Below are 230,686 nucleotides of genomic sequence, written 5' to 3'. Positions count from 1 at the left end.
GAAATATTTTATCTGCGGCATTTTGGAAAACCGAATCCTCTCCGCAGAACTTCCATGCAATATGCAGCCGTATTGGATGGCGTAAATCTATGGGATGTGACTGATGACTATCAAGCAGCAGCAACCATTTTGGAAAATCAATGGAACCATATCAAGTTGGTAGTATCTGAAAATCAGATGAAAGTGTTTGTAAATGATCTACAAAAACCGGCACTATTGGTTCCTGCATTGGAAGGTGTAACAAAATCTGGTGGAATAGCTCTTTCTGGTAACGTGATTTATGCCAATATGACCATACAGCCCAATGCAACAGAGGACTTACCTGCCACCAAAGGTTATGATCCAACCTACAATGACCCTAATTATTTAAGAGATTGGGAGGTAACAGAACCTGTTGATTTTCCCTCTGGAAAAGACCTGATGCAGCAGATTCTTGTAAGTCCGGGTGTTGCCATTGATAGTACGCTATTGAACAGCTCTGCAGTTTGGAAGTCCATAAAAGCAAGTCGCAGAGCCTTAGTGAACTTGACAGAAATGTATGGGGCCACAGCAAGTGGTGAAAGAAAATTAACATGGTTAAAAACAACCATTAACTCTGATAAAATTCAAGAAAAAGAAGTAAATCTTGGATTTAGCGACGAAGTTTGGGTTTTTATAAACGGTCAGCCCTTGTACCAAGATAAAAATTACTACGGTTCCCCAGGTATGAAACAACCACGTGGAAGATGTACGATAGAAAATGCTTCGTTCAATATTCCTTTTAAAGAAGGGGAAAATGAAATTTTAATTGGGCTGACCAACTACTTTTATGGTTGGGGTATTATCGCCCGCTTAAAAAATATGGACGGTCTTAGTTTCAAATAAACCTAAATTACTACTGAAAACCAGTTAAAAATGATGATCAAGAAATACTTTGCCCAATGGACCAAACCTCACGTTTTTGAAAAATGGCACATGAATTTATTGGTGGCGATACCAAGAATAGTAGGTGGATTATTGCTTTGTTTTGAATTCGGATCAAGCAAATTTGGTATGCCTTGGTCTACTTCAGAAGAGCTTGGATTGCTCCAAGTTGCCAGTTGGTTTCCTGAGGATATTGAAAAATTTGGGTTTCCATTCAGTCTGGCTCCTAGTCTATTGGCTTGGTTAGGTGCTGCAACCGAAGCAATTGGCGGACTGTTTTTAGTCTTTGGCTTGGGAACAAGAATTTGGAGCGTTTTATTAGCTCTGACAATGCTTACCGCAATCTTCTATCAAAAGTGGCCAGATGCCATGGAATATGGGAGTAGTTGGCCTTTGTTACCGGCAATCGGTTTCTTATGGATATCTATGTTTTGTATTGTTTTAGGGTCAGGGAAGTTTGGAATTGACTATTTAATTTCAAAAAAGTAAAACCCTTTAGTCCAATAAGGTTCCGTTTTACCCCAACCCCACATCAAGAGTCATCATGATGATAAATCCACCGATAAAACCCATTGTGGCAATATCGGTGTATTTGTCTTGTTGGGTCTCCGGAATTACCTCTTCAACCACTACAAAGATCATTGCCCCAGCAGCAAAAGCCAACGCATAAGGCAGAATAGGTTCAAAAGTAAGTACGGCCCAAGCGCCAAGCACCCCAGCTATAGGTTCCACAATGGCGGATGCCTGTCCATATGAAAAACTTTTCCATCTGCTCAATCCTTGCCTACGCATAGGAACGGCCACTGCAAAACCTTCAGGAAAGTTCTGAAGTCCAATACCTAAGGCCAGAGCAACTGCCCCACCTATGGTGGCACCTTCAAAACCAGAGGCTACACCACCAAATAGTACTCCCACTGCCAATCCCTCTGGAATATTGTGTAAGGTAATTGCCAACACCAACAGCGTTGTTCGGTGCCAAGGGGTCTTAACTCCCTCCGCTTCATCAATCTTAAAATTGATATGCAAGTGGGGTAGAATTTTATCCAAACCAAAAATGAAGAGTGCTCCCAAAAGAAACCCTACTGCGGACGGAATAACCTTCACAAATCCCTCACCCTCACTCATTTCTATTCCTGGTGCCAACAAACTCCAAAAACTGGCAGCCACCATAACACCACCGGTAAAACCAAGCATTCCGTCCAACAAGGCACGGTTGGGTCTTTTAAATAAAAATACCAGTGCTGCTCCAGCTGCCGTAAGTCCCCAAGTGAACAAAGTGGCGTACAAGGCGGCCAAAATAGGATCAATGCTCTGTAAATATTCAATTACCTGTTCCATTATTCATTCTTTTTAATGTAAAGATTGGATGCAATTTGATGGGAAATGAGTAGCTCTCTATTCTCTATTTGTATTCGAAGTGATTGGTCAAAATCCTCAATCTCCAAAACTTCGATGGTATTCCCCAGTGCTATGTTGTTTTTGTCCAAAAATTTAAGAAAAGGAGCTGATGAATCTTTCACCCCAACACAAACACCTTTGGTGTTCAGCGGAATTTCACTCAACAATTGTTTATCCCTTTCCAAAAACTTTCCATCCTTACTGGGAATGGGATCACCATGGGGATCATATTTTGGGAAATCCAAGAGTTGATCCAACTTATCAATCAACTTTTCGCTTTTAATGTGTTCCAATTGCTCTGCCACTTCATGGACTTCATCCCAAGCAAAATCTAATTTCTGTACTAAAAACACCTCCCACAACCGGTGTTTTCTAATAATGGAAAGTGCCGTTTTTATTCCTAAATCAGTTAGTGAAATACCTTGGTACTTCTTATAATGAACAAAACCTTTTTCTGCCAATTTCTTTGCCATATCTGTAACAGAAGAGGGTTTGGTCTCCATTTGCTCTGCAATGGCATTGGTGGAAATAAGAGAAGTTTTGTTTCCTCCCAAATGAAAAATAGTTTTCAAATAGTTCTCCTCTGACCGTGTCATTAAAAATGATTTTCACAAAAATACATTTTTATTTGTCAAAACCAATTTTTAGATTTGTCTAAAAATAAATTTTGATTACTTTTTTTGCAACTCAGTCGCATTAACTTATTTTTGTTCTGACTAATTCTAAATAAATTGTTTTGAAGAATTTACTTTTTACGCTTTGCTTCATCTCCAGCTCTTTTCTTGTTGCTCAAAATGCCAGCATTCATGGAACAGTAACTGAAAATGGAATTCCATTGCCTTATGTGAACATTCATCTGAAAGGGACACAAATAGGAACATCTTCTGATGAAAATGGTCAATTTTCACTTGATGGGCTTCAACAAGGCTCCTATACTTTGATTGCATCTTCCATAGGATACCTTCCTTATAAAACCAAGATTCTTATTACATCTGGGGAGACGAAGAACTTGACCATCCACATGGAAATTTCAGCTGAAAGTTTGGATGAAACCGTTGTCACCGGCACCTTAAAACCCGTAAATCGTTTAGAAAGTCCGGTTCCTGTTGAAGTCTACTCTCCTACTTTTCTAAAGAAAAATCCAACTGCAAGTATTTTTGATGCGCTCCAAAATGTAAATGGTGTACGCCCTCAAATCAATTGTAATGTTTGTAACACCGGAGATATCCATATCAATGGTTTAGAAGGTCCTTATACCTTGGTTTTGATTGATGGAATGCCTATAGTTAGTGGTTTAGGCACTGTATATGGATTAACTGGCATCCCAAATTCCTTGATTGAGCAAATTGAAATAGTGAAAGGTCCAGCCTCTACCCTCTACGGTAGTGAAGCTGTTGGGGGGTTGATCAACATCATCACCAAACACGCTCCAAATGCTCCTGAGTTCTCTGCGGATGGTTTTGTTACTGGTTGGGGGGAATACAATTTGGATGTGGGAAGTAAAATTGAACTGGGCAAAAAGACAGATATATTGTTGGGAGTCAATTATTTTAATTATGATGTTCCCATCGATAATAATGGCGATAATTTTACAGATGTTACACTACAAGACCGTATTTCCATTTTCCAAAAATGGAATTTTAAACGAGAAAATGCTCGCGTGCTCTCCCTAGCAGGAAGGTTTTTTTATGAAGACCGTTGGGGTGGAGAAATGCAATGGACGCCAGAGTTTAGGGGAGGTGATGAAATTTACGGTGAAAGCATCTATACCAGAAGATGGGAAGTATTGGGAAAATACCAGCTCCCCATAAAGGAGAAAGTGTTATTGTCAGTTTCTTACAACGACCACAATCAAAATTCGGTTTACGGAGACACTCCCTATTTAGCCGATCAACGCATCGGTTTTGGGCAACTCACTTGGGATAAATCCGCAGGTAAACATGACCTACTATTGGGTAGTGCGGTGCGCTACAATTATTACAACGACAATACTCCTGCAACTCTAGAACCCGATAATGTTTGGATACCCAGCATTTTTGTTCAAGATGAAATTAAATTAGCCCAAAAACATTCCTTTTTAGCTGGACTACGCTATGATTATGACAATCGGCATGGCAACATTTTTACCCCCCGAGCCGCTTATAAATGGAAGATTTCAGACAATGATATTGTAAGGGTCAATACAGGAACGGGGTTTCGGGTAGTCAACCTTTTCACCGAAGATCATGCTGCACTTACCGGTGCTCGAGAAGTTGTGATTGCTGAAGAATTAAAACCGGAACGGTCTCTAAATTTCAACATCAACTATTTGAAAAAAATCTATGGTGACAATGGTACTTATATGAGTATAGACGCATCAGCTTTTTACACCCATTTTTCAAATGCCATTCTACCCGACTATGATACAAACTCCAACCAAATCATTTATGATAATTTGGATGGAAAATCAGTTTCCCAAGGTATCAGCGCCAATTTTGAAACAGTTTTTGCCAATGGCCTTCGCTTGTTGGTAGGGGCTACTTGGCAGGATGTCAGCAATACAGAAAATGGCGTAAAACAACAACAAATCCTCACTGAAAGTTTTACAGGAACTTGGAATGTTTCTTATACATTCCGCCCCCTCAACCTTACCGTAGATTACACTGGCAATCTTTATGGTCCTATGCGGTTGCCTCTTTTAGGAGACCTAGACCCAAGGCAGGAATACTCTCCTACTTGGAGCATCCAAAACATACAGTTCACCTACAAAGGCTTAAAAGATTTTGAGGTTTACGGAGGCATCAAAAATCTTTTGGATTGGACTCCAAACAAGGGCAATCCCTTTATTATTGCCAGGGCCAGTGATCCGTTTGACAAAAACGTGACCTTTGACTCCAATGGCAATGCTCTAGCTACACCTAACAACCCCTACGCCCTTACATTTGACCCCAGCTACGTTTATGGCCCCAATCAAGGTATTAGAGGATTCTTCGGGATGCGATATACGCTCTTTTGAAAACTATGCTTCAATAAGAAATTGATAATTACCCCCACAATATTATTTTGACAAAAAACAAATCAAAAAAATGTGTACATTTAACACGTAAGGGTTCAATTTTAATTTTTTGACAACTATGGCGTTAAATTCTGAGCAAAAAAAGCAAGCTCATGATATGATGGACTTGTGGGAGGACGATCTTCTGGAGCGCTATCCAGAAAACCAGGACAAATCCAAGGAAGAATTCAGGAATTATGACAATCCTGCGAGGGACACGGTCAAAGAATTCTACAAAATGAACCACACGTACCAGACCTACGATTTTGTGCTCGAAAAAGAAAAAGAATTTCTGTCTTTAGACCGCAAAGAAATGGGTTTGTGGGATGCCGTGGACTATTTGAATACCCTAGTGGACGATTCTGACCCTGATATTGATTTGGACCAGACCCAACACTTGTTACAAACTTCAGAAGCTATTCGTGCAGACGGGCAACCCGATTGGTTTGTACTAACTGGATTTTTGCACGATTTGGGCAAAGTACTTTGCTTGTTCGGAGAAGAGCAATGGGCAGTAGTTGGAGATACTTTTCCGGTTGGTTGCCAGTTTTCGGATAAAATTGTGTATCCAGAGTTCTTCAAAAACAATCCTGATGCCACCAATGAAAAGTACAATACCAAACTGGGCGTCTATGAAGAAAATTGTGGTCTTAAAAATGTACATATGTCATGGGGTCATGATGAATATCTGTACCATGTCATGAAAGACCATCTGCCCGAAGAAGGCTTATACATTATCCGATACCATAGTTTTTATGCCCAACATAGAGAACACGCTTACAACCATTTAATGGATGAGCATGATCACAAGATGTTCAAATGGGTAGATAAATTCAATCCATACGATTTATACACTAAGGCACCGGTCCGACCCAACGTTAAAGAACTACGACCTTATTATGAGGATTTAGCCGCTAAATACCTTCCCGATACACTTCGGTTTTAATAGCGGATGACACAATTCATAAGTTTTTTTGTATTCACTGCCTTTGTTGCGACCTATTCCAGTTGGAAACTAAGGAAAGACAATCTTTCTTCTAAAGATGGTTATTTTCTAGGAGGGAGAAGCTTAACGGGCATTGTCATAGCCGGTTCTTTACTATTGACCAACATTTCTACAGAACATTTGGTGGGAATGAACGGTGATGCCTATAAACACGGGGCTATCATTATTGCCTGGGAAGTTACCTCTGCATTGGCCTTGGTCGCTGCGGCCCTATATTTTGCCCCACGTTATCTGAAAATGGGACTGACAACTATTCCTGAGTTTTTGGAAAAACGTTTTGATGGCCTGACCAGGACCATTATTGCTTTTTTGTTGATTATATCCTTTGTTTCCACACTTTTGCCCATTGTATTGTATTCGGGCGCCATTAGTATTGAGCAAATTTTTGATATTTCAACACTTTTAAACATCAGTCAAAGTGAAGGCTTATGGCTAACCGTGGTCACAGTAGGATGTATTGGAGCCATTTATGCCATTTTTGGCGGTTTAAAAATGGTAGCTTATACTGATACCATTAACGGTTTTGGACTTTTGGTAGCAGGTATTTCTATTCCAATTTTAGCACTTTGGAATATTGGAGATGGCGATATTTTGAATGGGCTACAACTAGTTTTTGATAAGGCCCCAGAAAAATTCAATGTTATCAGCGATGAAGTTTCGGTTGGGGAAGGTGCTCGCGACTCCATAATGCCCTTTGGGGTACTGTTCACCGGATTGATCATTAACCAACTTTACTTTTGGACCATGCACCAATCCATTATTCAACGAGCTTTGGGAGCCATCAGTTTAAAAGAAGCGCAAAAAGGATTGCTCTACACAGGGTTATTGAAAATATTGGTTCCCTTGATCATTGTTGTCCCGGGAATTATCGCCTTCTATTATTTTAATGATACTTTTTACGACCAAAAGGAATTGGTCTACCCCAATTTGGTAAAAAAAGTACTTCCATTCTGGATGACCGGTTTCTTTGTAGCTGTACTCATGGGTGCCATTTTGAGCACTTTCAATAGTGCATTGAACAGTGCGGCCACCATTTTTAGCTTAGGGATTTACAAAAGGTACATCAACAAAAATGCCAATGAAAAGCTATTGGTCCGAATAGGTAAATCCACCTCAGCACTGCTAGCATTATTTGCTATTGGCATAGCACCTTTTATTGCACATGCCCCCCGAGGCCTATATCAATTGCTACAACAATTAAATGGAATATTCTTCATTCCTATGGCTACAGTTATTTTAGCTGGATTTTTCTTGCCCCAAGTCTCTGCTAAGGGAGCAAAAGCTGGATTACTCTTTGGACTTCTTTTTTATGTGGTCACAAACTTTATCTTTCAAGTCAATTTACATTATGTCCATATTTGGGGCATCGAATTTGTACTTAACATCGGGGTAATGTTATTGGTCTCCAAATGGTTTCCAAGAACCAATAATTTTAGCATCACCAATGTAGGAGTGGTTGATGTGACCCAGTGGAAATATGCCAAAGGTTTTAGCATTTTTCTAGTTTTGACCACTTTAGCAGTTTATGTGCTATTAGGAAATGTAGGGTGAAAGAATAAGTTTCCGTCTGGTCACGAATGTGTTGTCCACACTGGCCTATAATTCTGTATTTTTGAGCCATGTCCTCTTTTGACTATATCATTCTCGGAGCTGGTGCAGCAGGACTTTTATTAGCAGATTCCTTTGGGAAGGATGATTTTTTTGTTTCCAAATCTATTTTAATATTGGATAAAGATTCCAAAAACAAAAATGACCGTACCTGGTGCTTTTGGGAAAAGAACGAAGGTGAATTTGATCATTTAACGCACAAAGTCTGGAACAAAATTTACTTCGCTGGAAATCAACTCCAATTATCCACCAATATATTGCCCTATTCCTATAAAATGCTCCGAGGCATCGATTTTTATAATCATTATGTGCACAAGATAAAGACATATTCAAATGTGACTTGGATTCAAGATTCCGTCACTGATGTTATCGAGCATGAAAATGATGTTCAAATCATCACAGCAAAAGAAAATTATCGCGGTAAAACAGTTTTTACCAGCATATTTGATTCAAAACCAATGTATCAACAAAAAAAGTTTCCTGTTTTGCAGCAGCACTTTTTGGGTTGGTTCATTAAAACTGAGACCCCAGTCTTCGACCAAGCACAAGCAACATTTATGGATTTTTCCATTCTTCAAAAAGGAAATACCAGATTCATGTATGTGCTTCCCTTTTCCAAAACAGAGGCTTTGGTCGAGTATACCCTGTTTTCTGAAAACCTACTGGAAAAAGCAGATTATGAGACAGCCATTAAGGACTATCTTAAAGAAAAATTTGAAAATCCATCATATGAAATCGTAGATACGGAAAAGGGTAGCATTCCAATGACTTGCTACCCTTTTCATCATAAAAACACTTCCAAAATCTTGCATATTGGTGTTGCAGGAGGATGGGCAAAGCCAAGTACAGGTTTTACTTTTTACAATACCCACAAACAAGTTATAAAGCTAGTTGAGTATTTGAAACATGAAAAACCTTTGACCGATTTCCATCAATCCGGCAGGTTTTGGTTTTATGACCTATTATTATTGGACATCCTACATCGGGATAATAGCTCAGGGCGGTCCATATTTGAATCCATGTTCAAAAAAAGAAAAGCTTCCCTTATTCTAAAGTTCCTTGAAAATGAAACTACTTTTTGGGAGGATTTGAAAATCATTAGTGCCTGTCCCAAACTTCCGTTTTTAAAAGCACTCTGGAATAGGGTGTTTTAGTAGTGGAAATCTCAAAATCCAATAAAATAATGTCACCTCGAGTTGAGTGTAGTCAAGAGGTCTTGGAAATTAAAATCTCTAGTTGGTCTCGACTGCGCTCGACCTGACATTTATAGACAAGATTTACATGAAACCCATAGTAGCTTAGACCTCCCTCTGCATTAGGTTTTCTCCAAATTTTCGGAGCAATCCTTTGTGCGTTTCGGTCAACGAGATTTCATCTAATGTATTGAAAGCCTTTTGTGTATAACTTTCTATTTCCATTTTGGCAGCTTCCACCGCTCCACTCTCCTCAAAAATAGATTTTATTGCCTCTATTTTAGTGGTGGAGTCTTCAGGTCTTATGGAATATAAGTGCAATAAACTATTTTGATGCTCCTCCGTACCATTTGATAAAGCTGTCAGGTACAAAAAGGTCTTTTTATTCTCTATTATATCTCCCCCTACTTGTTTTCCAAAGGTTTTAGGGTCACCAAAAGCATCTAAGTAATCATCCTGCAATTGAAAAGCGATACCTAAATTTTTTCCAAACTCATAAATGGCATTGGCGTCCTTTTCTGAAGCTTGACCAATTATTGCTCCCATTTTCATGGCAGCCGCCACCAAAACAGCTGTTTTGTAGGCTATCATTTTAAGATACTCAGGCACGGTAACATCATCCCTAGTTTCAAAATCCATATCGTACTGCTGACCTTCACAAACCTCAATGGCTGTCTTGCTAAAAAGAGAAGTAAGTTCTTTAAAAATGTCAGGAGAGTATTTTTCCAAATATTGATAGGCTTGAATGAGCATGGCGTCCCCAGATAGAATTCCAGTGTTCACATCCCATTTCTCATGCACCGTGGTTTTTCCCCTTCGCAGAGGGGCATCATCCATAATGTCGTCATGCACCAAGGTAAAATTATGGAAAACCTCTATCGCAAGAGCGGCACCCAAAGCCTCGTCAGATTTTCCTCCAAAAAGTTCCGCTGTCATCAAACACAGAACTGGACGCAAACGTTTTCCGCCCAATCCAAGGATATATTGGATGGGGTCATATAAATTTTGGGGTTCCGAAGTCTGGGTATTCGCTTCTAAATGGGATATAAATTTGCTTTGAAGCTGCTCAATAATTTTGGATGTTGACATGCGTCAAAAATACATGCAAAATATCAAAAATCACTACCGAACCAAAAGAATAGCAATGTCCAATTTCCGCATTGCTAATCGTCAAATATCAGAAAGGAAAAAAAATTTGCATCAAAAATGCAATAGATTTGAAAAGCTTCGTCTTTATGGATGAAGAGCGCTAATAGCCTTTTTAATGGCCCATAAAACAGATAACCGTAACAACCTTGCTACTTTTTTCAATGAGGAATATAACTCGTTGAAGTACTATGTGCAATCCAAAATCCAAGATACGTCCGAAAGGGATGCAGAGGACATTGTACAAGATGTGGCATTGCGGGTTTTCTCCAAAGCGGATGATATTTTACCCATCAACAATATTGGAGGATTTGTTTACAGTGCCATTAGGAACAGGATCATTGATATCATGCGGGGTAAAAAGAAAAGAAAATATTCCTCAGAAGATATTGATAGACAATGGCGTGACTTTGCTGAGCTATTTTATGGTAATGCAGATAATTCGTATTCCCCAAAAATGGAAAATGCACTCAAACAGGCCATAGTAGAATTGAAACCTTCTTATAGGGATATTATTATCGCCATAGATTTTGAAGGATATACCTATAAAGAGATAACATCAAAAACGGGTATCCCAACGGGTACTTTAATGTCCCGAAGGCACCGTGCCCTATCATTATTGTTTACAACCTTAGAAAATATTGAAGAATAAAAAAGCATTGGATTATGGAACATAAAAGAGATATTGAAAAAAGAATGGAAAAGAAAATGGAATACTACGTCACCAAGGTGTTCAAGGTATTCATGATGGTGGTATTGGGCATTGGCCTGTTCTTATTGGCCAATTATGTGTTGATGCGCCTATGGAATTGGTTGATGCCCGACATATTTGGCCTGACCACCATTAATTATTGGCAAGCACTGGGCATCTTTATCATTGCCAAACTCCTTTTTGGTTTTGGTTTTGGTGGTGATGATAAAAAGAGCAAATCCAAACATAAGAAAAACTGGAAATCTTCCCATAAATGTAGTTCGCTAAGAAGGGATTTTGACGAGTGGAAACACTACGACCAATTCTGGAAAGAGGAAGGTGAGGAAGCTTATAAATCATATATAGAACGAATCAAAAACGAAAATCATGATACCCTCTAAAAAGAACAAAAAACTAGTTATTAAAGAAAGTTACCAACGTCAGTACAAATCATTTTTCTGGAGTTCACGGTCTAAAAACACAATTCAATCCAAAAAAGATTTTCTTCTTCGTCACTATATAGTTGTTTGGCCGCATTAAAATATGGAATTAAGCCTTCGTTAAAAAAATGTAAAACTTTGGAAACTTTTTTTGTTTTTTGAGTTTCCAGATTATTTTTGCCGCTCATTATGCGAGAAAAAATTTTACACAAGGCTACGGAGCTGTTCTTGAACCTAGGGTTTAAAAGTGTAACCATGGATGACTTGGCGCATGAAATGGGCATATCCAAAAAAACCATTTATTCCAATTTTGAAAATAAGACCAAGTTGGTGGAGGAATGTACCCTCGACCTGTTCTGGGCAATTTCAAATGGAATAGATAAAATCATTGCTCAAGCGAAAAACCCCATTGAAGAACTCTATGAAATCAAAAAGTTTGTGATGTTGTGCATGAAAGACCAAAAGTCCTCTCCACAATACCAACTTCAAAAATATTACCCCAAAATACATGACACTATCAAAAGAAAACAATATGAAGTCATGTCTGTGTGTGTCATTGACAATGTTAAGCGAGGTATAAAAACAGGTATTTATAGAGAAAACCTTAATCCAGAATTTATAGCCAGAATCTATTTTGCGGGAGGCAATAGTATCAAAGACAATAGTTTGTTTCCCTCAGATAAGTTTCTGCTGTCGGAGTTAATGGACTCTTATTTGGAATACCACATCAGAGGGATAGTAACCCCCGAAGGAAGAAAAATATTAAACTCAATCATCAATTCAAACCAAGAATAAATGCGAACAACCTTAATCATTCTATGTTTAGTACTACCATGGTTATCATCGGGGCAGGAAACAACAAACAATAGTTTCAGTCTAGATGAAGCCATTGCATATGCATTGGAACACAACTATAGTTCCATTAATGCTTCTCGGGACATGGACGCTGCACAAAAACAAAAATGGGAGACCATTGCGGACGGACTACCTCAAATTTCTGGTTCTATTGCATACCAAAACCAATTGAAACAACCCGTTAGTCAAATTCCTGCTGAATTTTTTGGCGGTGAACCAGGCACCTTCCAAGAAGTGGTATTTGGACAACCACAATCAGCTTCTGCTACAGCTACCTTGACCCAACAAATTTTTGATGGGTCTTATATTGTTGGTGTTCAGGCCACTAAAACCTTTTTGGATTACAGCCGTAACAATAAGGAAAAAACAGATTTGGATGTACTTAAATCTGTAGTAGAAGCCTATGGCAACGTTTTGCTGGCCCAGGAAAGTGTAAAAATTTCAGAGAACAATAAAGCTACTCTGGAGAAAAACCTTTATGAAACCAAAAGAATCTATGAAAATGGACTTGGGGATGAGGAAAGTGTGGATCAATTGCGAATCACATTATCCTCTGTCAATAGCCAATTGAAAAACGCAAAGCGTTTGGAGAAGATTACTCTTCAAATGTTGAATCTCGTTTTGGGATTGCCTATTGAATCCAAAACCATTTTGACTGAAAATTTAGATGATCTTACCCAAAAACAAATTGACTTTGGGTTGTTGGATACCCAATTCAGCATAGAAAATAATGTGGACTATAAATTGGCCCTCAACTTGAATGAGCAACGCTTTTTTGAGCATAAACTGGCTAAAAGTAGAGCACTCCCAACGTTGAATGCTTTTGTAAATTACGGAGGATCATCCTTCAGTGATAGTTTCAACTTTCTAAGTTCTGGTCAACAATGGTTCGGGTCCTCCATTTTGGGAGTTGACCTTAACATTCCCATCTTTAGTTCACTTAAAAGAAGTGCCAGTACCCAACGCGCCAAAATTGCTTTAGAGCAATCCAAAACCCAATTAACAGAGGCCGAGCAACAAATTCGACTACAGTTGGAAAGTGCTAAAAGCGACTATATTTTGGCCATCGATGAATATGGAACTTCCAAAGAGAACTTGGAGTTGGCAGAACGCATTGAAAGAAAAAATCAAATAGAATATTCAGAAGGTTTGGCCACCAGTTTTGAATTAAGACAGGCCCAAACACAATTATACTCAAGTCAACAAGAATACTTGCAATCCATGGTTGACGTAATTAACAGCAAAACAGAATTGCAAACTATATTGAATCAATAATCAAGAAAAACCATCATCATGAAACAAATAACATATATAACCGTGCTAGCAGCAGTTATTTTATCCTCTTGCGGAGGTGGCAGTAAAAATTCTGTTGAAAACGTAATCGCAGGAAACGATATAGAAGCCATTCGAGCCAAAAGGTCGGAGATTGCTGAAGAACAAAAAGCTTTGGTAATGGAATTGAAATCCCTCGATTCTGCGATAGCCCAGTTGGATGACAGTGCCAAATTACCTTTGGTAACAACCATACAGGCCAAACCTCAGCATTTCAATCACTATTTAGAACTTCAAGGAGATGTGATGACAAAGCAAAATGTGTTGATCTATCCTGAGATGGGCGGCACATTGTACCGTGTTTATGTGAAAGAAGGTCAGAAAGTGTCCAAAGGCCAATTATTGGCTTCCATTGATGACGGTGGACTTTCTAGCCAATTGGCACAATTGAAAACACAAGCTGAGTTGTCCAAAACAACTTTTGAGCGTCAAAAGAGACTATGGGAACAAAACATTGGTTCAGAAATACAGTATCTACAGGCCAAAACCAATTATGAAGCCCAAGAGAGCGCCGTAAAACAAATGGAAAGTCAACTGGCTAAATCCAGTATTAGAGCACCATTTTCTGGCATCATTGACGATGTAATCAAAGATCAAGGTACTGTGGTGGCTCCAGGTGCTGGCTCGGAAGTCTTCAGAATAGTGAACTTATCCAATATGTATATTGAAGTTGAAGTTCCAGAAAGTCATTTACCAAACGTTACCCCAGGTAAAGATGTAGAAGTATATTTTCCTGTTTTGGGTGATAGCGTGAAGACCAAAATCAGACAGACCGGAAACTTTATCAATCCAAACAACCGATCATTTACCGTTGAAATCCCTGTGCCGACCAACGGAGGAAAAATTAAACCTAACCTAACGGCCAAGGTTATGATCAATGACTATACCAACGAGAGTGCAATTTTGATCCCTCAGAGTATTGTTTCAGAAAATGCCGAAGGTGAACAATATGTATACCTTGTTGGAACTGACTCAATTTCAGAATCCGTTGCTGAAAAGTCCATCATCACTACTGGGAAAACACAAGGCGATTATGTTGAAGTCCTTTCCGGCATCAAAAGTGGCGATGGAATCATCGATGAAGGTGCACGTAGCGTAAAAGAAGGTCAGCAAGTAAAAATCATGAACGGTGAATAGCCAAAAGATTAAGGTATGAGCAAACAAAAGAAAAGTGTAGACAAAGAATTTAAGCTGTCGTCCTGGGCCATTGACAACAAAACAACCATGTATGTTTTGATTGCGGTGATTCTGTTCTTGGGTGCATCGGCTTATTTCAGCATGCCACGGGAAAACTTCCCAGAAGTAAAGGAAACTAAAATCTATATCAGTTCTGTATACCCTGGAAATACCGCCGAGGATATTGAAAAATTGATAACTGACCCTTTAGAGGATGAGTTGAAAACTGTAAGTAATGTAGTGGAAATCACCTCTACTTCACAAGAGGACTATTCCATTATTACCGTCGAGTTTGATGAGAACATTTCTGTTGAGGCTGCCAAACAAAAAGTAAAGGATGAGGTAGATTCGCAGACTGCGGGTGAAGATTGGCCCACATTTAATGGTGCCAAAGTAGAGCCCAATGTTTTTGACCTGAGCCTTTCTGAAGAAATGCCCATTCTCAATATCAATATTTCCGGAGATTACCCAGTGGAAAAACTCAAAGAGTATGGCGAGTATTTAGAGGATGAAATTGAAAGCTTGCAAGAAATTAAGCAAGTAGACATTAGGGGTGCGCAAGAAAAAGAGGTGGAAGTTGCCGTTGACATTTATAAAATGACAGCTGCAAAGGTCAGTTTTGATGATATCATCAATGCCATCAATCGAGAAAACATGACCACATCTGCTGGCAACCTAATTTCCAGTGGGCAACGAAGAACCATTCGTATTGTAGGGGAAATTGACAAGCCTTCGGATTTAGAAAACTTTGTGGTAAAATCTGAAAACAACAACCCTATTTACCTAAAAGATCTTGCAAAAGTTACTTTTAAGGAAGAAGACAAAACCACCTATGCCAGAGAATTTGGTCACGCTGTTGTAATGTTGGATGTGAAAAAACGTTCAGGAAAAAACATGGTGGCAGCTGCAGAACAGATTCAGGTAATTGTGGACGATGCGGTTAAAAATGTATTCCCTCCAGACTTGACTGTTACCATTGCCAATGATCAATCTTCCAAGACCATAGGTCAGGTAGATGATTTGGTCAATAACATCATCTTTGGTATCATTCTGGTAGTGACTGTTCTGATGTTCTTCTTAGGTTTTAAAAATGCCCTATTTGTTGGTTTTGCAATTCCTATGTCCATGTTCATGTCACTCATGATTCTGAATGCTTTGGGTTATACCATGAACACCATGATTCTTTTTGGACTCATCATGGGTCTTGGAATGCTTGTGGACAATGGTATTGTGGTGGTTGAAAATGTATACCGACTTATTGACCAAGAAGGTATGTCTCGAATGGAAGCAGCCAAAAAGGGGATTGGGGAAATAGCCTTCCCAATTATTATCTCCACTTTGACCACTGTTGCTGCGTTTGTTCCGCTTGGATTATGGCCGGGGGTTATGGGACAATTCATGATTTATTTCCCAGTTACCCTATCTGTGGTTCTTGGATCTTCATTATTTGTGGCCATCTTTTTTAACTCAGTATTGGTATCCAGATATATGACCACAGAAGATAAAGAAATGCCGCTGAAACAGATTATCAGAATTACCAGTATTGTAACCGCAATTGGTTTATTGATTATTTTCTTTGGAGGAAGTTATCGAGCATTGGGTACTCTAATGGTAGTTACTGCTATCCTTCTTTGGATTTACAGGCTTGCTTTAAGAGGCTGGGCCAACGGTTTTCAGAATAGAATTTTGCCTAAATGGGAAAAGTTCTACGAAAAGACCCTTCGCTATGCGTTATCAGGCAGAAAACCTATTTTCATTGCCATTGGAACCTTTGTGTTATTGCTTATTGCCTTTATGGGCTTTGGAGCATCCGTGGGAAGTCAGAGAACCAAGGTAGAGTTCTTCCCAGACAATACGCCCAATCAAATCATTGTCTATATCGAATATCCAGAAGGAACCGATATCAAAAAGACCAATGAAATTACCGATGCTATTGAAAAGCGCGTTTATAATGTCATCAACGAAGAGGCTTACATGCACGGTGACTTCAATTTCCTTACTGAAAGTGCAGTTTCCCAAGTTGGTGAAGGAGCTGGTAATCCTCAAACAGATGGTGGTTCTTCTGCTGAGATGCCAAACAGAGGTAAAATCACAGCTACCATGCGCGAATACAAGTTCAGAGAAGGTGCGGATAGTAACGAATTGTTGAAAAAGGTTCAAGAAGCCCTAAAAGATATATATCCTGGAGTTGCCATTTCTGTTGAAAAGGATGCTGTGGGACCACCTGCAGGGTATCCCATCAACATTGAATTGGAAGGCAATGACTATTCCGCATTGATCAATGCAGCAGAAAAAATGAGAAATTTCATCAACTCCAAAAACATACCAGGGATTGATGAGCTCAAAATAGATGTGAACAAATCCAAACCTACCATGTTGGTAGAAGTGGACCGTAAGAAAGCAGGTGAACTAGGTGTTGCCACTGGACAAGTCGGCCAACAGCTTCGAAACTCCATTTTTGGTGCCAAAGCCGGTATCTATAAGGAAGATGGTGAGGATTATGATATTTATGTGCGTTTCAATAAAGACAACAGGTATAACACTAGTGCGCTCTTCAACCAAAACATCACATTTAAAGATCAGAATACAGGAAAAACCATGGAAGTTCCGGTATCTGCAGTTGCCAAACAGGTAAACAGTTCTGGATTTAGTGCCATTAAGCACCGAGATGTGAAAAGAGTGGTTACCGTTTATTCTGCTCTCGCCCCTGGCTATACTGATGCGGGTGCCATTGTGAGCAAAATTCAGGATGAGATGGCCAGTTTTACAGAGCTTCCTGCCGACATCAAAGTTGATTATACAGGCCAGATTGAAGAACAGAACAAACAAATGGCTTTCTTGATGGGTGCATTTTTTACTGGTCTTGGGTTGATTTTCTTCATATTGATTTTCCAATTTAACTCTGTGTCCAAACCTGGTATCATCATGTTGGCCATATTCTTGAGTTTGATTGGAGTTTTTGGTGGAATTGTTGCAACTGGTAGCGCATTTGTCATCATGATGACCATGATGGGTATTATCTCTCTTGCCGGAATTGTAGTGAACAACGGTGTGGTATTGTTGGATTACACACAGCTATTGATCGATAGGAAAAAAGTAGAACTGGAAATGGATGAAGATGATCTGCTTGATCCTAAAGACTTTTTTGAAGCAGTTGTAAAAGGTGGTAAGGCAAGGCTACGTCCTGTTTTGTTGACAGCTATCACAACAATTTTAGGATTGATTCCCTTGGCTACTGGATTCAACATTAACTTCTTTACCTTGATGAGTGAGTTTGACCCTAAGATTTACTTTGGAGGGGATAACGTTATTTTCTGGGGACCATTGGCCTGGACAGTAATTTATGGTCTATTGGTGGCCACATTCTTAACATTGATCGTGGTACCTATTCTATTCACCTTGGTGTATCGAATTAAGGTTAGGATCAGAAAAAACAGGGCCCGAAAGGAGGAAACTAAAAAAGAGCCCTTAGGTATTGCTGCCTAATTCTTTTTAGATGAAATAAAAAAAGCCCAGCCAAATGGCCGGGCTTTTTTGTGAATACTTGTTTTGAGCATTATTGAATCGCAACCACTTCAGACTGATTCCAGTTCTTCACATTTACAATTCGATTGTCAACAAAATCCACTTCTTTTAAAATCTGGCCTTCCCAAAAGAACCATTTACCAGATCTCCTTCCCTCTTCATACTTGCCAGAGGCAATCTTCTTTCCTTCTGCACTGTACATGAACCACTGTCCATGCAACTTTCCTTTTAATAAATAGCCGGTCTGGGCTATTTCACCGTTTTCGTGAAAATATGTAGCTTTTACCATTTTCCCCACTTTTTCCAAAGTCGGTTCAGTATCTTGCGGATACATATAAACCGAAAACATTACTGCCATAAAAAATATCGCTTTCTTCATAATATATGGGTTTAAAAAAATTATTTTCTGTACTTATCTCATACAAAGTTACTTATAATTTACGTTAAATCAATATTTACATAACATTTAATTTACATTAAATTTACATTGAAAATATAAAATATTGATTAACAGCTAATTATAATTCTATGGACTAATTTTAAATATGACCACTTGTCGACTTTTTAAGGCCATTCTTCCATACATCTCTTTAATGTAAATTAAATGTTAATTCAAAGTTAATTACAACTTGATTGGTTTGTTTCTAAAAAATTATGGATGCACAGAAAATCTGTATAACTAGCAATAAATTTTGCTATTCCCCTTAAATTTGCCCTTCAGAACAAAAATTCATGTATAGAAGCAATACTTGTGGTGCACTAAGGGCATCCGATATGGGTTCAGAGGTCGTTTTAAGTGGCTGGGTTCATAAACTCAGGGACAAAGGTTTTGTAGTTTGGGCAGATCTTCGTGATCGCTACGGAATTACACAATTGGTATTTGATCAAGATCGTACCACTCAAACGCTATTGGAAAAAGCTAGGGAGCTTGGACGCGAAACTGTGGTTCAAGTTAAAGGAGAAGTCATAGAAAGAGCTTCCAAAAATCCAAAAATCCCAACTGGTGATATCGAAGTATTGGTGAAAGAACTTACCATACTTAATCCTTCTATATTACCGCCATTCACTATTGAAGATGAAACTGATGGTGGTGAGGACATCCGCATGAAATATCGCTATCTGGACATCCGAAGGAATCCGGTAAAGAATAATCTTATTTTTAGACACAACGTGACCATGGAGGTGAGAAAGTACCTTTCTGATGAAGGTTTCATAGAAGTGGAAACTCCATATTTGATAAAATCCACTCCTGAAGGTGCACGTGACTTTTTGGTGCCCAGCCGAATGAACGAGGGGCAGTTTTATGCGCTTCCACAATCCCCCCAGACCTTCAAACAATTGTTGATGGTGGGTGGCATGGACAAGTATTTCCAGATAGTAAAATGTTTTAGGGACGAAGATCTAAGGGCAGATAGACAACCAGAGTTTACTCAAATTGATTGCGAAATGTCCTTTGTGGAGCAAGAAGATATCTTAAATACCTTTGAAGGGCTTACCAAACATCTGTTGAAAGAAATCAAAGGGGTTGAAATCGATACATTTCCCAGGATGACCTTTGATGATGCCATGCGTTTATATGGTAATGATAAACCAGATATCCGTTTTGGAATGCAGTTTGGGGAGCTGAACGACGTAGCGCAACATAAAGATTTCAATGTATTCAATACTGCCGAATTGATAGTTGGAATTGCAGTGCCAGGAGCAGCTTCGTATACTCGCAAAGAAATTGACAAACTCATAGATTGGGTAAAAAGACCACAGGTAGGTGCCAAAGGCATGGTCTATGTAAAATGCAATGAAGATGGCACCTACAAATCTTCTGTGGATAAATTCTATGATCAAGAAGATTTGGCAAAATGGGCCGAAGTTACTGGAGCCAAAACTGGTGACCTAATTTGTGTGCTTTCTGGTAACACCAATCAAACTAGAGCGCAGCTCAGCGCCCTTCGTATGGAATTGGCAGAACGATTGGGTTTACGTAAATCGGATGAATTTGCACCACTTTGGGTTGTCGATTTTCCTTTGTTGGAACTGGATGAAGAAACTGGCACCTATCATGCCATGCACCACCCTTTCACCTCGCCAAAACCTGGACAAATGGAACTTTTAGAAACCAGTCCGGGTGAAGTAAAGGCCAATGCTTATGATTTAGTCTTGAATGGTAATGAAATTGGCGGAGGATCCATTCGTATTCATGATAAAGAGATTCAAGCAACCATGTTCAAACATTTGGGCTTTACTCCAGAAGAGGCCAAAGCACAATTTGGCTTTCTCATGGATGCCTTTCAATACGGTGCGCCGCCACACGGTGGTATTGCTTTTGGCCTAGATAGATTGGTATCTATTTTGGGTGGACAGGAAACCATTCGGGATTTTATAGCCTTCCCCAAAAACAATAGCGGTAGGGATGTGATGATTGATGCGCCCGCTACTATCGATGAAGAACAACTGAAGGAACTCCATTTAAAATTGGACTTGTAGCTTTTTAATCCCGCCTTGAGCGGGATTTTTAATATTTTTAGGTAGACATTGACCTCATGCCAGATTCTAAGAGGCTTCTTCGCAAATTTTTGAAATGGCGATACAAAAATATCTCCAACAAGACTTTTGTGCATATCATGAGCGTGGTCATCGGGTTTTTGGCAGGTCTTGTTTCAGTAACCCTAAAAAACGCCACTTACTTTATAGAATCGCTTTTAAAACTGGGAATTGTTTTTTCAGAGAATCAATTATACTTCATCCTGCCAACAATAGGATTGGCCCTGGTTTTTCTCTACGTGAAATTTGTACATAAGGAACCTATTCAACATGCGGTTTCTTCCATCATATTTTCATTATCCAAAAAGAAAGGGTTGTTAAGGGTTAAAGATATTTATACTCCTTTGATAGCTGCTCCATTAACAGTAGGTTTTGGGGGTTCTGTAGGTTTGTTGGGTCCAGCAGTAAAATCTGGCTCTGCCCTAAGTTCCAATTTGAGCCGTTTGTTCCATATTGATGCCAAGACTCGTTCTTTATTGGTTGCTTGTGCTTCCGCCGGGGCTATTTCATCAATTTTTCAGTCGCCCATCGCAGCAATTATATTCGCAGTTGAAGTCTTTACCTTGGATTTGACCATGTTATCGGTGCTTCCCTTGTTACTGGCTTCCATCTCTGGGGTACTGACCTCTTATTTCTTTTTAGGCAACGAAGTGCTTTTCAGTTTCTCCCTGTCCGAAGGATTTCAACTAAAAGACACCGCTTTTTACATTTTGTTGGGTGTTGGCACTGCCTTCTCATCTATCTACTTTACCAAAATGTACTTTGCCATTTTCAACTTCTTCAAACGGTTTAAAAGCCCAAAGTACAAACTCTTGGTCGGTGGTATTGCCATCGGTATTATGCTTTATGCCATTCCCCCTCTTTACGGTGAAGGTTTTGTTTTTATCAATAATTTGTTGGAAGGTGACCATCTAAAAGCTTTGGGCAAAACCCCATTTGATGCCTACACTCAAAATATCTGGGTGGTCATTGCCCTCTTATTTGGAATTACCATTTTTAAGGCAATCGCTATGACCACCACCTTTGCTGCTGGCGGTGCTGGAGGAATTTTCATTCCAACTATGGTCATGGGCAGCGCTTTGGGCAATGTGGTGGCAAAAGTCATCAATAACTTAGGGTTGGGGTTTAATGTTTCAGAGAGCAACTTCACGCTTATTGGTATGGCCGGATTGATTGCTGGAGTAATTCATGCACCATTGACCGCCATTTTTTTGATAGCTGAAATCACCGGAGGGTATCAACTCTTTGTTCCTTTAATGATTACCGCGGCCATTTCTTATTTGATGACCAAAAATGCACTAGATTATACCATCTATACCAAAGAACTGGTAAAAATCGGGGCTCTATTGACACATAATAAAGATCATATGGTCCTTGGCCTTATGGAAATGGATGATGTTATTGAAAAAAACTTTAAGCCGGTGCATCCTCAAATGTCCTTGGGAGAAATGCTCTATGAATCTGTATCCAAATCCAAAAGAAACATTTTCCCCGTATTGGACGATGAAGAAAAATTAATGGGTATTATTGTTTTGGATGATATCAGGGATTTTATGTTCAACACAGAACTGTATGATTCAGTCTTTGTAAAAAACATTATGCATGCCCCACCAGAGCACATTTTTTATGAAACCGACAATATGAAACAGGTAATGCAGAAGTTTCAGGATAGTGGAGCATGGAATTTACCGGTCATCAAGAATGGTAAATACCTTGGTTTTATCTCAAAATCCAAATTATTAACTGCTTACAGAAGAAAATTGATCAATTACACTCGTTGAAATGAAAATCAAATTAAAACATATTATTGTACTTATTGTCTTGATTTCGTTTGGCTCTATAACCTACGGTTTCAACATTAAAGAAGAGAAAACCAAGGAAGGCAACAAGTATATTGGATTGGGCACCATAGGACTCTTTCTAGTGGCTATGCCGCTTTTTCTATATAAAGAAAGTAAAGGGAAGAATATGAAAGATTATATGTTGACCAAGGAGAATATTAAGAAAATGCAAGCTAGGGAGCGGAAAAAAACTGAAAATCAATAATTTTCTTAAGATTTAAAGCTTAATTCATCTATCAATACCCAAAATACCCTACTTTAGTGTTTTAACAATTTTTTTTTAAATGACTGGCACAGTAAAATTTTTCAATGATTCCAAAGGTTATGGATTCATTACCAACGACGACACAGGAAAGGACATCTTTGTTCATGTTACGGCATTGAACGGGGTAGAATTAAAGGAAGGTGACAAAGTAGAATACCAAGAAGAAGACGGAAGAAAAGGAGTGGTTGCTGCACAAGTGCAAGTAATCGGATAACAATATTTTATTTTGATTTTGAACTAACCCTGGCAGCAGTCAGGGTTTTTTATTTAGTTCAAATTCCGTTTTTGAATAAAAAAACGCTTGAGCATTTCAGATGCTTCATGCTCCAAAATTCCACTTACAATCTCAGTCTTAGGATGTAAATGTCCTCCCATCACATTAAAACCTCTTTCCAAATCTGCAGCTCCATACACTATTTTGGAAATCTGGCTCCAGTAGAGTGCCCCGGCACACATCTGACAAGGCTCAAGAGTCACATAAAGTGTACAACCGTGCAAATATTTACCTCCCAAAAAATTGGAAGCCGCTGTAATAGCTTGCATTTCGGCATGGGCGGTTACATCCATCAATCGTTCCGTAAGATTATGGGCCCGCCCTATAATTCTATTTTTTACAGTAACCACTGCACCTACGGGAACCTCTCCTTTCTCAAAAGCTATTTCAGCCTCTTGCAAGGCTTTTTTCATAAAGTAGGTATCATCAAAAGGGTTTTCCAAAATTTTTAATGGGATTTTATTGAAGTAGCTAAACTACATATAAAATAATTTTGATGATAATGGGTACTTTTGTTTTTGTTCCATTGGAAAGACTTTTATCACATATCAACTCACCAAAAGACCTCCAGAGCTTATCTTTAGATAAGTTGCCCCAACTTGCTCAAGAACTTCGAGAATTTATTATTGCCATTGTTGCCACCAAAGAAGGTCATCTGGGAGCCAGTTTGGGTGTGGTGGAACTTACCATTGCGTTGCATTATGTTTTTGATACACCAAATGATAAACTTATTTGGGATGTAGGACACCAAGCTTATGGTCACAAGATATTGACCGGAAGAAAAGAAATATTCGATACCAATCGCCAACTTGGGGGCATTAGTGGTTTTCCAAAACGTAGTGAAAGTGAATATGATGATTTTGGAACCGGACATAGTTCCACATCAATTTCTGCTATTTTGGGAATGGCCATGGCATCCAAACTACAAGGTGAGGATTCCAGACAGCACATTGCTGTGATAGGTGATGCTTCAATTGCCAGTGGAATGGCTTTTGAAGGCCTGAACCATTTAGGTGTAACAGATGTAAATGTGCTCATTGTTTTAAATGATAATGCCATCGGTATAGATCCCAGCGTGGGAGCCCTAAAAAAATACCTCACTAATGTAAAAGCAGGGACTGCAAAAGATGAAAACATCTTTGAATGTCTCAATTTGAACTATTCAGGACCTATTGACGGGCATGATTTACCGAAACTAATCCAAGAACTCCAACGATTAAAAACAATAAAAGGCCCTAAACTACTGCATGTTATCACCACCAAAGGTAAAGGGCTCAAAAAAGCTGAAGAAGACCAGGTGGTGTATCATGCTCCTGGCAAATTCGATGCTTCCACCGGAGAACGTCTTAAGAAACCAACAATAGAACTACCTCCAAAGTATCAAGATGTTTTTGGACATACCATTGTTGAATTGGCCGAAAAAAACCAAAAAATAGTAGGCATTACCCCCGCTATGCCCACAGGGAGTTCTCTAAAGTTTATGATGCAACAAATTCCGGATCGGGCTTTTGATGTTGGCATTGCCGAGCAACATGCCGTAACCTTGGCAGCAGGAATGGCATCTCAAGGACTTATCCCCTTTTGCAACATCTACTCGACATTTTTACAACGTGCCTATGATCAGGTTATTCATGATGTGGCCCTTCAAAAACTCCCAGTAATTTTTTGCTTGGACCGGGCTGGACTTGTGGGTCAGGATGGTCCAACGCATCATGGGGTATTCGATTTGGCCTATCTGAGGTGCATCCCCAACCTCAATATTTTTGCTCCCATGAACGAGGCAGAGCTGCGCAACATCATGTACACAGCTCAACTTGGACTATCTGGACCACTTGCCATTAGATATCCCAGAGGAAGGGGAGTTACACTGGATTGGAAAAATGATTTTGAAGTTATTGAAATGGGAACATCCAGATGTCTAAAAAAAGGAACCAAAATCGCCGTTTTGACCATTGGACATATTGGAAATATGGTCACCAATGTTTTGAACGAGTTAGACCAACCAGATGCTATTGGACACTATGATATGCGTTTTGTGAAACCTTTGGATGAAAAAAACTTGAGAACCATTTTCAATGCATATGAGCACATTATCACCGTAGAAGATGGGTGTGCCACCGGAGGGTTTGGGTCTGCAATTTTGGAGTTTACCAACCAAGAAAACTTTACCAAACCTGTTAAAATTTTTGGAGTGCCCGATAAGTTTGTTGAACATGGAACAATAGAGGAAACCCATGCAATAGCTGGTATAGATTTTGATACAATTCATTCCTATATACAATCAACCTTAAACCAATGCGAATAATTTGTTTTTTAACTTTATTTCTAACCATTACTTATTCCGCCCATGCACAAATAAACCGTATCCAAGCCTTTGAACCAGACAGCACCGAAACTGGTTTTAAAGTGGTACGCATAAAAGATGTCAAACTAAAATACTTGACGCGAAGTGCTAAGCTGACTGACCCTAGAACTGTTTTGAACAGGGTGAAACCACTTCAAAGGTGGTACAAGCGTTTTGTGCCTACATCTTTTTGGGACAAAGTCAATGAATTTGGCCTTAACATCAATGAAGTTGCCTTTGTCAATTGGAACGCGGGGGGTGACAACTCGGTTTCTGCGCTGGCAAATTTGCGTTTAGCCCGTAATTATAAGTTCCGATACCTCAACTGGAACAATGAGGCACAACTGCGATATGGTCTTAACGCCCAAGAGGGGAGAAAGCTCAGAAAAACGGATGATCAGATACGATTGTCATCCACCATCAGTTTTAGAAAGGATACCATTACCAATTGGTATTATTCTGTAAAAGCCAACTTTAACACTCAATTTTCAAACGGTTTTAAATACCCAGACCGGGACAATCCCATTTCTAGATTTATGTCTCCCGGATATCTCTTCTTTGGTTTGGGAACCTCTTACATCCCGGCTGAGAAAAAATTCAACCTATATATCTCCCCCGCTACCATGAAATCTACTTTTGTGTTGGATGAAATACTTTCCAGCCAAGGTGCTTTTGGGGTAAATAAAGGAGAAAATCTTTTTTTGGAGCTTGGTTTCTTAATCACCAACACATGGGAAAAAGAGATAATAACCAATGTGTTGATGAACCATCGGCTTAATCTATATACCGATTACATCAGAAGTTTTGGGAATATTGATGTGGATTGGGAACTTAATTTTAACCTAAAGGTCAATCAATATATCAATGCCAACATAGGAACCCACATCATCTTTGATGATGATATAAAATTTGATGAAGTGGTAGCCGATGATGGTACAATTGTTAATCCTGGCATTTCCAGAATTCAATTTAAACAATTGCTCGGCGTAGGGTTTACCTACGCATTTTAAATCTGCCTGCCCATCACTTTATTGTGGATATGCACTGCGGCACTATCTGAAAGACTGGCCACAAAACAACAAGTGTTGAGCAAAATGTCATAGAGCGAAGCATTGGTTTTCCTATAATTTTCTGGAAGACTTTTTATAAGTAATCTATCGTAGTTGGTATCCTTTCCTTCTTTGGTATTTACCAGTGCCGAAGTGTAGATGTCCAGCAAGTCTGAGATTATTTTATAACCTCCCAGTTCTTTATCAATAACTTGTTGGGATTGATAAATCTTCTCTACGCTTAACTTAATGATGTCATCCACTTGCGCCTTGAACTTTCCTTTGTCCAATAAGGCAGAACTGAATTCCCCCTCCAAAATGTCTGATTCGTACTTGACAAAAACATCTACTGCATCAGTAATCAACGTGTTGATGGCCAATGCCCGTAAATAACTCAATCTATCACTAGAATTGGTCATTGCATTGTATTTTTTGATGTTGATGTTATCCTTGACCAAATTGATGAGGTATTCGAGCGCATATTCTTCCGGAACCAGACCTAAATTTATTCCATCCTCAAAGTCAATGATAGTATAACAAATATCATCTGCTGCTTCCACCAAATAAGTCAAAGGATGCCTGAAGAAACCTATTCCATCATTTTTTGGATTATTGACCAATCCTATTTCTTCCACTACTTCCAGAAAAAAATTCTTCTCAGATTGAAAAAACCCAAATTTCTTATCGGCAATATGTTTGGATGGTTTTTTGGGCAATGAAGCCTTTGGATATTTCATAAAAGCGCCCAAAGTGGCATAGCTCAATCGCAATCCGCCCGGAACTCCGTTCCTAGACTCTGTAAGTAGTTTAAACCCGTTGGCATTACCCTCAAAATCAATCAAATCTTGATACTGCTCGTTATAAAGTTCCGATTGGTATTTTTTTCCTTTGCCCTGTTCAAAGTAATTGCCAATGGCTTTTTCGCCACTATGGCCAAAAGGAGGGTTCCCAATATCATGGGCAAGTGCAGCAGCTGCAACTATAGCTCCAAAATCATTGAAATGATACCCATGGATTTCTGACAAATAGGGATATTTGGCCAAAATCTGTTGACCGGCAATACGGCCCAAACTTCTACCAACAACCGAGACTTCCAAGCTATGGGTAAGCCGAGTATGCACAAAATCCCTGTTGGAACCTACACTAATAGGCATGGGAATTACTTGGGTCTTATCTTGCAAACCCCTAAAGGCAGACGAGAAAATTATACGATCATAATCCACCTCAAAACCCAAACGGGTTTCTTGCTGTTCTTTACGAAGTCTTTTGTGGGTATCCCCATGTCTTTTCAAGGAAAGTAACCGTTCCCAATCCATAGTAGGTCTATTTAATGGCGAAGATATACCAAAAGATAAATCTCGCTTTCGGCTTACCTAAATTATTCCTGTTTTAAACTCGCTATTTGGTAACATTTTATTAACCTTTGTGCCGATTTATAATGGCATTTTTGTCATATTTCTGTTTACAATGGGGGAGAACATCTATATTTTCATGGTTATTGCTTTAGGAGTTCTTGCAATAACCGATTTGGTTGTTGGGGTTAGTAACGATGCAGTAAACTTCTTAAACTCTGCGTTGGGTTCCAAAGCCATTTCTTTTAAAACAATAATGATTGTGGCCAGTATTGGTATCGCCTTTGGCGCCATGACCTCAAGTGGTATGATGGAAGTGGCCCGAAAAGGTATTTTCAATCCATCAGAATTTGTATTTGCTGAGATTATCATCATTTTCATAGCTGTAATGATTACGGATGTATTGTTGCTGGATTTTTTCAATACGTTGGGAATGCCTACCTCCACCACGGTTTCCATTGTTTTTGAACTATTGGGTGCCGCCGTAGCTATGGCATTGATCAAGGTTTCTGGAACTGGTGGCGGATTTGAAGCCCTGGGGAGTTACATCAATACCGGAAAAGCCACAGAAATAATATTAGGCATACTGCTTTCTGTGGTCATTGCCTTTTCCATTGGAGCTTTGGTCCAATTTTTATCCCGATTGTTGATTTCTTTTAGGTTCAATGAACAACCCAAATGGATCGGTTCCATTTTTGGTGGATTGGCCATCTCTGCCATTATCTATTTCATCTTGGTCAAAGGACTAAAAAGCGCCGAACTTTTTAGCGGTTCACTTACTGAATTTGCGGTGCAACAACAAGAACTTTTCTTATTGGCCAATTTTGTATTATGGTCCATTGTATCATGGATTTTAACGACCGCTTTCAAACAAAATATTTATAGGATCATTATTGTACTGGGAACTTTTGCCCTTGCTATGGCATTTGCAGGAAATGACCTGGTAAACTTCATAGGCGTGCCCATAGCCGCCTTGCAATCTTTCCAAGACTGGCAAGCTTCTGGCATTGCCGCATCTGAATATTCCATGGGAGGTTTGGCAGCCGCGGTCCGCACTCCTACGTATCTGTTGCTGATTTCTGGTCTAGTAATGATTGTTACGCTGTGGCTTTCTACCAAAGCCCGTTATGTAACCGAAACGGAAATCAATCTTGCTCGCGAAGGTGAAGGTGAAGAACGTTTCCAGCCCAATTTTTTATCGCGACAAATTGTAAAATTTTCTATTACGGCTTTTGACAATGTTTCCAACGTCTTTCCAGTAAGTTTTCGTGAGAAAGTTCTAAAACGCTTAGAAAAGCCCAACAAATATGTTCCCAAAGGGAAAATTCAAGATTTACCAGCTTTTGACATGGTTAGGGCCTCTGTAAATCTTATGGTGGCCAGTGTACTTATCTCTGTAGCTACATCTATGAAATTGCCACTGTCCACTACCTATGTTACTTTTATGGTTGCCATGGGCTCTTCACTTGCTGATAGAGCATGGGGCTCTGAAAGTGCCGTGTACAGAGTTGCCGGGGTGCTCAATGTAATAGGTGGATGGTTCTTTACCGCAATTTGTGCATTTATTTCCGCAGCAACTATTGCTTATCTCATTCACCTTGGGGGCTTTGTTGCCTTGTTGATCTTGTTATGTATTGCCGGAGTTCTTTTGGTTAGAAACTATTTAAGTCATAACCGAAAGAAGGTGGAAACAAAGGTTGAGGACATTTTGAGAAAAGCTGAGAGCAGCTCTATACAAGGAGTAATTGAAGAAAGTGCCACCAATATAGCCTCTGTTGTCAAAAGAAGCAATAAAATCTATACCGGGGCCATCAATGGATTGGCCAAACACGATTTAGAAGCTTTAAAAAGAAACAATAAAGGTGTCAACAAACTCATTAAAGAAGTTGATGGACTTAAAAACAACGTATATTATTTCATCAAAAATCTGGATGAATCCAGCGTAGGAGGTGCCAGTAACTTCTACATTACTTTGTTGGGTGTGATGCAAGACTTTACGCAATCTTTAGAATACATTTCCAAAGTAAGTTATACGCATGTATTGAACAATCACAAGAAATTGAAGTACAACCAAATCAAAGAACTCAAGGATTTGGACCATAAACTCGAAAAGCTTTTTGAAAATACCTCAAAGACTTTTGACCAACGTTCTTTCGAGAATATTGCATCAATCTTGAATGAAAAGGATAATTACTTCCATTTGATTTCGGATAAAATGAAGAAGCAAGTTGCACGTACTAGAACTGAAGAGACCAGTCCTAAAAATACTACACTTTATTTTTCCCTACTCACGGAAAGTCAAGATATGATCAAGGCCACCGTAAAGTTGTTAGAGTTATACTATACAGAACACGACAGTACAGTGGAGCCTGCCAGAATAGAAAAATAAATAATCGCTCAGCCATGCGCTATAGCATCTTGATTTTGGCATTTTGCCATTGTTTGGTATCCCAAGCACAAGAACTTACAGCTTCTGAACTTTTGGATAACTCCATCCATTTTCATGACCCAAATAACCATTGGAAAAGTTTTAAGGGAGAGTTCAAGGTTCTTATGCAAACCCCTAATTCAAGTGAAAGGTTAAGCACTATCACACTAAATATTCCCAAGCAGCTTTTTAAACTGATGGTAGAAAAAGATGGGGTTGCTTATGGCTATGATTTTAACGCCAATAAATGCACCTCAACTCTTCAGGGTTCTTCAGAAATCAGTGATGATGACAGGGAAAAATATCGCCTTACCTGTGAGCGTGGGAAAATGATGCGCAATTACTACACCTATCTCTATGGGCTTCCAATGAAATTAAAAGACCCGGGGACATTACTCAATCCTACAATTCATAAGAAAACTTTCAAAGGAAAAGAATATTTGGTCCTGAAAGTAGATTACGAAGAAGGAGTGGGCAATGACGTTTGGTATTTTTATTTTGACCCAATTACCTACGCCATGGAAGTCTATCAGTTTTACCATGATGAAAGCAAAAATGATGGTGAATATATTCTTCTGGAGGGTCTAGAGGAAATTAATGGCATAAAAATACCAAAAAACCGTGCTTGGTATTACAATAGTGATGATAAGTACTTAGGGACTGATATTCTTGAAAAGCCTACCATGTAATGACTAGATTTTCCTTTTTTTTGTTCGCATACATTATCTTAAACACTCCCGCCTTTGGGCAGATTATGGAAAAGGAATGGATGATGGGGCCATTCAACAGGCCTGAGAATGCCCAACCTATTCTTCAAAAAGATGACAAATCCGTTTTCAGGGATCCTGTTACAAACCAAAACGTTTATTGGGAATCCATGGCAACATTTAATCCCGCTGCCATCGTAAAAGATAACAGTATACATGTTCTATACAGGGCTGAGGAAAAATTGGGGGATAAAGTAATAGGCGGACACTGCTCAAGAATTGGTCTGGCCACTTCAGATGATGGCTTGAGTTATTCAAAAAGTGAGTCCCCTGTGTTTTATCCCGCTATGGACGATCAGCAGGAAAATGAATGGCCAGGCGGTACCGAAGACCCCCGAATAGTGGAAACCGAAGAAGGCACCTATGTGCTTACTTATACTCAATGGAACAGGAAAGTTCCAAGACTTGCAGTTGCAACTTCAAAAGACCTCAAAGTTTGGAAAAAACATGGCCCTGTTTTCAACAATTATAAAAACGGGAAATATCTGAACAGGGAAACCAAATCTGGGGCCATTGTAACCCAACTTAAAAAGGGCAGATTGGTTGCGGCCAAAATCAATGGAAAATATTGGATGTACTATGGTGTCCCCCATATCTGGTTGGCAAGCTCTGAAAATTTGATTGATTGGGAACCCGTTGAAACCTATGAAGGTAATTTAGCTCCTGTTTTGAGTCCAAGACCTGGTTATTTTGACTCATGGTTGGTAGAAGCCGGACCTCCTCCACTGCTCACAGAAAATGGTATTGTAGTGCTCTACAACGCTGGTAATTCCCAAAACATAGGAGTAAAGAATCTTGGCAATAGAATCTATACTGGCGGACAAGCACTTTTTGACCATGAAGAACCTTGGAAACTATTGGATAGAACGGATATGCCTTTCATCAAACCGGAGCTTCCTTTTGAAAAATCTGGGCAGTACGAAGACGGAACTACTTTCTTGGAAGGTTTGGTATTGTTCAACGGAACTTGGTATCTGTATTATGGAACAGCGGACAGCATGGTAGGGGTTGTTACTGCAAAGCAATAGCTTTCCAATTTCAACATGCCCTTATTTACGATAAAAATTCATCTCGTCCATATACTTCCAAACTGCATCTGGAAGCAACGGCCTCATATTCTTTCCCTCTTTATGGGCCTTACGAATGAATGTTGATGAAATTTCCATTATAGGAGCATCTACTTTGGTAATTTTTGGATGGTTCTGAAGCTTGTGCTCTATTTCACCTTCAGATATTCTTGGATATATATAAATGGAATAATGATCCAAAATGGTTTCATAATTTTTCCATTTATTAAAGCTCTTCAAATTGTCCTCCCCCATAATAAGACAGAATTGATGTCCCTTTCCATAGGTTTCATCCAAATGTGCCAAGGTATTGATGGTATAATTGGGTTGCGGAAGATCAAACTCTATCTTGCTGGGCTTCAACTTGGGATATTCCTGGATCGCCTCATACACCATTTGATATCGATGGTGATTATCTAAAAGAGACAGCTTCGTCTTAAACGGACTTTGAGGGGTTATCACAAACCAAACCTCTTCAAGGTCAGAAAACTCTACCATATGGTTGGCAATGGCCAAATGGCCAATATGGATAGGATTGAACGTTCCAAAGAATAGACCTACCTTTTTCATTCTTTTATTACTCCTCGCTATTCGGGATTTTTGCGCCTACAAAATCAGCCACCAATTGATGGGCCTCTTTCAAAGCAACATCCAAATCGTAATTTTTGATGATTTGGTCAAACTGTGGGGCTGTTGCCAACTCAACAGAAGCTTTGGCCACCCGCATATTAATCTTATCCTCACTTTCCGTACTGCGTTTCTTCAGCCTAATTTTAAGCTCATCCACACTTGGAGGCTTCACAAAAACAGCCAAGGTTTTTTCTGGGAATTTCTTTTTGATACGAAGTCCGCCAACCACATCAATATCGAAAATCACATTTTTTCCTTCTGCCCAAAGACGTTCCACTTCACTTTTTAAGGTTCCGTAGAAATTGTCCCTATATACTTCCTCCCATTCCAAAAAGTCTTCATTCTTAATGTGTTGTTTGAATTCTGAAGCGGACATGAAATAATAGTTGATGCCATGCTTTTCTTTTCCCCTTCTCGGCCTAGAGGTTGCCGAAACTGAAAAAGCTAAATTAAGTTCAGGTTGGTCCAAAAGATATCTTACAATAGTGGTTTTACCACTTCCGGAAGGAGCCGAAAAGATAATAAGTTTTCCTCCCTTCGTCATAGTACGTTCAGCATTTGTTCCTTTATTTTCTCCAGCTCATCTTTCATTTGAACCACCAACTGCTGCATGGATGCATAATTGGCTTTGGAACCAATCGTGTTGATCTCTCTTCCTATTTCTTGGGAAATAAACCCGAGTTTTTTTCCATTTGAGTCATTGGAGTTCAATGTGGTTTCAAAATATTTCAAATGGTTGGCCAAGCGAACTTTTTCCTCCGTAATGTCATATTTCTCCAAATAATAGATCAATTCTTGCTCAAACCTATTGGCATCCACCTCTACTTTTAAATCAGATATCGCTCTTTCCAATCGCTCACGAATGGTTGACAGTCTTTCAGGGTCTATTGCATTGACCTCTTCAAGCAGGTCCTTTAACTTTTTAAGTCGAGAAACAAAGTCTTTTTCCAATACTTTACCTTCTTCATTTCTGAAGTTGGTAATTGCCTCCAAAGCGCTCTTCATGGCTTTTTTTATTTCGGCATATTCTGCATCATCAATATCGTTCCTATCCGTTTTTAGGGTATCTGGCATCCGAAGCGATAGTTCCAGTAACTTTATATCATCGCCTTTGGCTATATTGGCTAACTGCTCCATATATTTTTTGACCACTCCTTGATTTACCTCAGCGGTGGTTTCTTCTCCCGTAATTTCAACATAGAGACTAAAATCTACCTTTCCGCGCACCAACACATCAGCGATCATTTTCCGCAATTCAAGTTCTTTCTCGCGATAGGATTGGGGGATTCTGGCATTGATATCCAAATTTTTACTATTGAGCGATTTAAGCTCCACCGTAATTTTTTTGGAAGGCAGTTGAATAACATGCTTTCCAAAGCCGGTCATGGATTGAATCATAAGGAATGATAAATTTTGGCAAAGGTAACCAAAATAGCTGTTGGCCCCTTTGCCTGAAAAAGTATGGTTACTGTAGAAGGATGTTATTAATCCAGCTCCCTAACCCAAATATTTCTATAACTTACTCTACTGTTGTCTTGATGATCTTGAAGCATCAAGGGAGCTTTTCCATGTGCTTCATATTTAGGCCATCCAATATACTCTGTTGGACCTTCAATAGCAAAATGATCCTGAATCAATACTCCATTATGCAATACTGTTATCGTAGCAGGTTCAACAATATTTCCTCCCCTACTAAACTTTGGGGCGTGAAAAATGATATCGTAAGTATTCCACTCACCACTTGGAACGGACGCCATGGCAGCAGGAACCGATTGCTTGTATATAGATCCTACTTGACCGTTTACATAGGTGCTGTTGTCATTATTGTCCAATACTTGAACCTCATACCGGCCTTGTAAAAAGATCCCACTATTGGCTCTGTTCTGGCCTTGTAACCGCACTTCTTTTGGGGATTTCCATTCAATATGTAATTGAACGCTCCCAAAATTTTGTTTGGTTTGGATGTTGCCGGTTTTGTCTTTTACGGTCATACTTCCATCCTTGTTCAAAATCCATTTTACCTCAGTGCTATCAGCGGTACTTATCCACTGATCAACGTTTGACCCATCAAAGAGTACAATAGCGTCACTGGGTGGTGCGCCATTTTTCCCTGGAATTACCCTAGGTGGTACTGGTTCATAAAATTCGGTCGCTTCTGGTTCTGTTGGCTCTTTTTCTTGTGCAAACAGTACAGTACCCGCAAATAGGAAGAGCCCAAAAATGATGTGCTTACTTTTCAACAAACTACAGTTCTTTTATTTTAATATTTCGATATGCCACGATATCTCCGTGGTCTTGTAATCCTATTTTTCCAGTTTGGTATTTTCCAAATCCTTCCCAATCGGCAAATTTGGAATCCGCCACCAACTTGTCCCACTCTGGACCATGTACAGGGAATTCAACAATTTTCTTGCCATTGAGCATCACATGTCCACTATTGGTCTCATGGTTCACCATTAATTCTACCAAATTCCATTCATTGGCCGGTCTTACCACTTTTTCTGATGGGGCAATCATATCATACAATGCCCCTGCTTGATGTGTCGTTCCATTTTTGGCATCAGGATGTCTTTCATCATCCAACACCTGTATTTCTGGTCCGGTCAAATACGGCTGGCCATATTTTTCGTCTTCGGCAATACCCCAAAAAATACCACTGTTTCCGCCTTCGGCGATTTTCCATTCCAATGAAAGCACAAAATTGGTGTATTCCTTGTCCGTGACGATATTGTAACTAGCTCCTTCAGGTCTTTCTTTAGGCGGATAGAAAACCATACTTCCTTCTTCCAACTTCCATGGTTCGGTTATGGCTTCGCCATTGTACAAATGCCACCCTTCAAAAGAAGAGCCATCAAACAAAACAGACCAGTCTGATTCCGGTGCTTTGGGTGTTTCCATTTCCTGTCCCGCCATCGGGTCCGAATCCATCTCTTGCTTTTGTTGTTTTTCTTTGCACCCTATAATGGAGATGGCTAAAAACATGCCTAATATTCTCTTCATAATCCTAATATTTTCTTGAGTTTGGTTGCATCTATTTCTGCTCCTGCAAAATCATCAAAGGTTTTTTCTGTCGCTTCAATGATGTGATCTTGAATGAATTTGGCGCCTTCCCGCGCTCCCTGTTCCGGGCTTTTAATACAGCACTCCCATTCCATTACTGCCCATACATCGCACCCGTATTGGGTCAATTTGGAGAAAATGGTCTTAAAGTCGATTTGACCGTCACCCAAAGACCTGTATCGCCCAGCGCGATCGCCCCAATCGTTGTACCCTCCAAAGGCTCCCTTTTTTCCTGTAGGATTAAATTCTGAATCCTTCACGTGGAAGGATTTAATGAACTCATGATAATGGTCAATGTATTTGATATAGTCCAATTGTTGCAACACAAAATGGCTTGGGTCGTACAAAATATTCACTCTTTTGTGATTGCCCGTAGCTTCCAAAAACCTTTCAAAGGTATCGCCATCATGTAAGTCTTCACCAGGATGGATTTCATAACAGACATCGACTCCTTCTTCATCGAAATGATTTAAAATGGGCATCCATCTTTTCGCCAATTCCTCAAAACCCATTTCCACCAATCCTGGGGGTCTTTGGGGCCAAGGGTGGGCAGTATGCCAAAGCAAAGCTCCAGAAAAAGTAGCATGCGCTTTTATGCCCAATCGTCTACTTGCAGTTGCCGCCTTTTTTACAGTTTCAATGGCCCATTGGGTACGTTCTTTTGGTTTGCCCTTTAAAGCATCCGGGGCAAAATTATCGAACATGATATCGTAGGCCGGATGGACAGCTACCAACTGTCCTTGTAAATGGGTGGACAATTCAGTAATCTCCAAACCATAGGAGCTTATCTTTCCTTTAAGTTCATCACAATAATCTTGACTTTCTGCTGCCTTGTCCAAGTCTATCAAAAAGGATTCCCATGTAGGTATCTGGATTCCTTTGTAACCCAGATCAGAAGCCCATTTGCAAAGTCCATCCAAAGAATTAAACGGTGGTTTACTGTCCACAAATTGGGCTAAGAATACTGCTGGTCCTTTGATTGTTTTCATTGAAATTGAATTTTAAGAATTCATAAATCCTCAAAACATTAGGATTTATCTTCTATATTTAAGAAAAAAACTATGATGTTTTCACTCATCACGTAGAAAGACATAAATATAGGTATTAGCGGACAATTAAAACAGCATAATAGTGAATGATAATATAGTTTATGATGCCATTGTGGTCGGTACAGGAATAAGTGGTGGCTGGGCGGCCAAAGAATTATGTGAAAATGGTCTAAAAACCTTGGTTTTGGAACGTGGGCCCATGGTAAAGCATATTCAAGATTATAAAACCATGCACGATGACCCATGGGATTATGCATACAAGGGTGAACTTTCTAGTGAAGAAAAAAAGAAGTATCCAAAACAGCTCAGAGTTGGTTGGGCACCCAAAGAAGATGTGAAGCACTTTTTTGTGAACGATTTAGAACATCCGTACCAAGAAACCAAGCGTTTTGATTGGATTCGTGGTTATCAGGTCGGTGGTCGTTCTTTAACATGGGGGCGTCAAAGTTATCGCTGGAGCGATTTAGATTTTGAAGCCAACAAAAAAGAAGGAATTGCTGTTGATTGGCCAATTAGATATAAAGATATAGCTCCTTGGTATGATAAAGTGGAATCTTATATTGGTGTTTCGGGACAAAAGTTGGGCATTCCGCATCTACCTGATGGACAATTTCAACCTGCTATGCAGCTCAACTGTGTGGAAAAAGATCTACAGGCCTCAATGGGTGAAAACTTTAAAGATGGTCGACTTTTAACTATTGGTAGGGCAGCCCATATTACCGAGGACACCACTAAATTTGAAGGTAGGGGGCGTTGCCAAAATAGGGCTAGATGTTGGAGAGGTTGTCCATTTGGAGGTTACTTTAGCAGTAACTCTTCTACCCTTCCGGCGGCGGAACGAACTGGCAATATGACCTTGCGTGCCAACTCTATAGTTCATGAAATCATCTATGATGAAACACAACAAAGGGCAACCGGAGTACGTGTAATAGATACAGAAACGCACGAAAAATTCGAATTCAAGGCTAAAATCATATTTCTATGTGCCTCAGCAATGGCATCAGTAGGTATTTTATTGCAATCCAAATCCAAAGCATTTCCCAATGGAATGGGCAATAATCACGATCAATTGGGTCGTAATATCATGGATCATCACTATCAACTGGGAGCCACAGCAAAAGTTGATGGTTATTTGGACAAATATTATAAAGGAAGAAGACCCAGCGGTTTTTATATTCCCAGATTTGTCAATCTAAATGAAAAAACCAAACAGAAAGAATTTGTACGTGGTTTTGGATACCAAGGTAGTGCAACCCGTGAAAATTGGTCCGATGCTGTAGCCGAATTAGGATATGGAAAAGCATTTAAAGAAGCAATACTAAAACCTGGGGCTTGGCAAATAGGCATGACTGGATTTGGCGAGATGCTTCCTTACCATGATAACAGAGTACAACTAAGTAAGGATAAAATAGACCAATGGGGCCTCCCACAATTGGATTTTGATGTGGAGTTCAAAGAAAATGAATACAAAATGAGAAATGCCATAAAGGATGAAGCGGTCGCCATTTTTAAGGCCGCTGGTTTCAAAGATGTTGAGGTATTTGACACAGCAACAGGACCTGGCCTGGGTATTCACGAAATGGGCGGTGCACGAATGGGGCATGATGACAAGACCTCAATTGTGAACAAACACAATCAATTGCACGATGTTCCAAATGTTTATGTAACAGATGGTGCTTTTATGACCTCTGCAAGTTGCGTGAACCCTTCTTTGACCTATATGGCCTTTACCGCAAGAGCCGCCAACCATGCAGCCCAATTAGTTCAACAGCATAAATTTTCTTAATTACTACTTATGGAAAACGCTTCAGCCCGAAATCTATGGGGCGATTTTTTGGATAAACACCTAGAATTTGCCTCTGAAGACGCACCCAAAGTCATACATTTTTGTGACAATGAAAAAGATGCCAACACTTGTGCCGATTTGGTGTGCAAAGACATAAAACGTGCTACGTCGCATTCCCTTTTGGGGTTACAATCACGGCATGAGAAACTCCCCAAAATAGGGGATTTTACAGTAGTCACCGATTGGGGTGGACAAGCCAAGTGCATTATCCGGACCACCTCAGTAAAACTAGTGCCCTATTTTGCAATTAGAGACGAGCATTCACGCTTGGAAGGTGAAGGTGATAAAAGTCTTGCCCAATGGAAAGAGACCCATTGGGATTATTATACCCGGGAACTTCAGGAATTTGGGAAAGTGCCCAGGGAAAGTATGATCGTGGTCTTTGAAGAATTTGAAAAGGTCTTTCAGAAATAAATAAGAGACTGTCTAAAAAGTTCTGAAAGGACGTCATTCTGAATCTATTTCAGAATCTCAACAAATTGTTTTGTTGTTATGAGAACCTGAAACAAGTTCAGGTTGACGAAAACCCTATTTATTAGACAGCCTCTTATATTTTATCATTTTGGTTTGAAATTAATCCATATCAACCCAAACATTCCCTTGTTTGTTTGAAGCTACTGTGCTTTCAATAAAATTGAGTCCACGTACGCCATCCAACATCGTTGGGAATTCTCCATTGTTATATTCTTCTCCTCGAATGGCTCTTGCTACTCCCAAATAGATGTTGGCCATGGCATCAAAAATACCTTCTGGGTGACCTGGAGGCAGTTTTGTTCCATCCAAACTTAACTTGGAATTATAGGCATGCCCTGGCTTATAAATCTGTACCGGCTCAGTATCACTCATTTTATATAGGAAATTAGGTTTTTCCTGTTCCCAACGGAACGCTCCTTTTTCTCCATAAATAGCAATGGCCAATCCATTTTCTTCACCCGTAGCAACCTGACTTGCCCTGATAACTCCTTTAACGTGCTTGTCCATGCGTATCAAAACAGTACCATCTACATCCATTTGATTGTCATCATAGAGATAATTAAAATCGCATAGTAGAGATTTCACCTGTAATCCTGTGGTAAATTCAATCATATTAAAAGCATGGACACCAATATCTCCCATGCAAGAACTGATTCCTGCCTTTTTGGGGTCCAACCGCCAAACAGAGGAACGTTTTTCCTTGTCATGGATAATGGCATTGATCCATCCTTGGTAATATCTTGCGTCCACTTTGTGGATTTTACCCAAAACTCCTTCTTTGATCATCTCTCGCATTTGTCGAACCATTGGATACCCAGTATAGGTATGGGTCACTGCAAAAACGGTCCCGGCTTTAGCCAGTGTTTCTTGCAGAATTTTGGCTTCTTCATAGGTTGTGGTCATTGGCTTTTCGCAGATGACGTGGAATCCATTTTCCAATAGTTTTTTGGCCATGGGAAAATGCAGGAAATTAGGCGTCAAAATAGAACATACCTGGATACGTTCCTCTTCAGGAAGCTTCATCTCCTCTTCAACCAAAGTGTCAAAGTCTTTGTAAATACGATTGGTAGGCACATCAATTTCTTTTGCGAAATCAAGGTTGTCCTCAAAATTTGGGTTGAAGACCGCTCCCACGATTTCGTAATTGTCATTGATAAAGGATGCTACTCTGTGCAGTACTCCAATCAGGGAGTCTCCCCCTCCCCCTAAGATTCCTAATCTAATTTTTTTGGGCATGTGTGTGATTTAATTTAGTGTTGTATTCTTTTTTCTTCCAATTTATTGCGCATGATAAACAATATGCCGAACAATACAATTAAAATAATGGGCAGCCACATTATATTTCCTAACGTAGCTTGACCGGCAACAAGATCTGCTGCATCAGCTGAAACACCAGAATCTAATGCTGTAGAGCGTTCCTGATCCAACATTTTTCCTATTTGGGGTAAGGAAATACCCGTAATCAACATTCCAAATCCTCCAATAATGGACATTCCAAGGGCGCCGGTTTTATGGGTGTATTCGCTAACAAACCCAATCATGGTAGGCCAAAAATACATTACTCCGCATGAAAATAGAATTGCTGCCACATAAACCATACTGCCTGTTGCCCCAGAAAGTAGGTACAGTGCCAAAGAAGCTACTATCGCCGATATAAAAAGAACACCTATTGGGTTTATTTTATGAATGACAGGGCCTGCAAAATATCTCCCCACTGCCATTAATCCGGTAACAATGGCCAAAATAATCAATGGTGGTGCACCGGCTTGTCCAAGTAATCTTTCAATAAATTGACCTGTTCCAAGTTCTGTTGTAGCTGTAAGACCCATACAAATCAACATGAAAATAAACAGTGGACTGAACATGGATTTGATGTTCTCACTGATATTGGATTCAATATTCTCCGCTTTGGGAAACTTTTGTCCAAGTATTAAATAGCCATAAATTAACGTTGGTATGATCATGATAGCAATTTGAAGCTGCCAAGATAGATTCATGTTGCCCATAAACTCTCCCAATAAAGCTCCAATTACAATCCCTCCAGGGAACCACACATGAAATTTGTTCAACATTGTGGTGCGATTGGTGGTATACATATCGGCTATTAAAGGGTTACAGGCAGCTTCCACGGCTCCGTTAGCCAGTCCAATCAAAAAAGTTGATACCAATAGCGGCACGAAGCTTTTTGCAATTATGGTAAGAATCAAACCTAATAAGTGACAAATAAAAGCTACCCAAAGTATAGGCTTGGGTCCAATTTTTGGATAAATGAGTCCCCCTATGATCATGGAAACCGGAAATCCATAAAACGCCATAGAATTCATCCATCCCAATTGTGTGTCATTAAATCCAAATTCCACATTCAGTTCTCCCATAATTCCCGCTCTCAGTGCAAAGGTCATAGCGGTTACAATTAGCGAAATACAAGACGCTAAAAAAAGTCTATTCTTATTTATATTTTCCATGGTTGATATATAATTATTGGTTTAGTTACGATTTATAGGTTACCTCTTCTTTTTTGAAGAATATTGCAAACAATGCCAGAACGACCAATGCGAATAGGGCTGGTATCATCCAAATGTTCTGCCAATTATGTACATTTTCTCCAATGAGGTACATATCGGTTATTTTTCCAGCGATCCAGAAGCCTATCAACATGCCCACCCCATATGTGGCTAAGGTAATCAATCCTTGGGCAGCGCTTTTATATTTTTCTCCAGCTTTGGAATCGGTATAAATCTGACCCGACACAAAGAAAAAGTCATAACAAATCCCGTGCAATGCTATTCCGATAAGCAACATGAAGGTCATTTCCCCTGCATTGCCATAGGCAAACAACAAATAACGTAGGGTCCATGCCAACATCCCGGCCATTATTGTTTTTTTAAACCCAAATTTTTTGAAGAAATAAGGCAGCAATAGCATAAACAAAACTTCTGATGCTTGGCCTATGGTCATTTTACCTGTAGGATTGTTCATCCCAATTTCTGTAAGGAACGGGTTTGCATTTTGATAATAAAAAGCCAGTGGGATACATATTAAAATAGAAGAAACAAAGAAAATCAGAAAGTTTCTATCATTTAATAGTTTCAATGCATCCAGTCCTAAAAGTCCAGAAATACTCACCTTTTCATCTTTCCCAACTCGTGGAGGTGTTTTGGGCAATGTAAAACTGAATAATCCCAATATTGCCGAAGCTATACCTACCATTAGAAAAGTATTCTTCAGCATCCCAGATTGAATCCCTTCTGGCGAATCCCATAAAAACAGATAGCTAATGACAAGACCTGCAACGATCCAACCAATGGTTCCAAAAACACGTATAGGTGAAAATTCCTTGGCCGGGTCAGTCATTTGATTGAACGAAATTGAATTGACCAAGGCCAAAGTGGGCATATAAATTATCATGTAGCCCAAGACATAAGGATAAAATACCGAAAAGTCATTGGACTGATACATTTGATACATTAAAAATGCCCCTATTAAATGGAGAACTCCCAAAATGCGCTCTGCATTAAAATATCTATCTGCAATAAGACCAATGATAAATGGTGCAATAATAGCCCCCCAAGACTGGGTTGAAAAAGCCTGGGCAATTTCTCCCCCACTTGCATTAAGGTTATTTCCCAAAAACGTTCCCAAGGTCACAAACCAACCACCCCATATGAAGAACTCCAAGAACATCATAAAGGAGAGTTGAAATTTGATTTTTATACTCATAAACTGATCTTATCTCTTGTAAAAAATATAATCCAATGGTTCTGGTTCAATTCCTGATGCTCTAAAATGCATCAAAATTTGACCCCTATGATGTGTTGAATGGTTCACAATATGAAATAGGATATCTTTAAGCTCATTGGCATAGGTTCTGCCTTTGCTGTTCTCATAATCTATCCTTTTGTCAAAATCATCTGCGTTGGTAATTATCTCAAAGGAAGTCCGCTGGTTTTCATAATGAATTTCTTCCCAGCTGGCAATTTTATGCTTCTGCCAAACTTCCAGTTCCGGTGTATTTCCCAAAATTCTGTGATTCCAGATATGATGTGCATTCAAAATGTGGTTAAAAAGCTTAACCGATTCTTTAGGGACTTTCTTCGTAGCAGTACATTGCTCAATTAGCTTTTTGTTGCAATAGAAATTATAATCAAAAAGTTGATGTAGAAATCCCTTCATAAGCACAATGTTTTATGCCGATGCCCCTATAACCTTTTCAAGCAATTTTTTGGTGGCGAGGATACCATCTTCTTCACTCAATTCGCTGCCTTCATACTCTACGCCAACAAATCCTGAATAACCTGCATCTTTCACTATTTGCATCATTTTGGCATAATCGATGACAGTCTCATTGCCTTGCTTATCAAAGTTGTATGACTTTGCGCTTACCGCTTTGGCATATGGCATCAATTCTTTAACTCCTTGGTATTTATCATATTCCTCAAGGCATTTGGACTCGTAATAAGAACCATCCTCTCTTTTAATACAGAAGTTGCCAAAATCTGGCAATGTTCCACAATTGTCCATATTCACCTTCTGCATAACATTGGCCAGCCATTCCGCATTAGAGGAAGGCCCACCGTGGTTCTCCACAATTACATTGATGTTTTTGTCTTTAGCATACGTAGCTAACTGGGTCAATCCATCTACAGACGCTTCCACCCAAACTTCTGGATCCATGCTCCCTTGAAGGTTAACTCTAATGGAGTGACAACCCATAGCAGCAGCAGCATCTACCCACTTATAGTGGTTCTCTACCGCAGCTTTTCGTTCATCTGCGTCTTCGGCAGCCAAAGCTCCTTGAGAATCTATCATGATAAGCAGGTTTTTCATTCCGTGTTTTTTGGCTTCAGCGTTGGATTTGTCCACAAAAGCTTTCATCGCCTCTTCAGAAAAATTATCCTTTTCCAATTCTGCATAATACAATCCACTGACGTATTCCAATCCTTCAAAACCCCATCCTTTTGCTTTTTCAGCAAAACTGTAAGGATCCAGTCCATCTTCCCAAATCATTTTATGAATAGACCATTGTGCCAAAGACAGTTTTAACAGTTGTTCGGTTTCTGCGGACACCTCTTCTTCGGCCTCCGGTTGATCAGCTTCATTTTTCTTTTGTTGTTTGCAAGCATAAGTCCCTAGTATAGAAAGTGCTATTCCAGCTTGGGCTCCATTTCGAATAAAGTTTCTTCTTTTCATTATTATTTATTAGGATTGGCTGTTTGTGATGAATCCAAAAACTACAACGTTATAGTAGTGAATTCTCAATAAACATAGGGAATAAATGTAGAAAATTAATTTAATAATTAATACATTTAGCAAATAAACAATACTATTAAATGAGTAAATTTTATTACAATCAGGAACAGGAATCTTATGATGCCATTGTTGTAGGGACAGGCATTAGCGGAGGTTGGGCCGCCAAGGAGCTTTGTGAGAATGGGCTGAAGACCTTGGTTTTGGAACGTGGACGAATGGTTAAACACCGTGATGATTACAAAACGGCAAACATGGATCCGTGGGATTTTCCAAATACTGGTCAGCCCACAAAGGAAGACATTGCCAAGCAGGAAAAACAGAACAGGACAGGCTACACTACCCATGCCGCTTCCAAAGATTGGTTTGTAAATGATTTGGAGCACCCTTATAACGAGACCAAGCGTTTTGATTGGATGCGCGGGTACCATGTTGGTGGCAGATCCATTATGTGGGGAAGGCATAGCTACCGTTGGAGTGAAATTGATTTTGAAGCTAACAAAAAAGAAGGTATTGCCGTTGATTGGCCTGTTCGATACAAAGACATAGCTCCTTGGTATGATAAAGTTGAAAGTTATATAGGTGTCACTGGTGAAACTTTAGGCTTGCCACAACTTCCAGATGGCAAGTTTGAGCCAATGATGGAACTTAACTGTGTGGAACAACATGTACGTGAGCAAGTAGCCGAACATTTTGATGGACGAGTAGTTACTGCTGGACGTGTTGCGCACATCAATAGCGACAAAAAATTTGAAGGTGACGGACGTATTCGTTGTCAATATAGAAACCGTTGTATTCGCGGATGTCCTTTTGGAGCATATTTTAGTAGTTTGTCCTCTACTCTTCCAGCAGCGGAGCGTACCGGCAACTTAACCCTGAGACCTGATTCCATTGTTCACGAAGTAATTTACGATCCAGATACCCAAAAAGCCACTGGTGTAAAAGTTATCGATAGAGAAACCAAAGAGGAGTTTGTGTTTAAGGCTAAAGTCATTTTCCTTTGCGCTTCTGCCATTGCTTCTACTTCTATTTTGATGCAATCAAAATCCGATCGCTTCCCTAATGGACTTGGAAATGACTCCGACCAGTTAGGAAGAAACATTATGGACCACCATCTTGGTGTTGGTGCTTCTGGTAAGTTTGATGGGTTTGATGACAAATACTATAAAGGAAGAAAACCAAACGGTATTTATTTGCCTAGATTTAGAAACCTTGGGGGAGACACCAACATGGATAGCTTTAAGCGAGGTTATGGTTACCAAGGTGGAGCCAGCAGAGGTAATTGGGAAGAAATCGTTGCTGAAGCTTCCCATGGCAAAAACCTTAAAGAAGCCATACTTAAACCAGGTGGTTGGACATTTGGAATGGGTGGTTTTGGTGAGGTATTGCCTTATGAAGACAATAGAATGACTTTGGATTATGACAAGTTAGATCAATGGGGACTCCCTACCGTCACTTTTGATGCTGAATTCAAAGAAAATGAATGGAACATGCGTGAAGACATGAAAGAACAGGCTGTTAACATGCTAACCAAAGCCGGGTTGCGAGATGTACAGGCTTTTGACAATCCTGGAGCATTGGGCCTTGGAATTCATGAAATGGGAACAGCCCGTATGGGGCGCGACCCAAAAACTTCTGTACTTAACGGACACAATCAAGTACATGCCTGCAAGAACGTTTATGTTACCGACGGTTCGTTTATGACCTCAGCAAGTTGCGTAAACCCATCTTTGACTTATATGGCCTTTACGGCAAGGGCCGCAAACCATGCCGCTCAAGAACTTAAAAAAGGAAATCTATAATGGAAAGAAGATCAGCACTTAAAAATATGGGCATGGCATTTGGTTATGCCGTTGCCACTCCTACCCTTTTAGGGATATTGCAAAGTTGTGAGAAGAAGCCTGATTACGCCACGTGGGTACCAAGCTTTTTTGATAAAGAAAAGGGTTACGCGATGGCACAGACCCTTGATTTAATCTTGCCAAAAACTGATACTCCTTCTGCCACAGAATTGAATGCGCATGTTTTCATTGATAAATTCATCAATGAGGTTTTACCAGAAGAACAGCAAGACTTTGTAAAACTGAAAATGGACAAATTCTATGAGAAGGTTTTGGCCGACTCTGGAAAAGATAATCTAATGGATGTTGATGCAGAAGATATTGAGCCTGTTTTACAGACTTATCTTAGAAAAAGAACAGATGAAGAAGAAGAGGCCCACGGGGAAGCCATTGAAAAGTACATGGAAGCCGTTCAAAATGGTGGAAGTGCGGACTTGGATTTTGAAGTGGCCCGTTTTTCTTATGCCATCGATTTAAGGAACATGGCCATTTGGGCTTTTAAGTCCTCTGAGTTCATTGGAGAACAAGTATTGGCCTACGCGCCCATCCCAGGCGAATATATCCCTTGTGGCGACGTAAATGAGCTTACACAGGGCAAAGCTTGGTCACTCTAACAAAAGTTTATTTTGAAATAGAAAACCCTCCTTTTAAAAGGAGGGTTTTTTGTTTTCGCAACATAACATAAAAATACCTCGGAAGCCGTTCTTTGTGGGGTGGGTTTTCCGAGGTATTAAATCAATAAACACTATCACATACTGATAAGTTCAGTACAAACTATGATCCGCACATTAAGCAGTCATCATCTGCTTGGCCTTCTTTAGACCGTGCAATCAATTCTCTCATTTCTTCTTCGGTCATAGGCTGAATATCCACTTCTTGTTGTTCCACAGGTGTGGTTTCAACCTTAATGCCTTCTGCTGTTTTAGGGGTTGCCGCCAATACCTCAGCTTCAGCAGCTACGCTAACAGGAATCTCTTTCTTTTTGGTATTATCCAAGGTAAACTTGATTGCATCCACAGCAGCTTTGGTCCTTAGGTAATACATTCCTGTTTTAAGTCCGCTCTTCCAGGCATAAAAATGCATGGAGGTGAGCTTGGAGTAATTGGCATTTTCCATAAACAAGTTCAAGGACTGGCTTTGATCAATGAAATAGCCACGTTGTCTACTCATATCGATAATGTCCTTCATGCTCAATTCCCAAACAGTCTTATACAACTCTTTAATATCATCTGGGATGATATCTATATGTTGAATAGATCCATTGGCACGCATCAACTCTTGTTTTAAACTTTCATTCCATAGACCCAGTTTTACCAAATCTTCCAATAGGTGTTTATTCACCACAATGAACTCCCCAGAAAGTACTCTTCGGGTGTAGATGTTAGATGTGTATGGCTCAAAACATTCGTTATTGCCCAAAATTTGGGAAGTGGAAGCCGTTGGCATCGGCGCTACCAAAAGTGAATTGCGCACCCCATGTTTTTTAACGTCTTTTCTGAGTTTGACCCAATCCCATCTTCCTGAAAGTTCTTCATCTTTGATGCCCCAAAGATTGTGCTGGAATTCTCCTTGGGAGATTGGGGAACCCTCGTAACTTGAGTATACACCATCAGTTTTGGCTTCTTCCATAGAAGCAGATACTGCAGCAAAATAGAGCGTTTCAAAAATCTCTTGATTTAATTGCTTGGCCTCATCACTGGTAAAAGGCAATCGCAACATAATGAATGTATCCGCTAGGCCTTGCACCCCAAGTCCGACCGGTCTATGCCTCATGTTGGAATTCTCCGCCTCTTTTACTGGATAGTAATTGCGATCAATGACCTTATTAAGGTTTTTGGTCACCCTTTTTGTTACCCTGAACAATTCTTTATGATCAAACTGCCCATTTTTCACAAACATTGGCAGTGCAATCGAAGCCAAATTACATACAGCAACCTCATCAGGAGATGTATACTCTAAAATCTCGGTACATAAGTTAGAAGAACGGATGGTTCCCAAGTTCTTCTGGTTACTTTTTCTATTGGCGGCATCTTTATAGAGCATGTATGGTGTACCTGTCTCAATCTGAGATTCCAATATTTTCTCCCAAAGATCTCTAGCTTTGATGGTCTTGCGCCCTTTCCCTTCAGCTTCATATTTGGTATACAAAGCTTCAAACTCTTCACTATGTGAGTCAAAAAGTCTTGGGCATTCATTCGGGCACATCAAGGTCCATTCGGCATCTGCCTCTACACGCTTCATGAACAAATCTGGAATCCACATGGCATAGAACAAATCACGTGCACGCATTTCTTCTTTACCGTGGTTCTTTTTCAAATCCAAGAAGTCATAGATGTCAGCATGCCATGGTTCTACATAAATGGCAAAACTTCCTTTTCTTTTTCCACCACCTTGGTCTACATAACGTGCAGTATCATTAAATACCCTTAGCATGGGAACTATTCCGTTGGACGTTCCATTGGTTCCTGCGATATACGACCCAGTTGCTCTAATGTTATGGATTGACAAGCCAATACCCCCAGCTGATTGCGAAATCTTAGCGGTTTGTTTCAAAGTATCGTAAATGCCATCAATACTATCATCTTTCATGGCCAAAAGGAAGCATGAAGACATTTGAGGTTTTGGAGTACCTGAGTTGAACAAAGTTGGCGTAGCATGTGTAAAGTATTTCTTGGACATCAACTCGTAGGTTTCAATCACTGAATCCAGATCATCCAAATGAATTCCAACAGCAACTCGCATCAACATGTGTTGTGGTCTCTCCGCAATTTGACCATTAATCTTTAACAAGTAGGAGCGTTCCAATGTTTTGAACCCGAAATAATCGTAGCCAAAATCTCGGTTATAGATGATGGTGGAATCCAGTTTTTCTGAGTTTTCAGAAATTACCTTATAGACCTCATCAGACAACAGAGGAGCCTTTTTACCTGTTCTTGGATTAACATATTCGTATAAATCCTTCATGGTTTCAGAGAAGGACTTTTTGGTGTTTTTATGTAGGTTGGAAACTGAGATGCGAGCGGCCAACTTTGCATAATCTGGGTGTGTAGTGGTCATAGTTGCCGCTATTTCTGCTGCTAGATTATCCAACTCTGAAGTGGTTACCCCATCATACAATCCTTCTATAACCCTCATGGCCACTTTTACAGGATCTACCAAGGCATTGAGGCCATAACAAAGTTTTCTAACTCGGGCCGTGATCTTATCGAACATCATCGGCTCTTTTCTTCCATCTCTTTTTAATACATACATGTGCTACGAATATTTTGAATGATACATTGTTGGGTTATACCATTTGCTGCATTGATGGTATTGGACCCCCCAATACCTTAAGGTTAAGACCATAAACCTCTTGGGGAGAGATTTATAGTGTGTGTTCTATTTAAAAATCTGCGTCAAAGCTAATTTTCTGGGAATCTGAATCTTTTTCTTTGTTCAAAACACCTGCTTTCTGATATTCAGAAACACGTTTCTCAAAGAAATTGGTCTTGCCCTGTAATGAAATCATATCCATGAAATCAAAAGGATTAGTTGCATTATAGACTTTCTCACATTGAAGTTCAACTAATAACCTGTCAGTAACAAATTCCAGGTATTGGGTCATCAGTTTGGCGTTCATTCCAATGAGACTTACAGGAAGAGATTCGGTAATGAATTCTCTTTCTATGTTTAAAGCGTCAACAATAATTTCCTTAATGCGTTCTTTGGAAACTTTATTCACCAAGTGGTTGTTATGCAAGTGCACAGCATAATCACAGTGCATTCCCTCATCTCTTGAGATCAATTCGTTGGAGAAAGTCAATCCGGGCATCAAACCTCTTTTCTTCAACCAGAAGATGGAACAGAAAGCTCCTGAGAAGAATATCCCTTCAACAGCTGCAAAAGCAATCAAACGTTCCGCAAAACTTGGTGACTCTATCCACTTTAGTGCCCAATCAGCTTTCTTTTTAATTGCAGGGAAATTTTCAATGGCCTTGAAAAGCACACTTTTTTCTTTTTCATCCTTTACATAAGTATCTATGAGCAAGGAGTAGGTTTCTGAATGAATATTTTCCATCATAATCTGAAACCCATAGAAAAACTTGGCCTCTGAATACTGAACCTCATTTACAAAGTTTTCTGCTAAATTCTCATTGACAATACCATCTGAAGCAGCAAAAAAGGCAAGAATATGCTTAATGAAATAACGTTCGTCATCACTTAATTTAGAGTTCCAGTCCGTTAAATCCTGGTGCAAATCTATTTCCTCTGCAGTCCAGAAACAAGCTTCTTGTTTCTTGTACCACTCCCATAAATCGTGATGTTGAATCGGAAAAATTACAAATCTATCCTTGTTTTCTTGTAAAATAGGCTCTATTGCTGCTGACATAACTGCTTGTTAAAATTTATATTTTGGACTGGAAATTTCCTTGTGAACAGGGCTAACAAAGATTCAAAAATGTTACCAGATTGTAAAGTTTGTTTTATTAAAACAACGGCAAAGTTTTTAACACAACATGTTGAAATCTAGGGTCGCCAGTGATGATCGTTGGAGTTGGGGCATCTTACTTTTTCAAAGTTTTTAAAGCAGGAGCTAAACAATAAAAAAAGACCAAGAAGTATAATTTTATATATACTCCTTGGTCTAATTAACTTATATATGTACCGCAGGGATTGGGTAACAATCTATTACCAAACGGTACGGCCACTTCAGACTGGGAAAAATAGATGATGTCTAAATTCTAGGTAGTTCCCCCGAAACCTAAAACCAAACTTTTAACCAGTTACCCAACTGAAGGTGTATTTTACAAGCGCTTTCCTATACAATAGAGATTGGTTGCTTTGGCCGTACTAGCTGGTAATATTTAATGAACTTATTTGCTTGGTGCTTTGCACCTATTCGTTATCCACTACATTAAAAATGCTGCAAAAACCAGAGCTACTACCAAAAACAAAAACAATACAAAACATTTTCTCATTGCATTAAAGTTTAATGTGGTTATCCAATTTTTGACTAAGGCAAGGTAAAAAACGATAGATTGACATTTTCGGCCTATGTATAAACGGTAGCTATTTATGTATAGTTGGTTTTTGAAATACAATAAAATTCTATAAAATGTAAGAAAAATCTTATACTATATTGATTTGTACGTTGCCAGCCCCCGAAACTTGTCGTTTTATACCAGTTATACGTCCAAAATGTCCATTAGCACATAATTTAAACAACCTTACTTATAATAATCCTAAATTTGATTTAGATTGAAACATTTAGAATGTTAGAAGCCGTAATAGTAGACGATGAAATAAAAGCCCTACAAAGCTTGAGTTGGGAGCTTACCAACCTAAGCGATGAAGTGGATATAGTTGCTTCATTTACAGATGCCCATGAAGCACTACATTATTTGGAGCACAACACTCCAGATTGTCTTTTCTTGGATATTGAAATGCCGGCCATGGATGGTTTTCAATTTATAAAAACACTTAAAAACAAGAACTTTCCTGTAGTCATTACCACAGCTTATAACCAATATGCACTAAAAGCTCTTAAAAACGAGGCCATCGATTATTTGCTGAAGCCCATTGACACGGATGACCTTCAAGTTACCATTGCCAAAATAAAGAAGTTCAATGCCAAGAATTTGACTGTTGAAAAACTGGAGAAAATTTTGTTGAACTTCAATGCCGAATCCCATAGCAAGAAAATAACCATCAACACAGATGGAAAATTGGTGTTCCTAAACAGTGATGACATTTTATATGCCGAATCTGATGGCAACTACAGCACCATATTTTTAAGTGATGGGCAAAAAATATTGCTCACAAAAAAATTAAAAGAAGTAAACAACCTCTTACCCAATAATTGCTTCTTTAGAATCCATAATTCATATATCATTAATCTGAATAAAATCAAGGAATTCCTTAAAACAGATGGTTATGTTGTTTTGGAATCCAATCATAAAATACCAGTTTCTCGCCAGAAAAAATCAGACTTTTTGGATATGTTGTAACTTCCCAATCAAATTGTGTTTAAACTAGCATCCATAACAACTGTAGACCTACATTCAGATTCAGCGCGAAGTGCTTGTTTTTTGCTGCTTTCACTTATGTTCTCTTTTTCTACTATTTGGAGTCAAGAAATTCCAGATTCTTTTAAGGATAAAGCAGATAGAATCATACGCATGGCTCCCAAGACTTATTATTCTTTGGACACCGAACTAAAACCAGAAAAAAGGGATACTACCCTATTACGCTACTTTGCCAATTTGTGCAAAGAACGTGGCTATTTGGAAGGAGAAGCCTATGCTTTGGATCAAATAGGAACAACATACCGCAATTTCTCCCAGTTTGAAAAAGCCGTAAAACTTCATGAGGAAGCTTTACAACTTTCAGAAAAAGCGAATAATATTGATTTAAAGGTGTTGAGTCTCAACATGCTTGGAGTGGTATACCGGCGAACAGACGCCATTAAAACAGCATTGGATTACAATCAAAAAGCCTTAGAACTTGCCGAGCAGGTTGAAAACCCTTCCCATCATATCAAAAGAAGCATTAATGTTTCCCTTAATTCCATTGGGAACCTATACCAGACCTTAGAGCAATATGACTTGGCTATACTGCAGTTTAAAAGAGCCCTTAAATTAGAAGAGGAATTGGGCAATAAACTTGGATTAGCCATCAACCACCAAAACATAGGGGATTGTCTTGAGCATAAGGGCAATTTGGAAGGCGCATTGGAGAATTATAGAAAATCTTTGGCCTACAATGAGGAAATCAATTCAGACTATGGAAGAGTCATTTGTAAAAACAGTCTAGCGCGAGTTTACCTAAAACAGGACATGCCCTATGCCGCATTGGTTTTGCTGGAACCTTTACATGAACAGTCCAAAGCTATTGGGGACTTTTTTATTACTTCTTCCGTATTCATCAATACTGGATGGGCACATACACAATTGGGAGAGTATGATAAAGCTCAGTCGTATATTCAAGAGGGCTTGGAAATGGCCCAAAACCATAATATGCCCAGTAATGTTCGATATGGTTATCAAAAACTGTCAGATTTAGAAAGTAAAAAGGGTGATTTCAAAAAGGCTTACGAGCACTTCAAAAAAGCCAATCAATATGACAATGAAATTACCAGCGCCACTAACCTAAGGTACATGAACGACATTATTGTCCGTTATGAAGCGGACAAGAAGAACAACCAAATCTCTGTTCTAGCCAAGGAAAATGAAATTGTTCGGTTAAGGCTAAGAAAAAATCAAACTACTCTTTTGGTAAGTGCATTGATTGTTGGCCTTGTTGCCTCCATACTCTATATTCTGTACCGGCAGTACCAAAACAAAAATGAAAAAAGAGTGCTCTCATTGGAGCAGAACATGCTTCGCAGCCAGATGAATCCTCATTTTTTGTTCAATTCTTTGAACTCCATAAAATTGTACATTATTAATAATGAACAGAAAAATGCGGTTCATTACCTGAACAAGTTCTCCAAGTTGGTTCGCAAAATTTTAGAGGCTTCTTCCTTAAAAGAAATTTCATTGGCAGAAGAACTGGAAACTGTGGAGCTCTATATGAACATTGAAAACATTCGATTTTCCAATGAAATTGATTTTAAAATCAATTTGGATGACAACGTTTGCCCAGATGTGGTAAAAGTCCCTTCCCTTGCCTTACAGCCCTTTTTGGAAAACTCACTTTGGCACGGCCTTTCCCCAAAAGAAGGAGAAAAGAAAATCCATATTAGAGTAAAGAAAAAAGATGCAAGTCACATATCGATTGAAATTGAGGACAACGGAGTTGGTCGCAGCATGGCAGAAATCAACAAAGAGAACAGGGTTCTTAAAAGAAAATCGGTTGGTATACGTATTACCAAAGAACGTTTGGCAAACTTTTCCAAAGACTATCAAAACAGTTTTGAGGTGGATATTGTTGACCTTTTTGACGAAAATGGCGAGCCTAAAGGCACAAAGGTGATTTTGGATATCCCCACTATTTAGAATGTTCAGCTGCTACTTCCTCCAACTCTTTGTACCATGCCTCTCCAAACTTCCTAATAAGCGCTTCTTTGACAAACTTATATATGGGAACTTTCAATTCTTCACCCAAACTGCAAGCTGGGTCACAGATTTCCCATTTATGATAGTTCACCGCTGTAAACTCGGAATAATCCCGGGTCCTTATAGGGTACAAATGACATGATACAGGTTTTTTCCAAGAGGTGGCTCCATCTTCATAAGCAGCCTCCAAACCACATTTTGTAATGCCATCTTCAGAAAAAATCACATAGGCACATTCACTTTTGTTCACCAATGGGGTTTCCCACTCACCATCCTCTCCTTTTACTATAGCTCCCTGTTCCAATATGGCCGCTACACCTTCAGGTCTGAGATAAGGTTTCACATCTTCAAAAATATTCACCAAGATATCGGTTTCAGCTTCATCAACCGGAGCTCCATACTCACCATCTACACAACACGCCCCTTTACAGGCATTTAAATTGCATACAAAATCATTCTCAATGATTTCTTCAGAGACCAGCGTTTTTCCAATTTGAAACATGGTACAGACTTATTTTTTGGGCAAAGTTACTTCAAACCTAAAAAATTGATGTTTTATATACATTATCTTATGATCCAAAAGCAGTTTTTCCACGTAAATTTGCAGATTCAAAATTTAACGCGATGAATTTCAGTTTTAAAGAAATTGCTACGGCAAGCATGGTTCTTTTTGCTGTGATAGATATTGTAGGGAGCGTTCCCATTATCATATCACTTCGCAGCAAAGTAGGTCATATCCAATCTGAAAAAGCAGCTATAGTGGCAGCTTGTATCATGGTTTCTTTTCTCTTTGTGGGCGAAAGCATTTTGAATCTTATTGGTATTGATGTCAATTCCTTTGCCGTGGCCGGGGCGTTTGTCATATTCTTTTTGGCCATTGAAATGATTCTGGGCATTAGCCTATATAAGGATGAAGAGCCTGAGACGGCATCCATAGTCCCAATTGCTTTTCCTCTTATTGCTGGAGCAGGAACCCTAACTTCAATATTGGCGCTTAGAGCAGAGTACCATGTGGAAAACATTGTGGTGGCCATTGTGCTTAATATTATCTTTGTATATGTTGTGCTTAAATCAAGCTCCAAAATTGAGCGTGTTTTGGGCAAAAATGGACTTAGCGTCATCCGAAAAGTCTTTGGTGTAATTCTATTGGCCATTGCTGTGAAATTGTTTGCAGCTAACATCAATCAACTGATGTCCTAATGATCTAAAACCGCATTATGAACAAAACCTTCAATATAATTCTGATAATAGTTGCATTGGCCCTAATCACCTATAATGTGACCTTGGTGGATTTCAATAATCCTCTTCAAGGTGATAGTACCATTGCTTTAATAGGAATTGTAGCTTCACTCTGTGCCATAGTGTTGCTTCTTATTTTTATGACCTCAAAAAAGGTGGAGAAAAAGATAAAGGAAGGTAGTTAACGATCCAGTTTTGAGATTTCCATAGGTGTAGTTTCCATCTTAAGGGCATCCAATTCCTTTACTTTAATCAACATGGCATCATATTCTCCTTTAATTTGTGCTGATACATTTGGAGAAAATAATTGCTCAGCAATATTGGCCTTAAGGAATGCCTTTATTTTTTCTTCTTGTGCATAAAAATCCAATCTGACTTTTCGGTTCAAAACAAACTGAATAAACTGATCAAAAAGGATATCATCTACCCTAAATTCATCCAAAAACTGGTTCTTGGTATAATCCGCATAACGTGTTCTATCTTCTTCCAAATGTTCAAAAATGAAACGTGAGAAGAACTGATATGTATCGTCCATGCTCTCGATAGCTTCTTCCTCATTGCTTCCAATCGGCACAAAAACATCTGGAATAATGCCCCCGCCCCCATAGACAACCTTGCCCTTGGGAGTTTTGAATTTTAAGGAGTCTGCAACCTTTATGCTATCCACAGAAACCAACTCGCCACTGCTATAACGCTCCATGAATTTTTGGTAATAATCCCGATTTCCATTCTTATATGACTTTTGAATGGATCTTCCTGTTGGGGTATAATATCTGGAAACAGTAAGTCGAACCGCAGAACCATCTCCCAAGTCCATTTCTCGTTGCACCAATCCTTTTCCAAAGGAACGTCTGCCTACAATGGTACCTATATCATTATCTTGAAGGGCTCCTGCAATAATCTCACTAGCTGAAGCAGAACGCTCATTGATCAACACGTATACGGGCTTGTTTTCAAAATCCCCTTTTTTGGTTGCAAAAGCTTTCTTTATTCTCCCTTTTTTGTTTTTGGTGAACAAAATCAATTTGTCATCTTCCAAAAACTCGTCCGCAAGTTTTTCCGCTATGCCCAAATAACCTCCTGGATTATCTCTTAAGTCCAGCACTAATTTCTCCGCCCCACGTAACTTCAATTTTCTAAGGGCATCCTTAAACTCATTGAATGTGGATTCTGCAAAACGGTTGATTTTAATATATCCCATATCACGAGACAACATATAATAAGCATCCACACTCTTAATTGGAATCTTATTCCGGGTTACGGATAAATCCATTATTTTATTTTCGGACTTTCTAAAAACCTTGAGATCCACTTTGGTTCCTATTTCTCCTTTAAGTTTTGAAACCACATCACTATTGGGCATTCGTTTTCCAAAAAGCGTATCCTTATCGGCCACCAATATGCGATCACCTGGTTTAATACCACTTATGTAACTAGGTCCATTTTTAATGGTCCTGATTACTGTTATGGTATCCCTAAACATGTAAAAACTAATCCCGATACCTCCAAAATCCCCTTTCATATTCTCGGCAACTTCCTCCATTTCACTTTTTGGAATATATACCGAATGTGGGTCCAATTTGCCAAGGATATTGTTTACGGTAACATCAACAATGCTATCGGTATCTATCTCATCCACATATTCATAGTCAATGTAGTCGATGAGCCTGTTCAACTTATCCTTTTTGGAATTGGTGGTGAACAGTTTTTCAGGAGTATCGTTAAAATGAAGTTTGCCTCCAATAAAAACACCAATAGCCACGGCAAGGGCAAGCAATGTGGGCCATATATAACTATTCTTTTTCTCCAATTTTTTGAGGTTTTTTTAGACCATTTCTTCCAAAACAGGCAAATGCAAAGTCTCTACGCCCGCTCGTTCCAAGAATTTAAGTCCAGAATCATCTTTATATGCAGTTTGGTACACTACACGTTTTATGCCAGCTTGGTGAATTAATTTACTGCACTCCCTGCAAGGTGACAATGTAATGTACAAAGTGGCCCCTTCACAGGATTGGGTTGAGGAGGCAACTTTTAAAATGGCATTGGCCTCTGCATGCAACACGTACCACTTTGTATAACCTTCCTCGTCTTCACAAATATTTTCAAAGCCAGTTGGAGTCCCGTTATAGCCATCGGAAATAATCATACGATCTTTGACAATAATAGCTCCCACTTGCTTCCTCTTACAATAAGATAGCTTTCCCCATTCCTGTGCCATGCGCAGATAAGCTTTGTCGTATTTCTCTTGTTTCCGCTCCTTCATTCCTCTAAAATAGCGATGAAATAATAAATATACCTGCTTTGGAATAGCCTTCCAACCTTATTCGATTAAATTTAACGTAGCTCTATGAAGGAAACGTAGCTATAAGCAAGGGTATTGTAATGGCAATAATCAAAATTGAGGCAAAGGCAATAAAAACTTTTTGTTTGAGTCCCAATATATTGACAAGCAAAAATGCTATGGCCAAAATGGCCAAAATTATGGTTACTTGTGAGAGTTCAATTCCTGCAGCAAAGCCTAAAAGTGGTGTAACCTTATCTTCCTCCTCTGCCATCATCATTTTAAAATAGTTGGAAAAGCCAAATCCGTGGATAAGTCCAAAAAAGGCCGTTGCCAAAATATGTAGGAACAAACCAACTTGTAGATTTTCCTTAAAGACAAAGGTAAAATTGAACAAGGCCGTCAATAAAATGGTAACTGGAATCAAAAATTCAATCAATCCTACATCAACGGTAGCAACTTCGTAGACTGAAAGTGCCAATGAGGTACAATGGGCAATAGTAAAAATTGTAGCTAGAATTACAACTCGTTTCCATTGCTTAAACGTAAACGGCACTGCCAAAGCCGATAAAAAAAGGATATGATCATAGGCTCCAAAATCCAGTACGTGGCTTAATCCTAACTTGATGTAAAACCAAAATTCTCCCATAAATCTGATAATTTGAAAGTTAAAATTAACCAATAATTTCTTTGGACTATCAAAGAAAAAAGAGAATCAAAAATTTATCAAAAACAAATCAAAATAATACTTGTCGGTTTTAGATTACAACCTATATTTGTTTCTTATTTTTATCAAGTCTAAATAATAACAACCTCATGTTTAAAAAGCTAATCTTTGCCTTTTTGTTTATTTCTTCCGTATGCTCTGCCCAAAAAAGCATTACAGGAACAGTTACAAATGCGTCAGGTGAACCTATCCCCTATGCAAATATTATTATCCCTTCTATACAAACCGGAACCTCGGCAGACCAATACGGTTCTTTCATATTAAATAACTTAAAATCCGATACGTATTCAATAGTGGCCACTTCAGTAGGTTATTATTCCGCTGTAAAGGAAGTAGATTTGGTCAATAATGACAACGTATCCTTAAACTTTACACTAAAACAAGGCAATGAGCTTGAACAGGTTGAAGTATTTGGAAATCGATACGAACATCCTGATAAAATTGAAGCCCTAACACGACTGCCACTGGCACCCTACGAACAAATTCAGAGTATTTCCGTAATATCTGAAAAACTGATTGAGCAACAGGGTAATTTAACCATATCCGAAGCTACAAAAAACGTACCCGGTGTTTATACATTTGCTACCTATGGAAATACAAGGGAAAGTATGTCTTCCAGAGGATTTAGGGGAATTCCAATCCTTAAAAATGGAGTAAGGGTCAATTCTGATTTTAGGGGGGTTGGTATCCTAACCGATATGCAAGGTGTGGACAACATCCAAGTGCTAAAAGGAGCTGCTGCCATAACCCAAGGTGTGGCGACCGACTTAGGGAGTCCAGGTGGTGTTATAAACATCGTCACAAAAACTCCGAGATATCAATTTGGAGGCAACGTTAGCGCTAGAGGAGGTAGTTTTGGCCAAGTTAGGACTACCTACGATGTTTATGGCCCGTTGAATGACAGCAAAAATGTAGCTTTTCGTATTGATGGAGCGCTTGAAAGAGGCGATTCATTCAGAGATAAGGTGGAAAGTGAACGGTTCTACATCAATCCATCGCTTGAATGGCGAATAGACGACCAAAGCAAGTTGACCTTGGAGATGGATTATTTGGATGACAGTAGAACCCCGGATATTGGCACCGTAAACTTAGCCGAAAATGATACCAATGCAATTTACGACCTGCCTTATGATCAATTCCTAGGGTATGAAACTGACCGTTCAAACACCAAAAACAGCACCTATTCCATTCGATTTAAGAGAGAGCTGGATGACCAACTTGATCTTCAGGTAGCTTATTTTCATTCAAATCTTGATTTGGACAGCCGCAGGGCAAGTCTGGGCGGTGCCATTTCTGATAATGAAGGTAATACCATTTATAATCAACGTATCAGAGGTTTTTCCAACTCTACCAGAAGTGACAAAAACAGCGTACTACAAGTAGACCTCATTGGAGATAAAGTGGAAACCGGAAAACTAAAACACACTTTCCAAGTTGGTATGGACTATAGATCTACCACATATAGCTCATTGTCCCAAAGAATTTCCAACATAGATACCATAGATGTTTTTGCCCCTATAGCTAATACCGTGCCTTCAAACATAGAATTTACAGCGATGCAAGAAGGAGGAGCTTCTTCTAGATCCTTAGGGTTTGTGGCACAGGATGTAGTTACATTCAATCATTGGTTGAAGACATTTTTAGGGATACGATATAGTACCACAAAGACCGACTCTGAGACAGAATCTGTTACCAACGATGCTTTTAACCCATTGGGTGGAGTTTTAATAACCCCTTACAAAAACATTAATGTGTTTGTTTCCTACACCAATAGTTCCTATCCTAGAACAGCTTCACGACTGGATGAAAATGGGGAACCTCTCGGCAACGAACGTTTTGATCAATTTGAAACCGGTATAAAGACCAACTGGTTGGACAATAAGTTGCGATTTAATTTCACCTTCTTTAAAATCAACAATAAAAACATAAACCTTCCTGTTTATGATGAAAATTGGGTGGCTACTGGATTCTACCAAAAGGGTGGTAATGATGAGCGAAAAGGTGTGGAGCTGGAGCTAACTGGTAGACCATTGGATAATCTCGAATTGATCGGTGGCTATTCCTATATTGATGCCCAATATAAAGAACACACCTCTTTTGTTTATGGGTCTGCACCTTTGAATACACCCAAACATACTTTTAATATTTATACCAACTATGGTTTTAATGGTGCTTTAAAAGGTTTAAAAATTGGCGGGGGTGCTTACTACACCGGTAAAAGACCAATTAACGATTGGAGTGCCGGGGCCGTGACTCATGAAGGGATTGTACCCGGACAAAAACCATTTGATGTGGATGCCTATACATTGGTAAACTTACAGGCATCATATCGTTTGGACAATCATTGGAACTTTAGACTTCTGGCCAATAATGTTTTTGATGAAATTGGTTATAACGCCTATAGAACAAGTTTCATCAATCAAACCGATCCATTTAATATGGCCGGTGTAGTCACTTATTCTTTCTAGAACAAAAAAGTTAAGTTTGCATGGCTCAACCTTTAGGTTGGGCCTTTTCAAGGTTATGGGAAAAAACAATACGTACGGAATTCGAGCTCTTATCAATGATATTCATTTATGGTTAGGCCTAATAAGTGGTATCATCATTTTCTTGGTTTGCTTAAGTGGTACCATCCTAACATTTGAAAAAGAGATAAAACAATTGTTCAAAGAGGAAATGAAAATTGAACCCTCTGGAAACAAAGCATCGCTTTTAAGTTTGGTGCAAGACCCAAAAATTCAATCAAAAGGGCAATTGACCTCCATAACCTTACCTTCTGAAGACCATCTACCTTATGAATTTGTCATCAAGGAAAATCCTAAACAACGAAGAGGCACGTCCTATAAAATAAACCCCTATACTTCTGAAGTTGTAGCTCCTCAAAAAACTGGAGTAGATGCTTTTATGTTGAGCATGTTCAAATTGCACAGATGGTTATTATTGGATATCAAATGGGGAAGACCCATAGTTGGAATAGCTACCATTATTTTTTTGATTCTTTCCTTGACCGGAATTGTCTTATGGTTTCCCAAAAAGCTCAAATGGAAAAATATAAAGAAAGGGTTCAAAATTAAAACCGATGCCAACTGGAAACGTATTAACCATGACCTCCATAACACCCTTGGTTTTTACTCTTGCATCCTAATCCTAATTATGGGAATCACAGGCTTGTGTTGGTCTTTTGAAGGTTATAGAGACGGACTCAGTTCTGTTTTAGGCGCTAAAGTTTTTGGCAATAGAGGTGGGCAGCCCAAAACAGATGCACTAAAAAACAGTAATGCCGAAACCATTAATCTTGAAGAGGCTATTGCTCTTGCCAATACTATATTGGATTTTGAAGGAGCACTGACTGTAAGTTTGCCCAATAAGAAAAATCCTGTCTACAGCTTTAGAAAAATAGATGAAAAGAGTTGGTCAACTGTTGCCATTGATAGATTACAAATTGACACATCCGGTAACATTGTAAAAAAAGAGTTGTACGGTGATAAGCCTTTAAACGTAAAAATTGCATCTGCAATACGGCCCATTCACACTGGTGAAGTATTTGGTCTGGGCAGCAAAACATTATATTTTCTGGCTTGTTTGATCGGTACAAGCCTGCCCATCACTGGTACTATTATTTACATCAATAAACTGAAAAAGAAGCGACAGAAGAAAAGAAGAAAAAGTTTGGCTTAGTGCATTCCACGTTCCTTTTGGATGGTCTCGTAGGCCTTTTGCACTTCTTTAAACTTTTCTTCAGCACCTTTTTTAATAGCCTCGTTTTCGGTAACGACCCTATCAGGGTGATATTTTTTGGCCATATTTCGATAGGCTTTCTTTACTTCATCATCCGTAGCTGATTTTTCAATTTCAAGAATTTTGTAAGCATTGTCGGCAGACTTGATGAACATGGCCATAATACTTTCAAAATCATATTGCCCCACACGTAGGTAACCGGCAATCTCCCTTAACTTATCTATTTCGGATTTACTTACCTGCCCATCAGAATTTGCTATCCCAAACAAAAAATGAAGCAACTGCAACCTCACTTCGTATCTTGTTCGCTGTACCAAATAGGTACAAATTCTTTGAGCAGATATCTCCCTTTTTTTGATGACATCATTAAAAGTCCTAAAAATGGCATTGGCCTTCTCCTTACCATAGGTGCTTAAAAAATATTGACGTACATAATCCAATTCTCTCTGGTTGACTTGTCCATCTGCCTTTATAATGATAGAACACAAGGAAAGCAAATTCAGTTCAAAATCGGCAGGAGAAACATTTTGTTTTGTAAAATCTTGAAAGACCGTTCGGGAACCTCCATTGGAGTCTCCCAAATTATCCAATAGACTCCCCACAACGAATCCTAAAATCGCTCCAGGAAACCTAAATAAAAAATAGCCCAAGAAAGCGGCCACCCATTTGATCATTCCTCAAAAATATTAAAGCCCAAATATAAGGCTTTGACTATGAAAGAAAGTCTTTGGAGCTGTTAAGGTCAGTGGAAAAAGTGCGACAAAAAACGTATCTTTGAAACCCGAATAAAAAATAGACTATGTATCCAGAAGAATTAGTAAAACCCATGAGACAGGACTTGGCTTCTGCAGGGTTTGAAGAGTTATATACAAGTGAGGCGGTAGAAAACGCCTTAAAACAAGACGGCACTACTTTAGTAGTGGTAAATTCTGTTTGTGGATGCGCCGCTGCCAATGCACGACCAGCTGCCAAATTGAGTTTACAGAACGGAAAAAAACCAGATCATTTAGTGACTGTTTTTGCCGGTGTGGATATGGAAGCTGTAGAAACTGCAAGAAATCATATGGTTCCATTTCCTCCTTCGTCTCCAAGCATGGCACTTTTTAAAGATGGAGAATTGGTTCACATGATCGAAAGACACCACATAGAAGGTAGACCAGCAGAACTCATTGCTGAAAATTTAACAGAAGCGTATAACGAATTTTGTTAATGCTTCATTTTGCTGAAAAAAATAGGCCACCCCTTTGGGGTGGTTTTTTATTTTTACAACTACGTTACTATTTCAAAAGGATATAACTGTGCTAAAACTACTCTCCTATCCATTTACTGTACTCTTTTTCATCTGCTTCGGATTGACTTTGGTGATATTTCATCCCATTCAATGGTTTTGTCTAAAAGTTTTGGGATATAATGCCCATAAGCAAAGTGTTGCCATTCTTAACTGGTTCATTATGCGGTGCACCAATATTTTGGGAACTCGATACTCATTTACCAATCCACATCAAATTCCTTCGGATAGGCCTTTGATCATAGTGACCAACCACCAAAGCATGTACGATATCCCTCCCATTATCTGGTATATGAGAAAACATCATCCAAAGTTTGTGAGCAAGATTGAATTGGGAAAAGGTATTCCTAGCGTATCGTTTAATTTAAGACATGGTGGGTCGGCCCTTATTGACAGAAAAGACCCCAAGCAATCTATTGCTGCATTAGAACAATTGGGAAGTTATATTGAACAGAACAACAGAAGTGCCGTTATTTTCCCTGAAGGTACACGAAGTAGAAATGGAGTCCCCAAGGATTTTAGAACCACGGGACTCAAAGTTTTAATGTCGAAGGCCCCATCTGCCTTACTGGTTCCCATAAGCATCAACAATTCCTGGAAAATTCTTCGGTATGGAAAATTCCCCATGGGATTGGGCACTCATATCAAATATAAGGTGCACCCACCAATTGAAAACAAAGGTGATATCACTGCTTTGATTGCTAAATTGGAGGAACAAATCAAAAAGGATATCATTCCCTAATATGATGAATCAAGAGCAACTCATAGCACAAACCATTGCCTTTGTAAAAGAAAAACTTCAAAACGCTGAGGGCGGTCATGATTGGTTTCACACAGAACGGGTACTCAACACTTCAAAATTAATTGCCCAACACGAAGAAGTTGATCCCCTTATCGTACAATTAGCAGCCATCTTGCATGATGTTGCCGATGCAAAATTTCATAATGGAGATGAAACAGTGGGACCCAATACCGCAAGAGCATTTCTAACAACAAAAAAGGTCGATGCTAAAATCGTTGAACACGTGGTGAACATCATCCAACATATGTCCTTTAAAAATAGTTTGGAAAATGGGGAGGCTCCCTTTTCTTCTTTGGAAATGAAAGTAGTGCAAGATGCCGACCGGTTAGATGCCATTGGGGCAATTGGCATTGCACGAACCTTCAACTATGGGGGTTTTAAAAATAGACCTCTTTATGATCCGGATATTGCTCCAAGCCTTAATCTGTCCAAAGAAGCATACAAAAAATCCAATGCACCTACCATCAACCATTTTTATGAAAAGCTGTTATTGTTGAAAGACCAAATGAATACGGAAACCGGTAAAAGACTTGCCCAAGAAAGACATCTATTTATGTTGGAGTACCTAACCCAATTTTATGGGGAATGGAATGGAGAACGTTAACAGTCTTGCTTTACATTTTTTCATATCTTCAATGCTCCAACTAATCAAACCAAAATGCAAAGAAGAAAGTTCCTCAAAAATGCTGCGGCTGCATCTGCCGCTTTTTCAATTGTACCAAGTCATGTTTTAGGTAAAACCCATGTTCCCCCCAGTGATACACTTTATGTTGGGGCCTTTGGAGTAGGTGGGCGTGGTCAAGGCGTTATTAAAGGTCTTGCCGCCACTGAACGGGTAAAATTTGTCTCATTTTGTGATGTTGATGACAGACGCGCCCAAAGTACTTATGAGCTTTTTCCAGATGTAAAACGCTATAAAGATTTTAGGAAAGTTTATGATAAGCACCTAAAAGATATTGATGCCATTATGGTTGCTACACCAGACCATATGCACGCTACCATTGCTTTGCCTTTTATGCGGGAAAAGAAACATGCTTATGTTGAAAAGCCTTTGACCCATAATATCCATGAAGCACGGTTGATGACCAAAGTTGCCGCCGAAAATGGTATTGTAACCCAAATGGGCAATCAGGGGGCTTCCAGCGATGATAGCCGTATTGCCCGTGAGTGGGTAGAATCTGGCATTATCGGAAAAATACATACTATAGAATGTTGGACCAACCGCCCCGTTTGGCCACAAGGAGTTCCTGTTCCTTCGGAAAAACAACGAATCCCTAAAGGATTGGATTGGGATCTTTGGTTGGGTCCTGCCGCCATGAGGGATTATAATGCCGCTTATCTTCCATTTAAATGGCGAGGTTGGTGGGATTTTGGAACCGGAGCGCTAGGTGATATGGGTTGTCATATTATGGAAACCCCTTTTAGTGTATTGGATTTAGGCTATCCAACCGAAGCCGAAGCTAGCTGCACAACGGTTTGGGTGGGCGATTTTGTTGAAGCGGATTACAGTCCTTCTTGTCCTCCTTCCTCCAAAATACACCTGAAATTTAATCATGAACACCATGGAGACATCCAACTAAATTGGTATGATGGTGGTCTAAAACCTGACATTCCAGATGAGCTCAAGGATGATGAAGCTCTTGGAGACGGAGGTGGTGGAACCATCATGTATGGAGATAGGGGCACTTTGGTTTGTGATACGTATTCCAGAAATGCTCGTTTATTGCCCTCAGAAATGATGTCTTTGTACAAATCTCCTGAACCTAAGTACCCAAGGGTACCCGGAAGCATGGACGGACATATTGCCAATTTTGTAGACGGGTGCCTTAACGGAGCAGAAACTTCTTCGAACTTCGCCAAGGCAGGTCCGTTAACCGAAACAGTGCTTATGGGGAATCTTGCCGTAAAAGCATATCAATACAAAGTATTGAAAGAAGGTAAAAAACCAGGTGACTGGGCTCCTTATGAATATCCTGGAAGACGTAAACTGCTCTGGGATGGAGAAAATATGAAAATCACCAATTACGATAAAGCCAATGAATGGGTAACTCGGGATTATAGACCTGGATGGGAGTTGTCTTAACTCGTTAAGGTCATTTTCTTGGTCAAATGCCTTTTTACCAATTCGTTTTCAGATAAGTCTATGGCCTTTTGCAATGTTGCTGTGTAATGCTTCATACTATCGTTGGTTTCCAATAGCAGTTCAGCCTTTATGGCATAATACAAACTGGTATTGCTGAAATCTGATTTTTGGGTCAAGCTCTTCAATTCACCCAGTGCTTTTTGAGCTCCATGGATTTGGGCAAAGGGAATTATGCGGTTTAGGGCAACCATTGGTGAGTATTGCAATCGAAGTTGGGTATCGTATAAATACAAGATGCTCTTCCAGTCGGTTTCTTCAAAACTACTTGCTCTGCTGTGGTAATAGGATCTGGCCGCTTCTAAATGGTAATTGGAGGGCATTCCATCTTCGGTACCTGCGTTCTCCAAATGTTCTATGCCTATATTGATCAGTTGTTGATTGTATTTGGAGCGATTCTGATGTTCCAAGGTCACTAATTCCCCATTGTCGTCCAATCGAGCATCAAAACGTGCAGCATGAAAACAAATTAGGGCAATGAGTGCATCCAAATTAGGGTGCTTGCAATATTTGTTTTCTTGTAACAGCAAAGCCAATCGCAAGGCTTCATAACAAATGTCCTTTTTTAGGATATGGGAACCCGATGTGGCGGCATAGCCCTCTGTGAACATCAAATAAATTACTTGCAGTACCCTGAATAAACGCGATTGCAATCCCATCTGAACCGGAATCTGCAACATTTGCACCTCATTGCGGAATTTTTTTTTGGCCCGAGTGAAGGATTTAGCCACTGCCTCTTCTTTTTTTAGCAAAGCTTCTGCCAATTCCTTATTGCTGAATCCCCCGATGAGTTTCAAACTCAATATAATTTGATGTTCTTGGGACAATCCGGGATGGCAACAAGCAAAAATCATCTTTAATTGGCTATCTGAAATAGTATCGTCCATAGTGGAATCTTCTTCATCTTCATTTTCAGTAGTTTCAATTGGGATTGATTGTTCCTGCTCCAAAAAACTTATCTTTTTGTCCCTCCGGAGTACATCTATCAATGCGTTTTTGGCTACGCGATACAACCAAGCAGTTGGATTGTCAGGAACCGATTTATAAGCCCAAACCTGCATGGCCTTAATAAAGGTATCTTGGGTCACATCTTCAATTTGTTCCAAGTAAGAGGTCCCAAACTTATGGGTCAAAATTGAAATCACTTTTCCGTATTCATTTCGGAATAGGTGGTCTATGGTTTGATTCAAATTGCTTCCCATTGCCCCTCTACAGCAATGTCATTTCGAAGATAGGTGAGAAATCCTGTTATTTGTGATTTTAGATTTCTGGTCCCCCTCGAAATGACATTATACCTTTTGTTTTTTTAATTCTGCTTTTAATGCTCCTCCATACTAAGTATTTCCCGAACCTCAACAAAAGCTCCGTCATAATCAAATATGGGGCATCCTTTAGAAATTTCAACAGCTTCATCAAGGTCATTTGCAGAAACAATCAAATAACCACCAACCATTTCTGCCCCTTCCGCGAAAGGTCCATTAGTGACCACTGCTCCTCGATCACGTACCACCTTTCCATCTCTGTCCAAAGGAAGTCCGTCCAAAAGTTTGCCCTTTTCCTGCAAACCTCCCATCCACTCTCCCCAGAGTTGCATATGGGCCTGTTTTTCTTCTTGGGACAGTTTATCGTAGGCATCGTCCCCTCCTCTAAATAAATACAAAAAATTGCTCATTGGTTTTGTTTTATGTCCTTTTAACTAGACTGGTTTATACTTTGTTTACGCCTATATGACGAAAGATATAGTTTGCCTTGGACAATCTTTTCTAAAAATATTGAAACTAATCGCTAGTATGCTCGGATTAGGCACAAATTTTGATGAAATATCCGCATGAAATCAATCTCAACCCTTTTTATATTATTTTCCTTTTTTCTCTCCTCTGCCCAATTAAGACCTCCAGAGGCCTATGTAGAAATTGGCGGGCATTTTGAAGAACAGTTTGAACCTTTGTGGTCTTACTACCATGTTTCGGTAGGTGCAGAACCATTATCCTATAAATTCATCGCTCTGGATGTTAATTACAGCTATTATTTTGGAGGTGATGAAGATGAAGACATTGATGATTTCGACAGGGATGGGGAAATCGATTTTCGCTCTCGTTTGTACAGGGATTTTTCTGCATGGGTCGGAGGCATTGGTCCCAAATTTATCTTCGATGATGATACATCACAATTTGTGATCATCCCCAAGTACCATTTTGGAAATGTAAAAGCAAAAGGGGACTATTCTGATTCTGATGGATTAGAAATTGATCAAGAAACCAAGGAAAACATCAACTACTGGTCTTTATCTATCGGTTACGAATTTTTGAGCGAAGAAAGTGTTGGCAGATTCGGCATCTATCTTTCCTATACCCGCTTTAATGCAGGAAAAGCATTGAACAAACTTGATTTTGAACAAGCGGGCTATTCCCCTGGCCGATACAACACCCCCGCCATTGGCGTAACGCTTCGGTTTTCTAGTGGGTTTAAAAAACAAAAAACGTAATCCTGCTCAAAGCGCCCTTCTTGAGAAGGGAAAGATTTTGGGAAGTGAAATCAGGGTTGTGTCACCAACACCCGACATTTTCCGGCTCTTCCTTGATCACGAAAACACACCCCTGGTCCCTCTCCAGAGGGGAACTGTTACTCTAAAATAATTTCATCTGTCCATCTTTATATTGTTCGTGTAGGTCATAGTTAAGCTTGGGAAAGATCTTATCCTTAAAATAACGTTGCTTGGCCAATCTGGCCATATCATGAATTTGTGTTGCAATCTTACCTTCCCCTCTATTCCGAAGTCCAAATCTACTATCGTTAATAGAGCCTCCATGACAATCTTGAATCAAATGCAACACTTTTTCTGCCCTATCTGGCATAGCTTTCTTGATCCAATCTGTAAATATTTGACCAATGGCCCCATTTAACCGTACCACAGTAAAACCAAAGGAAAGTGCTCCATGATCGGCAACAGTTTTGGCCAATTTCAATAGTTCGTGACTATTTATACCCGGTATCATGGGTGCAAGCATAGCATTCACAGGTATTTTATTTTCTGAAAGTACCTGTATGGTCTTCAATCTTTTTTTGAGTGATGCTGTCCTTGGTTCTAAAATTCTCCGTGTTTTTTCTGAAAGTGAGGTTATAGAAATATTTATGCCAACTAGCTGGTGGTTGTTCAGTTCCATTAGAACATCCAAATCGCGAAGCACAAGAGCATTTTTGGTGATGATGCCCACTGGATGCCTATATTTTAAGAAAACTTCCAAGCATTTTCTTGTTATTTCAAACTTTTGCTCTGCGGGTTGGTAACAATCTGTATTACCAGAAAGGACAATGGTATGTGCTTTCCAATTTTTATGTTTTATTTTGGCTTCCAACAATTGAGGGGCAGATTTTTTGATCAAAATCTTTCGTTCAAAATCCAACCCAGCACTATAGCCCCAATATTCGTGTGCATTTCGGGCATAACAATAAATACAACCGTGTTCACAACCTTGATAGGGATTCATGGAATATGACATTCCAACATCTGGGCTATCTACTTTGTTGACAATGGTCTTGGGAAATATAGGTATATACTGCGTCTTATTGCTTTCGGGTTCCTCTCCTTCATGCCTACAGAACTCCAAAAAATCTTCCCGCATTTCATAAACATGTTGTAAAAACCTATTGGGCGTGTTCTTTTGTGCCCCTCTTCCTTTAATTGTTTTTTTTGATTGCATTTTTGGATTTATTCCAAATTTATGGATTAATTCCAAATATTGGAACATAAAAAACCGCCATACCAAAACGGTATAGCGGCTACAATCAATTATTAACTTACTAGACTATTTTGAAGAAAGAAATTTATGTAAAGGAGCCATTTTTTCTTCTTGTGTCATGTTTTTCCAACTTTTAGAAGATTGGCCAAAACTTCCTTTGCCCGCATTTTCCGTAGCAGCATCAACTTCTTCTGTTTGAATTACCAATAACGGTCTTAGGTCAACTTGATCAGCTTCACTAGAATAAAAATTTATTCCAGTTGAACCAGTAGCACTATCCGTAGTTAGTCTCAAACGAATCCCTTTATTGGCAGACTCCGTTTCGTCGCATAACCATTTGTATACTACATCTCGTGGAAGCGGGATTGCAATCCATCCCATTTTTTGAGAAGAATTTGCAAAAATACCAAGATTTACCGTATAATCATCTGTTCCTGTAAATGGCCCAACAAATTCGCCCAATGCCCCAGCTCCAAACCAGCCTTCTACACTATTGGCTGCTGCCCATGTTGCAGTAGCTTCATCAAATAAAGGGTCTTGGGGACCATAAAATCCAAGATGTACATATAATTGGTTAATTGGTTCGGTAATTGCCAATTCATCAGCATACAAATACAAAATCGCTTGATTTACCGAATAGGCATCCCCACAACTCACAATATCCGTATCAAACTCACCATTAACCATATCAGACAAACCATCAAATCTGATTACAGAGTATAAGTTTGTTATAGGCAGATCTAAATTTTCAGTAATACCGATAAATCCATCATTCTCAGAGCTAAACTGACTAATTTGTACATCTTGGGTTCCTTCGTAATCTTTAAATCCATTCTGAAAGAAAAAATCAACATTTGGTCGGTTTTCGCCATCTTCACCATCGGCGCCATCGGCTCCTTGGCAATCCAAGGCATCCACAACACCATCTAAATTGATGTCTTCGTTATCGTCACCTTCAGTAATGTCACCTGAACCGTTATTATTAAGGTCCCAGCAGGCAAGACCGTCATCGCCATCATTACCTGGATCTCCCTTTATGCTTTCTCCATCTTCTCCGTCTGCCCCATCCTTACCGGAACAGGACACAATAGCTAAGGCCATGCATAGCAAAGCCACATTAAATAATTTAAATAATTTCATAATATTTTTATTTTTATAAGGTTATGTCATCCAAATGTATGGGGCTAAATCGGTGGTTTTACGCACTACTTGACCTATTCCTATTGTGGTTTGACGAATTGGCGCTTGGAATTGATGTGTAGAATATTATGTAGTCTTTTTCTGGGGCTTGAAGAATGGGCAAAAAAATAGCTCCTTAAAAGGAGCCATCCAGAACTTATTTCTTATAGTTTGAAGGTAAGTTTACATTATTTAAAATCTACTTTCACCAATTGTTTTTTACTACCTCTCTTGGCGTAAAAGAGCATGTTGTTTTCCGCAATATTTTTTAAAGGTTTGGAAACCATAAAGGGAAGTCGGGCTTCATGCTGGTCAATGATTTTTTCGTAGTCCATTTTACCATTTTCGTCCAAGGAAATCAAAAACACATTTCGGTTTCTACTTAAACCTTGTTTAAAAATTAGGCGTTCGTTATTGATGAGTTGTGGATTATCTGCTGCCGTACATATAAAGAAATAGGTTTTTCCACCTTTACAATAAGAACTATACGAGGCATAAGCACCATCCCCTTGGGTTACCTCAGCTTTATTGATATTTCTGGCCCAAGCCATTTTCCCATCAGAATTTAATTTTGCACTTATAATATCGTTGTGGTGAAAACGTTCAATTTTGACCCGTTGTCCTGCACCGGTAACTTCCATGCCGGTAGTTACAAAATACTCTTCTGCATTGAAGAAAATCTCATTGTTTGAAGTAATTTCAACTCCTTTGAACACCAAGTTCTTGACTACCTTATCTTCTTCCCGACCAAATTTGTCTTCCATAAATTGTTGGGAAAAGGGATTGTATTTTTTGGAATTGATCTCTAAAGTAGATGGATTTACATCAAAATAGGCGATTCCGTTATATCGATTATCTTTTCTATCTGCATAAAAGCCTGCACAGACCAGTCTGTTATCTAATTCGATAGGGTACAGAGCCTCAGGAAATTTTCCAGGGTCTACAAATGATTGGGTCTTGTTCCCTGCTTGGGAAACTTTTATCAATTCATATTGGAATTTGCGCTCATCTACGCGGAATCTCTTCTTTTTAAAATACGCCTTCCCTACAATATAGGCTGTTTGCAAATCTGAAGTTATGGCCACATTTTCAAAGGCATAGTTCTTCTCTTCAATCTCATCTGAAAAGTCATGCTCAAATCTTTTGTTCAAAGCAGTATCGTACAAATGGATGATATGCTTGTTGCTCTTTCCTTTTTTGTGATGGGTACTGATGATAAATCCGGTTTTCTCTTGGTTGAAAAGTACCGTAGTGGAAAATCCTTTAGAAAAATTTCGATTGTAGTAATTCTTACCTACTGGGTTCTGAACCTCTTCTGAAGCAATGGAAAGCAGCTTTGTAGGTTTAAAATTGAAAGAAATGATGGGGCTACTGTGTGCCCAATATTCATATTGCCCCCTTCCATAATTGTAATTCAGAAAAAGGAGGTGTAGTTGCCCATTTTTTAGAAAGCAATCCACAAAATGGAGCCCCTTCAATTTGTAGTTGTATTCAGATACCAATTCTAAATCACTGTTATAGCGTTCAATTAGATATCCTTTGGGTTTTAAGATTAACCCTTGGAAATATGCACGCACCAAAATGTATCCTCCTTCACCATCTTCGTCTATGGTCAATAGGTTTGAATATCGGTATCTGTCACTGAATTTTTCACCAAAATCATAGCTTATGGGCATTTTTTGTGCAAATGCGACACAAACAGCCATCAAAAAACATACTAGAACAATCTTTTTTTTCATCGTAGTTTGGTTGGGGTTAAACCAATAGCTATGATCCTGGGAAGTCTGCTTTTCGTTTTTCCAAAAAGGCAACTGTGCCTTCTTTAAAATCATTGGTGCCAAAACACTCACCAAAAGCTCTTATTTCCGTCTCATAGCCATCAATATCATACATAAAACCAGCATTTACGGCTTTTATTGCATATTTTATGGCCACCGAGGAGTTATTCGATATCCTGCTTGCAATTTTTATACAAAGGGGCAGTAATTCTTCTTGGGTTACCACATGGTTCACCAAACCATACTCCAGTGCTTTTTGGGCTTCAATCATGCCGGCGGTCATTATCAGTTCCATGGCTCTTCCCTTACCAATAAGTTGAGGTAAGCGCTGGGTACCACCATAGCCTGGAATCACTCCCAAAGAAACTTCTGGAAGTCCCATTTTGGCATTGGTGCTGGCCACTCTAAAATGGCATGACATGGCCAATTCCAAACCCCCACCCAATGCAAAGCCATTAACAGCGGCTATCACAGGGGTTGAAAGATCCTCCACAAAATCAAAAAGGGCAGTCTGGCCTTTAGCCGCCAATTGTGTACCTTCTTTTACCGAAAAATTTGCAAATTCTGAAATATCAGCCCCAGCTACAAAAGCTTTTTCTCCGCTCCCGGTAATGATGATGACCTTAATTGCTGCATCCTGCTCCAGCTCAGATAAGGCATCATGGAGTTCTTCAATGGTTCTCTTATTAAGAGCATTTAATTTTTTGGGCCTATTAATCGTAACCGTGGCAATATTATTTTCTTCTTCGATGTAGATGTTTTCGTAGTTCATTTTTCAATTGTCTTTCTGTTCTTTTGGAAATTTTACTGTAAACACTGTGCCTTTGCCCAATTGCGAAGTAAAATCTATGGTACCTTGATAATTTTCCACAATATTTTTTACCATCCCAAGGCCAAGACCCATACCGCTTGATTTGGTAGTGAACTTTGGTTCAAAAATCTTATGTTTCAATTCGTCTGAAATACCAATTCCATTGTCTGCAACGGATATTTTAACCTTGTCACCCTCGCTGGCCACCGCCACCAAAATACGGGGCGATTCAATCTCGGGTATGGCCTGAATGGCATTTTTGACCAAATTGGTAATTACCCTAATGAGTTGAGTTCGGTCCAATTTGGCAATGATTTCTTCTTCTTCAGCTATAAAATGAATATAATCCTCATTGAAAATCTCCAACGCCAACTTCACAATGTTCACCACGTTCAAAGTTTCATTTTGCTGTGCGGGCATCTTGGCAAAACTGGAAAATGCACCTGCAATATTGCTCATGGTATCAATTTGCTGAATCAAACTTTTGGAAAACTCTTTGAGTTTGCTTTGGGCATTTGGGTCTTGAGGATCAAACTTGCGTTCAAAACTCTGCACCGTGAGCCGTAATGGAGTCAATGGGTTTTTAATCTCATGTGCTACCTGCCTAGCCATTTCACGCCAAGCCTGCTCACGTTCTCCCCTTGCCAATTTAGCAGCACTTTCTTCCAGTTCATCTATCATCCGGTTATAAGAACCTACCAAGTTCCCTATTTCTTCTCCTGGATTTTTGATGTATATTTTTTCATTGCGCTGCGTTAATCTGGTCCGTACCATTTTATTGGAAATGGTCTGCAACGAACGTGTAATGTATTTGGTAATGAAATATGCAAAAATGATAGCTGAAAGTAGCATCAATAGGTATACCCCCCCTAATCGGAACAAAAACTCCCGAAGTTCCATGTTGTTAAAGGAATTATCCTCAAAATAGGGAAGATTCATTATACCTATCGGTTTAAATTTACTGTCGTTGATATAAGTATAAGAAGCCTTATAATTGCCGCCCGCAGCGGTTTTTTCTTCCACATAGCGCCTATCTGCACTAGCTCTTAGGTTATTTAATATGATGGCATCCAAACAATTGGAAATGGAATCTGCTTCAAAACTGGGGCGTGAACTTTTAACAAGGCCCCCATCTAAATCGTAAATATTGAAATTCACATTTTGGACATCAGCAATTTTATAGATTTCATCCCTAAAAATGTATCCTAAATTTTCTTCAGTTGTTGGATACGTGGTTTCCCGAATCACATAAGCAATGCTCTGAAGGATTTGGTCTTCCTTCCGCTCCAATCTCTTTTCATGGTAGTCCTTCGCCTGCTCCCGATATTGATAAATGGTAATCCCCGCAATTAGAATGGAGGCCATTACCACTAAAAGGATCATAGCAAAGAAAATTCGAGATCTAAGGGAAAATTTCCTGAACAATCGTATTGAAGTTTGGGATTAAAGTTAGCAATAATCAAACCAAATTACGTGCAAGTTTTAAATGGAAGTCAAAGAATACGTACAATAACTAAACTCAAAAACGCTTTAATCCATTGCACTTAAAACTTGAGTTTATGCTTTCTTAAGCTTTCGGATTTTTATCCCGGATTCTTTTGTAAAGCCTAATCCCCAGCATCAATAAAATGGCAAGTGCAAAAATTCCAACAACACCATAAATCCAGTTAAAGGCACTTTTCAGCACTACTAGAAATACCACAGCAAAAAGAATCAGCGTAGCTACTTCGTTCCAGATTCGCATAAAGTTGGAAGAATACTTGATTTCATCCCGCTGTAACTGTTTAAAAATCTGATGGCACTTGAAATGATATAAAAAAAGCAGAGCCACAAAGGCCAGTTTTACATGCATCCAAGGTTGTTGGAGCCAACCTGGCATGATAAGCAATAACCAAATGGCAAACAGCGTGCACAATACGGCCGATGGCCAAGTAATGATATACCAAAGGCGTTTGGTCATCAACTTTAGTTGTTCTGATAGTATTTCTTTGTCTGGCGAGGGCTTTTGTGATGCTTCAATATGGTAAATGAACAATCTTGGAATATAAAAAAGTCCAGCGAACCAGGTCACCACAAAAATGAGGTGCAATGATTTTATGTAATTATAGTATTCCAAAAGAATCAAAGGTTATTTGGTGAAGGGCCAAAGGTAAAAAGTAAACAGGAATTCTCTTCACCTTTTACCCGTTAGCCCTATGCTTGTGCTACATACGAATAGCTCCGATGCCCTTATTCCATAATTTTTGATTGAATTCGGGTATATCTTTGCTAATCAATGTTTCTGCTCTTTGCCTAAATCCAATCCATTGTGCATCCAATTCGGCTCTTCTATCTTTTGATGATTGATTTACCCTTGGAATAGGACTATTGGTTTGGTTCATCAAAAAGAGATATTCTGCCGTAAACTTATTTGGGAAATTCTCCACATCGTCGTACGCTTGCGATTTTCGCTGTACCATTTCTTCGTCCCATGTCTTTAGTTTTTTCACCAGTGCTTCGCCTTCTTCCTTCAAAGCTTTATCGTCAACATCTTTTAGAAGTTTTTTAAGCTGCCCTTGTGCTTTGTAAAGCGAATTCAGTTTGTTGTGCATATCGGTGAGATTAGCCTCCAACTCAGACATAAATATGTCATATGCATCAAATTGCTCTTTTGGAACATTCAAATTAGGAGCTAGTACAACCTTTCCTGTTGTGGCAACCGTATCATTTTCCACTTTCAGCTTGAGTGTGTATTCCCCAGGCGACACTTTATGACCGGTAAAACCAGCTTCGATATAAACACCGGGAACTCCCGGAAGAATAGGGTGTTTTAAATCCCATACAAAACGGTTCAGTCCTTTTTCCTTACTTAAAACTGGGGCTGGTGGAGGTCCACCTCCGTTATGCGGTTTGTAATCTTTGTCTTTTTCAGAACTGAAACTCCTTATCAATTTGCCTTGGGCATTCAAAATCTCCAAGGTGATTTTTGTACTATCCAATTTTTTTGGCAAATAGTAATACAATACCATCCCGTTGGCAGGATTCACTCCTTCAAATGGAGCAGTGCCCTTGAATTTTTTACTATTCCCGTTCAGTTGACTTCCCCATGAACCATAAATGGTTTCTTCCGGCTGATACAGTTTAGTTTGATTTTCACCTTTTTTGTATTGGGAAAAAATGGACAAATCATCCAAAATCCAAAAAGACCGACCAGAAGTTGCGACAATCAAATCACCTTGATGCACTTTTAGGTCGAGAATTGGCGTTTTGGGCAAGTTCAACTGAAGTGGTTCCCAAGAACCACCATTATTCCAAGAAATGTAAATACCCTTTTCGGTTCCGGCATAAAGCAAACCTTTCTTATTGGCATCTTCACGAACAACTCTTGTAAAAGCTCCATAAGGAATCCCTGAGCTGATATTCTTCCATGTTTTACCATAATCTGTGCTTTTGTAAAGCGCGGGAGTATGGTCGTTGAACTTGTAACGTGTTGTGGCAATATAAACCGTAGCTGGGTCATGTGGTGAAACCTCAATGGCATTTACCAAACATTCCTGCAAACCTTTGGGTGTGATATTTTCCCATGATTCTCCCCCATTTTTGGTCACATGCACCAACCCGTCATCACTCCCTGTGTAGAAAACCCCTTTTTCATGTGGAGATTCTATCATATAGGCAATGGTTCCATAGTTTTCAGCCCCAACCGCCTCGTTAGTGTATGGTCCGCCACCGTTTCCTTGTTTGTCGTCTTGGTTACGAGTTAAATCGGGGGATATTTCTTCCCAGGTCAAACCATTATCGCGAGTGCGCAGTACCAATTGGGCACAATGATAAAATGTACCTGGCTCATGTTGGGACCAAATAATCGGAGCATTCCAATTATAGAGGTATTTCATGTCCCTAGCCTCACGTCCCAAATATTGAATTGGAGCCGCCATCACTTTGGTTCCCATTTTCGCTTGGGTATCCAACAAATTAATGGTGCCCAGATAGCTACCTCCCATCACGTAACGAGGATCATCTGGGTCAAAAGCCAAAAAGGCGCTTTCGCCTCCCGCGGAATAGTGCCAATCTTCACGGCCAATGCTCCATCTTCCCATAGAAAGGCTAGCAATCTTAACTGAAGTATTATCCTGTTGACCTCCATAAATATTATAAGGAAAAAGGTTATCGACACTAATTCGATAAAATTGCGCGGTGGGCATTATATCTTGAGTAGACCATGTTTTGCCATAGTTGAAACTGATAGCCGCGCCACCATCATTGGCAATCACCATGTTTTTTGAATTTTTCGGGTTGATCCACAGATTGTGGTAATCACCGTGTGTACCTGTAATTTCCGACCATGTCTTTCCCCCATCTTCCGATCGGAAAGCATCTGCACTCAACACATAAACCGTATTCTCATCATTGGGGTCGGCAAACACTTCAATATAATACCATGCGCGTTGCACCAAACGGTTATCGCCACTTACCATGGACCAACTCTTTCCAGCATCATTGGATGCAAAAAGCCCCCCTTTATCCTTATTGGAGTCACTTTCTATCAAAGCATATACTTTGTTGGGATTTGCTGGACTTACAACAATGGCCATCTTCCCTTTTTCTTCCGGAAGGCCTTTGGAAAGTTCCGTCCATGTATCGCCTCCATCAGTAGATTTATACAGTCCGCTGCCTTTGCCACCACTTATTACGATATTGGGTTTACGTTGATGCTCCCACATGGCCGCGTAAAGGACTAAAGGGTTTTGGGCATCCATGGAAAGTTCCGCAGCACCCGTCAACTCGTTTACAAAAAGGATATTCTCCCAAGTTTTTCCTCCATCCTTAGAGCGATACAGACCACGCTCTTTATTAGGGCCATACAATGCTCCTTGCGCAGCTACATAAACCAAATCTGGATTTGTTGGATGAATTACAATCCGGGAAATATGTTGGGTTTTTTCTAGACCTAATTTCACCCATGTCTTACCAGCATCATTTGATTTATACACCCCATCTCCATAAGAAGTCATTACCCCTCTGGGAGCATGTTCCCCCATACCTACATAGATTACATTGGGGTTAGATTCTGAAACAGCAACCGCACCTACCGATCCCATCTCAAAAAAGCCATCGGAAATGTTGGTCCAGCGCTGGCCTGCATCGGTTGTCTTCCATACGCCTCCACCTGTTGTTCCCATATAATAGGTCAAGGGATCACCGACCACCCCACTGGCAGTTACCGAGCGTCCACCTCGATAGGGCCCAATGTTTCTATATTTTACGGGTTGAAAATAGTCGTTGGCAGTTTGTGCAAAAGCTGTGGTTCCAAGAACCAGGGCTATTAGGTAAACCAGTCTTTTCATAATAGAAATCTTATTCTTCAATTGATAGATAATCCAACTCCAGACTATTGAATTCAGCATTGAATGCTTTCATTTCTTCATCGACCAATTTATCAAAAGCAGAAAGTTGTGTTTTAATTTGAGTTGAAAGTTCATTTTTAACTGCGATGTCCTGTTCCGTAGGAGGGAAATCATCAATGGAAACCAAACTATTCAAATGCCCTAATTTGTTCGTCAACCGAATTGGGAAATTCAAAGGATCTTGGTTACTTCTGTTTTTGGTTTGATACAGTGCTTTTTCAATATCCCCAAAATCCTCTTTCATCTGTTTTGCTTTTTCTACCAACTCCTTGACCTTTTCATCTTCCTCATATTGTTTGGTAAAGGCATCCAACTTTGCATTGATTTTTCTAATTTTTTTGATGGATTGATGTGCTCTATCTACAGTCTCATTGATATCAGAAATAAAATCATATTGCTTTTGCATATCTGCTACAGAAACCTCTGCCCTCGGGTCTGAAAGTATCGTAAAATCTTCAGATTGGTTGGCCCCATTAACATTCAAATGCACTTTGTAAGATCCAGGAACTGCTTTTGCTCCATTTAAATTGGCCCACCACAAAATCATGCCTTTCAGTTTTTCCGCTCCTTTTCCACGTGTATCCCAAACATGGGTATTTCCTCCTTTTTTAACCTTCAGTTTTTTATCCTTCTCTTTGGCAAAAGTGCTATACGAGGCCAAAGTATCCCCACTCATTGAGGTATACGTAAGGCTAATGCTATCTTTTTCGGAAGTGTTCTTCAAGTAAAAATGTGTCACAACACCATTGGGGTGATTCTGTCCTTCAGTTTTAGAAGGCTCCTTGGCAGCACTTCCTTTGGTTCTGTAGCTGTCCTTGGGTTTGAACAAAACGGCATTGGCATTTTTTTGGGAAGCATCCAGTTGGTGCAACACGGTAAGATCGTCAATGATCCAAACACTACGACCTTGGGTGGCCACAATCAGATTGTTATCCTTAATCGTTAAATCGGTGATAGGAACAATGGGCAAATTCAATTGAAACTTATCCCAACTTTGACCATCATTAAAGGAAATGTACATTCCTGTTTCTGTTCCTGCGTACAACAATCCTTTTTGTTTTGGGTCTTCTCTAACCACCCTGGTAAAATGTTCATTGGCTATACCTTTGGTGATTTTTGTCCATGTTTTACCATAATCTGTGGTCTTATATAAATAAGGCTGAAAATCTCCCAACTTATACCTAGTTGCCGCCACGTAGCAAGTACCTTCATCAAAGGCCGAAGGTTCTATGCTGTTGATCATGCTCCATTCTGGTATATTTGCAGGGGTAACATTTTCCCAAGTAGTACCACCGTCTTTCGTTACGTGAATCAATCCATCATCACTACCAACCCAAAGCAACCCTTCTTTCAAGGGACTTTCATTAGCCGCAAAAATGGTGCAATAATATTCTACCCCAGTATTGTCCTGCGTAATAGGCCCTCCACTACTGACCAATTTATCCGGGTCATTACGGGTGAGGTCACCACTTAACAATTTCCAGCTTTGTCCTTCATTGGTGCTTAAATGCACATGATTGGAAAAGGTGTAGAGTTTTTTCGGGTCGTGTTTACTGAATATGATGGGGAAATTCCATTGGAAGCGATATTTCATTCCCTCGGCACCATAACCCATAGGGTTATCTGGCCAAACATTGATTCCTCTTACGGTTTTGTTTTTGTGATTTACCCGTGTTAAAAACCCACCATAACTACCTCCGTAAACAATATCATTATTCGTTGGGTCCACAGCAATGTGTGCTGATTCACCCCCGGCAGTAGGTTCCCAATCGTCCTCCCCAATGGAGCCATCATCACTACGGTGATTGACCCTAATGGTAGAGTTATCCTGCTGTGCCACATAAATTCGATATGGAAAAGCATTATCCGTGGTCACTCTATAAAACTGTGCTGTAGGTTGATTGTAATACGTGCTCCAAGTTTCACCTCCATCATAACTGATCTGTGCTCCTCCATCATCACCAATAATCATTCGTTTGGAATTTTCTGGAGCAATCCACAAATCATGATGATCTCCATGGGGTGCATTGAACGTATTGAAGGTTTTTCCACCATCCGTGGATTTGTGATAACGAACATTCATCACATAGACCACATCCGCATCTTCGGTATCTGCATACACCCGGGTATAATACCAAGCTCGTTGTCTAAGTTTTCGTTCACTATTGACCTGGGTCCACTTTTTGCCACCATCGTCTGAACGGTACAATCCTCCTTTTTCTTTATTCTCCACAATGGCCCAAACCCTGTCGCTGTTTTTGGGCGATACGGTAACTCCAATAATTCCTAAAGTATCTTTGGGAAAGCCTTCATTTTTTGAAATTTCCGTCCATGTTTCCCCACTATCTGTACTTTTCCAAAGCGCAGAACCATCACCTCCGCTGCTCAAACTATAAGGTGTTCTTTTAGCTCTCCAAGTTGAAGCATATAAGATTCTCGGATTATTGGGATCTAAAGTCAAATCGACAGCACCCGCCTGATCATTCACAAAAAGTACTTGTCTCCACGTTTTTCCGCCATCAGTACTTTTATAAACGCCACGCTCTTTGGTTGGCTTATAAATATTTCCGAGAACAGCAGCATAGACTACATTATAATCCGTAGGATGAATTCTGATTCTGGGCACATGCCGGCTTTTTTCCAGACCGGCTTTTTCCCATGTTTTTCCAGCATCTTCAGTTTTCCATATACCATAACCACTGGATACATTTCCGCGAAGGGTCTTTTCACCTCCACCTACGTAAATCACATTGGGATCACTTTGGGCCACTTCCACAGCTCCAATACTTCCGCCGAAATAGCCATCAGAAATATTTTCCCATGTACGACCTCCATCCGTAGTCTTCCAAACACCCCCTCCGGTAGCTCCAAAATAAAATAGGTTGGGTTCTCCCGACACCCCGGTCACCGCAGCAGAACGTCCACCTCTAAAGGGCCCTACCAAACGATATTCTAGACTCGAATACAGTTCTTCAGGATATTGCGGAATGTTTTGGGTGTTTTTATTTCTTCGCTGTGCTTGGGAAGAAAGGGTAAAGAAGCAAAGTGCCAGCAAACAATAGCCAGCTTTAAAAAGCAATTGTCTCATTTTCATTTAGGTTGAATTAGTCAGGATTAAATGTAGGAAAAATGAAGAAGAAAGGTTGCAATATTTTGTACTTTAACCGATGATAACGTAACCAATAACCAAAACATGCGAAATTATTTAAAACTTCCCCTAGTGCTGCTACTCGTTGCAGCATGTAAAAATGAACCTAAACCGAAGCAAAAACCACAAGCAGAACAAGAGAAAAAAGTAGAGTGGGTGTATCTTTTTGATGGCACCAGTACAGATGGTTGGCGTGGATATAATATGGATTCCCTGCCTCCTGGATGGACCATAAAGGACAGTACCCTTACCTTTGATACTGAATTGGGATTGGAACAAGATTATGAAGGTGGCAAGGATATTCTTTATGGAGCAGAGGAATTTGACAACTTTGAGCTGTATTTGGAATGGAAAATTCCTGAAGGTGGCAACAGTGGTATCTTTTATCATGTAAAAGAAGGTTATGGCGGACCTCCTGAAGTATCACCAGAATATCAATTGATAGATGATGAAAACTATGCCAAAATTCATGACCTTACGAGTTACAATTCCCAATTTGGGGAGGAGCATCCAGAATTATTGCAAGGCTGGCAAAAAACTGGAGCTGATTATGCTATGCACGTAGCTGATGAATCACAAAAAGTACTGCATCCTGTAGGTGAATGGAATTCATCAAAAATAGTGTTCACTCCAAGCAAGGTTGAGCATTGGCTGAATGGAAAAATGCTCCTGTCCTTTGTGCCATGGGATGAGGATTGGCACAAAAAGAAAAATTCCGGGAAATGGGAAAATGCCCCTGATTATGGAAAATTCAAAAAAGGATATATAGCCTTGCAAGATCATGCCAGTCCCATCTGGTTCCGGAACATCAAAATCAAAAAACTTTAATCAACCAATAACCATACCGATGAACAAAAGAGAATTCATTAAAAAAAGCAGTGTAGGTGCATTAGGAATTATGATGGCTCCTTCACTTTTGAAAGGATCTATGATCAAAGAACGTTTGCGAACTGCACATATCGGTGTCGGAAATATGGGTGCCGAAGACCTTAAGGCAATTGCATCCCATAACGCTGTAGATGTGGTAGCCTTATGTGATGTTGATGCCATTAATTTGTCCAAGGCCCATAAATTGCACAAAGGTGCCCGAGTATTTTTTGATTACAGGACCATGCTTGAAGAAATGGGTGATGAAATTGATGCCGTAATCGTATCAACTCCCGATCATACCCATGCTCCGGCATCATTGCTTGCCATGCAAATGGGCAAACCAGTATATTGTCAAAAGCCACTGACACACTACGTATCTGAATCTCGCGCCATGAAAAAACTGGCCGCTGAGAAAGGATTGGTCACCCAAATGGGCATTCAAGTGCATTCCTTTTACGATTATCGATTAGCCACCCTTTTGATTCAATCGGGAATCATTGGAAAAGTTCATACCGTTCATGCCTGGTCTCCCAAAAACTGGGGTTACGATGGCCCTGTGCCCGAAGGTGAAGATCCCGTACCTGCACAATTGGACTGGAACCTGTGGCTGGGCACTTCGGCAGAACGCCCCTATAAAGAAGGATATTACCATCCTGGCAATTGGCGTAAACTTGTCGATTATGGGTGTGGAACATTAGGTGATATGGGGGTACATATTTTTGATACTCCATACAATGCATTGAATTTAGACGTGCCAATGACCATTACAACGGAATGTAGAGAACCCAATAATTATGGATATCCGCAGAACAATATCGTCACCTATAAATTTCCAGGAACAGCGTATACGGGCAAGAGCTTAAAATGGATATGGTATGATGGCCCTGGAATGCCAGTTGAGCATGAAGACTTATTACTCCCAGGTGCTAAAGCCAAAAAAGCCTCGGGCTCAAAGGAAAAAAGCCTTGAAGATAAGATGTCTCTCGATGCAAAAACTGCCAGTGAAGGAGAGCTTCCAGAACAAGGGGCCATGTTTGTGGGTGAAAAAGGAAGATTGTTGTTGCCACACTTTATGCAACTCCCCAAGAAAATTGTTAGAGGCAAATATGTAGATATCTCAAAACAAATAGCCAAAGTAAGTGAAGCCAATAACCTCGGTGAGCCCATCAGAAATTACGAAACCGAGGGGCCTAAGCACTACCATCAATTTGTGGATGCCTGTTTGGGAAAAGCCGAATGTACAGCTCCGTTTGAGTATGCTGCACGATTGACAGAAACTATCTTATTGGGCACCATTGCAGGGAGATTCCCCGGAGAAACTTTGCATTGGGATGCAGAAAAAGCTCAATTTGCTGAAGAAAAAGCCAACAAATATCTGGCTGGAGAATATCGAAAATTTTAACCTTCAACTCTTGTATTTATGAAAAAACTAGTTGGGTTAATTTACTTCATCTCGGCAGTTGTCCTTTCACAAGTTTCCAAAGAATCAGAAGATAAAGCAGCAATTCTAAAGGTTCTGTCAGTGCAAGAGGCTGCTTGGAACAATTATGATATTGCCCTTTTTATGGAAACCTATTGGAAATCTGACGACCTTGTCTTCTATGGAAGTGCGGGAGTGGTCAAGGGATGGGAAAACACCATGAATCGATATAAAAAAAGCTACCCTTCCAAGGAACACTTTGGCCACCTTAAATTGGTGGCCAATGAGGTTTCCCAAATAAATGATGATGCCTATATGGTTATGGGCGAATATCATTTAACCCGTTCTGTAGGAAATATGCACGGTATTTTTATGTTGGTACTCAAAAAGATTGATGGGGAATGGAAGATTATTGCAGATACTTCTTGTAAAACCGAATAAATTCAATTTTGATAGAAGAAGGGATTAAGAGAAAAAACCAAAAATTCATGGTCGCAAAGCAATATTTGGGCATAATTTTACTTTTCCCCATCGTATTGCTATCCCAATCCCGTCTTCGAGATTACGGAGTTGAAATTGGTATATTACAACCTGGCCCTCTAAATGCAATAACAGATGTGCTTGGTGCAAAAGTGGGGCATTTTACTTTGGTGAAGGGAGATAGTGTTCGGACTGGAGTAACCGCAATTCTTCCACATTCAGATAATATTTTCCAAGAAAAAGCGCCCGCTGCAATTTATATCGGCAATGGATTTGGGAAACTTGCAGGGTACACCCAAGTGAAAGAGTTGGGCAATATTGAAACGCCAATTGTACTCACCAACACTTTGAGCGTTCCTACCGCAGCCAATGCTTTGATTAGCTACACCCTAAATCTTCCTAAAAACGAAAATGTTAGGTCGGTCAATGCTGTTGTAGGAGAAACCAATGATGGCTACCTTAACGATATTCGAGGACGGCACATCAAAGAAGAACATATTTTTAGTGCTATCCATACTGCTTCAGATGGCCCGGTTAAAGAAGGAAACGTAGGCGCGGGCACTGGAACCATTTGTTTTGGTTTTAAGGGAGGCATTGGTACCTCATCACGTGTCCTGCCCAAAAAATCTGGAGGATACACCATAGGTGTATTGGTTCAAACCAACTTTGGAGGAGTACTACAAATTGCTGGAGTTGATGTCAGCAAACAACTCAACCATTATTCCAATAGTTTCAAATATTCCCCAGATGGGTCATGCATGATAGTGGTCATGACCGATGCTCCTTTGAATTCAAGAAATTTGGAACGCTTGGCCAAAAGAGCTATGATGGGTCTCGCAAAAACGGGAGGTATTGCAAGTAATGGAAGCGGTGATTATGTGATTGCTGTTTCCACAGCAGAAGAATGTCGAATTCCCTATTCCAGCGAAAACTCTATTCAAACCATTCCTAGTCTTCGAAACAGTGCAGTAACCCCTTTGTTTCTTGCCGTAATTGAAGCCACGGAAGAAGCCATTCTAAATTCACTCTTTGCGGCTAAAACCACAACTGGTCATAATGGGCATACAATCAAAGCCTTGCCAAAAGAAAAAGTATTGGCCATGCTAAAAGAAGCGAGGGTGGTAAAGAATTAGCGATTTATGTACTGTAGTTTCCCGTAGTTGATTTCTTCAAATGAAGTGATTACCTTGTTTGCCAAGCTGTAGTCTTGGTTTTTTGAATGTGGGCTATTGAAAGCCACAGCATAAATGCCGGCATCATGGGCCGCTTTGATTCCATTGGTAGCATCCTCAATTACAATGCAATGTTGTTTGACATGTCCCGAAGCTTCTGCAGCTTTTAAAAAAATTTCGGGATGTGGTTTTGATTCCTTTAAATCAGCGCCACTCAATTTGGCCACAAAATACTGGTCTAAATCAAAGCGCTCGAACACACCGTTGATGCTGGGCATAGAAGCTGAACTGGCCAAGACCAAGGTAAGTCCGTTAGCATAATATTCCTTTATCAAGTCCAAAACCCCATCAATCAACTGTAAGGCATTATCATTGGCAAAAAGAGTCTTGTAATGTTTCCGTTTACTGGCCACCAACTCCCCTGGTGCATGGTTTAATCCAAAATGATCCACCAATACTTGACAAATGGATAACGTTGCCATGCCAGTAAAACTTTCGTACAAAGATTCATCGACCTCAATGCCAAACTCTTTGAACATGGCATGGTAAGCTTTATAATGTAGGGGTTCAGAGTCGATAATGACCCCATCCATATCAAACAAAACGGCCTTGACCATTCTTTTTTTGGGCAAATATACTATTTCACTGTTGTCCCAAAGCATAAATTGCAAAAGAGCCCAACCAATGTCCTCCTTCATAATTATCCCCTATCAAATTGGGGAATGAATAGGCTAAATGTTCATGTGCCAATGGTAACAAATGTCCATAAGCTTCGGGATATTGTTTAGCAAGGCCATATAGCACCCACGCCCTACTAAAGTTCAATCCATCTAAATGAACCAGCTGACCATCTTCACGGTCGCCCACCAAGGCCACGGCCACATCAAAATCAGGTTCTTGTAGTTTTGGCATAAACTGTTGCATCCAAGCCAAAAATTCTTGTTTATCCATAATACGGCGCATCAAATCCAACTCTTCAAAACAAGGGGAAAGAAAATCGGCACCACTGGGTTCCCATGTCAACGGGCAATCAGCATCACTTTTATAAAAGTCCAAGGCACGTTGCTCAATGGCTTCGGTCAAGGCGGTATCTTCCAAGGTCTGGGCATAATCCCATGCAAAGGACAAGGCAAAAGCCGTATTGGTGTGGGTACCTACCCTTACAGGATATTGTAACTTAGGTAAATAATCAATGAATTTCTGGGCAATCAACTCGCTCAATGGTTCCAAATTTATTTCAAGCTCACGTGCTAGTGGATCATCCCACGTATGGATTTCTTCGGACAGCTTCAATAGCCAGGCCCAACCGTAGGTACGCTCATAATTTTTGTTGTGTTCCCCATCAAAATAAGCAACCTCACCCGCTATATTTTCCTTGGAGATATTTTCCAACAGTATCTTTCGTGCCCTTTCGGCCTCATCAAGATGTGGAAACTCCTTCAGCAACCTCACCATGGACCAATTGCCATGAACAGCGGAATGCCAATCAAAACAACCGTAGAAAGCAGGGTGCAAAGTTTTGGGCGGAGCCAAATCGTCCTCACTTCCCAAGGTCTGTCCCAACTTGTTGGGAAATTCCTTCTGTACACATTCCAAGGGAAGGGTGACCAGATTATTGGCCTGTGCTTGGGTCAACTGTATGGCTTCAACTGCCTTACTTTCAACAACAGTCTTTTCGGGTGTTGCTTCTTTATTGGCCTCTTTGCATGCATTGAGGACCAAAAAAATTGAGCAAAAAATCGGGATGATTCTATATTTCATATCAGCGATTAGGTTTTTCGGCATGAATGTAACAAAACCTATTCAATTTAAACCAATTTGAAAATTCAATGACAAATTGTAACTTTTTAAAAAATCTTATGTCTTTCACTAAATCCATAATAAATCAAAATGAAAAACGGACTACAACTTCTATGGGCGTGCACTTTCCTTTTGGCAGTGTCCTGCACCCCTGAAACAAAAAAAGACACACCACAGAAAAATATGGTGAAACAGGTGTCCCGGACCTATAAACATCCTGTTTTTGAAAATGATGGTCGTCTTCAAAAAATCAAGGAATTGGAAACTGAGCTGCAACAAATATTCGAGGAACATGCCTTGGACAGGAAAATTCCCGGTATAGCCTATGGCATTGTTGTTGACGATTCCCTGATCATTGCTTCGGCAACAGGTGTCTCTGAAATTGAAAACAAGACTCCCGTTACCACCCGTACTTCATTTAGAATAGCCTCAATGACAAAGAGCTTCACGGCCATGGCCATTTTGAAATTGCGCGATGAAGGAAAACTATCGCTGAACGACCCGGTTGAAAAATATATTCCAGAGTTGCAAAGCCTTGAATATCTCACCGGGGATGCCCCTATTCTTGATATTGAGAATTTAATGACCATGACCGCAGGTTTTCCGGAAGACAATCCTTGGGGAGACCGCCAGTTGGCCATGGGCAATGAAGATTTTATGGCCCTTGTGGCCAAAGGCCTGTCCATGTCCAAAATACCATCTTCAGAATATGAGTACAGCAATACCGGCTATGCCATGCTCGGGTATATTGTTTCAAAAGTATCGGGTACAGCATTCCAAGAATACATACAAAACCAAATTCTTCTCCCTTTGGGAATGAACGAAACCTATTGGGAGTACGCCAATGTTCCCAAAAAGCAATTGGCGCATGGCTACCGATGGGAAGATGAAATGTGGAAAGAAGAACCCATGCTCCATGACGGGGCTTTTGGTTCCATGGGAGGATTGATCACTTCCATTGAGGATTTCAGCAAATACGTCAGCTTTCACTTAGCTGCCTGGCCATCTAGAAGTGATGGGGACAATGGTCCGGTCAAAAGAAGCTCGGTCAGGGAAATGCACACCCCACAATTTAATTTCCTGAACTCCTGGAACCGGGATCGTAACAACGAACCGTGCGCAAGAATGATCGGTTATGGTTACGGCCTTGGAATCTCTATGGACTGCAAACGTATTACGCGAATATCTCACGGTGGGGCTTTGCCCGGTTTTGGCAGTAATTATGCTTTTTTTCCAGACTATGGCATTGGAATAATGGCCTTTGGAAACAGAACATACACTGGTCCCGTACCTTATGATAAAATAGAGCAATTGCTATTTGAGACATTGGATTTACAAACTCGAAAGCTCCCTGTTTCTGACATCTTGAAAAAGAGAAAGGAGGATATTCTTGACCTGATCAACAATGGAAAAGTCAATCTGGACGCGCCTATTTTTGCCGATAATTTTTTCTTGGACAGATCCAAAGACAAAAGAACACAGGAAATCCAAGAAATTTTGGACAAGGCCGGTGCCATTAAAAAGAGCCAAGACATACGGCCAAGAAATCAACTGCGTGGTGATTTTACCATCGAATGTAAAAACGGAACCATAAACATTTTCTTCACCTTGACCCCAGAAAAGAATCCCATGATACAACGGTTGGATGTGTCTTTTTCTCCTAATGAGAAATAAAGATTTCTTGAATAAGACAATAAGACAGGGGTTCCAAATGAAGTGTTCATTGTAACAAAACCTTCCAATTTCATACAAATCTAACAGAAGTAAAGTTCATTTTTTATAGTTTTAAGCACGATTTAATCTAAACACCATACCATGGATATTTTTGGAAAAATAAAAGAAAAGCTCTCCCATGAATTTATTGATATTGTTGAGTGGCTCGATTATACCGATGACACCATTGCGCATCGGTTTGAACGCTATCAAAATGAAATAAAGAACGGGGCAAAGCTTATTGTTAGGGAAGGGCAGACCGCCGTTTTTGTCAATGAAGGGCAATTGGCCGATGTATTTGAGCCCGGCACTTACGATCTTACCACCCAGAATCTGCCTATTCTAGCCACCTTGAAAGGCTGGAAATATGGTTTTAACTCTCCGTTCAAAGCAGAGGTTTACTTTGTAAACACCCATTTGTTCACTGATGAAAAATGGGGGACCAAGAGCCCCATCACCCTAAGCGATGATCGTTTTGGTCTGGTGGAAATACGAGCTTTTGGAACCTATGCCTTTAAGGTTTCCGATGCCGGAAAGTTCATCGTCGACATTGTTGGGACCGATAGCAACTTCACCAATTTTGAAATCAACGAACACCTAAAAAGTTTGATCGCCACCCGTTTTACCGATACCGTGGGCGAGGCCAATCTGCCCATAGAGCTCTATGCGGCCAATACTTCCGAACTTTCAGATACTTGTAGAGAGGTAATGGCTCCAGAATTTGAAAGTGTTGGGATTTCCTTGGAGAAATTCTATATCGAAAATGTCTCTATGCCCGAAGACCTCAAGAAAGAGATTTTTGAGTACAGCCGTATCGACAAATTGGATTTGGACAAATTGACCAAGTTCAAAACTGCAAAAGCCATTGAGGCCGCCGCAAAAAATGAAGGAGGTACTGCTGGTGCTGGAATGGGTATGGGAATGGGCTTTGTACTTGCACAACAAATGGGAGGCATGATGAGTCCACAGATGGGTGGAAATCCGCAAATGCAACAAGCTAGTGCTGCTGTTCCTCCACCAATGCCCGTTCAAGTACAATATTTTTATGCAGTAAATGGAACCCAACAAGGACCTGTTTCCTTTGAGCAATTGCAGGCACTTTTTGCTGGACGCACCATTAACCGTGACAGTTTGGTCTGGAAACAAGGTATGGCCAACTGGACGGCCCTTAAAGATGTGGAAGAGTTAAAATCGTTCTTGGGAGGTAATACCCCGCCACCATTGCCAAATTCATAGTGCTTGGAACCATCCATCCAAAAAACAGAGCTTAAAAAATCCTGTATCAACTGCGGTGCTGAGCTTACTTACAAGCCCGGCACCACAAGTATCAGTTGTGAGTATTGCGGACACCAAGAATCAATCAATATTGATGAAAATGGATTTGAGGAGTTGGAGCTTTACCCATACCTCAAGGAAATGGGGGGGCAAAAACACAGCGAGGAGATTTCCATGTTGCATTGCAAAAACTGTGGCGCCGAGCAACATGTTGAGGAAAATTACAAATCGCTTCATTGTGTGTATTGCAGTATGCCTTTAGTGATTGAAGATGCTTATAAACAGGAATGGATCTTACCCGGTGCCGTACTTCCCTTTCAAATTGAAAAAGAAAAGTCCTTCGGCATCTTTAAAAAATGGGTGGACAGTTTGTGGTGGGCCCCCAACAAATTGAAAAAAGCCTCTTTAGACCCGCAATTTACCAAAGGATTGTATTTACCTTATTGGACTTTTGATGCCCAGCTCACAGCATCTTACACTGGGCAAAGGGGAGAGTATTATTATGAAACCAGACGTGTGCGAAATGCCAATGGCAAAATGGTAACACAACGAGTTAGAAAAACACGTTGGTATCCTGCTTCAGGTAGGGTTTCTGGATTTGTAGATGATACCCTTATTAAAGCTTCACAACAAAAAGCAGGACGTGTACCCCGAAAAATAGCCCGTTGGAACTTGCAAAAACTACAACCCTTCAACAGTAGTTTTTTATCTGGTTTTGTTACTGAAAAATATACCATCCCCTTAAAGCAAGGACATCAATTGGCCAAAGGTGTGGCCAAGGATATTGCAGAGCGCTGGTGCCGGCAAGATATTGGGGGCGACACCCAAAGGGTGAACAGTATGGACATGAACTTGGCTGATGAAACCTTCAAGCATATTTTGCTTCCCGTTTATGTGAGCGCTTATCGGTACAAAGGAAAAGAGTATAATTTCTTCATCAATGGGGAAAATGGTTCAATCTCTGGCTCCAGACCATATAGTGCTTGGAAAATTATATTGGCCATTTTGTTCGGTGTACTTATTATTGCCCTCCTTGTTTGGTTCAATCAATAGGCAAATTTCCTTTCAAATGTGACGTAAATCCAATTACTGTTTCTAAACATATAGTAGGAACAAGTACTTTGCGAGATAAAATCTTAGCTTATTTCAATAAACACTAGGGCGGCCCACCAAAATTGGTGGGTTGCTTTTTTTAAGCGCATTAACTAAATCATAAAGTTGAAAGTTGAATTATTCAAAACAGTATTTTTGGAATAAATGGTCAATAAATGAGAACATTATGTTTTATCTTGATGCTAGTTTCTTGTCTGAGCGCGGCCCAGACAAAAGAACTCACCAAACTTTCATTCAAAAAAGACTTGATTCCAGAGGGTATCGCCATTGATGCCATTTCCAAAAAAATATACCTCAACAGCTTACATAATAATAAAATTGTGCGATGCAATTTTGACGGGAGCAATACCGAAGATTTCATTTCGGTCAATCAATATGGATATCTTCCAGGTTTTGGAATGACCATCAAAGGGGATACACTGTTTGCCTTGGGCAACAGTCTAGCCAGACCGGATAATTCATCCATTTTATTGTTGCTCAACATCAATTCTGGTAAGTTGATAAAGTCCTACTCCCCTAACAATTCCAACTTTATCTATTTGAATGATATTGCAATTGGCCCTAATGGAAAATGCTACATCACAGATTCTGAAAATGAAAATATATACACCATAAATAGTAAAAAGGATGCTCTGGAGGTTTTCTTCTCGCATCCAGAAATCAACCATTCAAATGGTATCGCCATTTCTCCTGATGGAAATTTACTGTATTTGGCCACCTACACTAGCGGCTTACGCATTTTAGACATCAATTCAAAGAAATTAGTGAACGCTCCCAACGATTTTAAGGGTATTGATGGAATGAAGTTTTATAAAAATAGCCTGTTGACGATTATCAATGCAAGAAGAAATGCTGACCAGAATGGGCTGTTCCAGTTTTATTTGAATAAAAGTAATTCCAAAATCATCAAACAGGAAAAACTGGATAGCTTTCAAAATGCTACGGACATTCCAACCACATTTGCACTATACAATGACCAAATGTTTTTTGTTTCAGATTCCCAATTGGATAATTTAAACCAAGAAACCAACGAAATCTTGAATCCTTTAGAATTAAAAGATTACATTTTGATCAAACAACCCATCAATTCAAAACCTTTCAAAAACCAGAATCCATGAAATTCAAAATTCCCGTCTTTATTATACTGTTTTTCATAGCTTTTCAATTTATAAAGGCGCAGGAAAAAAATGTCGTGCAGGCGAAAAATTATTGTACTGAAATTGGTCGGTTTGATTTATTGATTGATAACGATGAGGTAGCGGGCTCGTACTATCTGATACATAAAAATGCCTTAGGAGGGGTTTGGGGAATACTTACCGACCATGTGATGAAAGGCAGATGGCACGATGCCGATGGGAAAGGAGACATCATCATCACATTTAATGATGATTTTTCCTTTTTTACAGCCGATTATCGGAATGATGATGAGCCCGAAAAATGGTACAAAAATTCATGGCATGGTGCTTTGCGACCAAATTCCAGCAATGAATTTGAATTTAATGGCAAAACGTATCGCTGCGAGTAGTTAATCCAAAAACAGCAAACAGACCGGATTAGGAATGGCAAACTCATTCAAAAAATCCAATGTCCCACTTTGCGGGTCTCTTTTGTAAACCGAGATATTACTGCTTCTTTGATTCGCTACCAGTAAAAAATTTCCTGTGGGGTCCAAGGTGAAATTACGAGGCCAATCACCATGGACCGATGCTCTCCCGACCAAACTGATTTCTCCTGCTTGCTGATCAATGGAAAAAATCACAATGGTGTTTTCACCTCGATTGGAACCATATAAAAACTTGCCATCTTGTGACAGGTGAATGTCGGCACAGAAACTTTCTCCTTTAAAATCATTGGCCAAAGTGCTTTCTGTTTGAATGGGGTTAAAACCACCTTCATCATCACGCTTAAAAACGGTAATAGTTGAATTCAACTCGTTGATCACATACAAAAAGTTTCCATTGGCGCTGAATTCAAAATGGCGTGGTCCGGCACCTTCGGGTAAACTCAAATCGGCTTGATGTGCTGGACTCCATCCATCATCCTTTTTTACGTAGCGTTTCAACTTATCCAAGCCTAAATCAGCAACAAAAAGTCCATCTTTATTGAAAAGTGCCTTATGCACATGGGCAATTCCGGTAGTATCTGGAGGATTGTGCGCTATAAGTTGACGATCTCCCAGGCTTCCATCCCCATTTACATCATAAATGGCAATATTCCCTCCTGTGTAATTGGAAACTGCCAATTGTCCATCTCCAGAGAGCGCTACATGGCATGGGTGAGCTCCTCCTACACTTACGGTATTAATTTCCTTGAGATTTCCATCACTTAGTGAAAAAGCAGTTATTCCTCCGCTTACATTGTCAAAATCCTTGGTTTCCTGAATGGCATAAAGAAACTTTTTGTCATTGGAGACCGCCAAAAAAGATGGGTTGGGCAGTTGAGCCTTTAGTGTAATGGAGTCCAAAGTACCGCTTTCTGGATTAAATTTCACCTCATAAATGCCCTCACTATCACCATCGGTATAAGTTCCTATATACAAGGAAAGGTTTTTGGTCATTTCCTTTTTTTCAGAGCAACCTAACACTAATAATGAAAAGGTCAAAATTGAATATAAAAATTTCATCTGCTAAAGCTATTTGGTTAAAAATAGCAACTTCATGGGACATCTTAATTTTCTTTGGGCGATCTTTTTATTTTTGACCTATGGACAAAAATGCCATTGTTCTCGTATCAAGCTGTCTTGGAGTTGCCCAAGCGCTATTTCTATGCATTTACCTACTCACCTTACAAACTGGAAACAGAAAGGCCAATCAGTTTTTAGCATTGGCTATTTTGGGCATCACCATCCGGGTAGGAAAATCGATCCTCAATGTTTATCTGGATTTGGATCCTTGGCAACGCAATCTTGGACTGTCAGGTATTTTACTTACCGGTCCTTTTCTTTGGTTTTATGGTAAAATCCTGTTGGAGGAAGGGAAAAACCACTACAAAGGCATCTATTGGCACTTGATTCCTTTTGCGCTAATGGTGTTTGGTTGTTACTTTATTCCAAACGACGGAAGTACGGTCGCCTACGCAATATACCTTTTGGTCTTTTTACATTTGGCCATTTACCTGGTCTCATCCTTTGTGTGGGTTCACAAATTCCGTGGCGAAGCGCACCCGCAAAAAATCAAATGGTTTCGTAACCTTTCACTTGGAATTGCCTTGGTTTGGATTTTTTATATGGGTAACCTAGCTGGGGTATTTTCGTTATATATTGGAGGGGCTATCTTCTTTTCGCTTCTCATTTATATTTTTTCCTTCCTTTTTCTCCAAAAACATGCCTTCAGGTTGGGGAAATATAATACCTCAACTCTTGATAAATCTTCTTCCCAACAGTTGATGGAAAAGACTAAAAAACTGTTTCTTGATGAGAGTCTTTTCTTGGACAATTCTATTTCGCTTGAAACTGCCGCAGAAAAATTGAAGGTTCCTCCACGGAAATTATCGCAGGCCATCAATGAAAATGAACAGAAAAACTTTTCGGAATTTGTAAATGGGTATCGCATTGAAAAGGCCAAATCCTTGCTCATAAGTCCAAAGTATCAAAAAGAAAAAATTGCATCCATTGCTTATGATTGTGGTTTTGGAAATGTTACTTCATTCAATCTGGCTTTTAAATCCAAAACGCAGCTCACCCCATCAGAATACCGAAAAAAGTTTGGTTCAACCTGATTTTCGTTTTAAAAATCATGTTTTTTAAAGGCTTACTAGCCAATCTTCGCATCATTTGCATAAAAAACAATGCAAAGAATATATCTATTTTTCCTGCTGCTTGCCTGTGCTTGCTCCAAAAAAGAGTCGTCCAATGTGCATCGTTCCTTCGTGCCAACGAAACATGTGGTCTTAGATGGATTGAACCATCCTTGGAGTATTGATTTCCTATCCGAAAACGAAGCATTGGTATCCGAAAAGGATGGAAATCTTTTGCGAATCAATATTGAAACAAAAGAAAAAAGTATCATCAAAGGGTTCCCAACTGATTTGACCGACAGCATTCGTGCTATTCATTTTGGTGACAATTCAGGAATCTTTGATGTACTGTTAGATAAAAATTTCCAACAAAACCAATGGGTATATATTTCGTACACCGCAAAAAAAGTCGGATTGGGAACTACGACCAAAGTTATCCGGGCAAAGTTTGAAAAAGATTCGCTTTATGACCATGAGATTCTTTTGGAAGCAGACCCATATACCAAAGAGTATTTTCATTATGGTGGAGGCATGACCTTTGGTACAGATGGAAAACTTTACATCACCATTGGCGAGCGATTGTTTTGGGAAAGGGATGAACCTGAAATTCCAATTGCCCAGGATGTTAGCGATAAACGGGGGAAAATTTATCGTATCAATCCAGATGGAAGCATTCCTGACGATAATCCTGACTTTGGCCCTGATGCAGTTTCTGGCATTTATGCCTTGGGTATCAGAAACACGCAAGGAATTATTGTTCAACCGCAAACTGGCAACATATGGTTTACGGAACATGGCACCATTCAAGGAGATGAAATCAATATTTTAAAAGCTGGCGCTAACTACGGCTGGCCCAATATAACCAGCGGTAAATTGCGAAGCAATGATTATACGCCACCCAGTCTGGATGACACAATAGTTACACCTCCTGTTTGGTTTTGGCAACATACCGTGGCTCCTACCGGCCTTACTTTTTATACTGGAAAGGAATTTCCCTTTTGGAAAAACAACCTCATAGTTCCAGGTTTATCCAGAGGTAGTTTATGGCGATTCCGTATTGAAAATGAAACTATCAAAAGCGCCGAAGAACTGTTTATTGATGATAGGGTTCGTATTAGAAAGGTAAAACAAAGTCCAAGCGGAAAACTATACATCCTAACCGATGAAGACAATGGAAAATTAATAGAAATCAAAGCACAATAAATTCTTACTTATGAAAACAAAATTTTCACTTTTAGCATTCTTCTTTACTCTTTGTTCATTTGCACAAACGGAGGAAAAAGCCATTACCGAAACCTTGAACAATTACATAAATGGATCCTCTTATAATGATCCCGAATTAATTCAATCTGCATTTTATGAAGAGGCCGATTTGTACTTATCCAAAAAAGACCAAGAAATATGGGTTTTATCTCCAAAAGAATATGGCGATTTATTTTCGAACAGGAAGAAAGGTAAATTCAACGGAAGGGTTGGCAAAGTTTTGGCTATTGACTATGAAAACAATATTGCAAGTGCCAAAGCTGAAATTGTCATTGCCAGCCAAAAGATGACCTACATTGATATCTTCCTATTGAAGAAAATCAGCGGAAAATGGAAAATCATCAGCAAAGCAGCCACCTTGAAAACTGATGAAAATTAGTCCAGTGACGCAGTGAGTTTAGTCTTCACTTCATTTCTTAGGTAGAAGCCTGTAACAATAGTTGCCAATACATCGGCAATGGGAAAAGATAGCCATACTCCTATTTCACCCAAAAATTGAGGAAGCACCAATACTAAAGGAATAAAAAAGAAGCCTTGTCTGGTCAAAGTGAGCAAAAGTGCTGGAATTGCCTTGCCAACAGCCTGAAAATAAGCCGCTCCAATCAATTGCAAGGCGATGATGGGTGTTGCGGCAAAGACCAAACGTATGGCCAGAGGAGTGTGCTGCAATACAAATGCATTGGTCGCTATTTCTTCCAAGGGCAAATCTGGTTTATTGCTCAGAAAAAGTGAGGCTATCTCTCCTGGAAAAATCATTAACCCAGCAAAGACCAAAGTGGCTACCAAAGCTGCATATTTTATGGCGGTGTAGATGGATTCTTTTACACGGTCATATTGAACCGCTCCATAGTTGAATCCGGCAATGGGTAAAAACCCTTGGGTAACACCAAATACTGGAAAAAGGGCAAACATCAGCATCCTTCCTACAATGGCATAGACCGCCACCAAGGCTTCACCTCCCAAATTGAACAATATATTGTTCAACAGCAAATAAGTAATACTGGTCACCGCCTGTCTTGCCAAAGTCACAAAACCTAAAGAGCCAATCTCTTTTAAGATTGATGTGTTTAATCCGAAGTGGGTCGGGTTGATTTTTAATTCAGAATTTTTGGAAAGAAAAAAGTAAAAAATATACCCAAAGCATAACAAATAACCTCCTGTGGTGGCCCAGGCAGCCCCGTGCATGCCCCAATCAAAAACATAGATAAAAACATAATCCATCAATAAGTTCCCTACTGATGGAATTATCATGGCAATCATGGCAAATTTGGGCTTGCCTTCTGCTCTAATTACCGTATTACCCATCATACAAAGCGCCAAAAAAGGCACTCCATATAACACGATGGTGTAATATATTTTGGCTGGATCAAAAATGCTGCCCTTACCTCCAAAGGTTGGAATAAGTTCATCAACAAAATAAAGTCCTAGTGCCACCATAGAGATGGTCACTAAAAGCGTCAGGGTAATTTGATTTCCGAAAGTTTGAAGTGCTTTTTCCTTATTGCCCGACCCCAATGCTCGTGAAATAATACTGGAACCTCCAATACCAATGGCCATTCCCAATGCAGCAATAAAAAATGATACCGGAAGCACCACATTGATGGCCGCAATAGCAATGGACCCAATCCAGTTGCCCACAAAAATAGAATCGACCAGTACATTCAGTGACATGACCAATATACCGATAGAAGCCGGGACCGCTTGTTTGATCAGCAACTTGCCAATGGGTTCTATACCCAACTGATTAGAAGTTGTTTTGGCCATATTATGGATAAAAATTAGGCCTCTATTAAATTGGGCGTTTGAGCATCTATTTTTTCACTTATTTCTTCCCAAAGTGCCAATCGGTGTTCTAGGGCCCTAAGTCCATATTCAGCCACTTCTTCCGATTTATCAAGATTATCTCCGCAAAGTTCCTGAATCATTTTCAAGGCCAAGGGACCATGTTCATCTCCATCCAGTTCTATATGGCGCTTTAAATAGTATTTTAACTTAGGATATGCACTGATACCTTCTTCTTCTGAACTGTAAATGATCTGCAAAAACATATCTGGAATGACCTCTTCCCTACCAAAGGTAAAAGCAGCAGCAATACAGTGTAACTTTCCTTCTTTAATCACCTGAAAGGTAAACTTCAAGAACTGTTTTTCAGCCTTGGTGAAATCAAAGGCTTCTATGTCTTCCAAAATGGTGTCCATCCCTTGCAATGAGTCGATAAACCTTTGTATTTTTTTAGTTTCGGCACCTACTTCTTGCATTGCATCGAGGTACATTTCATAATGGCTCTTGGGATTTCCATCAACATCCATATCCGTTTCTTCTTCCAAGACAATCTCATTGATAAAACGCGCGGTAGCTGAATTTTTTGCTGGTTTCCAAGGCAGTGTGGTACAGCTCAATCCATTTTGTAACGCCTTGAGCAATGACATAAAATCCCAAACAGCATACACATGGCTTTCCATAAATATTTTTATGTCATCAACAGAAGTTAAGCGCTTATATAATTTATGGTGTTTAAGGGCATTTCTTGTGCTCAGTAGGTGTTGTTCAATTTTTTCAATCTTCATTGTTGTCTCTAGAAAATTAATGTATGTGTATTTGGGGCAGTGTGTTGTTATTCTTCCAATCTTGAATCCATTGAGACATTAACTGTGACCAATCATCACGGTCATTCAAGCATGCAATATGTTTGAATTTCTCTCCTCCTGCTTCTATGAATTCTTCTTTTCCTTCCATGGCAATTTCTTCCAAGGTTTCCAGACAATCACTAACAAATGCGGGAGTGATGACCACCAACCTTTTTTTACCTTCCTCCGCCAAACGTTCAAACTCTTTATCCGTAAAAGGTTGTAACCATGGGTCGCTGCCCAATCTGGATTGGAAGGAGGTACTGACTTTAGCTTCTGGCAAGCCTAATTCTTTTTTAACTAACTCCGTGGTATCGTAACATTGGTGGCGATAACAAGTATGGTGGGCCACTGAATTGGTGGTACAGCATTTGGCGTCCAACTTACAATGGAATTTTGTAGGGTCAGATTTCCTGATGTGCCTTTCTGGTATCCCATGATATGAAAATAGGATATGGTCGTATTCAAAATCTTGGAGCCCTTCAGCTATGCTTTTTGAAAGCACTTTAATGTAATCAGCATTGCTATAGAAAGCTGGTAATGTGGTCATGCACATTTCAGGGAAAAACTCATTTTGTACTTCCATGGCCTTCACCACAACAGTTTCATAGGAGGACATAGCGTAATGCGGGTACAGAGGAACCAGCAAAACCTCATCTACACCTTTTTCCTTGAGTTCTTGCAATGCATTTTTAATGCTCATGGAACCATAGCGCATTCCCAAGGCGATTGGAATATCGGCATCTTTGCCAACTTTGGCCATAAAACGTTCTGAAAAGACAATCAAGGGAGAGCCTTCATCCCACCATATTTTGGAATAGGCCTTTGCTGAACGTTTTGGGCGTGTGTTGAGAATGATTCCCCGCACAATGATATTTCGAAGCACGGGATTCACGTCGATAACACGCTCGTCCATTAAGAATTCATCCAAGTAAGGCTTTACATCTTTGGGGGTTGGGCTATCGGGTGAACCCAAATTGACCAGTAGTACTCCTTTCATAGCGTTCTATATAGTTTTTTTTTGAAAGGATAAAAATACTATTTGATGCTGAGTTGGCATTTCCATATTTAAAATTACTTTCTTATAACAGAATAACAATATCTAATATGAAAATTAAGACGGAAATGCCATCTTTATTTTCTTATACAGAGTTACAAATATTCATTTTAAAAGGTATAGCCTCCATACGGTTTTCAAAACATCTATCCCTAACCATTAGTTCTTTATCTAAAAAAATATTATAGATGTTTCTTTTTTTATAGGTTGCATATAAAACTCAAAAATGTCCATAAACAATTTGAACAAGTATTTCATAATTCTTTCCCTTCTGTTTTTTTCATGCTCAAATACCAATGACCCTGTAGTTGAACAAGAAGAGGAAAATAACATTACCGAAGTTTATTTCACTCTAAATGTAGGAGAGGGTTATATGGACTCTTTTAATGAGAAATGGATTTTAGTACATGATGATGAGGGTAATTTATTAAATTATGCACAATATAAAGGAGGAAGTACTATTATTTTCGAAACAGAAAAAACAGTTTCGTCAACTCTATTCGTTACAGATTTGACTATTCAAAAGGGAAATACTGAATATTACAACATAAAAACTCATTCTGAAATCCCAAAAGGAGCTATATGGGATTTCGAAAGTCCTTTTGTGAAACAAATAGAAGTTGAAGGTCAATTTGATTTAAAACTAACAAACATTCCCCAGGGGAAAAGTACTATTTTTTCAAATATTTATGGTCAAAATACAAGTGGATGGGGGGGGCAACAAATAGATAACAACCTTATTACCTCATATTATACAAAAGAGAAACAATTAGGTGCTAATGATTACCTAATCACAACTTTTGACCAAAATGGCAGTGGAAACTTTAAGCATACATTTTTAGAATATGGTGACGGGACAGATTTTACACTTGACTATGAAGATTTTGAATCAAGTGATGATATCGTTGATATTTTAATACCACCATATAATTTTATACTTGCCCGTTTAGTCGGATTTGAAGAAACAGAAGACCCCAATAGCCAAATTGGTTATACAACAACTTATTATAACGTAAATTCTAGTTTGACAGAAGAAAACACAACATGGAAATTCTGTTTTATAGATAGGTTTCCCAAGTATAATCTATCAATGTTCATGCATCTTGATGGATATTCGTACGCAACAGGCAGAAGTGGAGGAAAGTTTAGAGACTTCAACGTTCCGACAAAGCCTAATTTAAACATCACAAATCCAGCAATTGATAATTTTATTTTCAATATTGACATTGATTTTGACAACAAAGAGGTTTCTTGGGAGCATTTGGATTTTGATCAAAACAACCCTTTGCCTAATAGTTCTAGCACTTGGACATTTTTATCAAGAAAAAACTATCAATATAAAATAATCCCAGAATTACCAGAAGATATCCTCAATCTTCATCCTACATTAAATGTTGAAGAATTAGACTATAAACAAATTCAACTAAGTTCTTCTCAAGACAATACTCAAGGTTCAGTTTCAGAAATATTCCTTATTTATAATTAAGAATGAAATCTTTTTTACTTTTCTACTCTTTACTTTTGACAACTTTTGTTGCAGCTCAACAAATTACATGTTCACCAAAAGATTCTTCGCTGTTTCTTACCAAAATGCAAGACCTACGAGCATTTGAAAATGTTCAAGGGAATGATGTAATTATTGATATTGGAAAAAGTTTTTTAGGAACTCCCTACGTTGAAAAAACATTGGAAGTAGGTACTAAAGAAACCCTAGTAATCAATTTAAGAGGATTGGATTGCACCACTTTTGTTGAAAATGTCTTGACATTCAGTTTAATGTTGACAAATGGCCTTGATTCCTTTGAGGAGTTCACCCATAATTTAGAAACCATTCGGTATAGAAATGGACGATTAAATGACTATCCATCTCGCTTGCATTACTTTACGGAATGGATAAGAAACAATCAATCCAAAGGTTTGGTTGAGGATATTACCGCTGAAATCGGTGGTGAAGAGCTCCACAAACCTATCAATTTTATGGGAACACACCGTTCTTTGTACCCATTTCTAACAGATGAGAACAACTTCAATGCCATGTTGGAAGTTGAAAAAGAACTGGCAGAAGAAAACCTTTGTTATTTGCCCAAAGACAAGATTGAATCAAAAGAAAATCTGATCCAATCCGGAGATGTTATTGCTCTGGCCACTTCAATAAAAGGGTTGGATGTGACCCATACCGGTATTGCCATCCATCAACCTGATGGAAGATTACATCTGCTCCATGCATCCAGTAAAAATGGCAAAGTTGAGATTACCAAAGAACCGTTGGCGGATTACCTCAAGGGTATCAAAAGCAATATTGGAATTATAGTGGCCAGGCCTGCGCTACTTTCTCCCTAAACACCATTCAATGGCACCCAATAGGTGCTGTCTGAATTGTGGTTCATCAAAAGATGCTTCCGTATGGCCTCCTCCCGTATAGAAAGCTCTACCTCCATCATAGATGTGGTACCAAGCAATGGGGTGATTTTTACCATTAGTACCTCCGGAATAACTGCTTTCATCCAAGTTCATTAACACAGTTACATCTGGATTCAGGTTTTTGTAATTGTACCACTCATCACTTCTTGTCCAAGTGTCTGGTAAATGTGATGTGGAGGGATGTGTTTTATCCAAAACTTGAATTTTAGCATCCAACACATTGGGGTTATTGGGATGACTTTCAAAATAACCTCCTACTAGTTTACCATACCAACGCCAATCATATTCGGTATCAGAAGCTGCATGGATTCCCAGATAACTCCCCCCATTTTGAATGTATTTTTTAAAGGCTTCTTGCTGACTATCATTCAAAACATCCATGGTAGTACTTAAAAACACTACCAGTTTATAGTTTTTTAAATTCTGGTGGCTAAAATCCTCTCCTGTTTCCGTTTGCAAAGCCACAAAACCATTTTTTCTGCCCAATTCCCTTAAGGTCTGCACTCCTTTTTCTATCGATTTATGCCGGTAACCTGCAGTTTTGGTAAAAACCATAACAAGTTCTGGCATCTTAACGGCTTGGCCATCTTTTGTTGTTGGATTGTCTTGTGCATTAATACACAGCACAAAACCTATTATCCAAAGCAAGGATAATTTTATATTTTTCATTGGTACGTTTTTAGGTATTGGAAGTTAAATATTTTTTTGGCGTTGTGCCATATTTCTTTTTAAATGAGGCAATAAAATGACTGGCTGTGCTATATCCAACTTTTAACCCCACTTCGTTTACATTATGCTTGCCTGTTTCCAACATTTTTCTGGCGTATTCCATTTTGTAATCGAACAAAAAGCTATACACGGAATCGCCATAGATCTGTTTAAATCCTTCTTTTAATTTTTTCAAGCTAAGACCAATTTCTTTGGAGAGTTCAGAAAGCGAAGGAGGTTCCGCCATACGGGAGATAATAATTTCTTTGGCCAGTTTTATGCGCCGAACATTATCTTCATCGGCCAGAAAAGGACATTGCTCCAAATCGGCGTCCTCAGTCTTGTTGAAATAGAGTGAAATCAATTCGTAAACCTTTCCCTTTACATATAATTGTTTGATGGACGGATGTAAATTGTAGTTCATCAATTGGCTCAACACAACAGCAATGGCCGGTGAAACAACTTCTTGGGAATAGTATTTCTTTTCCTTGTTCTCCTCGCTCAAAAAAGGAATATAACTGGCTTCGGATGAAAAAAGAGAATGAAAGTTCCGTATCGTCATCACTACTGATAACAGCCAAGTTTTTGGAGATACCATTAAATGTAATGGCAAGTCTTTCTGCGTATTATAAAGTAGTAAAGAATTTTCTTCCGAAACTTCTAAATGATAGGCTCCTTGATTAAAATAGAATTTGGACTCTCCCTTTAAACAAAAATGAAACTGAATGAAAGAACTGTCAATTTCACGCTCAATAACTTTCGGTTCATCCGTATCATTCTGAATTTTAAGGACATAAAAACCATCTTCAACCAACACTTCCCTATATGAACCTTTGGCGACATTTTTCATGGATATCATGTATTTATTTTGATTAAAAGCTCTATTTAGAATGACTCTAAATTAATTTAGAGTACATCAAATATATCAATAAAATCAGTGTTTTTGGCAGATTTAGCCAAAAATAACGCTAAAGGCACTTGTGTTTGTCATTAATAGTTCCGCTGGCGTTATTTTTTAAGAAACAATGCTTTTATTTTTGCGTCACGATTTTTATCCTTTATGAGGAACTACCATATTTCACGACATAATTCCTTCTATGCTATTGGGCTTAGTTACAAGAAGGCAGATGCAGAGGTTAGGGGAAAGTTTAGTTTGGATGTTCCGGCCATAGACAGTGTCATGGTCAAAGCCAAAGAGCTTGGGGTTGATGGCCTTTTGGCAATCTCCACATGCAACAGAACGGAACTCTACGGTTTTGCCCAACATCCTTATCAGCTTATTAAATTACTTTGTGAGGAGACTCTTGGCACGGTCGAAGAGTTTCAAAAAGTGGCCTATGTGTATAAAAATCATGATGCTATTTCACATATGTTCAAAGTGGGAACTGGCTTGGACAGCCAAATTCTTGGAGATTTTGAAATCATAAGTCAAATTAAACAAGGATTTTATCGCTCTAAAAAACAAGACATGGCCAACCCGTTTTTGGAGCGTTTGTGCAATGCAGTGATTCAGGCCAGCAAGCGCATCAAAAATGAAACCGACCTGTCCTCTGGAGCTACCTCTGTGGCTTTTGCATCGGTAAAATATATTTTGAACACTATTCCCAATATTTCTGATAAGAACATTTTACTGTTTGGAACAGGGAAAATTGGAAGAAACACTTGCGAAAACCTCATCAAACATTCCAACAATTCCCATATTACCTTAATCAATAGGACTCGGGAAAAGGCAGAGGCCATTGCTGGAAAGTTCAAACTCACCGTGAAGGATTACGGTGATCTGCAAACGGAAATAAGAAAAACAGATATCTTGGTCGTGGCCACCGGAGCTCAATTGCCCACCATTTCAAAAGCACTCATCCACACCAAAAAACCTTTATTGATTTTAGATCTTTCTGTGCCAAAAAATGTTTCTGATGATGTTTTAGATCTAGAAAATATTTCTTTGGTACACTTGGACCAGCTTTCGCAAATAACGGATGAGACACTTGCACAGCGTAAAAAAGATATTCCAAAGGCACAAGGAATCATCGAGAGTGTAAAAAAGGACTTTTTAAAATGGTTGGAAACTCGAAAGTTTGCACCTGTAATTAATGCGCTCAAGGAAAAACTCAAGACCATGAAGGCAGAGGAGATTGATTTTCATTCCAAAAAAATATCTGATTTTGACCAACATCAGGCAGAGATGATTTCAGAGCGCATCATTCAAAAAATAACCAAGCAATTTGCCAACCACCTGAAAAGCTCAGAAGTAGATACGGAAGACAGTCTTGAACTTATCCAAAAAGTCTTTCAGCTAGAAATTGATTCCAAATGAGCAAAATCATACGAATTGGCACCCGCGATAGTGAATTAGCGCTATGGCAAGCAAACACCGTTCAGCAAAAACTTGAGGAGTTGGGGTATGATACGTCCCTCGTTCCCATTAAATCAACAGGAGATCAAATTCTGGACAAACCCCTTTATGAATTGGGTGTTACTGGAATTTTTACCAAGACGTTGGATGTTGCGCTACTAAAAGGTCAAATAGATATTGCTGTTCATTCCATGAAGGATGTGCCAACGCAGTTGCCCAAAGGCATTGTGCAAGTTGCTGTTTTGGAACGTGCTGTTGCCCATGATATTTTGGTGCATAAAGGATTGGGTTTTCTGGAATCAAATGAAAATATCACCATCGCTACAGGTAGCCTACGAAGAAAAGCCCAATGGTTGCATAAATATCCCGAACATGCTGTAGTTGATTTACGTGGCAATGTCAATACCCGGCTACTTAAACTCATCGAAAACGATTGGGAGGGAGCCATTTTTGCCCAAGCTGGACTTCAACGTATCAAATTAATGCCAAAAGATGCTTTGTTATTAGATTGGATGATTCCGGCTCCAGCGCAAGGCGCCATGATGGTTGTTGCCAAAGAGGAGGATGAATTATCAAGAGAAGCCTTGGGGAAACTCAATCATGAAGGTTCTGAGATTGCCACAAATATTGAACGTGAATTTTTACGCACCCTGGAAGGTGGCTGTACGGCTCCCATCGGCGCAATAGCCCAAATAAAAGAACAATCGGTTTATTTTACGGGTGCTTTGTTTTCGTTGGATGGGAAGCAAAAAATTGAAATCGAAAAAACGGTTCCCCTGCCTAAAGTCAAAGATTTTGGGAAAGCTTGCGCAGAAGAGATTCTGAAAAAAGGAGGCGATGCACTAATGAAGGAAATTAGAAATGAAAACAGTGCTCTCCACTAAATTGCTCAGCCTGCCTCAAAAAGAATTGCTGCTCAACTCGGGATTGGGTCTGGTGGAGCAGGATGCATTGCATATTGAATTGTTGAAAGTGAACATTCCACAAGGATTTAGCAACTACATTTTTACAAGTAAAAATGGGGTTAAAGCATTTTTGTCACAAACTAAAGCATGGGATTATGTAAACTTTCAGTGCTTTTGTGTAGGAGAAAAAACAAAAATGATTTTGGAGGAAAACAACCTAAAAGTTGTAAAAACTACCAAAAATGCTACAGATTTGGCTGATTTCATCTTCAAAAACCACCAAAATGAAACATTTTTGTTTTTATGTGGCAATCAAAGAAGAGACGAATTACCTTCAAGCTTAGAAAAAAATAACATTCGGTATAAAGAAGTTCAGGTTTACAATACAATTTTAAACCCTAAGAAGTTCAATCGCTCTTTTGATGGGATACTTTTCTATAGCCCTAGTGGAATCAAAAGTTTTCTTGTAGAGAATTCCATGGGAGAAAGCATGGTTTTCTGTATTGGAAATACAACTGCTTCTGAAGCAAAAAAACATACCAACAACATCATTACGGCCAATAGACCTACTGTGGAAAATGTCTTGGTTCAAGCCATAAAATATTTCAAACAACATGATTAAAAACGATTTGTTCCTACGCGCACTTAAAGGTGAAACTGTTGACCGCCCCCCAGTTTGGATGATGCGACAAGCCGGTCGGTATCTTCCCGAATTCATGGAGCTCAAAGAAAAATATGATTTCTTCACCCGTTGCCAGACCCCTGAATTGGCTTCAGAAATTACTGTTCAGCCTATTCGACGTTATGGAATGGATGCAGCCATTTTGTTCAGTGACATTTTGGTGATTCCGCAGGCCATGGATATTGAGGTTCAGATGAAACCCAATTTTGGCCCATACTTACCCAATCCTATTCGATCCAAAGAAGATTTAGAGAAGGTAATTATTCCCAATATCCAAGATTCTTTGGGCTATGTGTTGGATGCCATCACCATGACCAAGGAAAAATTGAATGATGAAATTCCATTGATTGGTTTTGCAGGTTCTCCTTGGACCATTTTGTGCTATTGCGTAGAAGGTCAAGGCAGTAAAAGTTTTGACAAGGCAAGGGGGTTTTGTTTTCAGCAACCTGAAGTTGCACATCAATTATTGCAAAGAATAACAGATACCACAATCGCTTACTTAAAAGCTAAGGTAAAAGCAGGTGTAAACGCGGTACAGATATTTGATTCCTGGGGTGGAATGTTGTCCCCCAAGGACTATTTGGAATTTTCTTGGCCTTATATCCAGCAAATTATTGATGCCCTAAAAGAAATGGTGCCAGTAATCGTATTTGGAAAAGGATGTTGGTTTGCGCTAAAAGAAATGGCACAGTCGGGAGCATCTGCCGTTGGGGTGGACTGGACGTGTTCTGCCCAAAATGCACGCTACCTGACTGGTGGTAATATTACCTTGCAAGGCAACTTTGATCCTGCTCGATTACTTTCTCCCCCATCTGAAATCAAAAAAATGGTTACGCAGATGATCCGAGAATTTGGCAAGGACAAATACATTGTGAATTTAGGTCATGGTATTTTGCCCAATATCCCCATTGAAAATGCAAAAGCATTTATTGATGCCGTAAAAGAATACAAGTAGTGAACCCATTTGAGGTACTAAGAAGGGTAAGTTTTAAAAATCTATTGAAAATCTTATTTTTAGGTTTTCGCCATCCGGCATTTATCATCCCCACCATTAGAGCCACTAAAGAATGTCTCAAAATGTCAACAGAACTGTATGGTCGACTTCATTTTAGAAACGGACCTGCAAATGCTTTTAGACATGCCTATTGGAATTATGCCATTGCAGAGAAGTGCCTTAGTGTGAGGAGGAATGAAAATAAAGTGTTGACCTGGACAAAAAAAGTAACAGATTGGCATGAAAATGCCTTTCCCAATAGAGAGTTGGACAAACTAATGGATTTGCACAACAACAAAGTTGGGCGTCATATTTTTATGAAGACAATTCAGCAACCAAAAACCAATGTCTTGGAAATTTTCAAGGAAATGACAACACAATCACAAAAAATAACAGCTCCAGAAGACATTACAAAATTGGAAAATAGACTGGTTCATATCATTGATGAGTAATATATGGATAAAGGATTCAAAATAGAATATTTAAATCCAAATGATGCGAAAAGTTTAAATCTATTGATGGTTTCCAATGTTGATATTTTTAATCGTTTCTTCCCCAAAACAATGGAACAAAATTTACGCATATATGATTCAAAAAAATATATTCTTAAAAAATCTGAAGAAATAAAATCTAAAACCGAGTTTACATTTGCCATTAAAGAATCAAAAAATAGTTTGGTTGCAGGTCTGGTCATTCTTAAAGATTTAGATTGGAATGATGGAAAAGGTGAAATTGCTTATTGCTTGGGCAAAAAATATCAAGGAAAAGGCTGGGCAACTGCTAGTGTTGAACAAGTTTCAGAATTTGCATTTCATAAGCTTGGCCTCAACATATTAAAAATTGTAGTTCATAAAACAAACAGAGCTAGTATTGGCGTTGCTGAAAAATGTGGTTATACTTGGAAAAACACCATACCTAAAGCCTACCATCCCCCAAATGAAAAGCCTTTGGATATGGAACGATACATATTGACAAATGAAAAATAAATTTTATACCTACATCCAACAACTTCAAGATACCATCACCTCCAAATTGGAAGAAGTGGACGGAACGGCCAAATTCAAAGAAGATATTTGGAAACGCGCCGAAGGCGGAGGCGGAAGGACTCGGGTTATTGAAAACGGGGCCGTTTTTGAAAAAGGAGGGGTAAATATTTCGGCTGTTCATGGAGAACTTCCTAAAACAATGCAACAATATTTCGAGGTCGATGATGCGGATTTCTTTGCCTGCGGTCTTAGTTTGGTATTGCATCCAAAAAATCCAATGGTGCCGACAGTTCATGCCAATTGGCGTTATTTTGAAATGTATGATAAGGAAGGAAATATTGTAGATCAGTGGTTTGGTGGTGGACAAGACCTTACTCCTTACTATTTGTTTGAAGAAGATGCAAAGCACTTTCACACAGTCTGCAAAAATAGTTGCGATGCACATCAACCTGAATTTTATAATACCTATAAGAAGAAATGTGACGAATACTTCTGGAATGCTCACAGGAATGAAGCCAGAGGTGTTGGTGGGTTATTTTTTGACTATTGCAAAGCAACAGAAACCATGCAAATGCAAGATTGGTACAACTTTGTAGCCGAAGTGGGGGATAGTTTCCTGAAAGCTTATATACCAATCGTCCTCAAAAGAAAAGAACAGCCTTATACCCAAAAACAAAGGGATTGGCAAGAAATTAGACGCGGTCGTTATGTGGAATTCAACTTGGTGCATGATAAAGGAACCTTGTTCGGGCTGCGGACCAATGGCAGAATTGAAAGTATTTTGATGAGCCTTCCTCCACATGTACAATGGCAATACGATCACCATCCTGAAAAAGGCAGTGAAGAGGAAAAGCTAATACAAGTATTGGAAAAACCCAAGGAATGGGTATAATCACTAGCTTTACAGCATGAAACTCACCATATACCAAATTGACGCATTTACCGACCATGTTTTTGGGGGCAACCCAGCAGCTGTTTGTATGCTGGATGATTGGCTGGAAAATGGTCTAATGCAACAAATCGCGCAAGAAAATAATCTAGCAGAAACTGCTTTCATTGTTCAAAAGAACAGCACTTTTGAGTTGCGCTGGTTCACTCCGGAAGTTGAGGTTGACCTTTGCGGACACGCCACACTGGCTTCAGCTTATATGCTTTTCAATTATCATGGTGTAATGGACAAGACCATTCACTTTTATTCTCCCCGAAGTGGAGAACTGCTTGTTGAAAAAGCATCCAATGGATGGATGACCATGGATTTTCCAACGGATGAGATTGTTGCCATACGAAATATTCAAGAAATAGACACAGCAATTGGACTTACTCCCATAAAAACCCTTAAAGGAAAAACAGATTACGTTCTCATTTATAATTCGCAACAAGAGGTTGAGGCCATCAATCCCAATTTTTTACTATTGGACCAAATCGATTGCAGAGGAGTTATCGTGACCGCTCCAGGAGATGATGTGGATTTTGTTTCGCGTTTCTTTGCTCCAAAATGTGGCATCCCAGAAGACCCTGTTACCGGTTCAGCACATACATCGTTGTCCCCCTATTGGTCCAAGGCATTGAACAAAACCAAAATGACTGCCAAACAACTTTCCAAAAGAGGTGGTGATTTGGTCTGCGAACATTTAGGAGATCGTGTTAAAATCTCAGGAAAAGCAGTTCCCTATCTCATTGGTCAAATAGAAATATAAAGACATGTATCCATTAATCCGAAATAGAAGGCTAAGAGCCTCCGCATCCATCAGAAGGTTGGTGCGGGAAACCATAGTTACCCCAGATGATTTTTTGGTGCCACTTTTTGTGGTTGAAGGAAAAGGAATCAAGGAAGAAATTCCTTCCATGCCCAACTATTATAGATTGAGTCTGGATCAGTTGGACAAAGAAATCAAGGAATTATGGCAGATGGGCTTTTGTGCAGTTTTGCTTTTCGTAAAAGTTCCTGATGATTTAAAGGATAACAAAGGAACTGAAGCCTTAAATCCAGACGGATTGATGCAACGTGCCATTAAAACAGTAAAAAATAGCTGTCCAGATATGTTGGTCATGACCGATGTAGCACTAGACCCTTTTTCTTCCTATGGGCACGATGGTATAGTGGCAGAAGGACAAATTTTAAATGATGAAACTGCGGAAGTGTTGGCAGAAATGAGCGTTTCCCATGCTAAAGCTGGCGCAGATATTGTCGCACCAAGCGATATGATGGATGGTCGCATTCTTACCATTCGCGAAGCTTTGGAAGATGAAGGATTCCAAAATACCGGAATTATGAGCTACTCGGCCAAATACGCAAGTGCTTACTACGGCCCTTTCCGAGATGCTCTGGATTCCGCTCCTGTGGATATTGCCAATGTTCCCAAGGACAAAAAAACTTACCAGATGGACTTTGCCAATCGGTTTGAGGCCATTCGTGAAACCCAAATGGATATTGATGAAGGCGCAGATATTGTCATGGTAAAACCAGGACTCCCCTATTTGGACATTGTTCGGGAAATCAAAAATGAAGTGGATGTTCCCGTTGCTGTGTATCAAGTTTCAGGGGAATATGCCATGCTGAAAGCCGCAGCCGAAAAAGGTTGGCTGGACCATGATGCGGTGATGTTGGAACAATTGACTGCCATCAAAAGAGCTGGAGCCAATATCATTGCAAGTTATTTCGCCAAGGATTTTATTAGAATGATGAGCTAGCCTATGGTTTTTGGAAAGAAATCACTTTTAGTTGCTATTACTGTTTCAGCTTTTTGTAAAACGGCTATCCCCCAAAACAAACTCCCCTTTGCTTCTCCTGCTGAATTTGAATTGGATGGAAATTTTATTTCCGAAAAGGTAGATTCCATCATGGGATTGGGCATTCAACAAGAAGCTTTTCCTGGCGCACAATTGCTGGTGGCCAAAAATGACACCATAATTTTTCACAAAGCCTATGGCTACCATACGTATGACAGTATTCAACCTGTTGCCTTAGATGATATATATGATTTGGCATCGGTTACCAAAATCACAGGTCCGCTTCCTGCCTTAATGAAAATGGTGGATGAGCATCAACTGGACTTGGACAAACCTTTCAGCACGTATTGGAAACCATGGCGTCACCGAAAAGACAAAAAAGAGCTGACACTGCGTCAAATTTTGAGCCACCAAGCGGGATTGATTCCGTACATCATTTTTCTACAAAAAGTGATGAAAAAAGAAAAGATCAAAAAGCGATTTATCAGAAATCAACAGAGCAAAAAATTTAATAAACAGGTTTATTCGAATCTCTACATCAGCAATCACTTTGAAAGAAAGATGCATCGGATGATCAATCGCTCCAAAGTTTCCGATGAAAAAAAATACCGCTATTCAGGACTATCCTTCCTCATTTACCCTGAATTGATTGAACAATTGACCAAAACAGCTTACGAAACCTATTTGAAACAAAATTTCTATGACCCTCTCGGATGCACAACCTTGGGGTTCAATCCCAGCAAAAAAGGCTTTCCAAACAGCATAGTCCCTACCGAAAAAGATACACTATTTAGAAAAGCTCTGGTGCAGGGCTGGGTACACGATGAAAATGCCGCATTAAAAGGAGGAGTTTCTGGAAACGCCGGTTTATTTGGCACCGCCCATGACCTGGCCAAAATCATGCTATTCTATAAAAATTACGGAGCAGTTGGCAACAAACAACTCATTTCAAAAGAAGTCGTCAAAGAATTTACCACTGTACAATTTCCAGAAAACGAAAACCGCAGAGGATTAGGTTTTGACAAACCCCTTTTGGGGAATGATACTTTGGCGATTAAAGAAGCTTACCCCTCTCCCTTGGCCAGCAAAAGCAGTTTTGGCCACTCCGGATTTACAGGAACTTTTGTTTGGGCCGACCCAGAAAATGAGCTGGTCTTTATTTTCCTTTCCAACCGTGTTTATCCGTTTAGGGACCACAGAAATCTATATGAACTGAACATTAGAACCGAACTGCAAGATGTCTTTTATAGAGCCTCTACAAGTATGCACAATAACTACAAAGACCATTAATTTTTTAAGACATCTGTAAGGTTTTTTTCTGAACAATAACTAATGGAGGGAAAATTCATTAAAAATGAAGTATTTCCTTGCCACTCGTTATCAATTTATTGTTTGGGTCTTTCTTCCATTAGTATTTATAGGGTGTATCGGTAAAGATTATATCGATGATTTTGTAGAACCAGCTGTTCGGATAGACAATCCCATTATCGGTCTACAAACCTCTGATACCCACACTTATTCTGCTACTTTTTTTAATACCATTGGCCAACCAGAGAACACCGGTGTAAGTTGGTCCAGCTCCAATGAATCCATTATCACCATTAATGAACAAGGTTTAGCTACTGCCCTTACGGAAGGTCAAGCTACAATAAGTGTGTCCGTGGTTTTTGATGGAGAGACTATCTCCGACCAAGATGAAATTGTAGTCTCCACTGAAGAAATGGAAAACAATCAAGAGTCCAATAGAAGCGGAACCATCCGCTCTACCAGCAGCTATGATTTGGAAGGGGAATTTGCCTTGGAAACCAGCGGAAAAAGCCTTTTGTTGTCGTTTAATAGCAATTATGTGGCCTCATCAAGTCTTCCAGGGCTGTATCTCTATCTCAGCAATAATCCCAACTCTATTAATGGAGCCTTGGAGGTGGGTGCGGTGACCGTGTTTGATGGCGCACATTCCTATGCTATTCCAGACACCGGAATCAACGATTACCAATACTTGTTGTATTGGTGCAAGCCCTTCAGCGTAAAAGTTGGTGATGGCCTAATCAATTAAAACACGAAGACACATGATGAAACTATACAAACTCATTTTAGTTGCAATTCTGATTACATGCCATTTTTCATATGGGCAATGGACCCGAAAAACCGGGGATGGATATTACAAATTGTCTGCATGGTATTTGGAAGCAGATGAACATTACACGGACACTGGCGGAATTGAACCCAATGCTACACGAGGACAGTTCAATGCGAACCTTTATGCCGAATATGGGGTAACAGATAGATGGAACTTGGTGGGATATATTCCATTCTTCGCCAGAAGCTATCAAAACGACATTTTTTCAAGAACCACAAATGAATTGATCACTGAAGGAGAAGCGGTCAATTCCATTGGTGATATTGATTTGGGTGTGACCTATGGAATCATCCAGAAAGAAAAGTTGGCAGTATCGGCAACTTTGTTGTTTGGCATTCCCTCCGGAAATGATTCAGGTGGAAGCGATGGAAGCTACCAGACTGGTGATGGGGAATTCAATCAGTTAGTGAAAGTGGCCGCCGGAATCCCATTCAAGATTGCGAATAACTCCACCTATGCGAAAACCTATCTTGGTTTTAATAACCGTACCCAAAATTTTTCGGATGAACTACGGGTGGGTGCTGAACTTGGCATGCAATTTTTTAATAGCCTGTGGCTTGCAGGAAAACTGGATATCATCCAATCTTTGCAAAATGGATCTCTGAGTGCCCAAAACAATCAAGGAAGCATTTTTGCCAATAATGTAGAATTTGTTGGATTAGGTTTTGAAGCTGCCTATTACATCACTCCAAAATTGGGTATTTCTGCCACTTATGGAGCTGCTTTGGATGGTCGTATCATTTACGCCGACCCTTCTTATGCAGTGGGCGTCTTTTTGGACATTAAGTAATTCCGTCAGAAAATCAGCATTACAATCTCTCGTTGTATGCAATTTTGGTTACTTTTGAATCAATACTTAGATTCATGGGACTACTACTATTTTATGCCCTCATCTCCATTTTCTTTTCATTTCTATGCTCCATTTTAGAGGCCGTTCTTTTGAGCATTACCCCAACTTTCCTTAATGTTAAAAAACAGGAAGGCAAGGAATATGCGCATACCTTGGAAGCGTTGAAAAAAGATGTGGACAAGCCATTAATTGCCATATTGACCTTAAACACCGTTGCTCATACCGTTGGGGCCATTCTGGTTGGTGTACAGGCTAAAGTGGCCTATGCCGATATGTACGGGAATTCGACCACAACTTTTTTTGGTCTGGAATTTACAGAAGATTTGATGGTAGGGGTTGTTTCCTCTATTATGACCATCTTGATTCTGGTTGCTTCTGAAATTATCCCGAAAACCATTGGGGCCACTTACTGGAAACAACTGTCCAATTTTACCGCAAAAGCATTAAAACTGATGGTCTTTGTCCTTAAATGGACCGGACTTTTATGGTTATTGCAATTGTTCACTAAGTTGATAGGCAAAAAAGGACACCATGGTAGTGTATTGAGTCGTGAAGACTTCACCGCAATGACAGATATCGCCCATGAAGAAGGGGTTTTTCAAGAATCGGAATCCAAAGTGATCAAAAACCTTTTAAAGTTTGATGAAATATTGGCCAAGGATGTTATGACACCTAGAACAGTCATGAAAATTGCCTCTGAGGATACCACCATTCAAACATTTTTTGAAGCCAATCGTCCACTTCGGTTCTCCCGTATTCCATTATACAAAGACCGCATGGATAACATAACCGGGTTCTTTCTTAAGGACGAACTTCTCGAAGCCATCATCAATAAAAAGGGAGATCAAAATCTGGTGACCTTAAAACGAGAAATTCTGGTGACCAATAGAAGTAAACCTATTCCTGAGCTTTTTGAAAAGTTTGTGGAAAAGAGAGAACACGTTTCACTAGTGGTAGATGAGTATGGATCTGTGAGCGGATTGGTAACCATGGAAGATGTTATTGAAACTTTACTTGGTTTGGAGATAATGGATGAAAGTGACAACGTGGAAGACCTCCAAGTATTGGCCAGAAAGAACTGGAAAACCCGTGCAAAGCGTCTTGGGATTATTGAAGATAAAGATGAAGTAAACTAATGGAAGTTGCTTATTTACAAACTCCTATTGGTATTTCTGAGTTTAAAGGCGATATAAATGGATTAATTTCCATAGCGGTTTTGGATGAAAATAAACCTTTAGGTATAATTCCAGCTGTTCTACAAGATGCGGTAACCCAATTTCATGAATATTTTGAAGGCACTCGCAAGCAATTTGACCTAAAATTGAACCCAAGCGGCACCGATTTTCAGAAAAAAGTTTGGAAAGCCCTTTTGGAAATTCCCTACGGGAAAACAGTTTCTTATTTAGAACTTTCAAAAAAATTGGGGGATCCAAAAGCCATTAGAGCGGTTGCCGCAGCCAATGGAAAAAATCCACTATGGATTATTGTTCCTTGCCATCGAGTTATAGGAAGCAATGGTGAGTTGACCGGATATGCAGGAGGGCTGCATCGTAAAAAATGGTTGTTGGAGCATGAAAGTCCAGCGCCCCAACAATCCCTTTTCTAATTCTTCACAAAAAAGGTAGGAAAAAAAGGCAATGAAATTTGTTGCAGCAATTCCCCGTCAATTGAAGCTACAATGACCCCTCCTTCAATAGGGTTATCAAAAGTGCCGTACCCAATTAAAAAAATGTCTTGTGAAGCATCATAGACCTGTACCGTAAGATTTATGGCCTTACCAATTTCTGCTTCTGCTTGGGTGACCAAGCTTGCCAAATCCAAAAATGTGGTCTCTTTTGTATCCAAATTGTACACTGCTGGGCCTTTAGTAAATCTTGACGGCTGTGGATAGAAGAAATTAAAATATAAATTGTTTCCCACCAGTTCAGCATCATTAACTGCTCCTGCAGTAAACCCCAATGAAATATCCAGGGTTGTTTGTTCTCTAAAGGATAAGTCCCCGGGATTGTAGATTTCCAAATCTCCATTCAGCTCATTTTTAACAACCGCTATATTACCAGAATCCGTGATAAAAAAACTGATGGGTACCTTACTGAAATTCAAAACAGGGCCTTTGACCATTGTTATAGCATCATAAAAAGTGAACTTATAATTCCCAAGGTTATCCCTAAAAGCCATATACACCTTGTTATCATGTAGTTTAGGGGTAAATGTGGCATCCACACCAAAATCCACAGAAACATCAGTACTTGTGCCTTCTCCCAGTTCCCAATCTTGTAGCCCTAAACCATTGCTGTCGAAAGGACCGAAATAGCCAAAAAACACATTGGTGGTATTGTTTACGCCCCATGTAACAGATCTTTCGGCAGTATTGTTGTAAAAATTGGGATATAGCTGTGTTTCCTCAGTGATTATATTCTTTATCGCCAAAGAGAATGCCCCATTTGAAAAAGAGTAAAAAGATAAGGTTTCATTTAACTGGTTTAAGGTTAAATAATCAACCGGGACTCCAAGATCCTGTGTTAAGTTGAAGGTTTGTCCAGAATTCAATCCTGAATCATAGGTATATTGAAAAACACTGGTCAAATCTTCACCTATGACCGTAAAATCCGTTGCTTGATTTTTTGGCAAATCCTCATCTGAATCGTTGTCAGCAGAGCACCCAACAAGTAACAGGACAATTAATATCCATATACCATTTTTCAATTTCAAAGCAGTTTTTGTCAATTACAAGATACGATTTATTGGTTCAAGCCATGCTTTTAGCTTTCAATTTGGTACTTTTCTTACATGATTAAAAAAATACACTTGGAGCACATCCTTTTTCTGGATATTGAAACTGTACCTCAAAAACAACATTTTGAAGCATTGGATGAAACCTTCCAATTGCTCTGGGAACAGAAGTCCCAATACCAACGAAAAGATGAATTTACGCCATCAGAATTTTACGATCGGGCTGGAATCTGGGCCGAGTTTGGAAAAATCATCTGCATTTCTGTAGGTTATTTTGCTTTTAAAGGTGAACAAAGGAATTTCAGGGTTACTTCATTTTATGGTGAGGAACCTAAAATTCTAAAAAACTTCAAACAACTTTTGCTGGATCATTTTAATCAAACCAAGCATCTTTTATGTGCCCATAATGGAAAGGAATTCGACTTTCCATATATTGCCAGAAGAATGGTCATCAATGGAATCACGCTTCCTTATAAATTAGACCTCTTCGGAAAAAAACCATGGGAGGTGCCTCATTTAGACACCATGGAACTTTGGAAATTTGGGGATTTTAAACACTATACCTCATTAAAACTATTGGCCCATGTATTGGGGATTCCGTCACCAAAAGAAGATATGGACGGAAGTATGGTTAAAGATGTATTTTATGTAGATGGAGATCTAGACCGAATTGTTTCTTACTGTGAATTGGATGTGGTCACCACGGCACAGGTTTTTCTAAGGCTGAAAAATGAAGAATTGTTGGAAGACGAAGAAATTAAAAAAGTATGATGGGCCTTGGTAATCTGAAACCCAACCTAGCATTTCTTATCCTATAACTTATAATTCTTGTGCTGGATTGAATAATCACGGTTTAATTTTTATAGAATTTAGTACTATTGATTCCAGAATAGTCTTGTACCACTAAAACATAAAGTCCAGAGGCAAGGTTTGAAACATTGATGGAACCTTCAAGATTTCCTTTCCGAATTATATTACCGGAAGTGGTGACAATGGAATATGCTGCATCCCTTGATAGTTGCGCGGAATCAATATTTAAGTATTCCACCGCTGGATTTGGATACACCTCTACCTTCAATCCCTCAGAGTAACTCAAAGGTTCATAGGTGTATATTTGGGTTTCCACTCCATTGAATTCAAATTCAATAGTTTCTGAAAATTCGGATACGGCATTTTCGGTACAAATGGAACGGACACGAGCCTCATAAAAAGCACCTGTTTCTAAATTGGTAAGTTGAAACTGATTCTCCCAAAGCATTGTGCTTTGCCATACGTCTGCGTTAAAAGCTTTGTATTGCACCTCAAAAAGTGTTTCAGGTGCCTCGGCCCAAGAAATGGTTGTACTGGTCGCATCAGAAGAGGCCAATACAACATCAGATGGTGTTTCAATGCTACACATTGAGATTTGGGCTCCACTTACAATCAAGGAAAAATCTTGAATGCCCGTTTTCAAAAACCCTTTATGAGAAACTGTAATGGTATATTCACCACTGGCATTTTCAATTTCTATTCTTTCAAAAGGATCTACAACATTGTCACCTCTGGTTGCTGCACTGCTAGCCTGGGCCGGATTTAATTTCCATGGCGCATACGTTTCACCATTCTTAGTGATTCTAATATCCAAGTCATTGGTCAATGCAGGAGTAGTTGCATTCAATTCTCCCCTATTGATGAATTCCCCTTCTGGATCGGTCCAAGAAATGGAAGCCATCAAAGTTTCAGTGCCCTTGGCCTTGATAGTAATTGAAAACGTTTCTCCATCTATAAGGGTTTCTTCATTAACCAAACTGGTATAATCTCTATTTTGGAGAACTTCTGCGGCTACTTTGGTGTTCATTATCCCCCACCCCATTTTGTAATCCGGTCCTTTTGCATTTACGTCATCAGCAGTGTGCAAAGCCAAACCTTTTAGCGTAGCCGCTTTCATATAGCTGCCATATAATTCCTCATAGTATTGTTGTAGCAATAATAACGAACCTGTTACTCCTGGCGTTGCCATAGATGTACCTGCTGATGATTCATAACTGGAGTTTGATGTGCTTGTTGAGGAAAGAATACTGGATCCATCACCGGCCAAATCGGGTTTTATGCGTCCGTCATCAATTGGCCCAAAACTACTATACCCTGAAACTGAAGCTTCTTTTAATTCGCCCATACTCCCTATCTTGGTGTTTGCGCCGGCTATTGTCAATCCATTTTTGGAAGTTGCAAACCCTAACAACAAATCAAAACCATCTGCAGTTTTTCCAAAATTTGGACTGGCATTATCATAAGATTTCTGTGCATTCCCCGCAGCGGTGACCATTAAATAATAGGGTGCATTGTACATAATTTTGTCCCAATCTTGAGACACCTTAATATAGGATCCAAAATACCAATCGGGAACACGATCAGATTTTATGCCATAGGAATGGTTGCTCAACAAAAGTCCGTTGGCAGCTGCTTCAGCTACCTCAATTTTGTCACGGGTCCAATCATAGGTCAATGCTTTAGCACCAAAAGCTACTCCTTTTGCATTTGGCTTAACCCCAGAAGAAATTATATTACCGGTAACCATGGTGGAATGGGAACCAACCTCATCTGAATTATCTGCATTTGTAGCACGCATATCAAATTCTTGATGGCTAGTGAGTGCTACTCCAGCATCCCAAACCCCTACTTCCATTCCTGTTCCATTCAATCCCAATCCTAAAACACCGTCAGCATATAAGGTGTGGGCTCTACAAGCTTGATTTGAGGGATCATTTAATGTAGTATAAAAAAGTGGAGTGCCATCAGTGCCCATTTGTTTCAAAGCGATAATAGAGCCATCTTCTTGCTTTTCAGTCTTACTCCAACCTTTAAATCTAAGTGTGTTTGTTATCTTAGTGGTATTGGCCTTATATTCTTGTTCCATTTGCTGAATCATGGAAGCTATTTTACGCTGATCATAGCTGTTGCGGATTTGGTCTTTGGCAGTTTGGGACTGACCAAAAACAGCTGTAAATCCTATTAGGGAAAATAAGAGGAATGCAAAAAACCTAAACTTGAAGAAAGACCATTTGTAATCCATAGATTATTTATAAGTAAGATTAGGACTACAAATTTATGTTCAAAACTTATATTCCCGATAAAAACACTTATTATTTCGATGAATTACCCAGTTGAAGGTTTTCAGCTGTTGTGAAACTGCAATTTTTTGTTGTTTGTAGTATTTTTCTTTGAAAATTATTGGTTTTCCTCAAACACAGCATAAACGGGAAAGTGGTCGCTATAACCTCCCAAATATTTCTTTCCTGCAAATGTTCTGAACGGATTTCCTTTATACCTGCCCTTCCACTCTTTTAAGAACCTTGGGGAAAATACTTCGGCTTTTCTGAAACTATGTGTTCCTTTTTCATAATTTAAAAAAGAGTGCGAAATCAAAATCTGGTCGAAGAGACTCCAGATGCCTTTGTAATTGGCACTTCCAGACACAGGAGAAAGTAACTTTTGCATAGGGTTGATAAAAGCTCCAGTGGCCATCAACGATTGTATACTTGAAGAATTTGGGTCATCGTTAAAATCCCCCATAATAATGCAGTTGAGCGAATCTTCACCAACAACCTGTAATTTTTGAAGAATGGTCTGTGCCGCTTTTATTCTTTTATAACTGGTTTCTTCAGCTCCATCCCTTCTAGATGGCCAATGGTTTACGAATACATGCACCACTTCTTGATGCAATTTTCCCTTTACATATAAAATATCTCTGGTAAAATCCCTTACCCCATCTTCGTTTTCAATCAGCAAGGGAATGGTTTCAGATTCGAGCACAGCAAAGTGCTTTTTGTGGAAGATCAGTGCAGTGTCGATGCCACGTTCATCTGGAGAATCAAAATGAACAAATCCATAATCTTCATTCCGAAGCGATTTACTTTTGAGCAATTTCTGAATAACAATCTTATTCTCCACCTCGGCAAGACCCACCAATATTGGAAGCTTTTTAGTCTCCTCAAGTCCGATACGTGAGATGGTCTTTCCAATTTTTTTGACTTTTCTTCTAAACTTTGACTCGTTCCATTTTTTGAACCCATCCGGAGTAAAATCATCATCCAAAGTATGCGGGTCATCCTTGGTATCAAAAAAATTTTCGAGATTATAAAAAGCTATGGTGTATCTGTTTTCCTTGCTATGCAATTTGTAAATGGTTTAGTGTTTTTTCAATATATAAAATCCAAAGTAAAAAAGCCTTCCAAAACATTGATTAGATTTGCACATTAATTGATTCAATGCTAGAGAAGAAAGCCATAGAATATGAAAAGACGGTGCTTATTGGAGTTATCAATAAGGATCAAAATGAGGACAAAGTAAATGAATATTTGGATGAGCTCGAGTTTTTGACCTATACCGCCGGTGGCGAGGTTGAAAAAAGATTCACCCAACGTGTTGAAGTACCCAATCCCAAAACCTATATAGGAAGCGGGAAAATGGAAGAAGTACAACGCTACGTAAAGGCCAATGAAATTGGGTCTGTTATTTTTGATGACGAACTCTCTCCTGCGCAGCAAAATAATATTGAGAAACTTTTGCGATGTAAGATTTTGGATAGGACCAGTCTTATCCTTGATATTTTTGCCCAGCGTGCCCAGACCAGTTATGCGAGAACTCAGGTAGAATTGGCACAATACGAATACCTACTCCCACGCTTGACCGGACTGTGGACTCACTTGGAGCGCCAACGAGGGGGTATTGGAATGCGTGGTCCAGGTGAAACGGAAATTGAAACGGATAGACGTATTGTTCGTGATCGTATTGCGCTTCTTAAAAGAAAGCTTACAAAAATTGACCGCCAAATGGAGACCCAGCGTGGCAATAGAGGTGCGCTGGTAAGAGTAGCCTTGGTGGGGTATACCAATGTAGGCAAATCTACCTTAATGAATGTCATTAGCAAGAGCGAGGTTTTCGCCGAAAATAAGTTGTTCGCCACCTTAGACACTACAGTTAGAAAAGTGGTCATAGGCAACCTTCCTTTTCTTTTGAGTGATACGGTAGGTTTTATTAGAAAATTGCCGACACAATTGGTGGAAAGTTTTAAAAGCACCTTGGATGAGGTAAGGGAGGCTGACCTGTTATTACACGTAGTAGATATTTCGCATCCCAATTTTGAAGAGCATATTGACTCTGTGAACAAGATTCTGGATGAAATTAAAAGTGCTGATAAAAAAACGATCATGGTTTTTAATAAAATAGATCAGTACCGACCAGAGACTATTGCTGAAGATGATTTGGTAACAGAACATACCAAGGCACATTTTACCATTGAAGAATGGAAAAATACCTGGTTCAATAAAATAGGTGACAGAGCACTATTCATTTCAGCTCTGAACAAAGAAAATCTGGATGAATTTAGGAAGCGAGTGTACGATGAGGTACGCGACATTCATGTAACTCGTTTCCCTTATAATAACTTTTTATATCCAGAACATCTAGATCAGTACTAAATCGAATCATCAGACCATCTGTTCACTTTGTCGATAAACGGTAGTGCTTAACTTTTTCTACCACAACTTTTTGTGGATTCACAACAAAAATTTAAGCTCTAACCACAGAAAACCTATTTTCATACTGTTTTTAAGTCTTAGTGTCTCGCCGAGTCTTTCATGGACCTAACCTACTTAGACCATGGCCTTAAAAACAACCTCAAATCATAATTTAACCCCATAAAAAAGCCCTCGCAAAACGAGGGCTTTTTTGTTTGGTTTTTTCAAATTTCTAGAACGAATAGCTCAAGCCCAATGTCCAATAGGTTTGTAATTCGTTATCAATAGTATCGAACGTAGCATTTGGGTCTGGGGTCGGAGCATTGTTCACAATATAGTTCAAGGTCTCCTGTTTGTTATTTCTCAAACCAAAATCAAACCCTACCCCTATCATTTTCCATAAGGTATAGGCAAAGGAGTTGGTCCAGGTCCAATTGCTCAAATCACCGCTCTTGTAACTTTGGAACATGGAAAGGTTACTCTTAAAATTCACCGCTCCTATCTTCTTGGTGTAATCGGCAACTATTTTTGCTCCCAGTGAAGATTCAAAAATGGTATCCTCACTACTGAACACAAAATTGTAGTTAAGCGGGTGAACCACCACAACCAAATCGGTAATCGGAGTCCATGTAGCCCCAATACCCAAATCTAAATAACCCGGGTCATTGAAGTTGCTCAAAATTGTGGTTCGATATTCTCCTAAAGTGGAAACAGCAAATTTGTCGCTCAATTTTCTTCCATATAGCGAAGAAATATTGAATACATCCGTGGCCTCACGGAATCCAGATTCATCATTGGGATCATCCTGATCATCCAATTTCACCCAATTTAAGTTGATATTGGCCGCATTTCTCCAAAAGAATTTTTCCTCTTGTTGATTGGCAAACGCATTCACCGTAAAACCAATAGTTCCAGAAGAGTTATTTGGAATGCCTTGGGCAAACCAGTTATTGAACTCAGAAATACTTCCTCCAATAGTACCAAAAGCACCAACTTTCCACCCAGGCAGGGCATCTAACTGTGCTTGAAGGGCATCAACCCTTGCTTGAATGGCGGCAATGGAATCTTTCTTTGGCGCCATCTGTGCCTTCAATTCTTCCTCGGTCTGCGCCCAAGCTGAATTGAAAGTGAATGTAATCAGGGCAATAACAATACTCAGTTTTTTCATAGTAGAGAGTTTAGTGTTGAGACACCAAAAATATGAAATGTCACACTTAAAATATGGGGTTATTTTCTCTTGAACAAAGGAACAGATGAACAGGCCTCTCCATACATGACACTTTTAGCTACTTGCTGTATTTTGGACATTGCCATGATATAGGCATTCTCTGGAACTGGTTTGTTGGAACAACCTTTTATAATTACAGGCTTATCAGCAAATGGAGCGGTATCCAGACTATTCAAAAGTTCTTGATAGATGGCAGTTTCTAAATCTTCCATATTTCCAACCACCACTTTTTTAACAAAGGGATTTAATCTGGAAGCCACCAGCATGAACGCCCAACCCGGAATTATGGCATCTGTTGAACAATACAGGGCTACATAGGTATTTTGGTAAGCGGACCAATCCTGTTCATCAACATATTTTCTGAAATCTTTTTCTTTTAGAATGATACCTTCATAAAGCCAATCCTTAATGTCCAAGGTTATTCTTTGACCTTCGGGATATAACTCCTCCAAATCAAATGTGACCAGTTTACTTTGGGCAACTCTATTTACGATTTCATCCATCAGATTTGAGTATTGAGATTTGAGTATTGAGATTTTCTCAATACTCAACACTAAAGTCTAACATCTATTATAATAGTCCCAGTTCCAATTTCGCTTCCTCACTCATCAATTCTTGCGTCCAAGGTGGATCAAAGGTGATTTCAACCTCCACATCATTGAGCTCATCCAAGGATTTGACTTTTTCTTCTACCTCAACGGGCAAAGTTTCGGCCACGGGACAATTGGGTGAAGTCAAAGTCATTAAAATCTTTACGTCGTTATTCTCATTTACAAAAACATCGTAAATAAGACCCAATTCATATATATCCACAGGGATTTCGGGGTCATAAATCGTCTTCAATACCCTTACTATTTTTTCTCCCAGTTCTTGTGTATCTATGGTAATTTCTTCGCTCATTTTTCTAGTTTAATTGTGTTTGATAGGCCACCGCATACAGTTTTAGCTGCTTTACCATACTTACCAAACCATTGGCCCGTGTTGGTGACAAGTGCTCTTTAAGCCCAACCTCATCAATAAAGTCCGTATCGGCATCAATAATATCTTGTGGCTTCTGGTTACTAAAGGTCCTGATCAATATAGCTATGATACCTTTGGTAATAATGGCATCGCTATCCGCTGTAAAAACCAATTTGTCGTTATCCAATTCAGCATGCACCCATACCTTACTTTGGCAACCTTTAATAAGATTGTCATCAGTTTTGTGCTGATCATCAATCAATGGAAGGGATTTTCCAAGCTCAATCATGTATTCATAACGTTGCATCCAATCATCGAACATGGAAAACTCATCCACTATTTCTTCTTGTATTTCTGGTATGGTCATATCTCAATTTTGTTCAAAAATACAATTCGGATGAATGCCTATCAAGTCTTTAAGATAAAGATAACTACCGTATTACAGCAGCATGTTCTTGGCTCTTTTTACACCTTCGACCAATGTATCCACTTCTTCCTTAGTATTGTAAAAGCTAAAACTGGCTCTAACTGTTCCAGGAATTTGGTAAAAATCCATGATGGGTTGTGCGCAATGGTGCCCGGTTCTGACAGCTATCCCCAGTTTATCCAGAATTGTTCCTATATCATATGGATGGATTCCATCTATATTAAAGGAAATAACTGAAGTTTTGTGCGTTGCGGTTCCGTAAATTCTTAACCCTTCAATAGAAAGTAACTGTGCTGTAGCATATTGAATCAGTTCATCTTCATATTGGGCAATGACATCGAAACCAATGGAATTCATATAATCCAAAGCAGCTCCAAAAGCAATTCCGCCGCAAATGTTGGGAGTTCCTGCTTCAAATTTATGGGGGAGGTCTGCATAGGTAGTCTTTTCAAAAGTGACCTCCGCAATCATTTCTCCGCCTCCTTGGTAAGGTGGTAATTTTTTGAGCCATTCTTCCTTGCCATACAATATCCCTACACCCGTAGGACCACACATTTTATGTGCTGAAACGGTATAAAAATCAACATCCAGTGCCTTTAAATCTGGTTTGATATGAGCTGCCGCCTGCGCGCCATCAATTAAAACGGCGGCACCCACTCTATGGGCAGCATCAATTATTTCCTTTATGGGATTAATGGTCCCCAACGCATTGGAAACATGGTTACAGAATACCAACTTGGTTTTTTCGGAAAGTAATTGATGGTAAGCATCCATCTCCAATTCACCTTGCAAGTTCATCGGAATAACTTTTAGGATGGCACCTGTACGTTCGCAGAGCATTTGCCAAGGCACAATATTGGAATGGTGTTCCATGGCCGACACCAAAACCTCGTCTCCTTTCTTTAGAAAGGAGGTAAACCCTGTGGCCACCAAATTGATACTATGGGTGGTTCCAGAGGTAAAGATCACCTCATGGGAATGTCCAATGTTGAAATGTTCCTGAATTTTTTTTCGGGCAATTTCGTAGGCATCCGTGGCCTCTTGCGAAAGACTGTGCACTCCGCGATGGATATTGGCATTGTATCCCTCATAATAATCCACAATGGTGTCAATTACCTGTCTGGGTGTTTGCGACGTGGCTGCATTGTCCAAATACACCAATGGTTGTCCATTCACCTCCCGGTTTAGGATAGGGAAGTCCTTTCGTATCGTATCTATATCAAAAGAGGTCTGTAACATGTATTCCCTTTTAGGGTGAGATTGGAGGACTATAACTCAAAGCCTACACGAACTCCCAACTTGCTGGCAATAATCTTATTGATTCTTGCCTTCAACTCAGGAATACGAACACTTTCCAACACGTTGTTGGCAAAAGCGTACATCAACAATGCAGTGGCCTCTTTTTTAGGAATCCCTCTAGATCTTAAGTAGAACAACGCGTCTTCATCCAACTGGCCAATAGTACATCCGTGGGAACATTTTACATCATCTGCAAAAATCTCCAATTGTGGTTTTGTATTGATGGTAGCCTTATCACTGATCAATATGTTATTGTTCTGCTGAAAGGCATTGGTTTTTTGAGCAATCTTGTCCACAATAATTTTCCCGTTGAAAACCCCTGTGGATTTCTCCCCAAAAATTCCTTTATAATCTTGGTGGCTTTCACAATTGGGTTGTGCATGGTGCACCAAGGTATGATGATCTACGTGTTGCTTTTCGCCCAAAATAGTTACCCCCTTAAGCGTGGAATCTATTCGTTCGCCATTCTGATAGAAATTCAAATTGTTCCGGGTCAGTTTTCCTCCAAATGAAAAGGTGTGCACCTTCACCACACTATTGTCCTTTTGTGATATGTAGGTGTTGTCCACCAAGGAAGCGGTATCAGAATCATTTTGCACCTTGTAATAATCCACATGGGCATCTTTGGCTGCAAATATCTCGGTCACGGAATTGGTAAAGACCTCGTTTTCGGTCAAACTTTGATGACGCTCAATAATCTGTACTTCTGCATTTTCTTCGGCCACGATCAAATTACGAGGTTGAAGCATCAAGGCGGCTTCATTACCCGTAGCCAAATGCAAAATTTGAATAGGCTTTTTAGGCATTTTGTTCTTCGGAATATAGATGTACGCACCTTCTTTACTAAAGGCGGTATTCAATGTGGTCAGCGATTCATCTTTAGATGCCACTTTATTGAAATACACATCGATTACCTGTCTGTACATAGGTTTGCTGAAAGCGGAACTCATCAAACAAACATCAACACCATCATGGGTTGTTTCTGATAGATAGGAGCTGTAGACTCCATCCACAAAGACAATCTTATAGGTGTCTATTTCATGAATAAAGTACTTTTTAATGTCCTTATAATCCAAAGCACTTTCCTGTTTTGGAAAAATACTAAAGTCCACTTTCTGAAGGTTGTTCAGCGAGGTGTACTTCCAAGCTTCCTCTTTTTTGGAAGGGAAACCTTTGGTCTCAAAGTTTTTAATAGCTTCTGAACGAACCTCATGAACCGGATTATCCAAGTCCACTGTGTTTTCAAATGCCAAAAAAGATGAGAGTAATTTATCTTTTAAATCCATCTGCCAATACTTAAGCTACAGTTTCCTGCTTGATCCAATCGTATCCTTTTTCCTCCAGTTCCAAAGCCAATTCCTTGGTGCCAGATTTTACAATCTTTCCATCATGGAGCACATGTACAAAGTCAGGAACAATATATTCCAACAATCTTTGGTAGTGTGTGATCACTATAATGGCGTTGTCCTTGTTTCTTAATTTGTTGACTCCATTGGCCACAATGCGAAGTGCATCAATATCCAACCCGGAATCGGTTTCATCCAAGATGGCCAATTTAGGTTCCATCATGGCCATTTGAAATATTTCGTTTCGTTTTTTCTCACCTCCTGAAAAACCTTCGTTCAAGGAACGCGACAAAAACTTGCGGTCTATTTCCAACAATTCGGATTTCTCACGAATCAGTTTCAACATTTGATTGGCGGGCATATCCTCCAAGCCTCTTGCTTTTCTGGATTCGTTGATGGCCGTTTTCATGAAGTTGGTCACGGAAACCCCTGGAATCTCCACTGGGTATTGAAAGGAAAGGAAAATCCCTTTATGGGCTCTTTCTTCTGGCGCCAATTCTTCCAAATCCTCACCTTCCAAGGAAATGTTCCCTTTTTTGATTTCAAAATCCTCTTTTCCTGCAATAACGGATGCCAAAGTACTTTTTCCAGAACCATTGGGTCCCATAATAGCATGTACTTCTCCTGGGTTTACTTGAAGGTTGATTCCCTTGAGTATCTTTTTATCCTCTACGCTTGCGTGTAAATCTTTAATTTCTAACATGATCTATGATTGACTGCTCAGATGCAGATTTAAGTATTGTTTATTATCCTACTGAACCTTCTAGGCTTATTTCCAATAATTTTTGTGCTTCCACTGCAAATTCCATGGGCAATTTGTTCAAGACTTCCTTGCTAAATCCATTAACGATAAGGGCAATGGCCTTTTCGGTATCAATGCCTCGCTGGTTGCAATAAAAAATCTGATCCTCCCCAATTTTACTTGTGGTAGCCTCGTGCTCTATTTGTGCAGTTTTATTTTTTGCTTCTATATAAGGGAAAGTATGTGCGCCACATCGATTCCCCATCAACAAAGAATCACATTGCGAAAAGTTTCTGGCATTTTCTGCCCTACTGTTCACCTGTACCAGACCTCTGTAACTATTTTGCGACTGCCCTGCTGAAATTCCTTTGGAGATAATGGTGCTCTTGGTGTTTTTGCCCAAGTGAATCATCTTGGTCCCAGTATCTGCTTGCTGAAAGTTATTGGTGACCGCAATGGAATAGAATTCGCCAATGGAATTATCCCCTTTCAAAACGCAAGATGGATATTTCCAAGTAACTGCCGATCCAGTTTCAACCTGCGTCCAAGAAATCTTCGCGTTTTTCTCACATAATCCTCTTTTGGTCACAAAATTGAAAACCCCTCCCTTGCCTTCCTTATCACCAGGGAACCAGTTCTGTACCGTTGAATATTTGATTTCGGCATTGTCCAAAGCAATGAGTTCAACTACAGCTGCGTGCAATTGGTTTTCATCTCGGGATGGAGCGGTACAGCCTTCCAAATAGCTAACATAACTTCCCTCATCAGCAATGACCAAGGTGCGTTCAAATTGTCCTGTCCCTGCTTGATTGATTCGGAAATACGTGGACAATTCCATAGGGCAACGTACGCCTTTGGGAATGTAGCAAAAGGATCCATCAGAAAAGACCGCCGAATTCAATGCGGCATAAAAATTGTCTTTTTGCGGCACCACGGAGCCAATATATTTCTGGACCAATTCTGGATGTTCCTGGATTGCTTCAGAAATGGAGCAGAAAATAATTCCTTTTTCCGCAAGTGTTTTTTTAAAGGTGGTAGCTACCGAAACGGAATCCATAACAATATCCACAGCAACTCCTGTCAGCTTTTTTTGTTCGTCCACGGAGATGCCCAACTTTTTGAAAGTTTCCAACAATTCTGGATCAACTTCATCCAAACTATTGTATTTGGGTTTTTTGTTGGGTGCGGAATAGTAAGAGATATCTTGAAAGTTCGGTTTTTGGTAAGTTACGTTGGCCCATTCCGGCTCTTCCATTTCCTTCCATACCCTGAAGGCCTCCAACCGCCATTCGGTCATCCATGCTGGCTCTTGCTTTTTCTTGGAAATAGCAATAACAATATCTTCGTTCAACCCTTTGGGAAGGGTATCCGACTCAATATCGGTATAGAAACCATACTCGTATTCTTTGGTTTCCAGTTCTTTTTTTAATTCTTCCTCTGTGTAAGCCATGTGTTCTCAGTTAGTCAATTGGCAATAAACAATCTTGAATCAAAGCGAAAAGCTTTCTCCACATCCACAGGTTCTTTGGGCATTGGGATTATTGAATACAAATCCCTTCCCGTTCAAACCTCCAGAATACTCCAGTGTTGTACCCACTAAGTATAAAAAGCTCTTCTTATCAACAATGATTCTTACGGCATTATCCTCAAAAACCTTATCTGAATCTGAGGCGGTTTTATCAAAGTTCAACTCATAGGACAATCCACTACAACCTCCACTTTTTACTCCAACACGTACAAAATCCGTTGTAGCATCAAAACCTTCTTCGGTCATGAGCGACACTACTTTTTGTTTTGCAGTTTCCGAAACTTTAATCATATTTAACTGGATTTGTTCTAAATAGCCTACAAATATACTTTATTAGTAGAGTTTTTCCATGTTCCCTAACATTATAATAACGAATGTTTCCATAAGAGTTTTCTATGGATGGCAGGACTATTTTATTTTGATAACGACCAAGTCGGTCAATCCTTTGTGCTCCAACTCCAAAAAGTCATCACTTGCAGCCTCGCCAACGAGTACTAGAGCACCATCTGAATCTTCTATGACATCAAAGCCAAAATCAAGACCCGAACCTCCAAAAGATTGTTGATAGACAAGTTTTCCTGAAGCATCTGTTTTAATAACCCATAGGTCATTTTCGCCATGGTTTCCTGAAGCATCCCCATCTGAGCTTTTAGAGTTCCCCGCCAGCACAAACCCTCCATCCGATGTGGTACTCAATCCTCGGGCAGCATCAAAACCTATCCCTCCAAAAGTCTTTTCCCACAACAAATTGCCTTTATCATCAATTTTGATGAGCCAAACATCAGACTCCCCATTGTTTCTTGATACATCTGCATCTGTACTAAAGGTATTCCCCACAATGGCATAGTCTCCATCTTGGGTCTTTACGATATCATAAGAAATCTCTATTCCGGTTCCTCCAAAAGACTTTTCCCAAAGCATGTTGCCTTTTCCATCCACTTTCACCACCCAGAAATCATAACTTCCCTTAGTGTTGGAAATGTCAAAATCATCACTTTCAGAAAAACCAGCCATTACAAACCCTCCATCATCTGCTTGCACCACGCCATGGGCACGATCGTTGTTAGTGCCTCCAAAATATCGCCTCCACTGCAAATTGCCATTGGCATTTAAACGGGTACCCCAAAATTCACCAACGCCATGCGCAGTAAGTGAAGTACCCTTTCCAAAATTTCCCTCACCGTTGGACAAGGTAACATCAAGAAATCCAGCAAAGAAAAAGCCTCCATCATCGGTTTGAATAACATCATAAGAGTGGTCATGTCCTGCAAATCCAAAGCTCTTTTCCCAAAGAATATTTCCAGATGCATCCAAGCGCAAAATCCAATTGTCATGAAACCCCTCATTGTTGCTCCCGTCTCCATCATCACTCATGGCATAACCAACAATCGCATAGCCTCCATCAGTTGTCTGAATTACAGATTGGCCTTTGTCATCCTTACTGCCTCCGTAGGTTTTACTCCATTGCAATGTTCCGTCAACATCCAGTTTAAGGAGCCAATAATCGTTCACTTCCATGGTTTTTGATGCCAAGTCTCCATCAATACTATTGCTGTAACCCAAAATTGCATAGCCCCCATCTGAGGTTTGGATTACAGATTGTGCCGTGTCCTCCCCGCTTCCACCATAGGTTTTTATCCAATCCACTTCTCCCAAAAAAGTGACTTCATTCATAGTATCTGTTGATGAATCATCATCTTCAGAACATGACCAAAAAGTCATCACCCATAAAAACAATAGTACCCTTTTCATAGCCCTAATTGGATTTTTGAACCACAAACAAGCCTGAGTTGATATCATTGATCAAGATTTTTCCGCTTTCGAAAAAGGGATAAACACTCCAAACTCCATTAAACCCAGCTGTGTTATTGGACGGATAAGAGTCAAAAAATGCGGTTTCGGAAATGTTTTCATTCGCAATATCCGAAATGTCCAGCACTCGCATTCCAGCAGTGTAATTGGCCAGAAAAAACTCATCCCCCACAACATAACCGTTGTGATCAATGGCTGCCGTTGGTCCTAGGTAAGTGGTATGCAGATTTGGATTGTCCAAATCGGTAAAATCAAAGATGAGTGTTCTTGAATTGAAACCAAAACTGGTTTCATCCAACTCATCCCCGAGCATAAAATAACGATGATCTTCCGTAAACCAACCTTGATGCGTGTAACCGGTGTTGGAATAGGTCAATGTTGCGATTTCTGTTGGGTTGTCTTTATCCGTGATATCAGCAATGGCAATTTGATTTTCATTGGATCCAATGAAAATCTCCCTCCCCGTGTAATCTGTATCTGGACCATTGTATGTGACCACTTGTGCGTCATGCGTGTATCCATTAGTTCCATAACCCCCAACGCCAGTTGGATTAGTAGGGTTTTGGATATTGATAAAATGCACCCCACCATTAAACTCATCACTCCTTGCCGTACCAACTGCATAAGCAAAACCCATCTCTTCATTGATAACGATGTTATGCGCATTTCCAATTCCAGTATAGCGAGTATCCGCAGTAAAAAGTTGCGGTGGATTGTTGACGTTTCTGAGCGTTTTCAAATCGAAAATTTGTATTCCATGATTCTGTGCTTCAGAGACAATAAAGGCATAATCTCCATAAACTTTGATGTCGCGCCAGGTGCTGGCTACCGTAGCTGTCATTAATTTTCCCAAATACACTGGATTATCCGTGTCCGTGACATCAACAAACGCAGTACCATTATCTAAGCCCACCAAAGCATATTCGTTTCCTGTAGCAGTATCGGTCCATCCCCAAATATCATTGCCCTCGTCACCATCAAAAGCGGTTAGGTCCATTTGAAAAAGAAGGTCATATCCTTGGCAAGGATAAATGGAAGCCATCCCTCCATCACAAGGGGTGAAACTTCGAGCTACATTGCCTGTGCCAATATTTTGGGCACTCCCATCATCTTGATTATTATCTTCAATGGGATTGGTATCTTCATCACTACTGGAACATCCTAAAAAAAAGAACGCAATAGAGAATGCAAAAAGACTGGTTTTCCACATTTCAGAGCAATTTTAAGTTTCTACTAAAGATACAATTTATAATTATCCTGTTTACTTTTGCCAAATGCTAGAAGATAAAACCCCACAACGTACATCATTGGAAGAATTAGGCGAATTTGGCCTGATTGATCACTTGACTCAAAATTTCAAGTTGGCACAACCATCTACCTTAAAAGGGGTTGGTGATGATGCAGCTGTGCTGGATTTTGAAGGAAAGAAGACCATTGTTTCCACCGATATGCTTGTTGAGGGAGTTCACTTTGACCTCAGTTATATGCCGCTAAAGCATTTGGGATACAAATCCGTGATTGTAAACCTTTCCGATATCTATGCGATGAACGCAATGGCCACTCAAGTTACTGTTTCCATTGCCGTATCCAATAGATTTCCCTTGGAAGCATTGGAAGAATTTTATGTCGGAGTGAAAACCGCCTGTGATTTGTACAAGGTAGATCTTATTGGCGGGGATACCACCTCTTCTACCAAAGGAATGATCATTAGCGTTACTGCCATTGGCATTGCAAATGAAAAAGATATTGTATATAGAAATGGAAGCAAAGCCAACAATTTGTTGGTAGTTACAGGAGATCTTGGTGGCGCCTATCTAGGTTTGCAAGTCATGGAACGCGAAAAAGAAGTTTTTAAAGTCAACCCAAACAGTCAGCCCGATTTGGAACCATACTCCTATATCGTGGAACGGCAGTTGAAACCTGAGGCTCGAAAAGATATGGTGGAACTATTGCAAAAACTGGAGGTACAACCAACCGCGATGATCGACATTAGTGACGGACTTTCTTCTGAAATTTTACATTTATGTAAAAACAGCAAGGTAGGCTGCAATCTTTTTGAAGATAAAATTCCATTGGATCCTACAGTAATTTCAACTTGTGAAGAGTTTAAAATGGATGCTACCATGGTAGCTTTAAGTGGCGGGGAGGATTACGAACTTCTATTTACCATAGATCAGGAAGACTTTCCAAAAATAAAGGGCAATCCCAATTTAACTGTTATTGGGCATATGACTGATGTATCCGAAGGAGTACATTTAATAACAAGGGCAAACACCAAAATCCCGATTACTGCCCAAGGGTGGAACTCATTTACATCTTAACTAAAAGAAAAAATCCCGAAAATTAAGCGCAACTTCACTTTATGGTCTTGGGGCACGCGACGCATAGCATAAGGTACGAACTTAGGTTTCCGGGATGGTCCTTAAATTTCTTCCTAAAACAAAAAAGAACAGATTAGGCTACTTGGTGTATTACTCTGTTCTTTCTTTTTTGATACATATCTTCTAAAGTACTGTTGATTTCCTGCATTTGAGGAGTTAGCTCAGAAAGCTTTCCGCTGGCATCCGTGGTCACTTGTTTTTGACAGTGGATACATTTGTACTCCTTAATATGTTTTGTTACATGTTTGGACACTATATAATGATGTCCAAAGAAATTGCAAAAAAGAGAAGTGATTTTGTTGCCATGTTGCGTTGAGGAAGTTTTCATAAGTTTGGTCTTGTCGTTTGGGGAAGCATTGATACGATTTGGGGATCGATAAATGCGAAATTAGTTACTTGTAATTATGCTTTATACGTCTTGTTTTGGTTGAACGGTTATTTAGAGAACGATTGTTAATAACTTTTTATTTTGAAAAAAATTCACGAAATAATAATTTTCGATGAAATGCATCAATATCGATAAAAAGTCAATATTTCTCGTTAAACTTCACTTTCGAAATATAGTGCATTGAAAATTAATTATCAACAGTTTATGAACAAAAAATCGATTGCCATTACAACTTTTGCCCTTTTTTCTCTTTTTTTTGGTGCGGGCAATCTAATTCTTCCCCCTCAATTGGGTTTTAAGGCAGGAAACTTGTGGTGGTTGGTCACACTTGGATTTTGTATTTCTGCTGTTTTGATTCCCATTTTGGGCATTTTGGCCCATGCCAAACTACAAGGCACTATGTTCGATTTTGGGAAAAAAGTGTCCCCTACCTTCAGTTTGGTGTATTGTTACGTAGTTTATGCCATTTCCATTGCTCTGCCTTCTCCCCGAACTGCATCCGTAACACATGAAATGGCCATACAGCCTTTATGGGATTCATCATCCTTGCTTACCAGTCTCATTTACTTTGTACTCGTTTATATTTTTGTGGTCAACCGATCTAAAATTTTGAATGTAGTAGGGAAGTACCTTACCCCAGGTATTCTCATTATTTTACTTCTGATTGTAATTGCTTCTATTTTTTCTTTGGATTTTAATTTTAGCAGTTCAGAATTTAAAAGTCCATTTACACATGGTATTTTGGAAGGTTACCAAACTTTTGATGCCATTGGCGCTGTGGTTGTCGGTGGTGTGATTATAATTTCCATCAATCTTAAAGAAAAGACCGCCTCTTACGAAGTTAAAAAAAGCCTTATCGGCAAAGCAGGTATCTGGGCAGGACTTGGTTTGTTTGCTGTTTATGCCGGACTCATTTTAACCGGAGCCCTGTTCAGCGATTCTTTTGATGCCGCTATTTCCAGAACGTCACTTTTAAACAGCATCAGCATACAAACTTTGGGAAACCAAGCCACATACCTGCTGAGCCTTTTGGTGAGTTTGGCCTGTTTTACCACAGCTGTCGGAATTGTAACAGGAACCGCTGACTTTATCAAAGGAAGATTCGATGATTCTGTGTTGGCCTATCGTATAACCGCACTTGTTGGTTGCGCCTTGGGAGTTCTGGTAGGTCAGTTCAATGTAGGTTATATTATTGCAGTGGCCCTACCTGCTCTAATGTTCATTTACCCCATCACCATTGTTTTGATCTTATTAAACGTGCTGCCTGAACAATGGACTTCCGCCAAGGTTTTCCGATGGGTGGTCATTACTACCATTATATTTAGCATCCCTGACTTTTTAGGGAGTCTTGGCTACGCCGAAACCATTGCGCCGTTTACCCAATGGATTCCCTTACGAGCATCTCAATTGGGATGGGCATTGCCTGCTTTGGTGGCTTTTGCTCTTGGAAACTTAGTGGAAAAATAAAGAGTGATTGAATTAGCCCTCCTTTCATGCTTTGCGCACAAACTCCGATTTTAATCCCATAGCCCCAAAACCATCTATTTTGCAGTCAATATTATGGTCACCTTCCCGTAACCGAATGTTTTTTACTTTGGTTCCTGCCTTCACAGGTTTTGGTGCTCCTTTAACTGGCAGGTCTTTAATGACTACCACGGTATCTCCATCATTCAATCTATTTCCGTTAGAATCCTTTACGACCAAGCCAGCCTCTTCTTCCAACTCACTGGGGTTCCATTCGTGCCTGCATTCTGGACAAACATACCAATCCTTTCCCATCGCATATCCATAAGGCGATTCACATACTGGGCAAGGTTTCATTTCTTCTGACATAAAATTCTCTTATTTACTCGGAGCCTCTCCTTTTTTTATTATAATAATACAATCCATAAGCCACCACAACCAAAATTACAAAGGGTAAGTAACTGCCTATCACCAATCCAATTTCATAGCCACTGTCCGGAGCTTCCTGAAGCTTCTTTTCAATATCGGGTTGTTGTACTAAAAGAAATGGCAAATTCATAATCTTTTATTTTATAAAGCATATCTCGACTGTGCTCGATATGACAATTTCAATATTATCTTTTGGTATTAGGACTGCATCAATTCCTCTATTTCCTCTGCCATAATAGGAATGTTGCGCATCAAGTTAAATGGTTCTCCCGTTTCTTGAATGACCACATCATCTTCAAGACGGATGCCCATACCCTCATCAGGAATGTAAATACCAGGTTCCACGGTAAAGACCATGTTAGGTTTCATCGGTGTTTTTAATTCCCCATAATCATGAGTATCCAAACCAATATGGTGACTGGTGCCATGCATAAAATATTTTTTATAGGCGGGCCAATCTTTATTTTCATTTTGAACATCAGCTTTATCCAACAAACCCAATCCTAACAATTCCGAAGTCATAATCTTGCCACATTCTTTATGGTATTCTGCCCAAATAGTTCCGGGCACCAACATTTTTGTAGCTTCATCTTTTACGTGAACTACGGCATTGTATACTGCTTTTTGGCGGTCGGTAAATTTTCCACTGGCCGGAATGGTACGGGTCATGTCGCTGGAATAATTGGCATATTCCGCAGCTACATCCATCAAGATTAAATCACCATCCTTAGCTTGCCTATTGTTCTCTAAATAATGAAGCACATTGGCATTATTACCGGCTGCTATAATGGGGCTATAGGCAAAACCTTTGGAACGGTTGCTGACGAACTCATGCAAATATTCTGCTTCCAATTCATATTCCCACACACCAGGCTTTGTAAATTTCAATATCCTTCGGAAACCTTTCTCGGTGATGTCACAAGCTCGTTGCATCAATTCCAGTTCCTCGGGTTCTTTTACCCCACGAATGTTTTGCAGTATGGGATTACTTTTGGCCCATTGATGCGCTGGAAAGCCTTTTTTACATTTTATGATAAAACGATCTTCCCTTGTCTGGGTCTCTACCGCTTGACGGTAATGTTCATTTGTATTGAAATAAACTGTGTCCGCCTCGGTCATCAAATCAAAAAAGACCTTATCAAAATCTGAAAGCCAATAAATGGTTGCAATGCCTGAAACTGAGGTTGCCTGTTCCTTCGTTAATTTAGCACCTTCCCAAATGGCAATGTGCTCATTGGTTTCCCGAACAAACAATATCTCCTTATGTTTTTGATCCATGGCATCAGGAAAAAGTACCAAGATGGTTTCTTCCTGATCAGCACCACTCAAATAAAAAATATCCCGATGCTGCTGAAATGGCATCGTACTATCGGCACTGATGGGGTAAATATCATTGGAATTGAACACCGCAATACTTTTAGGCTTCATTTGGGCCATGAATTTTTTACGGTTTTTGATAAAGAGTTGGTTATTGATCTGGTCGTACTTCATGAAAGTTTTTATTTCCTTCAAATGTAGCTATTTGATGACCGCACTACAAACAAAAAAAGGAGTCAAATTTGACTCCTTTATCAACTAATTCTCAATATCTATTTGGACATGGCTCCCTTGATAGCTCCAACAATGGCCATGATGATTCCACCACCAACGCCACCTCCGGCTATACTTCCAAGAATTCCAGATAAATCCATTCCTCCATCAGTTCCCAAACCGAGCATCCCCAATAGGTAACCTCCCAATCCACCTCCCAAAATACCGGAAATAGAATTTCCCAAGGTTCCCAAATTAAGTTTGGGCAAAAGTTTGGCTGCCAGGTTTCCACCGACAGCTCCAGAAATAAGTTGAATAATCAACGGTAAATACTCTTCCATTTTTATAGTTTTAATGGTTATGTGTCAATAAATAAACACTTTTTTTGACAATTTCACAAAATGTTATGGCCAATACATCAAGTTTTGAATGCTTTTAAAAGCAAATTCTAGGTTTGCGCCAACAGTTTCTTATTCATACCTTGACCTGATAGAACCAAACCCGCACCTGAATGAAAAAACTTCTTTTTATCTGTTCTTTTCTAATTCTTCAAACACAAATTGCACAACAGACACCTACTTCAAAAGAAGTAGTGCTGAACGGTCTCAGGCAAAAAGAAACCATGTCCAACAATTCCTTGGTCAAAAATTTGGTTTTAAAAAATATAGGCCCTTCTGTAATGAGTGGCCGGGTTGTGGATTTGGATGTAAATCCTAATGACCCTACAGAATTTTATGTGGCTTATGCATCCGGCGGGGTATGGCACACCTCGGATAACGGTATTTCCTTTTCTCCTATTTTGGATTCTTCAGATACACAAAATGTAGGAGACATTGCAGTAGACTGGATAAATGGAATTATCTGGGTTGGTACTGGCGAAAACAATTCTTCTCGTTCTTCCTATGCCGGCATAGGTATTTTGAAATCGACAGACAAAGGAAAAACTTGGAAAAACATGGGTCTGCATGACTCCCATCACATTGGTCGTATTTTAATCAATCCCGCAAATCCAGATGAAGTAGTTATCGGCGTAACCGGACACTTGTATTCTCCCAATGAAGAACGGGGTGTCTACAAAACTTCTGACGGAGGAGTTACATGGCAAAAAACACTTTTTGTGAACAATACCACAGGAATTATTGATGTGGCCTATGCACCCAACAACTTCAATATTCAATATGCAGCTGCTTGGCAAAAAGATAGAAAAGCATGGAATTTTTCCGGAAATGGTAACGCTTCGGGCATATACAAAAGTGTGGATGGCGGGAATAGCTGGACTTTGGTCACAACATCGCAAAGTGGATTTCCAACGGGTGGTGGAGTGGGAAGAATAGGTCTTGCTGTATTTGATGAAAATACCGTATATGCTATTCATGATAGTCAATTTAGAAGAGCAAAGAAAGTGGCTGTCATAACGGATAAGTTGACCAAAGAAGATTTTAAGACCATGACCGCCGAAGTGTTTCTTGCATTGGACAACAAAGACCTCAACGATTACCTGAAAACCAATGGATTTCAAGAAAAATATCGTGCCGAAAACGTGAAGAACATGATCAAGGATGGTGTTATTAAGCCTATGGACTTGGCAAAATACCTTGAAACTTCAAATTCTCTTTTGTTCGATACTCCAGTGGTTGGTGCAGAGGTATACCGCAGCGATGATGCCGGAATCACTTGGAAAAAAATGAACTCCAATTATATTGATGACCTTTTTTATAGTTATGGGTACTACTTCGCACAAATTAGCGTAGACCCGTCCAACAAAAACAAAATCTATATTGCAGGTGTGCCATTACTTTCTTCTTCTGATGGAGGAAATACCTTTTCAAGTATTGGCAAGGAAAACGTACATTCTGACCACCATGCAATTTGGGTAAATCCGAAACGTCCTGGCCACCTCATCAACGGTAATGATGGGGGTGTTAATATCACCTACGATGATGGGCAACATTGGATGAAGAACAATTCCACTAAAGTGGGGCAGTTCTATGCCATCAATATTGATCATGAAGAACCGTACAATGTTTATGGTGGGCTTCAAGATAACGGCGTTTGGAAAGGCACCCATAATAATGAGGAGAACAGCCTTTGGCACCAAACGGGAAAAAATCCATGGCAGCAAATTATGGGCGGTGATGGTATGCAGGTTCAGATAGATAATAGGAACTCGAATATCGTGTACACCGGTTTTCAGTTTGGAAATTATTATCGGTTGGATTTGGAAAATGGCAAGAACAAGCCCATACAACCTAAACATGAATTGGGAGAATCTCCGTACCGATTCAATTGGCAAACACCCATATTGCTTTCAGAACATAATCAGGACATTCTTTATTTAGGAAGCAATAAACTGCACCGTTCTTTGAACCAAGGTAATGATTGGGAAACCATTTCCAATGACCTCTCCCTTGGAGGGAAAAAAGGCAATGTGGCTTATGGAACCATTACCACCATATCAGAATCTCCCTTTAAGTTTGGTTTGTTGTATGTTGGAACCGATGATGGGTTGGTACACATTTCCAAAAACGGAGGTAGCAGTTGGGAGAATGTTTCCAGCTCCTTCCCAAAAAATCTTTGGGTAAGTGAAGTCGTTGCTTCCAAGCATAAAAAAGAACGGGTCTATGTTGCCCTTAACGGTTACCGATGGGATGATTTTACTCCTTATATATATGTAAGTGAAGATTATGGTAAAAGTTGGAAAAACATATCCAATACGATTCCTGCATCTCCAGTCAATGCCCTGGTGGAAGACCCTGAAAACGAGAATCTGATTTTTGCAGGAACTGACAATGGACTTTATGTAAGTTTTAACCGTGGTGAAACCTGGGAGCTTTTTCAAAATGGAATGCCCAATGTTGCTGTTCACGATTTGGTGATCCAACCTAAAGCCAAACACCTTTTGGTTGGTACACATGGCCGAAGCATTTACAAAGCTGATATTGCCCTATTGCAACAAATGACTCCAAAAGTCCTGTCCAAAGATTTAATGGTTTTTGATGTTGATGACATCAAGCATTCAACTAACTGGGGCAATAAAGGCTACACATGGGGCAAACCCAACACCCCAGGTTTGGATATTCATTTTTATGCCGCCAAAGCAGGATTATGCACCGCCAAGGTAATGACAGCAAACGGCACCGAAGTAAGTACTGCCGAATTGGATGCAGACAAAGGGCTAAATATACTTTCCTATGACCTTGCCTTCTCCAAAAAAGGCAAGAGCAACTTTCTAAAAAAGAACAAAATGAAATTGACCGAAGCACAAGATGGAAAAACCTATTTACCCAAGGGAAGCTATGTTGTAGAAGTTTCAGGTAATGGACAAACTCAAAAAATTAAATTTAAAATTGAATAAGTGCAACTTTCATTAAGCATTCCAGCCCTTTTGTTTCCGGCCATATCATTAACGATGTTGGCCTATAATGCCCGTTATCTAGCCATTGCAGCCTTGATCAGGCAATTGCACAAACAGTTTGAAGCAACTTCCGATCAGCCTTTGAAACAGCAGATCAATCAGCTTAGAAAGCGTTTGGGCATCATCAAAAATATGCAGGCAACTGCCATCGTCAGCTTCTTGTTGGCCGCTGTTTGTATGTTCTTGATATATGTTGAAATGAATGTCTGGGCCAATATCATTTTTGGCATCAGTTTAGTGTTTTTGATGATTTCACTTGTCCTATCCCTTTTAGAGGTCCAACTATCCACAAAAGCTCTGGGAATTCAACTAGAGAACATGGGGAAATAACGTAAAATTACTTTCTGGACACCCTTAATTCTTACATCAAAAAACACTTTATATTCTTATTTTTACAATCCCCCGATTTGGAATTGGGTTTATAACTCAAACATGAAGCACATCAAGGAAATAGAATTCTTCAGAAACATCAAAGAAATTCGTGAGTGCGAATTTGGTGTATTTTATTTTTTTGATGGGTTGGTGGTTTCTGAAATTAAAGAAGGCGTTGTCTTCAATTGGAGCATGGCCCAAAAAATAATAGCTATTGCTTATGAAGTTATTGGCACGGATACTCCTATTGCCTACATTTCCAATCGGATTAACAACTATTCCGTTGTACCTACGGATTGGTTGAAATTCTACATCAACAGACATCAACTTGAATATTATTCTGTTGTTGCTTATGATAAAAGTGGCCTATCCAGTATAGTTCTGGAGCGTATGTTCTTCAAAAATAGCATTCGACAGTTTTCCAATCTGGAAGATGCTGTGGCATGGAGCATGGAAAAAATACGTGACGCAAAAGCCAGTCTATCGCCCCAAATGGAATAAGGCATCACCTTGGTTCACCACTGCTTGGTGATTGATACAAAATACATATCCGTCAAAAGGAGCCCTTATTTTTTTGTTCTTCTTTGCATACGTGTCAGCAATCAAACCAATAATTTGACCTTTGGTCACAGTTGCACCGTTGGCTATCTGAGGCACAAACATACCTGCTTTTGGAGCTCTAACCCAACGAGCATATTCTAGGTGTATTGATTTTTTGGATTTTGTTGATTTCCCTTTGGGCATCATTCCCAAAACACTCAATACATTATGAATTCCTGTGATACCCTTTTCAATAGCTTTTTCATTAAATCGCATACTTTCCCCAGCTTCATAAACTATAGTTGGGATTCCCATTTTAAAGGCAGTCTTTCTAAAAGAACCTGCTATCAATCTTGAAGGAAAATAGAGTGGTGCACCAAAAGCTTCGGCCAATTCTTTGCTTTTAATGTCATCCGCCGTATAACGAACTTGGGGATGATTGTGCCGTTGCCCTCCCCCGGTGTGCAAATCAATTCCAAAATCTACCTGGGGCAAAACCAGTGAAGTATAGGTATGGGCAATTCTACTGGCCAACGATCCGGTTTTTCTGCCAGGAAAACTCCTATTTACATCTTTCCCATCTGGTACATCCCTAGAAAAATGAATAAATCCAAAGATGTTCAGGATAGGAACAACAATTACCGCACCTTTAGTAATATTGAAAGTTTTGTCCTGGAGCATTCTGCGCAAAGTCTCCACTCCGTTAATTTCATCGCCATGTAACCCTGCCTGCACCAAAACCGTGGGGCCAGCTTTTTTTCCATTGAAAACATGAATGGGAATATCAATAAGTGTGCCTGTTGGTAACCGCGCAATATTGATATGGGCAAGCTTTTGCTCCCCGGGTTTAATCTCATCTCCATTAATGTAAATGGTTTTATTTTCTTTTTCTGTACCCATTGCGTTCCACAAATTGAATAATGTGCTTGGCCACATTGATTCCTGTCGCCGCTTCAATTCCTTTTAGCCCTGGAGAAGCATTTACCTCTAGAAGAACAGGTCCTTTTTTAGATCGCATGAGGTCCACACCCGCGACACCCAAGCCCAAGTATTTGGTTGCATTCAATGCAATATCCTGTTCTTTTGCCGTGGGATTAATAGCCTCCGTGTCTGCTCCACGGTGTACGTTGGATCTAAACTCATCCACTTCGCTGGTTCTTTTCATGCTTGCAATGACCTTATTGCCCACTACAATAATACGAATATCCGCTCCGTGTGCTTCTTCAATATACCGTTGCAACAAAATACTGGTATCCATTTTATAAAAGGTATCAATAATAGATTTTGCCGACTTCTTACTTTCGGCCAATATCACCCCTTGACCGTGTGTGCCTTCTTGCAGTTTGATAATTACAGGTGGACCTCCCAGTAATTTAATCTGCTCTTCAATATTATCTGGGTTAATGGAAAATACAGTTTCTGGAATGGGAATTCCTTTTCGGGCCATGATCTGAAGTGTCCGCACTTTATTTCTGGCCCTGGTAATGCCCAAAGATCTGGCCGTACTGAAAACATTGTTCATTTCAAATTGTTTCACAATAGCAGCTCCGTGGCGGGTTACTTTGGTTCCTATTCTGGGTATTATGGCATCAAATTCATTGGTGACATTATCCTCTCCCAAATAAATTTGGGGTTTGCCATCACCTAACTTTACCGAACACTTGGTATGATCGATCAATTCAACATAATGTCCTGCATTTTGAGCTTCTTCAACTATACGGCGCGTTGAGTGCACATTAAGACTAACCGATAAAATAGCAATGTCCATACCTGACAGGAACCAATTGAAATTGAGCTGTAATATCGGATAAAAATTGGGATTAAAGAGATTGCACGTAATTAATATTCAATTTCTTAATTCAACTTTAATCCTAGGAGAATTTCAATCAAGTTATTTCTGGTACGTTAACGATAACAAGCGTGCCTGCCGGGTTTTTATCAGTTGAATCAGACAAGTCTTGAATTATATAAGTATGTGGGTGCCCCAGTTTTTTGGTGAAAAGGTCCAACCTATCTTTGGTCAGTAACAACCCCAAAGATTTTTTTTTGAAGACGTTATTTGTGTTTTTTAGTTTAGCCGCTTTTCTACCAATTCCATTATCTTCAATTTGAATTTCTATGCTTTTTGGCTTTTTGGCTTTTCCAACACGAATGGCCAGATGTTTTTCTCCTTCCTTGGCCAGCAATCCGTGCCAAATGGCATTTTCTACAAAGGGCTGTAAAAAAAGTGGGGGGACCATTATTTTTTCAATATTGATGTCCGCATTAATTGCTATGGAAAATTCAATATTATTTTTAAAACGATTGCTCTCAATCTCCACATAAACCTCTAAGATTTTTAACTCCTCAGCTAGTGATATTTGCTCCTTTCTGGAACTTTCCAGAATGTTTCTGATCAGTTTGGAGAACTTGGTCAAAAAATAAATGGCTCTTTCACGATCGTTTTCTATGAAATATGATTTAATGGAGTTCATCGCATTAAAAATAAAATGCGGACTCATTTGACTTCTAAGGGCGTCCAATCTCAATTGAGAAAATTTGTTTTCAAAAGCCATGGTCAACTTTTCTGTCCTTTCCCTATTGGCTTCTTCAGTAAGCTCCTGTACATTGGTTCTCGTCTGTTCCAATTCTTCAGACAAGGTTCTGTTGATACTGTCTTTGATGATTTGGTTTTCTTCTAACTGCGAAATGTATTTTTTTTGGATTTGGGTATTCTCATCATAGACGAGTTTTTGTTCCAGCCCAATCGCTAATGCGAACAACAGGCTTTCAATCAAAATTCCTATATATAGAATATAGAGATAATCATCATTTACCCTAACATTTTTTATGGTTGAAATGAAAAGTAAGAGGTATGTTACACTCAATACGAACATTCCTGAAAAGATGTATTTTTTAATGATCATCTTTTGGGTATATACCATATAGAACACCCAAAAGAAAACAATATATCCTGTGGGGATGTACACAAATCCATGGAAATAATCAATAAGGTAAGACCTCGGAGATGTCATTTGAATTGCCCACAAAATCAAATAAATAACTGAGGTAATTGCATAATAATAGTTGATTATCCGAATTGCCTTGGGATAAGGTTTCCTCAATCTCATTATATTGATAATGAAATAGGTGAACAATAATGTGCCCAGCAACTGACAGGGATAGTGTACAAACCTTATGAATGCCCTTCCTGATGACGAAGCGAAAAAGTCAGAAAAGAAAACACCTTTAATATACCTCAACAGCCCTATACCCACTACAAAGGTATATGCGCTATAGAGCAAAAAAAACAATTTCTTATGCTGAAAATATTGAATCAGAAAAAAAGCGAAGAGATAAAAAACAACGACAACTACTAAAAATCCCAATCCATTTTCGCTGCTGTTTTCTAAAAATTGCAGTACCGTGCCACTACTTTCCATAAGTTCTTAGCACTGTGCCATTTTTTTGAGAAAAGCATCTTTTTTTACTCTAGAAACCGAAATGCTTTTTTGATTGGACAGCACAACGTATCCTTCAGCTTTGATATATTCCGCGACTTTTAGCGTGTTGATGACATAAGAATTATGTACGCGAAAGAACATGGTCTCTGGTAAAATGGCTTCGATTTCCTTCAACTTTTTGGATACACAAAAACTCTTCCCCGACTCTAAAAAGATATTGGTATAATTACCATCAGATTCACAATGCACAATGTCCTCCGCCCTTGCAAAAAGTATCTTTCCATTAACGGGAAACTGAACCATCTGTTTGGTGCTGGCTTTCGTCAAAGTTTTCAAGGTTTCCTGAAATTGCTCATGAAAGCTGTTGGAAACGCTCAACTTTCTCAGTTTATCAAAAATCACCTTGATGTCTTCGGCATCTATCGGTTTTAAAAGATAATCCAAGACATCCTCTTTAATAGCTTGAATGGCATACTGATCATAAGCTGTAGTGACCACAATGGCAAAGTTCCTGTAAGTTAAATTTTGAAGTAGAGTAAATCCGTTCATTTCAGGCATTTCTATATCTAAAAAAACGCAGTCAGGTTTTAGATAGTTGATTCCAGATATAGCATCAGCGGCAGAAGTAAAAGTGTCCATAACTTTTATTTCATCGGGAAATTTTTGTAGTTCCCAAACCAAACTATTTATTGCTGCAGATTCATCATCAACAATTATTGCCTTTATCATGGGGTTACTATTTACTACAAATTACATTCATGTTCTCCTTCCATTCTCCAATTTGGTATGGACTGTCCCTTTTAGTGTATAAACCGTTATTCTAGTGTATAGTATGCAAAAAGCATTTTTCTTACTGTAAAATGGTCATTTACACACTAAAAGTATGGCAGTATAAAATGGTTTCTTCGCACCATACCTAAGCAATAAACTCTGCTTTCTACGCTCATTAGTTTTGGCTTATAAATTTAAACCTCATTACGTTATGCAGAAAAAATCAAGATTTATTTATGCCTTAGCAGTCCTTTTTATAGGATCATTAATTACCTCATGTTCTGGAGAAGATGGTGAAACCGGTCCAGTTGGCCCACAAGGTCCGCAAGGAGAACAAGGCCCAGATGGGGCAGACGGTGCTGATGGTACTGATGGTACTGATGGTGAGCAGGGTGAACAGGGTGAGCCTGGAACTGCCAATGTGATGTATTCCGATTGGGTAGCTACGGAATTTGGAAATAGTATTGTTGCTACATCCACTTCTTTTACAATTGATGCTCCCGATGTGGATGAAGACATGTTGGATTTTGGGACCATCTTGGTCTATGGCAGACGAATAGACATAACTCTTGGAAATATTGTCTACCCACTGCCTATTGTGTTCGGGGCGGCCAGACAGCAATCATACTACTTTAGAGCTCAAGACGGAGAGATAAGAATAACGGTTTCGGCCAATGAAGAGGGAGAATCGGTTGTTGACGGGTCTTTCTTGGAAGAATACAGATACGTTCTCATTCCTGGTGGAACCCCAGTGGATACAGATTCTCCGGGGGGCTTGACTGGCAAATCCATGGATTATTCTAAAATGACCTACGAGGAGGTTGCGAAGCATTTTGGTTTCGAGGAATAGGACAAACAAACTATTTACTCCCTTGCTATTGGTAGGGGAGTTTTCTTATTCAATTATAAATTTCAAAGTTCCATGAAATGTTTTTTAATCATTCTACTTTTCCTATCCTACAACATACAGGCGCAAGAAGTTACATCCATTAAAGTTTTGGGAAGTGCCAGACATCTTGATGAAACTCCAGCCTTTTATGGGTCTGTGACGCTGAGCGGGGCCTACTCAAGCTATCCAGAAGATGCCATGACATTGACTCAAATGAAAGAAAAATATGATGCAGCACTTCAAAAAAACGGTTTGTCATTGGACAGGCTTACAGAAAATCCAATGGCCTATGTGGTTCTTGGACATGAAAAAGAAGGGACTGTTTACGAATATAAATCCTCTTCCCTTGAAGAATTTATCAAATTTCTGGACACAAAATCCTGGGGAGTACAACGATTAAATTATGGCGCAAAGGTTACCATAGATACGCAAGAAGCTGAGAAATTATTGAAAAAAGCAATTCAAAATGCACAGGGCAAGGCCGAGGTTATTGCAAGAATTCAAGGAAAACAGCTTGGAGGAATTCTTCAAATAACAGACAAGAACGAAATTAATAATTCCCAACATGTCAGCATGTACTATGACCAACCGTTAAGTTCCATTCGGTATGATGTTGAAGTGACCTTCAGCCTAAAATAAATACTCTCATAAATTGAAACATCCAAATTCATGAAAACTTTGAATACCGTCAAATCCTTGGTATACATCATTTTGTTTTTGGCCATTGTACAATGTTCCAAGAATGACGATGGCAGCAGCAAGGCCCCCGAAATGGAACAGGGCTTTTTTCCAAAGACCATCTCATTGGAGTACAACGAAGGACAAACAGTACAGTATGAACTCTCCTATGATTCGAACAACAATATATCCTTTATCGACGAACAGAGAAACTCCAATGGTGATGTGTCCCGCAAGCAATCGGAATTTCATTATAGTCCTGAAGGTCAATTAATGCAGGTGCTCACGGAAGATGTATTGAACGGGATTGGTTATGACATTTTCTTTACCTATGGAAACAACAATATCATAACCGGAATAGTTATGGAAATAAACGCCGCTACACATGAAACTTCGGTTTTTTACAATGAAGATCAATTCATATATGGTATAAATGGCGATTTGGCCAATCTACCCACTTCATGCCGTTTTGATTCAGAAAGCAACCTAGCGGAGATGTACATAGGAACTACCCATATACAATTGGAAACCTCGGAAAACAGTAGGGGTATCTTTGCAGGTATCTCACTTCAACCTGCCTTGTCGCTATGGCATGGTCTATTCTTCTTCTATACTCCCTATGAATTGTATTTTTTCAATCAAAACGACCTTAAAGCTGTCCAAATAGGGGATTATTATTATCAATATCAAAACAAAATCCGGGATGGGGAGGGCAATCTTTTGTCCTTTGATTTTAAATCTACCGGATTAAGTGGTACTAACATAAAATACACCATCAGTTATGAAAAAAAATTACTCTAGAATTATACTTTGCCTTTTCGGGCTTCTATTTCTTTTGGGTACGGCCTGCTCCAAGGATGAAAATGACTCGCCGATAACCTTTGCTTATGCCTCGGACGTTTTTGAAGTTGAATTCAGGTCAACGGTTACATTACAAGCCCCGATTATGGAATGGCCCGGGGATAAAGGCTCCTTTTACCTGAAAGAAGACTTGGAAGGACTTAGCATAAATCAAAATACCGGAGCCATAGAAATAGAAAGGCACTTGCCCGCAGGCACCCATGAAATCGTAGTCAATGCCATCAGCGGTGAAAAAAGTTGGGAAACCAGTTTTGAACTGAACAATGTCCTTAAGAATTCCTTCTGGTCCGGTGGACAAAACAATGACACTACATCCCAAGAAATTGAATATAATAGACAATTTTGGTTGTTTGAGGACGGAACACTTGAAGTTGAAATTATTGGGCAGGCTGATTCCAAGGGAGTTGGTACATGGTCTATTGAAGGAAATATTTTCAGTATGCATTTTTGCACCTATTGCCAGGATGCAAACCCCTTGGACATCCCCAGTTCAGATGAGCATGGCTATTATGAAGGAGTTTTAACAAACGAATCTCTTATAGCGTCTATTAGTGGTCAGTGGTATGTCATTAGATTTGACCCTGATTCCACCCAGTTGCGGGGCAACTTCTATCTGGAATGGGATTAAAGCTCCAAAAGTCTTGATCATAACCCTTCTAAATAAGAACCTTTCCCATTCGTAAAGTTTGTTAAAAACTCGTCCGTGCCGTAAATTTGTTACTAAAACCGGCACTGATGAGTGGATTAATTAAATCTTCAATTGCCCGAAAAATTGTAATGGCACTTTCGGGTCTTTTTTTGGTCATTTTTTTGGTACTTCATGTAACCATTAACCTTGCCTCCGTATTTTCCCCCGACTTCTTTAACGAAGCATCACACTTTATGGGCTACAACCCCATTGTACAGTTTGCAATGCAGCCTGTTTTGGTTGTGGGTGTAATCGTTCACTTTATTATGGGATTTGTTCTGGAAGCACAAAACCGAAAAGCCAGGGGTGTTGCTTATGTAAAATATAAAGGAAGTGAAAATGCTTCTTGGGTATCCCGTAACATGATTTATTCCGGTTTGGTGATATTGGCCTTTTTAGTACTTCACTTTTATGATTTTTGGGTTCATGAAATGGCCTACAAATATGTAGAAGCCAATCCAGAAGACCCAACAAGATACTACGCAGAAACCGTTGAAAAATTCGCCCCCTTTTGGAGAACTGCACTATATGTAATTGCATTTGTGCTGCTTAGTTTACATCTATGGCATGGCTTCGCATCATCATTACAATCCATGGGCGTCAACAACAAGTACACCTTAGGTTTCAAGAAATTCGCAAAAATATTCGCAGTGGTGGTTCCCTTAGCATTTGCTTTTATAGCCATCTATCACCACCTTAACCCAATAACACATTAATTATGGCAATATTGGATTCTAAAATTCCATCTGGCCCATTGGCCGATAAATGGACCAAACATAAGAACGAAATAAACCTTGTTAATCCAGCCAACAAAAGAAATATAGATATTATTGTTGTGGGTACTGGTTTGGCAGGTGGGGCCGCAGCAGCTACATTGGCAGAACTCGGTTACAATGTTAAGACATTCTGCTATCAAGATTCTCCAAGACGTGCACACTCGATTGCAGCACAAGGAGGTATCAATGCCTCTAAAAACTATCAAGGTGATGGTGATAGTGATTACCGCCTTTTCTACGATACTATCAAAGGAGGGGATTACCGCTCCAGAGAAGCCAATGTCTATCGATTGGCCGAGGTATCAGGGAATATCATTGACCAATGTGTTGCCCAAGGCGTACCCTTTGCTAGGGAGTATGGTGGCCTTTTAGATAACCGTTCCTTTGGAGGGGTGTTGGTTTCCAGAACTTTTTATGCCAAAGGTCAAACGGGACAACAATTGTTGTTGGGAGCATATTCTGCAATGAATCGACAAATCAACCGTGGAAAAATACAAGCCCACAACCGTCATGAGATGTTGGATATTGTTTTGGTCGGTGGAAAAGCACGCGGAATCATTGCAAGGAATTTAGTTACCGGCGAAATTGAAAGACATGGTGCTCATGCCGTGGTTTTGGCAACCGGTGGCTATGGCAATGTGTTCTTCCTATCAACCAATGCTATGGGAAGTAACGTAACTGCTGCTTGGAAAGCACACCGAAGAGGAGCTTTCTTTGCCAATCCATGCTTTACGCAAATCCATCCTACTTGTATTCCCGTTTCTGGAGAGCATCAATCTAAATTGACCTTGATGTCAGAATCCTTGAGGAATGATGGTCGAATTTGGGTGCCAAAACGAAAAGAAGATGCCATCGCCATCAGAGAAGGAAAATTGAAACCTACGCAACTCTCTGAAGAAGAACGTGATTATTATTTAGAAAGAAGGTATCCTGCCTTTGGTAACTTGGTGCCTCGAGATGTTGCATCAAGGGCGGCCAAGGAACGTTGTGATGCTGGTTTTGGAGTAAATAAAACTGGTGAAGCTGTTTTCTTGGACTTTGCATCTGCCATCCATCGCTATGGAAAAGAAAAGGCATTGACTTCTGGAATGAAAAACCCAGACGAAGCCACCATCATAAAGTTGGGTGAAGAGGTCATCGAAGCCAAATATGGCAACCTCTTTCAGATGTATGAAAAAATTGTGGACGAAAATCCATACAAAACCCCAATGATGATCTATCCAGCGGTGCACTACACCATGGGCGGGCTTTGGGTTGATTACAATCTACAAACCACTATCCCTGGTTGCTATGCTGCTGGAGAAGCCAACTTTAGTGACCATGGCGCCAACCGCTTGGGGGCTTCTGCATTGATGCAAGGCTTGGCTGATGGTTATTTTGTACTGCCGTATACCATCGGACACCAATTGGCCGATGATATCCGTACCGGTCCAATCTCAACAGATACTGAAGAGTTTGAGGCTGTGGAAAAAGAAGTAAAGGAACGATTGGAAAAATTGATGTCCGGAACTGGAATCCACTCTGTGGATTATTATCACAAGAAACTGGGCAAAATCATGTGGAACAAATGTGGGATGGCCAGAAACGCCAAAGATTTGGAAGAAGCCATCAAAGAAATTTCCGAGCTGCGCAAAGACTTCTGGGAAAACGTTAAGATTCCGGGAACTGCCGAATCCAAAAACCAAGAACTGGAAAAAGCCGGAAGGGTTGCCGACTTCTTGGAACTTGGAGAGTTGTTCGCCAAAGATGCTTTGCTAAGAAATGAATCCTGCGGAGGACATTTCCGTGAAGAATATCAAACTGAAGAAGGAGAAGCGCTCAGAGATGATAAAAACTTCAAATTTGTTTCTGCTTGGGAATACAAAGGAGAACCAAAAGATGCCGAATTACACAAAGAAGATTTGGTTTACGAGAACATAGAACTGAAGACACGATCCTACAAATAAAAAGCTATGAAATTATATCTAAAAATATGGCGTCAAAAGGACGCGGAGTCCAAAGGTCAAATAGTAGATTATACCTTAGATGGTGTTGAAGGGGACATGTCTTTTCTAGAGATGTTGGATATCCTTAATGAGGAACTGATCTCTAAAGGTGAAGAACCTGTGGAGTTTGATCATGATTGTAGGGAAGGTATTTGCGGAACTTGTTCTTTGCAAATCAATGGTGAGCCTCATGGGCCAGATAGACTTATCACTACTTGCCAATTGCATATGCGAAAGTTCAATGATGGAGATACCATTGTTATTGAACCTTTCCGAGCCAAAGCTTTCCCCGTTATCAAGGATTTGATTGTGGATAGAAGTGCATTTGACAGAATTCAGCAAGCTGGAGGATATATTTCTGTTAACACATCCGGAAATACTATTGATGCCAACGCCATTCCTATCAGCAAACATGCAGCCGATGAAGCTATGGATGCTGCAACTTGCATTGGTTGTGGGGCTTGTGTAGCTGCTTGCAAGAATGCCAGTGCCATGTTGTTTACCTCAGCCAAAGTTTCTCAATTTGCCTTGTTACCACAAGGTCAGGTTGAAGCTGTTGATAGGGTCCAGAACATGGTTCGCCAAATGGATTTGGAAGGTTTTGGAAACTGTACGAACACTGGGGCTTGCGAAGTGGAATGTCCTAAAGGAATCTCTTTGACGAATATTGCCAGAATGAACAGGGAATACCTTTCAGCCAGTATTAAGGGTTAACCAGCACCAAGGATTATATCGAAAAACCTGTCAAAATTTTGGCAGGTTTTTTAATTTTATGACATTACTTACCTTCTTAGCTATGAAAAATTTACTTGTTTCATTCTTATTATTGTCATTCATAACTGCACAGGGGCAACTTGATGCTAATTCTGTTTTTACACTACCCACTGCTACATTTACCGAAATTACAGCTATTACAGATGCACAAGAAGGTGCTATGGCCTATGCTACAGATACAGACAATGTATATCGCTTTGACGGTTCTACTTGGACGGTAATTACAAGTCCAAATACTTCCAGCGCTTACTTTGGGGTATTTATTATTACGGGTACTGGGAGCCAAACCATAACTGGTTTACCTTTTCAGCCATCTCAAATTAGTTTTGTTGCCCATGCCAACGTGGAAGTTTTAAATTTAAATTCAGATAACGCTGTTGGAAACAATAACCGATTCCTTCCCAATTCTTTCGGAACTGGCAATGGATTTGCAAGAAATGACTCGGGTTCCATTGTTCAGCAGAGTATCTATGTAGGGGGTTCTGGAAATTCTATTAATGATATTTCACGTTATGCCTCAAGCTCCCATTGTGTTGGAATTAGATATGGTAACCAAAATGGGGATTTACTTGGTTTGACCACAGCCAGTCTTACATCTTTCAACAGTGATGGATTTACCATCAATATTGACAATCATGCAGATGATTTAGTAGTGTTGTTTGAAGCCTATGACTGACAAAAAACAAAAAGAATATAATCCCGAACGCATAAAAGTACCTCGATTCAATGAGGAATCTGGGTTCTATACTACTCCGGAGCGTTCTAAAATCATGGGCAAAATCCGAGGCAAGAACACAAAGTCAGAACTTGCGTTTAGGAAAGCTTTATGGAAAGCTGGTTATAGATACCGCATAGACTACAAAAAACTTATAGGAAAGCCAGATATTGCCCTAAAAAAATACAGGACGGTCATTTTTATTGATGGCGAATTTTGGCATGGCCATAATTGGGAGGAAAGAAAGCATAAAATTAAGTCCAACCGTGAATTTTGGATTCCTAAAATTGAACGGAACATTCAGCGGGACCAAGAAGTAAATGCCGGACTTAAAGAATTGGGGTATACCGTTTTTCGGTTTTGGGAAAGTGAGGTTAAAAAATCTCTGGACTCATGTCTAGAGGAAGTCCTGGAACATTTGGAAAATGTTAAACCTGCTTCTTTACAATCCTGAAAACCTCGAGAATATCATCCAAAGCCAATTCAAAATCTTTGTACTCGGGTGATTTGTTCAGATTACGACAATGAATAGTCCCTTGCTTCTCATCATACAGTGTAATCTGTTTACAGATAATCCTATTCTTACTTATGAGTATATACGATTTATCAAACATGCCGTTTCTTTTTTTTGAAAACTGATGTTTATCTATCTTCACTCCTAAAACAATGGCTTTATTGGGAATTGCATCTAAAGTATGGTCATTCATAGAGTCCCCAGTGATTTCAAAAGCAGTATAGGGTCCCTCTTCCAAAAAATCAATGATAAATCCTGTTTGAAATGGATTCTTTTTGGGACTTTCTGCACCTAAATTGGCAATGTAGCCATTGTTTTGTTCCATAAGCACCAAAGGTGCCATGATCAAATATTTGCCGTACTCCAGAGGATAAAAGGTACTCTTATGTTTGATAAAGGGTTTTCTCCCTATATAACTTTCTCCAAAATCATTCACCTCGTGCAGGTATAACTCTGCAATGGTCATTTCAAAAAATTCAGCAATTTTGGTTAAGTTCTTAATTGGGATATTGGCATTCTTTCTTTCGTAAAGCTGTATGGTTCTTAGACTTACTCCTACTTCATTGGCCAAATCTGTTTGACTGATATTTTTTTTACGTCTTAATTGTTTAATTGCGTACATAAAATTACTATATTGTGTAATATTATTACACATTTTTAGCGATAGGCAGCAATCCAACATATTTCTGTAATTGGATTACAAACCAAATATAGAAAATAGGATCCGACCCCAATAACATATTAGCAAACCCTTAAACATTTCAAATGGGTACAATGAAAAATTTTGGGACAACCCTAAGTCGAGAAGACGTTTTCTTGGAAGAGGATTACGGAAAACCTATTAGCGAACAACTATCTGAAATTCTACGTAGAAACGTAACCAAGGATGACTATGCCAACATTGCCATAAGAAGCAATGTTAGTTTTTCCACTATTAGGGATGTTATCTATAGAACCAATAGTTTAACAAAAACCAATGCAAATGCCATTGTGCTGCTTATACATGCTGCATTTGAAAATTCAATTGCATTTAAGTTGCAGGCCCAAGGCGATATGATCTTCCTGAACAAGCTATTAAAGCTCTAAACGCAGCAACCAATCGGTCTGTTTATCTGTTCCGATATAATAGGGATGTTCACCAAATTTTTGAAAACCGTGCCTTTGATAAAATCGGATGGCACTGAGGTTATGTTCCCATACACCCAACCAAATGAAAGCTTTGTTTTTTTCCTTGGTCAACTTTTGTATTTCACCCAACATTTGGCTGCCAAACTTTTTACCTTGGAAAGGTTCTCTAACATAAATCCGTTCAATCTCCAAAGACAATTCATCATAAACATCAGTTTGGGATTCCCCAATATTCAGTTTAAAATACCCCACAAGCTGCTGTTCATCAAAAGCGAAATAGAAAAAAGTATCTGGATTTTCGAGTTCGTTCTGCAACTGCGCATAACTAAATGCCTTTTCAATGTAATTCTTAAAATCCTCCGGGTCATTATCTTTTTCAAATGCAACGATGAAAGTCTCCTTGGAAACCTTCACTAAAATTTCTAAATCTGAATGTGTGCATTGTTTGAAAATCAAGGGCATTTCTTTTTTGTATAAATATCAAAAAAAAGAGCCTTGCGAAATGCAAGGCTCCAAACTTTTCTTGATAGTGTTGGTTTTTAAAGCATAAAAAGCTTTTTGATCAAAAGCACAAATCCAGCGAAGAAATCGTTTCTATAAATCTGTACATTTTCATCCATAGTTGTGTGGTTTAGTTCGGGTGCCATGTTGATAATTGTTTAAGGTGTTAATTTGGGTAAAAAATTCGATAAAAGCAAATATAATATCGTCGTATTACCAAATAAAGAAAATGTTGTGAACATCCACATAAATGTTGTAAACAAACTGATTGGTATTTGCTAAATATTCATTTCTGGAATTTCCCCCTCTACAATCAACGCTCCCTCTGTTGCTTTAACAATGTCATCGACTGAAACTCCAGGGGCACGTTCGAGCAATTGAAACCCCTCTGAAGTTACTTCCAATACAGCAAGATTGGTCACGATTTTTTTAACGCAGCCCACTCCGGTCAACGGTAGTGTACATTTTTTGAGTAATTTGGATTGACCAACCTTGTTGGTATGCATCATCGCCACAATAATATTTTCTGCTGAAGCTACTAAATCCATGGCACCTCCCATTCCTTTAACCATCTTTCCGGGAATTTTCCAGTTGGCAATATCACCGTTTTCTGCTACTTCCATAGCACCTAAAATGGTAAGGTCCACATGTTTTCCCCTAATCATGCCAAAGCTCATGGCAGAATCAAAAAAAGAAGCACCTGGAAGCGTTGTAATGGTCTGTTTGCCGGCATTGATGATATCGGCGTCCTCTTCTCCTTCAAAAGGGAATGGACCCATTCCTAGGACTCCATTTTCACTTTGAAACTCCACACTGATATCTTCACGCACAAAATTGGCCACCAAAGTGGGTATTCCAATCCCTAAATTTACATAGTAACCATCTTTAACCTCTCTTGCGATTCGCTTTGCGATTCCGTTTTTATCTAACATAATTTAGCAATATGTTGATTTGAAAATTTGAAAATTATCGCTTCTTAGAAGAAGAGATAATTTTGCTTATTATTTTTATTATTGTTTGCAAATCCTTCAGTAGCCCTTCATCTGGAGATGGGTAAAATTCTGATTCATTACATAAATCCAACCAGTATTCCAATTCATCTGATTCCTTTGCAGATATTTTAAACTTGTGTATAAAGTCTGCCTTACTTTCAGCATTCTGAGCTTCACGAATATTTGCCCCTATAGAAGTTCCACTCCTAAAAATTTGAGAAGCCATTTCAAACTTTTTTAATAAACGTAATTCCTCTGAAAATTTTATAATCTTAAGAGCATACTCATAGGTTAGATTTACAATTAGATTCTCCTTATCATCCCTCATTTCATCTTCAAATATTCAAATTGAAAATTAATCAACTATGTTGACGAACGGTTCTTTGTTCTATTCGTTTTTCATAATGATCTCCTTGGAAAATACGCTGCACAAATATTCCCGGGACATGAATTTCATTTGGGTTTAAGCTTCCTGCTGGTAAAAGTTCTTCTACTTCAGCTACGGTTATGTTAGCCGCACCGCACATACAAGGATTAAAATTGCGAGCTGTTCCTTTGAATATCAAATTCCCTGCTTCGTCCCCTTTCCAAGCTTTCACAAAAGAAAAATCAGCTTTATAGGCTGGTTCCAATACATACATCTTTCCGTCAAATTCTCGAGTTTCTTTTCCTTCGGCCACCTCGGTACCATAACCTGCTGGGGTATAAAAGGCTGGAAAACCTGCTTGGGCAGCTCTACACTTTTCTGCCAAAGTTCCCTGAGGTGTTAGTTCCACTTCCAGTTCTCCGCTCAACATTTGGCGTTCAAACTCATCATTTTCACCTACGTAAGAGGAAATCATTTTTTTAATTTGATGTTGCTGCAAGAGGAGTCCTAATCCAAAATCATCAACTCCCGCATTATTGGATATACAAGTAATATCCTTTACCCCCAACTTGACCAGTTCGGCAATGGCATTTTCTGGGATACCGCACAATCCAAATCCACCAAGCATAAACGTCATTCCATTTTTCACCCCTTTTACGGCTTCTTCAACAGTATTGACTTTCTTGTTGATCATATATTCAATTTTCTGATTGTCTGAAATTACAATTATTATAAAAAAGCCCCAAGAGATATATTCTTCTTGGGGCTTTTCATTTTTATATATTTTGGAAACTTAAAAATCTAAATCGTCTAAATCGTCTTCGGTATCCACGTCCTCTTTGAGTTCTTCTAAAACCTTTGTGCAATCCACATTGATGGAAAGGTCTTCAGGCTTCTCAAAAGCATCTTTGGAAATACCTAATTCTTTATTTTCGTAATTCTTTTTCATGTACAAAGCCCAAATAGGTAATGCCATCGAAGCACCTTGTCCATACAAAATGCTTTTAAAATGAATTGATCTATTATCTCCACCGACCCAGACTCCTGTAACCAAATTGGGAACCATCCCCATAAACCAGCCATCACTCTGGTTTTGTGTGGTCCCTGTTTTTCCGGCAATGGGATTGGTAAGTTGATACGGATATCCCGTAATGATTTCTTTATAGACCGTTTGTTCTTTTGCAAAAGAGTGACGAAGTCTTCCTCCGGACCCATACTGTGTTACCCCTTCCATCAGATTGACCATGGCATAAGCCACATCCTTGCTTAAGACATCCTTGGTCTCTGGGGTATATTCATAGAGGACCGTCCCGTTTTTGTCCTCAATACGAGTTACCATTACCGGCTTCACATAAACCCCTTGATTGGCAAATGTGCCATAGGCACCTACCATTTCATAGACATTAAAATCTGGGGTTCCGAGAGCAATTGAAGGCACTTCAGGGATATCCCTTGTCAAACCCATACTTTTTGCAATAGCAGCTACTGACCCTGGTCCAACTTTATCGATCAATTGGGCAGTTACGGTGTTAACAGAGTTTGCCAAGGCATATTTTAGGGTAATGTTTTCGCCAGAATATTTACCGTCTGAATTTTTTGGGCACCATGCTTCCGGATTTCCATGTTTTAGTGGTTCAATGCAATATTGGTTATCTGGTAAAGAATCACATGGTGAGTATCTTAATTGATCAATTGCAGCGGCATAGACAAAGGGCTTAAATGTTGATCCAGCCTGTCTGGCTCCTTGGATTACATTGTCATATTGGAAATGTTTGTAATCAACTCCCCCAACCCAAGCCTTTACATGACCTGTTTGTGGTTCCATTGACATCATTCCTGTTCTTAGGAACGTTTTATAATAGCGGATGGAATCCATCGGAGTCATGATGGTATCCTTTTCATAGGAATCGCTATTCCAATCAAAAACTGTCATTTCAGCTTTTTTATGAAATGTTGCTTCAATGTCCTTTGCGGACATTCCTTGTTTTTTTAGGATTCTCCATCGCTCTGAAGTTTTCATGGCCTGACGCATGATGGTATCTATGGTTCCTGATTTAATATCTAAAAATGGTGCCGTTGCATTTCTGTCTGGTGTGTTTTGATGGAAAAATTCAGCTTGCAGCTTTTTCATATGGGCTTCAACGGCTTCCTCCGCATTTTTCTGCATTCTAGAATCTATGGTGGTGTATATTTTAAGCCCGTCCAAATAGATATTGTACTTTTCTCCATCTGGTTTAGGGTTCTCTTTCACCCAATTGTTCAGCCACTTTTGCGTATACATTCTAAAATAAGTGGCCAATCCTTCTCTATGGGATTCTGGACTAAAGTTGATGTCCATTTTCAGGTTTTGGAGCGAATCTTTTTCTTGTTCGGCAATGTACCCGTACTTGGCCATTTGTGCCAATACTGTATTTCTACGATTCTTTACCAACTCTTCCCTTCGGATGGGATTATAGAGTGAAGAATTTTTTAGCATCCCTACCAATACGGCTGATTCTTCGGTTTTAAGTTCTGCAGGTTCCTTGCCAAAATAGATTCTTGCAGCAGAGCGGATACCATCGGCTGCATAGCCAAAATCATATATGTTAAGGTACATTGCCATAATCTCTTCCTTGGTATAGTTCCGCTCCAGACGCGTGGCTATAACCCATTCTTGAACTTTTTGAAGTATGGCATTGGTGGTGCTTTTTTTATCCCTTACCCCAATGAAAAGTTGTCTTGCCAATTGTTGAGACAGGGTACTTGCCCCTCCTCTTCTGCCCAAAAAGGCAAATGCCCTAACAGTACCTCTTGCATCAATCCCCGAATGACTGTAATATCTGGCATCTTCAGTTGCCACTAAAGCATCAACTAAGTTCTTTGGCAATTCTTCAAAAGCTATCGGGGTCCTGTTATCATCCAAATAAAATTTCCCTAGGGTTTCCCCATCAGAAGAAATTATTTCCGTAGCCAAATTGGTATTTGGGTTTTCCAAGTGTTCAAATGTGGGCATTGTACCGAACACGCCCCAAGATGCTAAAAGAAAAATCAATACAAATAAAAGAACGCCTGATCCAAATAAGATCCAAAACCATTTGATGTAAGGGAAGAAGCTTTTTTGTTTTTTTTGTTTAGCCTTTGCCATTTTTATTGGGTGCTTTTTTCTATTTCCAAACCAACATCTGTAATGCCTCCTAAGGCATGAATGCCATCAACATCCCCATTTTTGCGCATGGCATGGGTAATGTTTACCTTATATACGCCAGAATCTGGAAAAACGATTTTTTCCCGGAACCAGAGTTTGTTCTCTTTGATACTTCCCAACCCTTTGCCCAACCATTCCCCAGTAGGTTCAGCCATTCTAAATTCCAAGGTATCCTTTTGGGTTTCGCCGTCCGGATGTTCCAATTCGGTAATCAAGAAAAGGTTGCTGAAAGGAAAGTCGTTGTCATTTCTAATGTTGATGTACATGTTATGAGAACTGATAGAATCCAACCCAGAAAATTGAAAACTGACCACATCATTCATATTCCATGTCTCATTCTGTATGGAGATATATTCCGAAAACTCCAAGTCGGTGTTACACGATTCCAACCCTAAAGTCAAAATCATGATAAGCAAGAGCATTCTACGCATTGGAAGTTGCTTTGGGCTTGTTTTTTCTTCGTTTCTTTTTTCTCCTTTTCTTCTTTGGTCTATCAAAACGGGTCAGGCTATCTTGGCCAACCACATTTTCAAATGCCATTTTCTCTTCACTGATGTTATCCTCCGCATATTCCTCCAAACTGGCTATTTTTTCGTTCTTCTTGTTCTTCTCCAAGATTTCTTGAACCTGTTCCTTGTTCAAAGCATGCCATGTTGCAGGGTCATCTTTGTAGGAAAACCAAAGTGTTTCTTTGAAGATATCAGCCTTTTGGCAAAAAGCAATGCCCTTTCTGGTCATCAACTTGCTGTCTTGCGATGGAAAATCCTTTAGGGCCTCCAAGTACATATCCAACTCATAATTGAGACAGCATTTGAGTTTACCACATTGACCAGCCAATTTTTGTGGATTAAGTGCCAATTGTTGGTAGCGTGCAGAGGCCGTGCTTACCGATCTAAAATCTGTCAACCAAGTAGAGCAACACAGTTCTCGGCCACAGGAACCCACTCCTCCTAAACGTTGAGCTTCTTGCCGATAACCAATTTGGCGCATTTCAATTCGGATGCCAAAGGCTTTGGCCATATCCTTTATCAATTGCCTAAAATCCACACGTTCCTCGGCAGTGTAATAAAAAGTTGCTTTAGAACCATCACCTTGAAACTCTACATCACTCAGTTTCATTTCAAGTTTTAACGAGATGGCTATTTCCCTGGAACGCTTTTTAATTTCTTCCTCTTTGTCTCTGCACTTTTGCCAAACATCAATATCGCGTTGGGAAGCTTTTCTGTAAATCTTCGGAATATCATTATCTTCAGGAGATACCTTTTTTCTTTTCATCTGTACCCGCACCAATTCGCCGGTAAGGGTAACAATGCCTACATCATGCCCAGATTTTGCCTGAGTGGCAACAACATCTCCTATGGACAACGGAAGGTTATCCACATTTCTAAAAAATTCCTTTCTGCTATTTTTGAAACGTACCTCAACACAGTCAAAAGATTTTTGACCATTGGGTAGCGACATATTGGAAAGCCAGTCAAAGACTGTCAGCTTGTTACAACCATCAGTGCCACAAGTACCATTGTTCTTGCAACCACGCGGTTGTCCATCCTTTCCGGTTGAACAACTGCTACATCCCATATTTAATATCTTGATTTAAGGAAACCATATGGTTTCCTTAAAAAGGGTTCATAAAATTATTAGATGTAAATATAGCACAATTTGTGGCAGCATTGAAATGCTACTTTTTGAATTTCAATACGGGAGAGCGTCCTTTTTTGAATATTTTATTGCTCGCTCCCTTGCCTTTTCGCAATCGTTTTTGTTCCTCGTAGGGAAGTTTGCTAACCTCTTGGCATTCATGCGAACAACAATTATCCATGACCTTAGCACATTCTTCACACTGAATGAACAATAAATGACAGGCTTCATTGGCACAGTTCACATGGGTATCACATGGCTTGCCACATTGATGACAATGGGAAATCACATCATCGGAAATACGTTCGCCTCTTCTATGATCAAAAACAAAGTTTTTCCCCAAGAATTTGTTTTCCAAATTTTCGGCCTTTACCTGACGGGTGTATTCAATAATTCCTCCTTCCAATTGAAAGACATTCTTAAAACCTTTATGCTTGTAATAGGCGCTGGCTTTTTCACAACGAATGCCCCCTGTGCAATACATGACCAACTTTTTATCTTCTTTGTGCTCAGACAGGTCTTCTTCAATAATATCCAAAGAATCCCGAAAAGTGTCCACATCTGGGGTAATGGCATTTTTAAAATGGCCTATTTCACTTTCGTAATGGTTGCGCATGTCCACCAAAACAGTATCCGGGTCTTCAATCAGTTCATTAAATTGTTTGGCTCCAACATGGATTCCCTTGTTGGTCACGTCAAATGTGCCATCATTCAATCCATCTGCCACAATCTTCTCACGCACCTTCACTTTCAACTTCAAAAATGATTTGTTGTCCTGTTCAACCGCAATGTTCAATCGAACATTTTCCAGAAAAGTAATGCTGTCCAAATGAGCTTTGAACGTCTGAAAGTTTTCCGCAGGAACCGATAGTTGTGCATTTACCCCTTCATGGGCAACATAAATGCGACCAAGCACATCCATGCTGTCCCAGTTAATAAACAAGTGATTCCTTAGAATTGTGGGATTTCCAATGTGTGCATATTTATAGAAAGAGATGGTAAGCCGATCTTGTCCGGCCTCTTCAATGAGTGCCTCCCTTTCTTTTGCACTTAATGTATTGTACAGTTGCATGCTATACCAATCGTTAAGTCAAAAAATAGTTTCTAAAAAGTAGAGCAAAGATAAAATTTTCCTTTTTTGAGAAAAGAAAAAGGGCTTTGTTTAACCAAAACCCTTCTTAAACTGTCCAATCCAATTCATAGCTAAATTTTTTCCCTTTCCTTGAGGCAGCGGATCAAAGCAATAAAATCCGCCATATGGATTATGAGTTAGTACCTCCAAGATGCAATCTTATAAAAAGGTTGCGTCGCTTTTGTGGCATGAAGAAAGAAATGGTATTTTTATCCTTCCTAACATTGAGAACCATGAGCAACGAAAAAGAAGCAAAATTAAAAGCCTTAAAATTAACTCTGGATAAACTGGACAAGACCTACGGCAAAGGAGCTGTTATGAAGATGGGTGATAGTGTCGTTGAAGATGTCGAGGTTATTCCTTCTGGTTCTTTGGGGTTGGATATTGCTTTGGGCGTTGGCGGTTACCCAAGAGGTCGTGTTATTGAAATCTATGGTCCTGAATCTTCGGGTAAAACCACTTTGACCCTCCATGCCATTGCCGAGGCACAGAAAGCAGGTGGGATAGCTGCCTTTATTGATGCGGAACACGCTTTTGATCGTTTTTATGCAAAAAAATTAGGGGTGGATATTGACAATCTTATCATATCCCAACCTGATCATGGTGAGCAAGCTTTGGAAATTGCAGACAACTTAATCAGGTCAGGGGCCATTGATATTGTTATTGTGGATTCTGTTGCTGCACTAACTCCAAAAAGTGAGATTGAAGGAGAAATGGGAGATTCTAAAATGGGACTTCATGCTCGTCTAATGTCACAGGCTCTCAGAAAATTGACCTCTACAATCAGCAAAACCAATTGTACCGTAATCTTCATCAACCAATTAAGGGAAAAGATTGGGGTCATGTTCGGAAACCCTGAAACAACAACAGGTGGAAATGCTCTTAAGTTTTATGCTTCGGTACGGTTGGACATTAGAAGATCCACGCAAATAAAAGATACTGATGGTAATGTGCAAGGGAACAAAACACGTGTCAAAGTCGTTAAGAACAAAGTAGCACCTCCTTTTAAAACTGCGGAATTTGATATTATGTATGGCGAAGGCATCTCAAAAATTGGAGAAATCCTTGATTTGGGGGTGGCTTATGAAATTGTGAAGAAGAGTGGTTCTTGGTTTAGTTATGGTGATACAAAACTTGGCCAGGGAAGGGATGCGGTAAAGGCATTGCTTTTGGACAATCCTGAACTTTCTGAAGAATTGGAGGGCAAAATCCGGGAAGCAATCGCCGCAATTAACGATTAATTCGCACCTTAATTCATAAATTATTTGGTAGAGGTTGTGAAATCCTACGCAACCCTTGTCTTTATTGCTCATCTAGGAACTAAAAGGCTTAAAGATGAAGAAAATAATCGTACCCATATTTGCTATTATGGCGTGCACATTTTTTGGTTCATGCGATTTAGAAAGTGACAGCCCAAATTTTCATTTCACAACATTAAAAGTTGTAGAAGCTGAACTTCCTGAATCTTTTGAACTCAACACAACGTATGACCTTCAGGTAACCTATGAGAGACCCAATGGTTGTACATTTTTTGAGGGGTTTGATGTTGACAAGATTGGCCAGACCGATAGAGATGTAGCTGTTATTGGAACTGTATTAACAGATGAAAATGCAGCCTGTACTCAAGCTATTGAACAAGTTGTGGCAACATTGCGTTTTCAGGTAATTTTTACCGAAGACTACAATTTTAGGTTTTATGCCGGACAGGATGCAAGTGAAAATCCGGTTTACCTTGAATACACCGTCCCTGTAGAATAATTTTTACATACCACATAAACCAATATTCCAAAATTGACCAACATTTGGAACTTGAGGAACTAATACATAACTGCAAAAAGGGAAACCGTAAGGCCCAAGCTGAATTATACCGGAAATATTCCGGTATTCTTTTCGGTATGTGTCTCAAATACTCTAAAAATAGAGCTGAGGCGGAGGATAATCTCCACGACAGTTTTATGACCATTTTCAACAAAATAGACAAGTATGGTTTTCAAGGTTCCTTTGAAGGTTGGATCAAAAGAATTACGGTGAACACGGTGCTGCAAAAATATAGAAAAGAACAGCACCTAAATGTAGTTTCTGAAAACTACGGGGAGGAAATGGACGTGGATTTGGAGCAGGCAGATATAAACCTCTCCACGCTATTGGGATATATTCAAGAGCTACCAAATAAATATAGATTGACATTCAATCTGTATGTTTTGGATGGTTATAGCCACAAAGAGATTAGTGAGATGTTGGGGACATCCACTGGAACTTCAAAATCAAATTTGGCCAGGGCCAAAATGATCTTGAGGGAAAAAATAGAAAAAGAAAACATAAACATTGCTTAACTATTTCAATGATGGGGAAAAAGAATTTAGAGCAATTGTTCAAAGAAACACTCAAGGATTTTCAGGAGGTTCCGGACGAAAGAGTCTGGCAATCCATTGAAGCATCTTTGGACAAAAAGAAACAGAAAAAGCGCATTATTCCAATATGGTGGCGCTTAGGTGGTGTGGCCGCACTTTTGGCCATACTCTTCTATGTCATTAATCCATTTGGAACTGAGCCTATTGACGAAGAGATTATTGTAACCGAAGTGGAAAACAATGATAATCGGGCTGAGGACAACAATAGCAAAGCTATTGATGATGATCCTTCAATACTGAACGATTCGGAGCGTGTAGTCAACTCTTCAGATGATACCCAAATTAGAACCTCTGAAGATTCTGATGGTGTAATCAACAATCACCAAAGTCAACAAAAAACTCAGCAGTTGGTCACTAATGGAAACGAGCAGAAGGAAAATCATGCCAATCCAAATAAAACTGACATTCCGAACAACCAAACAGATGAAACTAATGTTGCTTTGGCTCAAGTAGAAAATGCGGTTGCTCAAGATAACGGTGTTGCATCAGAAATCTCCCAACAAAGAAATCCAGAACAATCCCTATTGGATAATATGGTCCGTGAGGAAAAGGAAGTTATAGCAGATGTAAAAATTAATCTGAAAGAGGAAAAATCTCAAAAAGACCTAATTGCTGAAGAGCTTCAAAAGCAGCAAAAAGAAAATGAGGCTATTGCCAAAACCGATGAAGAAGAAAATCAAAACGAAACAAAATCGATTTTCGATGCCATAAAAGAACAGGAAGAAGCGGAAATTGAAGTTGCTGAGAACACTAACAGAAAATGGTCTGTAGGCCCTTCGGTAGCACCCGTATACTTTAATGCAACAGGAGACGGGTCTCCCATTCACTCCAATTTTGCCCCTAACTCCAAATCGGGCAATGTTAATCTTAGCTATGGTCTTACGGTTGCCTACGATTTAGGAAAAAGACTCAAAGTTAGATCGGGTGTCCACAAGGTTAAATATGGTTATGATACCAATGATGTGGTTTTTTCCTCCTCTTCGCAAGCTTCCTCAAATGATTTGATAGACAATATTAGCTATACCCAAACCTCAAGAACCCTTGTGGTAGAAAGTAAAAATCAGGTGGCAGGTAAACCTCTGAGCGATGCCTCCATTGAAGTAGCCTCTTTCAACGAAGCTCCTGCTCTTGAAGGAAAGATGGTACAGCAGTTGGGCTACATAGAAGTGCCGTTAGAGCTCAATTATAAGCTTTTGGACAAAAAATTTGGGGTGGACCTTATTGGTGGTGTCAGTTCACTGTTCCTTGTAGACAATTCCGTGCTTGTGGAATCTGATGAATTGATTACTGAAGTAGGTGAGGCCAATAACGCAAACTCTTTGAATTTTAGCACTAATGTGGGTGTAGGTCTCAATTATAAGTTTGCGCCAAAAGCCCAATTAAGCTTAGAGCCCATGTTCAAATATCAAATGAATACGTTTTCAGAAACTTCAGGTTCTTTTAGGCCCTTTTCTGTAGGTGTTTATAGCGGTATCAGTTTTAAATTCTAGATATAAAGAAGTTGGTTAGGAAGATTGCCCCTTTAGGCAATCAATTAAGCGCCCCGTTCAAAAAACGGGGCGTTTTTATTCCTCTCCATTCATCTTCCATGTATTCCATCCAAAATTGAACATGCATTTTTTATAAAAAATCACTATTTTATGCACTCACAAATTGTATCATTTTGAAAGACAATCAGTTTGAGGACATTCTTATTTATTTCTCTAATTCTTTGTTGGGCAAGGAAAGTGAGGAAGAAATTCTTTGGGATTTGGCCAAGAACTGTATTGCAAAGTTAGGTTTTGTGGATTGTGTCATTTATTTAATTGACGAAACAAACCAACTCCTTGTTCAGAAAGCGGCCTATGGTCCTAAAAGTCCAAAAGACAAAACTTTGTACAATCCTGTTCAAATTCTTGTTGGTGATGGAATTTCTGGACATGTAGCACATACTGGAATACCCGAAATCATCAATGACACCACCAAAGATTCAAGATACATTGAAGATGACGATTTTAGGCATTCTGAAATCTGTGTGCCCATAGCTCATGAGAATATTATCTATGGTGTAATTGACTGTGAGCATCCGGATAAAGGTTTTTTTACAGACCATCACCTTAAAATGCTTTCAGCAATTGCTTCCATTTGTGCCATCAAAATTAAAAGTGTACGTGCCAACAAAGCACTCATCACTGAACAACAAAGGCTCTTTAAAATCAAGGAGGAAATGTTGGACCTTAAATTGAAAACACTCAATTCACAATTAAATCCACATTTCGTTTTTAATGCCTTAAATGCCATACAACATTTCATCACTTCTGGTAAAAAAAAGGAAGCTTTAGATTATTTGTCAGTGTTTAGCAGACTTATTCGTTTCTATTTAAAGCATTTGGAAAAAGATATTGTAATCCTTAAAGATGAGGTTGATATGCTCTATCGGTATCTCAAGCTTCAAAAACTACGTTACGACGACTTGTTTGATTACTCCATTTTATTTGATGAAAACTCGGGTAACCCAGAAGATGCCTTTATTCCTTCTTTTGTATTACAGTCACTTTTAGAACAAATTATTCAATACCATGTTACCAATCAGAATATCAAACGGCATTTTACCATAAAATTTAATGTCTTGGATGAAATTGTGATTGTTCAAATAGAATCTGAGCACGATGATGACTTAGAAACAAATAATGTATTGACATTCAAAAAAAGCATTATTGAATGGTTGGACCAAATTGAATTGTTGAACAGTGTGAAAAATTATGGGCTGGAAAAAAACATCTCCTTTTCAGAAAAAATCGCATCAAACATCAAAACTATCAGCCTGCGATTACCTAACCTGTACTAATCAATTCGTGGTATATAATTTCCCGAACCTCTTCACGAAGTGTGGACTTATCTTCTTCAGCCAAGATACCAGTTTCAAAAAATTTATGGACTTTGGCCCTGACTGGTCCAGGTCCTCCACTTAAAAAAGTAAAGGAAAAACGTTTTTTGTTATCATAAAAAGTGATGGGTACCACTGGAATTTTATGGGCAATGGCCATTCTAAAAGCTCCATCCTTGAACTGATCCAAAACAACATTTTCATCGGGAACACCACCTTCTGGGAAAATGCAAATGCTCAGCCCTTGATTCAATCGTTTTTGTGCCCTTCGGTAAACACCGGTCCTGCTCTTGATGTCATCTCTATCCACCATGATACAGACTCTTTTGTAGAAAAATCCAAAAACAGGGATGTTGACCAACTCCTTTTTACCAACAAAAACAAACGGGTTTTTACTAACCTCCAGCATCAACATAATATCCAACATACTAGTATGGTTGGCCACGAGCATGTAGCTTTTACCTTTCTCAAGTCGTTGTTCTCTTTTTATTTTAGGGAAACATCCCATTCCGTATAGAATAACCCTACCCCATAAATTTCTGGCCAACCAAAAAAACTGTGGATATGTTTTTTCTGATATAGTGGTCAAAATCAAAAAGGGCATGAAAAGAAATATGGGAATGGCCACCAATGTGTAAAACCAAACTCGATATAAGATATGTCCTAACTTTTTGATAAAAAGAAACATGGGTCAAAAGTAGAATTTTTGAATATCTTTATTGACCTAACCATTAAATCTTAAGACATGGGTATTCTTTATGCATTATTGATTGGAGCGTTGGCAGGCTGGCTAGCAGGCAAAATTATGAAAGGTGGCGGATTTGGTGCCTTAATAAACATTATCCTCGGTATTGTTGGGGGTATAGTGGGCAATTGGCTCTTTGGCACCTTGGGAATTCATATTGGTTCTGGCATCATTGGTGATTTAATAACTGGTGTAATCGGCGCAGTTGTGATTCTATTTATTGCTGGATTGTTCAAAAAATAACTTTTTTCAATTACTATAGAAAATAGCGGCTTTGGCCGCTTTTTTTATCCCCTACGGTTGTTTACTTTTACGAGCAAAAATTAAGCATGGCCAGAATTCTGACCGGAATCCAAAGTACAGGAACTCCTCACTTAGGGAACATATTGGGAGCCATTATCCCAGCGATCCAAATGGCACAAGACCCCAAAAATGAATCCTTCCTTTTTATTGCTGATATGCATTCTTTGACCCAAATCAAAGATGGTGAACTGCTAAGACAAAATACCTATGCCATTGCTGCGGCATGGTTGGCTTTTGGTCTGGATATTGACAAAACCGTTTTTTACCGCCAGAGCGATGTGCCACAAACTTCAGAACTGGCTTGGTACTTGAGCTGTTTTTTTCCATACCAAAGATTGACTTTGGCACATTCCTTTAAGGATAAGGCGGATAGATTGGAGGATGTGAACTCCGGACTGTTTACCTACCCCATGCTTATGGCCGCAGACATTTTATTGTACGATGCCGATATTGTTCCCGTAGGGAAAGATCAGTTGCAACACTTGGAAATGACCCGTGATGTTGCTTCACGTTTTCATAATCAAATGGGTGAAACCTTTGTGTTGCCCCAGGCTAAAGTACATGAAGAAACCATGTATGTTCCGGGCACCGATGGAGAGAAAATGAGTAAAAGTCGGGGCAACCTTATCAATATTTTTCAAACTGATAAGAAGTTGCGCAAGCAGATTATGGGAATAGTTACGGACAGCACTCCCATGCAAGACCCCAAAGACCCTACAACAGATAATGTGTTTGCTCTGTATAAAATTTTGGCTTCCGTAGAGCAAGTTGAAGAAATGAGTGCCAACTATTTAGCTGGTAATTATGGTTATGGCCATGCCAAACAAGCACTCTATGAAGTAGTACTTAATAAGTTTGAAGAACCTAGGGAAAAATTTGACTACTACATAAACCATTTAAATGAGGTGGATGAAGCGTTGGCCATTGGCGCGGAAAAAGCCAAAAAGGTGGCAAACGAGGTGCTTGGAAGAGTGCGAGGTAAGTTGGGTTATTAGTTTTCTGACCAAACTTTCCATTTAACTTAGCTTGTTAAGTTGTCATTCTGAACCTGAGCTATGCGAAGGTGAAGAATCCCACGTATTGGATCATTGTATTTATTGGGATGCTTCGCTATGCTTAGCATGACATTTAAATTGCTTCAAACAATTTGCCGGGCAGTGGTCGGATCACTCCCTTCATTTCCATGTTTAATAATGCAGACGATGTTTTAAAAATTGGCAGTTTACATTCCATAGCAACGGTGTCCAGCAATTTTTTTCCGTTCAACTGCAAGTACGAGTAGATTGACTGTTCTGTTTCATCCAATTCGATGAACAGTTGTTTTTGAACAACAGGTTCTACCTGTTTTTGCTCCAATTCCCATCCTAATAAGTATATCAATTCAGCTGCAGAGGTCAATAAATGTGCTTTTTGACGCTTGATCAAATCATTACACCCTTTGCTGTACTTATCTGTATTTCTTCCTGGAACAGCAAACACTTCCCTGTTGTAGCCATTGGCCAAATCCGCAGTGACCAAACTTCCTCCTTTTTCTGCTGATTCAATCACCACAGTCGCCTCACTCATTCCCGCAATAATCCGATTTCTTTTTAAGAAATTCTCCCGGTCTGGATTGCTCTTGCTCCAGAATTCTGTTAAAAACCCTCCATTTTTTGCTATGCCCGAAACATATTTTTGATGTGCCTTCGGATAAATTTGATTCAACCCATGTGCCAAACAGGCTATAGTCTGCAACCCATGCTCCATGGCGGCTTTTTGAATGGTTATATCCACCCCATAGGCAAATCCACTTACTATAATAGGGTTCAAAGGAGCTATTTCTTCAATGAATGTTTCACAAAAAGCCGCTCCATAGGAGGTAATTTTCCGCGTTCCTACAACACTGATAATTTTCCGCTCTCTTAAATCAATATTACCTCTTTGAAAAAGAAGAATCGGAGCATCAATACAATGGCGCAAATATTCTGGATAATCATCGTCCATAAAATAAGAAACCGGAATAGCATTTTCGGACAAATAACTGAACTCTGCTGCTGCTTCATCCAAATAAACTGGGTCATGGAGTCCTTTGATGGTCACTTGTCCAATTCCTTCAATTTTTAAAAGGTGGTGTGCTTTATCCTCAAAAATCGCTTTTGGACTACCACAATGGGCAATTAATTTTTTTGCGGTCACATCGCCAATATTGGGAATGGCCTGCAGCCGAAGCGCTGCAATAATTTCAGGTTCAGTCATTTGATTTGGGAATCAGAATTGTTCACAAATTACAGCATTTCAAATGTTAATAAAAAGTTATGCCGCCTATTTTGTTCTCGTTGTTTTTTTACAATATTTGTGCCCATGCGGATTGACTCTTACATAGAACAATTATTATTCGATTACAACTGTGTTGTTATACCAGGATTTGGAGCTTTTTTGGCCCATGGTAAATCCGCGGAAATAGATGCGTCCACCAATACTTTGATGCCTCCTTCCAAAACGATTTCATTTAATGCCCAATTGTCCAAAAATGATGGCCTTTTGGTATCCCATATAGCCAAAGAAAAGAAGTTGGCCTATGAAGAATTACTGGAAGAAATTGAAAAAGTATCCGAATCTTGGAAGAAAAAACTCCAACAAGGTGAAAGTATTGAGCTTTTTAACGTTGGCAAACTTTGGTCCAAAGAAAACCGAATCCAATTTCAACCCGAGAACAAAACCAACTATTTAACTTCCTCTTTTGGTCTTTCTTCTTTTGCCGCAGTACCGGTGAAGCGTGAAGTCATTAAACAAGAAGTGGAGGAACTTGAGGAAAGGATTCCGTTTATCATCACCCCAGAGAAACGTGAGGAAACCTCTTTTAGACCTTGGTTGAAGTATGCCGCGATAATTTTACTGGCTGTTTCCATCTGTGTTACTTCGTATCGTACTTATGGTGATTTACAGGAAAAACAAGTCGCTGTTCAGCAAGATGCCCAAGAAGAAGTTTCGCGATTGATTCAAGAAGCAACTTTTTTTGAAACTTCTCCTTTGGAGCTTCCAGCCATAAACCTCAACGTTACCAAAAAACAACTTGGCAAACACCATGTAATTGCAGGTGCCTTTCGTGTGGAAGAAAATGCCGAGAAAAAAGTTTCCCAACTCAAGAAGAAGGGGTACAATGCCTTTTATTTAGGCCAAAACAAATATGGGTTACACCAAGTAGCTTATGATAGCTTTGAAAACCCAAAAGAAGCTCTTGCTTTCCTTCGTAAGATTAAAAGCACGGAATCTGCGGATGCTTGGTTGTTATCCGAGAAATAGGTTCCTTTTCTTTAAAACCATTTTCCACTTCAATATCTTTGCGCAAAATTAAATCCTATGCGCGCAAAAACTCCAAGTGAATCAAGAACGGTCATGACAGATATGGTTCTTCCTAGTGAGACCAATCCATTGAACAATCTTTTTGGAGGTGAACTTTTGGCCCGTATGGACAGGGCTGCGAGTATTTCGGCCCGTAGGCACAGCCGTAGAATTACGGTTACCGCTTCCGTTAATCATGTAGCTTTTAATCGCGCAGTTCCTCTTGGAAGTGTTGTTACCGTAGAAGCTGCCGTTTCCAGGGCTTTTAAAACCTCCATGGAGATTTTTATTGATGTATGGATTGAAGACCGCTTTACGGGAGAGCGTTCTAAGGCCAATGAGGCCATTTATACCTTTGTGGCGGTGGATGACACAGGAAAGCCTACTGAAGTGCCTCCATTAGAGCCTGAAACCGATTTAGAGAAGGAACGTTTTGCCGCAGCTTTAAGAAGAAAACAATTGAGTTTGGTTTTGGCAGGCAAATTGAAACCTTCGGATGCTACGGAATTGAAAGCGTTGTTCTTACCCAGCTAAAAAGTATAGATTTTTATCCCAATGGAAGGAGCAAAAATCTGCGTTCTTCTAAAAAAGCTATGTAGCTCTGAAGCCGTTTCTATGCTCAAAAAATCCCAATAATGATTCAATTTGGCATAAATTCCTATTGAGTTTCCCAATCTATAGGAAAAAGAAATGTTCGTGGAAATGGAAAAACCGTCATCAATGAACTTGGTGTCGCTCTGCTTGTGTTTTAATTTGACATACCCAATGCCTAAGCTTGTTTTGATTCCGACCCTATTGCTATTCAAAACGGAATAGCCCCCCAAAGCATGCCAATGACTTATTCTTGTGTCATTAATTGCTCCTATCAATGCAGCATTGGAAATATCGGTTCCAAAATAGCTTACCTGTGCTCCTGCAAACCATTTTGGGCTAAATACCACCACTGCGTCTATATTAATGCCATTTTTAAGTTGATAAGCTTCGGAAACAAAATTATCGCCCAAAGCTTGTGGCAATACATATGAAAACCCTATTTCACCGAATACATCTTCATCAAACATTGGTTTTTCTTCCTGGCCATAAATCAATAGGGAGCAAAAGCAGACCAATAAACAAACCCTATTTCTAAAACTTGAATTCATAACCATTTGTTTCTTGATTAAATTCCAATTCAAAGCTCTTTTGATCAACAATACCCTTATTTACCAATTGATATGAAGCCCTTACAGGTTCATTCTTGATGTTTTTAAAAGTGATGTTCGTCTCAAAATCATCTGGATTCAACGTTCTGTGAGCATACTCAGGCAATTCATCATGAAAGCCAGTCGTTGGTTCTAAATCAACTTCTTTATAGGATGAATTATAATTGATATTGAAATATAGCGTGTCCGTCAAGTTACTTTCCCTAATAATGGTGAGTTTTGTTTGTATAATCTCTCCAAGATCTATTTGTGGTAGTTTATAAGTTGAATCTTCCAAAGGCAGATAGTTTGCGCCTATTATTATAAGGGATGGCCAATTACTTTTATAGTTTTCACTTCCGTGTCTATTGACAACCACCGAAATATTATTTTCATTTTCGGGAGAAATGGTTATTACTTTGTAAGTGCCATCAGAATACAATGTAGAAGCCCCCATTAGGTCTACATCTTCATCTGTTCCATTTACAAAAGGGAAAAAGAACAAAGGCGTAATAAAATTGCCTGAAGCATAGACTTCAACAGGAAGATTGGGAGCAGTATTTTCTTCTGAAGTGGTTATTTGCCCTCTTACCAATAGGCGCCTATTATCCTCATAAGTCAATTCGCAAGAGATTAAAAGCAATCCTAAGAAAAAAATAAAAAGAGTTCTATCCATGCCTTAACAGATACAATCGGCCCTGTTAGGTGGCGTGTTTTGATATTAAATAAAAGTTATGTGATACTAAAAATCAAAATTGTCTGGATCTGGCCCAAAGCGATGGCCTTTGTTCAATCCATCCAACAGCTTCATATCCTCTTCATTGATTTCGAAATCAAAAAGGTCTGCATTGGCTATGATTCGTTCTTTTTTGGATGATTTTGGAATGGTGACCACTCCTTTTTGAAGATTCCATCGCAAAACTATTTGTGCTATGGTCTTGTTGTATTTTGCTGCCAAATCCTTCATCACATCCAAATTGAAGACTTCTCCCTGCATTAAAGGCGACCAAGCTTCGTATTGAATGCCCTTGTCTTGGCAAAAATCCACCAACTCCTGCTGCACCAAATAGGGGTGGAACTCCATTTGGTTGACCATGGGCGCAATTTCAGCAACAGTCAACAAATCTTCAATATGGTGCTGCAAAAAGTTACTGATTCCAATGGCGCGCACCTTCTTTTCGTGGTATAATTTTTCCATGGCCTTCCAAGTGTCTTTGGATTTTTCACCTTTAGGCCAATGGATAAGGTATAAGTCCAAATAGTCAGTATCCAAACGCTCCAAAGTGGCGTCAAAAGCTTTCAAAGTAGTATCGTACCCTTGGTCTGTGTTCCACACTTTACTGACCAAAAAAACGTCTTTTCGGTCCACATCACTTTCTTTGATTCCCGTTCCAACTCCCTTTTCGTTCTCGTAGATGGCGGCGGTATCAATGTGCCTATATCCATGGTTCAATGCTTCCTTAACTGCATTAATAACTTCATTACCATCTTTGGACAAATAAACTCCTAAACCAAAATAAGGCATTTGAACCCCATTGTTCAATTCAAAGGTTCCTTGTAGATCTGTAATTTTTCCCATTTGCTATAATTGATAAATCCAATCTTCGGGGTTTAAGCGACTGGAATCCCTATAAAGATAGAATTTCAATTTTGTAGTACCATCAAACCGATTGGTATTGATGTCACCCAAAACCTCTTTGACCGTAACCTTGTCCCCTTTCTTTACATAAAGTTTTGATAGGTTATAGTAGGTACTGATATAGTTTCCATGTTTAAGAGTAACTCCTTTTCCTCCCCCAGGGACGGACAATATTGCAATCACCTCTCCTTCAAAAATTGCCCTAGCTTGACTTCCTTTGTCCGTGGCAATGGTCACCCCATTGTTTCTATGTTTGATGCCCGGATAAAGTTTATCACTATAAACTCCGTATCCTTGACTTTTTATGCCCTTTTCTACAGGCCAAATGAGTTTGCCCTTATTTGCGGAAAAATTATTGGCCACTATTCTTGCTTCAGGGGTAAGAGCAAATTTTGCGCTACTGGAATTTCCAGCTTTTTTATTGGTACTTACTATGGCACTTTTAATCAGTCGTTCAATCTCACGATCAACCCTTCTTGCTTCTCTCTGTTTTTTAGAAATGGCATCGGTATAGCGACTCTCATTCTGCTTTATGCTTGTCAATAAGGTTTTTTGTGATTCAATTTCCTTGGAAAGCTCATCCTTTACTTTAGTGTTTTCTGCCAGTAATTGTTCTTTTATTTTTCTTTGCGCCACCAAATCCCGATTCAATTTGGCCAATTCCTCAGTTTTGGAAACAATATCCTCACCTTGTTTTTTTCTATGCTTTGCATATTGTTGCATATACTGCAATCTTTTAAAAGCTTGGAAAAAATTGTCGGCAGACATCAGAAACATCAACCTATTATTCTGCGATTTGTTCTGATAGGTTTTTCGGATAAGGTTGGCATAATCTTCCTTTAAAATCTTAAGGTCCTCTCGAAGTTTGCTGATGCTTCTAATGTTGACATTGATTTGCCTGTTCAACAAATTGGATTGTTGGTTGGTCACCCGGATGAGTTCTTGACGAACATTTATTTTATGGTCCAAAGCTTCCATTTGATCCAATACATTACCTTTTTCCTTGCGTTCTGCAAAGAGCAACCTATTAATTTCTTTGATTTCTTGTTGTAGTCTTTCGCGTTTGGCCTCTAAAGCCTTTTGTTCACTTGTTTGAGCCGCTGAATAAAGAGGCAGAAAAAATATAAGTAGCAGAAAACAAATATGATATGATACTCTATGTTTCATGCTACTTTAATATTATTTTATCATATCCATCCGGAATTTTATAGGGAAAATTGAGGGATTTGTTCAATTCAACATTGCGAAAACTGAGGTCTATTGTGGTTTTGTCCCCATTCTCTGCAGCTAAAATGTGTATTTCATTAGGAAGAACATTGCCCAAAATATCCTGATAGGTATATTTTGCTTCAAGTTGTCTGTCATCTTCTGGTTGGGATATTTCTTGGGCCGCAATCTTAAAATTTTTGGGCTCCAATTGAAACAAAATCTTGAACAATTCCTGTGCTTTCTTTGGTTTCAACAGATAGTTCCCTTCTAGTACACCAGAAGTATATTTGGCCTTTCTGAGATCAAATACCGCATTGCCCAGCAAAAGGTTCTGTACCTTTTCAAAATCCAGTTCCGTTCCCAAAAGGCTGCTCAAATAACTAAAATCACCATCAAAGTATTCGTTCTGGAGTTTATTGTAAAACGAAACACGATCGGGCGTTATATGTGCCTTGACCATACCCAATGGAGCACTCATCCAAATCACCTTATCTTTTTCCATTCTTAGGGTAACATTCACCCCTTGACTATCCTTTCCATTGGAGTAATCTATTTTAACACGCCCACGAAGTGTTTTAAAATTAGATTGATTGATATAATGATTCTCAATAATGTTTTTGGCAGACATTCTGGAATCAATATCGCCACCCACAATACTTTTATTGGTTTTACATGAACCAAGTACCAAGACTGAAAGTGAAGCCAGTGCTATTTGTTTTTTTGTATTAGCAAGTAATGCCATTATAGTCCCGATTTTATTTTGTTCTCATAGGTGTTGGCCTTTTCAATATCCCCAATGCTCCTATATGCTTTTGATAACTCAGCATATATTTTATTCATTAAACCATCATCATCAATCAAATAATCCAATCCGCTTTCCAAAACTTCTATGGCTTTAGTGGATTCTGAAGTATAATGTAGTGCTGTTCCGTACGCGTAATAAAAATACGGCTGTAAAGGGTAAGTATCAAGGGCTTCTTTCGCTACAGCTTTCATGTTTTTGTAATCAGATTTTTCCAATAACTCTTCCAGCTGTAATTTGAAATGCGCCGTAGGGTCATTTACTGGTTCTGATTCTTTTTCAACTATTTTGACCGCTATTTCTTGTTTGCTCTGTTGTAGTGAGTCATTTATTTGTAACGTCAGCTCATCAATAAATTTTGAACTCCCCAATTCCCCCAGCACTTTTAGGGCATCATTATATTTTTTCTTTTTGAAGTATGCTAAAGTCAGATTTTCTTTCAGTTTATGGTTTTCATAAGGAATACTCTGTTTGATGCCCTCAACTGTATTTCCTTGCTGTTCCAAAATAGTGATCAAATTGTCCAGATACCAAAAATCTTCCGGTTCAGCAAGCAATGCCTCAATGGCATATTCTTGCGCCTTTATGTATTGTTTGTCCAGAAAATAAGCCTTTGCCAACTCATAATCCATTACACTATTGGAAGGTTCCAATTGTTTGCATTTTAGGAACAGGTCTATGGCTCTATCGTAGTTTTGGATGCCTTTTTGTTTCAAAGCTTCAAAAAAGTTTTCTTGAAACTCATCGGTATATTCTTCCAGAAAAACTTCAGCACTCTCTTCTTCTTGGGCAATAGCAATATTGCCAAGCATCAGAACAATTAGAAAAATTGCTTTTTTCATTCTGTTTTATAATCTATTCCGTAAAAATTTCATCAATTAATTGAAGCTTTAAGCATCCTTCCTTTAATTGAACAATTTCAAAAGTACTTGTATAAATAGGCTTTTGATCTTCTTCCTGATAATATTTACGTTCGAGTCTTCCATTTTCTTTAGTAAGAGACCATTGCTCTTTCATCCTTTCTCCGTAGTTTCCAACTGGTGGAGTTCCACATCCGATAAATCCACTTCCAACTACTATATTGCTCAAAATAGAATCTGCATTAATCCTAAAATCATAAACAATCCTCATTTCTTCTTTCGATAGATTCTTAATTTTTGGATATCTTAAAACGAGTAATTCTTCATTTGATTCTACATCCGAAATAACCCAGTCATCATATAAATAATCAAAATTTATTTCTTGGGATATTACTCCATCAACCGTCAATAGTAACAGTCCCAAGCATCCCCAAAGAAGAAATCCCTTTTTCATACTCTATATGCTGCTCGTTATTCCAAAACAGAATAATCTCCAATGCTGATGGTTTCAAAATTCCCATTATAAACAACATGGTTGCCGATCATGGCATTGTCTAAATTGGCATTGGAAATTTTGGTCTTGTTCTGTATCAAACTATTTTTTATGGTAGAGTTCTCTACGACTGTCCCGTTGCCAACAGACACATAAGGACCAATTGTACTATTTTTGACCACTACATTTTCGCCTATAAAACAAGGTTCAATAATATTGGCGTTTTCCTTACTGATAGAATTAGCTATTAGCGACTCACCATCCTTTTCCAAAAAATTCAACATTCGCTGATTGGTTTCCACCGTAACCGTTTTGTTGCCACAGTCCATCCATTCATCTACCTTACCTGGCACAAATTTCATGCCTTTGTCCATCATACGTTTAATTCCATCATTAATTTGATATTCCCCACCGTTGGTGATATCATTATCCAGAACATATTGAAGTTCATTTTTTAACACTCCAACATCTTTGAAATAATAGATACCAATAACCGCTAAATCGGATACAAATTCCTTAGGTTTTTCAACCAATTCCACTATCTCATTAGCTGAATTTAGGTTTACAACCCCAAAGGCTTCTGGCTTCTCAACTTGTTTCACCCAAATAACACTGTCTGCTGATTTGTCCAAATCAAACTCAGCCCTGATTAAGGTGTCCGCATAAGCAATCACTGCCGGCCCACTTAAAGATTCCTTGGCACTCATAATGGCATGTCCTGTACCCAAAGGTTGGTCTTGTCTATAAATAGAGCCTTTAGCTCCTAGGCCCTCGGCCAATTCCATCAAACTTTTTACCACTTCTTCTCCAAAAAAAGCTGGGTCTCCTAGAATAAAGGCCACCTCATCTATGGGTTCTCCCAAAACTTTGGCAATGTCACTTACCAATCGGTGAACAATAGGTTTTCCTGCCACAGGAATTAGCGGTTTTGGAACTGTCAAGGTATGAGGTCTCAATCGGGAACCTCTTCCCGCCATGGGAACAATAATTTTCATATTCTTTATAGTATAACGTAGCTAGTATTTATTTTTATTGTGTGCCGGTACTTCCAAATCCTCCCGCACCACGGTCGGTTTCCGAGAGTGTCTCCACTTCCACCCATTCTGCACGTTCGTGCTTTGCAATGACCATTTGGGCCACCCGTTCCCCATTTTCAACAACAAAATCTTCTGTAGAAAGGTTCACCAAAATCACTCCTACCTCACCTCTATAATCGGCATCAATGGTTCCAGGGGCATTGAGTACTGTAATTCCTTTTTTTGCCGCCAATCCACTTCGTGGGCGCACTTGGGCTTCATAGCCTACCGGAAGCTCCATAAAAATCCCGGTGGGCACAATAGTCCTTTCCAGAGATTTTAGGGTGATTGGTGCATCTATATTTGCTCTAAGGTCCATACCTGCCGATGCAATTGTTTCGTAATTGGGCAGGTCATTTTCTGATGTATTAATGATTTTAATCTTCACGGCGTAGTAATATGGTCTTCAATTGATCTCCTTCCAACTTGTAAACTAACATCAAAAATAACAAAAGTAGCAGGCCTCCAGCTATTAAATTTCTATTAAAAACGTAAAAGGAAAGTGCAGAAAATGTGATGGATATGATAGTATAAAACAGTATTTTACGCATGTTGTAGGGAACTGGGTAGTATTTTCTTCCGAAGTAATACGAAAGTATCATCATACTTCCATAGGCGGCCAATGTAGCCAAGGCAGAGGCCATATATCCAATTTTATCAATAAATGCGATATTGATTACCAAAGTCAACAACGCTCCAATTAATGAAATGTACGCCCCAAACTTAGTGCGATCTGTAATCTTGTACCACACGGATAGGTTGTGGTAAATCCCCAAGCAGAAACTCCCCAACAAAATAATAGGAACTACGTCCAAAGCCTCCCAATAGGTCTCATTTCTAATTAGAAGTTTTCCCAACGGATTGACTAAAACAACCACCATTAATAAAATTACACTACCTAATATGACAAAATAATTGGTGATTTGAGCGTAGGTTTTCTGTGGTTTTTCTGTTTTGGCATGGCTGAAGAAAAAGGGTTCCACGCCCATCCGGAATGCCGTTCCGAACAACGTCATAAAAAGGGCCAACTTGTAACAGGCCCCATATTTACCTACTTCAGCTTCGGCCTCATCAGGGGGCAATAACTCGGTCAACAAAATTTTATCGAACACCTCATTGATGGTGAAAGCCACTCCTGCTAGCATTACAGGACCGGCATACTTCATCATTTGTTTCCAAAGAACAATATCAAATCTATAGGGAACTTTAAAATAAGTAGGCAGTAATATCAACAAGGTTACCCCGCTTGCTATAATATTTGAAATGAAGATATACTGAATCTCCCATCCTTCTTTATAGATAGAATTGAAAAATCCCTCTTGGGAACCTTCAGCCAATTTGGGCAAAATAAGTAGAAAGTAAATATTAAAAGTTAGGTTTATGGCCACGTTTATGGTTTTGAGAACAGCATATTTCATGGGTTTCTCATTGGCCCTGAGCAGCGCAAAGGGAATAATGGCCAAGGCATCCAAAACCAAAATATATGTGGTAAACTCAATATAAGCCGGATTGATATTCGTGAAATCCGCCAAACTTTGTTTGACCGATAAAGCAAAAATCAAAAACAACAAAGACGAACACAATAAGGAAATCAACGAGGTGGAAACCACATGCTTTTTATCCTCGCTCTTATGGTAGAAACGAAAGAACGCTGTTTCCATCCCATAGGCCAAGAACACATTGAAAATTGCAATCCACGCATAAATATTGGTGTACTGCCCATACCCTGCGGCATTTTTAAAAACTGAGGTATATAGCGGGAGCAGGAAAAAGGAAATGACCCTTGGGAATACCGTGGCTAGGCCATAAATAAAAGTCTGTTTGAAAAGCTTTTTTAACGGGTTCAATGAAATGCGTGTGCTTTAGATACCTTAAAAGTGGTTACAAGTTACGTAAAACCCTTTACTCCCCGTCTTGAACAAACCGTTTTGGTTCTAAATGTTGGCTTTCCCTATTTCTGGGCCAGTTCTTTAATATACCATCTTAAGTTTTCAATAGTATGGTCCAATTTTCCATCTATAAGAAAAACAGGGTAAGCTATCCTCTCCACTTCTGGGTTTTGAAGCCTAATCAATTCAAACATAATTTTATTGTAGTGATCATTTTTATCCGCCTCAATGTACTTAAAAGGTACATGCTACATTTTTCTTATTTTCATTTTCTTCAGAATTCAAAAGAAATTGCAAATTGAAGCATCGGTCATGCCAACTCGGTACGGTAATATCTTGAACAATGGTATCAAATTCCAGACCAATTTCATCCTTTATTGCACTCAAATCATCCGCCTCATAAATACTCTTTTCGCCAGACACAAAATTCAAAAGCTTTTTGTATTCTGAACTATCTAAATATTTATCTAAACCTTTAATAGGTGATATGTTTTTGGGGTAAAACATATAGGCCTTTGACAAATAACCATCAATATCTAGTTCCATATGATATAATCTAATCACATCCTCCAAAATCTGGTCGAGTGGTGGCTCTGTATTGAGTTGGAGGAATGGTACTAGTGGAATTAGTGTTTGCTCCATGCCTCGTTCTTAAAATTTGACCTAATTTCCCTGGGTTATCTCCTCCAAAGCCTGATGGGTATACTCCCCAAGCATTATCAATTCCCATGCCTGTAAGATTGTCAATCTTCAATGCATAATCTGTACGATTGTGGTACTAATCTAAATAGTATCCTAATTAATTGATTTTTGATTATGGCGCAAACTTCTTTTCAACTTGTTATATAAAAAAGATATCAATAAAAGCATTGTGCTAAGGATTGCTAGTGCAATAATTATGCTTGAACACTCTATCAGAATATACCATATATCAATATTTAACATAATATCTTCATTCCACAGGAAAATAGCCGCGGACCAAATTAATAGGTTGAATATAATCCAATAGATAAAGTGTTTTTTCATCTTTAACTATTTATACCAAAACCCTCTGTTATCAAATCCTCTTTGAAAGAGGCGCTATAACAAGTAAAGTTCTTTTTATTCCACGCGTTTAAATATGCTTTCTCCATTTTCTTATCAAAACTTTAAAGAAGGTCAAAACGCCATAAAAAAAGAAAAACAAAAAAACACATAGCACAACAAGTTGCCATAGGTAAAGTCTTATATACGTGTCATAAATGTTTATATCTACATGCATAGAATATACTTACTGGACTTTTTAGTCTTTTGCTCTTTTAAAAGAAACCCATATTTCCTTTTCCAAATACTTGTTTGATGGGTCCGTCTTATTTTTTATGATCATGTCAGCTAAAGTTTTATGGGAATTTTTCTTTAAATCATACCAAATTAAACTTTGTAACTCTTCAAACTCTTCAATTTGTGGTTCAGGCAAATTCTCATAATAATTTAGCAATGAATCCCTGTCTATTTCTGGCGGTATTCTAAATCCATGTTTTTCAATATAATATTTAGATAGACTGGAAGAATTTGGCAAGCCGTAATTGTTTACCGTTTTTTCAAAAAAATCCGTTGAATCCCAAACTCTGATTATCAATAATACTTCATTGATTCTTTTGCTATTATCGACTTTAAAAGCAAGTTTATGAATATTAAAGTCCAAAAAGGTATGATACCCCTCAATACCTTGTATTGTGCAATAATCAAATGAGGTAAGCCCTGGATGCTCTTTAAAATTGGACATATTCAAACACACAAGCTCAGACTCCTTGAACATGTCGGATAACGATGTGCTAAGAATGCTCTCATCAATACTCATGCTTTGCAAAATAAGATATAAAATTATAGATTGTAAATACGCAAAACTCATTTCCAAAAATTAATAACAATCATCTGTACCCATCCAATCCTCCTTATATGGTCTTGGGCTACCAGACCATCCTAAGGGAGCATTTCTTGTTGCTTGTCCCCCAATTTTCTTAAAATTCTCTTTTATAAACTCGTCCATTTTAATAGCAAGAACTCCTGTGTTTATTTGTCCACACGATTGCTTTCTAAACCATTTTTGTAAATCAAAAAATGCACCGGCCAAAGCATCGGCAGCTCTCTCGGACGCATAAAAAGAATTCCATCTTGCCGGTACGTGAAAATAATAGGTTTGATATGATGCTGCAACTCCTAGTCCGGGGCATCTGTCCAATTTTGTTACCACATCCCATATGCCATCTACAGCTGCCACTTGTACTCCCGTATTGCCAACTTTATAAAACCTAAAACTTTCACAACTTGGGTCGGCAAAAACTTTAATCTCGTTTATAGGAACACTAACCCATCCTTCAGGACAAGGGTTGTTATCTTTACCTGTTAAGACTGATGATTTTTGGTCTTGTTTATTGGAAGTCATCGGAGGCATATAAAATCTTCCCTGACCAACAGTAACCGTTCCTTTTTTTGTATACGTTCTTGTTACTGATATATGTGGGCGAGCACTCACTGTTTTGGGAGAGCTGGGAGTAGTTGTTGATGAAGGGGCACCACTAGGAGCCCCGGGCGAGCCAGAGCTTGTATTGTTTGTAGTGGTAGTATTCGGTTGACCTACATCTTCAAAGCAAGCAACAGATTGTGTATCCCTAGCATTCAATCCGGTGACACCTGCAAACTCTTCAAGAGAATATATGTTTACCGTTCCATCAAAATTCTTTTCCTCATCGCTGGCAAAACTCGATATATCTCCATTATCAAAATTATATTCAACTACAAATGGTACTATGGGGTTTCCATCTGTCCGTTTGGTTACTACAAGGTTATAGAATGTTTTAGGCGAGGGGTCATCTGAATGGATAATAACTGAAAAACTTTCATTGTTGACCGAGTCTTTTAACTTGAGCACCGAATTTTCGTCTATCCAAAATTTTGAATCTCCTTTCTCTGCATATGATCTAGCCAATTTAGATTTACCGGTACTGTTCAAGGCTTCTGATAGTTCTGGAATAGAACCAAAGTCAACTTCTTCAACTAGTACATTGGATTGTTGGGCGTCTTGAACCAAATCCATTTGTACAGGTTCGGTTTCGCAGGAAACATAGAATAGAAAAGAAAAAAGTAGAAAAGCTAATCTCTGAAAAACACACTTTTTCATGATAAAGTAGGATTTAAAAAGTTTATAATAAAGATGGGGGGGCTGCAATTGCAAAGTAGAAAAGTTCAACCAAAATTCATTACAGAAAAACCATAAAAAAACTGGGGTTTTCCTATAGCTGCAAGTAGTAGGACTTTTACCAGAACCTTAAAAAGAAAAAAGGGCCACTTCTAAAGAAGTGGCCCTTTATATGATGTATACTGCTATTAGTTATTAAGTGCCTCTGCACCTCCAACAATCTCAAGGATTTCGTTGGTAATGGCAGCTTGTCTTGCTTTGTTATAGGTCAATTTCAATTGATCTCTGAGTTCCGTAGCATTATCCGTAGCTTTGTGCATTGCGGTCATACGGGCACCGTGCTCACTGGCAAAGGAATCGCGGATAGCTTTGTACAATTGTGTTTTCAAAGATTTTGGAATCAATTGTTCCACTATCTCTGGTTTTGAAGGTTCAAAAATATAATCTGCAGCTCCAGAGGCATCACCCTCTACAGGAACAATGGGTAAAAACTGCTCCGTCATTACGATTTGTGTTGCTGCATTTTTGAACTTGTTGTACACCAAATCAATTCTATCATAGTCACCTTCGGTGAAATACTTCATCAAATCTTGAGCGATTGAAGCAACATTCTCAAAAGTCAACGTATCAAAAACCTCACTGTGATTGGCAATAACGTCTTGCTTTTTGCTCAAGATATCATTCCCCTTCTTACCAATGGCCATAATATCCACCTGCTTACCCGCATAGGTCTCCCCAATCAACGCATTGGCCTGTTTGATGATATTGGAATTGAAAGCCCCACAAAGCCCCCTATTAGAGGTAATGGCAACTACCAAAACTTTGTTCACGGTTCTGTTGTCTGCAAATTTGCTTCCGGCATCACCGTCCAAACTAGCGCTTAAACTTTGCAATAACTCGGTAAGTTTGTTTGCATAAGGACGCATAGCTGTAATGGCGTCCTGGGCTTTTTTCAACTTGGCAGCAGATACCATTTTCATGGCACTGGTAATCTGCATGGTTGATGAAACCGAGGCTATTCTATTTCGTATTTCCTTTAAGTTTGCCATTTTTAAAGTTATGAGTTAAAAAGTGCTGAGTTAAGAGTTTTTGATTATGGCAACTAAAATTCTTATTAACTCTTCACAATCGCTTATCATGCCTTTGGGTACTTTCCTTCCTGTAGCTTCTAAAATTTCCAACCAATATTGGGTTTCATCGGCTTCCTTTAGTGCAATCCCAAACTTATTTTTAAAATCTTTTGTGCTTACACCTCTTTGTGCCTCTCTTGTATTGGCTCCAATGCTTGTGCCACTTCTGAGCAATTGAGATGCTAACTCAAAATCTTTATTTTCTTTTAATTCATCACAGTATCGTACAATGTCACAAGCAAATTGAAAACTTTTTATCCTAATCGGACTTTCATTCAATTTACTCATAACTCTGCACTCATAACTTCTAATTATATTTAGAAGATAGATCTTTACAGACTGCTGTCAAGGTATCAGTAACTTCATCTGTCAATTTACCCGCTTTTAACGTATCCAATACGTCTCTGTGCTTGGCATTCAAGAACTCAATGAAGTCTCTTTCAAATTCTTTTACTTTATCAACTGGAACATCTCTCAACAAGTTTTTGGAACCTGCAAAGATGATGGCAACTTGATCTTCAACAGTATAAGGATCATTTTGCGCTTGCTTCAATATCTCAACGTTTCTACGTCCTTTTTCAATTACGTTCAATGTCGCAGCATCCAAATCGGAACCAAACTTGGCAAAAGCTTCCAATTCACGGAACTGGGCCTGATCCAGTTTCAAGGTACCTGCCACTTTCTTCATGGACTTGATCTGAGCCGAACCACCCACACGTGATACTGAGATACCTACGTTGATCGCCGGGCGAACACCTTGGTTGAACAAATCTTGCTCCAAGAATATCTGACCATCTGTAATGGAGATTACGTTGGTTGGGATATAAGCTGATACGTCACCTGCCTGTGTTTCAATAATTGGAAGTGCGGTCAAAGAACCACCACCTTTTACGATTGGCTTGAGTGTCTCGGGCAAATCGTTCATTTCTTTGGCGATATCGTCATCTGCAATCACTTTTGCAGCACGCTCCAATAATCTTGAGTGCAAGTAGAAAACGTCACCAGGATAAGCTTCACGACCTGGAGGTCTTCTCAAAAGAAGGGATACCTCACGGTAAGCGACCGCTTGTTTTGACAAATCATCATAAATGATCAAAGCTGGACGACCTGTATCTCTAAAGTATTCTCCAATAGCAGCACCTGCAAACGGAGCGTAAACCTGCATTGGAGCAGGGTCAGATGCATTGGCCGCTACAATTGTAGTGTAGGCCAAAGCTCCTTTATCTTCCAAAGTTTTGGCAATGGCCGCAACTGTTGATGCTTTTTGACCTACTGCAACATAGATACAGTAAACAGGTTCACCAGCATCGTAGAATTCTTTTTGATTCAAAATGGTATCGATACAAACCGTGGTCTTACCCGTTTGACGGTCACCGATCACCAACTCACGCTGTCCTCTACCGATCGGAATCATCGCATCAACCGCTTTAATACCCGTCTGCAATGGTTCATTTACCGGCTGACGATAAATAACTCCTGGAGCTTTACGTTCCAATGGCATTTCGTAAGTATCACCGGCAATAGGTCCTTTTCCGTCGATGGGGTTACCCAAGGTATCCACCACACGACCAACAATACCTTCACCAACATTGATGGATGCTATACGTTGTGTTCTTTTTACAGTAGCTCCTTCCACAATTTCTTTGGATGGACCCAACAATACAACACCAACATTGTCTTCTTCAAGGTTCAGAACAATTCCCTGCATTCCACCATCAAACTCCACAAGCTCTCCGTATTGTGCATTGGAAAGTCCGTAAACACGGGCAATACCATCCCCTACCTGCAATACGGTACCTACTTCGTCCAAGGAAGCGGTTGCTTCAAAACCAGATAATTGTTTCTTCAAAATTGCTGATACCTCAGCGGCTTTTACTCCTGCCATTTTTATAGACTATTTGTAAATTCTCTTTTTAATCCGTTCAATTTGTTTGCGACACTGGCATCGTATTGCAAATCCCCAACACGCAATACAAATCCTCCTACAATGCTTTCGTCAACTTTATTTTCTATAGTGACCTTGTTTCCTGTCATTTTAGTGACCTCGGCCAATATTTTCTTTTCCAAAGCAGCTGTTAATGGAACAGCAGTGGTAACATAGGCTACATCTTCCCCTTTCAGTTTTTCATGAAGGATAATGTATTTATAGGCTACTTCCTGCAACATGGATATTCTCTTGTTATCGGTCAGTGTGCCGATAAGTCCTTTTGAAATCTCATTACAGCCCTTGAATATTTCCTGCAAACTGCTTTTTTTTACCTCTGCCTTTACTACAGGGCTTTCCAAAAGGTTTTGCAATTCTTGGTTTTCCGAAATTGCAGCAGCAATGTCTCGCATATCTTTTTCAACGGTATCTGCCGCTTTCTTTTCAATAGCGAAATCCAAGGTTGCTTTTGCGTAGCGTATGGCTGCCCTATTCTGGTTCATTTGTTCTTAGTTCAATTTGATATCTCCTAAGGTGTCCTCTACCAACTTCAACTGCTTCTTTTTATCGGACAACTCTTCTTTGATCACTTTTTCTGCAATATCGATGGAAAGATTGGCAACCTGAGCCTTGATATCCGCTACGGCAGCTTTCTTTTCACTTTCAATGGCGGCTTGGGCCTGTTTCATCAGTTTATCGCCTTCAGACTTAGCCTGCTCCTTTGCTTCTGAGATAATCCCCTCCTTCAATTCTCTTGCTTCTTTAAGCATCGCATCCCGCTCTGCTCTTGCTTCTTTAAGTATGCGTTCGTTATCCGCTTGAAGGTTTTGCATTTCCTTTTTGGCTTCCTCAGCAGACTCTAAAGCACTTTTTATAGATTCCTCTCTTTCACTAACTGCACCTAATATTGGCTTCCACGCAAACTTGCGAAGAATTATGAGCAAGAATATAAATGTAATTGCTGTCCAAAAGACAAGACCAAAACCAGGTGTTACAAATTGACTACTATCCATTATTTTTTAATTTTTAGACATCATTAAAATTAAGGTGCAACCAACCGTTACACCTTAATTCTATTACTTAAGGAATGAAACTACCACTGCGAAAAGTGCAACCGCCTCAACGAAGGCTGCCAAAATCAATGCAGATGATTGAATCTTTCCGTGCATTTCTGGTTGACGTGCCATTGCTTCCATGGCTCTTCCGCCAATGTTACCAATACCAATACCAGCTCCAATTGCAGCTAAACCAGCTCCGATTGCGGCAATTGCTCCGTAATCTGCAGCGGTAACCGCTTCCTGTACTAATGCTAGACTCATAGTTTGAAATATTTAAATAATTAATTTAATGATGTTCTTCTTCTGTGGCCATTCCAAAATAAAGGGCCGATAAAACTGTAAAAATATATGCTTGAATCGCTGTTACAATAATCTCAATTATTCCAATGAACAAAGAGAAAGCAACAGACACAGGTGCTATAAATATCGATTTGAAAATAAAAATCAATGACATTAAAGCCAATACAATAATGTGACCTGCTGTAATGTTCGCAAACAATCGAATCATTAAGGAAATTGGCTTTACAAACATTCCTATTATCTCGATTGGCGCCAAAAATATTTTCATGGGAACTGGAACTCCAGGCATCCAAAAGATGTGTTTCCAATAATTTTTATTGCCGCTAAATGTGGTAATGATAAAAGTAAACACTGCCAATGTCATGGTAAAGGCAATATTTCCGCTCAAATTCGCACCATTAAGTATTGGAATCAAACCGAAAATGTTATTTATCCATATAAAGAAGAAAATGGTCAATAAGTAGGGCATATACCTTTTGTATTTCTTCTCGCCAATCATAGGAATCCCTATTTCATCTCTAACAAAAACTACTAATGGCTCTATAAAACCAGCAATGCCAGTTGGCACATTGTTTTCAGATCTTTTATATCTCCTTGCAGCCGCTGTAAAAATCAACAACAAGACAATAACAGAAACCCACATCATAAAAACATTTCTGGTAATTGAAATATCCAATGGTTTTGATGCGTTTGTCGGGTGATGCTCATTGTCAAATACAATCTCCGAGGCTCCTTCATCCAATTGGTAGATAGTCTCATGGAGTTTTACAAAACGTCCGCCATTTGTTTCAACCACTGTATGACCTGAATCATCGTGATGAAATTTACTTGACATAAAAGTGGTCAGTCCTTTGTCTGTCCACAATACCACTGGAAGAGGCAAAGAAATCGAATGATTGTTCCAATCAAGAATGTGGAATTCATGTGCATCAAGTACATGGTGAATAATCATTCCTTGAGCATCAAATTCTTCTTCTTTTTCTTCTATTTCTTCAACCAAATATTCGGCTTGGTCTTGGTGCTGCAATACCGCAAAAACAGGAGAGGAAAGTAAAAAAACAATAAAACCTAATAAAAGGATTTTCCAGCTGGTAAATTTCATTCCTAATATATTAGAATAAAGGGTCCTAAAAATTCCGTGCAAATGTAAGGACATTCTAATAATCCACAAACATTATTAGGGTCATTTTAAGCCAACAGTCTTTTAGCTCAATTATTTCTTTGTTAAAAGAGTGCTTAAGCTGAACACTTCAAAGAAAAGAAACACAAAATAAGGTATGAAAAAATTGAAAACATCAGGCTTCTTGTTTTGAAAATCAGACAACAACAGAGGTAACAAGAAAACAATGCAAAGTAGCATTTTTACTATTGTAGAAACCAAGAAAGTGTTTAAAATAGCCCCTCCTCCATGAAAAGTCTTATAGTTAATAATTGTATACACAATCATAACGGTCACAAAATGAAAAATATATACCTGCCAAACTGGTAAGAATAACTCTAAAGTAGAAAAGAGGTTAATCAACAACCACCAATGAACAGCAAATAATATAAATGTCAAAAGACATAATTTCAAAAGAAAAGACGATTGACTTTTCCTAAAGGTTCTTTGCGTGTTCATTTATTCAATTATTTGGTGATTTTTCTAATCACAAAAATAATCGAAGTAATGACACTATAAAGAGAAAAACCTATTGTGAACCAATTTTGGTCATTTGGGTAATTCTCATCCAGTTTTATGCCTACAAAAGTGCCAATGAGAATAATTGAAATCATTTGAAAAACAATTCCAGAAAACTTTACATAAGAATTTAACTGTCTTTTCTTCTTAGGAGACTTTTGCTGGCTCATTCGTTTTAGTGGACTGTAATTTATGGGTTGGAGTAGCGGCTCCTTTGCCCATGGTGCAAGCGGCGTTGAATGTTGCTCCAGGCTCCACTGCCAATTTTGCTACGCTAACTGTACCTTCAATCACAGCAGAAGCTTTAAGGGAAAGTAAATCCTTTACGTTGAGCTCGCCATTGAACTTTCCTTCAATATCAGCATTAACGCATTCTACTTTACCATTGATATAGCCATCTTTACCAATGACCACTTTTCCGGAGGTAACTACATTGCCTTCCAATTTTCCATCTATTCTGAAATCTGCTTCAGAAGTTATATCACCTTTTATCTTGGTGTTTTTCTCAATTCTGTTGGGCTGTCCTCCAAATTCTGTCATAGGGCGTGGTTTTTTGTTGTCAGAAAACATCGTGTTCTAGGGTTTTGGGGTTAAAATTTGTGCTTTGTATGATTTTAAGTTCTTGTGGACTTGTATAATTTTATAATTGTTTGATAAAACTACGAAATTCTCATCTTTGATTCTGTAGTCCTTGTTGTTTTTTATAAGCTCGGCAAAACCTAGCGCAAAGTCCTTCGATTTAAATCCGTGCACAACCACAAATTGGTCTTCCAAATTGTAGATGTCCTTGGAAATAATATTTTTATAATGCAAGTCTTTAACGACTTCTTCCAACCTTTTCTTTAACTCTAACGCTTTTTCATTGTCCCTTATTTTAAATGGGAAAACTACTTTCCAGTTCCCGCTTCCCGAAGCACCAACTTCTGGCGAAAACTCCCTGCTTTCCAGTTTGGGCAACTGGTCTGAAACTATTTCTTCTGCTTTTTTGCCTTCAGGGTTGTTGGGATACGTGAGCGCTACGTAGTTCAGGGCTTCTTTAAAAGCTTCAAAACCTTGTAAGCGACCAATGGCATTCGCCTTGAGCATTTCAAATTTTGGAACAATGGGATCTCCGGTATATCGACTAATATATCCTTCGGCTTGGGTTATAACCTGAAGGAATTGTTGCTCCTGATATAATTTAAAAAGCGAGTTGTAATGTGCATCTGGGCTATCGCTACTGCCTTCTAAAACTGCTTCGGGGTTTAAAAGGATTTCCGCGTAGCGCGTGTCAGGGTGATTGCTAATAATATCTTGCTTCATATTGTCCTTTAACGGACTGCCAGATTCTTCATAAATTTTGTACAGGTTGTATTTTGATGGCAAGACCAGTCTTTCTTCTGGATTGGAAGCCAAAACACGTTCAAGCTTCGCGGCTGCTAAAAGATTGTCCTTGAATTTTTCTTTATAGATCAATCCCAATTGATAGTTGGCAAAGTTCCTCTCAATCTTCAAACTATCTATTTCGGCAACATCTGTTGGTATTTGCTCCAAATAAAAGTCCAGAGAATATTTTTGGTCATCCATTAGCTCCTCTGGGTTCTGACCATTGGAAGTCACCTCAGTGCCCGTGGCTTCGGAAATTAATGTTCTTGATTTATTGCTCCATCGCCAGTCATCTTCCAATACGCGATCGCCCCACCTAGTTTTAAAATCATTCCTACCATACCCCAAACTGGTAACATTATAAAAATAGAACTTCCCTTTGTTCGCTTTGCCCCCTTTGCTCTCTGCAAAGGCTGCAAATCCAGCATTGGAGCGTTGCAATTCTTTTTCGGCTGCGGCTTCTTCTTTCCGTTTTAGTTCTGCAATGTAATCCTCAAAATAAGCTTTCCTTTCTGCCTCGGGCATTTCATACAATGTAATGACACTGTCAGTATATTGAACGATATCTTCATATTTAATTACATCTTCCAGATTGTCCAATTTCTTTTTGATGCTCCTATACTTTTTAGTGTTCAGAACAAGATTGGTGAGTGTGCTGTCATAATATGCACCTGAAGTCTTATATTGATCTTGGTCAAAATAGTAATCAGCCAAACTTTGATAGTTCAGGGCATTCAATTTTCGTTCTTCTTGAGGAGTGGCCCGCAACGATTTGTTGTAATAAGCCAAGGCCAAACTATCTGACTTGTTGTTCAAATGAAATTGGGCAATCTCTCTAAAGATTTTATCCAAAAAAGGACGATTTTCCCGATTTTCCTCCAAATCTGTTAGATATTCGAACAGCTCCTCCTTGTTTGCCTGCGAGATTTCTGTATTCTGAATCTTTTTCAGGTGTGCATTGATCATATACACACGAGGTGATTTTCTATTTAGGTCAATTACTTTATCAAAAGCATAATTGGCACTGTCTTTATAACCTAATTGATTGTACAATTGGCCTATGATAAAAAGATACCTTCCCTTTTCTGGGTTTTTTCTGGTGTATGCTTGGGCAATCTTTAATTTTTGAATAGCAGTGTCAGGAGCTTTCAGGTTGATATAGCATTGTGCCAAAACCGCATTTGCATCGGCATATTCTTGATCTTTTAGTGATTCAAACTTAAAGAGTCTTTTCAAATTTTTAATCGCAACCTCAGGATTGTCCAAACGCATATTGGTCTTTTCCCTCCAAATGGTGGCTTCGTTCAGTTTGTCGCTCTCCACATATTTCCGAAGGATATAATTGAAGGATTCCAAAGCGGGGATATAGCGTTGGTCAAAATATCTGGCTTTGCCCAAAAGAAGAAAAGCTTCATCCGTTTGCGGATTGCGCTCCTCATCTTTAATGTCCATACTATGCTTTTGAATGGCCTTTGTGGCCTTCTCCTCTGCAATGATGAAATTGGGGTTGTTGTCTTCTGAATCCAGCTTTATCTCATCGGTCACCTCTAAACGTTCCACAGGAAGTATTTCCCAATAATCATCACGGTAACTGGAATTCAGTTCTTCACGGCCTTGCTCAAAGGCAATATTACCATTATAAAGGGTATTGTACTTGGTGTTTAGGGCATGCCAATTCCTATTGATAAAGGCATCCTTCTTAGTGGAACAAGAACCCAGTACCAATACAGATAGAACTATTAACGATAAAAATGTATGCTGAAGCTTCAAAACTATTGCTGATCGTATCTAACCTTAACTGAAAAACATCCAGATTATTTTAAGGCTCATCGATAAAATACAATATTTTTCAACTACTGGGCGAACAATTACGAAGTCATTTGATTTACCACGCGCTTGGGCGCTCATAGGCAACCCTGCTCCTATTGTATTTTGCCTTATAGGCAACCGGCGATAGACCCACATATTTTTTAAATACTGTTCTAAACGCTTTTTGGTCTGCATAACCTACTTGATACATCACCTCATTCACATTCCGTTGCGTGGATTCCAAGCTTCTTTTGGCTGCTTCTATCTTTACTCTTTGAATGTATTCCAATGGGGTGTTCTGGGTGGCCTTTTTAAACCTCCTTACAAAATTGCGACTACTGATGGCAAACTTTTTGGCCAATTGTTCCACGGATATTTTATGCTGAATGTTGCTCTCGATATATTTTTGGGCCTGTTTAATGGCAGTATCCCCGTGGTCTTTTTGCCCTTGGAAGATGGCAAATTGATTTTGATCTTCTCGATCCATTTCTATTTCAAAAAATTTAGAAAGATAGATTGCCGCTCCTCTTCCACAATACTTTTCCACCAAGTGCAGCATGAGATTTAAAAAAGAGTAGGCCCCTCCGCTTGTATAAATACCGTCTTCTTCTGTTACAATTTTATTGGAAACCAAATTTACCTTTGGGAACATCATTCTGAACATATCCATCCCCGCCCAATGAGTGGCGCATTGTTTTCCATCTACCAGACCGGTTTGCGCCAATATAAAAGCCCCTATGCACATACTCGCGACCTCTGCTCCATGAACATTGCGCTGATGAAGAATCCACGGAATAAAATCCTTATTGGCCTCTAAATCCTCAACCATCTTGTCTGGTCTTAGGGCCGGAATCAAAACCAAGTCTGTTTTTTCCACTTCGTGGATAGTCTTCTGACAGTGGATACTGAACAATCCATTATAGAGGGAATAATCCTTCTCCAGTCCTACCAAATGGATTTCGAAAAAGTCTCCCGTCCTGTTTTCAACCTTGTTCAGATATTGATTGGTGGCCATCAACACTTTAAAAGGTCCTACTACACTGCTCAGAATTGCATTCCCTTTAGGAACCAAAATACATACGTGTTTCATTGTCAGTAGTTTTTGTGCTATAAATGTAGCTGTAAAACTTGGCAGAATCAACCCTTTAAAGTGTCTTGTTCCCCCTTTATGAGGCTTCGCCCTCTTTTGTAGTTTTGGAGCAAATGGAGTATGAAAAGTTTTTGGAGATACGGTCAAACATGTGCTTGAAACACGAGCATGTGACCGAGGGAAAAATGATGAGCTCTCCTGCTATTCATTACAAAAGAAAAGTTTTTGCTTTTTATTCCAAAAAGCAGAAAATGGTTTTTAAATTAGGAAAGGATTATCCAATACATGAACTTGATTTGGAACTGTTAGAGTTTAGTCCCTTCAAAACCAAAAAACCACTATCTGGTTGGTATGAAGTTGATTTTGATCACCAAGACAAATGGGAGGATCTGAGCACATTGGCCTTGAACATCATAATAAGGATGATATGATTACTGAAGATTTCAGCACTTTTCTACAGGAGCTTTCCAACAACAATCACAAAGATTGGTTTAAAGCCCATAAAAAACATTATGAAAATGATGTGAAGACTCCTTTTTTGAATTTGCTCGAGGAACTATTGCCCAGCCTCTGTGAATGGGATCCACGAATCTTACCTGACCCCAAAAAAGCGTTGTTCCGAATTAATAAGGATGTCCGTTTTTCCAAGGACAAAACACCTTACCATACCATAGTAAAAGCTGGGTTTTCACCTTACGGCAAAAAATCCTTCCTTCCAGGTTATTATCTCGGCATTGATGCCATAAATATTCATGTTGGGGGTGGGCTGTTTATGCTCCGTGGCCCAGAACTTAAAAAAGTACGCGAGCATATGCTGTACAATCCTGAAGAACTTATCCAAATTGTAGAAGCAACGAATTTTGTTCAAAATTTTGGAAGGCTTAAAGGGGAAAAAGCCAAAAGATTGGACAAGAATTTTTTATCCGTTGCGAAAAAAACGGATTTGATCTATCACAAGCAGTTCTATGCCATGGCAGAATTTCCTTTGGAGCCTTTTTATGGTGGCAATGGACTTTTGGAAGAGATCATGGTCCATTTTGAAGCCATAAAACCCCTGAACACTTATTTAAACCAAGCTTTCGATTGATCAATGAGTTTATTTATTAATCATAAAAACAGCAACTAAAAATGACAACACAAGAAGTCGCAGACAAATTGGTAAGCCTTTGCAGAGAAGGCAAATACGAAGAAGCTTATGGCCTATACGCAGATGATGCCGTTAGCGTGGAAATGCCAGGTGTTCCTAACGAACGTACCGAAGGGCTAGAGAACATTATTCAAGGCTATGCCCAATGGGCCAGTGGCATTGAAGAGGCTCATGGAGGTACCGTAGGAGACCCCATGGTAGTCGGCAACCATTTTATGGTACCTATGACCAGCGATGTTACCTTTAAAGAAGGTGGTAGAGTGAACATGGAAGAGTTCTGCATGTATCAGGTAGAAGGTGGAAAAATTAAAAAAGCCCAATTCTTCTATGACCCTTCCATGATGGGCTAAGATTAAGTTGCCACAAAGTATTTAGGGCGCCACTAAAGTGGCGCCCATTTTTTTATGCCGCAAAAAAGGATTCCAATTCCTTTAAAGTCTCTGGAGAGGTTTGAATGTCCTTTACTACTTCACCTTTATTTAGGACTACAATGCGCTCACAAACTTCGGTTACATGAAGTAAGTCATGACTGGAAACCAAAACAGTAACTTCTTTTTGCGAAGCCAGTTCCTTGATGATTCCTTTTAAACGAATCTGGGTGGTAGGATCCAGGTTTGCAAAAGGTTCATCCAAAATCACAACTTCTGGGTCGCCAATGAAGGAAGCTACTATTCCTGCTTTCTTTTGATTTCCTTTGGATAAATCTCTCAAAAATTTCTTTTGACCCAAAATCTCACCATGGAAAAAATCTTCAAAAGTGGACAATAACGCGTCAACATCTGCTTTGTTTTTACCTCGAAGCTCCCCGATAAAATAAAAATACTCCTCGGGGGTTAGGTAGCCTATCAAAAAAGACTCATCCACAAAGGCAGAGGTAAACGGTTTCCATGCTTCGCTAACATCTACTTGAATGGTATTGTTTATGATTTTTCCCGTGGTAGGCTGAATCAAATCCAACAAAAGGCTAAAAAAAGTCGTCTTCCCAGCCCCATTGTTCCCCACAAGTCCAAAACTTTGTCCTTTGGGTATGTCCAGATTCTGTATGTTCAGCACAATTTGTGAACCATAGACCTTGGTTAAATTTTCCGCAGTAATCATAGTATTTTTTTAACTGTTCTTTTCTTTAAAGCCGGCGATCATGCCATACTTTTTTATTCTGTATTGTTCGGTTATCTTGTTGAGGAAATAGTTTTTAAATGCAAGACCTATTATTCCAAGTGCCGAAAGCGTAATTACCGCCGCTTCAATGGAAATGAGATAATAGACTACGGTAAAAATTATAATGGGCAGTCCCAAAACAGGTAGCATAATCAAAAATTGATTGGCACTCGTCCCTTGCATGTTACCAAATGGACTTTTATCCAAATCGATTCGTTTTTTGTTGAAAGACCCAAAGTAGAGTATCACCGGAATGTTGACCCCTAAATTGTACAAAGCACTTCCAAAGTTTATGGCCAAGGCATTCCAACCAAAATAGACATAGGGAATGGTGAGCAAAAACATGACCACCACACTGAAAGAAATGAGACTTGCCTTGGATTCCAAATATTTTCGTAGGGGTATGTTCTGCGCCATCATCATACCATAATAGCTGCTGTCCCAAGCGGGAATGAACTGTCCAAAGTTGCTCAAGAAAATTCCTGTCATAAAAATGCCCAAAAAGGCAAACATGGGCATCATGTTGGCATATATTTCTTGGGTGTAGAAAATCAATCCATAGAAAACAAAGAGCAGGGAGATAAAAACTTGGGCTTTGGTACGTTTGTTCCGCCAAATCATTTTAAGGTCCATCTGCAAAAAAGGAGCCATTTCCCCAAAACGTCTGGTCCAAGCCATATCTGACACCTTGGCTTCTTTAGATTTTGTCTTGAGCGATGCGTCCAAAGAAATCCGATTTTTTAGATAGTTGAAATTCAACCAATAGGTGAGTATCGCAATAGCAATTGGAACCAACACCATTAAAGGATATTGATACAAGCCATGAAAAACAGGACCGAAGAATTCCTTGACCTGAAAAACGTTGAAATAATCCAATCCAAAAAGCACTAAGATAAGACCTCCTATAATTATCAAGGCTTTATCACTTTTATTGATTAAAAAGTTAATGTAGTTGATGCAAAGTACAATCGCCAAAATGGATAGCAACCATAAACCAACATTTAGTCCCGGATAGCCATGAAACAGTAGCACAATTCCAAAGGGCACAAAAAAGAAAATGGCCATCAAGTTATACATTGACACACCTGAACGACCCAAAATATAATGAGCTATGACGCTTTTTTTAATAGGCATGGACAGGAAAGGCTTAATATCCATCACCGGAAGCTTCTGTAAAAAATACCGGAAAAACAATTCAATCAGCACCCAATACACCATAAATTGACTCAAAATCCACATGGGGTTCTCATTGGGAAAAATTTCTCTTAGCGCAAAATAGGCGCCAACACCTGCCATAATAAGAACGGACAGCAAATAAATCCCCAAGAAAATCATCAAAATTTTTAGGCCAAGACTTTTTCCCATGGACGATGACCTAAAAAAGGATTTCCACTGAAGACTGATAAATCGTTTGAACATGGTTGGCAGTTCTTTGTGGTATTAGTATTTAAAGTGCTTGATTTGTTACAAATTGGCCTCAATTTTTAAAATAGCTTCCTTAAAAATAGTGCGAATCCTTAGTTTTGCACTAAAATTGTCTTTATGAGCGACTTTCACGCGTTAAAAATCTCCGCTGTAGATCAATTGACCCCGAATGCTGTAGCCTTAACTTTTGAAATCCCTGAAAAACTTACGAGTGCATTTGCATTCAAACCAGGGCAATACATTACCATCAAAAAAGAGTTGGTTGGCAAGGAATTACGAAGGGCTTATTCCATTTCATCCGCACCATCCACCGGAAAACTGACTGTGGGAATCAAAAAAATGCCGAACGGTACATTTTCAGTGTTTGCCAACGAAAAGTTGGAGACTGGTGCTATTTTGGAAGTGATGCCACCAGAAGGTCGTTTTGTTTTTGACAATGATGGTTCTTCTAAAAATATTGCGGCTTTTGCAGCTGGAAGTGGAATTACACCAATAATGAGTATTGCACAAACTGTTTTGGAGAGCCATCCAGAGAACAGATTTGTATTGGTTTTTGGAAATCAAACGCCTGAAGAAACCATGTATTTGAATGAAATTGACGCGCTACAAGAAAAATATACTGAAAGGTTTTTTGTTCAGCACGTATATAGTCGATCACAAGAGGTTGACTGCTTGTTCGGACGAATTGAAACCTCAACGGTCAATTATATTCTCAAAAATAAATTCAAGGAAACTGAATTTGATGCCTTTTACCTCTGCGGACCTGAAGCACTGATCCATAACGTATCTGAAACGCTGACCAAAAACGGTATTCCAAAGGAAAAGGTATTGTTTGAATTGTTCACCAGTTCCGATACCGAGGATACCTTGGCCAAAGATTTGGATGGAAAGACCAAAGTAGAAGTCATTGTTGATGACGAAACCTTTTCTTTGGTCATGGATAAAAAACAATTGGTACTGGATGCAGTTCTTAATGAAGATATTGATGCTCCCTATTCCTGCCAAGGAGGGGTTTGTAGCAGTTGCATTGCCAGAGTAAAAGATGGAAAGGCCGAAATGGTAAAAAATCAGATTCTTACGGATGGGGAAATTGCCGAAGGGTTGATTTTAACCTGCCAAGCACATCCAGTGACCCCAACACTCACCGTTGATTACGACGACGTATAAAATAGTGATTAGGGCAAAAAACTCTAACAAGCGGCATAAGCTTCTTCCAAAGCTCTTTTTGCATCTAGGTAACCAATAGTGAAGGCTTTTTCAATACCTTTTTTATCTAACATACCAATACTTTCAAGTTCACTCGGTTCAATGAACAAATCGCATTCTTGTAGTTTTTTATGGTTTGAAGCATAAATCATCAAACTAGTAACTCTACCTGCCAATTGTAGGGAGTTCTTCAAATCTTTCTTTTGTAATTCCGAGGCTATAGAAACATTGCTTCCAATAACAAAATCGGTTTTACCATTCACATATTCCTTAGGAAAGTTGTTCATAATGCCGCCATCTGCATATAACGTGTTATCAATCTCCACTGGGCTAAAAACAGGGGTCAAAGCCGCTGATGCCAACAAAGGTTTTATCAACTCCCCTTGATCAAACATCTTTTCTTTACCCAACAACAAATTTGTGGCCACCACGTGCAAGGGTTTTTCAAGACTTTCAAAAGTATCTATGGGAAAATACTTTTTAAAAAGATGAAAATATCGTTCAGTGTCGATTAATCCCGGTTTGTTAATCGCAAAAAAACTGTACTGGAACAAAGGGGTCTCCTTAAAAAAATGCAACATTTCCTCCACAGTATTTCCATTGGCATATAAAGCCCCTACCAATGCCCCCGCACTTGAACCTGCCACCACTTGGGCCTGCAATCCGTGTTCCTGCATGGCTTTGATCAAACCAATATGGGCTACTCCTCGAACTCCTCCCCCAGAAAGGACCAGTCCAATGGATTTTGCTTTGGAAATATTCATGTCTAGTTGAATTGAGGCGATAAACCACTACAAAATTAGAATCTTGTGCTAATATTTTACGATTTCAGTTCCATTTTTAAGAGACTTTTACAAACTCAACAGTCTGAAAATTAATCGAAATTTTAATTTTTGTGCATTTCATCGATAATGCTTCTTTTTTAATCTGGTCGGTAAAAGAACCCTTGATATTCTAAACCGACTGATGGGTCGGTTGATGTATTTTAATTTTTTTCATCAAAAATGTAATTCAAGTCCATTGATGTCGACCAAAACCTTATTGATTTTTATCGTAAGTTTAAGGTAATTGATGATTGCATTGCATAAAAAGTTAATTCAAAATACCGCGGTTCTCATCTTTGCAAATTCTGCAGCAAAGGATGCCCTTGCCAAAAAAAATTGTGCAAATCCTTCGCTGTTTGACCAACTTACACATCATACTTTAGACATGGTCAAGGCAACCGGACTGCCTTATTTTCATTTTTCTGAAAAGGAACAGCGAGGAGAAACCTTTGCAAAACGTTTGTCCCATGCCATTCAAAGTGTTTTTCAGCTAGGGTATTCCCAAGTCATTTCTATTGGAAACGATACTCCCAACTTGAGGAAATCCCACATTTTAGATGCCCACAGACGGTTGACACCGCAAAATGTGGTCCTAGGTCCTTCTTTGGATGGTGGATTTTATTTATTGGGGATGCATCGTTCCCATTTTGATGCCGAAGCTTTTGAAGCATTGCCTTGGCAACAAGCTGCCCTTTACCAAAAGACTACATCCTATTTTAAAACAAAGGGTGCCGCTGTTCATGCTTTGGACAAGCTCATTGATATTGATTCGGTTGCGGACTTAAAATTACTTTGTAACCATATCAAAACCTTATCCAAAAAATGGATCGGTTTCTTTTCAAGCTTACTTGATCAGAATAGCAGCTTCATTTCACCTCCTTTGGAAGCGCTTCCTAAAATTCCGCTACGAGTCCCTTCCAATAAGGGATCACCTTTCAGTTTTGCTTAATCCCTATCCTATTTCGGCTTGTAAAGCCCCGATTACGAATTGATTTGGACGTAATTCTACCGTTTTACGTTCACCACAACCCAAAAAGCAAAACAAATGGCAAACTCATATTATGATCCAGCGGATCTTAGAAAATTTGGAAAAATAACAGAATGGAGCGAGGAACTTGGAAACAAATTCTTCGATTACTATGGTAAAGTGTTTGAAGAAGGAGCCTTGAGCGCCCGGGAAAAATCACTGATTGCCTTAGCCGTGGCCCATGTGGTCAAATGTCCGTACTGCATAGATGCTTATACCAAGGACGGATTGCAACGTGGCATTACCAAAGAAGAAATGATGGAGGCCGTACATGCCGGTGCCGCCATTGAAAGTGGAGCCACTTTGGTACACGGAGTGCAAATGATGAACAAGTACAACAAATTATCAATGTAGAATCGTTGTTAGTTGATAGTTCCTAGTTGATGTAACTAACAACAAACAACCCCCAACAAACAGCTAAAAAAATGGAGCAAAGTATATTGCCACAAATCAAAAAGGCGGCTAAAAAATCCCTCAAAGCAAGAGAAAATGAGCTTGCGGAAACCAATAAGCAGTTGGAAATCTTGAATGGAAGTCTTTTTGCTGATGGAGAGTTGCCCTTTTTTAAGGATAAAATTGCAGAAATAGGGCATTTTCCGTTTCGCCCTAAAAAGTTGGAAATCCTACAAATCAATGTAGGGTATATGTGCAACCAAGTCTGTGAACACTGTCATGTGGATGCAGGGCCGGACCGAAAGGAAATTATGACACGAGAAACCATGGAACAGTGTTTGGAGGTCATCCGAAACACCGGGGCGCATACCTTGGACCTTACCGGTGGGGCCCCAGAGATGAACCCCAATTTCAGGTGGTTTGTGGAGGAAGCAGCCAAAGCTGGCATCCAAGATTTTATTGTGCGTTCCAATTTGACCATCATCCGGGCCAATAAAAAATATTATGATTTGCCCGAGTTCTTCAAGAAACACAATGTGCACGTAGTTTCTTCTATGCCGCACTACACTCGTGGCAAAACGGACAAACAGCGTGGGGATGGGGTTTTTGATAAATCCATAAAGGCCCTGCAAGAATTGAATGCTGTGGGTTACGGGATGCCAGATATTGATTTGCGCCTTGACTTGGTCTATAATCCTTCGGGGGCATTTTTGCCCGGGGACCAAGCTGCCATGGAGCGGGATTTTAAAAAAGCACTCAAGGAAGATTTTGATATTGACTTCCACAACCTGTTTGCCATTACCAATTTGCCCATTTCCCGGTTTTTGGACTACTTGATCGCTTCTGAAAATTATGAGGATTATATGTATGCGCTGGTGGAAGCATATAATCCGGCTGCGGTATCCCATGTGATGTGCACCAATACCATTTCCGTAAGTTGGGACGGGTGGTTGTACGACTGTGATTTTAACCAGATGCTGGACCTAAAAGTAGCGAGCAAGGTAAAACACATTAAGGATTATAATGAGGACATACTAAACGATAGAAATATCATTATCTCCCAACATTGCTATGGGTGTACCGCCGGAGCCGGGAGCAGTTGTCAGGGGACGGTGGCTTAATCAGGTTTTCTTAAAGCTTTATAACGTGGTGATATAAGCTTCAGTTGAGTTAGCTCCCAAAGATTTGAGCTCTTTTGAATGCTTCTTTAATAGTTTTAATGCTGACCTATTGATTTTTTTTGTGGGTATTTTTTCCCATTTTTCAAGATTTGATTCATAACCGGATTCAAAGATATTTTCAGATAACAGCTTTATCACCATATAATTGGCATAGGCATGGGCGTAAGACACATCATTTTTTGAATTGGTAATGAATTTATTCAATATATCGTGAGTAGTGGTTTGGGCCAAAGACAATTCTGTCAGCTTTGCTCTATACTCTAGATCGGCTTGTTTCAATTTTGGAAATAGCTTGTAGTCCGAAAAATGCTGTCCTTCATGGGAAATATAGCTTACCAAAAACTCTTCTTCGTCCTTTGGTCCATAGGATTCTTCTGCACAAAAAAGTTTCTCAGAAGTTGCCCACCCTCCACTATAACTGTGTCCTAAAGTGGTGTAATGAGCCCACCCATTGCTTACAAAATCACGCATAAAGACTACTGAAACGTTTATATTCTGCCCTTCGGGAAGATCTATACTATAATTTCTTTCTTCCTGATCTTTCCAAAGGTATAGGTCATACAAATGGCCGGTTTTTCCCACGCCTAACCCAAACATATTTTTAGACCTAAAAAAATCTTGAAAAAGTGTATAATACTCCTTTTGTATTTTTTCAATGCTGAATTCGGGCTTGTAGTGTTTTTTGAGAAAATAACCCATCTCGTACCTAAATAGGCTATCTGCCACTTTCTGTACCACATTTTCAATAAGTACCGATCGCCAGTAATGTTGAAAGCGATTATAAAGGTCTATGATTTCTGGATCATTGGTGTTGTAATCAAAATCTTCGTTTCGATATAAAAAACGTTGATAGTATTTGTTCTTTTTGTCTCTTTGATGCTCGGTCAAGGAAACATCCTCGGTCGTTTTCAACATTTCAAAAACCGTATTCATGTCTCCCCTCAAGGCATACGGATATACTTTCTTAAAATTAGTGCTGTCTATTTTTGAATAAGGAGCAGACTTATTTTGGGCAACTGTCACTGAGCATAGCGTACATAATACAATCAACAATATTAGCTTCATACAAAGAAAGTTTAGTAATGAAGCACAAAGAAATGTTACTTGGGAAAAATTAAATTGTATGGACTTAACCTTTTACAACCTGTCTATATTGGGATGGTGTAGTACCAAAAAACCGTTTGAAATGTTTAATAAAATGACTTTGATCGTAGAAACCACTTTCAACGGCAACTTCGGTAAGCGTTTTGTTGGAATGTAACATCTGGTCGATTGCGTTCGAAATACGTTGCCTCAATAAAAACTCCCCAAAAGTAAGGCCGGTCTTGGATTTAAACTTTCGAACAAAATAATTGGGATGAAGATATAAGGAGTCGGCCACTTCATCCAGATTATATATCCTTTCAGGGTTTAATCTAACTTCCTTAATTATTTTATTTATCCATAATGCCCTGCCCGGTGAGGATTCTGCATGCTGTTGTTGAAATAAAAGATGCAGGTTTTCTTCAACGGTAAGAGATAAAAGCTCATCTGAAAGATGGTTTTGAAAGCCAAAATAAATTTTAAAGATTTCTATGTTGTTTCTTTCAAACTGAACATATTGCGTACTTTTTAAAAGATTCTTTTCATTGGGGAGCTCCTTTTCAATTTCAATGTTGAAGCAAAAGCTTATGTGCGATCCTATTTCATTTTTATGTTCAAATCCTTTAGGTCTGAACACTGAAGCTCCTGTTTTGATATAATCTTTTGATATAATGGATTCCTCATGATAAAGGCCATGGAGCAACAAACTGATGTAGGGATGTTCATGCTCATGCTTGGGGACTTTTATATTCTGACCATGATTGGTCTTAGTAAGGGTAAAACCATTTAAGGTTTTCATCTTTTGGGTTAGCCCCATGAATGTCCCACCTTTAAGCTTATGAGATTTTGTATGTTCTGAATTGTTCACGTTTTTTGATTGAATTATAGCTCATTGTGGAGCCATGTGCAGTTCTTGGATTTCAATGGAAATATAGCGAAATCGTAAGATTGTCAAGGGCAAATCCGTTGTTTTAATCATTGTATTTGCTGAACAGCTCCTTAGGAAAGCCTTAAAAGGGGCAAAGTAAAGTGTATCTTATCCTCAAAATTGTTCCCTTAAACCGACCGCCAAGTCGGTTTTATTTTTTGGGCAAAGCTGAGTTATCGGCTTTTAGGCTTTTCACCGATTTTTCTTCCAAATACATCCCAAATCGCTTAACTACTAACGATTCTCGAAAATCCATGTAACAGACTTAATGGTTTGGTTTATCCCTAAATCTCAATTCGGATAGTATTTTAACTCAGATATTTCTTGAGGATTCCTCCTTTTACATTATTTACATCAAATTCAATGATGAATGCCTTATTGTCCAATTTTTCAATTAAACGGTAGGTTCTATTAATATCAATTCTATTGATTACCGTATGTATTATTTCTTCATTTGCCTTTTTTCCCCGTTGCCCATATCCATTTGACCCTTTATAGATTGTAATTCCTATACCTATCTCTTTGACCAGGGCAGACTCAATTTCATTTGGGTTTTCAGAAACTATCATGAGACCAACATAATCCTCAAATCCTTCCATCATAAGGTCAATCACTTTTGCAGTGATCAAGAAAGTCAATACCGAATACATAGATACTTCTATTGAGATCAAGAATGCCGTGATTGAAAAAAGGACAATATTAAATAGGAGTATAACTTTACCTATACTGATTCCATAGCGATTATTGACAAATATGCCCAGTATTTCAGAACCATCTAAAACTGCTCCATTCTTTATTGTTATTCCAATACCTGCTCCCAGAAACAAACCTCCAAAAATTGCAATGAGCAATTTATCCTCAGTTACCGCTGTAAAGTTTTCAAAATGGATAAATATTGCCAGCGCTGAAATAGATAAGAATGATTTTAGCACTATCTTTTTGGTTAACGTACTCCATCCAAGTATCAAAAATGGAATACTCGAAATCAATAGGACTATAGAAATATTTAAATCAAATAGTTGACTTATTAGTATGGCAATGCCGGTTACCCCGCCATCTAAGAATCCATTTGGCAGCAGAAATGCTTTTAACCCTATACTGGCCAACAATATACCTATGCAAATTTGAAATGTCTCGGAAAGTAGTTGTTTGGTCTTATTCATTTTTCAATCTCTTATTACAGCTTTATATCCTTAAAAATGAACTATTAAGTAGCATGAGTGAAGTTAGGGGTTTCTTCATTGAAATCTAGCACAATTGAAAGATAGGTTTCAAAAATTGCCATGCATTTTATCCCAATAAAACATCGCTTAAACCGACTCGGCGGTCGGTTTAATTTTTTGGATAGTGGGTTTTTCACCACTTTTTAGGTTTTTCACCGATTTTTCTTACAAATACATCCCAAATTATTTAGTTCCAAACGATTCTGGAAAATCTTTGTAACAGACTTAACGGTCTAGTTTACCCCTAAACCCAAATCTTATGAAAACCACTTTAAAAAAACGGGAGACCATGCACCTTATGTGTGCAAAAGGCTTGGAAATCTTCCACACCAAAGGCTACTACAATACTAGTCTGGACGATATCCTTAAAGAACTGTCCCTTTCCAAGGGCGCCTTTTACCATCACTTTAAATCCAAAGAGGATTTCTTTATCAATATTGTACAGACCTTGATTGTTCAAAAAGTGTATTCCCTGCTCGTAGAGCCTTTGAATACTTTTGAAAATCCTTTGCCCATTATTGTAGAGAGTTTAGAAAAGGCTTTGGAGCCTTCCAACAGCAATGAAATGGCCTATGGTTTTATGCTGAATGATTTTTTGACAGAGTTTAATAAGCGTAATGAGGAAATCAGCAAATACTTAAAAGATATCCTTAGCGTGTGGGAAGTAAACCTGGTTTCTGTGCTAAAAAAAGGTAAACTGGATGGACATATTGCTCGCCATGTGGATTGTGAAGGCGTGGCCACTTATGTTATCGCTTCTTATTTAGGGATGCGTTCCCTATTGATGGGCAACTCCAACAACGGACAATTGAAATACCAATACATTCAACAATTGAAACAGTATTTTAGATCTATTACCGAGCACGTACCTGTGGTTTAAACCTCAAGAACCTTCAAAATTTTGTCCAAAACCTGTTGCGGTTCTATGGTCTCCATCACAGATTCGTATCCTTTGGGAACCTTGTTCCCATAAACAGAAGTGGGAATCAATGGATATTTCTCCCGATTTGCCAACAAGGCGTTCTCCTTGGGTTGGCCAAAGGGATAAAAACCCGCAAACGGATGCGTTACCCCCCAAAGCGTCACCACAGGAATTCCGTAATTTGTAGCTAAGTGGGCATTCCCGCTGTCCATGGACAGCATCACATCCAAATTGGAAATCAGTTCCAATTCTTCAGGTAAGGAAAGGACTCCAGCCATATTTTTTACATTTTTAAACGCTGATGAAATTTCTTCCAGTTTTTCAACTTCATTGGCTCCCCCTCCAAACAACAATATTTTATACTTATCGGTATCATTTAACCTCTGTATTACCTCTTGCATTCGTTTTAAAGTGTACATCTTACCCTCATGTGCAGCAAAAGGAGCTATCCCAATCCATTTTTTGGCATCTTGAGTAACCAATTGCAATACTTTGTCTGAAAGTGGTTTGCGTTCCAAAAGATGAACTCTCCCCAAATCAACAGGTAAACCCAATTGCTCAAACACGTCAGCATAACGTTGATGGGTGGTCTTAAGTTGCTGGAAGTTTTTGTTCTTACTACGTGTGAGCGCCTTTTTTTCCTCTCTACCCTTGTCTATTTGTACAAACGGTGTTTTTTCTAGAGCAAAGTATTTTTTCAAAACGCTACTTCTCAATACGTTATGAAGGTCAGCAACGGCATCAAACCCAAATACTTTCAATTCTTTATATAATTTCCATAGCCCCGTAAGTCCTTTATGTCTTTTTTTAACATCCGCTTCAAACACATTTACACGTTCAATTCCATCAAAAATGGGTAAAAATGGTTTTTTGGTAAGTACCGTGAGCTGTAATTGAGGATATTCGGCAATCAGGGCACGCAATACTGGAACAATCATGGCCACATCGCCCATGGCTGAAAGGCGAATGATCAACATATGGGCAGATTTACCCTTTTTGTCCACGAAGCACAGGGTTTAGTTCATCGTCATTGTACATTTTCATCTGTTTGTAGACTTTCATGTACTTGTTGCCCGATTCAATATCCGCCAATAATTGGTCAATGGCTGTGGATAGGTCTTTGCACTGTTCCAAAAGTACCGCTAGTTTTTCGCTACACTTTTGAATATGTTCTGGGGAAGCATCATTACGGTTCACCTCTTCTTGCATATGGTAGATTTTCAAGGCTAAAATTGAAAGTCTGTCTATGGCCCAAGCAGGGCTTTCCGTATTGATAGTGGCATTTTCTTGAATTGTTACCGACTTGTACTTCTCCAAAAAGTAACTATCAATATATTCAACCAAATCCGTTCTATCTTGATTGCTGGCATCAATTTTTCGCTTGAGATCCAGGGCATCTACCGGATTTATTTCTGGGTCTCTAATAATGTCCTCATAATGCCACTGCACGGTATCAATCCAATTTTTTCGGTACAACAAATGCTCCACTTTATCCTTTGGATAAGGATTTACAAATTCCTGATATACATTGTCCTTAATGTGATATGTATCGATACTCTCTTGAAAAATACTGAAAGCAAGGGTGCTAAACATAGATGCGTCAATTTGGGCAAAGATATTGCTTTCTCCCTTAAGGTTTATGTTCCAGAACAAAAAGCAAAATGGGAATAGCTATCCCCAAAGCAAGTACCAACTCCCGAAATTTTGGCTTTCGAATTCCTTCAACATAATTGGCCAAGAAAATCGCAGCAGGGAAAAAAGTAAGCAGGATGAGCGAAGAATTTTTCCATTTGAAAATACATATGCCAAACCCTAAAATGAATATGAAGAAAATTATTCGAAGCAAGACCAGTTTGCCTCCCCCTATTTTCCTTGTTCTTAAAAAAACGAAGAACATTATAACAAAGAACAACAGGGTATACATCAAAAATTTAGTGCTTGACAATTGTAAAGACCAGTCGCTAAAAATATCTGTGGTAAATTGATAGTGTTCTTCGAAAAAAGCAAGATATCCGGTCAGTTTTAGTAGGGTAAAAGATAGGATGAAAACTGTGATCAGAGCCACGAAAGGAACCAACCAGTTTTTGAACGTTTTCCTGTCATAGACATTTATGATCACAAAGACTGGTATTAAAAAAAGTAGGGCCCAATCATAAAATAGACTTGCCGCCCCAATTAAAAAAGAAGCATCAAAAACTTTATGCTTTACATTACGAAGTGACCTAACCGAAACTATCCTCCATATGGCCAAAAGCAAAAAGAAGTTGCAAAAAATGGCATTGCCATCCATCATCGTATTCGGAAATGCGATGAGCAACAACACAAAAAACAGCATGGCATACGAATTGAAATCCGTCACCTTTTCTGTCCGAACGATCTCATTAATGATAAAAATAGATAGCAACAAAGCCCCAAAACTTAAAAATTCCAAAAAGAGTTTTGTTCCTTGGACGTTGCCTTCCACCCGAAAAAGTAGGTCAATACTATAAAAGAGAAGTAAAAACCCAGATAAGACAATATAATTTATGGGCTTTGTTTTTCCGAAAAAGCTTGATAACATCCTATCTTTTGCTACTTTTGTAAAGTAAATATAGCTAAGATGAGCAAGTTTTTTTATGGCATTGAGGACTTATTTGTAAACTACTTGTTTGCCCCTTATGATTTTTTCCGTTTTATGCACAGCTGGTGGGGTGCCAATACCATTAATTGGATTTTTATGGTTATTGGTTTTATTGCCATGGTCTACTGGATGAAGCAGTTGAAAATCTTTAATGATAATGGTGAAGAGGACAAGAGCATCAGCTCTCATTCTTACCTATAGATCAAACCCTAAATCTTTTCGGTAGTACATTCCATCAAAATGGAGTTTTTCCATATTTTGATAGGATTGTTGTAAGGCTTCCTTATAGTCTTTTCCAAAGGAAGTTACTGCAATTACGCGACCTCCATTGGTGACAACTTTACCTTCCAATAGTTTAGTGCCCGCATGAAACACCAAGGAATCGGTAATATTTTCAACACCTGAAATCTCTTTTCCTTTTTCATAAGCTTCTGGATAACCTCCGGATACTGCCATTACGGTTGTAGCTGCCCTTTCATCAATTTGTAAGTCTATTTGGTCCAACCTGCCTTCTGCCATGGCAAGAAGCACCTCAACCAAATCACTCTTTATCCTTGGCATTACTACTTCGGTTTCTGGATCGCCCATTCTCACATTGTACTCAATAACCTTAGGTTCGCCATCAACTTTGATCAACCCGATAAAAATGAATCCAACATAGGGGAGATTATCCTTTTTAAGGCCTTCTACCGTCGGTTTTACGATTTTGGCCTCAATGGTGTTCATAAAATCAACATCGGCAAAAGGAACAGGGGAAATTGCGCCCATACCACCTGTGTTCAATCCGGTATCGCCCTCTCCTATTCTTTTATAATCTTTTGCTGTGGGAAGGATTTTATAATTCGTTCCATCTGTCAATACAAAACAGCTCAATTCAATGCCATCCAAAAACTCTTCAATGACCACCGTGGCACTTGCTTGTCCGAATTTGGAGTCCAACAACATGGATTTTAGCTCGGTTTTGGCTTCGCCCAAATCTTGAAGTATCAAAACTCCCTTACCGGCAGCCAAACCGTCCGCTTTTAAAACATAAGGTGGTTTTAGGCTTTCTAGAAAGGCATATCCCTCCTCCAAATTGTCCGAAGTGAAACTTTGATAGGCTGCAGTAGGGATATTGTGCCGCATCATAAATTCTTTGGCAAACTCCTTACTGCCCTCCAATGCCGCGGCTGCTTTTTGTGGACCTATTACAGGAATGTTTTTTAGCTCGTCATCTTCCAGAAAAAAATCATGAATACCTTTTACCAAAGGGTCTTCTGGGCCAACCACGACTAAATTGATGCTTTCTTCAACAACAAGTTTTTTAATTGAGCCGAAATCATTGACACCAACCTCAACATTGGTGGCAATCTTTGCTGTTCCAGCATTGCCAGGAGCAACAAATAGTTTTGAAGTTGATGGGCTTTCAGAAATTTTTAAGGAGATAGCATGCTCTCTTCCACCAGAACCTATGACCAGAATATTCATGGAATAAAAAATTTTGGCTAAAATAACCCAATTCAAATGGAATTAAACAGGAAAAGCATCATTTTGAGGAATTCATACTAAGAAATCTATTTGCCATTCAAGTGGGAAAAATCACGATGCTCCGTATGTTGAAGTTCTTCTTTGCTCAGGGTTTTAAAATATTCAAACGTTTTACGCATTCCTTCTTCTCGTCCCACTTTGGGTTCCCATCCTAAAATTTCTTTAGCCTTGGAGATATCTGGTTGCCGCTTCATTGGGTCGTCTTTGGGTAAATCTTTGTAAATTATTTTTTGATCGGTTCCCGTTAATTTGATAATTTCTTCAGCAAAGTCTTTTATCGTTATTTCGTTAGGGTTTCCAATATTCATTGGTAATGTATAATCACTCATAAGCAAGCGATAAATTCCCTCAATCTCATCATCTACATAACAAAAAGAACGGGTTTGGGAACCATCACCAAAAACAGTCAAATCTTCCCCTCGTAATGCTTGTCCTATAAATGCAGGAATGACCCTTCCATCATTTAACCGCATCCTTGGGCCGTACGTGTTGAATATTCTAACAATTCTGGTGTCTAAGCCATGAAATCTATGATAAGCCATGGTTATGGATTCTTGGAATCGTTTTGCCTCATCATAAACTCCTCTAGGGCCAATGGTGTTTACATTGCCATAATATTCTTCGCTTTGAGGGTGAACCAATGGATCGCCATAAATTTCAGATGTACTGGCAATCATGAATCGAGCTTTTTTTTCTTTCGCCAGTCCAAGAAGGTTATGTGTTCCCAAAGCTCCTACCTTAAGGGTCTGAATAGGGATTTTAAGATAATCTATTGGACTGGCAGGAGAAGCAAAATGCAAGATATAATCTAATTTGCCTGGTACATGAACAAATTTGGTGACATCATGGTGATAAAACTCGAATTGCTCCAGTTTCATCAAGTGTTCAATATTTTTTAAATCGCCCGTTATTAGATTGTCCATAGCTATTACATGGTGGCCCTCTGCGATAAATTTATCACACAAGTGAGAACCAAGAAAGCCGGCCGCGCCAGTAATAAGGGCTTTTTTCACTATTTAATCTGTGTCTCCTACTCCAATTTTATAATACGTAAATCCGATTTCCTCTAATTGTTTTCCATCTAAAATTCCTCTTCCATCAAAAACAAAAGCAGGTTTGAGCATATTGTCGTAAATACTTTGCCAGTCATAGTCCTTAAACTCGTCCCATTCAGTCAACACAGCCACTGCATGGGCATCTTTACAAGCTTCATAGGCACTTGGCTCAACCTTTAAATATTCACGGTTTTCTTTGTCAGAACGAGTCTCTAAATATGCCAAATCAGAATATATAGTTTCTTCTTTCACTTTCGGGTCATAAACAGATATGTTCGCCTGTTCACTCAATAAATTATCGGCTACGTAAATTGCCGCTGATTCTCTGGTATCGTTGGTATCTTTTTTAAATGCCCAACCAAGAAAAGCTATTTTTTTACCATTAACCGTATTGTAAAGTGTACTTATAATGTTATCGGAAAAACGATTTTTTTGATGGTCGTTCATAAGAATGACTTGTTCCCAATAATCAGCAACTTCATTTAAACCATAGGTTTTAGCTATATAAACGAGATTTAGTATGTCTTTCTGAAAACAAGACCCTCCAAAACCTACAGAGGCTTTTAAAAATTTAGGGCCAATCCTACTGTCCATGCCGATGGCTTTGGCAACCTCATTTACATCGGCACCCGTCTTTTCACAAAGTTCAGACAACGCATTTATGGAAGACACCCGTTGTGCCAAAAATGCATTCGCGGTTAGCTTAGATAACTCTGAAGACCATACATTGGTTGTCAAAATTCTTTCCTTTGGAATCCAATTGGCATAAACTTCTACCAAAGCATTAATGGCGTCTTCCCCTTCTGGTGAAACCTCTCCTCCAATTAACACACGGTCAGCATTTACTAAATCAGAAATAGCTGTCCCCTCAGCCAAAAACTCAGGATTGGATAATACCTGAAACTTTACATTATTGCCAGTGTTATCCAAAATGTTTCTAATGGCCGATGCCGTGCGAACTGGAAGTGTAGATTTTTCCACCACAATTTTATCGTTCTTGGCCACCTTCGCAATTTGACGTGCACAAAGTTCTACATACTTCAAATCAGCTGCCATGCCTTTTCCTTTTCCATAAGTTTTGGTGGGAGTATTTACAGAAATGAAAATCATATCAGCTTCATCAATGGCCTTATCCACCTCGGTTGAAAAAAAGAGGTTTCTCCCACGTGCTTCTTCAACAACTTCAGGAAGTCCTGGTTCATATACCGGAAGCTTACTCAAATCGTTATCATTCCAAGCGGCTATCCTTTTGGCGTTTATATCAACAACTGTTACATTGATATCTGGACTCTTCTGGGCTATAACCGCCATAGTGGGGCCACCTACATATCCTGCGCCGATACAACAAATATTCTTTACTTTCATTAATTATCTTTATTTAATAAAATTACTATTCTGTCCTAAGCTAAACGATATGAAAGATATTTTATTTTCAAAAAAATCAATATGCCTTTGCCTCTCCTCTGAAAGCGTTCAAAATCGTTTGGACAATAATTTTTAAATCTAAAAACATGGACCAGTTTTCAATATAGAAAATATCAAACTTTGTCCTATTTAAAATATCAGCTTCTTGCTCAATTTCTCCTCGATAGCCTCGGACTTGCGCTAATCCTGTAATTCCAGGTTTAACAAAATGACGCACCATATACTTATCCACACTGGAAGCATATTGATTAGTGTGCTTGACCATATGGGGCCTTGGCCCTACTACGGACATAGTGCCAAAGAGGACATTATAAAATTGTGGGAGTTCATCTATACTTGTTCTACGAATGAACTTTCCAACCTTTGTAATGCGCATATCGTTCTTAGTGGCCTGGATAGTATCAGCATTTTTATTGGGGGCCATAGAGCGAAATTTATAGCAATAGAATTCTCTATTATCTATTCCATTTCTAGTTTGTCTAAAAAAGACTGGACCTTTTGATTCTAATGTTATTAAAATAGCCAGTAAAGGTGTTAGCCAAGAAAGTAAGCCAACAACAACAACAAATGAAAAGATAATGTCAAAACTTCGCTTTAAGAAGGCATTTATAGGATCATGAAGCGGAATATCCCTCAAGGAGAGAACGGGTATGTAATCGTAATATTCGAATTTTAGCTTTTTTGCGAATATATTTTTGTTGTCGGGGATGAACTTTAATGTGATAAGATTATTGTCGGCAAAATTTATTACCCGGGTTATTTCTTCATTTTTAAGTTCGGATACTGAGCAATATATTTCATCCACATTGTTTTTTGTAATAAAATCAAAGGCACTGTTTAGCCTAAAATTTTCATCTTTAAGTGAAAATTGTTTTAAAAAATTATATCCAAATTCTCTACGCTCATTAAAAACAACTATTAATTGTTCCGTTTTTTTGTTTTTCCCCATGACGACTACATTACGTAAGTTTCCTTTTATCCTTTCACGATATTCCATTAAAAGGATATAATTCAAAATCTTTATAATAAATATCGTTAAACCAACATATGCATAATATTTCGCCAAAGCCAACCTACTCATTTCGGGTTGTTTGAAAAATCCAATAAATGCATATAGAATTAAGAAAAAGAAAATGAATTGGGTAAATGATTTTCTAAATACGGTAATTACTTTAGAATATCGATGAACTTGATAAAACTCATTCTTTACTGAAAGTACTATCCAACAAACAGAGATATATAAGTGAAAAAGTAATGGTTCATACAAATTGATTGGAAATAAATAAGCAAAACTGTTTATAATCCCCAAATCAATAATATAGGACATCGGGGTAATAAGGTTAGAATAACGATGTTGTTTAAAAAACATATTGAAGCCTTAAACTTTACTCCTATCCAATTCGTCAAAACATTTAATCAGATAGTTTTCGTATTTGTCATTGATTATTCTCCAAGAATACAAAGATTCAATTTTTGTTTTATTAGCTTTTATAAAGTCAAGATATTCTTTCTTATTGTGCCGAAGTAATTCAGCAACATCTTTACTAGTTTTAAAATAAAAGGCATCATTACCCAGAATACTCTTATTGAAGATATTGTCATTCGCAATAATAAAAGAACTTGATGCCATTGCTTCTAAAAGGGATGGATTCGTACCCCCAACAGAATGACCATGAAAGTAACTGTTGGAATAATACCTTAAATTGTTCAAATGGCTTTGGTTATAAATTCCACCTAGGAACTTTATTTTTTCAATTGACTTAAATTTGGTTTTTAGATATTCTCCATATTTGGTGTTATGTTTACCTATAACTATAAATGACTTGTTAATTTCGCATATTGCAACACCCCTTAAAATTGTCTCAATATTGTTTTCTGGCTCCAAACGGGCAATTAACATATTATATTCATAAGGTTTTAATTTATACTCTTCAAGAATTGACTCATTTGGTTTGCTGAATAAATTGGCCCCATATGCTATAAACTCAGAATCCTTTCCATATTTTTCTTTGATATAATTTTCAATTCCAACAGAATCGGAAATTAAATTGTCACTAGTATTTATCGCGAGTTTTTCTGCAATCTTTAAAAACTTGCGAACAGGTTTAGAATATTTAGATCTTTTCCACTCTAAACCATCCATATTTGTAACTATGACACTAGACTTGGGCAATAATTTCCCCCAAACCGAGCTACTAGTATAACCTAATTGAAGTATTATGTCAAAATTCTGTCGTCTTGAATGTCTAATGCAATTTAAATCATAAATAAACTGCCCAAAAGTTCCAATCTTGTTTTCAGGATCTTTTTGATGTAAAATTTTCACTCCATTAAACTCCTTTTTTTGATAAGGATGACTGTGAGAATTATAAACATAAACTTCATGGCCTTTTTCGACCATGTGTACAGAAAAATACTCTGCAAATTGCTCAAAACCCCCATGGAAATTCGGTATTCCCCTAGTTCCTAGTATAGCTATTTTCAAGGTTATTTCTATTTATGAGAAAAAGTAAATTAAAAAAGTAAAACAAAACTATGCCTTTATTTCTTATAAGAGAAACCTCAAACAAGAATGTAAAACAAAAAGCAATCAGTATTGCCATATAAAGATAATCTCTATTTTTTAGACCTTGTTTAAATGATAAAAACAGATAGTACAAAAAAAGTAACAGGACCAAAACTCCGTAATTAAACAATATGTGTAGGTACTGATTGTGAACGTTAAATCCTTGATACCAATTAGGTCCCAGATTATAGGAATACAGATAATAGTCTAAATAATTTTGAGAATCCCCAACTCCATACCCAAACAAATACGTTTGATCCTTGTACATATGGTATAATGCTATCTTTAAAAATAAGATTCGAAGCTCCAAGTCCTGAATATTCTTTTTCTCAGCATAGCTAAATTTTTTTTTGAGCGTAAAATCATTAGTTGGCCTAAAGCTTAATATTTCCTTTCTTATTTGGGTGCCCTCTAAAAAGCGTACTTTGATATATTTCAAGTGATATGTGCAGAAAGAGAGTATGACCACTGATAAAAAAGCAATCAACTTATTCTTTTTTCCTTTTATCCTTAGCACTATTCCAACAAAAACCAAAACGACAAAAATGCCTAGTACTGCTTTTGAAGCACAAAGAACCATACCTGTTATTAGAACAATCAGTTGTAACAACAAAATATTGCTCGCTTTTTTCCTGATATCAAAACCATGAATACCGCTTAATAGAAACAAAACAGCGATCAAAATCAAAAGTGCGTAGTAAACTGGGTGCTGGTCGAAGATCGAAGCGTATTGATGAAAAACTAGATCTTTTAATTCCAAACCTTTAGCCAGACCATAAATAACCTTTATGTTCAATGCCGTCGTGGTAAAAGTCATAACAATCGTAAAATATTTCAACACTTTGATTAGGGAAACACCTTGAAACACCACTAAGCTTACAGTAAGTAACAAGGGTAATAAATGCCTGTCCAATCTAGAGAATCCAACAGCCGTGTCTTTACTAAAAAGACCACTTAACAAGGCAACCAAAAAAAAGACAAAAGGATAGGCCAAAAGATAAAGGGAATGACCTGAAAGATCCTTTTTCCTTAGAAAGAAAAGAGACAACCCAAAGCCAACAATTAGTATAATATTGCCATATTTTATCTCAAGAGGCAATGTTATTGCTATTGCAATAACCACTAAATTAGAGATGTTGTCCCTATATTTTTGAATTTTTTTGACCAATACTCTTTGTTGTTATCCTTTTTCAATCAATGTCAAGAAATCATTTACCTTTCTTTTCCAAGAATATTTATCCAACACTATTTTAGGTCTGAGGTTTTTGGTATCCCTTAATTCCGCTATAAATTCGTTTGCGTTATTTATGATGTAAACATATTCAGATAAATACTCTATTCCATTTGAAGGGGTGCCTATGATTTTCTTTTGTGTAGCTAGGTACTCATACACTTTAATCGTATTTGCTCCTGATTTTTTACTTTTTTCAACAACATAAGGTACAATACAAACATCAAAGTTTTTAACATACTTTGGATATTGATCATAATGCTTATCTCCCAAATAATGATAGTTGGGGAGTTTTTTAATTTTACTGAATACTTCTTTGTCTAATATCTGCCCAACAAAAACGAAGGAAACAAAAGGTGATCCCTCCATAGTTTCGTTAAGGAGGTCAACATCGATTAACTGAGAAATTTTGCCTCCAAAACCCACAATAGGCCTCTTTATGGCTTTTAAGTCATCCGGAATTTTGGAATTGTCCTTATCGTCAACAAACCTCTTTAAATCTACACCATTACTAACCAAAACAATTTTTTTTGGAGCAAAATCATTGGAAAAGTCCCCCATGTTATCTGTAGAGTTCGTAATCCATAAATCCGATGTAACACTTAAGTCTTTATAACTTTCTTTAATCCTATCTTTTACTTTATGATAAACATGGAACTTGTTGAAATTGTCCCATGCGTCGAACACTTTTAGTTTCACAGATACTTTTCTTACCAAACCCGCAGCAAATATGTTTTGATTGAGAAGGCAAACATCTGTTATTTGCAAAAAATCAAAAACTTTTTCAATAAATTGTTGGTAACCTTGAGAGGCGTATTTATTAAAAAACCAAGAATATCCTTTACTAAGCTGCCCAAGGATATCTCTCGAAAAGTAGTCGATAAGGTAGAGATTCGTTTCAATTTCATAAAGAGAAAAGGGACCCTTCTTTAAAATCCTCTTTCCTTTTATAAGTCCCAATTTTCTTTTTGCCAATACCTCAGCTAGGGTTGTGGGTCTGTTTATGATTACTTTTATCCGGTCTTTTTGCTTGGTAAACTCTTCAATAAAATGAGCATCCCTAGTTCTAAATCCTTCTAGTTGTATTTTCCGCCAATCATGAAAAGGTATAATAGCTATTGGTATATCGGTCATATTTCGTTCAATTGCATCCATATTTCCTTCAGAATTCGATCCGCATCCACTTTTTAAATAATACAGGTGATTCCATTAAGAGCGCTTTCTTAGGTATTAACCATACGTTAAAATAGGACAAGTAGTAAAGTAGATATTTTTTATTTTCATCATGAAAAGTCATTGGGTTTTAATATGGGTTTTCATATCCCTGCTTTTCAAATCTTAACATTAAACAATTGACTCCATTTTCACATCTTATTAAACTTGTTTTTCACAAAAACACGTTTTGTCATTAATATAGCCATACGCAATCCACGCTATAATTCAATTTCCAGTTTTTTGTTTAAAATAGCTTTAGCAAGCATGTAGGGATCTAAACGACCATCTATTTCAACAGCTTCATATTGACCGTTTCCTTTAGGTTTTAAAAATTTGTTAGTGGTAAAAAACCACTTTAGTTCTTTACCTGTAATCCTAAACTCTCCATGTACGCTCTTAAAAACAATTTTTTTAATACAAACAACCCCTTGTTCTTTATTGTTTCCTATATCAATCCTAAAAGTATTTGGGAGTGCTTCTATTGGCAACACAAAGCTAAGTGTTTGAACGGCAACACTTCCTACGACGTCTTTACTTATTTTTTTTTCTTCTGAAAATGTTATCTGGTTATCTTTTGAATCTAAATAAAAAATTTCAATCCTATCGTTTTTCTTCGCTACAATTGAAAGTTTTATCAAAAATGAATCCGATTGTACTTCAGTAGCAAGATTGCTCCTTTTTCCCTGGCATGCCCCAATAAAAAAAATCAAAAATAAAAAGTGTATTGTCCTCGTCATCATTAAATCAATCAACCCTTCGATTCGCAATAACGAAAAAAGAAAGCATCATTCCAATATCATAAAAAACATTGGTCATAAAAAGATAGAAAATCATAATAAACGTTATTAAGATTTTGGATTCCCTATCCAAACCGAGGTAACTAATTGAAGCAAATAACAGCAACATAATTATTGCTACGCCAACTATCCCCAGGTCATTGTAGGTCCATATCAATTGGGAGAAATTCTTGGACTTTTTAAACAACCCCGTCAATAAATTAAAATAGTCATATGGCCCTTCTCCGACTATTTTCAGAGGTTCTTGCATATATGAGACAACTATTTGCGGTCTTTTTGCATATCCTCTCTCTGTGGCCTTTACAGATTCGATTACCGTATACTTGTTCTTTAAAAAAAACAGTTCAGTTTGAATTTTTGGTACGGATAGTGCCAAATTCAACATGATATATCCAACAAAAAAAATAGCGAACATTCCGGAATAGCGAATTTTCTTGTTCGCCCATATAACGCCATAATAGGTAAGAACAAAGAAAAACAAGAGTTTCGTTAAATTAGATTCTAACAACAAAATAGTTACACAGATGTATCCTATAAGTACCCATGGCATTCTTTTTTCTCCCTTTCTATATTGAAATATTGTTGCTAGCAGGTATATCAATAAAAAAAATCCAAGGGAGTGGTCTGCTTTTATAAAAAAACTGCCAAACATGAAATCATAGTCCCCTATAAATTGATTCGAAAAGTTGAATTTTATCAAAAAATCATAAGCGTACCTTTGAATTAAAATGATGGGCAATTGAATTAAAATAAGGATTTTAAAAAATGAGGAACTTAGCTTTTTTACCTTTATCCCCAGGCTATTGAGCCCGTCCACTGCAAGAAAAACACCTAATGGTACCAAGGGAAATACGAAGTACAGCATCGTTTTTGTTAGTTCCGTATCATTAACAGCGGCACTTGTAATTACCAAACTGAGATAAAAAAAACTAAACACCGTAATTTTCGACTTTGCCAGCTTACCGTTCTTAAGAAGAATTGTTAATGAAGCAATAAAGTAAATCAGTCCTAAAACGAGCAATGAGTACAACGTGCTTGGAATTCCAAAAAAATATTGAAAAAATCCCCCAACCAAATAAACGGACAATAGTAGCCCAATAAACAAATATGAGAGAAGACCTTTCATTTAATTCCTTGACACCAAATTTATTAGAATTCGTTTTTCATTTAAATAAGACATATTATTATTGGCCAGCAACCGTTCCTTAATTTCATTTTTGCCCCAAATTATAATTTCTAAAACAATATATAGGAGCGTCTGGATATCACGCTTAGTTTCTTCCGTTCCTTCTTAAAAAAGGCAAAAGGCCTAATAAAATCCGAATAATTATCCGGTTATTTACGCACAGCAGCCGAATGTCAGTGAATTGACTCTAAATTAGTATTCAAGGCCAGCTCCCACATCTTTTCTGTTTTCGTCAATAAAGGAGTTTTAACAGCTTTGAGATTTTCGGCTATCGATTTATGATTTTGCTCAATAATTTCAATTTTTTTCCTATTCTCATCCCAAACAACAGCTTCTGACAAAATTCTGTTTTCCTGCCCAAAATCCTTAAAAAGCATTTCATACTTATGGCTCCAACTAGTGGCCAAGCATGGAATTCCTTGACTTAAGGCACTAACTACACCGTGAAAGCGAGATGAAATCACAGTATGGGAATTTCCTATCACGCCTTTTACCTCTTGTGCATTGAGACCACTAACAATAGGGATTTGTTTTTCGCTTGCCTCATTAACCTCTTTGCAAAGGTGTTTATCTCGAAATCCTTCATGGTTGAGCATAAAAATGGTTTGCTCCTTTTTTTCGTAAAAGTTGATGATGTTCAGTAACAGCCCAATATATTGTTCATGGTTGTTTTTTTGAGGAGAAACCATTTTGTGGTTGGGAATAAGGCAAACAGCCCCTTTAAGATAGTCAAAGGACGCGGGTATTATTCCCTTTACTGGAAGGGTGAAATCACACGAAATTTTAATTTTTGTTGCATTGGCGCCGGCACTGACAAGGCATTCATAAGATTGTTCATCCCTTGCAAAAATCAAATTCGTATACTGGCTTAGAATAGTAACAATCTGCTTTCCGTATGTGGTTTCAAATGGCCCAAATGCTTGGGGTAATAGTATTATTCTTACGTTATTCCCCTTTAATTTTTTGTAATAGGATTCTTTTTCCTTCACCTGTTTCATAGTGAGCTTCCATTGGTCTGAAAACTGAAATCCCCCGGCATCAAGCAATAGGTCAATATCCTTACGCACATGATATCGGGTTACTCGTGTTATAGGAAAAGGTCGTCCCAATCGCCTAAAGATTTTTATTGGCCACTTGCTCAGCCATCGCATGTTAGGCAATTTTAAATTCAAATTAAAACTTGGGAGTAAGTTTGGGTTAAATTCCCCTGTGTGATTTAGCCAAACTTCGCTGTTTGGGAACTTTTTTTCCAATTGTTCGAGTACTGCAACCAACATTAGTTCAGCGCCTTTATTTTTAGTGTCGATACCGTCTATCTGTATTTTCATTTAGTTGTACTGTCTAAAATTTTCTATTGCTCTTTTTTCAGAATATGCCACTTTACCTTGTGGATCCGGATAGCCGACGGCCATACACATGATGGGGCGTTGAAATTTTTTTAACTTAAGCACTTTCTCCATTCTTTTTTCTAAGCTTTCAATATCGGGCCAATTGATGGGACATGAACTAAGACCTAAAGTTTCTAGGGCCAACATGAATGCCATATTTGCTAAAGAAGCATCTATGTAAACCACATGTCTATCCCGCTCATTAAAATAAGCGTCTAAATTGCCCACTACCACTACCATCATCGGGATGTTGTGCTGATAACCTTTTATGCCCATGGGCAAGTTAGTTACCTCGGCCAATAATTCAGTTTCATCAATAATTCTATACTCAAAGGGTTGACGGTTACAGGCACTTGGGGATTGACGGGCCGCCATTAGCGCTTTATCGATTAAATTATGGGGCACGGGTTTATCCAAAAACCACCTAACGGATCGCCGATAGTGGGTTAAAGCCAAAAAATCCTCGAAAGAAATATTTGGTTTCTTCTTTTCGTTCCTTTCATAGGGAATAAGGCTTTCTTGGCCTGAAGCACTCTCCAAAAAGGTGTTGGAGGGGCGCGAAAATAGCTTGCGTTGTTCTTCAATTACAGGATGGTTAGAGGTTACCTCAAAATACTCTTTTAATACCTCATAGGACCATTGAATTTGAGGTTCATTAGATAGCTGATCTAGTTTACTTAAAACTAGAAAGTGAGACACGGTTTCCCCAATAAAATCCAAGGCAAAAACATCACGCCTAGGCTTCATTAGCAATCCTTTTTCTATCCTATGTGTATTTCTTACAAGCGTGTAAAAATGAGCTTTTTCCTCTTTTATTTCCTTGATATATTGTGCCCTGCCCGAAAGAACGGCATGATGTTCACGTCTAAACTTTCCAGAAATAAAAAAGTAATAAAATGAGCTCAAAATTGTGTTCTTGGACCAAATCCATAATAAGGATTGATCTACTAGTTTTAACAACTGCTTAAGTTTAGACATTCTTATTTTTAATTACTGTTAGAAAGCGCTGCATCGTTTTTTTCTCCAAATAATAAATAACCCCTAAATAGCATATCACATACATTGCCATTGGTAAAAGCAACGGGATTATCCCTTCACTTGAATTCACATTGGCCTTAAAAAGATAAACCAACGCTATGGACACCACCAGTGCTAAAACAGGTTTCAACACTGTGCGAAATACTTGTGAGACTTTTAAATTAATTTCCCTTTTCAAAATTACTAAAGCCGTTAACACCAATACGGACTTATTAATTAAAATTGCATAGGCAGCACCTATTAAACCCGCAACTTTAATTCCGACAACAAGTCCAGGAATTAACACCAACAACGTAAGTACCATAATAATTTTCATCTCTAGCTCTGGTTTCCCAATGCCCCGTAACAAGGAGGTGAATGAATTGATCATTAAATGAATCATCATGGCCACAGATAGTATTTGGATGGGAATAACCGCATTTTCCCATTTATCGCCGAATATAAAAAATATTATTTCATGTGAAAACAACAGCAAGAACCCCATAACGGGATAAATCAAAATAGCATTGATTTTTATGATGTTTAAAAAGTAGTTTTTTAGTTTCTCAATGTTGTCTTGATTTTTACCAAATACTGGGAACATTACATTATTGATCACCTTACTTAGACTTTGCCTTAGGGTTTCCGTTAAATTGAATGCCAATGAATAAGCACCAAGTGGAGATGATCCGAGCAATTTCCCAATCAATAAATTGTCAATATTATAAGTGACTGTACTAAATATACGAGTGCCTGTGGCATAGGCCCCAAAACCAAAAATCGCTTTAAAGTGTTGCCTGTTCCAATTAAGTTTGGGCTTCCAACCCACCTTGTAGTAATAGAATAACATGGCCAGCAACGGACTTAACACCTGATTGACTACCAAGGACCACACCCCAGCACCCAAAAAGGCAGAAACAATTGCCACAACACCTGCTAGAACCGCAGAGGTGTTCAATATTGTGGCAAGTGACTTAAAATCCATTTTCCTCACCAAAATAACATGATGGATAAATGACAAAGGGGTAACTATCACAGAGATAGAAAGTGCCGGAATTAGATAAGTTAAAAACGGCTCCTGATAAAACCATGCTGCTATTGGGCCAATTAAAAAACTCATTATGAGGAATAAAAAGCCCCCCCATATTATCCCCGATATAAAAGCCGTAGGGTACATGCTTTGGGCTATACTATCTTCTTTTTTCTGAATAAGGGCCGCTCCCATACCTAGTTCTGATGCAGCATTGGCAATAGCAATAAAAATGGAACACATGGCCACTAAGCCAAATTGCTCAGGCAATAAGATTTTGGCCAAAACAAGTTGAACCAAAAACCGAAAGCCAGAATCTACGAAAAGCTGGACACTGGACCACTTTAACCCCGCGACTATTTTCTTACGTTCGGAGTTCATTTGGCCATTTTTAACAAACGAGAAGGTTCTATCTCAAGACTTTTGTTTGTGGATATATGAATTGAATCACTGTACATCTATGATCTTATGTGTATTTTTAATTGCCACTTCACCTGATTCACTTTGTAGAGCCATATATACTGTATATTTTCCTTTTTCCAATTGTTCACTGTTTATTTTCACAGTAAATCCAGAGTAATGATATAATTTGTTTTTCTTATTATAATATTTAGTTACGTCTTTTCTTTCTTTAAATGAAATCTGGCTAGGACTGCTGAAATATGTAAATGTGCTATTCCTACTTAATACTAATAGCTTTTCTTCTTTAAAGCTAGACTGCTTATCTTTAAAAGCCATCCAACCTTCTAGAACAAAAACCTTGTCTTTTTGATTAACTATTTTACTGGCTGTAAATTTTTCTTTGTTTAACTTTTCCAAATTTCCCAATAATTCACCCTTGGATATCACGCTGTCCCTTAAAGGATTATTGTAAAAGTATTTTTCAAAAGAATCCTGTTTTTTGACATTTAGGGGTCGGTTAAATGTCCGGCTTATGACATTATCTATGATATAATTGCTTGCCACTATTTCTCCTTTATAATTTAGATGTTGATTGTACCCAACCGGGTCATTGGAAAAATATGTTCTATCCCAATCTGGAAATACGGTGTTCAGATCGACATACTCCACAAAACCAACATTGTCTTTTGCTATTTTTTTCAAGGGTTCATCAAGCGAATTGTAATCAATCTTGTTTCTATATTTTTTGTAGAAAGGGACGGTCAATAGGACAATTCTTTTGGTCCCTTTTTCTTTTGCCAAAGAAATAATTCCTTTCAATGCTTTTTCTTCATCTGGCAAAATATTGTATTTGCTAAGGTCAAACTTAGATTGTTTTTCATATATTTTTGAAGCGGAAACGCTTAAAACAGTTGTTCCTCGCTGCTTGCCTTTTTTGCTGTTTTCATATAACCTACCTCGTATTTTAGCAATATCTGTCCACCTCGAATGCTTTTTGATCGCTGGAACCAAATTTTCTAGCAGACTCCCCTTAAAAAAAGCCCTAGCCTCCTTTACTTTTACATCTCCCAACCTTTTACCCTCAAAGGTCAAATAACGTTTCATGTAATCATTGATAGTTGGATCCTGATTTACGAATGCATCCATTGTTAATCTTTCATAAAACAAATAATTCTCAATGATCAGGATTTCTGGGGTTTGATATTTATATGCTTCCAATGCCACATAATAAGTTTGGTAGATATTTTGCCCCCTAGTTGCGAGGGAAGCTATTTTACCTTTTATTTTCGCATCAAAAATGTCTAGATCCAATCCTGCGTTTGCATGAGAATTTCCTAAAACCAAGATATCTACCGTATTCCTTTCATGGCTATAAAACTCATCCCAAACCGACCCTTTTGACTCAGTAAAAAGAAAGGACAACCCCTTTAAAACACCTAACATAACGACGGCAAATACCCCTACTTTTATTAATAGAACAAACAAACTATTTCTCATAGCTTAAAATTGGAAATAAATAAACTCCGATGGGACTTCGCTGCCATAAACGCCAAATATTGTGATAAAAACAGCAATACTAAGATAAACGGCCCACCTAAAAACAATGGGTTGTTTGTTTAAAATAGATAATATGCTTTGTTTTCGATGAAATCTTTCTAGTAAGGTTAAACTTAAAATAGAGAGGGCCAACAGGGAAAATTCGTGTTCCTTGAATCCAATTAAGTATAAATTATCCCCAAACAGCTCATTGAAATTGTTTGTGAAAAAGCCCGCGATAATTGTTGTAGAATCTGCAAATGAGTTTGCCCTAAAAAATACCCAAGCAAAGCAAACAATAGTAAAGGTTATACCCATAAAAAATAGTTTGTTTGCAAAGGTTCGCTTGTCGATTTTGAGTAGACTGAACACTTTCTCCTTTCTTTTAGAAATAGCTTTCTCGGCAACTATAATTACCCCATGGATAACACCCCAAATAACAAAAGTCATAGCTGCTCCATGCCATAAACCACTTACTAAAAAAACGATAAAAAGGTTGTAATACGTCCTATATTTTCCTTTCCTACTTCCCCCTAAAGGAATATAAACATAGTCCCTGAACCATGTAGAGAGGGAGATATGCCACCTTCTCCAAAATTCCGTTATCGACTTAGATAAATATGGACTGTCAAAATTTTTCATCAAATCAAATCCCATGGTTCTTGCAGCCCCAATAGCTATATCTGAATATCCTGAAAAATCGCAATAAATTTGAAACGCAAAACATACTGTGGCAATAATTGTTTCAATCCCTTCGTAGCTCCCCGGATTATTATAAACCTCATTAACATATAATGCAGCCCTGTCCGCAATTACCATCTTTTTAAATAACCCAAAAACCATTAATAACAGTCCAGACTTTACTTGTTCATAGTTAAACTTATAGGTTTTATAAAACTGTGGCAACAAATGGGATGCCCTTTCAATAGGCCCTGCTACCAATTGTGGAAAGAAAGCAACAAAGGCAAAAAAAGATAGCCAATCTTTAGTTGGCTTCAATTGTTGTCTATAGATGTCAATGGTATAGCTGAGGGTTTGAAAGGTATAAAAACTAATACCAACTGGTAGAATAATTTTTAAGGTGGTAATTTCTAACTCCTTTCCAAATAATCTAAACGAATCAACAAAAGTGTCTATCAAGAAATTGGTATATTTAAAATACACCAAAAAGCCAAGGTTTACTATCAGGCTAATTAATAAAAGCCTTTTTCTTATCTTAACATCCTTTTCGTTGTATAGTCTTTGACCTACAAAGAAATCTACAATAGAACTTATTGCAATTAAAAACAAAAATCTCCAATCCCACCATCCGTAAAAAACATAACTAGACACAAGAACAAGGATGTTTCTCCATCTTCTATTCCCAGAAACCAGCCAATATAACACGAAAACAATAGAAAAAAATATTGCGAAATCTAAAGAGTTAAAAAGCATTGTTCACAGGGTATTATAAATTACTTCTTTTAAACAAATTTCTAATTTAGTTTACTTTTATCTTTAAATCTTTGATTTTGTAATATCTTCAATATAGGCGGGAAAATAGACTTGATCCAATACACCCGGAACATTTTTTTTGCTTAAATCAAAGAACTACATTAGTCAAAACCGGGAGTTCCATATCCTTTTTGGATACTTTTATTTTGTCAACTTGTAATTGCCAATCTATATTCAAGCCTGAATCTTTATAATTTATTCCTCCCTCTGATTCTTTGTTATAATAATTGTCACACTTATAAAAAAAATGGGCTGATT

The 230,686-nt window shown here is 38.9% G+C and carries 225 protein-coding genes (1 of these 225 cut by a window edge); 99 read left to right on the top strand and 126 right to left on the bottom strand.

Features of this window, described 5'->3' with window-relative positions; genetic code table 11:
* Positions 1-864, top strand: partial view of a hypothetical protein gene (locus HJC33_RS07690; protein ID WP_171658230.1) — the 3' portion only. 324 nt of this gene lie to the left of the window's left edge; only the last 864 of its 1,188 coding nucleotides appear in the window; the start codon falls outside the window, past its left edge; its stop codon occupies positions 862-864.
* 30 nt (positions 865-894) lie between these two features.
* Positions 895-1,392 (top strand): DoxX family protein, encoded by a 498-nt coding sequence (locus tag HJC33_RS07685; RefSeq protein WP_171658229.1) that lies wholly within the window; start codon positions 895-897, stop codon positions 1,390-1,392.
* A gap of 27 nt (positions 1,393-1,419) precedes the next feature.
* Here the strand turns inward: HJC33_RS07685 and HJC33_RS07680 are convergent, their stop codons facing one another.
* Together HJC33_RS07680 and HJC33_RS07675 are read right to left on the bottom strand one after the other, a co-directional pair.
* Positions 1,420-2,241: a ZIP family metal transporter gene (locus tag HJC33_RS07680; protein ID WP_171658228.1), complete on the bottom strand. Its 822-nt coding sequence runs from the start codon at positions 2,239-2,241 to the stop codon at positions 1,420-1,422.
* Positions 2,241-2,897, bottom strand: a complete 657-nt coding sequence (locus HJC33_RS07675; protein ID WP_171658227.1) for a metal-dependent transcriptional regulator — start codon at positions 2,895-2,897, stop codon at positions 2,241-2,243. The genes HJC33_RS07680 and HJC33_RS07675 overlap by 1 nt, the downstream gene beginning before the upstream one ends.
* Positions 2,898-3,037: 140 nt before the next feature.
* On the opposite strand from HJC33_RS07675, the gene HJC33_RS07670 reads away from it, so the two are divergent.
* From HJC33_RS07670 to HJC33_RS07655, 4 genes are all read left to right on the top strand, one after another.
* The gene (locus HJC33_RS07670) at positions 3,038-5,296 is read left to right on the top strand and encodes a TonB-dependent receptor (RefSeq protein WP_171658226.1); all 2,259 of its coding nucleotides are present in this window, start codon (positions 3,038-3,040) and stop codon (positions 5,294-5,296) included.
* A gap of 118 nt (positions 5,297-5,414) precedes the next feature.
* Entirely contained in the window at positions 5,415-6,281 is an 867-nt protein-coding gene (locus tag HJC33_RS07665; RefSeq protein WP_171658225.1) for an inositol oxygenase family protein, read from the top strand.
* Positions 6,282-6,287: 6 nt separating this feature from the next.
* Positions 6,288-7,892 carry a solute:sodium symporter family transporter gene (locus HJC33_RS07660; protein ID WP_171658224.1) on the top strand — a complete coding sequence of 535 codons (1,605 nt, stop codon included), beginning with the start codon at positions 6,288-6,290 and terminating at the stop codon, positions 7,890-7,892.
* A 68-nt stretch (positions 7,893-7,960) separates the two neighbouring features.
* The gene (locus HJC33_RS07655) at positions 7,961-9,103 is read left to right on the top strand and encodes a lycopene cyclase family protein (RefSeq protein WP_171658223.1); all 1,143 of its coding nucleotides are present in this window, start codon (positions 7,961-7,963) and stop codon (positions 9,101-9,103) included.
* Positions 9,104-9,247: 144 nt separating this feature from the next.
* Here HJC33_RS07655 and HJC33_RS07650 read toward each other — a convergent pair whose 3' ends face one another.
* Positions 9,248-10,231: a polyprenyl synthetase family protein gene (locus HJC33_RS07650; protein WP_171658222.1), complete on the bottom strand. Its 984-nt coding sequence runs from the start codon at positions 10,229-10,231 to the stop codon at positions 9,248-9,250.
* A gap of 175 nt (positions 10,232-10,406) precedes the next feature.
* Here HJC33_RS07650 and HJC33_RS07645 point away from each other — a divergent pair, with 175 nt between their 5' ends.
* From HJC33_RS07645 to HJC33_RS07620, 6 genes are all read left to right on the top strand, one after another.
* Positions 10,407-10,940: an RNA polymerase sigma factor gene (locus HJC33_RS07645; RefSeq protein ID WP_171658221.1), complete on the top strand. Its 534-nt coding sequence runs from the start codon at positions 10,407-10,409 to the stop codon at positions 10,938-10,940.
* Between the two features lie 14 nt (positions 10,941-10,954).
* Positions 10,955-11,380 carry a hypothetical protein gene (locus HJC33_RS07640; protein WP_171658220.1) on the top strand — a complete coding sequence of 142 codons (426 nt, stop codon included), beginning with the start codon at positions 10,955-10,957 and terminating at the stop codon, positions 11,378-11,380.
* 228 nt (positions 11,381-11,608) lie between these two features.
* The gene (locus HJC33_RS07635; RefSeq protein ID WP_171658219.1) at positions 11,609-12,214 is read left to right on the top strand and encodes a TetR/AcrR family transcriptional regulator; all 606 of its coding nucleotides are present in this window, start codon (positions 11,609-11,611) and stop codon (positions 12,212-12,214) included.
* Positions 12,215-13,549: a TolC family protein gene (locus tag HJC33_RS07630; RefSeq protein ID WP_171658218.1), complete on the top strand. Its 1,335-nt coding sequence runs from the start codon at positions 12,215-12,217 to the stop codon at positions 13,547-13,549.
* A gap of 18 nt (positions 13,550-13,567) precedes the next feature.
* On the top strand, positions 13,568-14,743 hold the full coding sequence (locus HJC33_RS07625) for an efflux RND transporter periplasmic adaptor subunit (RefSeq protein WP_171658217.1): 1,176 nt from the start codon (positions 13,568-13,570) through the stop codon (positions 14,741-14,743).
* Positions 14,744-14,758: 15 nt separating this feature from the next.
* Positions 14,759-18,268 (top strand): efflux RND transporter permease subunit, encoded by a 3,510-nt coding sequence (locus HJC33_RS07620; protein WP_171658216.1) that lies wholly within the window; start codon positions 14,759-14,761, stop codon positions 18,266-18,268.
* A 70-nt stretch (positions 18,269-18,338) separates the two neighbouring features.
* Here HJC33_RS07620 and HJC33_RS07615 read toward each other — a convergent pair whose 3' ends face one another.
* Entirely contained in the window at positions 18,339-18,686 is a 348-nt protein-coding gene (locus HJC33_RS07615; protein ID WP_171658215.1) for a toxin-antitoxin system YwqK family antitoxin, read from the bottom strand.
* Between the two features lie 353 nt (positions 18,687-19,039).
* On the opposite strand from HJC33_RS07615, the gene aspS reads away from it, so the two are divergent.
* From aspS to HJC33_RS07595, 4 genes are all read left to right on the top strand, one after another.
* Positions 19,040-20,788, top strand: a complete 1,749-nt coding sequence (gene aspS, locus HJC33_RS07610; protein ID WP_171658214.1) for an aspartate--tRNA ligase — start codon at positions 19,040-19,042, stop codon at positions 20,786-20,788.
* A gap of 56 nt (positions 20,789-20,844) precedes the next feature.
* Complete coding sequence (locus HJC33_RS07605) at positions 20,845-22,626, top strand: chloride channel protein (protein WP_171658213.1); 1,782 nt, start codon at positions 20,845-20,847, stop codon at positions 22,624-22,626.
* Between the two features lies 1 nt (position 22,627).
* Positions 22,628-22,891: a hypothetical protein gene (locus HJC33_RS07600; protein ID WP_171658212.1), complete on the top strand. Its 264-nt coding sequence runs from the start codon at positions 22,628-22,630 to the stop codon at positions 22,889-22,891.
* Between the two features lie 79 nt (positions 22,892-22,970).
* The gene (locus tag HJC33_RS07595; protein ID WP_171658211.1) at positions 22,971-23,165 is read left to right on the top strand and encodes a cold-shock protein; all 195 of its coding nucleotides are present in this window, start codon (positions 22,971-22,973) and stop codon (positions 23,163-23,165) included.
* Between the two features lie 53 nt (positions 23,166-23,218).
* On the opposite strand, the gene HJC33_RS07590 is transcribed toward HJC33_RS07595, so the two are convergent.
* A complete protein-coding gene (locus HJC33_RS07590) occupies positions 23,219-23,668 on the bottom strand; it encodes a nucleoside deaminase (RefSeq protein ID WP_171658210.1) in 450 nt (149 codons plus the stop codon).
* Positions 23,669-23,727: 59 nt separating this feature from the next.
* On the opposite strand from HJC33_RS07590, the gene dxs reads away from it, so the two are divergent.
* Entirely contained in the window at positions 23,728-25,530 is a 1,803-nt protein-coding gene (dxs, locus tag HJC33_RS07585; protein ID WP_171658209.1) for a 1-deoxy-D-xylulose-5-phosphate synthase, read from the top strand.
* Entirely contained in the window at positions 25,521-26,579 is a 1,059-nt protein-coding gene (locus HJC33_RS07580; RefSeq protein WP_171658208.1) for a DUF3078 domain-containing protein, read from the top strand. Before dxs ends, HJC33_RS07580 begins: the two co-directional genes overlap by 10 nt.
* Here HJC33_RS07580 and dgt read toward each other — a convergent pair.
* Positions 26,576-27,934 carry a dGTP triphosphohydrolase gene (dgt, locus tag HJC33_RS07575; protein WP_171658207.1) on the bottom strand — a complete coding sequence of 453 codons (1,359 nt, stop codon included), beginning with the start codon at positions 27,932-27,934 and terminating at the stop codon, positions 26,576-26,578. The two genes, HJC33_RS07580 and dgt, sit on opposite strands and share 4 nt — an antisense overlap.
* A gap of 151 nt (positions 27,935-28,085) precedes the next feature.
* Between dgt and HJC33_RS07570 the strand changes: the two genes are divergently transcribed.
* From HJC33_RS07570 to HJC33_RS07560, 3 genes are read left to right on the top strand one after another with little or no spacing between them, the layout of a single operon-like run.
* On the top strand, positions 28,086-30,359 hold the full coding sequence (locus HJC33_RS07570; RefSeq protein WP_171658206.1) for an inorganic phosphate transporter: 2,274 nt from the start codon (positions 28,086-28,088) through the stop codon (positions 30,357-30,359).
* 14 nt (positions 30,360-30,373) lie between these two features.
* A complete protein-coding gene (locus HJC33_RS07565; RefSeq protein WP_171658205.1) occupies positions 30,374-31,087 on the top strand; it encodes a DUF6503 family protein in 714 nt (237 codons plus the stop codon).
* Positions 31,087-32,193 (top strand): glycoside hydrolase family 130 protein, encoded by a 1,107-nt coding sequence (locus HJC33_RS07560; protein WP_171658204.1) that lies wholly within the window; start codon positions 31,087-31,089, stop codon positions 32,191-32,193. The genes HJC33_RS07565 and HJC33_RS07560 overlap by 1 nt, the downstream gene beginning before the upstream one ends.
* 21 nt (positions 32,194-32,214) lie before the next feature.
* Here HJC33_RS07560 and nadD read toward each other — a convergent pair whose 3' ends face one another.
* The 6 genes from nadD to HJC33_RS07530 form a co-directional block, all read right to left on the bottom strand.
* Positions 32,215-32,802 carry a nicotinate (nicotinamide) nucleotide adenylyltransferase gene (gene nadD, locus HJC33_RS07555; protein WP_171658203.1) on the bottom strand — a complete coding sequence of 196 codons (588 nt, stop codon included), beginning with the start codon at positions 32,800-32,802 and terminating at the stop codon, positions 32,215-32,217.
* Between the two features lie 7 nt (positions 32,803-32,809).
* The gene (gmk, locus tag HJC33_RS07550) at positions 32,810-33,406 is read right to left on the bottom strand and encodes a guanylate kinase (protein ID WP_171658202.1); all 597 of its coding nucleotides are present in this window, start codon (positions 33,404-33,406) and stop codon (positions 32,810-32,812) included.
* Positions 33,403-34,260, bottom strand: a complete 858-nt coding sequence (locus HJC33_RS07545; protein WP_171658201.1) for a YicC/YloC family endoribonuclease — start codon at positions 34,258-34,260, stop codon at positions 33,403-33,405. The genes gmk and HJC33_RS07545 overlap by 4 nt, the downstream gene beginning before the upstream one ends.
* 86 nt (positions 34,261-34,346) lie before the next feature.
* Entirely contained in the window at positions 34,347-35,087 is a 741-nt protein-coding gene (locus HJC33_RS07540; protein ID WP_272621266.1) for a 3-keto-disaccharide hydrolase, read from the bottom strand.
* Between the two features lie 19 nt (positions 35,088-35,106).
* Positions 35,107-35,862, bottom strand: coding sequence for a 3-keto-disaccharide hydrolase (locus HJC33_RS07535; protein WP_171658200.1), 756 nt, complete (start codon positions 35,860-35,862; stop codon positions 35,107-35,109).
* A complete protein-coding gene (locus tag HJC33_RS07530) occupies positions 35,859-36,911 on the bottom strand; it encodes a sugar phosphate isomerase/epimerase family protein (protein WP_171658199.1) in 1,053 nt (350 codons plus the stop codon). The genes HJC33_RS07535 and HJC33_RS07530 overlap by 4 nt, the downstream gene beginning before the upstream one ends.
* 142 nt (positions 36,912-37,053) lie before the next feature.
* Between HJC33_RS07530 and HJC33_RS07525 the strand changes: the two genes are divergently transcribed.
* Positions 37,054-38,757, top strand: coding sequence for a GMC oxidoreductase (locus HJC33_RS07525; RefSeq protein ID WP_171658198.1), 1,704 nt, complete (start codon positions 37,054-37,056; stop codon positions 38,755-38,757).
* Positions 38,758-38,766: 9 nt separating this feature from the next.
* A complete protein-coding gene (locus tag HJC33_RS07520) occupies positions 38,767-39,231 on the top strand; it encodes an ASCH domain-containing protein (protein ID WP_171658197.1) in 465 nt (154 codons plus the stop codon).
* A 159-nt stretch (positions 39,232-39,390) separates the two neighbouring features.
* On the opposite strand, the gene HJC33_RS07515 is transcribed toward HJC33_RS07520, so the two are convergent.
* The 5 genes from HJC33_RS07515 to HJC33_RS07495 are packed head-to-tail and all read right to left on the bottom strand — an operon-like array spanning position 39,391 to position 44,481.
* Positions 39,391-40,527 carry a Gfo/Idh/MocA family protein gene (locus HJC33_RS07515; RefSeq protein WP_171658196.1) on the bottom strand — a complete coding sequence of 379 codons (1,137 nt, stop codon included), beginning with the start codon at positions 40,525-40,527 and terminating at the stop codon, positions 39,391-39,393.
* Between the two features lie 14 nt (positions 40,528-40,541).
* Positions 40,542-41,756, bottom strand: a complete 1,215-nt coding sequence (locus HJC33_RS07510) for an MFS transporter (RefSeq protein ID WP_171658195.1) — start codon at positions 41,754-41,756, stop codon at positions 40,542-40,544.
* Positions 41,757-41,781: 25 nt separating this feature from the next.
* The gene (locus HJC33_RS07505) at positions 41,782-43,011 is read right to left on the bottom strand and encodes a nucleoside permease (protein WP_171658194.1); all 1,230 of its coding nucleotides are present in this window, start codon (positions 43,009-43,011) and stop codon (positions 41,782-41,784) included.
* A gap of 9 nt (positions 43,012-43,020) precedes the next feature.
* Positions 43,021-43,464, bottom strand: a complete 444-nt coding sequence (locus HJC33_RS07500) for a DinB family protein (protein WP_171658193.1) — start codon at positions 43,462-43,464, stop codon at positions 43,021-43,023.
* 12 nt (positions 43,465-43,476) lie between these two features.
* Positions 43,477-44,481, bottom strand: a complete 1,005-nt coding sequence (locus HJC33_RS07495) for a sugar phosphate isomerase/epimerase family protein (protein ID WP_171658192.1) — start codon at positions 44,479-44,481, stop codon at positions 43,477-43,479.
* 140 nt (positions 44,482-44,621) lie between these two features.
* On the opposite strand from HJC33_RS07495, the gene HJC33_RS07490 reads away from it, so the two are divergent.
* The gene (locus HJC33_RS07490; RefSeq protein ID WP_171658191.1) at positions 44,622-46,340 is read left to right on the top strand and encodes a GMC oxidoreductase; all 1,719 of its coding nucleotides are present in this window, start codon (positions 44,622-44,624) and stop codon (positions 46,338-46,340) included.
* Positions 46,340-46,993, top strand: a complete 654-nt coding sequence (locus tag HJC33_RS07485; protein WP_171658190.1) for a gluconate 2-dehydrogenase subunit 3 family protein — start codon at positions 46,340-46,342, stop codon at positions 46,991-46,993. The genes HJC33_RS07490 and HJC33_RS07485 overlap by 1 nt, the downstream gene beginning before the upstream one ends.
* 160 nt (positions 46,994-47,153) lie before the next feature.
* Here the strand turns inward: HJC33_RS07485 and HJC33_RS07480 are convergent, their stop codons facing one another.
* Complete coding sequence (locus HJC33_RS07480; protein ID WP_171658189.1) at positions 47,154-49,631, bottom strand: ribonucleoside-diphosphate reductase subunit alpha; 2,478 nt, start codon at positions 49,629-49,631, stop codon at positions 47,154-47,156.
* A gap of 130 nt (positions 49,632-49,761) precedes the next feature.
* Positions 49,762-50,748, bottom strand: a complete 987-nt coding sequence (locus HJC33_RS07475) for a ribonucleotide-diphosphate reductase subunit beta (RefSeq protein WP_171658188.1) — start codon at positions 50,746-50,748, stop codon at positions 49,762-49,764.
* 883 nt (positions 50,749-51,631) lie between these two features.
* On the opposite strand from HJC33_RS07475, the gene HJC33_RS07470 reads away from it, so the two are divergent.
* On the top strand, positions 51,632-52,366 hold the full coding sequence (locus HJC33_RS07470; protein WP_171658187.1) for a LytR/AlgR family response regulator transcription factor: 735 nt from the start codon (positions 51,632-51,634) through the stop codon (positions 52,364-52,366).
* A 15-nt stretch (positions 52,367-52,381) separates the two neighbouring features.
* Positions 52,382-54,355, top strand: a complete 1,974-nt coding sequence (locus HJC33_RS07465) for a tetratricopeptide repeat protein (RefSeq protein ID WP_272621191.1) — start codon at positions 52,382-52,384, stop codon at positions 54,353-54,355.
* Here the strand turns inward: HJC33_RS07465 and HJC33_RS07460 are convergent.
* The gene (locus HJC33_RS07460) at positions 54,348-54,917 is read right to left on the bottom strand and encodes a DUF3109 family protein (protein WP_171658186.1); all 570 of its coding nucleotides are present in this window, start codon (positions 54,915-54,917) and stop codon (positions 54,348-54,350) included. The genes HJC33_RS07465 and HJC33_RS07460 overlap by 8 nt on opposite strands.
* A gap of 122 nt (positions 54,918-55,039) precedes the next feature.
* Between HJC33_RS07460 and HJC33_RS07455 the strand changes: the two genes are divergently transcribed.
* Positions 55,040-55,615, top strand: a complete 576-nt coding sequence (locus HJC33_RS07455; RefSeq protein WP_171658185.1) for a MarC family protein — start codon at positions 55,040-55,042, stop codon at positions 55,613-55,615.
* Between the two features lie 17 nt (positions 55,616-55,632).
* A complete protein-coding gene (locus tag HJC33_RS07450) occupies positions 55,633-55,839 on the top strand; it encodes a hypothetical protein (RefSeq protein WP_171658184.1) in 207 nt (68 codons plus the stop codon).
* Here HJC33_RS07450 and HJC33_RS07445 read toward each other — a convergent pair.
* From HJC33_RS07445 to HJC33_RS07435, 3 genes are all read right to left on the bottom strand, one after another.
* Positions 55,836-57,464, bottom strand: coding sequence for a S41 family peptidase (locus tag HJC33_RS07445; protein WP_171658183.1), 1,629 nt, complete (start codon positions 57,462-57,464; stop codon positions 55,836-55,838). The two genes, HJC33_RS07450 and HJC33_RS07445, sit on opposite strands and share 4 nt — an antisense overlap.
* Before the next feature lie 15 nt (positions 57,465-57,479).
* Positions 57,480-57,917, bottom strand: a complete 438-nt coding sequence (locus tag HJC33_RS07440) for a deoxycytidylate deaminase (protein WP_171658182.1) — start codon at positions 57,915-57,917, stop codon at positions 57,480-57,482.
* An 82-nt stretch (positions 57,918-57,999) separates the two neighbouring features.
* Positions 58,000-58,584, bottom strand: a complete 585-nt coding sequence (locus HJC33_RS07435; protein WP_171658181.1) for a HupE/UreJ family protein — start codon at positions 58,582-58,584, stop codon at positions 58,000-58,002.
* A 167-nt stretch (positions 58,585-58,751) separates the two neighbouring features.
* Here HJC33_RS07435 and HJC33_RS07430 point away from each other — a divergent pair, with 167 nt between their 5' ends.
* Both HJC33_RS07430 and HJC33_RS07425 read left to right on the top strand, forming a co-directional pair.
* Positions 58,752-61,130, top strand: a complete 2,379-nt coding sequence (locus HJC33_RS07430; RefSeq protein WP_171658180.1) for a TonB-dependent receptor — start codon at positions 58,752-58,754, stop codon at positions 61,128-61,130.
* Positions 61,131-61,185: 55 nt separating this feature from the next.
* Positions 61,186-62,340, top strand: a complete 1,155-nt coding sequence (locus tag HJC33_RS07425; protein ID WP_171658179.1) for a PepSY-associated TM helix domain-containing protein — start codon at positions 61,186-61,188, stop codon at positions 62,338-62,340.
* Here HJC33_RS07425 and HJC33_RS07420 read toward each other — a convergent pair.
* Entirely contained in the window at positions 62,337-63,074 is a 738-nt protein-coding gene (locus HJC33_RS07420) for a TerB family tellurite resistance protein (RefSeq protein ID WP_171658178.1), read from the bottom strand. The two genes, HJC33_RS07425 and HJC33_RS07420, sit on opposite strands and share 4 nt — an antisense overlap.
* Before the next feature lie 125 nt (positions 63,075-63,199).
* Between HJC33_RS07420 and HJC33_RS07415 the strand changes: the two genes are divergently transcribed.
* From HJC33_RS07415 to HJC33_RS07400, 4 genes are all read left to right on the top strand, one after another.
* Positions 63,200-63,610, top strand: a complete 411-nt coding sequence (locus tag HJC33_RS07415) for a BrxA/BrxB family bacilliredoxin (protein ID WP_171658177.1) — start codon at positions 63,200-63,202, stop codon at positions 63,608-63,610.
* Between the two features lie 88 nt (positions 63,611-63,698).
* Positions 63,699-64,430, top strand: coding sequence for a lysophospholipid acyltransferase family protein (locus HJC33_RS07410; RefSeq protein ID WP_171658176.1), 732 nt, complete (start codon positions 63,699-63,701; stop codon positions 64,428-64,430).
* Positions 64,431-64,434: 4 nt separating this feature from the next.
* Positions 64,435-65,094, top strand: coding sequence for an HD domain-containing protein (locus tag HJC33_RS07405; protein ID WP_171658379.1), 660 nt, complete (start codon positions 64,435-64,437; stop codon positions 65,092-65,094).
* A gap of 54 nt (positions 65,095-65,148) precedes the next feature.
* A complete protein-coding gene (locus HJC33_RS07400; RefSeq protein WP_171658175.1) occupies positions 65,149-66,573 on the top strand; it encodes a Gfo/Idh/MocA family protein in 1,425 nt (474 codons plus the stop codon).
* On the opposite strand, the gene HJC33_RS07395 is transcribed toward HJC33_RS07400, so the two are convergent.
* Complete coding sequence (locus tag HJC33_RS07395; RefSeq protein ID WP_171658174.1) at positions 66,570-67,832, bottom strand: RNA polymerase sigma factor; 1,263 nt, start codon at positions 67,830-67,832, stop codon at positions 66,570-66,572. The genes HJC33_RS07400 and HJC33_RS07395 overlap by 4 nt on opposite strands.
* A gap of 116 nt (positions 67,833-67,948) precedes the next feature.
* On the bottom strand, positions 67,949-68,302 hold the full coding sequence (locus HJC33_RS07390) for a YciI family protein (protein ID WP_171658173.1): 354 nt from the start codon (positions 68,300-68,302) through the stop codon (positions 67,949-67,951).
* Positions 68,303-68,458: 156 nt separating this feature from the next.
* Here HJC33_RS07390 and HJC33_RS07385 point away from each other — a divergent pair, with 156 nt between their 5' ends.
* The gene (locus tag HJC33_RS07385; protein ID WP_171658172.1) at positions 68,459-69,115 is read left to right on the top strand and encodes a hypothetical protein; all 657 of its coding nucleotides are present in this window, start codon (positions 68,459-68,461) and stop codon (positions 69,113-69,115) included.
* A 142-nt stretch (positions 69,116-69,257) separates the two neighbouring features.
* Here the strand turns inward: HJC33_RS07385 and HJC33_RS07380 are convergent, their stop codons facing one another.
* The 8 genes from HJC33_RS07380 to HJC33_RS07345 all read right to left on the bottom strand — a co-directional run bounded on the left by HJC33_RS07380 (position 69,258) and on the right by HJC33_RS07345 (position 82,613).
* Entirely contained in the window at positions 69,258-70,331 is a 1,074-nt protein-coding gene (locus HJC33_RS07380; RefSeq protein ID WP_171658171.1) for a PA0069 family radical SAM protein, read from the bottom strand.
* Between the two features lie 105 nt (positions 70,332-70,436).
* Positions 70,437-71,510 (bottom strand): hypothetical protein, encoded by a 1,074-nt coding sequence (locus tag HJC33_RS07375; protein WP_171658170.1) that lies wholly within the window; start codon positions 71,508-71,510, stop codon positions 70,437-70,439.
* Between the two features lie 227 nt (positions 71,511-71,737).
* Entirely contained in the window at positions 71,738-73,288 is a 1,551-nt protein-coding gene (locus HJC33_RS07370; protein ID WP_171658169.1) for a hypothetical protein, read from the bottom strand.
* Positions 73,289-73,316: 28 nt separating this feature from the next.
* The gene (locus tag HJC33_RS07365) at positions 73,317-74,099 is read right to left on the bottom strand and encodes an enoyl-CoA hydratase/isomerase family protein (protein WP_171658168.1); all 783 of its coding nucleotides are present in this window, start codon (positions 74,097-74,099) and stop codon (positions 73,317-73,319) included.
* Between the two features lie 3 nt (positions 74,100-74,102).
* Positions 74,103-75,521: a sensor histidine kinase gene (locus HJC33_RS07360; protein WP_171658167.1), complete on the bottom strand. Its 1,419-nt coding sequence runs from the start codon at positions 75,519-75,521 to the stop codon at positions 74,103-74,105.
* A gap of 184 nt (positions 75,522-75,705) precedes the next feature.
* Entirely contained in the window at positions 75,706-76,254 is a 549-nt protein-coding gene (locus tag HJC33_RS07355) for a CopD family protein (protein ID WP_171658166.1), read from the bottom strand.
* Between the two features lie 88 nt (positions 76,255-76,342).
* Positions 76,343-79,465, bottom strand: coding sequence for a VPS10 domain-containing protein (locus HJC33_RS07350; RefSeq protein ID WP_171658165.1), 3,123 nt, complete (start codon positions 79,463-79,465; stop codon positions 76,343-76,345).
* Positions 79,466-79,475: 10 nt separating this feature from the next.
* Positions 79,476-82,613: a WD40/YVTN/BNR-like repeat-containing protein gene (locus tag HJC33_RS07345; RefSeq protein WP_171658164.1), complete on the bottom strand. Its 3,138-nt coding sequence runs from the start codon at positions 82,611-82,613 to the stop codon at positions 79,476-79,478.
* Between the two features lie 105 nt (positions 82,614-82,718).
* On the opposite strand from HJC33_RS07345, the gene HJC33_RS07340 reads away from it, so the two are divergent.
* Genes HJC33_RS07340 through HJC33_RS07325 form a run of 4 tightly spaced genes read left to right on the top strand, consistent with a single transcriptional unit; the run spans position 82,719 to position 86,576 of the window.
* On the top strand, positions 82,719-83,501 hold the full coding sequence (locus HJC33_RS07340; RefSeq protein WP_171658163.1) for a 3-keto-disaccharide hydrolase: 783 nt from the start codon (positions 82,719-82,721) through the stop codon (positions 83,499-83,501).
* 19 nt (positions 83,502-83,520) lie between these two features.
* The gene (locus tag HJC33_RS07335) at positions 83,521-84,945 is read left to right on the top strand and encodes a Gfo/Idh/MocA family protein (protein WP_171658162.1); all 1,425 of its coding nucleotides are present in this window, start codon (positions 83,521-83,523) and stop codon (positions 84,943-84,945) included.
* Positions 84,946-84,963: 18 nt separating this feature from the next.
* Complete coding sequence (locus HJC33_RS07330; protein WP_171658161.1) at positions 84,964-85,404, top strand: YybH family protein; 441 nt, start codon at positions 84,964-84,966, stop codon at positions 85,402-85,404.
* Positions 85,405-85,451: 47 nt separating this feature from the next.
* Positions 85,452-86,576 carry a DmpA family aminopeptidase gene (locus HJC33_RS07325; protein ID WP_171658160.1) on the top strand — a complete coding sequence of 375 codons (1,125 nt, stop codon included), beginning with the start codon at positions 85,452-85,454 and terminating at the stop codon, positions 86,574-86,576.
* Here the strand turns inward: HJC33_RS07325 and HJC33_RS07320 are convergent.
* Positions 86,573-87,232 (bottom strand): HAD family hydrolase, encoded by a 660-nt coding sequence (locus HJC33_RS07320; RefSeq protein WP_171658378.1) that lies wholly within the window; start codon positions 87,230-87,232, stop codon positions 86,573-86,575. The two genes, HJC33_RS07325 and HJC33_RS07320, sit on opposite strands and share 4 nt — an antisense overlap.
* 25 nt (positions 87,233-87,257) lie before the next feature.
* Positions 87,258-88,376: a DUF2891 domain-containing protein gene (locus tag HJC33_RS07315; protein WP_171658159.1), complete on the bottom strand. Its 1,119-nt coding sequence runs from the start codon at positions 88,374-88,376 to the stop codon at positions 87,258-87,260.
* Positions 88,377-88,505: 129 nt separating this feature from the next.
* On the opposite strand from HJC33_RS07315, the gene HJC33_RS07310 reads away from it, so the two are divergent.
* The 5 genes from HJC33_RS07310 (at position 88,506) to HJC33_RS07290 (ending at position 94,041) form a co-directional block, all read left to right on the top strand.
* The gene (locus HJC33_RS07310) at positions 88,506-90,089 is read left to right on the top strand and encodes a serine hydrolase domain-containing protein (protein WP_171658158.1); all 1,584 of its coding nucleotides are present in this window, start codon (positions 88,506-88,508) and stop codon (positions 90,087-90,089) included.
* Between the two features lie 141 nt (positions 90,090-90,230).
* On the top strand, positions 90,231-91,364 hold the full coding sequence (locus tag HJC33_RS07305) for an SPFH domain-containing protein (RefSeq protein WP_171658157.1): 1,134 nt from the start codon (positions 90,231-90,233) through the stop codon (positions 91,362-91,364).
* 3 nt (positions 91,365-91,367) lie between these two features.
* Complete coding sequence (locus HJC33_RS07300; RefSeq protein ID WP_171658156.1) at positions 91,368-92,456, top strand: TFIIB-type zinc ribbon-containing protein; 1,089 nt, start codon at positions 91,368-91,370, stop codon at positions 92,454-92,456.
* Between the two features lie 215 nt (positions 92,457-92,671).
* A complete protein-coding gene (locus tag HJC33_RS07295) occupies positions 92,672-93,634 on the top strand; it encodes an SMP-30/gluconolactonase/LRE family protein (RefSeq protein WP_171658155.1) in 963 nt (320 codons plus the stop codon).
* Positions 93,631-94,041 carry a hypothetical protein gene (locus HJC33_RS07290; RefSeq protein ID WP_171658154.1) on the top strand — a complete coding sequence of 137 codons (411 nt, stop codon included), beginning with the start codon at positions 93,631-93,633 and terminating at the stop codon, positions 94,039-94,041. The genes HJC33_RS07295 and HJC33_RS07290 overlap by 4 nt, the downstream gene beginning before the upstream one ends.
* On the opposite strand, the gene HJC33_RS07285 is transcribed toward HJC33_RS07290, so the two are convergent.
* Positions 94,042-95,073, bottom strand: a complete 1,032-nt coding sequence (locus tag HJC33_RS07285) for a lactonase family protein (RefSeq protein WP_246245505.1) — start codon at positions 95,071-95,073, stop codon at positions 94,042-94,044.
* A 146-nt stretch (positions 95,074-95,219) separates the two neighbouring features.
* On the opposite strand from HJC33_RS07285, the gene HJC33_RS07280 reads away from it, so the two are divergent.
* From HJC33_RS07280 to HJC33_RS07270, 3 genes are all read left to right on the top strand, one after another.
* Positions 95,220-96,233, top strand: a complete 1,014-nt coding sequence (locus HJC33_RS07280; RefSeq protein ID WP_171658152.1) for a helix-turn-helix domain-containing protein — start codon at positions 95,220-95,222, stop codon at positions 96,231-96,233.
* Positions 96,234-96,302: 69 nt separating this feature from the next.
* The gene (locus HJC33_RS07275) at positions 96,303-97,454 is read left to right on the top strand and encodes a PQQ-dependent sugar dehydrogenase (protein WP_171658151.1); all 1,152 of its coding nucleotides are present in this window, start codon (positions 96,303-96,305) and stop codon (positions 97,452-97,454) included.
* Positions 97,455-97,464: 10 nt separating this feature from the next.
* Positions 97,465-97,893: a nuclear transport factor 2 family protein gene (locus tag HJC33_RS07270; protein ID WP_171658150.1), complete on the top strand. Its 429-nt coding sequence runs from the start codon at positions 97,465-97,467 to the stop codon at positions 97,891-97,893.
* Here the strand turns inward: HJC33_RS07270 and HJC33_RS07265 are convergent.
* Genes HJC33_RS07265 through hemH form a run of 3 tightly spaced genes read right to left on the bottom strand, consistent with a single transcriptional unit; the run spans position 97,890 to position 101,141 of the window.
* Entirely contained in the window at positions 97,890-99,278 is a 1,389-nt protein-coding gene (locus tag HJC33_RS07265; protein WP_171658149.1) for an MATE family efflux transporter, read from the bottom strand. The two genes, HJC33_RS07270 and HJC33_RS07265, sit on opposite strands and share 4 nt — an antisense overlap.
* A 14-nt stretch (positions 99,279-99,292) precedes the next feature.
* Positions 99,293-100,081 (bottom strand): DUF3050 domain-containing protein, encoded by a 789-nt coding sequence (locus HJC33_RS07260; protein WP_171658148.1) that lies wholly within the window; start codon positions 100,079-100,081, stop codon positions 99,293-99,295.
* Between the two features lie 16 nt (positions 100,082-100,097).
* Complete coding sequence (gene hemH, locus HJC33_RS07255; protein WP_171658147.1) at positions 100,098-101,141, bottom strand: ferrochelatase; 1,044 nt, start codon at positions 101,139-101,141, stop codon at positions 100,098-100,100.
* Between the two features lie 283 nt (positions 101,142-101,424).
* Between hemH and HJC33_RS07250 the strand changes: the two genes are divergently transcribed.
* Together HJC33_RS07250 and HJC33_RS07245 are read left to right on the top strand one after the other, a co-directional pair.
* Entirely contained in the window at positions 101,425-102,684 is a 1,260-nt protein-coding gene (locus tag HJC33_RS07250; RefSeq protein WP_171658146.1) for a hypothetical protein, read from the top strand.
* Positions 102,685-102,788: 104 nt separating this feature from the next.
* Positions 102,789-103,538, top strand: a complete 750-nt coding sequence (locus HJC33_RS07245; protein WP_246245504.1) for an N-acetylmuramoyl-L-alanine amidase-like domain-containing protein — start codon at positions 102,789-102,791, stop codon at positions 103,536-103,538.
* Here HJC33_RS07245 and HJC33_RS07240 read toward each other — a convergent pair.
* Together HJC33_RS07240 and HJC33_RS07235 are read right to left on the bottom strand one after the other, a co-directional pair.
* Positions 103,524-104,288, bottom strand: coding sequence for a ThuA domain-containing protein (locus tag HJC33_RS07240; RefSeq protein ID WP_171658144.1), 765 nt, complete (start codon positions 104,286-104,288; stop codon positions 103,524-103,526). The two genes, HJC33_RS07245 and HJC33_RS07240, sit on opposite strands and share 15 nt — an antisense overlap.
* A 10-nt stretch (positions 104,289-104,298) precedes the next feature.
* Positions 104,299-105,186, bottom strand: a complete 888-nt coding sequence (locus HJC33_RS07235) for a helix-turn-helix domain-containing protein (RefSeq protein ID WP_171658143.1) — start codon at positions 105,184-105,186, stop codon at positions 104,299-104,301.
* A 201-nt stretch (positions 105,187-105,387) separates the two neighbouring features.
* Here HJC33_RS07235 and hemA point away from each other — a divergent pair, with 201 nt between their 5' ends.
* From hemA to HJC33_RS07165, 14 genes are all read left to right on the top strand, one after another.
* Positions 105,388-106,644, top strand: coding sequence for a glutamyl-tRNA reductase (gene hemA, locus HJC33_RS07230; protein WP_171658142.1), 1,257 nt, complete (start codon positions 105,388-105,390; stop codon positions 106,642-106,644).
* Positions 106,641-107,567 (top strand): hydroxymethylbilane synthase, encoded by a 927-nt coding sequence (gene hemC / locus HJC33_RS07225; protein ID WP_171658141.1) that lies wholly within the window; start codon positions 106,641-106,643, stop codon positions 107,565-107,567. The genes hemA and hemC overlap by 4 nt, the downstream gene beginning before the upstream one ends.
* A complete protein-coding gene (locus tag HJC33_RS07220; protein ID WP_171658140.1) occupies positions 107,545-108,210 on the top strand; it encodes a uroporphyrinogen-III synthase in 666 nt (221 codons plus the stop codon). Before hemC ends, HJC33_RS07220 begins: the two co-directional genes overlap by 23 nt.
* Entirely contained in the window at positions 108,203-109,225 is a 1,023-nt protein-coding gene (hemE, locus tag HJC33_RS07215; protein WP_171658139.1) for a uroporphyrinogen decarboxylase, read from the top strand. The genes HJC33_RS07220 and hemE overlap by 8 nt, the downstream gene beginning before the upstream one ends.
* The gene (locus tag HJC33_RS07210) at positions 109,225-109,716 is read left to right on the top strand and encodes a DUF6973 domain-containing protein (RefSeq protein WP_409557874.1); all 492 of its coding nucleotides are present in this window, start codon (positions 109,225-109,227) and stop codon (positions 109,714-109,716) included. The genes hemE and HJC33_RS07210 overlap by 1 nt, the downstream gene beginning before the upstream one ends.
* A gap of 3 nt (positions 109,717-109,719) precedes the next feature.
* Complete coding sequence (locus HJC33_RS07205; protein WP_171658137.1) at positions 109,720-110,250, top strand: GNAT family N-acetyltransferase; 531 nt, start codon at positions 109,720-109,722, stop codon at positions 110,248-110,250.
* A complete protein-coding gene (hemF, locus tag HJC33_RS07200; RefSeq protein WP_171658136.1) occupies positions 110,240-111,142 on the top strand; it encodes an oxygen-dependent coproporphyrinogen oxidase in 903 nt (300 codons plus the stop codon). The genes HJC33_RS07205 and hemF overlap by 11 nt, the downstream gene beginning before the upstream one ends.
* Positions 111,143-111,158: 16 nt before the next feature.
* Entirely contained in the window at positions 111,159-111,947 is a 789-nt protein-coding gene (locus tag HJC33_RS07195; protein ID WP_171658135.1) for a PhzF family phenazine biosynthesis protein, read from the top strand.
* Positions 111,948-111,951: 4 nt separating this feature from the next.
* A complete protein-coding gene (hemB, locus tag HJC33_RS07190; protein ID WP_171658134.1) occupies positions 111,952-112,941 on the top strand; it encodes a porphobilinogen synthase in 990 nt (329 codons plus the stop codon).
* Positions 112,942-112,944: 3 nt separating this feature from the next.
* Complete coding sequence (locus tag HJC33_RS07185; RefSeq protein WP_171658133.1) at positions 112,945-114,270, top strand: serine hydrolase domain-containing protein; 1,326 nt, start codon at positions 112,945-112,947, stop codon at positions 114,268-114,270.
* A 64-nt stretch (positions 114,271-114,334) separates the two neighbouring features.
* Positions 114,335-115,033 carry an Ig-like domain-containing protein gene (locus HJC33_RS07180; RefSeq protein ID WP_171658132.1) on the top strand — a complete coding sequence of 233 codons (699 nt, stop codon included), beginning with the start codon at positions 114,335-114,337 and terminating at the stop codon, positions 115,031-115,033.
* Between the two features lie 13 nt (positions 115,034-115,046).
* On the top strand, positions 115,047-115,907 hold the full coding sequence (locus tag HJC33_RS07175) for a hypothetical protein (protein WP_171658131.1): 861 nt from the start codon (positions 115,047-115,049) through the stop codon (positions 115,905-115,907).
* Positions 115,908-115,981: 74 nt separating this feature from the next.
* A complete protein-coding gene (locus tag HJC33_RS07170; protein WP_171658130.1) occupies positions 115,982-117,103 on the top strand; it encodes a CNNM domain-containing protein in 1,122 nt (373 codons plus the stop codon).
* Positions 117,103-117,573 (top strand): methylated-DNA--[protein]-cysteine S-methyltransferase, encoded by a 471-nt coding sequence (locus HJC33_RS07165; protein WP_171658129.1) that lies wholly within the window; start codon positions 117,103-117,105, stop codon positions 117,571-117,573. The genes HJC33_RS07170 and HJC33_RS07165 overlap by 1 nt, the downstream gene beginning before the upstream one ends.
* On the opposite strand, the gene HJC33_RS07160 is transcribed toward HJC33_RS07165, so the two are convergent.
* Complete coding sequence (locus HJC33_RS07160; protein ID WP_171658128.1) at positions 117,570-118,673, bottom strand: hypothetical protein; 1,104 nt, start codon at positions 118,671-118,673, stop codon at positions 117,570-117,572. The genes HJC33_RS07165 and HJC33_RS07160 overlap by 4 nt on opposite strands.
* Before the next feature lie 84 nt (positions 118,674-118,757).
* Here HJC33_RS07160 and HJC33_RS07155 point away from each other — a divergent pair, with 84 nt between their 5' ends.
* Positions 118,758-119,471, top strand: coding sequence for a 3'-5' exonuclease (locus tag HJC33_RS07155; protein WP_171658127.1), 714 nt, complete (start codon positions 118,758-118,760; stop codon positions 119,469-119,471).
* Between the two features lie 82 nt (positions 119,472-119,553).
* Here HJC33_RS07155 and HJC33_RS07150 read toward each other — a convergent pair whose 3' ends face one another.
* Together HJC33_RS07150 and HJC33_RS07145 are read right to left on the bottom strand one after the other, a co-directional pair.
* Positions 119,554-121,752, bottom strand: coding sequence for a S8 family serine peptidase (locus tag HJC33_RS07150; protein ID WP_171658126.1), 2,199 nt, complete (start codon positions 121,750-121,752; stop codon positions 119,554-119,556).
* A gap of 155 nt (positions 121,753-121,907) precedes the next feature.
* Complete coding sequence (locus HJC33_RS07145; protein ID WP_216366662.1) at positions 121,908-122,855, bottom strand: endonuclease/exonuclease/phosphatase family protein; 948 nt, start codon at positions 122,853-122,855, stop codon at positions 121,908-121,910.
* Between the two features lie 92 nt (positions 122,856-122,947).
* Between HJC33_RS07145 and hflX the strand changes: the two genes are divergently transcribed.
* Positions 122,948-124,159 (top strand): GTPase HflX, encoded by a 1,212-nt coding sequence (gene hflX / locus HJC33_RS07140; protein ID WP_171658125.1) that lies wholly within the window; start codon positions 122,948-122,950, stop codon positions 124,157-124,159.
* Between the two features lie 271 nt (positions 124,160-124,430).
* On the opposite strand, the gene HJC33_RS07135 is transcribed toward hflX, so the two are convergent.
* The 11 genes from HJC33_RS07135 to HJC33_RS07085 form a co-directional block, all read right to left on the bottom strand.
* On the bottom strand, positions 124,431-125,366 hold the full coding sequence (locus tag HJC33_RS07135) for a DUF3078 domain-containing protein (RefSeq protein WP_171658124.1): 936 nt from the start codon (positions 125,364-125,366) through the stop codon (positions 124,431-124,433).
* 59 nt (positions 125,367-125,425) lie between these two features.
* On the bottom strand, positions 125,426-125,929 hold the full coding sequence (locus HJC33_RS07130) for a DUF2480 family protein (RefSeq protein WP_171658123.1): 504 nt from the start codon (positions 125,927-125,929) through the stop codon (positions 125,426-125,428).
* 67 nt (positions 125,930-125,996) lie between these two features.
* Positions 125,997-126,326 (bottom strand): DUF59 domain-containing protein, encoded by a 330-nt coding sequence (locus tag HJC33_RS07125; protein ID WP_171658122.1) that lies wholly within the window; start codon positions 126,324-126,326, stop codon positions 125,997-125,999.
* A 4-nt stretch (positions 126,327-126,330) separates the two neighbouring features.
* Entirely contained in the window at positions 126,331-126,753 is a 423-nt protein-coding gene (locus HJC33_RS07120) for a SufE family protein (protein WP_171658121.1), read from the bottom strand.
* A gap of 72 nt (positions 126,754-126,825) precedes the next feature.
* Positions 126,826-128,052 carry an aminotransferase class V-fold PLP-dependent enzyme gene (locus HJC33_RS07115; RefSeq protein ID WP_171658120.1) on the bottom strand — a complete coding sequence of 409 codons (1,227 nt, stop codon included), beginning with the start codon at positions 128,050-128,052 and terminating at the stop codon, positions 126,826-126,828.
* 29 nt (positions 128,053-128,081) lie between these two features.
* A complete protein-coding gene (gene sufD, locus HJC33_RS07110) occupies positions 128,082-129,398 on the bottom strand; it encodes a Fe-S cluster assembly protein SufD (RefSeq protein WP_171658119.1) in 1,317 nt (438 codons plus the stop codon).
* A 10-nt stretch (positions 129,399-129,408) separates the two neighbouring features.
* Positions 129,409-130,161: a Fe-S cluster assembly ATPase SufC gene (gene sufC / locus HJC33_RS07105; protein WP_171658118.1), complete on the bottom strand. Its 753-nt coding sequence runs from the start codon at positions 130,159-130,161 to the stop codon at positions 129,409-129,411.
* Between the two features lie 43 nt (positions 130,162-130,204).
* Positions 130,205-131,650, bottom strand: coding sequence for a Fe-S cluster assembly protein SufB (sufB, locus tag HJC33_RS07100; RefSeq protein WP_171658117.1), 1,446 nt, complete (start codon positions 131,648-131,650; stop codon positions 130,205-130,207).
* A 39-nt stretch (positions 131,651-131,689) separates the two neighbouring features.
* Positions 131,690-132,019, bottom strand: a complete 330-nt coding sequence (locus HJC33_RS07095; RefSeq protein ID WP_171658116.1) for a HesB/IscA family protein — start codon at positions 132,017-132,019, stop codon at positions 131,690-131,692.
* 117 nt (positions 132,020-132,136) lie between these two features.
* On the bottom strand, positions 132,137-133,480 hold the full coding sequence (locus HJC33_RS07090; protein WP_171658115.1) for a hypothetical protein: 1,344 nt from the start codon (positions 133,478-133,480) through the stop codon (positions 132,137-132,139).
* A 4-nt stretch (positions 133,481-133,484) separates the two neighbouring features.
* The gene (locus HJC33_RS07085) at positions 133,485-134,750 is read right to left on the bottom strand and encodes a choice-of-anchor B family protein (RefSeq protein WP_171658114.1); all 1,266 of its coding nucleotides are present in this window, start codon (positions 134,748-134,750) and stop codon (positions 133,485-133,487) included.
* A gap of 64 nt (positions 134,751-134,814) precedes the next feature.
* Here HJC33_RS07085 and thiL point away from each other — a divergent pair, with 64 nt between their 5' ends.
* Entirely contained in the window at positions 134,815-135,861 is a 1,047-nt protein-coding gene (gene thiL, locus HJC33_RS07080; RefSeq protein ID WP_171658113.1) for a thiamine-phosphate kinase, read from the top strand.
* A 133-nt stretch (positions 135,862-135,994) separates the two neighbouring features.
* Here the strand turns inward: thiL and HJC33_RS07075 are convergent, their stop codons facing one another.
* Positions 135,995-136,249, bottom strand: coding sequence for a hypothetical protein (locus HJC33_RS07075; RefSeq protein WP_171658112.1), 255 nt, complete (start codon positions 136,247-136,249; stop codon positions 135,995-135,997).
* 264 nt (positions 136,250-136,513) lie between these two features.
* On the opposite strand from HJC33_RS07075, the gene brnQ reads away from it, so the two are divergent.
* The gene (gene brnQ / locus HJC33_RS07070) at positions 136,514-137,776 is read left to right on the top strand and encodes a branched-chain amino acid transport system II carrier protein (protein ID WP_171658111.1); all 1,263 of its coding nucleotides are present in this window, start codon (positions 136,514-136,516) and stop codon (positions 137,774-137,776) included.
* 24 nt (positions 137,777-137,800) lie between these two features.
* Here the strand turns inward: brnQ and HJC33_RS07065 are convergent, their stop codons facing one another.
* From HJC33_RS07065 to HJC33_RS07050, 4 genes are all read right to left on the bottom strand, one after another.
* The gene (locus HJC33_RS07065) at positions 137,801-138,142 is read right to left on the bottom strand and encodes a zinc ribbon domain-containing protein YjdM (RefSeq protein ID WP_171658110.1); all 342 of its coding nucleotides are present in this window, start codon (positions 138,140-138,142) and stop codon (positions 137,801-137,803) included.
* 13 nt (positions 138,143-138,155) lie between these two features.
* Positions 138,156-138,332 carry a hypothetical protein gene (locus tag HJC33_RS07060; RefSeq protein ID WP_171658109.1) on the bottom strand — a complete coding sequence of 59 codons (177 nt, stop codon included), beginning with the start codon at positions 138,330-138,332 and terminating at the stop codon, positions 138,156-138,158.
* Positions 138,333-138,400: 68 nt separating this feature from the next.
* Complete coding sequence (locus tag HJC33_RS07055) at positions 138,401-139,693, bottom strand: aminopeptidase P family protein (RefSeq protein WP_171658108.1); 1,293 nt, start codon at positions 139,691-139,693, stop codon at positions 138,401-138,403.
* A gap of 98 nt (positions 139,694-139,791) precedes the next feature.
* Positions 139,792-140,073: a hypothetical protein gene (locus tag HJC33_RS07050; protein WP_171658107.1), complete on the bottom strand. Its 282-nt coding sequence runs from the start codon at positions 140,071-140,073 to the stop codon at positions 139,792-139,794.
* Between the two features lie 170 nt (positions 140,074-140,243).
* Between HJC33_RS07050 and HJC33_RS07045 the strand changes: the two genes are divergently transcribed.
* The 3 genes from HJC33_RS07045 to HJC33_RS07035 all read left to right on the top strand — a co-directional run bounded on the left by HJC33_RS07045 (position 140,244) and on the right by HJC33_RS07035 (position 144,020).
* Positions 140,244-143,087, top strand: a complete 2,844-nt coding sequence (locus tag HJC33_RS07045) for a VPS10 domain-containing protein (protein WP_171658106.1) — start codon at positions 140,244-140,246, stop codon at positions 143,085-143,087.
* Positions 143,088-143,477: a DUF2721 domain-containing protein gene (locus tag HJC33_RS07040; protein WP_171658105.1), complete on the top strand. Its 390-nt coding sequence runs from the start codon at positions 143,088-143,090 to the stop codon at positions 143,475-143,477.
* 102 nt (positions 143,478-143,579) lie between these two features.
* Positions 143,580-144,020, top strand: a complete 441-nt coding sequence (locus HJC33_RS07035; RefSeq protein WP_171658104.1) for a hypothetical protein — start codon at positions 143,580-143,582, stop codon at positions 144,018-144,020.
* On the opposite strand, the gene HJC33_RS07030 is transcribed toward HJC33_RS07035, so the two are convergent.
* From HJC33_RS07030 to HJC33_RS07015, 4 genes are all read right to left on the bottom strand, one after another.
* The gene (locus HJC33_RS07030) at positions 144,000-144,959 is read right to left on the bottom strand and encodes a succinylglutamate desuccinylase/aspartoacylase family protein (RefSeq protein WP_171658103.1); all 960 of its coding nucleotides are present in this window, start codon (positions 144,957-144,959) and stop codon (positions 144,000-144,002) included. The two genes, HJC33_RS07035 and HJC33_RS07030, sit on opposite strands and share 21 nt — an antisense overlap.
* Positions 144,937-145,827: a RimK family alpha-L-glutamate ligase gene (locus tag HJC33_RS07025; protein ID WP_171658102.1), complete on the bottom strand. Its 891-nt coding sequence runs from the start codon at positions 145,825-145,827 to the stop codon at positions 144,937-144,939. The genes HJC33_RS07030 and HJC33_RS07025 overlap by 23 nt, the downstream gene beginning before the upstream one ends.
* Positions 145,828-145,945: 118 nt before the next feature.
* The gene (locus tag HJC33_RS07020) at positions 145,946-147,481 is read right to left on the bottom strand and encodes a sensor histidine kinase (RefSeq protein ID WP_171658101.1); all 1,536 of its coding nucleotides are present in this window, start codon (positions 147,479-147,481) and stop codon (positions 145,946-145,948) included.
* 6 nt (positions 147,482-147,487) lie between these two features.
* Positions 147,488-148,231: a LytR/AlgR family response regulator transcription factor gene (locus tag HJC33_RS07015; protein WP_171658100.1), complete on the bottom strand. Its 744-nt coding sequence runs from the start codon at positions 148,229-148,231 to the stop codon at positions 147,488-147,490.
* Positions 148,232-148,484: 253 nt separating this feature from the next.
* Between HJC33_RS07015 and HJC33_RS17430 the strand changes: the two genes are divergently transcribed.
* The 9 genes from HJC33_RS17430 to HJC33_RS06970 all read left to right on the top strand — a co-directional run bounded on the left by HJC33_RS17430 (position 148,485) and on the right by HJC33_RS06970 (position 156,093).
* Positions 148,485-149,123, top strand: coding sequence for a collagen-like protein (locus HJC33_RS17430; protein ID WP_171658099.1), 639 nt, complete (start codon positions 148,485-148,487; stop codon positions 149,121-149,123).
* 72 nt (positions 149,124-149,195) lie between these two features.
* Positions 149,196-149,801, top strand: a complete 606-nt coding sequence (locus HJC33_RS07005; RefSeq protein WP_171658098.1) for an SIMPL domain-containing protein — start codon at positions 149,196-149,198, stop codon at positions 149,799-149,801.
* Between the two features lie 30 nt (positions 149,802-149,831).
* Positions 149,832-150,641, top strand: coding sequence for a hypothetical protein (locus HJC33_RS07000; protein WP_171658097.1), 810 nt, complete (start codon positions 149,832-149,834; stop codon positions 150,639-150,641).
* Positions 150,622-151,329 carry a hypothetical protein gene (locus HJC33_RS06995; protein ID WP_171658096.1) on the top strand — a complete coding sequence of 236 codons (708 nt, stop codon included), beginning with the start codon at positions 150,622-150,624 and terminating at the stop codon, positions 151,327-151,329. Before HJC33_RS07000 ends, HJC33_RS06995 begins: the two co-directional genes overlap by 20 nt.
* Before the next feature lie 107 nt (positions 151,330-151,436).
* Entirely contained in the window at positions 151,437-152,105 is a 669-nt protein-coding gene (locus tag HJC33_RS06990; RefSeq protein WP_171658095.1) for a succinate dehydrogenase cytochrome b subunit, read from the top strand.
* Between the two features lie 2 nt (positions 152,106-152,107).
* Positions 152,108-154,111: a fumarate reductase/succinate dehydrogenase flavoprotein subunit gene (locus HJC33_RS06985; protein WP_171658094.1), complete on the top strand. Its 2,004-nt coding sequence runs from the start codon at positions 152,108-152,110 to the stop codon at positions 154,109-154,111.
* Between the two features lie 6 nt (positions 154,112-154,117).
* The gene (locus HJC33_RS06980; protein WP_171658093.1) at positions 154,118-154,864 is read left to right on the top strand and encodes a succinate dehydrogenase/fumarate reductase iron-sulfur subunit; all 747 of its coding nucleotides are present in this window, start codon (positions 154,118-154,120) and stop codon (positions 154,862-154,864) included.
* Positions 154,865-154,946: 82 nt separating this feature from the next.
* Complete coding sequence (locus HJC33_RS06975; protein ID WP_171658092.1) at positions 154,947-155,600, top strand: hypothetical protein; 654 nt, start codon at positions 154,947-154,949, stop codon at positions 155,598-155,600.
* Entirely contained in the window at positions 155,593-156,093 is a 501-nt protein-coding gene (locus tag HJC33_RS06970) for a very short patch repair endonuclease (protein ID WP_171658091.1), read from the top strand. Before HJC33_RS06975 ends, HJC33_RS06970 begins: the two co-directional genes overlap by 8 nt.
* Here HJC33_RS06970 and HJC33_RS06965 read toward each other — a convergent pair.
* A complete protein-coding gene (locus HJC33_RS06965) occupies positions 156,068-156,775 on the bottom strand; it encodes an XRE family transcriptional regulator (protein WP_171658090.1) in 708 nt (235 codons plus the stop codon). The two genes, HJC33_RS06970 and HJC33_RS06965, sit on opposite strands and share 26 nt — an antisense overlap.
* Before the next feature lie 152 nt (positions 156,776-156,927).
* Here HJC33_RS06965 and HJC33_RS06960 point away from each other — a divergent pair, with 152 nt between their 5' ends.
* Positions 156,928-157,239 carry a hypothetical protein gene (locus HJC33_RS06960; RefSeq protein WP_171658089.1) on the top strand — a complete coding sequence of 104 codons (312 nt, stop codon included), beginning with the start codon at positions 156,928-156,930 and terminating at the stop codon, positions 157,237-157,239.
* On the opposite strand, the gene HJC33_RS06955 is transcribed toward HJC33_RS06960, so the two are convergent.
* The 8 genes from HJC33_RS06955 to trhO form a co-directional block, all read right to left on the bottom strand.
* Complete coding sequence (locus tag HJC33_RS06955; RefSeq protein WP_171658088.1) at positions 157,228-157,743, bottom strand: GNAT family N-acetyltransferase; 516 nt, start codon at positions 157,741-157,743, stop codon at positions 157,228-157,230. The genes HJC33_RS06960 and HJC33_RS06955 overlap by 12 nt on opposite strands.
* A gap of 317 nt (positions 157,744-158,060) precedes the next feature.
* Positions 158,061-158,714 carry a 3-oxoacid CoA-transferase subunit B gene (locus HJC33_RS06950; RefSeq protein WP_171658087.1) on the bottom strand — a complete coding sequence of 218 codons (654 nt, stop codon included), beginning with the start codon at positions 158,712-158,714 and terminating at the stop codon, positions 158,061-158,063.
* Positions 158,715-158,748: 34 nt separating this feature from the next.
* Positions 158,749-159,102 carry a four helix bundle protein gene (locus HJC33_RS06945; RefSeq protein ID WP_171658086.1) on the bottom strand — a complete coding sequence of 118 codons (354 nt, stop codon included), beginning with the start codon at positions 159,100-159,102 and terminating at the stop codon, positions 158,749-158,751.
* 31 nt (positions 159,103-159,133) lie between these two features.
* Positions 159,134-159,835, bottom strand: coding sequence for a CoA transferase subunit A (locus HJC33_RS06940; RefSeq protein ID WP_171658085.1), 702 nt, complete (start codon positions 159,833-159,835; stop codon positions 159,134-159,136).
* Positions 159,836-159,934: 99 nt separating this feature from the next.
* Positions 159,935-162,265, bottom strand: a complete 2,331-nt coding sequence (locus HJC33_RS06935; RefSeq protein WP_171658084.1) for a transglycosylase domain-containing protein — start codon at positions 162,263-162,265, stop codon at positions 159,935-159,937.
* A gap of 2 nt (positions 162,266-162,267) precedes the next feature.
* A complete protein-coding gene (locus HJC33_RS06930; protein ID WP_171658083.1) occupies positions 162,268-162,756 on the bottom strand; it encodes a gliding motility lipoprotein GldH in 489 nt (162 codons plus the stop codon).
* Positions 162,749-163,903 (bottom strand): PSP1 domain-containing protein, encoded by a 1,155-nt coding sequence (locus HJC33_RS06925; protein WP_171658082.1) that lies wholly within the window; start codon positions 163,901-163,903, stop codon positions 162,749-162,751. The genes HJC33_RS06930 and HJC33_RS06925 overlap by 8 nt, the downstream gene beginning before the upstream one ends.
* A 100-nt stretch (positions 163,904-164,003) precedes the next feature.
* The gene (gene trhO, locus HJC33_RS06920) at positions 164,004-165,035 is read right to left on the bottom strand and encodes an oxygen-dependent tRNA uridine(34) hydroxylase TrhO (protein ID WP_171658081.1); all 1,032 of its coding nucleotides are present in this window, start codon (positions 165,033-165,035) and stop codon (positions 164,004-164,006) included.
* A 293-nt stretch (positions 165,036-165,328) separates the two neighbouring features.
* Here trhO and recA point away from each other — a divergent pair, with 293 nt between their 5' ends.
* The 5 genes from recA (at position 165,329) to HJC33_RS06895 (ending at position 170,333) form a co-directional block, all read left to right on the top strand.
* Entirely contained in the window at positions 165,329-166,336 is a 1,008-nt protein-coding gene (gene recA / locus HJC33_RS06915) for a recombinase RecA (protein ID WP_171658080.1), read from the top strand.
* Between the two features lie 94 nt (positions 166,337-166,430).
* Positions 166,431-166,853 (top strand): hypothetical protein, encoded by a 423-nt coding sequence (locus HJC33_RS06910; RefSeq protein ID WP_171658079.1) that lies wholly within the window; start codon positions 166,431-166,433, stop codon positions 166,851-166,853.
* A gap of 44 nt (positions 166,854-166,897) precedes the next feature.
* Positions 166,898-167,428, top strand: coding sequence for an RNA polymerase sigma factor (locus HJC33_RS06905; protein ID WP_171658078.1), 531 nt, complete (start codon positions 166,898-166,900; stop codon positions 167,426-167,428).
* A gap of 8 nt (positions 167,429-167,436) precedes the next feature.
* A complete protein-coding gene (locus HJC33_RS06900; RefSeq protein ID WP_171658077.1) occupies positions 167,437-168,996 on the top strand; it encodes a midas domain-containing protein in 1,560 nt (519 codons plus the stop codon).
* Between the two features lie 173 nt (positions 168,997-169,169).
* Positions 169,170-170,333, top strand: a complete 1,164-nt coding sequence (locus HJC33_RS06895; protein WP_216366661.1) for a histidine kinase — start codon at positions 169,170-169,172, stop codon at positions 170,331-170,333.
* On the opposite strand, the gene HJC33_RS06890 is transcribed toward HJC33_RS06895, so the two are convergent.
* Complete coding sequence (locus HJC33_RS06890) at positions 170,320-171,060, bottom strand: lysophospholipid acyltransferase family protein (RefSeq protein WP_171658076.1); 741 nt, start codon at positions 171,058-171,060, stop codon at positions 170,320-170,322. The two genes, HJC33_RS06895 and HJC33_RS06890, sit on opposite strands and share 14 nt — an antisense overlap.
* A gap of 57 nt (positions 171,061-171,117) precedes the next feature.
* Here HJC33_RS06890 and HJC33_RS06885 point away from each other — a divergent pair, with 57 nt between their 5' ends.
* Both HJC33_RS06885 and trpS read left to right on the top strand, forming a co-directional pair.
* On the top strand, positions 171,118-171,360 hold the full coding sequence (locus tag HJC33_RS06885) for a GlsB/YeaQ/YmgE family stress response membrane protein (RefSeq protein WP_171658075.1): 243 nt from the start codon (positions 171,118-171,120) through the stop codon (positions 171,358-171,360).
* An 86-nt stretch (positions 171,361-171,446) separates the two neighbouring features.
* Positions 171,447-172,415 carry a tryptophan--tRNA ligase gene (gene trpS / locus HJC33_RS06880; RefSeq protein WP_171658074.1) on the top strand — a complete coding sequence of 323 codons (969 nt, stop codon included), beginning with the start codon at positions 171,447-171,449 and terminating at the stop codon, positions 172,413-172,415.
* Between the two features lie 133 nt (positions 172,416-172,548).
* Here the strand turns inward: trpS and dprA are convergent, their stop codons facing one another.
* Entirely contained in the window at positions 172,549-173,655 is a 1,107-nt protein-coding gene (gene dprA / locus HJC33_RS06875) for a DNA-processing protein DprA (RefSeq protein WP_171658073.1), read from the bottom strand.
* A gap of 105 nt (positions 173,656-173,760) precedes the next feature.
* Between dprA and HJC33_RS06870 the strand changes: the two genes are divergently transcribed.
* Together HJC33_RS06870 and HJC33_RS06865 are read left to right on the top strand one after the other, a co-directional pair.
* On the top strand, positions 173,761-174,702 hold the full coding sequence (locus HJC33_RS06870; RefSeq protein WP_171658072.1) for an HU domain-containing protein: 942 nt from the start codon (positions 173,761-173,763) through the stop codon (positions 174,700-174,702).
* 57 nt (positions 174,703-174,759) lie between these two features.
* Positions 174,760-175,275, top strand: a complete 516-nt coding sequence (locus tag HJC33_RS06865; RefSeq protein WP_171658071.1) for an acyl-CoA thioesterase — start codon at positions 174,760-174,762, stop codon at positions 175,273-175,275.
* Here HJC33_RS06865 and HJC33_RS06860 read toward each other — a convergent pair.
* The 26 genes from HJC33_RS06860 to HJC33_RS06740 form a co-directional block, all read right to left on the bottom strand.
* Entirely contained in the window at positions 175,272-175,883 is a 612-nt protein-coding gene (locus HJC33_RS06860) for a hypothetical protein (RefSeq protein WP_171658070.1), read from the bottom strand. The genes HJC33_RS06865 and HJC33_RS06860 overlap by 4 nt on opposite strands.
* Positions 175,867-176,598 carry a hypothetical protein gene (locus HJC33_RS06855; protein ID WP_171658069.1) on the bottom strand — a complete coding sequence of 244 codons (732 nt, stop codon included), beginning with the start codon at positions 176,596-176,598 and terminating at the stop codon, positions 175,867-175,869. Before HJC33_RS06855 ends, HJC33_RS06860 begins: the two co-directional genes overlap by 17 nt.
* Positions 176,599-176,664: 66 nt before the next feature.
* Complete coding sequence (locus tag HJC33_RS06850; protein WP_171658068.1) at positions 176,665-177,501, bottom strand: aldo/keto reductase; 837 nt, start codon at positions 177,499-177,501, stop codon at positions 176,665-176,667.
* Positions 177,502-177,504: 3 nt separating this feature from the next.
* Entirely contained in the window at positions 177,505-178,728 is a 1,224-nt protein-coding gene (locus HJC33_RS06845) for a murein hydrolase activator EnvC family protein (protein ID WP_171658067.1), read from the bottom strand.
* A gap of 1 nt (position 178,729) precedes the next feature.
* Positions 178,730-179,512: a lipoprotein insertase outer membrane protein LolB1 gene (gene lolB1, locus HJC33_RS06840; protein ID WP_171658066.1), complete on the bottom strand. Its 783-nt coding sequence runs from the start codon at positions 179,510-179,512 to the stop codon at positions 178,730-178,732.
* Positions 179,512-180,414, bottom strand: a complete 903-nt coding sequence (locus HJC33_RS06835) for a tetratricopeptide repeat protein (protein ID WP_171658065.1) — start codon at positions 180,412-180,414, stop codon at positions 179,512-179,514. Before HJC33_RS06835 ends, lolB1 begins: the two co-directional genes overlap by 1 nt.
* Positions 180,415-180,427: 13 nt before the next feature.
* A complete protein-coding gene (locus HJC33_RS06830; RefSeq protein WP_171658064.1) occupies positions 180,428-180,886 on the bottom strand; it encodes a hypothetical protein in 459 nt (152 codons plus the stop codon).
* A gap of 17 nt (positions 180,887-180,903) precedes the next feature.
* Positions 180,904-181,920, bottom strand: a complete 1,017-nt coding sequence (locus HJC33_RS06825) for a sugar phosphate nucleotidyltransferase (protein WP_171658063.1) — start codon at positions 181,918-181,920, stop codon at positions 180,904-180,906.
* Between the two features lie 34 nt (positions 181,921-181,954).
* Positions 181,955-182,389, bottom strand: a complete 435-nt coding sequence (gene dut / locus HJC33_RS06820) for a dUTP diphosphatase (protein ID WP_171658062.1) — start codon at positions 182,387-182,389, stop codon at positions 181,955-181,957.
* Positions 182,379-183,848 (bottom strand): lipopolysaccharide biosynthesis protein, encoded by a 1,470-nt coding sequence (locus HJC33_RS06815; RefSeq protein WP_171658061.1) that lies wholly within the window; start codon positions 183,846-183,848, stop codon positions 182,379-182,381. The genes dut and HJC33_RS06815 overlap by 11 nt, the downstream gene beginning before the upstream one ends.
* Positions 183,849-183,952: 104 nt before the next feature.
* Complete coding sequence (locus HJC33_RS17425; protein ID WP_262888098.1) at positions 183,953-184,084, bottom strand: hypothetical protein; 132 nt, start codon at positions 184,082-184,084, stop codon at positions 183,953-183,955.
* A gap of 40 nt (positions 184,085-184,124) precedes the next feature.
* Entirely contained in the window at positions 184,125-184,436 is a 312-nt protein-coding gene (locus tag HJC33_RS06810) for a hypothetical protein (protein WP_171658060.1), read from the bottom strand.
* A gap of 10 nt (positions 184,437-184,446) precedes the next feature.
* Positions 184,447-184,620, bottom strand: coding sequence for a hypothetical protein (locus HJC33_RS06805; RefSeq protein WP_171658059.1), 174 nt, complete (start codon positions 184,618-184,620; stop codon positions 184,447-184,449).
* Positions 184,621-185,172: 552 nt separating this feature from the next.
* On the bottom strand, positions 185,173-185,730 hold the full coding sequence (locus tag HJC33_RS06800; RefSeq protein WP_171658058.1) for a hypothetical protein: 558 nt from the start codon (positions 185,728-185,730) through the stop codon (positions 185,173-185,175).
* Positions 185,731-185,790: 60 nt separating this feature from the next.
* Positions 185,791-187,050 (bottom strand): hypothetical protein, encoded by a 1,260-nt coding sequence (locus tag HJC33_RS06795; protein ID WP_171658057.1) that lies wholly within the window; start codon positions 187,048-187,050, stop codon positions 185,791-185,793.
* Between the two features lie 206 nt (positions 187,051-187,256).
* On the bottom strand, positions 187,257-188,117 hold the full coding sequence (atpG, locus tag HJC33_RS06790) for an ATP synthase F1 subunit gamma (RefSeq protein WP_171658056.1): 861 nt from the start codon (positions 188,115-188,117) through the stop codon (positions 187,257-187,259).
* Between the two features lie 30 nt (positions 188,118-188,147).
* The gene (locus HJC33_RS06785) at positions 188,148-188,486 is read right to left on the bottom strand and encodes a four helix bundle protein (protein ID WP_171658055.1); all 339 of its coding nucleotides are present in this window, start codon (positions 188,484-188,486) and stop codon (positions 188,148-188,150) included.
* A gap of 19 nt (positions 188,487-188,505) precedes the next feature.
* Positions 188,506-190,083 (bottom strand): F0F1 ATP synthase subunit alpha, encoded by a 1,578-nt coding sequence (atpA, locus tag HJC33_RS06780; protein WP_171658054.1) that lies wholly within the window; start codon positions 190,081-190,083, stop codon positions 188,506-188,508.
* A 2-nt stretch (positions 190,084-190,085) separates the two neighbouring features.
* Positions 190,086-190,625 (bottom strand): ATP synthase F1 subunit delta, encoded by a 540-nt coding sequence (atpH, locus tag HJC33_RS06775; RefSeq protein ID WP_171658053.1) that lies wholly within the window; start codon positions 190,623-190,625, stop codon positions 190,086-190,088.
* Positions 190,626-190,631: 6 nt separating this feature from the next.
* The gene (locus tag HJC33_RS06770; RefSeq protein ID WP_171658052.1) at positions 190,632-191,135 is read right to left on the bottom strand and encodes a F0F1 ATP synthase subunit B; all 504 of its coding nucleotides are present in this window, start codon (positions 191,133-191,135) and stop codon (positions 190,632-190,634) included.
* 63 nt (positions 191,136-191,198) lie between these two features.
* Positions 191,199-191,441 (bottom strand): ATP synthase F0 subunit C, encoded by a 243-nt coding sequence (atpE, locus tag HJC33_RS06765; RefSeq protein ID WP_171658051.1) that lies wholly within the window; start codon positions 191,439-191,441, stop codon positions 191,199-191,201.
* A gap of 25 nt (positions 191,442-191,466) precedes the next feature.
* Positions 191,467-192,582, bottom strand: coding sequence for a F0F1 ATP synthase subunit A (gene atpB / locus HJC33_RS06760; RefSeq protein WP_171658050.1), 1,116 nt, complete (start codon positions 192,580-192,582; stop codon positions 191,467-191,469).
* A gap of 524 nt (positions 192,583-193,106) precedes the next feature.
* Positions 193,107-193,328, bottom strand: a complete 222-nt coding sequence (locus tag HJC33_RS17495; protein ID WP_171658049.1) for an AtpZ/AtpI family protein — start codon at positions 193,326-193,328, stop codon at positions 193,107-193,109.
* Positions 193,306-193,728 (bottom strand): bactofilin family protein, encoded by a 423-nt coding sequence (locus HJC33_RS06750; RefSeq protein WP_171658048.1) that lies wholly within the window; start codon positions 193,726-193,728, stop codon positions 193,306-193,308. The genes HJC33_RS17495 and HJC33_RS06750 overlap by 23 nt, the downstream gene beginning before the upstream one ends.
* Positions 193,729-193,734: 6 nt before the next feature.
* Positions 193,735-196,293: a type IX secretion system periplasmic lipoprotein PorW/SprE gene (porW, locus tag HJC33_RS06745; protein WP_171658047.1), complete on the bottom strand. Its 2,559-nt coding sequence runs from the start codon at positions 196,291-196,293 to the stop codon at positions 193,735-193,737.
* A 115-nt stretch (positions 196,294-196,408) separates the two neighbouring features.
* Positions 196,409-197,422: a GlxA family transcriptional regulator gene (locus tag HJC33_RS06740; protein ID WP_171658046.1), complete on the bottom strand. Its 1,014-nt coding sequence runs from the start codon at positions 197,420-197,422 to the stop codon at positions 196,409-196,411.
* A 65-nt stretch (positions 197,423-197,487) separates the two neighbouring features.
* Here HJC33_RS06740 and HJC33_RS06735 point away from each other — a divergent pair, with 65 nt between their 5' ends.
* Genes HJC33_RS06735 through HJC33_RS06725 form a run of 3 tightly spaced genes read left to right on the top strand, consistent with a single transcriptional unit; the run spans position 197,488 to position 198,919 of the window.
* Positions 197,488-197,853 carry a hypothetical protein gene (locus tag HJC33_RS06735; RefSeq protein WP_171658045.1) on the top strand — a complete coding sequence of 122 codons (366 nt, stop codon included), beginning with the start codon at positions 197,488-197,490 and terminating at the stop codon, positions 197,851-197,853.
* Positions 197,850-198,509 (top strand): DUF2461 domain-containing protein, encoded by a 660-nt coding sequence (locus HJC33_RS06730; RefSeq protein ID WP_171658044.1) that lies wholly within the window; start codon positions 197,850-197,852, stop codon positions 198,507-198,509. Before HJC33_RS06735 ends, HJC33_RS06730 begins: the two co-directional genes overlap by 4 nt.
* Before the next feature lie 41 nt (positions 198,510-198,550).
* A complete protein-coding gene (locus HJC33_RS06725) occupies positions 198,551-198,919 on the top strand; it encodes a nuclear transport factor 2 family protein (RefSeq protein WP_171658043.1) in 369 nt (122 codons plus the stop codon).
* A gap of 52 nt (positions 198,920-198,971) precedes the next feature.
* Here the strand turns inward: HJC33_RS06725 and HJC33_RS06720 are convergent, their stop codons facing one another.
* On the bottom strand, positions 198,972-199,667 hold the full coding sequence (locus HJC33_RS06720; protein WP_171658042.1) for an ABC transporter ATP-binding protein: 696 nt from the start codon (positions 199,665-199,667) through the stop codon (positions 198,972-198,974).
* A gap of 9 nt (positions 199,668-199,676) precedes the next feature.
* Positions 199,677-201,146 (bottom strand): DUF5687 family protein, encoded by a 1,470-nt coding sequence (locus HJC33_RS06715; protein ID WP_171658041.1) that lies wholly within the window; start codon positions 201,144-201,146, stop codon positions 199,677-199,679.
* A 123-nt stretch (positions 201,147-201,269) separates the two neighbouring features.
* On the opposite strand from HJC33_RS06715, the gene HJC33_RS06710 reads away from it, so the two are divergent.
* A complete protein-coding gene (locus HJC33_RS06710; RefSeq protein WP_171658040.1) occupies positions 201,270-202,319 on the top strand; it encodes a ferredoxin--NADP reductase in 1,050 nt (349 codons plus the stop codon).
* 23 nt (positions 202,320-202,342) lie between these two features.
* Here HJC33_RS06710 and HJC33_RS06705 read toward each other — a convergent pair whose 3' ends face one another.
* A complete protein-coding gene (locus tag HJC33_RS06705; protein ID WP_171658039.1) occupies positions 202,343-203,122 on the bottom strand; it encodes a patatin-like phospholipase family protein in 780 nt (259 codons plus the stop codon).
* Positions 203,123-203,429: 307 nt separating this feature from the next.
* On the opposite strand from HJC33_RS06705, the gene HJC33_RS06700 reads away from it, so the two are divergent.
* The 3 genes from HJC33_RS06700 to arsS all read left to right on the top strand — a co-directional run bounded on the left by HJC33_RS06700 (position 203,430) and on the right by arsS (position 205,723).
* A complete protein-coding gene (locus tag HJC33_RS06700; protein ID WP_171658038.1) occupies positions 203,430-204,131 on the top strand; it encodes a TIGR04282 family arsenosugar biosynthesis glycosyltransferase in 702 nt (233 codons plus the stop codon).
* Positions 204,132-204,227: 96 nt separating this feature from the next.
* Positions 204,228-204,563, top strand: a complete 336-nt coding sequence (locus tag HJC33_RS06695) for an arsenosugar biosynthesis-associated peroxidase-like protein (protein WP_055397919.1) — start codon at positions 204,228-204,230, stop codon at positions 204,561-204,563.
* Between the two features lie 71 nt (positions 204,564-204,634).
* Entirely contained in the window at positions 204,635-205,723 is a 1,089-nt protein-coding gene (gene arsS / locus HJC33_RS06690) for an arsenosugar biosynthesis radical SAM (seleno)protein ArsS (protein WP_171658037.1), read from the top strand.
* 18 nt (positions 205,724-205,741) lie between these two features.
* Here the strand turns inward: arsS and HJC33_RS06685 are convergent, their stop codons facing one another.
* The 3 genes from HJC33_RS06685 to HJC33_RS06675 all read right to left on the bottom strand — a co-directional run bounded on the left by HJC33_RS06685 (position 205,742) and on the right by HJC33_RS06675 (position 208,957).
* Positions 205,742-206,848: a hypothetical protein gene (locus HJC33_RS06685; protein WP_171658036.1), complete on the bottom strand. Its 1,107-nt coding sequence runs from the start codon at positions 206,846-206,848 to the stop codon at positions 205,742-205,744.
* A 64-nt stretch (positions 206,849-206,912) separates the two neighbouring features.
* Positions 206,913-207,665 (bottom strand): helix-turn-helix domain-containing protein, encoded by a 753-nt coding sequence (locus HJC33_RS06680; RefSeq protein ID WP_171658035.1) that lies wholly within the window; start codon positions 207,663-207,665, stop codon positions 206,913-206,915.
* A 437-nt stretch (positions 207,666-208,102) separates the two neighbouring features.
* Positions 208,103-208,957: a YitT family protein gene (locus HJC33_RS06675; RefSeq protein WP_171658034.1), complete on the bottom strand. Its 855-nt coding sequence runs from the start codon at positions 208,955-208,957 to the stop codon at positions 208,103-208,105.
* A 319-nt stretch (positions 208,958-209,276) separates the two neighbouring features.
* On the opposite strand from HJC33_RS06675, the gene HJC33_RS06670 reads away from it, so the two are divergent.
* Positions 209,277-209,897 (top strand): TetR/AcrR family transcriptional regulator, encoded by a 621-nt coding sequence (locus HJC33_RS06670; RefSeq protein WP_171658033.1) that lies wholly within the window; start codon positions 209,277-209,279, stop codon positions 209,895-209,897.
* Here the strand turns inward: HJC33_RS06670 and HJC33_RS06665 are convergent.
* From HJC33_RS06665 to HJC33_RS06655, 3 genes are read right to left on the bottom strand one after another with little or no spacing between them, the layout of a single operon-like run.
* Positions 209,894-210,943, bottom strand: coding sequence for a glycosyltransferase family 9 protein (locus tag HJC33_RS06665; protein WP_272621253.1), 1,050 nt, complete (start codon positions 210,941-210,943; stop codon positions 209,894-209,896). The two genes, HJC33_RS06670 and HJC33_RS06665, sit on opposite strands and share 4 nt — an antisense overlap.
* Positions 210,927-211,532 carry a DUF4254 domain-containing protein gene (locus HJC33_RS06660; protein ID WP_171658032.1) on the bottom strand — a complete coding sequence of 202 codons (606 nt, stop codon included), beginning with the start codon at positions 211,530-211,532 and terminating at the stop codon, positions 210,927-210,929. Before HJC33_RS06660 ends, HJC33_RS06665 begins: the two co-directional genes overlap by 17 nt.
* Before the next feature lie 37 nt (positions 211,533-211,569).
* Entirely contained in the window at positions 211,570-212,499 is a 930-nt protein-coding gene (locus tag HJC33_RS06655) for a DUF6427 family protein (protein WP_246245503.1), read from the bottom strand.
* A 39-nt stretch (positions 212,500-212,538) separates the two neighbouring features.
* Here HJC33_RS06655 and HJC33_RS06650 point away from each other — a divergent pair, with 39 nt between their 5' ends.
* Positions 212,539-212,760, top strand: a complete 222-nt coding sequence (locus HJC33_RS06650) for a DUF6341 family protein (RefSeq protein ID WP_171658030.1) — start codon at positions 212,539-212,541, stop codon at positions 212,758-212,760.
* Here the strand turns inward: HJC33_RS06650 and purD are convergent.
* The 15 genes from purD to HJC33_RS06575 form a co-directional block, all read right to left on the bottom strand.
* Complete coding sequence (purD, locus tag HJC33_RS06645; protein ID WP_171658029.1) at positions 212,755-214,026, bottom strand: phosphoribosylamine--glycine ligase; 1,272 nt, start codon at positions 214,024-214,026, stop codon at positions 212,755-212,757. The two genes, HJC33_RS06650 and purD, sit on opposite strands and share 6 nt — an antisense overlap.
* An 86-nt stretch (positions 214,027-214,112) precedes the next feature.
* A complete protein-coding gene (locus tag HJC33_RS06640; RefSeq protein WP_171658028.1) occupies positions 214,113-215,099 on the bottom strand; it encodes a UDP-glucuronic acid decarboxylase family protein in 987 nt (328 codons plus the stop codon).
* 3 nt (positions 215,100-215,102) lie between these two features.
* A complete protein-coding gene (locus tag HJC33_RS06635) occupies positions 215,103-216,506 on the bottom strand; it encodes a UDP-glucose 6-dehydrogenase (RefSeq protein ID WP_171658027.1) in 1,404 nt (467 codons plus the stop codon).
* 76 nt (positions 216,507-216,582) lie between these two features.
* Positions 216,583-217,935, bottom strand: coding sequence for an undecaprenyl-phosphate glucose phosphotransferase (locus tag HJC33_RS06630; RefSeq protein WP_171658026.1), 1,353 nt, complete (start codon positions 217,933-217,935; stop codon positions 216,583-216,585).
* A gap of 9 nt (positions 217,936-217,944) precedes the next feature.
* Positions 217,945-219,051 (bottom strand): DUF1972 domain-containing protein, encoded by a 1,107-nt coding sequence (locus HJC33_RS06625; RefSeq protein ID WP_171658025.1) that lies wholly within the window; start codon positions 219,049-219,051, stop codon positions 217,945-217,947.
* A complete protein-coding gene (locus HJC33_RS06620; protein WP_171658024.1) occupies positions 219,026-220,300 on the bottom strand; it encodes an O-antigen ligase family protein in 1,275 nt (424 codons plus the stop codon). Before HJC33_RS06620 ends, HJC33_RS06625 begins: the two co-directional genes overlap by 26 nt.
* A 12-nt stretch (positions 220,301-220,312) precedes the next feature.
* On the bottom strand, positions 220,313-221,497 hold the full coding sequence (locus HJC33_RS06615; RefSeq protein ID WP_171658023.1) for a glycosyltransferase family protein: 1,185 nt from the start codon (positions 221,495-221,497) through the stop codon (positions 220,313-220,315).
* Positions 221,498-221,796: 299 nt separating this feature from the next.
* Positions 221,797-222,216: a hypothetical protein gene (locus HJC33_RS06610; protein ID WP_171658022.1), complete on the bottom strand. Its 420-nt coding sequence runs from the start codon at positions 222,214-222,216 to the stop codon at positions 221,797-221,799.
* A gap of 106 nt (positions 222,217-222,322) precedes the next feature.
* The gene (locus HJC33_RS06605) at positions 222,323-222,790 is read right to left on the bottom strand and encodes a hypothetical protein (RefSeq protein WP_171658021.1); all 468 of its coding nucleotides are present in this window, start codon (positions 222,788-222,790) and stop codon (positions 222,323-222,325) included.
* Positions 222,791-223,734: 944 nt separating this feature from the next.
* Complete coding sequence (locus tag HJC33_RS06600; RefSeq protein WP_171658020.1) at positions 223,735-224,889, bottom strand: polysaccharide pyruvyl transferase family protein; 1,155 nt, start codon at positions 224,887-224,889, stop codon at positions 223,735-223,737.
* Positions 224,890-225,927 (bottom strand): nitroreductase family protein, encoded by a 1,038-nt coding sequence (locus HJC33_RS06595; protein WP_171658019.1) that lies wholly within the window; start codon positions 225,925-225,927, stop codon positions 224,890-224,892. It abuts the gene before it with no gap.
* Entirely contained in the window at positions 225,920-227,377 is a 1,458-nt protein-coding gene (locus HJC33_RS06590; protein ID WP_171658018.1) for a lipopolysaccharide biosynthesis protein, read from the bottom strand. Before HJC33_RS06590 ends, HJC33_RS06595 begins: the two co-directional genes overlap by 8 nt.
* Before the next feature lie 66 nt (positions 227,378-227,443).
* A complete protein-coding gene (locus tag HJC33_RS06585) occupies positions 227,444-228,895 on the bottom strand; it encodes an SGNH/GDSL hydrolase family protein (protein ID WP_171658017.1) in 1,452 nt (483 codons plus the stop codon).
* A gap of 3 nt (positions 228,896-228,898) precedes the next feature.
* Entirely contained in the window at positions 228,899-230,098 is a 1,200-nt protein-coding gene (locus tag HJC33_RS06580) for an MBOAT family O-acyltransferase (RefSeq protein WP_313777730.1), read from the bottom strand.
* A gap of 418 nt (positions 230,099-230,516) precedes the next feature.
* On the bottom strand, positions 230,517-230,686 hold a 170-nt coding region (locus tag HJC33_RS06575; RefSeq protein ID WP_171658015.1), incomplete at its 5' end, for a dTDP-4-dehydrorhamnose 3,5-epimerase family protein.

It is taken from the genome of Flagellimonas amphidinii (assembly GCF_013090115.1).
Lineage (GTDB): Bacteria > Bacteroidota > Bacteroidia > Flavobacteriales > Flavobacteriaceae > Flagellimonas > Flagellimonas amphidinii.
Note: the sequence above shows the minus strand (reverse complement) of the source record. Positions and strands in the feature narration are given on the sequence as shown.

What these genes read in the sequence shown, in the direction of transcription:
- HJC33_RS07685 (WP_171658229.1), top strand. Translation starts at nt 895, where the DNA reads ATGATGATCAAGAAATACTTTGCCCAATGGACCAAACCTCACGTTTTT.
- HJC33_RS07680 (WP_171658228.1), bottom strand. Translation starts at nt 2,241, where the DNA reads ATGGAACAGGTAATTGAATATTTACAGAGCATTGATCCTATTTTGGCC.
- HJC33_RS07675 (WP_171658227.1), bottom strand. Translation starts at nt 2,897, where the DNA reads ATGACACGGTCAGAGGAGAACTATTTGAAAACTATTTTTCATTTGGGA.
- HJC33_RS07665 (WP_171658225.1), top strand. Translation starts at nt 5,415, where the DNA reads ATGGCGTTAAATTCTGAGCAAAAAAAGCAAGCTCATGATATGATGGAC.
- HJC33_RS07660 (WP_171658224.1), top strand. Translation starts at nt 6,288, where the DNA reads ATGACACAATTCATAAGTTTTTTTGTATTCACTGCCTTTGTTGCGACC.
- HJC33_RS07655 (WP_171658223.1), top strand. Translation starts at nt 7,961, where the DNA reads ATGTCCTCTTTTGACTATATCATTCTCGGAGCTGGTGCAGCAGGACTT.
- HJC33_RS07650 (WP_171658222.1), bottom strand. Translation starts at nt 10,231, where the DNA reads ATGTCAACATCCAAAATTATTGAGCAGCTTCAAAGCAAATTTATATCC.
- HJC33_RS07645 (WP_171658221.1), top strand. Translation starts at nt 10,407, where the DNA reads ATGGCCCATAAAACAGATAACCGTAACAACCTTGCTACTTTTTTCAAT.
- HJC33_RS07640 (WP_171658220.1), top strand. Translation starts at nt 10,955, where the DNA reads ATGGAACATAAAAGAGATATTGAAAAAAGAATGGAAAAGAAAATGGAA.
- HJC33_RS07635 (WP_171658219.1), top strand. Translation starts at nt 11,609, where the DNA reads ATGCGAGAAAAAATTTTACACAAGGCTACGGAGCTGTTCTTGAACCTA.
- HJC33_RS07630 (WP_171658218.1), top strand. Translation starts at nt 12,215, where the DNA reads ATGCGAACAACCTTAATCATTCTATGTTTAGTACTACCATGGTTATCA.
- HJC33_RS07625 (WP_171658217.1), top strand. Translation starts at nt 13,568, where the DNA reads ATGAAACAAATAACATATATAACCGTGCTAGCAGCAGTTATTTTATCC.
- HJC33_RS07620 (WP_171658216.1), top strand. Translation starts at nt 14,759, where the DNA reads ATGAGCAAACAAAAGAAAAGTGTAGACAAAGAATTTAAGCTGTCGTCC.
- HJC33_RS07615 (WP_171658215.1), bottom strand. Translation starts at nt 18,686, where the DNA reads ATGAAGAAAGCGATATTTTTTATGGCAGTAATGTTTTCGGTTTATATG.
- aspS (WP_171658214.1), top strand. Translation starts at nt 19,040, where the DNA reads ATGTATAGAAGCAATACTTGTGGTGCACTAAGGGCATCCGATATGGGT.
- HJC33_RS07605 (WP_171658213.1), top strand. Translation starts at nt 20,845, where the DNA reads ATGCCAGATTCTAAGAGGCTTCTTCGCAAATTTTTGAAATGGCGATAC.
- HJC33_RS07600 (WP_171658212.1), top strand. Translation starts at nt 22,628, where the DNA reads ATGAAAATCAAATTAAAACATATTATTGTACTTATTGTCTTGATTTCG.
- HJC33_RS07595 (WP_171658211.1), top strand. Translation starts at nt 22,971, where the DNA reads ATGACTGGCACAGTAAAATTTTTCAATGATTCCAAAGGTTATGGATTC.
- dxs (WP_171658209.1), top strand. Translation starts at nt 23,728, where the DNA reads ATGGGTACTTTTGTTTTTGTTCCATTGGAAAGACTTTTATCACATATC.
- HJC33_RS07580 (WP_171658208.1), top strand. Translation starts at nt 25,521, where the DNA reads ATGCGAATAATTTGTTTTTTAACTTTATTTCTAACCATTACTTATTCC.
- dgt (WP_171658207.1), bottom strand. Translation starts at nt 27,934, where the DNA reads ATGGATTGGGAACGGTTACTTTCCTTGAAAAGACATGGGGATACCCAC.
- HJC33_RS07570 (WP_171658206.1), top strand. Translation starts at nt 28,086, where the DNA reads ATGGGGGAGAACATCTATATTTTCATGGTTATTGCTTTAGGAGTTCTT.
- HJC33_RS07565 (WP_171658205.1), top strand. Translation starts at nt 30,374, where the DNA reads ATGCGCTATAGCATCTTGATTTTGGCATTTTGCCATTGTTTGGTATCC.
- HJC33_RS07560 (WP_171658204.1), top strand. Translation starts at nt 31,087, where the DNA reads ATGACTAGATTTTCCTTTTTTTTGTTCGCATACATTATCTTAAACACT.
- nadD (WP_171658203.1), bottom strand. Translation starts at nt 32,802, where the DNA reads ATGAAAAAGGTAGGTCTATTCTTTGGAACGTTCAATCCTATCCATATT.
- gmk (WP_171658202.1), bottom strand. Translation starts at nt 33,406, where the DNA reads ATGACGAAGGGAGGAAAACTTATTATCTTTTCGGCTCCTTCCGGAAGT.
- HJC33_RS07545 (WP_171658201.1), bottom strand. Translation starts at nt 34,260, where the DNA reads ATGATTCAATCCATGACCGGCTTTGGAAAGCATGTTATTCAACTGCCT.
- HJC33_RS07535 (WP_171658200.1), bottom strand. Translation starts at nt 35,862, where the DNA reads ATGAAGAGAATATTAGGCATGTTTTTAGCCATCTCCATTATAGGGTGC.
- HJC33_RS07530 (WP_171658199.1), bottom strand. Translation starts at nt 36,911, where the DNA reads ATGAAAACAATCAAAGGACCAGCAGTATTCTTAGCCCAATTTGTGGAC.
- HJC33_RS07520 (WP_171658197.1), top strand. Translation starts at nt 38,767, where the DNA reads ATGGAAAACGCTTCAGCCCGAAATCTATGGGGCGATTTTTTGGATAAA.
- HJC33_RS07515 (WP_171658196.1), bottom strand. Translation starts at nt 40,527, where the DNA reads ATGCCCAAAAAAATTAGATTAGGAATCTTAGGGGGAGGGGGAGACTCC.
- HJC33_RS07510 (WP_171658195.1), bottom strand. Translation starts at nt 41,756, where the DNA reads ATGGAAAATATAAATAAGAATAGACTTTTTTTAGCGTCTTGTATTTCG.
- HJC33_RS07505 (WP_171658194.1), bottom strand. Translation starts at nt 43,011, where the DNA reads ATGAGTATAAAAATCAAATTTCAACTCTCCTTTATGATGTTCTTGGAG.
- HJC33_RS07500 (WP_171658193.1), bottom strand. Translation starts at nt 43,464, where the DNA reads ATGAAGGGATTTCTACATCAACTTTTTGATTATAATTTCTATTGCAAC.
- HJC33_RS07495 (WP_171658192.1), bottom strand. Translation starts at nt 44,481, where the DNA reads ATGAAAAGAAGAAACTTTATTCGAAATGGAGCCCAAGCTGGAATAGCA.
- HJC33_RS07490 (WP_171658191.1), top strand. Translation starts at nt 44,622, where the DNA reads ATGAGTAAATTTTATTACAATCAGGAACAGGAATCTTATGATGCCATT.
- HJC33_RS07485 (WP_171658190.1), top strand. Translation starts at nt 46,340, where the DNA reads ATGGAAAGAAGATCAGCACTTAAAAATATGGGCATGGCATTTGGTTAT.
- HJC33_RS07480 (WP_171658189.1), bottom strand. Translation starts at nt 49,631, where the DNA reads ATGTATGTATTAAAAAGAGATGGAAGAAAAGAGCCGATGATGTTCGAT.
- HJC33_RS07475 (WP_171658188.1), bottom strand. Translation starts at nt 50,748, where the DNA reads ATGTCAGCAGCAATAGAGCCTATTTTACAAGAAAACAAGGATAGATTT.
- HJC33_RS07470 (WP_171658187.1), top strand. Translation starts at nt 51,632, where the DNA reads ATGTTAGAAGCCGTAATAGTAGACGATGAAATAAAAGCCCTACAAAGC.
- HJC33_RS07460 (WP_171658186.1), bottom strand. Translation starts at nt 54,917, where the DNA reads ATGTTTCAAATTGGAAAAACGCTGGTCTCTGAAGAAATCATTGAGAAT.
- HJC33_RS07455 (WP_171658185.1), top strand. Translation starts at nt 55,040, where the DNA reads ATGAATTTCAGTTTTAAAGAAATTGCTACGGCAAGCATGGTTCTTTTT.
- HJC33_RS07450 (WP_171658184.1), top strand. Translation starts at nt 55,633, where the DNA reads ATGAACAAAACCTTCAATATAATTCTGATAATAGTTGCATTGGCCCTA.
- HJC33_RS07440 (WP_171658182.1), bottom strand. Translation starts at nt 57,917, where the DNA reads ATGAAGGAGCGGAAACAAGAGAAATACGACAAAGCTTATCTGCGCATG.
- HJC33_RS07435 (WP_171658181.1), bottom strand. Translation starts at nt 58,584, where the DNA reads ATGGGAGAATTTTGGTTTTACATCAAGTTAGGATTAAGCCACGTACTG.
- HJC33_RS07430 (WP_171658180.1), top strand. Translation starts at nt 58,752, where the DNA reads ATGTTTAAAAAGCTAATCTTTGCCTTTTTGTTTATTTCTTCCGTATGC.
- HJC33_RS07425 (WP_171658179.1), top strand. Translation starts at nt 61,186, where the DNA reads ATGGGAAAAAACAATACGTACGGAATTCGAGCTCTTATCAATGATATT.
- HJC33_RS07420 (WP_171658178.1), bottom strand. Translation starts at nt 63,074, where the DNA reads ATGATCAAATGGGTGGCCGCTTTCTTGGGCTATTTTTTATTTAGGTTT.
- HJC33_RS07415 (WP_171658177.1), top strand. Translation starts at nt 63,200, where the DNA reads ATGTATCCAGAAGAATTAGTAAAACCCATGAGACAGGACTTGGCTTCT.
- HJC33_RS07405 (WP_171658379.1), top strand. Translation starts at nt 64,435, where the DNA reads ATGAATCAAGAGCAACTCATAGCACAAACCATTGCCTTTGTAAAAGAA.
- HJC33_RS07400 (WP_171658175.1), top strand. Translation starts at nt 65,149, where the DNA reads ATGCAAAGAAGAAAGTTCCTCAAAAATGCTGCGGCTGCATCTGCCGCT.
- HJC33_RS07395 (WP_171658174.1), bottom strand. Translation starts at nt 67,832, where the DNA reads ATGGGAAGCAATTTGAATCAAACCATAGACCACCTATTCCGAAATGAA.
- HJC33_RS07390 (WP_171658173.1), bottom strand. Translation starts at nt 68,302, where the DNA reads ATGAGCAATTTTTTGTATTTATTTAGAGGAGGGGACGATGCCTACGAT.
- HJC33_RS07385 (WP_171658172.1), top strand. Translation starts at nt 68,459, where the DNA reads ATGAAATCAATCTCAACCCTTTTTATATTATTTTCCTTTTTTCTCTCC.
- HJC33_RS07380 (WP_171658171.1), bottom strand. Translation starts at nt 70,331, where the DNA reads ATGCAATCAAAAAAAACAATTAAAGGAAGAGGGGCACAAAAGAACACG.
- HJC33_RS07375 (WP_171658170.1), bottom strand. Translation starts at nt 71,510, where the DNA reads ATGAAATTATTTAAATTATTTAATGTGGCTTTGCTATGCATGGCCTTA.
- HJC33_RS07370 (WP_171658169.1), bottom strand. Translation starts at nt 73,288, where the DNA reads ATGAAAAAAAAGATTGTTCTAGTATGTTTTTTGATGGCTGTTTGTGTC.
- HJC33_RS07365 (WP_171658168.1), bottom strand. Translation starts at nt 74,099, where the DNA reads ATGAACTACGAAAACATCTACATCGAAGAAGAAAATAATATTGCCACG.
- HJC33_RS07360 (WP_171658167.1), bottom strand. Translation starts at nt 75,521, where the DNA reads ATGATCCTTTTAGTGGTAATGGCCTCCATTCTAATTGCGGGGATTACC.
- HJC33_RS07350 (WP_171658165.1), bottom strand. Translation starts at nt 79,465, where the DNA reads ATGAAAAGACTGGTTTACCTAATAGCCCTGGTTCTTGGAACCACAGCT.
- HJC33_RS07345 (WP_171658164.1), bottom strand. Translation starts at nt 82,613, where the DNA reads ATGAGACAATTGCTTTTTAAAGCTGGCTATTGTTTGCTGGCACTTTGC.
- HJC33_RS07340 (WP_171658163.1), top strand. Translation starts at nt 82,719, where the DNA reads ATGCGAAATTATTTAAAACTTCCCCTAGTGCTGCTACTCGTTGCAGCA.
- HJC33_RS07335 (WP_171658162.1), top strand. Translation starts at nt 83,521, where the DNA reads ATGAACAAAAGAGAATTCATTAAAAAAAGCAGTGTAGGTGCATTAGGA.
- HJC33_RS07330 (WP_171658161.1), top strand. Translation starts at nt 84,964, where the DNA reads ATGAAAAAACTAGTTGGGTTAATTTACTTCATCTCGGCAGTTGTCCTT.
- HJC33_RS07325 (WP_171658160.1), top strand. Translation starts at nt 85,452, where the DNA reads ATGGTCGCAAAGCAATATTTGGGCATAATTTTACTTTTCCCCATCGTA.
- HJC33_RS07320 (WP_171658378.1), bottom strand. Translation starts at nt 87,232, where the DNA reads ATGGTCAAGGCCGTTTTGTTTGATATGGATGGGGTCATTATCGACTCT.
- HJC33_RS07315 (WP_171658159.1), bottom strand. Translation starts at nt 88,376, where the DNA reads ATGAAATATAGAATCATCCCGATTTTTTGCTCAATTTTTTTGGTCCTC.
- HJC33_RS07310 (WP_171658158.1), top strand. Translation starts at nt 88,506, where the DNA reads ATGAAAAACGGACTACAACTTCTATGGGCGTGCACTTTCCTTTTGGCA.
- HJC33_RS07305 (WP_171658157.1), top strand. Translation starts at nt 90,231, where the DNA reads ATGGATATTTTTGGAAAAATAAAAGAAAAGCTCTCCCATGAATTTATT.
- HJC33_RS07295 (WP_171658155.1), top strand. Translation starts at nt 92,672, where the DNA reads ATGAGAACATTATGTTTTATCTTGATGCTAGTTTCTTGTCTGAGCGCG.
- HJC33_RS07290 (WP_171658154.1), top strand. Translation starts at nt 93,631, where the DNA reads ATGAAATTCAAAATTCCCGTCTTTATTATACTGTTTTTCATAGCTTTT.
- HJC33_RS07285 (WP_246245505.1), bottom strand. Translation starts at nt 95,073, where the DNA reads ATGACCAAAAACCTTTCCTTGTATATAGGAACTTATACCGATGGTGAT.
- HJC33_RS07280 (WP_171658152.1), top strand. Translation starts at nt 95,220, where the DNA reads ATGGACAAAAATGCCATTGTTCTCGTATCAAGCTGTCTTGGAGTTGCC.
- HJC33_RS07275 (WP_171658151.1), top strand. Translation starts at nt 96,303, where the DNA reads ATGCAAAGAATATATCTATTTTTCCTGCTGCTTGCCTGTGCTTGCTCC.
- HJC33_RS07270 (WP_171658150.1), top strand. Translation starts at nt 97,465, where the DNA reads ATGAAAACAAAATTTTCACTTTTAGCATTCTTCTTTACTCTTTGTTCA.
- HJC33_RS07265 (WP_171658149.1), bottom strand. Translation starts at nt 99,278, where the DNA reads ATGGCCAAAACAACTTCTAATCAGTTGGGTATAGAACCCATTGGCAAG.
- HJC33_RS07260 (WP_171658148.1), bottom strand. Translation starts at nt 100,081, where the DNA reads ATGAAGATTGAAAAAATTGAACAACACCTACTGAGCACAAGAAATGCC.
- hemH (WP_171658147.1), bottom strand. Translation starts at nt 101,141, where the DNA reads ATGAAAGGAGTACTACTGGTCAATTTGGGTTCACCCGATAGCCCAACC.
- HJC33_RS07250 (WP_171658146.1), top strand. Translation starts at nt 101,425, where the DNA reads ATGTCCATAAACAATTTGAACAAGTATTTCATAATTCTTTCCCTTCTG.
- HJC33_RS07245 (WP_246245504.1), top strand. Translation starts at nt 102,789, where the DNA reads ATGCAAGACCTACGAGCATTTGAAAATGTTCAAGGGAATGATGTAATT.
- HJC33_RS07240 (WP_171658144.1), bottom strand. Translation starts at nt 104,288, where the DNA reads ATGAAAAATATAAAATTATCCTTGCTTTGGATAATAGGTTTTGTGCTG.
- HJC33_RS07235 (WP_171658143.1), bottom strand. Translation starts at nt 105,186, where the DNA reads ATGATATCCATGAAAAATGTCGCCAAAGGTTCATATAGGGAAGTGTTG.
- hemA (WP_171658142.1), top strand. Translation starts at nt 105,388, where the DNA reads ATGAGGAACTACCATATTTCACGACATAATTCCTTCTATGCTATTGGG.
- hemC (WP_171658141.1), top strand. Translation starts at nt 106,641, where the DNA reads ATGAGCAAAATCATACGAATTGGCACCCGCGATAGTGAATTAGCGCTA.
- HJC33_RS07220 (WP_171658140.1), top strand. Translation starts at nt 107,545, where the DNA reads ATGAAAACAGTGCTCTCCACTAAATTGCTCAGCCTGCCTCAAAAAGAA.
- hemE (WP_171658139.1), top strand. Translation starts at nt 108,203, where the DNA reads ATGATTAAAAACGATTTGTTCCTACGCGCACTTAAAGGTGAAACTGTT.
- HJC33_RS07205 (WP_171658137.1), top strand. Translation starts at nt 109,720, where the DNA reads ATGGATAAAGGATTCAAAATAGAATATTTAAATCCAAATGATGCGAAA.
- hemF (WP_171658136.1), top strand. Translation starts at nt 110,240, where the DNA reads ATGAAAAATAAATTTTATACCTACATCCAACAACTTCAAGATACCATC.
- HJC33_RS07195 (WP_171658135.1), top strand. Translation starts at nt 111,159, where the DNA reads ATGAAACTCACCATATACCAAATTGACGCATTTACCGACCATGTTTTT.
- hemB (WP_171658134.1), top strand. Translation starts at nt 111,952, where the DNA reads ATGTATCCATTAATCCGAAATAGAAGGCTAAGAGCCTCCGCATCCATC.
- HJC33_RS07185 (WP_171658133.1), top strand. Translation starts at nt 112,945, where the DNA reads ATGGTTTTTGGAAAGAAATCACTTTTAGTTGCTATTACTGTTTCAGCT.
- HJC33_RS07180 (WP_171658132.1), top strand. Translation starts at nt 114,335, where the DNA reads ATGAAGTATTTCCTTGCCACTCGTTATCAATTTATTGTTTGGGTCTTT.
- HJC33_RS07175 (WP_171658131.1), top strand. Translation starts at nt 115,047, where the DNA reads ATGATGAAACTATACAAACTCATTTTAGTTGCAATTCTGATTACATGC.
- HJC33_RS07170 (WP_171658130.1), top strand. Translation starts at nt 115,982, where the DNA reads ATGGGACTACTACTATTTTATGCCCTCATCTCCATTTTCTTTTCATTT.
- HJC33_RS07165 (WP_171658129.1), top strand. Translation starts at nt 117,103, where the DNA reads ATGGAAGTTGCTTATTTACAAACTCCTATTGGTATTTCTGAGTTTAAA.
- HJC33_RS07155 (WP_171658127.1), top strand. Translation starts at nt 118,758, where the DNA reads ATGATTAAAAAAATACACTTGGAGCACATCCTTTTTCTGGATATTGAA.
- HJC33_RS07150 (WP_171658126.1), bottom strand. Translation starts at nt 121,752, where the DNA reads ATGGATTACAAATGGTCTTTCTTCAAGTTTAGGTTTTTTGCATTCCTC.
- hflX (WP_171658125.1), top strand. Translation starts at nt 122,948, where the DNA reads ATGCTAGAGAAGAAAGCCATAGAATATGAAAAGACGGTGCTTATTGGA.
- HJC33_RS07135 (WP_171658124.1), bottom strand. Translation starts at nt 125,366, where the DNA reads ATGAAAAAACTGAGTATTGTTATTGCCCTGATTACATTCACTTTCAAT.
- HJC33_RS07130 (WP_171658123.1), bottom strand. Translation starts at nt 125,929, where the DNA reads ATGGATGAAATCGTAAATAGAGTTGCCCAAAGTAAACTGGTCACATTT.
- HJC33_RS07125 (WP_171658122.1), bottom strand. Translation starts at nt 126,326, where the DNA reads ATGAGCGAAGAAATTACCATAGATACACAAGAACTGGGAGAAAAAATA.
- HJC33_RS07120 (WP_171658121.1), bottom strand. Translation starts at nt 126,753, where the DNA reads ATGACCATACCAGAAATACAAGAAGAAATAGTGGATGAGTTTTCCATG.
- HJC33_RS07115 (WP_171658120.1), bottom strand. Translation starts at nt 128,052, where the DNA reads ATGTTACAGACCTCTTTTGATATAGATACGATACGAAAGGACTTCCCT.
- sufD (WP_171658119.1), bottom strand. Translation starts at nt 129,398, where the DNA reads ATGGATTTAAAAGATAAATTACTCTCATCTTTTTTGGCATTTGAAAAC.
- sufC (WP_171658118.1), bottom strand. Translation starts at nt 130,161, where the DNA reads ATGTTAGAAATTAAAGATTTACACGCAAGCGTAGAGGATAAAAAGATA.
- sufB (WP_171658117.1), bottom strand. Translation starts at nt 131,650, where the DNA reads ATGGCTTACACAGAGGAAGAATTAAAAAAAGAACTGGAAACCAAAGAA.
- HJC33_RS07095 (WP_171658116.1), bottom strand. Translation starts at nt 132,019, where the DNA reads ATGATTAAAGTTTCGGAAACTGCAAAACAAAAAGTAGTGTCGCTCATG.
- HJC33_RS07090 (WP_171658115.1), bottom strand. Translation starts at nt 133,480, where the DNA reads ATGAAAAGGGTACTATTGTTTTTATGGGTGATGACTTTTTGGTCATGT.
- HJC33_RS07085 (WP_171658114.1), bottom strand. Translation starts at nt 134,750, where the DNA reads ATGTGGAAAACCAGTCTTTTTGCATTCTCTATTGCGTTCTTTTTTTTA.
- thiL (WP_171658113.1), top strand. Translation starts at nt 134,815, where the DNA reads ATGCTAGAAGATAAAACCCCACAACGTACATCATTGGAAGAATTAGGC.
- HJC33_RS07075 (WP_171658112.1), bottom strand. Translation starts at nt 136,249, where the DNA reads ATGAAAACTTCCTCAACGCAACATGGCAACAAAATCACTTCTCTTTTT.
- brnQ (WP_171658111.1), top strand. Translation starts at nt 136,514, where the DNA reads ATGAACAAAAAATCGATTGCCATTACAACTTTTGCCCTTTTTTCTCTT.
- HJC33_RS07065 (WP_171658110.1), bottom strand. Translation starts at nt 138,142, where the DNA reads ATGTCAGAAGAAATGAAACCTTGCCCAGTATGTGAATCGCCTTATGGA.
- HJC33_RS07060 (WP_171658109.1), bottom strand. Translation starts at nt 138,332, where the DNA reads ATGAATTTGCCATTTCTTTTAGTACAACAACCCGATATTGAAAAGAAG.
- HJC33_RS07055 (WP_171658108.1), bottom strand. Translation starts at nt 139,693, where the DNA reads ATGAAGTACGACCAGATCAATAACCAACTCTTTATCAAAAACCGTAAA.
- HJC33_RS07050 (WP_171658107.1), bottom strand. Translation starts at nt 140,073, where the DNA reads ATGGAAGAGTATTTACCGTTGATTATTCAACTTATTTCTGGAGCTGTC.
- HJC33_RS07045 (WP_171658106.1), top strand. Translation starts at nt 140,244, where the DNA reads ATGAAAAAACTTCTTTTTATCTGTTCTTTTCTAATTCTTCAAACACAA.
- HJC33_RS07035 (WP_171658104.1), top strand. Translation starts at nt 143,580, where the DNA reads ATGAAGCACATCAAGGAAATAGAATTCTTCAGAAACATCAAAGAAATT.
- HJC33_RS07030 (WP_171658103.1), bottom strand. Translation starts at nt 144,959, where the DNA reads ATGGGTACAGAAAAAGAAAATAAAACCATTTACATTAATGGAGATGAG.
- HJC33_RS07025 (WP_171658102.1), bottom strand. Translation starts at nt 145,827, where the DNA reads ATGGACATTGCTATTTTATCGGTTAGTCTTAATGTGCACTCAACGCGC.
- HJC33_RS07020 (WP_171658101.1), bottom strand. Translation starts at nt 147,481, where the DNA reads ATGGAAAGTAGTGGCACGGTACTGCAATTTTTAGAAAACAGCAGCGAA.
- HJC33_RS07015 (WP_171658100.1), bottom strand. Translation starts at nt 148,231, where the DNA reads ATGATAAAGGCAATAATTGTTGATGATGAATCTGCAGCAATAAATAGT.
- HJC33_RS17430 (WP_171658099.1), top strand. Translation starts at nt 148,485, where the DNA reads ATGCAGAAAAAATCAAGATTTATTTATGCCTTAGCAGTCCTTTTTATA.
- HJC33_RS07005 (WP_171658098.1), top strand. Translation starts at nt 149,196, where the DNA reads ATGAAATGTTTTTTAATCATTCTACTTTTCCTATCCTACAACATACAG.
- HJC33_RS07000 (WP_171658097.1), top strand. Translation starts at nt 149,832, where the DNA reads ATGAAAACTTTGAATACCGTCAAATCCTTGGTATACATCATTTTGTTT.
- HJC33_RS06995 (WP_171658096.1), top strand. Translation starts at nt 150,622, where the DNA reads ATGAAAAAAAATTACTCTAGAATTATACTTTGCCTTTTCGGGCTTCTA.
- HJC33_RS06990 (WP_171658095.1), top strand. Translation starts at nt 151,437, where the DNA reads ATGAGTGGATTAATTAAATCTTCAATTGCCCGAAAAATTGTAATGGCA.
- HJC33_RS06985 (WP_171658094.1), top strand. Translation starts at nt 152,108, where the DNA reads ATGGCAATATTGGATTCTAAAATTCCATCTGGCCCATTGGCCGATAAA.
- HJC33_RS06980 (WP_171658093.1), top strand. Translation starts at nt 154,118, where the DNA reads ATGAAATTATATCTAAAAATATGGCGTCAAAAGGACGCGGAGTCCAAA.
- HJC33_RS06975 (WP_171658092.1), top strand. Translation starts at nt 154,947, where the DNA reads ATGAAAAATTTACTTGTTTCATTCTTATTATTGTCATTCATAACTGCA.
- HJC33_RS06970 (WP_171658091.1), top strand. Translation starts at nt 155,593, where the DNA reads ATGACTGACAAAAAACAAAAAGAATATAATCCCGAACGCATAAAAGTA.
- HJC33_RS06965 (WP_171658090.1), bottom strand. Translation starts at nt 156,775, where the DNA reads ATGTACGCAATTAAACAATTAAGACGTAAAAAAAATATCAGTCAAACA.
- HJC33_RS06960 (WP_171658089.1), top strand. Translation starts at nt 156,928, where the DNA reads ATGAAAAATTTTGGGACAACCCTAAGTCGAGAAGACGTTTTCTTGGAA.
- HJC33_RS06955 (WP_171658088.1), bottom strand. Translation starts at nt 157,743, where the DNA reads ATGCCCTTGATTTTCAAACAATGCACACATTCAGATTTAGAAATTTTA.
- HJC33_RS06950 (WP_171658087.1), bottom strand. Translation starts at nt 158,714, where the DNA reads ATGTTAGATAAAAACGGAATCGCAAAGCGAATCGCAAGAGAGGTTAAA.
- HJC33_RS06945 (WP_171658086.1), bottom strand. Translation starts at nt 159,102, where the DNA reads ATGAGGGATGATAAGGAGAATCTAATTGTAAATCTAACCTATGAGTAT.
- HJC33_RS06940 (WP_171658085.1), bottom strand. Translation starts at nt 159,835, where the DNA reads ATGATCAACAAGAAAGTCAATACTGTTGAAGAAGCCGTAAAAGGGGTG.
- HJC33_RS06935 (WP_171658084.1), bottom strand. Translation starts at nt 162,265, where the DNA reads ATGGCAAAGGCTAAACAAAAAAAACAAAAAAGCTTCTTCCCTTACATC.
- HJC33_RS06930 (WP_171658083.1), bottom strand. Translation starts at nt 162,756, where the DNA reads ATGCGTAGAATGCTCTTGCTTATCATGATTTTGACTTTAGGGTTGGAA.
- HJC33_RS06925 (WP_171658082.1), bottom strand. Translation starts at nt 163,903, where the DNA reads ATGGGATGTAGCAGTTGTTCAACCGGAAAGGATGGACAACCGCGTGGT.
- trhO (WP_171658081.1), bottom strand. Translation starts at nt 165,035, where the DNA reads ATGCAACTGTACAATACATTAAGTGCAAAAGAAAGGGAGGCACTCATT.
- recA (WP_171658080.1), top strand. Translation starts at nt 165,329, where the DNA reads ATGAGCAACGAAAAAGAAGCAAAATTAAAAGCCTTAAAATTAACTCTG.
- HJC33_RS06910 (WP_171658079.1), top strand. Translation starts at nt 166,431, where the DNA reads ATGAAGAAAATAATCGTACCCATATTTGCTATTATGGCGTGCACATTT.
- HJC33_RS06900 (WP_171658077.1), top strand. Translation starts at nt 167,437, where the DNA reads ATGATGGGGAAAAAGAATTTAGAGCAATTGTTCAAAGAAACACTCAAG.
- HJC33_RS06890 (WP_171658076.1), bottom strand. Translation starts at nt 171,060, where the DNA reads ATGTTTCTTTTTATCAAAAAGTTAGGACATATCTTATATCGAGTTTGG.
- HJC33_RS06885 (WP_171658075.1), top strand. Translation starts at nt 171,118, where the DNA reads ATGGGTATTCTTTATGCATTATTGATTGGAGCGTTGGCAGGCTGGCTA.
- trpS (WP_171658074.1), top strand. Translation starts at nt 171,447, where the DNA reads ATGGCCAGAATTCTGACCGGAATCCAAAGTACAGGAACTCCTCACTTA.
- dprA (WP_171658073.1), bottom strand. Translation starts at nt 173,655, where the DNA reads ATGACTGAACCTGAAATTATTGCAGCGCTTCGGCTGCAGGCCATTCCC.
- HJC33_RS06870 (WP_171658072.1), top strand. Translation starts at nt 173,761, where the DNA reads ATGCGGATTGACTCTTACATAGAACAATTATTATTCGATTACAACTGT.
- HJC33_RS06865 (WP_171658071.1), top strand. Translation starts at nt 174,760, where the DNA reads ATGCGCGCAAAAACTCCAAGTGAATCAAGAACGGTCATGACAGATATG.
- HJC33_RS06860 (WP_171658070.1), bottom strand. Translation starts at nt 175,883, where the DNA reads ATGAATTCAAGTTTTAGAAATAGGGTTTGTTTATTGGTCTGCTTTTGC.
- HJC33_RS06855 (WP_171658069.1), bottom strand. Translation starts at nt 176,598, where the DNA reads ATGGATAGAACTCTTTTTATTTTTTTCTTAGGATTGCTTTTAATCTCT.
- HJC33_RS06850 (WP_171658068.1), bottom strand. Translation starts at nt 177,501, where the DNA reads ATGGGAAAAATTACAGATCTACAAGGAACCTTTGAATTGAACAATGGG.
- HJC33_RS06845 (WP_171658067.1), bottom strand. Translation starts at nt 178,728, where the DNA reads ATGAAACATAGAGTATCATATCATATTTGTTTTCTGCTACTTATATTT.
- lolB1 (WP_171658066.1), bottom strand. Translation starts at nt 179,512, where the DNA reads ATGGCATTACTTGCTAATACAAAAAAACAAATAGCACTGGCTTCACTT.
- HJC33_RS06835 (WP_171658065.1), bottom strand. Translation starts at nt 180,414, where the DNA reads ATGAAAAAAGCAATTTTTCTAATTGTTCTGATGCTTGGCAATATTGCT.
- HJC33_RS06830 (WP_171658064.1), bottom strand. Translation starts at nt 180,886, where the DNA reads ATGAAAAAGGGATTTCTTCTTTGGGGATGCTTGGGACTGTTACTATTG.
- HJC33_RS06825 (WP_171658063.1), bottom strand. Translation starts at nt 181,920, where the DNA reads ATGAAAATTATTGTTCCCATGGCGGGAAGAGGTTCCCGATTGAGACCT.
- HJC33_RS17425 (WP_262888098.1), bottom strand. Translation starts at nt 184,084, where the DNA reads ATGTTTGAATTGATTAGGCTTCAAAACCCAGAAGTGGAGAGGATAGCT.
- HJC33_RS06810 (WP_171658060.1), bottom strand. Translation starts at nt 184,436, where the DNA reads ATGGAACTAGATATTGATGGTTATTTGTCAAAGGCCTATATGTTTTAC.
- HJC33_RS06805 (WP_171658059.1), bottom strand. Translation starts at nt 184,620, where the DNA reads ATGGGAATTGATAATGCTTGGGGAGTATACCCATCAGGCTTTGGAGGA.
- HJC33_RS06800 (WP_171658058.1), bottom strand. Translation starts at nt 185,730, where the DNA reads ATGAGTATTGATGAGAGCATTCTTAGCACATCGTTATCCGACATGTTC.
- HJC33_RS06795 (WP_171658057.1), bottom strand. Translation starts at nt 187,050, where the DNA reads ATGAAAAAGTGTGTTTTTCAGAGATTAGCTTTTCTACTTTTTTCTTTT.
- atpG (WP_171658056.1), bottom strand. Translation starts at nt 188,117, where the DNA reads ATGGCAAACTTAAAGGAAATACGAAATAGAATAGCCTCGGTTTCATCA.
- HJC33_RS06785 (WP_171658055.1), bottom strand. Translation starts at nt 188,486, where the DNA reads ATGAGTAAATTGAATGAAAGTCCGATTAGGATAAAAAGTTTTCAATTT.
- atpA (WP_171658054.1), bottom strand. Translation starts at nt 190,083, where the DNA reads ATGGCAGGAGTAAAAGCCGCTGAGGTATCAGCAATTTTGAAGAAACAA.
- atpH (WP_171658053.1), bottom strand. Translation starts at nt 190,625, where the DNA reads ATGAACCAGAATAGGGCAGCCATACGCTACGCAAAAGCAACCTTGGAT.
- HJC33_RS06770 (WP_171658052.1), bottom strand. Translation starts at nt 191,135, where the DNA reads ATGGATAGTAGTCAATTTGTAACACCTGGTTTTGGTCTTGTCTTTTGG.
- atpE (WP_171658051.1), bottom strand. Translation starts at nt 191,441, where the DNA reads ATGAGTCTAGCATTAGTACAGGAAGCGGTTACCGCTGCAGATTACGGA.
- atpB (WP_171658050.1), bottom strand. Translation starts at nt 192,582, where the DNA reads ATGAAATTTACCAGCTGGAAAATCCTTTTATTAGGTTTTATTGTTTTT.
- HJC33_RS17495 (WP_171658049.1), bottom strand. Translation starts at nt 193,328, where the DNA reads ATGAGCCAGCAAAAGTCTCCTAAGAAGAAAAGACAGTTAAATTCTTAT.
- HJC33_RS06750 (WP_171658048.1), bottom strand. Translation starts at nt 193,728, where the DNA reads ATGTTTTCTGACAACAAAAAACCACGCCCTATGACAGAATTTGGAGGA.
- HJC33_RS06740 (WP_171658046.1), bottom strand. Translation starts at nt 197,422, where the DNA reads ATGAAACACGTATGTATTTTGGTTCCTAAAGGGAATGCAATTCTGAGC.
- HJC33_RS06730 (WP_171658044.1), top strand. Translation starts at nt 197,850, where the DNA reads ATGATTACTGAAGATTTCAGCACTTTTCTACAGGAGCTTTCCAACAAC.
- HJC33_RS06725 (WP_171658043.1), top strand. Translation starts at nt 198,551, where the DNA reads ATGACAACACAAGAAGTCGCAGACAAATTGGTAAGCCTTTGCAGAGAA.
- HJC33_RS06720 (WP_171658042.1), bottom strand. Translation starts at nt 199,667, where the DNA reads ATGATTACTGCGGAAAATTTAACCAAGGTCTATGGTTCACAAATTGTG.
- HJC33_RS06715 (WP_171658041.1), bottom strand. Translation starts at nt 201,146, where the DNA reads ATGTTCAAACGATTTATCAGTCTTCAGTGGAAATCCTTTTTTAGGTCA.
- HJC33_RS06710 (WP_171658040.1), top strand. Translation starts at nt 201,270, where the DNA reads ATGAGCGACTTTCACGCGTTAAAAATCTCCGCTGTAGATCAATTGACC.
- HJC33_RS06705 (WP_171658039.1), bottom strand. Translation starts at nt 203,122, where the DNA reads ATGAATATTTCCAAAGCAAAATCCATTGGACTGGTCCTTTCTGGGGGA.
- HJC33_RS06700 (WP_171658038.1), top strand. Translation starts at nt 203,430, where the DNA reads ATGATTGCATTGCATAAAAAGTTAATTCAAAATACCGCGGTTCTCATC.
- HJC33_RS06695 (WP_055397919.1), top strand. Translation starts at nt 204,228, where the DNA reads ATGGCAAACTCATATTATGATCCAGCGGATCTTAGAAAATTTGGAAAA.
- arsS (WP_171658037.1), top strand. Translation starts at nt 204,635, where the DNA reads ATGGAGCAAAGTATATTGCCACAAATCAAAAAGGCGGCTAAAAAATCC.
- HJC33_RS06685 (WP_171658036.1), bottom strand. Translation starts at nt 206,848, where the DNA reads ATGAAGCTAATATTGTTGATTGTATTATGTACGCTATGCTCAGTGACA.
- HJC33_RS06680 (WP_171658035.1), bottom strand. Translation starts at nt 207,665, where the DNA reads ATGAAAACCTTAAATGGTTTTACCCTTACTAAGACCAATCATGGTCAG.
- HJC33_RS06675 (WP_171658034.1), bottom strand. Translation starts at nt 208,957, where the DNA reads ATGAATAAGACCAAACAACTACTTTCCGAGACATTTCAAATTTGCATA.
- HJC33_RS06670 (WP_171658033.1), top strand. Translation starts at nt 209,277, where the DNA reads ATGAAAACCACTTTAAAAAAACGGGAGACCATGCACCTTATGTGTGCA.
- HJC33_RS06660 (WP_171658032.1), bottom strand. Translation starts at nt 211,532, where the DNA reads ATGTTTAGCACCCTTGCTTTCAGTATTTTTCAAGAGAGTATCGATACA.
- HJC33_RS06655 (WP_246245503.1), bottom strand. Translation starts at nt 212,499, where the DNA reads ATGTTATCAAGCTTTTTCGGAAAAACAAAGCCCATAAATTATATTGTC.
- HJC33_RS06650 (WP_171658030.1), top strand. Translation starts at nt 212,539, where the DNA reads ATGAGCAAGTTTTTTTATGGCATTGAGGACTTATTTGTAAACTACTTG.
- purD (WP_171658029.1), bottom strand. Translation starts at nt 214,026, where the DNA reads ATGAATATTCTGGTCATAGGTTCTGGTGGAAGAGAGCATGCTATCTCC.
- HJC33_RS06635 (WP_171658027.1), bottom strand. Translation starts at nt 216,506, where the DNA reads ATGAAAGTAAAGAATATTTGTTGTATCGGCGCAGGATATGTAGGTGGC.
- HJC33_RS06630 (WP_171658026.1), bottom strand. Translation starts at nt 217,935, where the DNA reads ATGTTTTTTAAACAACATCGTTATTCTAACCTTATTACCCCGATGTCC.
- HJC33_RS06615 (WP_171658023.1), bottom strand. Translation starts at nt 221,497, where the DNA reads ATGACCGATATACCAATAGCTATTATACCTTTTCATGATTGGCGGAAA.
- HJC33_RS06605 (WP_171658021.1), bottom strand. Translation starts at nt 222,790, where the DNA reads ATGTTCGCTATTTTTTTTGTTGGATATATCATGTTGAATTTGGCACTA.
- HJC33_RS06600 (WP_171658020.1), bottom strand. Translation starts at nt 224,889, where the DNA reads ATGAAAATACAGATAGACGGTATCGACACTAAAAATAAAGGCGCTGAA.
- HJC33_RS06595 (WP_171658019.1), bottom strand. Translation starts at nt 225,927, where the DNA reads ATGTCTAAACTTAAGCAGTTGTTAAAACTAGTAGATCAATCCTTATTA.
- HJC33_RS06590 (WP_171658018.1), bottom strand. Translation starts at nt 227,377, where the DNA reads ATGAACTCCGAACGTAAGAAAATAGTCGCGGGGTTAAAGTGGTCCAGT.
- HJC33_RS06585 (WP_171658017.1), bottom strand. Translation starts at nt 228,895, where the DNA reads ATGAGAAATAGTTTGTTTGTTCTATTAATAAAAGTAGGGGTATTTGCC.